Genomic DNA, 227776 nt, shown 5'->3' with positions numbered 1-227776 from the left:
TTCATCCAAATTGGACTGACCAGGCGAAGCCGAGGTCGATCCGCCTCAAGGAGACGCAATGGCAATGCCTCGCAATCTGCCCGGTCAGGCCGCACAGGACGAAGCGGACCGGGAGATCCTGCGCCTGGAAGGGATTCGCAAGCGCTTCCCGGGCGTCGTCGCGCTCGACGGCATTCGCCTCGATCTGCGCCGCGGCGAGGTGCATGCGGTGTGCGGCGAAAACGGCGCGGGCAAATCCACGCTGATGAAGATCATCAGCGGCCAGTACCTGCCTGACGAGGGCGTCGTTTACTATCGCGGCGCGCCGGTGCGGTTTCGTTCGGCCTCCGAAGCGCAGGCGGCCGGCATCGCGATCATTCACCAGGAGCTCAATCTCGTCCCGCACCTGAGCGTCGCGGAGAACCTGTTCCTCGCACGCGAGCCGCGGCGCGGGCCGTTCGTCGACACGAAACGCATGAATGCGGATGCGGCGCGCTGCATCGCGCGAATCGGCCTGAACGTCGCGCCGACCACGAAGGTCGGCGTGCTGTCCATCGCGCAGCAGCAGATGGTCGAGATCGCGAAGGCGTTGTCGCTCGATGCGCGCGTGCTGATCATGGACGAACCCACGTCGTCGTTGACGGAAGCGGAAACGGTGCAGCTCTTTCGCATCATCGAGGAACTGCGCGCCGACGGCGTGGCGATTCTGTATATCTCGCACCGGCTCGACGAAATGGCGCAGATCGTCGATCGTGTGACCGTGCTGCGTGATGGACGCCACATCTCGACGGACGATTTCGCCGACGTGAGCATCGACGACATCGTCGCGCGCATGGTCGGACGCACGCTCGACGACGCGTATCCGTCGCGGCAGTCGGCGCCGACGGACGACGTGCTGCTCGACGTGCGCGACCTGCGCCGCGACGGCGTGTTCGGACCGGTGTCGTTCGCGCTGCGCCGCGGCGAGATCCTGGGTTTCGCGGGATTGATGGGGGCCGGACGCACCGAGATCGCCCGCGCGATCTTCGGCGCGGATCGCCCGGACGGCGGCACGATCGCGCTGCACGGCCGGCCCGTGACGATCCGCTCGCCGCGCGAGGCGATCCGGCACGGCATCGCGTATCTGTCGGAGGACCGCAAGAAGGAGGGGCTCGCGCTGCCGATGCCCGTCGCGGCCAACCTCACGCTCGCGAACGTGCGCGGCATCGCGTCACGCTTCGGATTCCTGCGCTTCGACGACGAGCTCGACGTGGCGCGCCGCTACGTGCAGGACCTCGCGATTCGCACGCCGTCCGTGCATCAGCGTGTGCGCAACCTGTCCGGCGGCAACCAGCAGAAGGTCGTCATCGGCAAATGGCTGTACCGCGGCTCGAAGATTCTGTTCTTCGACGAGCCGACGCGCGGCATCGACGTCGGTGCGAAATTCGCGATCTACGGGCTGATGGACCGGCTCGCCGCCGATGGCGTCGGCGTCGTGCTGATCAGCTCGGAATTGCCCGAACTGCTCGGCATGACCGACCGGATCGCCGTCTTTCACGAAGGTCGAATGACCGCATTGCTCGACACGAAACACACCAGTCAGGAGGAGATCATGCACTACGCGTCGGGGCGTTCCCATGCTTGAAATGACATCCGATCGAAGCCAGGCCGACGAGCGGGCGGCGCGACAGCGGCGGCGCGACCTGATCCAGAAGTTCGCGGCGCTCGGCAGCCTCGTCGTGCTCGTGTTCGCGTTCTCGATATCGAGCGCGGCGTTCTTCTCGGTCGACAACCTGATGACCGTCGGCCTGCAGGTCACGTCCATCGCCTATCTGGGCGTGGCCGCCACCTGCGTGATCATCACGGGCGGCATCGACCTGTCGGTCGGCTCGGTGCTCGCGCTGGCCGGCGTGTGCGCGGCGCTGCTCGTCAAGGCCGGCGTGCCGGTGCCTGCCGCGATGGCGGCCGGCATCCTGGTCGGTGCGCTATGCGGGCTCGTCAACGGCATCTGCGTGACGCGCATGGGCCTGCCGCCGTTCATCGCGACGCTCGGCATGATGCTCGTCGCGCGCGGCATCGCGCTCCAGATCACGGGCGCGCGGCCCGTCTCGGATCTCGGCGACGCGTTCGGCGCGCTCGGCAACGGCGCGCTGCTGCGGATCTCGCGCATCGGCGCGGACGGCTTCCCCGACACGACGTTTCCCGGCATCCCGTATCCGGTCGTGATCATGGTCGTGCTGTTCGTCGTGGTGTCCGTGCTGCTGTCGAGAACGTCGCTCGGCCGTCATATCTACGCGGTCGGATCGAACGCGGAAGCCGCGCGGCTGTCGGGCGTGAACGTGCAGGGCGTGAAGCTGTTCACCTACGTGCTGTCCGGCGCGCTCGCGGGCGTGACCGGCTGCGTGCTGATGTCGCGGCTCGTCACCGGGCAGCCGAACGAGGGCGTGATGTACGAACTCGACGCCATCGCCAGCTCGGTCATCGGCGGCACGTCGCTGATGGGCGGCGTCGGCACGATTTCGGGCACGGCGATCGGCGCGTTCGTGATCGGCGTGCTGCGCAACGGCCTGAACATGAACGGCGTGTCGAGCTTCATCCAGCAGATCATCATCGGCGTCGTGATCCTGGGCACGGTGTGGATCGACCAGTTGCGCAATCGCCGGCCCTGACCGGCGGCAAGCAGTCCCTACCAACGAGAAGCGGAGCGAGACATGAACAAATCCATCCTGCTGGCGGCATCGGCGTGCGTGTTCGCGGCGGCGTGCAACAGCGGCGCGTATGCGGCGGGCGGCGAGATCGCTGTGATCGTCAAGACGGTCAATTCGAACTACTGGCAGAACGTGCAGAAAGGCGCGAAGGCGGCGCTCGACGGCGCCAAGGGCTATACGATGACGTTCCAGGGGCCGGCGGCCGAGTCCGACATCAGCGGGCAGGTCAACATGGTCGACAACGCGGTCACGCGTCATGTGGCGGGCATCGTGCTCGCGCCGTCCGATCCCGATGCGCTCGTGCCCGCGATCAAGAAGGCGTGGGAAGCGCACATTCCCGTCGTGCTGATCGACTCGGCCATCTCGGATGCCGGCAAGCCGTACTACCAGGCGTTCCTGTCGACCGACAACGAGAAGGCCGGCGCGTTGTGCGCGAAGGCGCTGATCGATCGCGTCGGGCAGTCCGGCAAGATCGCGATCATGTCGTACGTGCCGGGCGCGGGGTCCGAGGTCAGCCGCGTCGGCGGGTTCCGCAAGTACATCGAGAGCCATTCGAAGCTGCAGATCGTCGGCCCGTACTACTCGCAATCGCAAATGGCGACCGCGCTGAACCAGACGACCGACGTGCTGTCGGCGAACCCCGACCTGAAGGGCATCTTCGGCGCGAACGAGCCGACCGCGGTCGGCATGGGCCGCGCGCTGAAGCAGTCGGGCAAGGCGGGCAAGGTCGTCGCGATCGGCTTCGACGGCAACGAGGACCTGCAGGGCTTCGTGCGCGACGGCACCGTGCAGGCGATCGCCGTGCAGGGTTCGTGGCAGATGGGGAACCGGGGCGTGCGCACGGCGCTCGACGTGATCGAGCGCAAGCCCGCGCCGAAGCTGATCGATACCGGCGTCGTGATGGTCGACAAGCAGAACCTCGATTCGCAGGCGGCAAAGAATGTCCTGTACTGATCGCCCGTGCCGCTTTCCCGCATCGAGTCGTCACGCATGAACGCGAACGATACGCGCACCTTGCCGCGCAGCGGGCTGACGGTGTCCGCGCTCGGTCTCGGCTGCTCGCAGCTCGGCGGCCTGTATCGGCCGATGTCGGCGGCCGACGCGGCCGCGCTCGTCGACGCCGCGTGGGCGGCCGGCCTGCGCTATTTCGACACCGCGCCGTATTACGGCTACACGCTGTCCGAGCGGCGCGTGGGGGCGGGGCTCGCCCCGCGCGCGCGCGGCGCCTTCACGCTCAGCACGAAGGTCGGGCGGCTGATGCGCGCCGACCCGAGCGTGCGGCCGGGCGATGATGGCTGGGCCGAGCCGCTGCCGTTCCGGCCCGTCTACGACTACAGCTACGACGGCATCCTGCGCTCGTACGAGGACAGCCGGCAACGGCTCGGGCTCGCGCGGATCGACATGCTGTACGTGCACGACATCGGTGCGATGACGCATGGCGATCGTCATGCGCACTACTGGGAACAGTTGACCCGCGGCGGCGGGTTTCGCGCGCTGGAGGCACTGCGCTCGGGCGGCGAGATCGGCGCGTTCGGTCTCGGCGTGAACGAGTGGGAAGTCGCGGCCGACGCGCTGAACGAAGCGGCGCTCGACGCCGTGCTGCTGGCCGGCCGCTACACGCTGCTCGAACAGACGGCGCTCGAACCGCTGCTCGACGCGTGCGCCCGTGACGGGACGGCGATCGTGATCGGCGGCGTGTTCAATTCCGGCGTGCTCGTCGGCAACGGCAAGTTCAACTATGCGGACGCGAGCGCCGACGTGATCGACAAGGCGACGCGCCTGGGCGCGCTGTGCAGGCGCTTCGACGTACCGCTTCCCGCCGCCGCCTTGCAGTTTCCGTTCGGCCATCCGGCCGTCGTGTCGTGCGTGATCGGCGCGCGCAGCGTGGCGCAGTTGAAGCAGAACATCGAATGGCTCGAGCGCCCCGCGCCGACCGAACTGTGGGCTGCGTTGCGCGACGAAGGCTTGATCGACGCGCGCGCGCCGCTTCCGGGATCCCACGCATGACCATGCGCATCGACGCCCATCAGCACTACTGGCGAATCGGCGCGCGGGCCGGCTGCTGGCCGCCGGCCGAGCTCGACGCGATTCACCGGGATTTCGGCCCCGCCGATCTGGCGCCGCTGCTCGACGCCGCGCGTATCGACACCACCGTGCTCGTGCAATCGCTGCCGAGCGAAGCCGACACGCGCTTTCTGCTCGATCTCGCGGCCGACACCCCGACGGTCGGCGCCGTGGTCGGCTGGGTCGACCTGAAGGCCGACGACGCAGCGGCGCGGATCGCGGCATTCGCGGCCGCGCCGAAGGCGCGCGGCTTGCGCCCGATGCTGCAGGATCTGCCCGACGACGCATGGATCGACGATCCGCGGCTGGATCGCGCGGTCGCCGCGATGCTCGAGCACGCGCTGCGTTTCGATGCGCTGGTGATGCCGCGCCATCTCGATGCGCTGCACGCGTTCGCGCGACGCCATCGCGATCTGCCGATCGTGATCGATCACGGTGCGAAGCCGTTCATCGAGCGCGGCGAATTGCAGCCGTGGCTGTCGGCGATGCGCCGGCTCGCGAGCCTGCCGAATCTTCATTGCAAGCTGTCCGGCCTCTGGACGGAGGCCGGCCCGTCTGCCGGCCCGGAGCTGGTGCGGGCGCGCACGCGGCCGTATGTCCACGCACTGGCCGACCTGTTCGGGCCGACGCGCCTGATGTGGGGCAGCGACTGGCCGGTGCTGCGGCTGGCGTCGGCGTGCGGCGGCTACGGCGACTGGCTGGCCGCGTGCGAGGACGATTGCGCGCGGTGGCTCGGCGCCGCGGCGCTGGACGACCTCTTCGGCGGCAATGCATGCCGCTTCTACCGGATCGACACCGCACGCCACGACGAATGAACCCGAACGAAAGGAACCCGACATGCTCAGCGTGATTTGCGAATCCCCCGGCGTGCTGCGCGTGCAGCAGCGCGAACTGCCCGTGCGCGGCAGCGGCGAAGTGCTGTTGCGCGTGCAACGGGTCGGCATCTGCGGCACCGACCTGCACATCTTCACCGGCAACCAGCCTTACCTCGAATATCCGCGCGTGATGGGCCACGAGCTTTCCGCGGTCGTCGTCGAGGCGGAACCGGCGTCGGGGCTCGGCGCCGGCGACGCGGTGTACGTGATGCCGTATCTGTCGTGCGGACACTGCATCGCATGCCGCCACGGCAACACGAACTGCTGCGTGAACATCAAGGTGCTCGGCGTGCATCGCGACGGCGCGCTGGCCGAATACCTGAGCGTACCCGCGCAGTTCGTGCACAAGGCCGACGGCATTTCGCTCGATCAGGCGGCGATGCTGGAATTCCTCGCGATCGGCGCGCATGCGGTGCGCCGAGCGGACGTTCGCGCCGGGCAGCGGGCGCTGGTCGTCGGCGCCGGGCCGATCGGCATGGCCGCGATGATCTTCGCGAAACTGCGCGGCGCCGACGTCACGTGCCTCGACACGCGGGCGGATCGACTGGCGTTCTGCCGGCAGCATCTGGCCGTCGACGCGACGGTGGAGGTGGGCGCGGACGATACGGCGCGTCTCGCGGAATTGACGAACGGCGAGTATTTCGATGCGGTGTTCGACGCGACGGGCAACCTCGATGCGATGAATCGCGGCTTCGAGTTCGTCGCGCACGGCGGCAAATACACGTTGATCTCGATCGTGCGCGGGCACGTCGCGTTTTCGGATCCCGAATTCCACAAGCGGGAGACCACGCTGCTCGCGAGCCGCAATGCGACGGCCGAGGATTTCGCGACGGTGCTCGACGCGATGCGTGCCGGGCGCATTCCCGACCGCGCGCTGAACACGCACCGGATGCGGCTCGAGGACGTGCCGGACGCGCTTCCGCGGCTGCTGGAAGCGGGGCAGACCGTCGTGAAGGCGCTCGTCGAATGCTGAGCGATCGAATCCGGCACGCGGAGTGCACGCGATGACGCCGCCGATCCTGCAGTTCGGCACGAGCCGCTTCCTGCTGGCGCACGTCGACCTGTTCGTCTCCCAGGCGCTGGACGACGGCCACGCGATGGGCGGCATCGGCATCGTGCAGACGACCGGCAATCCGGCCAGCCGCGCGAGAATCGACGCGCTGCGCGCCACCGGTCGCTATCCGGTGCGGATTCGCGGGCGCGAGCACGGCGGTGTCGTCGACGAAATCGTCGAGTGCCACGCCGTGCATCGCGCGTGGGATGCCGAGCGCGACTGGGCGGAGATCCGCCGTGCCGCGATCGAGACGGTGCGCGTGATCGTGTCGAATACCGGCGACGCAGGCTATCGCGCCGATCCGCGCGACGCCGCGGACCTGCTGGCCCGGCCGGAGCACGCACCGCATGGTTTTCCGGCGAAGCTGCTGGCGCTGCTGCATGCGCGCTGGCAGGCGCGGCCCGATGACGGCGTCTCCATCCTGCCGTGCGAACTCGTGACGAACAACGGCGACACGCTGCGCGACATCGTGCTGGGCCTCGCACGCGCGTGGCGGCTGCCCGACGCGTTCGCCGACTATCTGTGCAACCGGTGCGTGTGGGTCAACTCGCTCGTCGACCGCATCGTGTCCGAGCCGCTTCATCCGGTCGGCGCGGTCGCGGAGCCGTACGCGCTGTGGGCGATCGAACGGCGTGCCGGCATGGCGCTGCCGTGCCGGCACGCGCAGATCGTCGTCACCGACGATTTGCGCAGCCACGAGCGCCTGAAGCTGTTCTTCCTCAATCTCGGGCACAGCTGGCTCGCGCAGCAGTGGCTCGAGGCGGGGCGCGACGCGTCGGAGACGGTACTGGACGCGATGAACGACGCGCGGCTACGCGACGGTCTCGAGGCCGTGTGGCGCGATGAAGTCGCACCGGTATTCGTGGCGCTGGGCTTGCGCGAAACGGCCGAACGCTACGTCGACAGCGTGCGCGAGCGTTTTCTCAATCCGTTTCTCGCGCATCGCATCGCCGATATCGCCGTCAATCATCGCGAGAAGGTGGCGCGGCGGATCGAGCCGTTGCTCGCGCTCGTGGATTCGCTGGCGCTGTCGGCCGAACAACCGCGCTTGCGGCAACTCGTCGCCCGCCATGAACCGGCGGCCGGCGCTCCGGCGGCCAGCATCGCAACGACAGGGAGAGATGCATCGTGAAGCCACCGGCAATCGTGATCCTTCACGGCGACGACAACGTCGCCGTCGCACTCGACGCGCTGGCGCCGGACGTGCCGATCGACGTGCGCGGCGCACCGTTGCGGCTGGCGGACGCGGTGCCGGCCGGCCACAAGGTCGCCACCGCGCCGATCGCGCGCGGCGACGCGATCGTCAAATGCGGGCAGCCGATCGGCATTGCGCTGCGCGACATCGCCGCCGGCGAGCACGTGCACGTGCACAACGTCGGGATGCCCGAGCGGCATGCGCACGATGACGGGCCCGCCGGCGACGCGCACGACGTTCCCGCGGATCGCCGCGACACCTTCGACGGATTCGTGCGGCCCGACGGCAGCGTGGGTACCCGCAACTACGTCGGCGTGATCGCGAGCGTCAACTGTTCGGCGAGCGTCTGTCATGCGATCGCCGATGCATACCGGCACGGCGCGCTCGATGCATTCGGCCATGTCGACGGCGTCGTCGCGATCACCCATCAGAGCGGCTGCGGCATGTCGGCGACGGGGGACGGCATCGAACTGCTGCGTCGCACGCTCGTCGGCTATGCGCGCAACCCGAATTTTGCCGGCGTGCTGCTTGTCGGCCTCGGCTGCGAGGTCAACCAGGTCGGGGCGCTCGCGCAACGGCTCGACGCGGCGGCGCCCGGCACGGTGCGCACGCTGGTGATCCAGGACGAGGGCGGCGTGCGCGACACCGTCGCCCGCGGCGTGTCGATCGTGCGGGAGTTGGTGGAGGCGGCCGACGGCGCGCGGCGCAGCACCGTGCCGGCTTCGCGGCTGACGGTCGGCTTGCAATGCGGCGGCTCCGACGGCTACTCGGGCATCACCGCGAATCCGGCGCTCGGCGCGGCCGTCGACCTGCTGGTTCGCAACGGCGGCACCGCGATTCTGTCGGAGACGCCCGAGATTTACGGCGCCGAGCATCTGCTGATTGCGCGGGCGGCGTCGCGCGACGTGGCCGGGCGTCTGCTCGGCAGGTTGCAATGGTGGGAGCGCTACGTCGCCGACAACGGCGGAGAAATGAACAACAACCCGTCGCCCGGCAATCTCGCCGGCGGCATCACGACGATTCTCGAGAAGTCGCTCGGCGCGGTGTCGAAGGGCGGCCGCTCGCCGCTTCGCGCCGTCTACGATTATGCGGAGCCGGTGCGGCAAGCGGGGCTCGTGTTCATGGATACGCCCGGTTACGACCCGGTGTCGGCCACTGGGCAGATCGCCGGCGGCGCGAATCTCGTGTGCTTCACGACGGGCCGCGGTTCGGTGTTCGGCTCGAAGCCGGTGCCGACGATCAAGATCGCGACGACGAGCGGCCTGTTCGAGCGAATGCAATCGGACATGGATTTCGACAGCGGCGGGATCGTCGCCGGTTCGCTCACGGTCGACGAAGCGGGCGCGCGGCTGTTCCGGCTGATGCTCGACGTCGCGTCCGGACGACGATCGCGCAGCGAGGACAACGGCATCGGCGAACGCGAGTTCGTGCCGTGGCTGCGCGGCGCGGTCATGTGACGCAACGTGCGACGGTGCGCCCTCGCACAGCGAAGGAGAAGTCGCGATGGAAACCAGCATGAGCGAGCCGACGATCGGCGAAACCGGTCACGACGGCTCACTGTCCGAACTCGAGAAGGGGTTGCTGGGCGAGGCGCTGCGGTTGCTTGCCGAGACGCGCGCGCGTGCGCTGGAACTGTGTGCCGAGGTCAGCCGGCGGCAGGGCGGCGCCGCGCCGGACGTCCACGATTTCAACCTGCCGACGATCATCGAGCTGCAACGGCGGTTCGCTACACGACCTCGCCCGGACGGCGCGGGCATGGCAGCCTCCGGTCGGTTCGCGTAGCGCAAGCCGAAGCCGCCCGTGGGCGGCGCCGTTGCAGGATCGATCTTCCGTGCCGGTCAGGCGGCCGACAGCGTGATCGACACGCCCGCCGCGGTGTAGACCGGCGTGGCCTTGAACCCGTCGACCGTCACCGTCGCGAACTTCGCGGCGGCCGCCGCGCCGTCGATCAGCGCGATGGTGTCGCCGGCCTTCGGCGTGTAGCCGTTCACGAATTTCACGTGCAGCGTGCCGCCCGCGATGGTGAGCGGGCCGCCCACGCGCAGACGTCCGCCGCCGTTGCCGTCGATGTCGAGTTCGAGCGTCGTGTTGTCGAGCTGCGTGTAGCGGGTGGCGACCGTCACCGGCGCGGCGGCCGCGATCCGCACGCTGCCGCCCGGGCCGACGTACACGTCGCCCTTGCCGAATGCCGTCGCCGACGCGGCCGCCAGCGTGCCGCCGCTCACCTGCGTGCCGCCCGTGTAGCCGTTGTTGCCCGACAGCGTCAGCGTGCCGCTGCCCTGCAGCGTCAGCTTGCCGGCGCCTGAAACGTCGTTGCGCCATACGTCGGCGGCATTGAGCCCGCCCTGCGACGCATCCATCGATACGATCACGTTGCCGTTGAACGCACCGTAACCGTCGGCCGCCGCGAACAGGTTCAAGCGGCCCCAGCCTTCCGCGTCGTCCATCACCGGATAGCCGGACGGCAGCTCGGTGGTCTTCAGCACGACGCGCCGCTGGTCGGGGCTCAGGTACGGGAAGCGCGTCTGCAGCAGGATCTCCGCGCCCTTCGGCACGACCGGCGGCGCGTTCGTCGATTCGATCGCACCGAAGCCGAACGTCATGCGGCGCAGGAACGCGGCCTTGTTCGCCGCGTAGTCGGCAAACCGGTCGGTGGCCGTCGTGCCCGAGTGCGCGAATGCGGAGAACGTCGTGGCGCTCGTTCCCGTCAGTTGTTGCAGCGTCTGATGGGCTTGCGTGTAGGCAGCCTGCGCGTCGCCGGCGTACGCGGTCAGGTTCGCCGCGCTGACGGCCAGCGCGAGCATGCGCCCGCCGATCACGTCGAGCGGCGAATGCATGCCGGCGAGGATCCGGTTCTCGCCGAGCTCGAGGCCGCGGCTGATCATCTCCTGGAAGCGTTCCGGCACGAGCCACGCCATCGTCGTCGCATCGCGCATCGCTTCGGCCGTGTGGCCGCTGATGAAGCCGCCGTCGGTCGCGGGCGTCGCGCTTTCGGCCGGCACGAGCGTCGGCGCGACGACCACGCTCGTGCTCCAGCGGTACGGGCGCGCGTATTTGAAGAAGCGCTTCGACGGTTCGGTCGACGCGTTGTTGCCCATTTCGTTGAGCAGGTCGACGACCTTCCCGAAGCTGGCGTTGCCGCTGCTGCTGCCGACGCCGACGTTGTTGCCGGCATCGTTGTACAGCACGGTCGTCGCATCGGCGGGCACGGTGGTGATGCTGGTCGTCTGCTGGGCGGCGGTGCGCCACGCGGCGGTGAGCGGGCCCATGCCGTCGGTCACGCTGTATCCCTTGCCGCGCCGGTCGTCGTAGTACGCGGCGTCGGCCTGTTGCGGCGTACGGGCGGTCGTCGCGTTGATCACGTACTGCACGTTGGCCGACAGCACCGCGTCGTTCAGGATCGTGCCGCACGGCACGCCGCTGTTCGGCAGCCCGGAGCAGGGCGATGGCGAGATGGCGGGGAACGCGCCGTTCGCCGGCGCGCTCACGCCCGCGTCGACCAGCATCGTCGCCGGTTGCCAGAGATCGAGGAAGCGGCTCAGCACGCGCACTGCGGCGTTGGTCGACAGCGTCGCATAGCGCGCGTCGCCGCGCTGGTTGGTCGCGACGTTGTCGACGAAAGCCGGCGCGCTCGGGATCGGCGCGCTGTCGACGAAGCCGGGGTCGGCGGGCGGCGCCGGAACGGCCGCGGCGATCGTGCCGGTCGACGCGACGTCGTCGCCGCCGCCGCAGGCAGCCAGTACGATCGCACTCGACAATGCCGCGACGTGCAGCGGGAAACGGCTTCGTGACGCAAACATGCAAGACTCCATCCTGATGGTAGAAGATGGAGGATTGTGGTGAGCGATCGTTACGCGGTCGTTACGGAATTGTTTCGTGTCGTACGCAGCGGGCGGAAATTCCCACTATTTGGTTAATTTCCTGTGCTGAACATGACGGACGCCGGAATCCATGCGTCGTCCGTCACCGATACGGGGCGGCGGGCGCGGGCCTACGCGCTCGCCGTGCGCGTCTCCAGCCGGAACAGCGAGACGGCCTCGGCAAGCCGCAGCCCCTGTTCCTCGAGCGACTTCGACGCGGCGGCCGCCTGCTCGACGAGCGCCGCATTCTGCTGCGTGACCTCGTCCATTTGCGTAATGGCCAGATTGACCTGCTCGATGCCGCGGCTCTGCTCGCTCGACGCCGCGGCGATCTCGCCCATGATGTCGGTCACGCGCGAGATCGCGTGCGTGACCTGGCTCATCGTCTCGCCCGCGTTGTTCGCGATCTGCGAGCCGTCCTGGATTTTCCGGACCGATTGCGAGATCAGTTCGCGAATTTCCTTCGCGGCGCTCGACGAACGCTGCGCAAGACTTCTGACTTCGCTGGCCACCACCGCGAAGCCGCGGCCCTGTTCGCCGGCGCGCGCGGCCTCCACGGCCGCGTTGAGCGCGAGAATGTTGGTCTGGAACGCGATCCCTTCGATGATCCCGGTGATCTCGGCGATCTTGGCGGAACTCGCGCTGATGTCCGTCATCGTGTCGACCATCAGGCCGACGGCCGAGCTGCCGCGCTGCGCGACCTCCGATGCGTTGTCGGCCAGGCCGCTCGCCTGCTGCGCGTTGTCGGCGTTCAGGCGCACGGTGGACGTCAGTTGCTCCATGCTCGACGCGGTTTCCTGCAGCGACGCGGCCTGCTGTTCCGTGCGGGACGAAAGGTCCTGGTTGCCGGACGCGATTTCGCCTGCCCCCGTCGCGACGTTGCCCGAGGCGGTACGGACTTCCGAGATCAGCCGGATCAGGTTCGCCTGCATGTCGCGCATGGAGGCCAGCACGCTGCCGGCCGGCGCGGCGCCGGTCGCGGATTCGGCGCCGAGATCGCCGGCGGCGATATGGCGGGCGATATCGCTGAGCGCGGCAGGCTCCGTGCCCAGCGCGCGCAGCAGGCCGCGGGTGATGAAGAGGCCCGAGATCGCGGCCGCGGCCGCGGCGGCGATGCAGATCGCGATCAGCATCAGTCGTCGCGACGTATAGCGGTCATCCGATTCCCTCACCCGTTGGGCGGCCATCGTGCGCGAGAACGTCGCATACGCATCGGTGGCCGCGACGAGCCGGGCCAGCAGCGGTCGGCACTGTTCGTTGATCATCGTGATCGCCTGATCGCGCCGGTTGTTCGCCGCCGCTTCGACGATGGCGCGCGCGACGGGGCCGTACTGCGCCTCGACCGCCCCGATTTGCCGAACCAGTTCGCGGGCCTTGTCGGTCGCGCGGCTGCCGACGCGGACCGCATTCGTCAATTCACCCAGCAGCGCGCCGACTTCGCGGTCGGCCTGCAGGGCGGCTTCCTTCTCGATGTCCGCATCGCGTGGCCCGGACGCCAGGACCTGGTTGCGGGCGGCGATCGCGCGCCGGTCGACCGCGGCGAGAACCTTGTCCGCCAGGGTCGCGCGGGCGTTGATGCCGTTGACATAGTCGTCGAATGCCGCGTTCGCGTTGCCGAGCGACACGATGCCGACGAGCGAGACGAGCACGACCGTGCACGTAAGAAGTCCGAAAGCCATGATCAGCTTCATGCGAACCGTTAATCGTCGATCATTCATAGGAAGAATCCAGGGGTGTTATTAAATAGATTTCCTGATTATCGGAACCCTGGATGAACAGTTTAGGAACGCTGCGCGCGGCAATCGTTTGCGAGTGACCCGTCGTCAAAAAAAATTTCAGACGGCGCCCGGCGTGCGTCACGCCGAGCGGGTGAACGGCTCCGGTTCCGCACGACACACGCGGTTTCTGCCTTCGCGCTTCGCGCGATAGAGCGCCATGTCCGCCTGATGCGACAGCGCGTGCACGGTGGTGGGGCGTGCGCGATGGCCGGTCGCGCAGCCGATGCTGACGGTGAAGGGCGGCACGGTTTTGGTGAACCCGTCGAGCGCGTTGCCTTCGACTTCGCGGCGAATCGCCTCCGCGACCTGCGCCGCGCCGGTTTCGTCCGTATCGGGCAACACCGCGACGAATTCCTCGCCGCCGTAGCGCGCGGCGAGGTCGCCGCGCCGCCGCGTATGCGCGCGGATGCATTCGGCGAGAAAGCGCAGCGCGGTGTCGCCCACCGCGTGGCCGTGCCGGTCGTTGTACTGCTTGAAGTGATCCGCGTCGATGAACAGCAGCGAGAGACTGCCGTCGCCGCCCCGTTGCAGCCGCTCCCATTCGTCGGCCAGCGCGGTATCGAGCGCGCGGCGATTGTGCAGGCCCGTGAGCGGATCGGTCCGCGTGAGATCGGTCAGCAGCGTCTGCTTGCGCAGGTTGTCGCGCAGCGCGAACGCCAGCAGCCAGACCACCGCGCAGAACAGTGTGCTGATCGCGATGGCCGACACGCCGACCGTCCACGACAGGCGTGTAATGCCCGCCAGCACGTCGCGCTCCGCCGGCGCGACGACCGCGATCAGCGGCGTGCCCGGTATCCGCTGGTACGTATACAGGCGCACGATGCCGTCGATGCTCGAACGGGCGGGATAGAAGCCCGATTCGCTGTTCACCATCCGCTTGAACGATTTCGAGCGACGCAGGAGATTCATCTGGCCGTCGTTCAACGACGGGTTCCTCGCGAGGATCGTGCCGTCCGCGCGCACGATCGCGCTGACGCCGTTCGGGCCGACGTCGAGCCGGGACAGGAGCTGCTCGAAGTAAGCGAGATCGATCGCGACGACCACGATCCCGTTGAACGCATGATCGGGCCGCTCGATGCGCCGCGACAGCGCGATCGACTCCTTGCCGCCGCGCGAGCGTGCCCGATAAGGCTGGGACACGTAGAGCCCGACGTTGTCCGCGTCGCGATGAACCTTGAAGTAGTCGCGATCGCTGAAGTCCCAGCGATGGGTCGTGCCGCAGCATCCGTCGATCAACTGGCCGCGCCGGTCGGTCACGCCCATGCCGGTGAGGTACTGGGCCGCGGTGCGCTCGAACAGCAGATCGTGCCGCAACCCGGTGTCCATGCGCTGTACGGCCTGCTTGCCCAGGTCGGCAGCCAGCGCGACCAGCGCGTTGTTCGACGTTTCGACCGTCCGCGCGATCTGGCTCGCGAGCACGGCCGCGACGTTGCGCGACGTCTCGTGCGCATGCTCGATGACTTCGATTCGCGCGGCCCACAGCGTCGCCGCGCTGATCCCGAGCGCCGCGAGCGACATCAGCGTGCCCAACGCGCCGACGACGAGCGGGTGGCGTCCGGCCCAGTCGGCGATTTTCTCGATCGAAGTGAAGGCGGGCATGCTCGCACTCATAGGGGAAGCCGGCTGCCGGGGCGTCGGCTCGGGTCAAATCCGGGTTAACGGCATGGTTAACCGAAAATCGAGGCCGGCGGGCGGCCCCGTCGGCGCGCGCGATCCGCCCACTGCGACGCAAACGTGTGCGACCGAAGCGGCTGGCCGCGTCGCACGCATCGTATCGGCTGCCGGCCGCGAATTTGTCCTTATGGTCGGCCTCCGCGCCGGCCATTCGGCACGACTCAATTTCCTGCCGTCGGTGCCGTTAAATGAATAAGGGTCGGCTCGTTCATCGATCCAGTTCAATCACGCGGTAACGGAGACCGAAGTCATCATGCTGTCATCTATTCGCGCACGGATACTGGCGACGTGTGTCGCCATCGTCGTGACGGCGCTGGCCGTAACGGGAGGACTCGTTTATTACGTCGTCAAGACCCACAACGACGAGGCCATCGACCAGAATCACAAGTCCATCCTGGCCGGCCACGCGCTGGCGATCGACGAGTGGGTGGCGAGCCGGTCGCGCGAAACCCAGGCGCTCGCGGATACGATCGCGATCGGCGAAGGCGATCCGGTGCCGGCGTTGAAGCTGCTCGGCAAGTCGGGCGGCTTCGAGGTGCTGACGCTCGGCCTGCCCGACAAGACGGCGTTCTCGAACGTGCCGCTCGCGCCCGGCTATGACCCGACCGCGCGGCCCTGGTACAAGCAGGCTGTCGGCGCGGGCCATCTGGTCGTGACGGCGCTCTACCGCGATGCGACGAGCGGCAAGCCGGCCGTCGCGTTCGCGGTGCCGGTGGTGCGCGACGGCGTGGTGAAGGGCGTGCTGGCAGCCAGCCTGTTCATGGAAAACGTCAGCTCGATCGTGACCTCCGTTCACCCGACGCCGGCGAGCTTCGCATTTCTGGTGGACAAGGGCGCTCGCGTGATCGCGTCGGCCAAGACCGACCTGATCATGAAGCCGGCCACCGGTCTGTCGCCGGAACTCGATGCCGATCGCCTCGGCGCGCTGCAGACGGCGTCCGCGCCCGTCGCGGTGGACATCGACGGCGCCGCCAAGCTGATGCGTGCCCGGCCGATCGCCGGCACCGACTGGTCGCTGGTGCTCGCGCTCGACAAGGGCGACGTGACGGCCGGCATGCGCGCGGTCGCGACGACCACGCTGCTGGCGATCGTGATCGTCGCCGTCATCGCGGCCGCGCTCGTCGGCGCGATGACGAACGCGGCCTTCAAGCGCATCCTGATGGTGCGCGACGCGCTCACGGACGTATCGAGCGGCAGCGGCGACCTGACGAAGCGGCTGCCGGCCGACGGCGCGGACGAAGCCGCGCAGATCGCGCACGCGTTCAACGCGTTCGCCGAGAAGATCAGTGCGATCCTGCTGCAGATCCGTGCGTTCAGCGCGTCGGTCAATCTGGCGAGCGCCGAGATCGCCCAGGGCAACCAGGATCTGTCGGCCCGCACCGAACACGCGGCGTCGAGCCTGCAGGAAACGGCCGCCGCGCTCGAGGAGATCGCCGGCACGGCCCGCAACTCGGCCGACGCGGCGAGCCAGGTGAACCGTCTGGCGGAATCGGCGTCGGATGTCGCGCTGCGGGGCGGCACGGTCGTGCGCGAAGTCGTCTCGACGATGAACGACATCACGCAGGCGTCGGCAGAGATCGCCAACATCGTCGGCGTGATCGACGGCATCGCGTTCCAGACCAACATCCTCGCGTTGAACGCCGCCGTCGAGGCGGCGCGTGCGAACGAGCACGGCCGCGGCTTCGCGGTCGTCGCCGGGGAAGTGCGTGCGCTCGCGCAGCGCAGCGCGCAGGCCGCACGGGAAATCAAGCAGCTGATCCACTCGTCGGTCGAGAAGATCGAGGGCGGCTCCGGGCTCGTCCAGACAGCCGGTGCGACGATGGACGAAATCGTCGACGGCGTGCGCAACATCACGAGCGTGATCGCCGAGATCAGCGTCGCCGCGAAGGAGCAGAGCACGGGGATCGAGCAGGTGAATCAGGCGGTGTCGCAGCTCGACGACACGACGCAGCAGAACGCGGCGCTCGTCGAGCAATCGGCGGCCGCGGCGACGTCGCTGCGCGAGCAGGCGGCCCGGCTCGCGCAGACGGTCGGCGAGTTCAAGCTGGCGGAGCGGCCAGTGGCGGCTTGACGGTCAGCGTGACGGGGGTGGCGAGCACCGGCTTCACGGGCCGCGCCGCCGGAGCACGGCGACGCCGTCCGCCCCGAGTACACCGAGGCCGGCGTCGACCACGGACGTGTGCAACGCCATCCCATCGTGTCGGCGGGGCTATTCGCCCGCACCGGCAGCGAGCCACACGACCTGATCGCTCCAGGGCTGGTCGCGCGTAAAGCGGAACAGTGTGTCCTTGAGCAGGCGGATCCACGCATCGACCAGTCGTGACGGACGATTTTCGCGCAACGTGCTGATCGACACGGTCGAGCGAATCGCCGGCCGCTCGATCGCGATCGCCTTCAATTCGCCCCTCGCCAGTTCTTCCCGGATCGCGACGTAGGTGAGCAGCGAATAGCCGACGCCCGCGCGGACGAGCTGCTTGGTCAGCGCGACGCTGTCGATCTCGAATTCGACGCGCAGCCGGACGCCGTGCTGAACGGCGGCCTGCCACCGCCGCTGGCCGAACCACGCCGGCCGCTCTTGCGCCTGCCTGCCAACAGCTGCGACGCGCATTGCCATGTGTTCGGGCCGTTCGACCGTTACCCGTTGCCTGACGATCGCAGCTTCGATCCGTCCGCCGCGCCGGAAACGGCGTTGCGGCGCCTGCACGAGCGCCTCGGCTTCTCGCGCGCCGTGATCGTGCAGAGCCAGGGACATGGGTTCGATCACCGCGCGATGCTTGATGCGTTGCGCAATGGAGCCGGGCGTTACAAGGGCGTCGCGCTCGTTCGGCCGGGCGACCCGGACGCGCTTCTTGCGGAGTACGACGCGAACGGGGTGTGCGGCGCACGGTTCAACTTCCTCGCGCATCTCGGCGGCCGTCCGGACCTGGACGCGGTCAGGACGGTCGCCGCCCGCATCCGGCCGCTCGGCTGGCATATGGCGATTCACGTGTCCGGGCAGGACATCGCCGAATTTTCCCCGTTCATCCGTTCGCTCGACATGCCGGTGGTCATCGACCACATGGCGCGGGTCGATATCGACGAAGGAGCGGACAGCCCGTCGGTGCGTGCCCTGTGTGCGTTGCTCGATACCGGAAACGTGTGGGTCAAGCTGTCGGGCGCGGACCGGATGTCCAAAACCGGTGCGCCGTTCGAGGACACGTTGCCCGTCGCGCGCCGCTTCGCCGAGCACGCGCCCGAACGCGTGCTATGGGGCAGCGACTGGCCGCATGTGAACCTGGGCCATCCGATGCCGGACGACGGCGACCTCGTCGACCTGATCGAGCGGATCGTGCCGGACGAGACGCGCCGCATCCGGATGCTGGTCGACAATCCCGCCCATTTCTTCGGATTCAGGTGAACCCATGGCATCGACGCTCTCCATTGCGCACGAGCAGCCGGATGTGACGAACGACGCCGCACTCCAGCGCGCATTGCGCAAGAACCTCGTTCGCCTCGTCCCGCTGCTGGCAATCGGCTACTTCTTCAATTACATCGACCGGACCAACATCGGCTTCGCGGCGCTGACGATGAACAGCGATCTCGGTCTGACCGGCAGCCAGTTCGGCATGGCGGCCGGGCTGTTCTTCATCGGGTACTGCGTGCTCGAGGTGCCGAGCAATCTCGCGCTCTACCGGTTCGGCGCGCGGCGCTGGCTGGCCCGGATCATGATCGGCTGGGGGCTGCTGTCCGCCGCGTGCGCGGTCATCCAGGGGCCGACCAGCTTCTACGTGCTGCGTGTACTGACCGGGGCGGCCGAAGCGGGCTTCTTTCCCGGCGTGCTGTTCTACCTGTCGTGCTGGTTTCCGAAGGCATGGCGCGTACGGGTGCTCGCGTGGTTTCTGGTGGCGATCCCGCTGTCGTCGGTCGTGGGCGGCGTGCTGGCGGCGTTCATCATGCAACTGGACGGAACCGGCGGCCTCAAGGGCTGGCAATGGCTGTTCATCGTCGAAGGGTTGCCTGCGTGCGTGCTCGGCCTGGTGACCCTGCGGCTCTTGCGTGATCGGCCCGAGCAGGCGGAATGGCTGACGCAAGAGGAATCCGCGGCGCTGTCGGACGTGCTTGCCCGCGAATCGGCCGAGTTGCCGCAACGGAACTTCGGCGCGGTGCTTCGCGAGGTGCGGGTGTGGATCATGGTCGGCATTCTCTTCTGCTACTGGATCGGCATCAACGGCATCGCGATCTGGCTGCCGCTGATGCTGAAGGGGCACGGGCTTTCGACGTTCGCGGTCGGGCTGCTGTCGGGTGGTGTGCCGTACCTCGTCGCGGCGGTCGTCATGATCGCGTGGGCGCGGCTGATGGAGCGCCGAGGGCGGCACCTGCTGCATCTCGCGCTGGCGTGCGTCGTCTCCGCAGCGGGCCTGATGTTCGCCGTCGCGTTTTCGTCGCTGCTACCCGCGCTCGTCGGCATGGTGTTCGCGGTGATCGGGCTGAGCGCGGCCCGACCGGCGTTCTACAGCCTGCCGTCACGATATCTGACTGCGTCGGAGCAGGCGAACGGCACGTGACGCGCGTTCTATCGCACATGACATTGCGCGACTGCTTCAAGGGCGGATCATTGACCGCGATATCGTCACCGCGAGCAGCGCGCCGCTCGCGTGGCCTGTCTCGACGCCTCACGCAGCAAGCAGCCCGCGCGCGGCCAGATTCGCATACAGCGCGCGCACGCCGAAGGTCCACGGCGCGATCTCCGTGCAAAGCCGCACGGTGTTGACGAGCGCGCCGAGCGCGGGCGTCGAGATCGTCACGCGGTCGCCGAGGTGATGCGTGAATCCGCCGCCGGGCGCGTCGCGATCCTGGATCGGCGAGAACATCGTGCCGAGGAACAGCATGAAGCCGTCCGGATACTGGTGATGCGCGCCGCAGGTCTGCGCGACGAGGTCGGCCGGGTCGCGGCTGATCTCGCGCATGTGGCTGATGCCGTCGAGCACGAAGCCGTCGTCCGCGCCTTCGACGCGCAGCGACACGCTGCATTCCCGCACGCCATCGAGCGTGAAGCCCTCGTCGAACAGCCGCACGAACGGGCCGATCGCGCACGAACCGTTGTTGTCCTTGCATTTGCCGAGCAGCAGCGCCGAGCGGCCTTCGATGTCGCGCAGGTTCACGTCGTTGCCGAGCGTCGCGCCCACCGGCCTGCCGTCGCTGGCCACGGCCAGCACGATCTCCGGTTCCGGGTTGTTCCACACCGACACGGGCAGCAGCCCGACGTCCGCGCCGAAGCCCACCGCGGACATCGGCTGCGCCTTGGAGAACACCTCGGCGTCCGGGCCGATGCCGACTTCCATGTATTGCGACCACGCGCCGCGGCGCTCGAGTTCCGCCTTCAGGCGCATCGCTGCTTCCGAGCCGGGCACGATCCTCGACAGATCGGTGCCGATGGTCGACGCGATGGTGTCGCGTACCTCCCGCGCCTTGGCCGGATCGCCGCCGGCCTGTTCCTCGATCACGCGCTCGATCAGGCTGACGGCAAAGGTGACGCCGCACGCCTTGACGGCCTGCACGTCGCACGGCGCGAGCAGGTGCGTGGCGCCCGGCGTGCCGTCCAGCGCCGCCTGCAGCAGCGGCTCGACGCGGCCGAGCGATTCGCCGGGGGCGGTGCGCGTGACGGCAACGGCATCGGGGCGGTCGAACAGGTCGGCGGTGGTCGGCGCGCTGCGCGTGATGTCGAACACTTCGCCGCCGCGTACGGCGACGACGCTCGGGCCCGCGTGGGCGCCGTCATCCCGCCAGACGCGGCCGATCAGCAGCGCGTGGGCGAGGTCGTGCGGCAGGCAATCGGAAACGGAAGGAGTACGCATGATCAGCTCGGCAAGATTGGGGGGCGGTGGGTCAGTGCGAATGGCGCGGGTTGCCGCGCTGCTCGATCACCTTCAGGTACAGCGTGGCCGGTTCAAGGCAGCCGCCGGTGGACAACTGGCCGACGAACCGGCGATAGAGTTCCTGCCACGGCGTTTGCGCCTGCGGCACGGTGAAGCTTGCAGTTTCGCGGCGGCGCGCGAGTTCGTCCTCGTCGACGAGCACGTCGACGCTGCGGCGATTCAGGTCCACGCGAATACGGTCGTTCGTGCGCAGCAGCGCGAGGCCGCCGCCCACCGCGGCTTCCGGCGACATGTTCAGGACCGACGGGCTGGCCGACGTGCCGCTCTGGCGCCCGTCGCCCATGCACGGCAGCGACGTCACGCCGCGCTTCACCAGCTCGGCGGGCGGCGCCATGTTCACGACTTCGGAACTGCCCGGGTAGCCGACCGTGCCGCAGCCGCGGATCACCAGGATGCAGCGCTCGTCGATGTTCAGCGCGGGATCGTTGATGCGGGCGTGGTAGTCCTCCGGGCCGTCGAACACGATCGCGCGCGCCTCGAACGTATTCTCGGCGCCCGGCTCGGCCAGGTAGGTGCGGCGGAACGCGTCGCCCACCACCGACATCTTCATGATCGCGCTGTCGAAGAAGTTGCCCGACAGCACCATGAAGCCGGCGCCGTGCTTGAGCGGCGCGTCGGGCGTACGGATCACGTCGCGGTCGGCGTCCTGCGCAGTGTCGGCGATTTCTCCGATCGCGCGGCCCGACACGGTCAGGCAGTCGCGCCGCAGCAGGCCGGCCGCATCGAGCTGGCGCAGCACGGCAGGCACGCCGCCGGCGCGATGGAAGCTCTCGCCGAGGTATTCGCCGGCCGGCATGCAGTTGACGAGCAGCGGCACGGCTTCACCGAAGCGCTGCCAGTCGTCCAGGCTCAGTTCGACGCCCATGTGGCGCGCAATGGCGATCAGGTGCGGCGGGCAATTGGTCGAGGCGCCGAGCGCGGACGCGACGACGATCGCATTCTCGAACGCCGCGCGCGTCATGATCTTCGACGGGCGCAGGTCTTCGCGAACGAGCTCGACCGCGCGCTTGCCGGTTGCGTAAGCCATCTGGCCGCGCTCGCGATAGGCCGCGGGAATGCTCGCGCACCCCGGCAGCGACATGCCCAGCGCCTCGGCGAGGCTGTTCATCGACAGCGCCGTGCCCATGGTGTTGCAATGGCCGATCGACGGCGACGATGCCGTGGTCAGCTGCATGAAGCCTTCGTAGTCGATCTCGCCGGCCGCGAGCAGGTTGCGCGCATGCCAGATCACCGTGCCGGAGCCGACGCGCTTGCCCTCGTGCCAGCCATCGAGCATCGGGCCGCCCGACAGCACGATGGCGGGCAGGTCGACGGTGGCGGCCGCCATCAGGCAGGCCGGCGTGGTCTTGTCGCAGCCGGTCGTCAGCACCACACCGTCCAGCGGAAAACCGTGCAGGACTTCCACCAGCCCGAGGTAGGCGAGGTTGCGGTCGAGCGCGGCGGTGGGCCGGCGGCTTTGCTCGGCCAGCGGATGCACGGGGAACTCCATCGGAATGCCGCCCGCGTCGCGAATGCCGGCCTTGGTGCGCTCGGCGAGCTCGATGTGGTGACGATTGCATGGCGCCAGATCGCTGCCTGTTTGCGCGATACCGATGACAGGGCGGCCCGACTGCAGCTCCTCGCGCGTCAACCCGTAGTTCATGAAGCGCTCGACATAGAGCGCGGTCATGTCTGCATGCGCGGGGTCGTCGAACCATTCCTGGCTGCGCAGACGGCGGGGGGTGTGTGACATGGCAGGCTGTCTCCGAAGGGCCTTCTTGATTTTGCGTGCCGGATGGTACCGGTAACATCGCCTGGATGTTAGCACGGGTTTTTTGCGTCGCGGAAGGGATTTCGTGCGCGCGTCGCGAAGGTATGGGGCAGGGGATCGGTGCGAAGCCGCGCATGCCGCGTGTCGGCACGCGCCCGGCCGTCGGCCGGTCAGGCGCTTTCCCGCGGGATGATCGTGTAGTCGATCCGGATGCTTTTCGACTCGGTCGGCGCGCCGCCGTCGCGCGCCTGCAACGCCGCCAGCAACGCTTCGCCCGTGCGCCGCCCGATGCCGTACGCGTCGACCGACACCGTGGTGATCGTCGGGTGGCAGCATGTCGCCACTTCGAAATTCCCGAAGCCGGCCACGGCGATGTCGGCCGGCACGGCGAGCCCGCGCCGGTGACATTCCATGATCGCGCCGAACGCCGACATGTCGCTCACGCACATCACCGCATCGGTATCCGGCCATCGCTCCAGCAGGGCCGCCATCGCGGGCCCGCCGTGGCTCATCGTGATCGGCGATTCGCCCAGCCGCACGACGCGCGGCTCGCCCAGCCCCAACGCCTTGATCTCCGCCTGGTATCCCTTGAGCCGGTCGAGGCCGCGGCGATCCAGTTCGCTGGCGCCGACCAGAAAGCCGATGCGCCGGTACCCGCGCTCGGCCAGGTGGCGCACCATCGCACGGGCGGCGCGCACGTTCGAGAAGCCTACGGCGGTGTCGATCGGGTGCGTGGGCAGGTCCCACATCTCGACCACGGGAATCGCCGAGCGCTCCAATACCTTGCGCGTCGCATCGGTGTGCTGCGACCCCGTCAGCGCGATGCAGCGCGGCTGGTGCCTCAGCATCGAGCGCACCAGCCGCTCTTCGCGTTCCAGGTCGTAGTCGGTGTCGCCGAGCAGCAACTGAAGGCCATGCGGCTCGAGCGCATCGGTCAGGCCGCGCACGGTATCCGAGAAGTTGGAGCTCGACAGCGACGGCACCAGCACCGCGACGAATTCCGACCGCCCCGACGACAGCGCACCGGCGGCCGCGTCGGCCACGTAGCCGAGCTGGTCGATCGCCTCGCAGACCCGTGCGCGCGTCTCTGCGGCCACGCTGTGGCCGGCGAGCACGCGCGACACCGTCATCTTCGATACGCCGGCAAGGCGCGCTACGTCGGACATGCGGGGCGGCCCGGCGGGCCGGACGGCGGTAGGACTGGGCATCGGAATCGCGGTCGGGAGAAGGCTGGAAAAGCTACATCATACCGGTGCGGCATACCGTGCAGGCCAGCCCACGCGTGCATGTCGCCGCCATGCCCGTACTAGGGAAACCACGCGTTCGGCGGCACTTGTACGTGCGTATCGCCGCGTGCTACCTTCGAATTTGTTACCGGTATCAGCTTGCCGATCGCTCCCGTCGCCTCGTCGGCTTTTTTTTGCCACGGAATGTTATCGGTAACATCAATGCGTCAAACGCACTCGCCGGTACGAAGAAGACCTACACAAACTGGAGACAGACCGATGCCATCCCTAACGCAGGCCGCTGCCGCACCGGCCGCGGCCGATTCGTCCGAGGACGCGCTGTACCGCAAGGTCATGCGGCGCATCCTGCCGTTGCTGCTGCTCTGCTACGTCGTGGCCTACCTGGACCGCGTCAACGTGGGTTTCGCGAAGCTGCAGATGCTCGACGACCTGAGCCTGAGCGACGGCGTCTACGCGCTCGGCGCCAGCATCTTCTTCTGGGGCTATTTCCTGTTCGAGATGCCCAGCAATCTGCTGCTGCACCGCTACGGCGCACGCTTCTGGATCGCGCGGATCATGATCACGTGGGGCATCGTGTCGTCGTCGATGGCCTTCATCGTGCCGCTCGCGCAGTTCTTCCACGTGCAGACGACCACGATGTTCTACACGCTGCGCTTCCTGCTGGGGCTGTGCGAAGCGGGATTTTTCCCGGGCGTCATCCTGTACATGAACTACTGGTTCCCGGCGCGGCGCCAGAGCGTGGCGATGTCGGGTTTCCTGGTCGCGATCCCGCTGAGCCTGACGCTGGGCAGCGTGGTGTCCGGCTGGCTGATGGAGCAGACGCACGGCCTGTCGGGCATGAGCGGCTGGCAATGGATGCTGCTGCTCGAAGGGTTGCCGTCGATCGTGGTGGCGTTCATCGTGCTGGCCTGCCTGGGCGACGGCCCGCAGTCGGCGAAGTGGCTGTCCGCTGACGAAAAGGCGGTGCTGTCGCGCAACCTCGAATCCGAGGCCGTGCACAAGTCGCACAGCATCGGCGCCGCGCTGCGTAGCCCGCGCGTCTGGCTGCTCACCTTCATCCTGCTGACGTTCAATACCGGCTTCTACGGGCTGGCTTTCTGGCTGCCGTCGATCATCCGCGCGTCGGGCGTGCACAGTCCACTGCATATCGGAGTGCTGACGGCCATTCCGTATCTGACGGCCATCTTCGCGATGGTGTGGAACGCATCGCACTCGCGCAAGACCGGCGAACGCCGCCTGCATGCGGCGATTCCCGCGCTGATCGGCGGCGTCTTCCTGATCCTGAGCGCGGCGTTCGCGCAGAACGTGGCGCTATCGATCGTATTGCTGACCATCGCCACCTGCGGCATTCTCGCGCTGATGCCGATCTACTGGACCTTTCCGGGGCAGATTCTGTCCGGCACGGCCGCGGCCGCCGGCATTGCGCTGATCAACTCGGTGGGCAACCTGTCCGGCTTCACGGGGTCGATGATCACCGGCGTCGCCAAGCAAATGACCGGCAACATCAACAACGGTACCTATGCGCTGGGCGCCTGCCTGCTGGTCAGTTGCGTGCTGATCGCGTCGATTCCGCGCGATATTCTGCGGCCGCCGGTGGGGCGGTAGGGCGTTCGCCCGACGTTACGTCCGGCCCGGGTTGGGACATCGCACCGCCCCGGCGCCGGATGCATCACGCAACGTGGATTGTTACGCGCGGTACTTTCGCAAAAAAAACAGGATCTCGTGTGAGATCCCTCGACCGTCACACACGGAATTCCGGATACCTTCCGCCAGGGACGCTCGGTGCACTACGCAGCTTTCTCGTGGGCGCCGTCATGCGCCCTCCAGTGCGAAGCGCACCTTGTTCCCGAGCGTGCGCAAGCGCTCGACCGGTTCGTTCGCGAACACGAAACGGACATACGCGTCGCCGTGCGCAACGCCCCATCCGGTCATGGCCGTTGCACATACACCGTGGTTCAGCAACCGCTCCGACATTCGCGATCCAGTCAGGCCGAAGTCGGAGACGCGCAGCAGCATCGACCAGCCGCCCGCCGGCATGCCGAACGGGAGCCCCGACAGTTCGGCGGCGACCGTATCCCGCCGTCTCTCGAGTTCGCTCACGTAGCCAGGCAGATCGGATGCGGAATGTTCGAGCGCAACCGCCGCAGCCTCCTGGGCAATGCCGACCGGTACCACGACATTGGCGAGCGACACCGCCACGAGGTCGGGAATCAGCCATTCCGGCGCGACGATCCAGCCTACCCGCCAGCCAATCATGCGCAACTCTTTCGACGCCGCGCCGACCGTGACCGTGCGCTCTGCCATGCCGGGCAGGCCCGCGGGATGGATGACCGTGCGTCCATCGAAGAGCAGCCGTTCCATCGCACTGTCGAGGATCAACAGCAGATCGTTCTGCACACACAGGCTCGCGATCAGTTGCCAGTCGGACGCATCGAAGAAACCGCCCGACGGCATTGACGGAGACATCAGCAGCATGGCTCGCGTTTTCGGGCCGATCGCTGCGCGCAGCGCGGCCTGGTCCAGCTTCCATTCGCCGCCCGGCGTGAAGGCGAACGGTACTTGCCGAGGTACGCCGCCCGCAAGGCGGACGCGATTCAGCAGACCCGCGTACGTCGGATCGGTGACGATGACTTCGTCGCCGATCTCGACGGTGGCGAGCAGCGTGTTCAGAATGCCGGAGAGTCCGCCCGCCGACACCACCACCTGGTCGGCCGTGAAGTGCCGCCCCGAAAGCGCCGACACGTGGGCGGCAGCGCTCGCGCGCAGCCGATCCTGACCGACGAATGGCAAATAGGAGTTGGCCGAGTCTCGCTGGATTGCCGCGTGGGTAAAAGCGAGTGCCTCCGCAGTAGGCGGAATGTCGGTATCGAGATTTTCGAGTCGCAGAAGGTCGACGTCGGCATGATCGGCGATCGAACCCATGCGATCGACGCCGATTCCGGCGATGTGCCGCAGACGGGCAGGGCGGTGGTGGCGCATCGGGCCTCCGATTTTGTTACAATTTAATAGATAATATATGCATGGTGGTCGGGATGAATTTCGAAGTCAAGGAGGATCGCTCGCTGGCCGACCGGATCGCTGCCGCATTGGCGGACCGCATCATTTCGGGTGCCATCGCGCCGGGGGAGTGGCTGCGTCAGGATCACATCGCCGCTGAATTCGGCGCGAGCCATGTGCCGGTACGCGAGGCGTTCAGACGGCTGGAAGCGCAGGGGTTGGCCGTGGTGGAACCGCGACGAGGCGTGCGGGCGGCGCCGCTCGAGCCGGCGGACGTACTTGAAATGGCCAAGATGCGCGCTGCCTTCGAGGCGCTGGCGCTGCGCGAGGCGATTCCCGCTCTCGACGCAGGGGCGCTGGAGGAACTCGATGCGATCCTCGATCAGGAGGCGGCGGCGCGTGGCATAGCCGTGCTGGGGACGCTGAATCTGAGGTTTCATCGCGCATTGACCGCGCGGTGCGGGATGCCGCGGCTCATCGACGCGATTGGCGACATGCATCGGGCAAGCTCGCGGCATCTGTATGCGACGTGGCAGCAACTTGAGTGGCAGGATCGCTCGAACGACGAGCATCGGAACATCGTTCGGGCGATACGCGAGGGGGATGTGGACGCAGCGTGTGCAGTTTTGTCCGCGCACATTCTGGCTGCGGGGGATGCGCTGGCTCAGGCGTTGCGGAGCCGGTAGGGATGTGGGTCGAGCCGGGGGCGTCGACCGGTCCATGGTTTTTCTCGCGGTGATTTGGTTCACACTAGCGCGAAAGGTCTACACGCTTTGTGCTCTCCAACGCCGAGCGGCTGCTTCCCGCTGCCGAACTCTGACGGATCGTACACTCCACCACACTAACGACTGATGGAACTCACAGCCGAGCAAGCAAAGGAAGTCGCCCAACGTGCCATCACCAAGACAGTTGGGGAAGGCTGCGACGCGGTTGTTATCGACGAATACACTCAAGAGTTCGATGTTGGCTGGGTCTTCTACTATCAATCATCGCGCTTCCTTGAGTCAGGCGACATGAGAGATCGCCTGGCGGGGAATGCGCCATTATTTGTCAGTCGAGCTGATGGCCAAGCCACCTCCATCAGCTATCACAGGCCAATTGCCGAGTCGATCCGCGCCTACCGCGCATGCGGGGACACTAATGGTTATGAAGAGTCGCAGATTCGACTCATGCGATGGTCTGCCGGGGGGAACAAGGTTCAAGCGATACGGTTGATTCGTCAACATTCGCCCGTAAGTCTTGCGGAGGCAAAGCATGCGGTCGATCAATGTCTCGCCGGGCATGAGGTAGTGGTCGCAGTGAGGGACGTCGCATCGGCCAAGCAACTGGAGATCGACCTTGCCGAGGTCGGTCTCCATGGGGTTGTCATGTTTCGTAGTACCCGCCGATAGTAATCGGTCGACTGATGATCGATTACGCTCGTCCTGCAAGGACTGCGCGTCGCTGCGCCGTGGTCGGCCGCGTTCGGCCACGGGCGGCCAGTCGACAGTGAGATCAAGTATTGAGTCATTCGCTACTGGACGTCTAAAGAACCTCGTTGCAAGGACGATAATCGACATATCACCGCAATCAATTCCCTTTCTACGATGCCATCAATCTTAATGATCCATCCCACAATGCCGGAGCGGCGCGTGAAGCTCGGTTTCAACTGGTCTGCCCTGATATTCGGCATAATCTGGGCATACTCCGAAAGGTTGGTTGTTCAAGGAGGGCGGATGGCCGCTGTCGATGCCGCCTCCGGTCTCCTTTGTTCCTTTGGCCATCCGGCCCTTTTGATTGCGGCTTTGATACTCTTCGTGGCAAAGAACATCTACAGTGCCCGACATGGCAGCGCCTGGGTATGTCAGCGATTGCTGAATCAAGGCTACCGAGCGCTCCAGTAGTCATACATTCGACGCGCGGTGACGAGCCCTGAATTGAAGCTCCGTTCAGGGTGGTCGTAATTGTCCGCTCGGGTCGATCGGTGACGGTCGCGTGTTGCAGGACGGCGGCCGACCGTCGGCCTTTCGACCAGGTTAAGCCGTTCGACATTAGTGCCTGGATCGCCGACAATCGACCGCGCTGTCGCGTGATGGCGAATTAGTCGGGCGCCGAACTTAACCGCCGAGCGGCGATAGCGGTCGAAGCTTTCCGCCCAACAACCCTGGGAGGGCACATGGACGCGTTCAAGTTCGAGCAATATTGTTTCCTCCGCCTCTACGCTATCGACCTCGATACGGCCGTTCACACAATTAAGGTTCTTCGGCGCCACAAGCGAGCCGATGCTCAGTATCCCCTGCTCCGTGACATCGCAGTGACTTATGCACGGCCATTCTCAGGAAACGAAGGGAAAAAAATTAATAGACATCACCTTTCGACCCGACATGTTCCCGCAACAATGAGAGATCTTCACAGCGAACTTCTCCGTCTTCGGAAGGAGCAGTTTGCGCACACCGATCTGAAATTCTATCGCCCCAATATTTCAAAATTTCATGGTGAATTAAAATCGCGGTTTCCAATGTCACTAAAAAGCTACGACTATGAATCTCTTCTCAAGAAGCTCCCGGAGATCGAGTCACTAATTCACGCGGTCGACGACAGCATCCAGGCAGAGATGGCTGCATATGAAGCCAGCGTATAATATTCGTCCCTTGAGTATCTGCGTACTGTATTCACCGATTTTCTTCAGATTCACCTTCAGCCAAACTCTGAACTCAAACACTCATGATCTTATGAGTATTTTTAGGATATTCATCAACGAATCCAAACGACTCGATGACATCGCGAGCATCGCTGGCCAGTTCATACGATGTCGTGCTCAATGGCTGGCGACCTTATTGACTAAGGGAACAACGCAACGGGCCTACTTGAGTTTTCCTATGGTATCGACGCAATGTCGCATAAAGCTGGACCAGACGTTCGTCTGCTTTGTGGAGAATTGCGAGACTGCATCGGGTCGACTATAGCCCACCGCGTCGGGCTGAATCCGCAGCCAATACCGGACATTGGATCGGCGAGACTGAATCGGCGACAATCTATTGAAACCAAGTGAAACATCGACACAGGGGGCGCTGGTGTCCGTCAATGGAAGCGAAACGAAAGGCACATTTCCAACGCTGACAACTTCCCGGCTGTCATTGCGGGAGCTTTTGCCGAGCGACGCGCCGTCGCTGTTCGCGGTACATGGCGACGCTGAGGGTATGCGCTGGTTCGGTACCGATCCGATGACCGAAATAGGAGAGGCCGACAAGTTGATTCAGGTATTTGCCGACTGGCGGCGCAGTGGCTCCGGCGTCCGTTGGGCCATCGAGAGACTTTCGGACGGCCTTTTACTTGGTACGTGTGGCCTCTTCCGATGGAATCGAAATTGGCGAAGCTGCGCCGTTGGCTATGAGCTAGCTACGTTTGCGCGTGGCAAGGGGTACATGAACGAAGCGCTTTCTGCCGCGATCGATTACGGTTTCGACATGATGCAGATAAACCGTATCGAAGCCCAGGTTCACCCTGAGAACGCATCCTCTATACAAGTGCTGGAGACGCTCGGCTTTGTCCGGGAAGGGGATCAGCGTCAAGCCGGGTATTGGCATGGTGCCTATCACGATCTCCTGCGGTTTTCGTTGTTACGTTCCGATTGCGTACGTCGCGGCTAACGCGCGGGTCAAAGCCGTCGGCTTTGCCACATGAGCGACCGCTCCCCGAGCGAACCGGCTGACCGTTCCGGGGCGTTCAGACCCGTTCGCGTCGGCCACGACTGCCGTTCGCAGCTACGTGCAGGTCCTGCTGTGTCGGGGCCTGCACGCGGCTGCGAAATAAGCTCCGTTTTTCACCACTCCGATCATCCGCAGGAGCCCATGCTTTCCACAACGCGTGGCCTCGACCGCAGGCACAGCGATGCCGACCTGTGGAACGACATCTTCCTTTCGACCGCCGGCTCACGACACACTGCGCCGCATCCCCCGCACCTGCAACCAAATCGCGGATATCAGAAAATAAAGCGCACCGACTCCCGCGTATCCCGCGATCTTCACGATCGCGAGCGGCATCGGCGCGTGGCTTTGGATAATGAAGAACACCCCGGCCAGCGCCGATTGCGCACCGCTGAGGATCATCACCCACTGTGCGCCGGCATGCTTCCAGCGCCGCACGGCGGTGCCGAGTTGCAGCGCGCCGGAGAGAATCGCCCACACGCCGAACACCGCGAGTACCGTGGGCAGGCCCGCATTCAACGCGGGAAATACCGCCAGTGTCGTGACGGCGCTGATCGCGACGTTTACCGCCTGCGTGCGGTTTGCCGCCATCCCGCCGCTGCGAGAAAGGTCGACGAAATTGGCGAGCGCATCCCAGGCCGGATAAACGATCAGCAGGACCGCCGCGCCGGCCGCGCTTTGCCGGCCGACGGAAAACGCCAGCGCGACCCAGATCAGCGAGAACACCGCCCTGGAAAAGTAGTACCGTTTCAGCCATGGTTCGTCGGCAGGGGGATGAAATTCGGGGTAGCGGTCAGCCATTTGCACTCCTTCGTACATTGAATCGTCGTTCCGGCCGGCATGCAGGGTTTGCACCACGCAGATGCGGCGCCGACCGGATCTCCAGTGCGCCGAGTATCGCAATCGCCAGGGCCCGCCGCCATCGGTCAGATGTCCGATAGTGAAGTCCGCTGCCGGTTGTTTGCACCGATACGGGCGAACATCGTGCCGGGCTCGCCGCGGCGAGCCGCCGACGTGCGAGCGCATGCACGCCGCCACACCGTCGCGTATGATCGTTTTCCCGCCCTCGCGAATGTCTCCACCTGCCCAATGTCCGACGCCGAAGCCCGTCACGCCCCGCTGCGCATAGTCGACGCCGTACGCGCGCTGGCCTTCATCGGCGATCTCAGCATGGGCCAACCGACCGACCATTCGCCGCGCACCGGCTGGCTGGCCGCCCAGCTCGCGCACGCAGCACGATTCGACGCATCGGTGTGCGACACGGCTCGCGAGGTGGCGCTGTTGCGCTGGTCGGGCTGCACGGCGAACGCGGCGGGCTTCGCGCAGGTATTCGGCGACGACGTCGCGATCCGCGCCGCGATGCTCGAAAGCCGGCCCGGCATGGCCGAAGCGATCGGCGGCGCGGGTGTCGCGCTGATCCCGCTCGCGCAGATTCATTGCGAAGTCTCGGGCGAGGTCGCGCGAATACTCGGTCTGTCCAGCGCAACGGAAACCGCGCTGCGGCACATTTTCGAAACCTGGGACGGCAACGGGCTGCCCGCGCGGCTCGCGCGCGAACAGGTGCCGCCCGCCGTGTCAATCGTCGCGCTGGCGGGCGACCTCGACGTGTTCAGCCGCACGTACGGCATCGAACGGGCCCTCGAATTGATCGGCCAACGCGCGGGGTCATGCTATCCGGCCGTGCTCGTCGAGACGGCTGCGCGCGACGCATCGCGCTGGCTGGCGGCGCTCGAACACATGGCGCCCGCCGACCTGGACGCCGCATTGGCCACGCCGGACATGCAGGGCGCGACGTCCGCCGAATTGATTGCGGACGTCATCGATCTGAAACTGCCGTGGATGACGGGCTTTTCGCGGTCGGTCGCCGCGACGGCGGCCGCCTGTTACGGCCGGCTCTCGTCCGACGAGGCCGCGCGCGAACGCGTGTACCGCGCCGGGCTGATTCATGGCATCGGCAGGGCCGCGGTGCCGAACGACGTGTGGAATCTGCCGACGCGGCTGCCCGCGAGCGCGTGGGAAAAGGTGCGACTCGTGCCGTACTGGACCGAGCGCGCCGGCAGGCAGACCGGCGCGCTCGGCGAAGCCGCGGTGCTTGCGTCCTATGCCTACGAGCGGCAGGACGGTTCGGGCTATTTTCGCGGCGCGCGCGATGCGGCGCTGACGCTGGAAGCGCGTGTGCTGGCGGCGTCGCTCGCGTGGGTCGCGTTGCGCTCGGCGCGTCCGTGGCGCGCGGCGCTGAGCGATGCGGCCGCCGCCGGCCAGTTGCAGGAAGAAGCGGCGTGCGGCCGGCTATGCGGCGAAGTGGTGGCCGCGCTCGTGACGGGCGGCGCGCCCACGCTCCGGCGTGCCGCCACGCGCCCGTCGTCCGCCGGCCCGCGCCTGTCCGCGCGGGAAATCGACGTCCTGCGGGCGATCTCCCGCGGCGCGAGCAACAAGCAGGTCGCGCAGGCGCTCGCGATGAGTCCGAGCACGGTGCGCACCCATGTCGAGAAGGCGTTTCGCAAGCTCGAATGTTCGACACGCGCCGCGGCGACCCTCAAGGCATCGACGCTGGGGCTGCTCTGACGCGATCCGCGATGCGGACGCTTGCGTGTGTTTGCGCGGACAGACGGCCCGGCCGGTGCGGCCTTTGAAGCCCGCTCGTCCGATGGTTTATCCCGCGTGTCGAAAACGGCGGTTGCGCCGTTCAAGTCAGCCAGTCGTTCGCCCGTTTCCGCCGAGTCGTGGCCGTTGCGTCGGTGTCGGCCCAACCGTACCCCAACGCCGCGATCGCGAAGTAGACGGCACCGACGGCTTCGCACGAAAGCAGCGCGCCGGCCAGCGCCGTTCGCGCCCCACATGAGATCGTTCGCGACGGCGCGCCCGCGTGCTTTCCGCGACGCACCGCGATGCCGATCCGAAACAGGCCAGTCACGACGGCGAGCACGCCGAATGCACGGGGCAGGCCGCTCGCCAATTCGACGATGAAGATCTGACGTACCGACATTGCAGTCATCCTCCCGGTCAGTGTATTCGCGTGACGGTTGCCTATCCTGACACCCGGTCGTTCGCGGCGCTATCGGACAAGTGACCGATGGTGCCGGCAGAACCGATGCACGGAAGCGCGCGATCGCCGTTACGGCACCGGCGAGAACACGTCCGCGATGTGCCGATCGGGTTCGATGTCGGTGAACGCATCGATGTCGGCCATGACGTCTGCCGTCCGCGCGGATGCGAACGCGGCGTCCAGCGCGGCTCGATCCGTGAAGCGGCAGATCGCCACGACGATCAGTTCGCTATCCTCACGTGCCGGAAAGAAAGCGTCGACGTATTCGAGCCCGTACGGTTTCCAGGATTTTTCCACGAGTGGAATGTGTTGCTCGACGTAGTAACGTGAATCGAACCGCGTGCCCGCGGCTCGGCGATAGGAAACGACGAAATACATGCGGAACCTCCAGGTCGGACTGCCACAGCGATGAGTGCCGATACGTGCGACGACGGGCGACTACGGCCGTTCGCGTTCGGCGCTGAATGCCGGCCGGGGAGCAGCCCGCATCGACGTGTGCGCGGCGGGCGCGCGTGCGAGCGAGATGCCCAGCGCGGCGCCGACAGCGAGGAAAAACGAGATCGACAGGAGTGCGACGATGAACGCGTGCGCGATGGACGCCGGATCCTGGTGCGTGCCGAGCGTCGCATAAAAAATGCCGCCGATGATCGCCACGCTGAGCGACGTGCTGACCTGCAGCGTCGAACTGGCGATGCCGGCGATCATGCCGGACAGCGCCGGTGCAACGCGCCCGGTTACCATGCGCATCAGCGTCGGAAGCGCGAGGCCCTGTCCGAAACCGATGACGAAGAGAGCGGCGGCGAGCGGCGCGGCAGCGAGCGGCATCCCGACCGGCGTGGCATCGATCAACCCTGCGAGGCCGACGAGCCCGACGATCTCCAGGCTGATGCCGAACGGATTGACGTAAGCGCCGATGACACGTGCACAGAAAGGCGTCGACAACGGGCCGAGCAGGAACCCCACGCCGAACGGCAAGAACACGAGGCCCGCGCTCAGCGCGTCGACGTGCAACGCATTCTGCAGGTACACCGAGAACAGCAGGAAGAACGCGCCGATCGAATACAGCACCAGCGCGATCAGCAACGCGCGGCCCAACCCCGGTGCGCGCAGCGCGGCCGGGTCGAGCAGCGGTGCGCCGCCGCGGCTGCCCAGCCGGCGCTCGTAGCGCCAGAAGCACCACGCGAGGGCCGGCACCGCGAGCAGCGACGCCCATGCCCATACGGGCCAGCCTGCTTCGCGCCCCTCGATCAGCGGCACGATCAGCGCGCCCAGCGTCAGCATCGACAGCGCGGTGCCGCCGAGGTCGAGCTTGCGCGCATGCTGCGCACGCGTTTCCTTCAACAGCGGAATCCCGAACAGGACGACCAGAATCGCCAGCGGCAGGTTGACGAGGAAGATCGTGCGCCAACCCAGATTCAACAGATTCAGCGAGATCAGAATCCCGCCGAGCGCCTGCCCGACCACGGCGGCGAGGCCGAACACCGCGCCGTACAAGCTGAGCGCGAGCGGCTTTTCCGATTCGGGGAAGATCGCCTGGATCGAAGCGAGCGCCTGCGGCGCCATGATCGCGGCCGTCACGCCCTGCAACGCGCGACCGACGATGAGCGTCCACGGCGAATTCGCGAGACCGCACAGCGTCGAGGCGATCGCAAAGCCGATCAACCCGAGAAAAAACACGCGGCCGCGGCCGAACAGGTCGCCCAATCGCCCGCCGGTGATCAGCGTCACCGCGTACAGGCCCGCATACGACGAAATGACGAGTTGCTCGGCCGACGACGAGGCGCCCAGTTCCGCGCGAATCGACGGCAGTGCGACGTTGACGATGAAGAAATCCAGCGGCGGCAGGAACGCGCCGACGAGCAGAACCGAAAACATGGCCCAGCGACGCGGGTCGGGTGATACGGGGTCATTCCGTGACATGGACGGCTCTCCATACGGAACCATTCGGTTCCAAATTGGGTAAAAAAATATCAGTCGAGGATGCGCATCGTGCGGTCGACCAGCGCGAGCATGTCGCTTTCGGCCACGCCGGTTTTCCCCAGCACGCGCATGCCCTCGATCTGGCAGACGAGCAAACGTGCCAGCACCTGTTCGTCCTGCTCGGGGATCTCGCCGCTCGCCTGGCCGCGGACGATCGCGCCCGCATAGAGTTGCTGCAGGCGCCGGAACAGGCGCCCCGTGCGTTCCGCGACATCGGCGTCGCGCGCGGCCAGTTCGGTGGTCATCGCGACGGCGAGACATCCCCGCCGGCCTGCCTCGCCGACGGAGAGCCGCGCATAGCGCAGCAGCGAGTCGCGAATCGCATTCTTCACGGGGCCCGGTTGCGACAGGATGTCCGCGGTCGCCTTGAGCCCGTCGGCCATATACAGATCGAGCGCCGCCAGCAGCAGCGCCTTCTTGTCGCCGAACGCCTTGTACAGGCTGCCGCGCGACAGGCCGGTGCCGGCGATCAGGTCGGGCAGGGACGCGCCTTCATAGCCGCGATCCCAGAAAACGTCCATCGCGTCGCGCGCGGCATCGCCAAGTTCGAATTCGCGGGGACGGCCCACGCCAGCGGGATTTGCCATTGATCGGTTTCGCAAACGATGCGGTGTCTGAAGTTTGATTCATTATATGGACCGATCGATTCCGATGTCAACGTGTGTATGTCGCCGGGCACGGCGATGGCCGCCCTCGCGGGCGGCCCGGATTCATCCGGATCAGTCGAGCCCGCCCTGGCACGGATTCCGGCACGGCCGCCGCCGCCGGTGGGGCGGTAGCGCGTTCGCGCGACGCTACGCTCGGCCGCGGCTGGCACACCGGCTGCTTCGACCACCGATGATCGTCGCACGCGAGGCTCAAACCCGGCTGCCGCGCACCTGTCGCTCGCCACCGAGCCGGTCACGCGCCCGACAGCCCGACGCACACCGGCGGGGCTCGATCGGCCCACGGCGCGGCGCGTTCGAGCTGAGCGGCGAGCGAGAACAGCAGCGACTCCGCGCCGAATGCCCCCGCGAACTGGCTGCCGATCGGCAAACCTTGTTCGTCCCAATAAAGCGGCACCGACATCGCGGGCTGGCCGGTCGCGTTGAACCACGCGGTGAACGGCGAAAACCGATGCGACCGATCGATGACGTCGCTCAGCGATTGCGCGTCGTCCACCGTCGCGAGGGCGGCTGGCGCGAGCGGCGGCATCGCGAGCGTCGGCGTCAGCAACACGTCGTAGCGTTCCATCAACCGGCCGAACGTCCTGCCCAACGCATGGATCCAGTCGACCGCGCTTGCGTATTCGGCGCCGCTCACGTTGCCCTTTTCGCGCAGGATGATGCGGGTGCGCGCCTCGATTTCGTCGCCGCGTACCGGCGCGTTTCGCTGAGCGCCGATCGTGTCGAGCAGCGCGCGCGTTTGCGCGCCGATGATCGTGAACACGTGGCCATAGAATGCGGCCGACTCGACGGGACTGTCGAGCGGTTCGACGTCATGTCCGAGCGAGCGCAGCAACGCGACGGTATGGTCCAGTGCGGCCCGGCATGCCGGATGAAGCGGCCACGGCGGCGCCTGCTCGATCACGGCGATTCTCAGCGGCCGCGGATCGCGCTGCGTGGCCGCGAGAAACGTGTCGGCCTGGTGCGGCGACGCATAGGGCGCGCCGATATCGGCGCCGGCGGTCAGGTCCAGTAGCGCGGCGCTGTCGCGGACCGAGCGCGTGATCGCGTGATTGATGCCCATGCCGGCCCATCCCTCGCCGATCATCGGGCCATTCGGCGTTCGGCCACGCGTGGGCTTCAGCCCGAATACGCCGCAGCAGGACGCGGGCACCCGCAGCGAGCCGCCGCCGTCGTTGCCGTGCGCGAACGGCAGCACGCGGGCGGCGACGAGCGCCGCCGCGGCGCCGCTCGAACCGCCGGCGCTCACGTGCGGATGCCACGGATTGCGCGTGACGCCGAAACGCGCCGACGACGTGCAATACGACGTGCCCAGTTCCGGCGACAACGAGGTTCCCGCGATCGGTATGCCGGCCCGCCGCAGACGGGCCACGAGTTCGCCGTCGAAGTCCGGCCGGTAGTCGCCGAACAAAAACGATCCGTTCGACATCCGCGCGCCGCGCACGGGCATGAACAGGTCCTTGATCAGCGTCGGGACGCCGGCGAGCACGCTTTCGTGCCCGGTGACGGACGACGCGGCCTGTCTCGCCGGGTCGTCGAGTCGTTCCGCCACGGCATTCAGCGCGGGGTCGAGCGTATCGAGACTGGCAAGCACGGCGTCCAGCAATTCGGTCGGCCGTACTTCTTTTGCACGGACGAGCGCCGCGAGGGCGATGCCGTCGTGCGTGGCGATGAGCGTCTGAAAATCTTTCATGGGTCTAGGGTTCGGGAACGGGAAAACGTGAATGGGTCATGCGTCGTCGCGACGGCGAAGCGCCGGCAACAACCACGACAATGCGGCGACGGCCGTGCCCGACGCAATCGCGCACACCGCCGCGCGCAACCCGCCGAATGCCTGCGCACAGCCCAGCACGACGAGCGGGCTGACGAACTGGCCCAGATAGAGCGCGGCCGTGAAACCGCCGAGGCCGCGGCCGCGCATCGCGAGCGACAGCGTGCGCATCAGCGGCAGAATCGCATTGGGCACCAGCATGCCGCCGCCGAAGCCGTGAATTACGACCGCCACGACGATGGCCGGCACCGTATGCGCGCGGGCCAGCAAGAACAGGCCCGCCGCGAGCAGCGCCAGCAGCACGACGTTGACGAAGCGGCGGCCGAGCGCATCGCGCAACCAGGGCCACGCGATCGAACCGGCCAGCGTCGACAGCAGGCCGACGCCCGCGACCGCACCGATCATCGTCGACGAGCGCTGACCGATGTCGACCATCAACTGCGGCATCTGCACCGGCACCACGAACGAACTGACCATGCCGATGCAGATCAGTCCGTAGCCGACCGCGAGCGTCGGCGCGAGCCGGTTGCCGGCCGGCGGCGTGTCGCTGTCGGCCGGTTCGGCGGGCAGGCCGTCGCGCAGCGGTTCCCACAGCACGGTCGCAATCGCCGGCACGAGCAGGATCGGCAACAGGTACAGATAGAACGGATAGCGCCACGCGTGCTCGCCGGCCGCGCCGCCGAGCACGAAGAACACCGTTCCCACGATCCCGATCGTGACGACCTGCCGGTTCACGTAGCGCACCCGTTGTTCGCCATGCCAGTAATCGCCGATCAGCGTCGTGCAGCAGGTCATCACGCACGCTTCCGCCGCGCCGAGCGCGAGCCGGCACACAAGGATCGCGACGAGGCTGTCGAGCCATGCCGGCGCCGCGCCGACGAGCCCATACACGAGCGTCGCGAGCAACAGCAACGTCTTGCGTCCGACGCGATCGGCCAGCCAGCCGGCGAGCGGCGCGCACAGCGCGATCGCGAGCGCGGGGCCGGTCGCGACGAGCGGGACGAGCGCGGCCAGCCGCGGGTCGGCCGGCACGAATTCCGCCGCGAGTTTCGGCAGGATCGGTGCGATCATGACCGCGCCCATCACGGTGAGACTGCTGCCGAGCAGCAGTACGGCGCCCTGGCGGGTACCGGCCTGTCGGGCGGTATGCGTATAGGCGGGCGCGGATTGCGTTGAGGAAAGCGGATTCATCGACGGCTCCCGAATCGGAACATCAGAACGACAGCGCGGCACGCAGCGCGACCTGGTAACCCTGCGCGCGGTTCTGCGCGCCGAATTCCTTGTACGCATGCAGCCAGACCGCGGGCTTGCCCGGCTCGACGTAGCTGATCGCCGGGCCCAGCGCATTCACGCGCGCACGGTTGCCGTCGACGTTCGGGCCGTGGTCGTTGCTCAACTGCCGCTCGATGTAGCCGCCCAACCCCGCCGTGAACGGGCCGATGTGCTGGCCGAGCGCGAATTCCTGGCGGAACCCGGTGCCGCTGCGATAGTTGGTTGCGCGGTTCGTCGTGTTCTGATCGATCTCGATGCTGGTCGAGATTTCGAATCCGCTATCGGTGATGTACGTCGCGCCGATGATGGGCGAGAAGGTCCAGTGGTTGACGCCGGGATTGAAGAGGCGGGTGGCGCGATACGCGCCCGTCGGCGCCTGCACTTGCAGGGCGACGTTGACGAACAGGTTCGGCGAGGTCCATGCGAGGATCAGCGGCTGGAAGTCCGCGTCGCCGATGTTGGTCGGATCGGCCGACATCGCGAGCGTGCCGGCCGGCGTCGGTACGTTCACGTGCCCGTTCAGGTTCAGGAACGGCACGACCGCACCGAAGCCGACGTTCGCGCCGAACAGTTTCGCGTTCGTCATCCGGATGTATGCGAGGCTCCAGGACGCGACCGTCAGCGAGAAGTCGGCGTTGCCGCCGTTGCGGATCGTGCGGGTCGAGTAGTACGCGAAGCGGGTGGCGAGCGTGCCGTTCGGCGTGGGCGGCGGCGTGATGCCCGCGCCGAAATCGAATACGCCGAACGGCGTGATCGGGCCGTCGTTTTCGAGCGCGTGGGCGTGCTGGCAGGCGAGCGTGGCCGCCAACGTGCCGATCGCGACGGCGGTGGTGCGCGTGCGGCAGCGCCGCACGCCGTGCGGACGTCTGAGGATTTCCATCGTGCCGTTCCCCGTACAGTTGAAATGTGTACGGAGTCTAGGAACGTCAAAATCCGGGGCGTTATCCGCTTTTGGTAATTATCGCGGTGGGCGTTTGAGCGTGTCGGACGGCAGTTCGCCGAACAGTTCCCGGTAGTGCGACGCGAACCGGCTCAGGTGCCAGAAGCCCCAGCGGCACGCGACATCGCTGACCGACGCGCTCGCCGGGGAATGTTCGCGCAGTTCGCGGCGCACCGCGTTCAGCCGCAGCACGCGCAGGTACCACGCGGGGTGCGTGCCGAGGATTTCCTCGAAGCAATACTGCAATTTGCGCCGGCTCGCGCCGACTTCGCGGCATACGTCCAGCACGGTCAACGGAACATCGGGCCGCGCCGCGACGAGCTCGCGTACGCGATCGACGACGCGGTGCCGCGCGGACGGCTCGAGCCGGACGGGGCGGCCGGCCGCCTCCATCGCGTGCACGAGTTCGACCAGAATGGCGTCGCGCAGCGACTTGCCTGTGTGCGGCCGCGTGAGCGGGCGCTCCGGCGTATCGGCCGCGTCGAAGCCGGCCATCAGCAACGAGGTCAACACGTGATGGCGCGCGGCGGGCACCCGCAGGATGCGGGTGTCGCCCGACGATACGCGGTCGCCGTCTTCGTCCCGATCGCCGAGCCACGCCAGTCGGTGCAGCGTGTCGTTGGGCACCGTCAACAGCACGACGTCCTGATGGTCCGGCGTGCGCAGTTCCGGCAGCGCGGTGCCGCCGGAGACGAGCAGGGCCTTGTCGCGCAGCGGCGCGCCGCCGCAGAAGCCGGCGCCAGCGGTTTCCAGCGGGATGCTGAACGACGTCCTGCCGGCGCATTGGTTGCCGCGCTTGAGCAGCGCGCGGTTCACGCGTTCGCGCAGCAATTGCATGCCGTCGAAGCGGATTTCGTGCAGCGTGCCGCGGAACGGCCCGGGCGACAACTGATCGAGCCGGATCGACCAGCCGTGCGTGCATTCCGCGTGGGTATCGACATCCTCGCTGGCGAAGCGCCGGATCAACGGCAGCGCGTCAGGCGCGGTGTCGGCAAGGCTTGCGGCGGACGACAGCGGAGCGGAATGCATGGCGAGTGCGGCGGTGGACGAGGCGTCCGCCGACAATGCGCACACAAATTCCGGTTGGCAATGCGTTTTTACCCGGGGCGGCGGGTACGACTCCGCCGGGGACGACGGGGTGACGCGTCGCGCACGCATGATTCGGCATGGCGCTCGCACCGGCCGCCTCGTTGCACCCACACCCGCAAGGACACGCCAACGGGAGCGGAACGCGCGGCGACCCCGGTTCAGTCGAGCCCGCCCTGGCACAGATACTTGATCGACAGATAATCGTCGAGGCCATAGCGCGAGCCTTCGCGGCCATAGCCCGATTCCTTCACGCCGCCGAACGGCGCGGCCTCGCTCGCGAGCGCGCCTTCGTTGATGCCGACGATGCCCGTTTCGAGCCGTGCCGACACGCGCGCGATGCGCCGCACGTCCTGCGTGTAGAAATACGCGGCGAGCCCGAACGGCGTGTCGTTCGCGGCGTCGACCGCTTCGTCCTCGGTATCGAAGCGGAACAGCGCGGCGATCGGGCCGAAGGTTTCCTCGCAGGTGAGCTGCATGTCGGCGGTGGCGTCGGCGAGCACCGTCGGCGCGTAGAAGTTCGCGCCAAGCTCGGTCAGGCGCTTGCCGCCCGTCAGCACGCGCGCGCCGCGTTCGACGGCATCGCCGACGTGGCGGGCGATCTTGTCGACCGCGCGCGCGTTGATCATCGGGCCGATCTGCGCGGCCGGATCGGTCGCCGGCGCGACCTTCAGCGCGGCCACGCGCGCGGCGAGCTTCCGCGCGAACGCATCGTAGACGCCGGCCTGCACGTACACGCGGTTCGGCGATACGCAGGTCTGCCCGCCGTTGCGGAACTTGGCGGCCATCAGCCCGTCCACCGCGGCATCGAGCTCGGCGTCGTCGAACACGATGAACGGCGCATTGCCGCCAAGCTCCAGCGACAGCTTCTTCAACGTCGCCGCCGATTCGCGCGCGAGCAGCTTGCCGACGGGCGTCGAGCCGGTGAACGTGATCTTGCGCACGCGGCCGTCGGCGAGCCAGTCCGCCGCGGCGTCGATGCCGCGTTCGCGCGACGCGGTGATCAGGTTCAGCACGCCGGCCGGCACGCCGGCTTCCTGCGCGAGAAACGCGAGCGCGAGCGCGGTCAGCGGCGTGTCCTCCGCCGGCTTCGCGACCACCGTGCAGCCGGCCGCGAGCGCGGGTGCGATCTTGCGCGCGATCATCGCGAGCGGGAAATTCCACGGCGTGATCGCGGCGACGATGCCGATCGGCTCCTTCACCGCGCTCAACCGCTTGCCGCGCTGCTGCTGCGGGATCAGGTCGCCATACGTGCGGGTCGCTTCCTCGGCGAACCACAGCACGTACGACGCGCCGTACGCGACTTCGCCGCGCGCTTCGGCAAGCGGCTTGCCTTGTTCGCGCGACATCAGCTTCGCGAGATCGTCGGTGTGCGCGACGATCGCCGCATGCCAGGCGCGCAGGATCGCGGCGCGTTCGCGCGCGGGCGTCGCGCGCCATGCGGGCAGCGCGCGTGCCGCTGCATCGGTCGCCGCGCGTGCGTCGGCGGCGCCGCTGTCGGGTGCGTGGGCAACGGTCTCGAGCGTCGCCGGATCGGTGACGTCGAAGCGGCGGCCGTCGTGCGCGTCGCGCCACGTGCCGTCGATCAGGTTGGCGGAGCGCAGGAGTTCGGTACGGGTCAGCGTAAGCGGCATGGCAGGTCCTTGGATGAGGCGGTTCGGTGACGAAGGCGGCACGGCGGGGCGCGACGCCCCCTGCGCGAACAGCGGGCTGTCGCGTTCCGGGGTGACGCGGCCGTGCGTCAGTGACGTTCGCCGAACAGCGATTCGAGCGGATAGTGCCGTTTGACGAACGGCGATTTGATGATCACGTAACTGAAATACTTCTCGATGCCGATGTTCTGCTCGAGCAGGCCTTCGACGATCGTCTGGTAATGGCTCACGCTGCGCGTGATGAACTTCAGCAGATAGTCGTAGCCGCCGCTCGCGAGGTGGCATTCGACGATCTCGTCGACGTTGCGGATCGCCGCGACGAACCGGTCGAAATCCTCGCGCCGGTGGTCGGCCAGCGTGACTTCGGTAAACACGACCTGCACGTCACCGAGTTTCTCGAGCTGGATGTGCGCGCCGTAGCCGCCGATGTAGCCGGCCTTCTCGAGCCGCTTCACGCGGATCAGGCATGGACTGGGCGACAGCCCGACCGCATCGGCCAGTTCGACGTTGGTCATGCGGCCGCGCTTCTGCAACTGGGAGAGGATGCGCAGGTCGATGCGATCCAGCTTGCTGTCCGTCATGTTCACGTGAGTCGGAAAAATGGAATGTCCGGTTACTTTAGAGTCGAACGTTGGCGGCCACAAGCCCGGCTTTCCCTTGGCCGGTCAGGCCGGCTGCGCGTGCGCGGCGTCGAGCGCACGCTGCACGCCCGCGTCGGCCAGCACATCGTCGAGCGTCTTGCGCACGCGTTCGAACAGCAGGTCGAACTCGCCGGCGGTGAAACTCAGCGCCGGCGCGAAGCCGAGCACGCCGTCACCGAACGCGCGGAACACCACGCCGTTCGCGTACGCGGCGGCCGCGATCTTGTCCGGCACGTTCAGCGCCGGGTCGAACCGCGTCTTGTGCGCCTTGTCGGCCACCAGTTCGAGCGCGCCGAGCAAGCCGACCGAGCGTGCGTCGCCCACGAGCGGATGCGCGCGCAGCGCATCGAGCCCGGCCGCGAAGCGCGGCGCCATCGCCTGGCCGTTCGCGAGCAGCCCGCCTTCGTGATAGAGCTTCAGCACCTCGAGGCCGATCGCCGCGCTCACCGGATGCGCGGAATACGTATGGCCGTGCCCGACCACCGGCGAATCGGCGCGATTGCCCGCGATCCCTTCGTAGATTTCGTCGGACATCAGCACCGCGCCCATCGGCGCATAGCCGGCGGTCAGTCCCTTCGCGACGGTCATCAGGTCCGGATCGACCTGTTCGGCCTCGCATGCGAACAGCGGGCCCGTGCGGCCGAAGCCGGTGATCACCTCGTCGGCGACGAACAGGATGCCGAGGCGCCGGCACGCGTCGCGCATCGCCTTCAGCCAGCCGACTGGCGGCACGATCACGCCGCCGGAGCCTTGCACCGGCTCGCAGAAGAACGCGGCGACGTTGTCCGCGCCGAGTTCGGCGACCTTCGCCTCGAGCGCGGCGACCGACGCGGCGATCAGCGCCTGCGGATCGTCGCCGAGCGGATGGCGGTACGGGTAGGGCGACGGAATATGGTGCTGGTCCGCGCGCGGCAGGTCGAAATGACGGTGGAACGCGGGCAGCGCGGTGAGCCCGGCGCCGATCGACGACGAGCCGTGATAGCCGCGTTCCAGCGCGATCATCTGCTTCTTCGACGGGCGGCCGGTCGCGTTGAAATAGTGCGTGATGAAACGGATCGCGGAATCGACCGCGTCCGAGCCGCCGAGCGTGAAGTACACGCGGTTCAGCGACGGCGGCGCCAGCGCGGCGAGCCGCTCGGCGAGCTCGATCGCCGGCTGCGAGCCGAAATGGAAATAACCGGTCGCGTAGGGCAGCTTCGCCAGTTGGTCGGTGGCGGCTTTCACGATGCTGTCGCGGCCGTAGCCGACGTTCACGCACCACAGGCCCGAGAACGCGTCGAGCAGCGTGTGGCCCGCGGCGTCGCGCAGGAATACGCCGTCCGCGGATTCCAGCACGGTGACGCCGCGCGCCTCGTGCGCACGGTAATTGACGACGGGGTGGATCAGGTGTTGACGATCGGCTTCGATCAGCGCGGCTTGGTTCATGGAGGGCAGGACTCTCGTCGGGTGTCAGCGGTGAGTTCATGCTAACGGGCGAGAAATCCGCATGCGTCTTCAATTTGCGGCCCGAAACGTACGCGCGAGGCGTTTGCACGGGGCGCTTCGGCATTTTCTGCTGCGCGCCCGGCGGGCCGGGCGCGCGTCGGGTCAATAGCCGCGCGTGCGATCGACGACGCCGATCATCGGCTGGCCCGCGCGATGGCGGGCGAGGTTCGCGAGCACCGCGTCGACCGCGGTGTCGGGCCGCGTCGCGCTGGCGATGTGCGGCGTGATGCGAATGCGCGGGTGCGTCCAGAACGGATGGCCGGCCGGCAGCGGTTCGGGATCCGTCACGTCGAGGATCGCGCTGTCGAGGCGGCCGCTCGCGAGCGCCGCGAGCAGCGCCGCCGAATCCAGTTGCGGGCCGCGCCCGACTTGCACGAGCGACGCGCCGGCCGGCAGCGCATCGAACACGCGCGCGCCGAGCAGGCCGCGCGTGCTGTCGGTCAGCGGCAGCAGGCAGATCAGGATGTCGGTGCGGGCGAGGAACGCGTCGAGCGCCGCGTCGCCCGCGTAGCAGTCGACGCCGTCGAGCGTGCGCGGGGTGCGGCTCCAGCCGGCGCACGGGAAACCGAAGCGCCGCAGCGTGTCGAGCACGGCCTGGCCGAGCGTGCCGAGCCCGAGCACGCCGACGCGCCGCGACGCGGCCGCGCGCACGGGATGCTCGCGCCACACCTGGTCGCGCTGCTGCGCCGCATAGTCGAACAGGTCGCGATGGATCGTCAGCACGGCCTGCGTCACGTATTCGACCATCCCTTCGACGATGCCCGGCTCGATCATCCGCACGACGGGGATGTGCGAAGGCACGCGCGACAGGTCGAACTGGTCGATGCCGGCGCCGACCGAGAACACGACTTCGAGGTTCGGCAGCAACGCGACGGGATCGTCCGGCGGCTGCCATGCGGCGAGATAGCGGACGGCTTCGGCGTCGCCGAGGTCCGGCCAGATCCGGAACGGCAGATCGGGCGCCTGTTGCGCGAAGCGCGCCGCCCACTGCGCGCCGCGCACCGGGTCGGCCTTGTAGAGAAAGCTCATCGTGCGTCCTGTCAACCGAGCGCCTGGTTCACGATCGCGTACGTGCGCAGCGCCGGGTCACGCGCGGGCGTTGCGCCGCGCGCCATCGCGACGACGGTGTCGACGCGCGGCAGCCCGAGCCCCTGCAGCCAGTCGGACAGCCCGCTGTCGCCCGGCACGTCGAGCCGCACGAACATGCCCTCGTTCAGCGCGAGCCAGTGGCTGATCAGCGCTTGCGCGCGCAGTGCATCGGGTGCGACCACCGGGCCGATCACGTGGCCGCGGCCGAACCGGCGGAACAGCGCGAAGCCGAGCAGCTCGCCGTCGCGGTCGAGCGCGATCCCGTTCGCGGCGTCGAGCAGCGCATCGATCACCGCGCCGCGTTCGTAGCCGGCGGCGCGCGACGCGAGCGCGGCGAGGCGCGGCCCGTCGTTGGTGCCGAGCGGGCGCAGGCGCTCGCCGGGCGGCAGCGAGATCAGCGGAGGCTGGAACGCGGCGCCCTGGTGCTGATCGATCGTATCGATCACGTCGAATCCGAATTTCGCGTACAGCGGCTCGCCCGCCGGCGTCGCATGCAGAAAGATGGTTCGCGTGCCGAGGCTGTCGACCACGCGGGTCATCAACTCGCGCCCGATGCCGCGGCCCTGGCGCTCGGGGGACACGATGACCATGCCGAGCGACGCGTGCGATTCGCCGAAGCGCCAGCCGAGCGCGGTGCCGACGACGCCGGTTTCGTCTTCGGCGACGAAGCCGCCGCCGAGCTGGAACACGAAGCGCCAGTCATCGAGCCGGTGCGGCCACTTGACGGCCTCCGACAGACGATGGGCGGCGGGCAGGTCCGTTTCGGCGAACGGGCGATAGGTAAGCGTGCGGGAAGGATTGAGGTCGGACACGCCGGACTCCGGATGGGTGGAAATGACTCGTTCACTCTGCCAGCGCGGTGGCGGCGCGGATAGGACGATTCGCCTGTTTTCCCGCGCCGACGGGCGCTGGCGCACGATCGACGCAAACCCGCGCGATCGGCGCGCACGAACGCGCGGATCGTGCCGGCGCGGCCGGTCGATCCGACCATTCGTGCTGTGGGAATGCCGCTACGATGAATACACGGCGGCAGTGCCGCCTGCCGAAGGGCCTCACCGGCAGGCGAGCCGGACGCGGTGGCGCGGCGCCCATCGGCCGGCTGCGCGGCGCCCGCCGGATCGCACCGCAGATCGTGCTGCATGTGCCGCGCAACACGCGGCGATTCTGCGTTTTGAGCGGCGCCGAACGACGCGCGAACGACTTTTTGCCCTGATTCAATTTCGTACAACCCAGCCCGCCCCCGGCCCTGCCGGGGCTTCACACCGACAGGACGTCACCATGATCCAGTTTGAACCGAAGTACATCACCTTCGACTGCTACGGCACGCTGACCCATTTCCGGATGGCCGAGACGGCGCGCGAAATCTATGCGGACCGGCTGACGCCGGCCGCGATGGAGGCATTCGTGCGCGCGTTCGCCGCCTATCGGCTCGACGAGGTGCTCGGCGCGTGGAAGCCGTACCGCGACGTCGTCGTCAACGCGGTCCGCCGCACCTGCGCGCGGATCGGCGTGAAGTTCGACGAAGCCGAGGCCGAGCGCTTCTATCTGGCGGTGCCGACGTGGGGCCCGCACCCGGACGTGCCGGCCGGGCTGTCGCGGCTGGCGTCGAAGTACAAGCTCGTGATCCTGTCGAACGCGATGGACGAGCAGATCATGAGCAACGTCGACAAGCTCGGCGCACCGTTCCATGCCGTGTTCACCGCGCAGCAGGCGCAATCGTACAAGCCGCGGATGCAGGGCTTCGAATACATGTTCGACAAGCTCGGCTGCAAGCCGGAGGACGTGCTGCACGTGTCGTCGAGCCTGCGCTACGACCTGATGACGGCCGAGGATCTCGGGATCAAGCACAAGGCGTTCGTGAACCGCGGCCACGAGCCGGGCACGCCGTTCTACAACTATTACGAAGTGTCGGACATCGGCCATCTCGCGACGCAGCTCGGGCTGTAAGCCGCCGGCGCCGGCAGATCCATCGAACGCGCGACGGGACGCGGCCGCGATGCCGCCGAGGCCCGTCGCGTCTCGTCGCGCGTTCGTTCAGCGCACGAAGCGAGGGTAATTACCGATATTGAATCGTTCAAGGCCGGCCCGCCCGGGCCGATATATGTACCGAACGGTTAATATTGCGAGGCCCCGCATGAAGTTGTCCACGAAACTGCTGATGCTCGTCGTCGCGGCGCTGCTCGGCGTCGTTCTGCTCGCCGCGTTGTCGCTGCATACGCTGCGCGACGCGCTGATCGACAGCCGCCGCGAAGAGGTCGTCATTCTGCTGACCAAGGCCGAGCATCTGGTCGATTCGTATCGCGCGATGCAGACGAACGGCACGCTCACGCAGGAGCAGGCGCAGCAGCAGGCCAAGGCCGCATTGTCGGCGCTCAACGCGAATTCGAAGAGCTACTTCTGGGTCACGACGTCCGACGGCGTCAACCTCGTGCACCCGAACGCGAAATTCATCGGCACGCGCGCGAAAGGCAACCGCACGACCAGCGGCCTGACCGACAGCGAGGCGTACCGCGCGGGCATGGCGCAGGCGCATTTCGCGCTCGTCGACGTGCTGGTCAAGCGCAGCCCCGATGCGGACCTGGAGCCGAAACTCCAGGGCGTGGTCGCGATTCCGGACTGGAACTGGTGGATCGGCACGGGATTTTTCTACGACGACATCAATGCGGCGTTTACCCGGCTCGCGATGGTGCTGGGCGCCGTCGCGCTCGTCATCGCCGCGGCGCTCGCGGCCATCGCATGGGGCGTGCTGCGCAGCGTCAGACGTACGCTCGGCGGCGAGCCCGCGCATGCGACGCAGATCGCCGCCCGCATCGCCGCCGGCGAGCTGGACGTGCAGTTCGATACGGCGCACGCCGCGCCCGGCAGCCTGCTCGTCGCGCTCGGCGACATGAAGGCGCGGCTGACCGAGACCATCGCCGAAATCCAGACCACGACCCACTCGATCGCCACCGGCACCGGCGAGATCGCGCAAGGCAACCTGGATCTGTCGCAGCGCACGGAGCAGCAGGCCGCGTCGCTGCAGGAAACGGCCGCGAGCATGGAGCAGATCACGTCCACGGTCAAACAGAATGCCGACAACGCACGCCAGGCGAATGCGCTCGTGGCCCAGGCGAAGGATGCGACCGAACTCGGCGGCGCCGCCGTGCAGGCGGTCGTCGAAACGATGCGGCAGATTTCGGACGGATCGGTACGGATCGCCGACATTACCGTCGTCATCGAAAGCATCGCATTCCAGACCAACATTCTCGCGCTCAACGCCGCGGTGGAAGCCGCGCGGGCCGGCGAGGAGGGGCGCGGGTTCGCCGTCGTCGCATCGGAAGTCCGCTCGCTCGCGCAACGCAGCGCCGCGGCCGCGAAGGACATCAAGGGATTGATCGACGCGTCGGTCGAGCGGGCCGGCAGCGGCAGCCGGCTCGTCGAGACGGCCGGTGAGCGCATGACGGAGATCGTCCGCTCGATCGACCGGGTGGCCGACATCATGGGCGAGATTTCGGCGGCATCGGCCGAGCAAAGCACCGGCATCGAACAGATCGGGCTGGCGGTCGCGCAAATGGACGAAGTCACGCAGCAGAACGCCGCGCTCGTCGAGCAGGCGGCGGCCGCCGCCTCGTCGCTGGACGAGCAGGCCGCGCGCCTGCGGGCCGCCGTATCGGTATTCCGGCTGGCGGCCTGACGATCGTGTGCCGGCCGCCTGAGGACGGTACATTGTTCGCCACGTCGGCGTGAGCCCGCGCGGCGCGTTAGCGCGCCGGTGACGGCCGCGACGCCGCAAAATGCGATCACTTCGCTGCAGCAGCCTCGATCGCGTCCGTGTCCCACTTCCCGCGTCGCGTTGCCTCGACCAGCATGCCCAGGGTCAACGGGTGACGCTTCGGCGGCCGGAGCCGCTTTACGAACAGCCCGATGAGGGACGACAGCAGTTCCTGACCTTCGGGGCCGAAATAGCGCCGGTACGGGAATCCATCGGCGTCGACGTTGAATGTTTTGGCCCAGTTGTCGATAAACTCGACGCCGTCAAGGCCAGTCACGCCGAGATCCTCCTCGAGCCGCGTTTCCGGCTGGAGATTCAGCTTGCCGAACAGCGGCCGGCCAAGCTCCTTGCGAGCAAAGGCTTCAAAACGTTCCCAGGTATCGTCGTTCATGGCTCAGAGTACCCTGTCTTCGGGCTTCACAAGTCGGTTGTAGGTCGTCACGGTGTTGCGCATGATCAGGTAGGCATCGCGTGCCAGGAACACCTCGCCTACGATGGGAATCGTTCTGCCGACCCAAGCACCGAGGCGGTGGGTGAACGAGATCCGTATACCCGACAACCCGACACCCGTGATCATCGGCAAGCGAAACGGCAGCGTCTGGGGAAACAGCTTGCGGGCGGCAAGCGAGGTGACGGAAGTGCCCGGCGTAGCTCCGGCCACCTTGCCAGGGACAGGGACATCACCCTGACCGAGCAGCATTGCCGACGCGGCGGCCAGATCGTCGAGGCCGAGCTGCTTGCGCGTCTCGTCGAACGCTACCAGGGCGAAGACGTCGACAGGACGCAGATTGTGCCAAGTACCGTACGTGTATCGATTTTCGCTCATTCTTTTTTCTCCTGAACCAGCAAGGGCGCTGCTCTCTCAGCGCGTACTCCTAGGGAGGCGCTACTGTACCGCAATGCCTGGAACAGCCTGGCCGGCGCTACCTCTCGGCCCGGCTGTACACGATCAGTTTCAGTTCGCTCCGCACGGCCTCGCGGCCATTCCGGCCGACCGTGTAGCTCAGAACCCAGCCAACGGCTCACGGAATCCCGTATTTCTTGCACCGATCCCCTTGGATTTATCTTGCGCTCCATCAGCCCGGTTTCCGGGCGCTCCGGCCGTCTCCCGGTCACTTTCCGGTCTTCATGCCACGCCGTTCCGATCGCGCGGCATTCTTCTGAACTTTCCTGCGCGACGCACCGTCGCGACCGCCACCGCCGACGCCCGTGCATGCGGCGATCTGCCGCAACGTGCCGCGCATTTCGACCGCGCTCGGCGCGCACACGCCCGTTCGACACAAACGCGTGGTTTGGGTGAGCCAAACGCGCGCCGGATGCCGAATGGGCAATTTTGTCGGCGCAATCTGCGGTGGCTACGGCCTTACGATTTCCTGCATCGACACGGGTTCGGCAACCGCCGCGACACGCCGCCGGGCCAACGGCGACACGTGCGCGCACGCAGCAATTCATGCTGCGCGGGTGGCCCAAAACGGTCGATTCGTATCGTGCGGGCGGCCCGAATCGCGACAAACCGCATTTTGGCGATGCTTAAATGAATTGCATGTGTACGACGTCGCGCCCGCCACCAGCAAGCGGACGTAGCGGGATTGAACAACCACGCTGGACCCTTGGACCCACTTCCCACAGTCAGGAGCAGTTCGGATGAGCGACGATATCGACAATGACGGCAAGGGCGGCTTCACGCGCCGCGACATGATGAAGGTCATGGCGGCGAGCGGCATGATGGCCGTCGGCGGCGGGCTGCTGGTGGATGCGCAGCCGGCGTTCGCCGCGCCCGCGCCGAAGCGCGGCGGCAAGATCCGGGTCGCGAACGAATCCGGCTCGACGGCCGATACGCTCGACCCGGCCAAGGGCTCGACGGGCGCGGACTACACCCGCTTCTTCATGTTCTACAGCGGCCTCACGCAGCTCGACCAGAGCCTGACGCCGCAAATGAATCTCGCCGAATCGCTGCAGACGACCGACGCGAAGACCTGGATCATCAAGCTGCGCAAGGGCGTCACGTTCCACGACGGCAAGCCGGTCGGCCCGGCCGACGTGGTGTTTTCGCTGATGCGCCACAAGAATCCGGCCACCGCGTCGAAGGTCAAGACGCTTGCCGAACAGTTCGCGGATGCGAAGGCGACCGGCCCCGACGAAGTCACGTTGACGCTCGCGAGCGCGAACGCCGATCTGCCGGTGATCCTCGCGACGCCGCAGCTCGTGATCGTCAAGGACGGCACGACCGATTTCTCGACCGGTATCGGCTGCGGCCCGTACAAGCTGAAGTCGTTCAAGCCGGGCGTGTCGACCGTCGGCGTGCGCAACGATAGCTACTTCAAGCCGGGCAAGCCGTATCTCGACGAGATCGAGATGATCGGCATCAGCGACAGCGCCGCGCGCCTGAACGCGCTGCTGTCGGGCGACGTGCATCTGATCAACGCGATCGATCCGCGCTCGACGCAGCGGGTCGCGTCGACGCCGGGCTACGCGCTGAAGGAAACCAAGTCGGGCCTCTACACCGACCTGATCATGCGCAGCGACAACCCGATCGTCGCGAACCCCGATTTCGTCGAAGGGATGAAGTACCTGTTCGATCGCGAGCAGATCCGCTCGGCGGTGTTTCGCGGCTACTCGGTGATCGGCAACGACCAGCCGATTCCGCCGGGGCACCGCTACTTCAACGCGTCGCTGCCACAGCGGCCGCACGATCCGGACAAGGCGAAATTCCTGCTCCGGAAGGCGGGCGCGCTCGGCGCGACGCTGCCGCCGATCTATGCGACGTCCGACGCGAACGGGTCGATCGAAATGGCCGTGCTGCTGCAGCAGGTCGGCCAGAAGATCGGGCTGAACCTGCAGGTCAACCGCGCGTCGCCCGACGGCTACTGGTCGAACCACTGGATGAAGCACCCGCTCACGTTCGGCAACATCAATCCGCGCTCGAGCGCCGACGTGCTGTTCACGCAATTCTTCAAGTCGGATGCGCCGTGGAACGAGTCGGGCTGGAAGAACGCGAAGTTCGACCAGCTGCTGCTCGCCGCGCGCTCGGAAACCGACGACGCGAAGCGCAAGCAGATGTACGGCGACATGCAGGTGATCGTGTCGCAGCAGGGCCGGGTCGGCATTCCGGCGTTCATCAGCTTCCTCGACGGCTACGACAAGCGGCTCGCGGGCCTCGGCTCGATCCCTACCGGGCCGATGATGGGCTTCACGTTCGCCGAGAACGTGTGGTGGAACGCATGACGTTGTGGCTGGCCGCCGTCGCGCGGCCGGTGCGGGCCACCGCGCCGGCCACGCGCGGTTTTTTCGGGAGTGCTGCACCATGAACCGAATCCTCATCGGGCTGATCGGCCGGCGCATCGCGGTCACCGCGCTGACGCTGCTGATCGTGTCCGCGATCATCTTCACGATCACGAACCTGCTGCCGGGCGACGCCGCGCAGGCCGCGCTCGGCCAGTCGGCGACGCCGGAGACGGTCGCCGCGCTGCGCCAGCAGTTCGGTCTCGACATGCCGGCGCACGTACGTTACGCGCACTGGCTCGCGGGGCTCGCGCACGGCGACTTCGGCCGGTCGCTGTCCGGCGACATGCCGGTGTCGGAGCTGATCGGCGGGCGCCTGCCGAAGTCGCTCACGCTGGCGGCGATCACGACCGCCGTGTCGGTGCCGATCGCGCTGCTGCTCGGCATCCTCGCGGCCGTCAAGCGCGAATCGGTGGTCGACCGCGTGATCAGCCTCGGCACGCTGTCGCTCGTCGCGACGCCGGAATTCCTGATCGCGACGGTCGCCGTGCTCGTGTTCGCGGTGAAGCTGCACTGGCTGTCCGCGCTGTCGTACAGCGGCCCGATCGAAAGCCTGCACGATTTCCTGCGTGCGTATGCGATGCCGGTGCTCACGCTGTGCGCGGTCGTGATCGCGCAGATGGCCCGGATGACGCGCGCCGCGGTGATCGAGCAACTGAGCGCGTCGTATGTCGAGATGGCCGTGTTGAAAGGCGCGAGCCCCGCGCGCGTCGTGCTGCGCCATGCGCTGCCGAACGCGATCGGCCCGATCGCCAATGCGATCGCGCTGAGCCTGTCGTATCTGCTCGGCGGCGTGATCGTCGTCGAGACGATCTTCAACTATCCGGGCCTCGCGAGCCTGATGGTCGACGCCGTCAGCAACCGCGATTTCCCGTTGGTCCAGGCGTGCACGCTGATCTTCTGCGTCGCTTACCTGACGCTCGTGCTGTTCGCCGACCTGTGCTCGATCGTGTCGAACCCGCGACTGCGCACCTGAGTGTTTCGTCTTCCTTCCGAGATGCCGCCCATGCAACCGATCGAACCCGTTCAACGCAGCAGCGCGCTGCCGCCATCCGGCGATCCGCCCCTGGGGCGGGGCGGCCTGCCGCCTGCCGCGCCTGCCCCCGACCAGCCGCGCAAGCGCCACGCCGCGCGCATCGCCCTGACGACCGGCGGCCGCGTCGGCCTGTCGATGGCCGGCCTGATGCTGTTCGTCGCGCTGTTCGCGCCGCTGATTGCGCCGCATGACGTCGGCGCGATCGTCACGCCCGACGTGTTCGCGCCGTTCAGCGCGAAGCTGCCGTTCGGCTCCGACTTCCTCGGCCGCGACATGCTGAGCCGGATCCTGTACGGCACGCGGCTGACCGTGCTGCTCGCGCTGGCCGCGGTGCTGCTCGCCGCGGTGACCGGCACGACGCTCGGGCTGCTCGCGACCGTGTCGGGCCGCGCGGTCGACGAGACGATGAGCCGGCTGCTCGACGCGCTCACGTCGATTCCGTCGAAGATGTTCGCGCTGATGTTCGTCGCCGCGTTCGGCTCGTCGCTGCCGCTGCTGATCCTTACCGCCGCGGTCAGCTACATGCCGGGCTCGTACCGGATCGCGCGCGCGCTCGCCGTCAACATCAGCACGCTCGAATTCGTGCAGGTGGCCAGGGCGCGCGGCGAAAGCGCGCTGTACATCGCGTGCGTGGAGATGCTGCCGAACATGATCCACCCGATGCTGGCGGACACCGGCCTGCGCTTCACGTTCGTCGTGCTGCTGCTGAGCGGCCTGAGCTTTCTCGGGCTCGGCGTGCAGCCGCCGTATGCGGACCTCGGCTCGCTCGTGCGCGAGAACATCGCGAGCCTCGGCGACGGCTCGGCCGTCGCGATCATGCCCGCGGTCGCGATCGCGATCCTGACGGTGGGCGTCAACCTGTTGATCGACGGCCTGCCGCATCGCGGCCGCCGCAAGGGCGCGGCCGGTGCCGCCGGAGGACACTGATGCGACACGAATCGAACCCGCTCGTCGAGGTGCGCGGGCTGCGCGTGGTCGGCGGCCGGCCGGGTGGCGAGGAAACGACGATCGTCCACGGCGTCGACTTCGACATCGGGCGCGGCGAGGTGCTCGCGCTGATCGGCGAATCGGGCTCCGGCAAGACAACGATCGCGCTGTCGCTGATGGGCCACGCGCGCGCCGGATGCCGGATCGCCGGCGGCTCGGTCAAGCTCGACGGCACCGACGTGTGCACGCTTTCCGGACCGGCGCTGACCGCGCTGCGCGGCCGCAAGGTCGCGTATATCGCGCAGAGCGCGGCCGCCGCGTTCAACCCGTCGCGCACGATTCTCGATCAGGTGATCGAGAGCGCGCTGATCCACGGGACGATGACGAAGCGCGACGCGCAGGCGAAGGCGATCGAGCTGTTTCGCGCGCTCGCGCTGCCGGAGCCGGAGACGATCGGCAAGCGCTATCCGCACCAGGTATCGGGCGGGCAGTTGCAGCGGCTGATGGCCGCGATGGCGCTGATCACGGATCCGGAGCTGGTGATCCTCGACGAGCCGACCACCGCGCTCGACGTGACCACGCAGATCGACGTGCTGCAGGCGTTCAAGAACGTGATCCGGCGCTACGGGATGAGTGCGGTGTACGTGTCGCACGACCTGGCCGTGGTCGCGCAGATGGCCGACAGGATCGTCGTGCTGAGCGATGGCGTGATCCGCGAGGCGGGCGCGACCGAACAGATCCTGCATGCGCCGGCGCACCCGTACACGCAGAGCCTGATCGCGGCGGTCACGCCGAACGATGCCGGACGCGACGCGCAGGCGCAAGCGCCGGCCGAGCCGGCGCCGCTGCTCGACGTGCGCGGCGCGATCGCCGGCTACGGCGGCCGCGCCGCGAACGGCTGGCCCGCGAAGGTGATCCTGCATGAAGTCGACCTGCGCATCGGGCGCGGGCAGACGGTCGGCGTGATCGGCGAATCGGGTTCCGGCAAGACGACGCTCGCGAAGGTGATCGCGGGCCTCGTGCCGGCGACCGGCGGCGAGATCCTGCTCGACGGCGAGCCGCTTGCGCGCGATATCGGCAAACGGACGAAGGAGCAGCATCGCCGCGTGCAGATCGTGTTCCAGAACGCCGATACCGCGCTCAACCCGGTGCATACCGTCGAGCGCACGCTCGCGCGGCCGCTCGCGTTCTATCACGGGATCAAGGGCGCGCGTGCACGCCAGCGCGTCGCGGAGCTGCTCGAACTCGTGCGGCTGCCGCCGGCGGTCGCGTCGCGGCGTACCGGCGAGCTGTCGGGCGGACAGAAGCAGCGCGTGAACCTCGCGCGCGCGCTCGCGGCCGAGCCCGACCTGATCCTGTGCGACGAGGTCACGTCGGCGCTCGACACCGTCGTCGGCGCCGCGATCATCGATTTGTTGCGCGACCTGCAGGCGAAGCTCGGCGTGTCGTACGTGTTCATCACGCACGACATTGCGAAGGTGCGCGCGATCAGCGACGACATCGTCGTGCTGTATGCGGGCCACCGCGTGGAGACGGGCAGCCGCGACGCGCTGTGCGCGCCGCCTTATCACCCGTATTCGCACTTGCTGGTGTCGTCCGCGCCGGAGCTGCGCGCGGGCTGGCTCGACGATGCGGCCGAGCGTTGCCACCGGCCGCTGGTGTCGATCGGCGAGCGCGAGAACGAGGCCGAGCTGTGTCCGTTCCTGTCGCGCTGCGCGATGCGCGTGGACGGCGTGTGCAACCGGACGGCGCCGTCGCTGCGCACGCTCGGCAACGGCGCGCAGGTGCTGTGCCATCGCAGCGAGGAGGATCTCGCGCGCTTCCAGGCGGAGCCGATTCCCGCGGGTGTCACGCCGGTGCAGCTGTAGTGCGTGGCGCGCCAACCATTCATCGCGCGGTGCGGTGAACGGCCCGCCGCATAGTCTGCCGCGGCGGTCGTGCAAAACGGCAATTTATGCGCGTGCCGCGCGCGAATACGCGGCAACTGCGGTTTTTGACGGTGATTAAATGATTCTCATTGAACGGTCGCCGATCGTTGTTGCCGGAATGCTCGTGAAGGATCCGATGAAACTGGAATCGTACTGGCTGGATACCCGCCCCGCGTTTCGCGACGCAAGCGTTGGCCCTGTCGAGGGGCGGGCCGACGTCGTCGTGATCGGCGGCGGTTTCACCGGCTTGTCGGCAGCGCTCGCGCTCGCGCAGCGCGGCGTCTCGGTGGTCGTGCTCGAAGCCGCGCAGGTCGCCGGCGAAGCGTCCGGCCGCAATGGCGGCCAGTGCAATACGGGCGTCGCGCAGGACTACGCGTCGCTGGCCGCGCGCATCGGCGCCGCGCAGGCGAAGCAGTTTTATCTCGCGTACGAAAGCGCGGTGAAGAGCGTCGAGACGATCGTGACCGAACAGGCGATCGACTGCGATTTCCGGCGCGCCGGCAAGCTGAAGCTCGCCGCGAAACCGCAGCATTTCGCGGGGCTCGCGAAGACGTTCGATGCGTTGCGGCGCGACGTCGATCCGGACATCGAACTGATCGAGCCGTCGCGGATCCGCGATGAAATCGCGTCCGACGGTTTCTACGGCGGGCTCCTGCAGCGCAACGGCGCGCAGATGCACATGGGCAAGTTCGGCGTCGGCCTCGCGCAGGCGGCCGTGCGGGCGGGCGCACGCGTGTACGAGCACGCGGCCGTCACGCAGATCGAGCGGCTCGACGGCGAGCGCCACACGATCACGTGCACGCGCGGCACGATCGTCGCCGACCGCGTGCTGGTCGCGACCGGCGCGTCGCAACATGGGCCGTTCGCGTGGTTCCGGCGGCGCATCGCGCCGGTCGGCAGCTTCATCGTCGTGACCGAGCCGCTGCCCGACGCGCAGTTGAACCGGCTGTTTCCGCACCGTCGCGCGTACGTGACGTCGCGCCAGATCGGCAACTACTTCCGCGTGACGCCCGACAACCGGCTGCTGTTCGGCGGCCGCGCGCGTTTCGCGATGTCGAGCCCGCGCTCCGATGCGAAGAGCGGCGACATCCTGCGCGCCGGCATGGCCGGCTATTTCCCCGAGCTGGCCGGCGTGCGGCTCGACTACTGCTGGGGCGGGCTCGTCGACATCACCGCCGACCGGCTGCCGCGCGCGGGCCAGCATGACGGGCTTTATTACTCGATGGGCTACAGCGGCCACGGCGTGCAGATGTCGGTGCACATGGGCCGTGTGATGGCCGACGTGCTGTATGGCGCGGCCGCCTCGAACCCGTGGCGCGAGCTCGAATGGCCGGCGATACCCGGCCATTTCGGGCACGCGTGGTTCCTGCCGCTCGTCGGCGCGTATTACCGGATGCAGGATTTCCTGCATTGAAGCGAGCGCCCCGGAGAATCCGATATGACAGTGCAATTCATTGGCTCGCCTCGTGTCGCCCGGCCGGTCTCGCCGGCGATCGACGACGTGCTGCGCACGATCGACGCGTCGTTCGCGCAGCCGCTGAACCTGGACACGCTCGCGGCCGTGGCCGGGTTGAGCGTATCGCGTTTCACCGCGCGCTTTCGCAGCGAAACCGGGCTGTCGCCGCACCGGTATCTGTGTCTCGTGCGGGTACGCCGGGCGCAGGACCTGTTGCGCGCCGGTCTCGCGCCGTCGGTCGTCGCGACCGACGTCGGCTTCTTCGACCAGAGCCATCTGTGCCGGCATTTCCGGCGCGTGCTCGGGATCACGCCGCGCGATTACGTGGTCGCCCGAATGGGCGGCGCGCCGATGCGAACGCCATCGGCGCGCCTGCGCAGCGAACGCCGCGATGCGTCGTGTCACGCGGCGTAAGCCCAGGCATGGACGACATGCCCCGCTGAGGATTTTCCGGCAGGAGAGCCGGCGAACGACGATTTCCGATATCGCGTGACGGCGTTGAACCAGACCGCCACGCATTGCACAGGAGCAGAAATGACCGCAGCTTTCGTGTTGCACCGTGCCGACGGCGCACCTTCTTCCACCGCGTTTCGCCGGCAGGCGTTCGGCGCGAACGATCCGTTCGCGTCGCATCGCGAGATCGCGTGGGAAGGCCCCGACGCGATGGCCGCGGGACGCATCGGCTTCGTCGGCGCGCTGGACGTGTCGAGCTTTCCGCACATCGAAACCCTCGTCGTCGTCCAGGGCGAGCTGACGCTCGAAGCGGCCGGGGCCGCGCCGCTGGTGCTCGGCCCGGGGCAAGGCGCCGTCATCGGCGGCGGCACGGCGCTGCGCATCGCCGCGCAATCGCCGGTGCTGCTGACGTTCTGCGCGGCAGCGTGCGAGACACCGACGAAACGCGGCCTCTTCGAGTTGCGCGCCGACGCGGACTTCAAGCCGTCCGCCACGCTGCCGGCCGAGGTGCTGCTGAGCCCCGCGCCGCAATGCCGCAGCGACAACGTGTTCACCGACGACGGCGCCGAATACTGCGCGGGCACGTGGGATTCGACGCCCTATCACCGGATCGTGCGGCCGCATCGCGCGAACGAGTTCATGTTCCTGCTGGACGGCGGCGTACGGTTCGCGGCGCCCGACGGCAGCGTGCTGTCGCTCGGCGCCGGCGATGCGCTGTTCGTGCCGCGCGGCGCGTCGATCGGGTGGGAAAGCAGCGAACGCGTGGCGAAGTTCTACGTGATGCAGAACGTCAAACCCTCCACCGAACGAGACTGAGCATGTCCCCTCCGCTGCGCCATATCGAAACCTTGTCCACGCCGCCGGCCGCGGCCGACGTCGTCGTGATCGGCGGCGGCATCATCGGCGTCTTCACCGCCTACTATCTGGCCCGCCGCGGGCTGTCGGTCGCGCTCGTCGAGAAAGGGCGCATCGGCGCCGAACAATCGAGCCGCAACTGGGGCTGGTGCCGGCAGCAGAACCGCGATGCGCGCGAGTTGCCGATGGCGAGCAAGAGCATCGATCTGTGGGAACGGTTCGCCGCCGAATCCGGAGAAGACACGGGCTTTCATCGCTGCGGGCTGCTGTATCTCAGCAACGACGAGGCCGAGCTGTCCCGCTGGGCCAGTTGGGGCGAATTCGCGAAGACCGCGGGTGTGACCACGTACATGCTCGACAGCAAGCAGGCCGCCGAGCGCGGACGGGCGACCGGGCGGCAGTGGAAGGGCGGCGTGTTCTCGCCGACCGACGGCACGGCCGACCCGGGCAAGGCCGCGCCGGCCGTGGCCGCCGCGCTGATGAAGCTGGGCGGCAGTGTCCATCAGTACTGCGCGGCGCGCGGCATCGAGCTCGAGGGCGGCCGCGTGGCCGGCGTCGTCACCGAGGCCGGCGTCATCAGGACGAGGACGGCCGTGATGGCCGGCGGCGCATGGGCGTCGTCGTTCTGCCGCCAGCTCGGCATCCGGTTTCCGCAGGCGTCGATCCGTCAGTCGATCCTGAGCGTGTCCCCCGTCGAAACGCCGCTGCCGGATGCGATGTACACGTCCGGCGTGTCGGTGACGCGCCGCAGCGACGGACGCTACGCGCTGGCGATCAGCGGTCGCGCGCGCGTGGACCCGACGCCGCAGTTCCTGCGTTTCGCGCCGCAATTCGTGCCGATGTTCGCGAAGCGCTGGCGCAACCTGCTGCCGGGCGGTCTCGAAGGCGTGCGCGGCGGCCATGAAACGTTGAAGCGCTGGCGCCTCGATGCGCCGACGCCGATGGAAGCGGTGCGCATTCTCGACCCGAAGCCCGACATGCCGACGGTCGCCGAAACCTACCGCCGCGCGGCCGAACTGCTGCCGGAACTGCGCGAAGCGACGATCACGCATGCGTGGGCCGGCTTCGTCGACAGCACGCCGGACGGCGTGCCGGGCATCGGCGAAGTGCCGGGCGTGCCGGGGCTGATCCTCGCGGCGGGCTTTTCGGGGCACGGCTTCGGGATCGGGCCGGGCGCCGGGCATCTGATCGCCGATCTCGCATCCGGCGCGCAGCCGTTCGTGGACCCGACGCCGTACCGGCCCGGCCGGTTCAGCGAGTCCGCGTGGGGCAAGGTCGCGGATTTCTAGTACAAGGCCGTCGCGCCGGTCCGGATCGCACGCGCGACCGGGTCGGGGCGGCGAACGTTCGCCGGCTCGTCAGCGCGCGTGTGATGCGATGCGACAGCTTGGGAGTTCCAGATGCGTTTCAGTTCCTACTGGCTCGATACGTCGGAGCCATTCGTGAGCCACACGCCGGCGTTGCCCGGCGGAAGTTGCGACGTGGTGGTGGTGGGCGGCGGCATCACCGGTTCGGCCGCCGCACTGGCGCTGGCCAAAAAAGGCGCGCGCGTGATCGTCTGCGAGGCGGGCACCGTCGGGCAGGCGGCATCGGGACGCAACGGCGGCATGTGCAACAACGGCTTCGCGCAGGATTACGCGTCGCTGTCGCAGCGCATCGGCACGGAGCTCGCCAACCGGCTCTATCTCGCGTTCGACGCGGGCGTCGACACGGTCGAGCGGCTGGTCAGGGAGGAGTCGATCGATTGCGATTTCGTGCGCCGCGGCAAGCTGAAGCTCGCGGCGAAACCCGAGCACTACGACAAGCTCGTGCGCAGCCAGGCGCTGCTCGCGGCGAGCGTGGACCCCGACACGCGCATGGTCACGAAGGCTGAACTCCGCGACGAGATCGGTTCGAACCGTTATCACGGCGGGCTGCTTTTCGGCAAGAGTGCCGGGATGCATGTCGGCCGTTACGTGCGCGGGCTGGCGAGCGCCGCGCAAACCCGCGGCGCGCATATTCTCGAGCACGCGCCGGTGCTCGGCCTGAAGCGGCAAGCAGGCGGCGCCTACGCGGTGCACACGCCGCTCGGCGAGATCCGCGCGCGCCAAGTGCTGCTCGCGAGCGGCATTTCGCAGGTCGGGCCGTTCGGGTGGATTCGCCGCAGGATCGTGCCGGTCGGTGCGTTCATCATCGTCACCGAGCCGTTGCCGAAGGATCTGCTCGACCGGTTGCTGCCGACGCGCCGGATGGTGACCGACACGAAGAACTTCGTCAATTTCTTTCGTGTCACGCCCGACAACCGGATCCTGTTCGGCGGGCGCGCGCGGTTTGCCGCGTCGAACCCGCATTCCGACGCAAAGAGCGGGGCGATCCTGCGGCAGCAGATGGCCGCCGTGTTTCCCGAATTGGCCGACGTGCGCATCGACTACTGCTGGGGCGGGATGGTCGACATGACGGCCAACCGGCTGCCGCGCGCGGGCGAGCGCGACGGCGTTTACTACTCGATGGGCTATAGCGGTCACGGCACGCACATGGCCACGCTGATGGGCACGCTGATGGCGGAGATCATGGACGGACGCGCGGAGCTGAACCCGTGGAAAGGTTTCGACTGGCCCGCGATTCCGGGCCACTTCGGCAAACCGTGGTTCTTGCCGTTCGTCGGCGCGTGGTATCGACTCAAGGACACTCTGCAATGAATTCCCCAGTTGTTCACCTGATGCAAGCCGGCAGGCTCGATCGCTTTTTCATCGACGGCGATTGGGTGCAGCCCGACGGCAGCGATCGGTTCGCGGTCGTCAGCCCGTCGACTGAAGACACGCTGTGCGAGATTCCGCTCGGCAGCGCGCGCGACGCCGACCGCGCGGTGCAGGCCGCGCGCCGCGCGTTCGAACGCTGGTCCGCGACGTCACCGCAGGAACGCGCGGCGCTGCTCGATCGTATCCATGCGTTGATGCTGGCGCGCGCCGAGCTGTTCGCCACGGCGCTCGCGCTGGAGATGGGCGCGCCGATCGGCTACGCACGCGGCGCGCATGTGCCGCTCGCGGCTGAACATATCCGCGTCGCACGCGACAACCTCGCGCGCTACCCGTTCGTCGAGCGGCGTGGGACGACCGCGGTCGCGCGCGAGCCGATCGGCGTGTGCGCGTTGATCACGCCGTGGAACTGGCCGATCTACCAGATCACCGCGAAGGTCGGGCCGGCGCTCGCCGCAGGCTGCACGGTGGTGCTGAAACCGAGCGAGCTGTCGCCGCTCAGCGCGCTGCTGTTCGCGGAAGTGATTGCCGACGCGGGCGTGCCCGCCGGCGTATTCAACCTCGTGAGCGGCAGCGGCGAAACGGTGGGCGCCGCGCTTTCGTCGCATCCGGAAGTCGACATGGTGTCGATCACCGGTTCGACGCGGGCCGGCGTGCTCGTCGCGCAGGCGGCCGCGCCGACCGTCAAGCGCGTCGCGCAGGAGCTGGGCGGCAAGTCGCCGAACCTCGTGTTGCCGGATGCCGATTTGCAGCGTGCGGTGCCGCCGGGCGTCGCCGCCGCGTTCCGGAACATGGGCCAGTCGTGCAGTGCGCCGACCCGCATGATCGTGCCGCGCGACGCGCTCGGCGAGGTCGAGGCGCTGGCCGTCGCGACCGCGCAAACGCTCGTCGTCGGCGATCCGTTCGACGAGGCGACGACGCACGGGCCGCTCGCCAATCGCGCGCAATTCCGACGGGTCGCGCAGATGATCGACGTGGGCATCGACGAACGCGCGAAGCTGATCGCCGGCGGCCCCGGCCGGCCCGCGGGTTTCGACAAGGGCTTCTATGCGCGGCCGACGATTTTCTCCGACGTGCGCACCGACATGGCGATCGCGCAGCAGGAGATCTTCGGGCCGGTCCTCGCGATCCTGCCTTACGACACCGTCGACGAAGCGATCGCCATCGCGAACGACACCGTGTACGGGCTCGGCGCGCACGTGCAGGGCACCGACATGGAGCGGGTGCGTGCGGTGGCCGGACGCATCCGCGCGGGGCAGGTGCATCTGAACTATCCCGCATGGGATCCTCAAGCACCGTTCGGCGGGTACAAGCAGTCGGGCAACGGCCGTGAGTACGGGATCGAAGGGATGGAGGAGTATATGGAAGTCAAGTCGATCGTCGGCTTTTACGATTGATGCAGCCGCTGCGCGCGATTCGCGCCGGCAGTACAGTGGGAAGCCCGCTACATTCCGAAGGTGCCGAAATTGGACAACCCCGTCATCCCCGACACATCGCTGCAAACGCATCACGCGCACTGGGCGAAGCTGCGCCGCGACCTGCATGCGCATCCCGAGTTGCGATTCGAAGAACACCGGACGGCCGACGTCGTCGCCCGCGAGCTCGAGGCGCTCGGCTATGCCGTATCGCGCGGGCTGGGCGGCACGGGCGTGGTCGCGAGCCTGCCCGGTGCGGACCCGCGCCGCGGCATCGTGCTGCGTGCCGATCTGGACGCATTGCCGATCCACGAAGCCAACGACTTCGCGCATGCGTCGTGCACGCACGGGATCATGCACGCGTGCGGCCATGACGGCCATACCGTGATGTTGCTCGGCGCCGCACGCGTGCTGAAGACGTTGCCGCGGTTGCCCGGCACCGTCCATTTCGTGTTTCAGCCGGGCGAAGAGGGCGGCGCGGGCGCGCGCAGGATGATCGACGACGGCCTGTTCGAGCAATACCCGACGGAAGCGGTATTCGGCATGCACAACTGGCCCGGGTTGCCGGCCGGGCATTTCGGGTTGCGCACGGGCCCGATCATGGCCGCGGGCTCGCGCTTCAGGATCACGGTGACGGGCAAGGGCGCGCACGCGGCGCAGCCGCATCTGGGCATCGATCCGGTGCCGCTCGCATGCTCGATGGTGCTGCAGTGTCAGACCATCGCCGCGCGGCACAAGGATCCCGTCGACCCGGCGGTCATTTCCGTGTGCATGTTCCATGCGGGCACGACGGACAACGTGATTCCCGACACCGCCGAGCTGCGCGGCACGATCCGCACGCTGTCGTCGGCATTGCAGCAGAAGCTGCAGCACGATGTCCGGCTCGCGTGCGAAGGGCTCGCGGGCGCCTACGGCGCGCAGGTCGACGTGGAGTTTTTTCAGTACTACCCGGCGACGGTCAACACGCCGGCCGAGACGGCGCTGTGCGAAGCGGTGATTCGCGACACGTTCGGCGACGAACGCCTGTCCGCCAACGTGCCGCCGAACATGACGTCCGAAGACTTCGGCTTCATGCTGGAGGAGCGGCCGGGCGCTTACGTGCTGATCGGCAATGCGCAGGACGGCACGAGCGCACCGGCGCTGCATCATCCGAAATACGACTTCAACGATGACATCATTCCGGCCGGCGTCCGGTACTGGGTCGCGCTGGCGCAGCATTATTTCTCGCGATCGCCGTGATGCGTCGGGGCGGCGTTGACACCGGCTGACTTTGGGTTGATCGGGCGTCAACTCCGGGAGCGGCGTGCTTCCTGATCGTCGTGCACTCATGCCAGCCGGGGAGCGCCGTGCAATTTGTCGCCGCTTCGATGTCATCGCCGTGCATTTATATGATGTGCCGTGTCGCACAACGACACTATTTGAAAGGATTGCTGAATGAGCCACGAACATGAAGTGAAGGAGCACGGCGCGACGTCGGCGCTTCGCTACCGCAGATTCACAGCGGCGGACGTCCCCGCCGCCCATGCTCTTTCCATGGCGCTTCGCTGGCCGTTCCGGGCGGAAGACTGGCAGTTTTCCGCGGAAACGTCGGTCGCGTTCGCGGCCGAGGAAAACGGCGAGGTCATCGGCACGGCGATGTGCTGGAAGTACGGTGCGGATCGCGCGGCGATCGGGCATGTGATCGTCTCCGACGCGCATCAGGGCCGAGGCATCGGCCGCAAACTAATGGAAACGCTGCTCGACGAACTGGGGCCGCGCATCACGTTTCTGCACGCGACGCCGGCCGGTCGGCCGCTCTACGAGAAACTGGGGTTCACCGTGTGCGGGTCGCTGGGCCAATATCAGGGGAACGTCGATCGGCCTGCCGCCGTTGTCGTGCCCGACGGCGAGCGGCTGCGTGCCGGATCGCCGGCCGACTGGCCGCGCCTGGTCGACCTCGCCACGCGTGCGTCCGGCCTTGAGCGCGAGGCGCTGTTGTCCGCATTGCAGAAGCGGGGAGAAAGCGTCGTGCTCGAACGTGACGGCGAGGTCGTCGGGTTTTCGGTGCTGCGGCGCTTCGGTCGCGGTTACGTGATCGGTCCGGTGGTCGCGCCGCGTTCGAGCGACGATGCGCGTGCGAAGGCGCTGATCGGCTATTGGCTGACGAAACGAGACGGTGAATTCGTTCGTATCGATGTGCCTGACGGGAGCAGTTTGCCGGACTGGTTGAGCGAACAGGGACTGAAACAGGTGGATACCTGTTCGAAGATGGTTCGCAACGCGCCGGCCGCGGCGCACGAGGGCGCGGCCGACCCGATCTACGGACTGTACGGGCTCGTCAGTCAGGCGATGTTGTAGGCCATCGGCCGGATAGGCGATCATGGCGGCAGGCGGGAACAACCGATTGTATCGACGCCGCCGCTTCGCTGCCCGACATCCGAATGCCGGGCCATCCGGTACGTGTTCCGCGCCGCTGCGCGATCGCCGTCGCCGGCGGCGGCACGGCGATCGCGGCGAACCGGTCGCGCGCGATGCCGGTTCAACCGCCTGGCGACCGCCTGCACTCCCGCACGGAGCATGAAGGCGCGGCATCGCGTTCAACGCAGCAGCGCGGCCACGAAGTCGCGATACGTCCGCAGCGGGCGGCCGAGGATCGCGGTCAACCGCTCGACGTCGCCGGCCTTCGGCACCATCCCGTCGCTGACGTAGCGTTCGGCCATCAGCCGCATTTCGTATGCCATCCATTTCGGCATGAACTGCGCCAGATTGCGTTCGAACGGTGTCGGATCGTCGCCGCCATAGGCAACGGCGCGGCCCAGCGTGTCCGACCAGATCGATGCCAGTTGTTCGCCCGTCAGCGTGTCGGGCCCGACGAGGTTGATGGTCTCGAGCGGCAGCTTGCCCGGCGCGTCGTTGCGGCGGATCAGCTCGATCGCCGCGACTTCCGCGATGTCGCGCACGTCGACCATCGCGACGCCCTTGCCGCCGATCGGCATCGGGTAGACGCCGTGGCCGACGATCACGTCCTTGACCATCGATTCGTTGTCCATGAAATACGCAGGCCGCAGGATCGTCGCGCTGAAGCCCATTCGCTCGATCATCCGCTCCGCGCCGGACTTCACCGCGAAGTGCGGCACGTTCACGAAGCGGTCGGCGTGGAGCACCGACAGATAGACGACGCGCTCGATACCCGCTTCGCGGGCGAGGTTCAGCGCGATCAGCGCCTGCGTGAATTCGTCGCCCGCCACGCCGTTGAGCAGGAACAGCGTGCGGACGCCGGAGAACGCCGTACGAAGCGCGTCGACGTCGAGCATGTCGCCCTGCACGACGGTCACGGCCGCCGGAAAATCGGCCTTGGCCGGATCGCGCACCAGCACGCGCACGTCGGCGCCGCGATCGACGAGTTGATGGACGACCTGGCGGCCCACGCGGCCGGTGGCGCCGGTAACGAGAATGGTCATGATGTTCGCTCCTGAGATAACGATAGGGTTGACTGCCCACGTAAGTTAAGTGATCCACATGCGATCCGGAAGATGTGATAAATAGACGTATCGTCTCACTGGTGGAACACATGGACCTGCTCGCACTCGCCGATTTCAATCTCGTCGCCCGCCATGGCAGCTTCGGGGAGGCCGCGCGGGTGGCCGATCGCCCGAAAGCGACGCTGTCGCGCCGCGTCGCGGAACTGGAGAACAGTCTGTCGCTGCGTCTGTTCGAGCGCGGCTCGCGCGGCGTGAAACTCACGCAGGAAGGGCGCGCGCTCTACGAGCGGACAGGCGCGCTGCTCGCGGAACTCGCCGACAGCGCGTCGGCCATTGCAGCGGGAAGCGAACGGCCGCGTGGCCGGCTGCGCATCAGCGCGCCGATGGTCTTTTCCCAGTTCGCGATGGGGCGGCTCGTGGCGACGTTCGCGCTGAAATACCCTGACGTCCGGCTGGAGGTGACGACCGAAGACCGGCCCGTCGACATGATCGAGGAGGGCTACGACCTCGTGATCCGCGTGAACCCGGCCGCTGACGAAAGCCTGATCGGGCGCGTGTTCCTGCGCGACCGGCTGGTCGTCGTCGCGCGGCCCGAGCTGGCGCGGCCGAGCGGCGACGTGCCCGCACCGGCCGTGGTTCGCGGCACAAGCGACGGCCCTGCGGCATGGGAGGTCGCGGGCCCGGACGGTACGGCGCGCATACCGGTCGAGCCCGTGGCGCGGCTGTCGTCGCTGAGCATGGTGCGCGATACGGTCCGCCTCGGCCTGGGCGCCGCGTGCCTGCCGGTGTCGCTCGTGAGCCGCGACCTGGCGGCCGGCACACTCGTCAGTTGGGGCGACGTGCCGGGGCCCGATATCGCGCTGTGGGCGTTGTATCCGTCCAGGCGATTGTTGAGCGCGCGCGTTTCCGCGTTTCTCGATCACCTGAAGGAGGCGTTTCCTTCAGGCAAGCCGGAAGAACTGGCTGCGTATATCGAACCCGGGCAGTGAAACGGCCGCGGTCGCGGCAGCGCACGCGCGTCGCGATGTCGTGAGCCGGATGCCGTCGCCCCTTCCGATTCGAACCGGCGCTTTCACGCCGGTTGCGCGACCGGCTCCCCCTGCGCACGGCACACACGATTCCTGCCTTCGCGCTTCGCGCGATAGAGCGCCATGTCCGCTTGATGCGACAGCGCGTGCACGGAAGCGTGCCGCGTGCGCCGCCCGGTCGCACAGCCGATGCTGACGGTAAAGGGCGGCACCGCTTCCGCAAACCCGTCGAGCCGGTTGCGTTCCACCTCGCGGCGAATCGCCTCCGCGACCTGCGCCGCGCCGGTTTCGTCCGTATCGGGCAACACCGCGACGAATTCCTCGCCGCCGTAGCGCGCGGCGAGATCGCCGCGCCGCCGCGTATGCGCGCGGATGCATTTGGCGAGAAAGCGCAGCGCGGTGTCGCCCACTGCGTGGCCGTGCCTGTCGTTGTACTGCTTGAAGTGATCGGCGTCGATGAACAGAATCGACAGGCTGCCGTCGCTGCCCCGTTGCAGGCGTTCCCATTCGTCGGCCAGCGCGGTATCGAGCGCGCGGCGATTGTGCAGGCCCGTGAGCGGATCGGTCCGCGTGAGATCGGTCAGCAGCGTCTGCTTGCGCAGGTTGTCGCGCAGCGCGAACGCCAGCAGCCAGACCACCGCGCAGAACAGCGTGCTGATCACGATGGCCGACACACCGACCGTCCACGATAGACGACGGATGCCGGCCAGCACGTCGTGTTCGGCCGGCGCGACGACCGCGATCAGCGGCGTGCCCGGTATCCGCTGGTACGTATACAAGCGCACGACGCCGTCGATGCTCGAACGCGCGGGATAGAAGCCCGATTCGCTGTTCACCATCCGCTTGAACGATTTCGAGCGACGCAGGAGGTTCATCTGGCCGTCGTTCAACGACGGGTTTCTCGCGAGGATCGTGCCGTCCGCGCGCACGATCGCGCTGACCCCGTTCGGGCCGACGTCGAGCCGGGACAGGAGCTGCTCGAAGTAAGCGAGATCGATGGCGACGACCGCGATCCCGTCGAACGCATGATCCGGCCGCTCGATGCGCCGCGACAGCGCGATGGATTCCTTGCCGTCGCGCGAGCGTGCGCGATAGGGCTGGGACACGTAGAGGCCGACGTTGTCCGCATCGCGATGAACCTTGAAGTAGTCGCGATCGCCGAAGTCCCATTGCCGGGTCGCGCCGCAGCACCCGTCGATCAGCCGGCCGCGCCTGTCGGTCACGCCCATGCCGGTCACGTATTGCGCCGCGGTGCGCTCGAACAGCAGGTCGTGCCGCAACCCCGCGTCCATGCGCTGCACGGCCGGTTGGCCGAGATTGGCAGCCAGCGCGATCAGCGCGTTGTTCGACGTTTCGACCGTCCGCGCGATCTGGCTCGCGAGCACGGCCGCGACGTTGCGCGACGTCTCGTGCGCGTGCACGACGACTTCGCTGCGCGCGGCCCGCAGCGTCACCGCGCTGATCCCGAGCGCCGCGAGCGACATCAGCGTGCCCAGCGCGCCGACGACGAGCGGGTGGCGTCCGGCCCAGTCGGCGATTTTCTCGATCGAAGTGAAGGCGGGCATGCTCGCGTGCGGTTTCCGATGCCGGCTGCAATTGCGCCGGGCAAATCCGGGTTAACGGCACGGGTAACGGAAAATCGAGGCCGACATGGCCGCCGGCGGACGGCCGCGGCATCGCGAGACGCGGCGGCGCCTGCGGCCACTCCCGGAGCGGTGGAGATTCCGGTCGATTGATAACCATATCGCATCAATCATTCCGAAAATCGCACTTATCGTTTCATCAATACCGCGCCAACATGCCGGAAAACGACAATCGACCCGCCCCTCCCGCGTATTCCAGGATTTTCAGGAGACACCCCGATGCATCCCTCGTCCAGCCTTCCGGCCGAACGTTCGAAGGCCGCCGCGATCTTTCGCGTCACGGCCGGCAATTTTCTCGAGCAGTTCGACTTCTTCCTGTTCGGCTTCTACGCCACGCAGATCGCCAACGTCTTCTTTCCCGCGCAAAGCGAATTCGCGTCGTTGATGATGACCTTCGCCGTGTTCGGCGCCGGCTTCCTGATGCGGCCGCTGGGCGCCATCGTGCTGGGCGCGTACATCGACGAGGTCGGCCGCCGCAAGGGCCTGATCGTCACGCTGTCCATCATGGCGAGCGGCACCATCCTGATCGCGTTCGTGCCGGGCTACGCGACGATCGGGCTGCTCGCGCCCGTGCTCGTGCTGATCGGCCGGCTGCTGCAGGGCTTCTCCGCGGGCGCCGAACTCGGCGGCGTATCGGTCTATCTCGCCGAGCTGGCGACGCCGGGCCGCAAGGGCTTCTTCACGAGCTGGCAATCGGCGAGCCAACAGGTGGCGATCGTCGTTGCCGCGGGCCTCGGCTTCGCGCTCAATCAGTGGCTGAGCGTGGCGCAGATCGCCACCTGGGGATGGCGCGTGCCGTTCTTCGTCGGCTGCATGATCGTGCCGTTCATCTTCATGCTGCGCCGCAACCTGGAGGAAACCCGGGAATTCAAGGCGCGCAAGCATCGCCCGGGCATGAAGGAAGTGTTCGGCACGCTGGTCCAGAACTGGGGCGTCGTGATCGCCGGCATGATGCTGGTCGCGATGACCACCACGAGCTTCTACCTGATCACCGTCTATGCACCGACCTTCGGCAAGACGGTGCTGCATCTGAGCACCGCCGACAGCCTGCTCGTGACGCTCTGCGTCGGCGTGTCGAACTTCGTGTGGCTGCCGATCGGCGGGGCGCTGTCCGACCGGATCGGCCGCCGGCCGCTGCTGGTCGGCATGACGATGCTCGCCGTCGTGACCGCCTACCCGGCGCTGTCGTTCCTCGCTCACGCGCCGTCGTTCGCGAACATGCTGCTCGTCCTGCTCTGGCTGTCGTTCATGTACGGCATCTATAACGGTGCGATGGTCGTCGCGCTCACCGAAGTGATGCCGGTGCAGGTGCGCGTCGCGGGCTTCTCGCTCGCGTACAGCCTCGCGACGGCCGTGTTCGGCGGCTTCACGCCGGCCATTTCGACCGGGCTCATTCACATGACGGGCGACAAGGCCGCACCGGGCTACTGGATGAGCTTCGCCGCGGTGTGCGCGCTGCTCGCGACGTTCGCGCTCTATCGTCGCCGCGCGGCGACGTTGACGCCCGCGCATTGATGTCCCGCTCATCCGGAACGTTCACTCATACCCACGAATCCGCACGACCACGACCATGAGAAATCCGCTTCTGAAATTCTGCGCGACCGCGCTCGTCGCCACCGCGGCGGTGGCGGCCAACGTCCACAACGTACAGGCCGCCGAACTGCACGTGATGAGCTCGGGCGGCTTCACCGCCGCCTACAAGGTGCTCGGCCCCCGGTTCGCGTCCACGTCGGGCAACACGCTCGCGACCGCGCTCGGCCCGTCGATGGGCAAGTCGCCCGAAGCGATTCCGAACCGGCTCGCGCGCGGCGAGCCCGCCGACGCCGTGATCATGGTCGGCTACGCGCTGGACGACCTGATCAAGCAAGGCAAGGTCATCCCCGAATCCCGCGTCGAGCTGGCCGATTCGCGCATCGGCATGGTCGTGCGCGACGGCGCGGCGAAACCCGACATCAGCACCGCCGAAGGCCTCAAGCAGGTGCTGCTGCATGCGAAGTCGATCGCCTATTCGGACAGCGCGAGCGGCGTGTACGTCGAGCGCGAGCTGTTCAGGAAGCTCGGCATCGAGGAGCAGGTGAAGTCGAAGGCGAAGATGATTCCGCGGATTCCGGTGGCGTCGGTCGTCGCGAACGGCGACTACGAAATCGGCTTCCAGCAGGTCAGCGAGCTGCTGCCCGTCAAGGGCGCGACCTTCGTCGGCAAGATTCCCGAATCGCTGCAGTCCGTCACGCGCTTCGCCGCAGGCATCCCGGTCGGCGCGCAGCACCCGCGGGAAGCGAAGGCGCTGCTCGACTATCTTGCGTCGCCCGACGTGCAGGCCGACGTGAAAGCGACCGGCCTGGATTCCGTTTCCGCACATTGAGCCCGGTCGACGGCAAGGCTTGGCGTCAGACCGCCTTCCCGTCACCGCCGCCGTTCGCGGCGGCAGCGTCTTCATCGGCCGCGTCCGCCGACGCCGGCCCGGCCACGGCGAGCCGCCGCACCAGCCGCGTACGATCACACGCGCCTTCCCACGACGACACGAAAATCACCGCGCACGCATTGCTGATCACGCTGGTCAGCGCGCGCGCCTCCGACATGAAGCGATCGATGCCGACCAGCAGCGCGACGCCGGCGACGGGCAGGTCGGGCATCACGGCAAGCGTCGCGACCAGCGCCACGAGCCCGCTGCCGGACACGCCGGCCGCTCCCTTGGACGTGAGCAGCATGATCGCGAGCATCGTCGCGATCTGCGGCGCGGAAAGCGGGATGTCGCACGCCTGCGCGATGAACAATGCCGCGAGCGTCAGATAGATCGCGGTACCGTCCAGATTGAACGAATAGCCGGCCGGCAGCACGAGCCCCACCACGCCCTTGTCGCAGCCGAGCGCTTCCAGCTTGACGATCAGGCGCGGCAGGACCGGCTCCGTGGACGAGGTCGCGAGGACGATCAGCAACTCCTCGCGCAGGTAGCGCAGGAGCCGCCACAGCGCGAAGCCGTGCAGCCGCGCGAGCGGCGCGAGCACCAGCGCGACGAACAGCACGCAAGCCACGTAGAAGCACACCATCAGCTTCGCGAGCGAGCCGACCGAGCCGATGCCGAAGCGGCCCACCGTGAACGCCATCGCGCCGAATGCGCCGAGCGGCGCGAGCCGCATGATCATCGCCAGCACGCGAAAGACGACCTGGGCGATGCCGTCGATCAGCGCAAGAACGGGCCGGCCGGCGCGCGGGTGCGCATTCAGCGAGAAACCGAACAACAGCGACAGCAGCAGCACCGGCAACACTTCGCCGGTCGCGAATGCGCCGAGCATCGTGTCCGGAATCACGCCGAGCGCGAACGCCACGAGGCTGCGTGGCTCCGCATGCCTCGCATACGGCGCCAGGATGCTCGCATCCAGATGATGAACGTCGATGTGCATGCCGGCGCCCGGTTGCAGCACGTACGCGGCGGCGAGCCCGAACGCGAGCGCGGCGGCCGTCAACAGATAGAAGAGGGCGAGCGCCCGCACGATCGTGCGGCCGATGGCCCGCCCGTCCGACAACGACGTGATGCCCGACACGATCGTGCAAAAGACGATCGGGGCGATGGTCATCTTCACGAGCGCGACGAACGCGTCGCTGAGCGGCTTGAACATCGCGCCTGCGGCCGGCCACGCGTGACCGATGCCGATGCCGAGCATCATCGCGAGCAGGACCTGCACGTAGAGCGATTTGAACAGCCGGGCCCACCTCACGATGCCGTCTTCCTTCGTTTGCGTGCCGTCGTCGTCATGCCGATGTGCCGTTGCCGGCGGCGCCGCCGCGCTTCGCGTCGACGATCATCCGGTGAAACGCCTCGGCGGCCGGCGTCAGCGAGCGCCCGCGCCGTTTGACGATGCCCACGCGCCGTTTCACCGCCGGCTCGACGAGCGGCACGCTCGTGAGGACAGGGTGGTCATGCCCCGGCATCGCCATCGACGGCACCGCGGCGACGCCGAGCCCCGCCTCGATCAGGCCGAGCAGGGTCGTGACGTGGCGCGCCTCGCACACGCTCGGCTTACGCGGCGCGACGGCCGCCAGCGCCTGGTCGAGCAGCAGGCGGTTACCGGAAGTCTTGTCCACCGACACGTAATCGTGCTCGTAGAGTTCGCTCCAGGTCACGCGCTTCCGGCGCGCGAGCGGGTGGTCGCGACGACAGGCGGCGACGAACCGTTCCTGGAGCAACACCTTGAACTCGATCTCGGCCTCCTGGCTGCCGAGAAAGCTCACGCCGAAATCCGCCTCGCCGCTGATGACGGCGCCCAGCACGTCGTTCGCGCCAGCGTCGAGCAGTTTCACCCGGATGCGCGGAAAGCGCTGATGATAGCGGGCGATGATGGGCGGCAGGAAGTAGTAGGCGACCGACGGCACGCAGGCGATCGTCACATGGCCCAGGCGGCTCGACGACACGTCGCGGATGCCGAGCAGCGCGGCGTCGAGATCGTCGAGCAGTTGTTCCGCGCTCTGCGCGAACACGCGGCCGACGGTGGTGAGCGCGACGCGGCGCGTGGTGCGCTCGAAGAGCCGCACGCCGAGCGCGTCTTCGAGCTTGTCGATCCGGCGGCTCAACGCAGGCTGGGAAAGGTTGACCGCATCGGCGGCCTTGCGGAAACTGCCCGTTTCCACCACCGCGCGAAACGCCTGCAAGTCCGTCAAATCGAAGTTGATGCTCACGGGTGAATCTCCGCCACTCAGGATGCGCAGCATTTTGCATGATTCCGCCGGCATCATGCGTGCGGCGTCGCCCGTGCGGCGGCGATCGCGCGGCGCGGGGTGCCGCCGGGCCGGCCACGATGCCGAGGGCCGCGCCGCGAATCGATCGTTCCGCGCCGCTTCCTGATGTACCGTATCGCTTTTGGCCGGGCAATGCTTCGGCGCGGCGCCGGCCACTCGGGCGAGCCGCTCTCTTCAACGGATTCCAGCATGCGCATTCCACCGCTCAAGGCCATCATCGCGTTCGAAAGCGTCGCCCGGACCAAAAGCGTCAACCGCGCGGCGGAAGAGCTCGGCCTGACCGCGTCCGCCGTGAGCCATCAGCTCAGCAACCTCGAATCGCAGATCGGTCAGCCGCTGTTTCAGCGCGCCGGGCGCGGCCTCGTCCTCACGCCGACCGGCGAGCGCTATCTGGCCGACGTCACCGGCTCGCTGGCCGACCTGAGCCGCGCGACCGAGCGCGCGTCGAGCCGCACGGAAGTCGATATCCTGCGCGTGCATTCGAGCCCGAGCTTCGGGCTGATGTGGCTGCTGCCGCGACTGTCGTCGTTCCAGGAGGCGAACGGCGATATCCAGCTGAACCTCGCGTGCTCATACGAAAACGTGTCGTTCTCGAACGGCTTCTACGACATCGACGTCCGGCACGGCTACGGCAACTGGGACAATCTCGAGGTCCGGACCGTGCGCGGCGAGTTCATCGCGCCGCTCGCGTCGCCGCGCTATCTCGAACGGCATCCGGTGAACGCGCCGGAAGACCTGCTCGCGCATCGTCTGATCTATTCCGAAACGCCGCTGGTCCAGTGGAAACAGTGGTTCGGGCGGACCGGCGTCCCGCTTGCGGCCCAGAAGACCTTCGATTTTTCGTTTGACCGTTCATACATGTCGCTCGAAACCGCCGCGCTCGGCCTCGGCATCGCGCTCGAAAGCCTGATGCTCGCGTCGGTGAAGATCCGCGAAGGGCTGCTGGTGCCGGTCTTCGGCGCGGCCCACGCGGTCGAAGTCGGCGCGCATCATCTCGTGTACCCGCGGCAGAACGCGGAACTGCCGCGCGTGAAGCGCTTCCTTGCCTGGATCGAGCGGGAGGTCGCCGCTCACGAGCGGGCGGATTGAACGACACGTCCGGCGGCGTGCCCCGATATTGCGGTGCAGCACCGGCAGCCGGCCGATATCTGAAATTTTCTCAACTATGGCTGAACGTTTCCGCGTTGATGCGGGTGCCCGGTGAGCCGACACTCCGGACAACACATCAACACAGGAGACAAGCGATGTTGCTCGACAACCAGGCCATCATCGTGACCGGCGCCGCGTCGCCCCGCGGTATCGGCAAGGCCACGGCCCGCGCGCTGGCCGCGCAGGGGGCACGTGTGGCGATCCTCGACCTTCGCCGCGAAGACGCGGAAGCGGCCGCCGCCGAACTCGGCCGCGACCATCTCGGCCTCGCATGCGACGTCACCGACCGCGACGCATGCGTGGCGGCCGCCCACGCGGCGCTGGAGCACTTCGGCCGCATCGACGGCCTCGTGAACAACGCCGGCATCACGCAGCCCGTGCGCACGCTGGATATCTCGGCGCGCGACTTCGATGCGATCGTCGACGTGAACCTGCGCGGCACGCTGTACATGTCGCAAGCGGTGCTGCCCGCGATGAAGGCGCAGCGCGGCGGCAGCATCGTCTGCATGTCGTCGGTCTCCGCGCAACGCGGCGGCGGCATTTTCGGCGGGCCGCACTACAGCGCCGCCAAGGCCGGCGTGCTCGGCCTCGCGAAGGCGATGGCGCGCGAATTCGGCGCCGACCGTATCCGCGTCAATTCGATCGCGCCCGGCCTGATCCAGACCGACATCACCGGCGACAAGCTGACGCCCGACATGCGCGAGGACATCATCAAGGGCATTCCGCTCGGCCGGCTCGGCGATGCCGCCGATGTCGCCAATGCGTGCCTGTTCCTGCTGAGCGACCTGTCGAGCTACCTGACGGGCGTCACGCTCGACGTCAATGGCGGGATGCTGATTCACTGAGAACGGCGCCGCCCGACAAGCGGCGCCGACCATCATGCACCCGGGACAAACCGGGGCCATGGCAGGAGACAGACATGAGAGCAAAGTACCCCGCATCGCCGGTTCAGGGCGAGACGCTGCAACGGGACGACGCGCAGACCTTCGAGACCGCCACATACGCGAAGGTGGCGCGCAGGCTGATCCCGTTCCTGATGTTGTGCTACCTCGGCGCGTATCTCGACCGCGTCAACGTCGGGTTCGCGAAACTGCAGATGCTCAACGACCTGCGTTTCAGCGAGGCCGTCTACGGCATGGGCGCGGGCATCTTCTTCCTCGGCTATTTCATGTTCGAGGTGCCGAGCAACCTGATCCTGCATCGCGTCGGCGCGCGCCGCTGGCTCGCGCGCATCATGCTGACGTGGGCGGTGATCTCGGCGAGCTTCGTGTTCGTCAAGTCGCCCACCGCGTTCTACGCGCTGCGGTTTCTGCTCGGCGTCGCCGAAGCGGGCTTTGCGCCGGGCGTGATCCTGTACCTCACGTACTGGTTCCCGTCCGCGCGGCGCGCGAAGGCGCTGTCGCTGTTCTTCATGGCGATTCCGCTCGCCGGGATCGTCGGCGGGCCGCTGTCGGGCGCGATCATGCATGCGCTGCACAGCGCGATGTCGCTGGCCGGCTGGAAGTGGCTGTTCCTGCTCGAGGCGCTGCCGTCGTTCGTGCTGGGCTTCGCGATCCTGCTGTATCTCGACGACGGCATCGCCGGCGCGACATGGCTGACCGACGCCGAAAAGGCCTTGCTCGCACGCAACGTATCGGCCGACGCCGAGCACACCACTGCCCATGCATCGATCCGTACGTTCGTCGCGGACCGTCGCCTCTGGCTGATGGCGGCGATCTACTTCTGTGTCGTGCTCGGGCAATACGGCCTCACGTTCTGGCTGCCGACGATCATCCGCAAGGCGGGCGTGGCCGATCCGCTGTGGGTCGGCCTGTTGACCGCGATTCCGTATGCCTGCGCAATCGTCGCGCTGCCGCTGATCGGCATCAGCGCGGATCGCCGCCGCGAGCGCCGTTTCCATCTCGCGGTGCCGATGCTGGTCGCGGCGGCGGGCTTCGCGACGTTGCCGATGCTCGGTAGCGTCGGCGCGTCGATCGTATGCCTGAGTATCGCGTCCGCCGGCATCCTCGCGTCGTCGTCGCAGTTCTGGTCGCTGCCCACCGCATTGCTGGGCGGGATGTCGGCGGCAGCCGGCATCGCCGCGGTCAACTGCTTTGCCAACCTCGCGGGTTTCTTCTCGCCGGCGATCGTCGGCTGGCTGAACGACCTGACCGGCAAGTCGACCGCGGGACTCGTGTTCATCGCCATCGCGATCACGGCCGGCGCGCTGCTGGTGTTCCTCGTGCCCCGATCCGTCAACCGCTGATTCGATTCGTATTCCTTCCCACATGGAGATATCGATGGAGACCGAAACCATTCATGAACCGGTCACGCTCGCCGAGCGCGCGTACCGCATCCGAAGAAATGCCGTGCTGATGGGCGAAGTGCAGGGGCAGGGCTATGTCGGCCAGGCGCTCGACATCGCCGACGTGCTGGCCGTCGCGTATTTCGGCGCGATGCGCTATCGCGCCGACGATCCCGAATGGGAAGGGCGCGACCGCTTCCTGCTGTCGAACGGGCACTACGCGATCGCGCTGTACGCGGCGCTGTTCGAAGCCGGCATCCTGCCGGCCGCTGAACTCGAAACCTATGGCAGCGACGACAGTCGCCTGCCGATGTCCGGCATGGCGAGCTACACGCCCGGCATGGAAATGTCCGGCGGCTCGCTCGGGCAGGGGCTGACGATCGCGGTCGGCCGTTGTCTCGGCCTGAAGCGCAACGGCTCGGATGCGTTCGTCTATACGCTGTTCTCGGACGGCGAGCTCGACGAAGGCGCGATCTGGGAAGGGTTGATGTCGGCCGCGCACTGGAAGCTCGACAACCTGATCGCGATCGTCGACGTGAACAACCAGCAGGCCGACGGCCCGTCGACCCAGGTCATGGCGTTCGAGCCGCTGGTCGACAAGCTCGAGGCGTTCGGCTGGTACGTGCAACGCGTGGACGGCAACGACATCGATGCGGTCAAGCGCGCGTTCGACCACGCGCGCCGGCATCACGCGCCGCAGCCGCGCATCATCGTCTGCGACACGAGGATGGGGTGCGGCGTGCCGTTCCTCGAAGCACGCGAGAAAAGCCATTTCATCCGGGTCGATGCGCACGAGTGGCAACTCGCGCTCGATGCACTCGAAGCAGGGAGACACGCATGAGCACCGTCGACAACAAGCCGCGCCTGAAGACCTCGGCGATGATCGCCTCCATCGCGGCGGAAGGGCAGGCGACCCGCGCCGCGCCGTTCGGCCATGCGCTGACCGAACTCGCACGCACGAACGGCAACGTGATCGGCATGACGGCCGATCTCGGCAAGTACACCGACCTGCACGTCTTCGCGAAGGCATTTCCCGAGCGTTACTACCAGATGGGCATGGCGGAGCAATTGCTGATGGGCGCCGCGGCGGGATTTGCGCACGAAGGCGCGCAGCCGTTCGTCACGACCTATGCGGTGTTTGCAACGCGCCGCGCGTACGACTTCATTCATCAGGCGATTGCCGAGGACAATCTCGATGTGAAGCTCGTCTGCGCGCTGCCGGGGCTCACGACCGGCTACGGGCCGAGCCACCAGGCCGCCGAGGATCTCGCGCTGATGCGCGCGATGCCGAACATGACCGTGATCGATCCGTGCGACGCGCTGGACATCGAGCAGATGGTGCCGGCCATCGCCGCGCACAACGGGCCGGTGTATGCCCGTCTGCTGCGCGGCAACGTGCCGGCCGTGCTCGACGAATACGATTACCGTTTCGAACTCGGCAAGGCCAAGCTGCTGCGCGACGGCAACGACGTCCTGATGATCTCGTCCGGCATCATGACGATGCGTGCGCTCGAGGTCGCGAAGGCGCTCGAAGCCGACCGCGTCGACGTCGCCGTGCTGCACGTACCGACAATCAAGCCGCTCGACACGGCGACCATCGTCCGCGAGGCCGGGCGCAAAGGGCGCATGGTCATCGTCGCGGAGAACCATACGGCGATCGGCGGGCTTGGCGAAGCGGTGGCGACCACGCTGCTCGGGGCCGGCGTTACCGTGCCGTTTCGGCAGATCGCCCTGCCGGATGCGTATCTCGCGGCGGGCGCGTTGCCGACGTTGCACGAGCGGTACGGGATCTCGGTCGGCGCGATGCGAGCGACTATCAGGTCGTGGCTCGGATGATCGGCCGACCGTCCTGGCGTCGCGTGCGCCGTTCGCGATCCGAATCGCTGCTTGACCCGGCTTGATTACGTCTGACATACCGGTCCGACACGACGGACCGTCGCTGGATCCACGCGACCGCGAGTTCGAGCGCCTGGTCGCATGCTTCGCGGGTATCGGCGAAGTCGCCGTCGACGCCGAGCGTCCGGGTTTCCCCGTCGCGATCCGTGAGGATCGCCGCCGCCGAGTAGCGGCCCGTCTCCGTGTCGGTCACCACGGCCCGGACCTCATATCCGCCATGTTCGAGCGTCCTGTTGGTATGCATCGGGTGCCTCCTGCAGGAAAATTCGACAGGTGTGACGACGCGCTGGCGCCGCCGCGAAAGCGGGGCGCCAGCACTTCATGCCGCAAGCGCAAGCGCGGGATGCCGGCAAGCGTCGCGGGTCGCGCCGGTCGATGAAACGCGGCCGGCGCGTCCGCTTATGCCGCCGTCACCTGGATGCGCCGCGGCTTCGCTTCTTCGCGCCGCGGGATGCTCAGTTTCAGCACGCCGTCGCGCAGTTGCGCGTCGATGCGCGACACGTCGAAGTCCGGGCTGAGCGTAAAGGCGCGCGAGAAGTGCGGATGCTGCACTTCGCCGTGCTGCAGGCGCAGCCCCGGTGGCGTCGGAATGACGGCCTCCGCTTCGATCGCAAGGCTGCCGTCATGCACGCGGACGTCGAGCTTTTCGCGCGGCACGCCCGGCAAGTCCGCGTACAACGTGATGCCGTGCGTATCCTCGACGATGTCGACGGCTGGCGCAATCCGCGTGCGCGGCGTGTCGCGCCGAGCCGGTTCGCGGCTCGTCACGGCCGTTCCGGTATCGGCCGAACGGGTCGTCAATTCAGTCGTGTTGGTGTCACTCATGATGTCCTCCGTCATGCGTTCGTGACGTTGCGCCGTGTTTTACTGGACCGTAATCGCCCGCGGCTTCGATGCTTCCGACTTGCCGACGGTGATCGTCAGGCAGCCGTTCGTATAGCGGGCCTCGATCTTGTCGGGGTCCGCATGCGGCGGGAGTTCGACCACGCGGCGGAACGCGCCCATGAACCGCTCGTTCGCGTAGACGCGCCGCTCGTCGTCGGCCGTGGCGCCGTCCGGGGGCGTGCGCTCGCCGCTGATCGTCAGCAGCCGGCGATCGACCGAGATGTCGATCTTCGCGGGGTCGAGACCCGGCGCGAACGCGACGATCTCGACCGTATCGTCGGTGCTGCCGATATTGACCGGTGGAAACGCACCGGGCCGCGGGGCGCGCAGGCTGGCCGGAAAACCCGTGAACATGCCGGCCATCTGCCGTTGCAGGCGGTCGAATTCCGCCAGCAGATCGGAGGGGAAGAAGATATCGCTCATGACTCGCTCCTGTTGTACCCCTGCGGGGGATGAACCGGACCACGCGCTCCAGTTCGTCCATCCGCGATGAGGGTCGCTGACTAACAAATCGAAACACGCAGCGCGTAAACCGCGACTGCCTTGAGCGATACCTAAAATAGGATACGCCGACCGAATTTCAAGAGGGGAGTGCACGCGATCCGCACGTAGTCGGTCACGCGGCGCGTGGCCGGCTTGCTGCCGCGCATCGGCGGCTGGTGGAGAGAGCGGGCACGGAGAGGAAGAAGGCGGAATTTGCAACGCATGCGAATAGACGCGGCGGCGTGACTACGCCGTCGCGCCGGTTTCGTGCGCTCAACGCGCCGGGCCCGACGGCGGCTTCACTTCGGAGAGATCGTCCTCGCGAACCTCGGCCTGACGCACCGTGGTACCGTCTTCGCCGGTTTCTGAAATATCGGTTTCGAAGGTCGACTGCCCGTCATCGGGCTTCTGGGCAGGTTTCGCGTCGCCGTCCTGTTTGTCCGGCTGTTGCTGTTGACGTGTCATTTTGCGCTCCTTGTCGCAACGGGGAATGTTGCGCACCTTGCAATGAGCAAGGCGCGGGCCGCGCGCATGCGGATCCCGACTCGAGCGGTACGGCCCCATTCGTTGTCGCCGAAAAGTGACGCCGCTGAGCCAGGGACTGCTGCCGGCGATTACGTCCATCGTGGAGGTCGGGTCGCGCCTGCTCCTTTCCGGCCACGCGGCGCGAGCCGCGCGGCGATCACCGCGGCCCGCCGCCACCGCGCGGGCTATTGCGCCCCCGTCGTCCGCATCCGCTTCGTATTCGGCAACGGCGCGTGCTGCATCGGCCCCTTGACGAGTTCGCTCATCGCGTCGCGGATCCAGCGGTTGGCCGGCTCGTGATGAAAGCGCGGATGCCAGTGCAGATAAAGCTCGTACGTGGGGGCGGCAGTCAGATCGCGATGCTGGCGGGCCTGCGCGCGTGCCGATCCGGACAGTCTCGTCACGACGATCCGTGAACGAATCGCCGTGTACGACATCACGCCGGAGCCACGCTTTACGCGTCTTTCAGCCAGGGCATTTCCACGGGCGACACGACCAGCTGCCGGAATTCGCGTTTCAGATCGAAGATGAATCCGACCAGAATCATCGAGTCGGCGTAAGGAATCGGAAAGACTTGCGGATTTTCCGGCGTACGCAGCGGGCGCTCCGGCGTGTCCGCCGTCGCCGCTGCGTCTTCACGAACGCTTTCCAGGTCGTCTGCCATGGCCGGGCCACCGGCTTTCAGCACGCGGCTACGCAGGTCGCTGAAGGGTTCGATACGGGCGGCGTCTTCGTGGTATTCGGGCACTTCATAAACGAACCAGGACATTGTCGTCTCACATGAGAAGGGGCGCCATTCTAACGCTACGCGAGAATCCAACGAAAATCGAGGCCGCCCGCTTCTCCAGGCATGTCTACGCGCTCTGCGAAGTCGTCGGATCTCAGGCGGATCGCGGCAATGTCACGCTTCGGATAAAGCCTGATGCGCCGCGCGAACAACCGCGTCGACCGTAATGTCGAACTTGTCGTACACATCCTTGATTTTCCCGGACTCGCCAAAGCTGTGCATTCCGACGAACCGGCCTTGCGGACCGATGTACCGCTCCCATCCCAGTTCGACGGCCGCCTCGACCGCGACTCTCGCAGGGGACGTGCCGAGCACGGCCCGTTGATAATCGCGTGGCTGTTCCTCGAAGAGCAGGCGGCACGGCATCGATACAACGGCTGTCGGCACTCCTTCCTGTTGCAGGATGTCGCGCGCCTGGACGGCGAGGTCGACCTCCGAACCTGTCGCGAGCAGCGTGAGTTGGCGCGGCCCGCCATCGGCCTCCCGCAAGACATAGGCGCCCCGCGCCGACTTGTTTTCGTTTCCAGGCTCGTTGCGCAGAAGCGGCACCGGCTGGCGCGACAATGCGAGGAATGCAGCCCGGCGGGGCTGTTCGAGAATCAGCTCCCAACATTCTGCCGTTTCGACTGGATCGGCCGGCCGGTAGACGGCGAGTTGGGGAATGGCCCGAAGGGCGGCAAGGTGTTCGACGGGTTGATGAGTGGGGCCATCTTCTCCGAGACCGATGGAATCGTGCGTCATCACGAAGATGGATCGCACCCGCATCATCGCGCTCAACCGGATCGCCGGACGGCAGTAGTCCGAAAAACACAGGAAGGTGCCACCGTACGGAATGAGGCCTCCATGAAGCGCGATGCCGTTCATGGCCGCGGCCATGCCGTGTTCGCGCACGCCGTAGTGGAGGTATGAACCTTTGAACCGGCCGGGCTCGATCGCGATCTGGTTCTTTGTCCTCGTATTGTTGGACTGCGTCAGATCCGCGGAGCCGCCCAGCAATTCCGGAATCGCGTCGACGAGATGATCGAGCACCACACCGCTGGCCTTGCGGGTGGCCATTGCACTGCCACTGGCAATAAACGCCTGCCGTGCCGCCGCGATCGCCGCCTGCCAGTTATCCGGAAGCTTTCCGGCATTGCGCCGGTCGAATTCGGTGCGTAGCGCCTGCGGCGCCCGGCGGACACGCTCGTCCCAAGCGAGTCTCGTCTTGCGGCCGCGCGCGCCGATCTCCCGCCATGCTTTCAGCAAGTCATCCGGGATTTCAAACGGCGGCGAATGCCAATCGAGGGCTTGGCGTGCGCCCGCGATTTCATCCTCGCCCGGGGCATCGCTATGGGCTTTCTCGGTTCCAGCCTTCGTCGGAAAGCCGAACCCGATGATCGTCTTGCATGCGATCAGGGTCGGCCGGTCAGGCGTTGCGCGGGCGGTCGCGATAGCGTTCCGGATCGCATCCGTGTCGTGACCGTCGATTTCCAGGACGTGCCATCCCGCCGAGTGAAAGCGCTCGATCTCGTTGTCCGAGACCGCGAGCCGGGTGGCGCCGTCGATGGAAATCGAATTGTTGTCCCAAAACGCGATCAGTCTGCCCAACCGTAGGTGGCCGGCCAACGAAATGGCCTCGTGGCTGATGCCTTCCATCAGGCAACCGTCACCGAGAAATACGTATGTGTAGTGATCGACGAGATCGTCGCCGAAGTGCGCATTCATCACGCGCTCGGCCAGCGCCATGCCGACGGATTCCGCGATGCCTTGTCCGAGGGGACCGGTAGTCAGTTCGATTCCGTCGGCGTGCGAGTACTCCGGGTGACCCGGCGTCTTGCTGCCGACTTGCCGGAACCGCTTCAGCTCGTCAATGGTCATGTCGGCATAGCCGGTGAGATAGAGAAGGCTGTAGAGCAGCATCGACGCGTGTCCGTTGGAAAGGATCAACCGGTCGCGATCGATCCAGTGGGGCGCCGATGCATCGAATTGCATGAACTCCTTGAACAGGACCGTCGCGACGTCAGCCAGCCCCATTGGCGCACCAGGATGGCCGCTGTTGGCTTTCTGTACTGCGTCCATGGTGAGGAAGCGGATACAGTTCGCCAGCGCGCGAAGATGGGGGTCTCGTGGGGACGGTATTGCTTTTGCAGCCGTCCTGGAGTTTGCGGTGGGATCGCTCATCGGTTCTCCTGTTTTGGTCGGGAAAGACGAGGCTGCGGTGCAATATGCATACCTTCTCGACGGTGATGGGGTCTCTGGCTGGTTTGGGATTCGACCCTTTTGTCATACCCGGATTCAGATGTCGTAGCGCCAGCTAAATACAGATGTCGCATGTTTCATCGGCTTTCCATCCTTCAGCGTTGAAGTGCCAGGCCTGAAGCAGCAGGGCGCTTACGTTCACCCGCGGGCCTTCGCAGACCGCCGATTCGATTCAGATTGATGTGTTTGTGAAGCGACCTGCAAGATGGCTGCTTCGATATCAGCTTCCGTGAACGCACGCTGTTTCTTGGCACCGGGTAACGATGCCTTGGCTCGTACCGGTAGCCCTCGATTGGCTCGCGACGGGGAACCCGAGATCCGCCGGTTATCACGCTGCGCCTGAACCGCTTCAGCCACCTGCAGTGCGTGACTCAGACGCTTGTGCTCGATGATCGCGCCTTGATCGACCTCTGCCAGCTTGTCGTAAAGGCGACATCGCAATACCTCGCCATCGGTCCGTATTTCGACCCGGCCATCCGGGTACTCCCAGACGTCGATGTAGCGATGAATCAGCTTCCGATTCTCGAGCGTATCGTCCAACAGATACAGCACCCGGTCGTACAGCACCGTCAGCGACTTCGAAACTCGGCGCGTTTCGCGCCAGGTCAGCAATTGGTCCAGATTCTCGTCACCTCGCAGCGGCCGGTGCGCATTGAAGTCGCTGCGCGGTGGCTTGGCGAAGCGCGCGTTATACATGACGATGAAGGAGGGCACATAAGCATTGGCGTCGGCCACCGTGCTGATGCCGCGCAATCGCATCTCCTTGACCAGCCGGTCCTGCAGCGTCAGGTGTGCTCGCTCGACACGTCCCTTGGCCGAGCTGCTGTTCGCGCAGAACGTGTCGATGTTCAATTCATACATGGCCCGGCCAAACTGCGTCACGCTGCTGCCGGTCTTGCCCGCGGTTGCGCTGCGGAACACGCTGTACTTGTCGCTATAGAACGCCACCGGCTTGCCGTAACGCTCCAGATACGCCCGCGTGGCCTCGAAGTAGCTGAAGGTCGATTCGGTCGCCGTAAAGTGCAGATGCATCAACCGGCTCGTCGCGTCGTCGACGTACACCAGCAGCGTGCAGGCCGGCGCCCGTTCCTCGAACCATCGATGATCGCTACCGTCGATCTGGATCAGTTCGCCCAGGCAGGCCCGGCGCGCTCGCGGCTGGTAGACCTTGGGCGGCCGTTGCCGGCGCGGAATCCAGAGCCCAGCGTCTGTCATCAGCCTTCTGACCGTTTCCTTCGACAACTGCAGCCCATGGCACTCCCAGAGCTTCTCGCAGGCCAGCGTCGGCCCAAAATCGGCGTAGCGCTCACGAATCAGGCTCAAGGCGCGATGAGCGAGATCCTCAGGCAACTGATGGTTGCTGGCGTGGCCACGACGCTGCGAAACCAGCCCGACCGGGCCAGCGGCGCGATACCGGGCGACCAGCCGTTCAATCTGCCGTCGACTGATCCCAAGTCGCTCCGCGGCTCGCCAAGGCATCAGACGCTGCTCGATCACGGCTTCCACGACCTTCAGACGATCCAGCTCCCGCATGCTCATGGTGATCAGTCCAGGTTGGCCCACGATGCGCTCCGGCAGTTCGAACCGCCGCCAGCATGCGCCGAAACCCTCGAACTACGACATTTCAACTTTGCCCAGATGCGACATTACTACTTTGCTCTTACACCTTTTAAATTGATAAACAGCATTATGTAAAATTGCAAGAACCATTGATGAATTGTGGAGCTAACTAGCATTCTTGCGACCGGACGCGAGTCCATTCAAAGAAAGCGAGCCCTGACAGAGCTTTCTGCACCTCCGTCGCCCCTAGATTTCAATGTTTTATCTAAGGGGTAGCGTCGAGTAGGAACAACATAGGTTGTCAAGGATCGGCGTGCCGTCTGGGTTTCCAGCCTGTCATCGGCGGGGCCGTCACCAAGAAAACGTCATGAGGAGGACTCTCCGACCGAATGAACTCGGCTGCCCTTTTGTTATTTCGTTGGGCAGTGTCCAAGTCAATGGGAGGATCAGCGCCATCCCAAATACAATCGACTCTCGCTTCGAATCCGGGGTTACGCCAGATTCCACCTTCGATTCGAGCGACAACCACACCATGTTTGGCTGCTTGCTCGCAAACAGCGATTGCCGCTTCTGCCGTGAGTTTCATCACGATACTGCCAGCAAGGGAGAAAAAATCATTCGATGAATCGTATACGCGGTGATGATCGATATTCATTGTGTTCATTTCCATTTGATCCGACCATCGGGAATCCATGTTGGATCATTCTTCCCGCTCACCTGGAGAACTTCTCCGGTTATGTCATTTACTATGACATAACCATCCGGTGACCCATACACAGTCGCCGGGTCATTTCTGGGAATACCATCCGGAGTCTTCGATGCCCCCCGATTGTCCATCGTCGTCCCTGCAGGGCCATCGTCAACGGTCGCCTGAACCTCTTTATCCGTCCACCCGCGCTCGTCGATCTGCCGCGCGATTTTGTCGTCGATAATGAGATTGCGTGACGCTGGTTTCGGCCATCAGATCGCGCGAGAGCCATCGACCCGATACGTCATATTTCCAACAACCTCTATCAGGCGTGTGCAGCACGTTCGAGCACTTCGCGCGCGGCGCGCCCTAATACCTCTTCCGACCATTGATTCACGCTCTCCCCTGCAACGGCCGCCGCGACGCCTACGGCCGCGTGTGTCTCAGGATTGAGTCGCGGCATCAGCTTTCCAGACGCAGGCTTTTGCGGCGATCGCCCCATGCGTGCGCATTCTTCGAGATAGTGGTCGACGGCCGCATGAAAATCCTGCGTCAGCTCGGCGACCGTCTCACCGTGAAAACTGATCTTGTCGTCGACGCCGAGCACGTGCCCGACAAAAATATTGTCGCGGCCGTCGAAATCGACGCGAGCGTAATAGCCCTTGTACGTCATTGCGTTTGTCATGGCTTTATCTGCTATTCGTTGAACCAGTCGCGCGCATCCTCCACCTGATAGCGCTTTGCCTCGTGGATGCGGGCGATGCAGGTATCGGCGCCCCCCGTTCAGCTTGAAGGCGATGCGCGACCCGGCGCTTGCGTGAATGCTGCCGCCCAGCGCGACAGCCAAAGCTTCGATATCCGCGCACACGATGCCGCCGAAGGTTGGCTTCGTATAGATCGCGGTCAGCGTGCGGGCGCGTTTCGTTTTCATGGGTGGGTGATATCAGAAATTGATATCACCAAACGGGCGAATGATAGCAAAATGGGCTATCTCGCCCTGCTTCCCGGCGACGCGATAGCAGGCCGCTGGCGCCGCCGGCCGTTGGGGCGGTCTCGGGTATTCCTGCGAGGCCGCAAGCCCGGCAGGAGGCGGACGTCGGCCGGTCGGGCCGGGTTAGGGGCCGGGGCAGGTGCACAAGCTCCGACCCCGCGCCCGGAAATCGCAGTCCCCTCCCCGCCGGCCTCTCTCTAAATAGGTCGTTTTTGATGCACCGACGGCCAACCGCGCAAACGCCACCAGCGCGGGGTTCCGGGTACTTCATCTGATCACACCTGCCTCGCCCGAATATCACAAAGTTTCGACGTTATCCACCGCAGTGAGCCGCCTCCGATATTCCCGCCGCACCCGACATAATCATTTAAAATTCCTCACCAAATACCGACTTGATTAACGGCAGCGAAATGAAAAATCAATAATAAAGAAAATATCTTGTAATTATAAAAACGACCTCCTAGCATCCCCCTGCTGTTCGCGACATGTCTTGTTTAAAAGTCATCACTTGATGCATTCCTCGAACAAACCCATTCATAACCTGGGGAATTACATGAAGAAACTGTCCCGACTGCTGCCCATCACCGCGATTACCATCGCGAGTCTCAGCGCTTTTGCCCAGGCCGGCGACCCGCCGGCCGCGGTCGACAAGGCGCTGCAACTGATCCAGCAGAACCCGGCCGCCTTCAGTGTGGCTACCGGCGGCACGGCACGCACGTTGAAGTTCGCGGGGCCGCAAGCAACCGCACCGACCGATGGCGATCAGTTCCAGGTACGTGACGTGATCGTCGATCCCGACGGCACCGAGCACGTGCGCTTCGACCGGTTCCATGCGGGCCTGCCCGTGATAGGCGGCGACGTGGTCGTCCACTCGAGCAACGGGCAACTGAAGCAGGCCAGCGTGACCCAGCTCGCACCGATCAATCTCGCCGGCACGATCGGCAAGGTCGGGAACCGCGCCGTGGTGCGCAACGCACCCGACGTAGGCGCGACGCGGGCCAGGCACATCGCGGCCGCGCGCTTCAACTCGGACGTGCGCCGCGTCGACGACCCGGAACTCGTCGTGTTCGCACGCGACGTCACGCCGACGCTGGCCTATGCGGTACGCGTCTACGGCAAGGCGACCGACACGCACGGCGACGCCGTGCTGTACTACGTCGATGCGCGCACCGGCACCGTGCTCGACGCACAGGACCTGATCAAGACCGCCGCCGCGACCGGCACCGGGCGCTCGCTGTACTACGGCAACCTGACGCTCACGACGGACCAGACCGGCACGAACGCGTACCGGATGCTCGACCCGGGCCGCGGCGGCGGTTCCGTCTACGATGGCCGCGGGCTGAGCTCTGACGAAGTCGAACAGGCGACCGACCTGCCGATCTTCACGAGCAGCACGAACGTGTGGGGCAACAATACGACCACCGACCGGCAGACCGTCGCGGCAGACATCGACTACGGGCTCGCGTTGACTTGGGACTACTACAAGACCACGCACAACCGCAACGGCATCTTCAACGACGGCCGCGGCGTGAAAAGCTACGCCCACGTGGTGTTCAATACCGGCAGCGGCACGACCGGCGCGAACGCGGCATGGCTGTCGTCGCGCGTGATGGCATACGGCGACGGCGAGCCGGGCACGCGCCTGCCGAAACCCGTGGTGTCGGTCGACGTTGCCGGGCACGAAATGAGCCACGGCGTGACCGAGGCCACCGCCAACCTGAACTATTCGGGCGACGCGGGCGGCCTGAACGAGGCGACGTCCGACATCTTCGGCACGCTCGTGAAGTTCTACGCGAACAATCCGAACGATCCCGGCAACTACGTGATCGGGGCGCGCGTGGTGAGCGGCGGCCTGCGGAAGATGTACAAGCAGGATCTCGACGGCCGGTCGTACAGTTGCTATCCGTCCGGCGGCTTCTCGTGGTCGAATCCGCGCCACGATCCGCATTTCACGTCGGGTGTCGGCAACCGCTTCTTCTACCTGCTGTCGGAAGGGCCGACGGTGCCGTCCACCGACACCGGCCTGTCGAGGACACAACTGGTCTGCAACGGCGACACGACCTTCAGCGGGTTGGGCCGCGACAAGGCCGGCAAGATCTGGTACCGGACGCTGACCGTGTACCTGAACGCCAACTCGAGCTACCCGAACGCGCGGCGTGCGTCGATCCAGGCGGCGAATGACCTGTACGGCGTGAACTCGGCCGAAAGCGCGACGGTCGCGCGCGCGTGGAGCGCGGTCGGGGTGAACTGACGGCGTGCGGGTGAACGCGTCGATCGCCGGACGGCGCGTGGCGGGCCTTGCTTCGGAGCAAAGCCATTCGGTCATCGTCACGCGGCGCTCGAGTGAATGACGGGAACATGCCAACCGGCCGCCTGTACGCACAGGCGGCCGGTGGCGCCGCGGGTTTCGCATCACCCCGCCGCGACCAGCGGATTGAACGACGTGTCCCACAACGGCGCGACATGGGCCGGCCCGTCCAGCACGCCGATGCGGGCAAACACGTCCGCGACCTGCTGGTGCTGGGCGACCACGTCGGGCGTCACCGGCAGCAGCGCGTAGTCCTCGCTGCGCTGGTCGAACATCGTGACGAGGTCGGCAACCGGCACGCGCGTCTCGCGATTCTGCGCGATGGCGTAGTCGCGGAAATGCCCGTTCGCCCACGCATACGCACGCCGGAACCGCAGCAGCAGATCGCCCGTTGCCGCGCGGCGGCGCGCGTCGTCGAGCGTGCGCGGATTCGCGTACACCGGAAAATTGCCCGACAGATAGCCCTTCCCCGTTTTCAGCACGCGGGCGCCGTAGCGATTGCGCGCGAGCTGGCCGTTGTAGCCATAGATCGCCCACGCGTCGATGTCGCCGCGATCGTACGCGGACAACCCGTCGGTCGGAGACAGGTTGATCGGCTGGATATCGTCGAAGCTCAGGCCGGCTTCGGCCAGTTGTCGATACAGGAAATAGTGCGAGGTCGTCGCGCGCACGTAGCCGACGCGCTTGCCCTTCAGATCGGCGATGCCACGAATCGGCGTGTCCTTGCGCGCGAGCGTGACCTGGTTGTTCAGGTCTTCGCGCACACGCGAGATGAATCTCACATTGGCTTTCTGGCGCGCGGCGAACACGGCGGGAATTTCGCTACCCGAACCGATATCGAGCGCGTCCGCGTTGAGCGCCTCGATATGCAGCACGCCGTTGTTCAGCTCGCGCCAGTCGATCCGGTACGGCGTGTCGCCGAGCCCGGCTGCCTGCAGCAGCGCGCGCCAGCCGCCCTTGTAGGTCGCGACGCGCAACGTCGTGCCGGCCAGATCGGCGTCGGCGGCCGGCGCGGCGAACGCGGCCAATGGATGCGCCGCCACTGCGGCGCCGGCAAGCAGCAGGCGGCGACGTACTGCCGACATTGACGACATCGGATGCTCCTGTCGATCGGATGGAATAGGATGGAAAGCGAAACCGCCGCGTCAATGCAGCGCCGGAAAGCCGTGGCGCTCGGCCAGCAGTTCGAGGATGCGGCGCGCGTCGGTGACGAAGCGCACGTCGCCGAGCGTCTGCGCATCGTCCGGCGCGGGCCGGTCGCGGCCCAGCACGAGCACCGGCAGACCCTGGTGCGCGTCGTCGAGCGCGTCGATCACCGCAGGCCGCGGCCGCTCGAAGCCGACGCGCTTCACGTCGAGGCGCGCCGCGAGATCGGGCGCGCTCGCCAGCAGCCCCTCGATCGGCAGTCCATGCGGACAGACGAAGCGCTGGCCCGGATGCTTCGGATCGGCAAAGCCCGGTTCCAGCAGAAACAGTACATCGCGACTCATGTCAAACGGCTCCTTTGTCGTTGATCGGCCCAATCGGCAAGCGCGCATGCCGAGCGCCTTGCCGCTCACGAGGCATGCTGGCCCGCGGCCGGATGCCAGACTCTACCGTTGCGCCCCGCACGGTCCTACCAACGTTTTGCGAAATCGATATGCGAACGCGCATAGCGCATCGTCCGGTCGCCGCCTAGCGGTCGTTGCGTAAACGCATCGCCGTGCAAACGACGGGTATTGCGCATATCGAATGATTTCATCGATCGATATGACCGCATACGTGCATTTCCGGCGAGCGACGTTCGCGGTCGGCGCGATGCGTTCGCCGCAGCAGGCGCGCCGGACGCGATCGCGGCGCACCTGCCGGGCCGACGGCAGCGCACATTACAAATCGGCCGCGCAGCGAATTACAAACCACGGATCGGCCGTTCATCGGCGCGTCCATCATCAATAGCATCGTGATCCTCACAAACGTACTGATAAAAACAGAGGATGGTCATGATCAAAAAAACGGTGGTACTGGGTTTGGTTTCGATCGGTTCGGTCGGCGCGCATGCGCAGAGTTCGGTGACGTTGTACGGCGTGGTCGATGCCGGCATCGCGTATACGAACAACCAGGGCGGCGCGAGCAACATCCAGCAGACGAGCGGCAAGCTGAGCGGCAGCCGCTGGGGCCTGAAAGGCGCGGAAGATCTCGGCGGCGGCGTGCAGGCGGTCTTCACGCTCGAAAGCGGGTTCCGCCCGAGCGACGGCGGACTCGGCCAGGGCGGGCGCCTGTTCGGCCGCTCCGCGTACGTGGGCCTCGGCAAGAAAGGCCTCGGCACGCTGACGTTCGGCCGTCAGTACGAGCCGATCACCGATCTCGTCGCGCCGTACTCGGGGCCGGGTTTCTGGTCGCCGGCCACGCACGTGGGTGACAACGACAACCTGAACCAGAGCTTCCGGCTGAACAACGCGGTGAAGTTCCGCAGCGACACGATCGCCGGCTTCACGGCCGACCTGCTCTATGCGTTCAGCAACCAGGCCAATGGCGGTGCAGGCACCGGGTTCTCGAACAACAACGCGTGGGGCGCATCGGCGAACTACGTGAACGGGCCGCTGTCGTTCGGCGGCGGCTATGTGCGGTTCAATCATCCGAATGCGGCGTCGAATACGAGCGGCGCGGTGGGCGGTGCGACCTCGACCACCGGCAACGACTACAGCGGCGCGTTCTTCTACGGGCTGAACGGCGGCGTACTGAAGCAGCAGATCGGCGCGGTGGGCGCGAACTACGCGCTTGGCCGCGCGACGCTCGGCTTCGCGTGGAGCCACACGCAGCTCGACTATCTCGACGGCTCGTCGCGCAAGTTCAACAACTACGACGTGAACGCGCGCTACCAGCTCACGCCGGCGGCCACGCTGATCGGTGTCTATACGTTTACCGACGGGCGCGCGAGCGGCCTGCCGGGCACGAGCGGCCAGACGCTGAAACCGCGCTGGCACCAGTTCACACTCGGGTTCGACTATGCGCTGTCGAAGCGCACCGATATCTACGTGTCGGGCATTTACCAGCTCGCGGCCGGCGATGCGAGCACCTCGACCTCGGGCGGCTATCGCAAGATCGCGGCGATCTCGAACATCGGCAGCGCATCGTCGACGAATCGTCAGCTTGCATTCGTCAGCGGGCTGCGCGTGAAGTTCTGACGGCATGCGCATCGGGCGCGACGCAATCGTCACGATAAGCAAAGCGGGAATCGTTGTTTGCCGCGCCGCGCCCGGTTGCCGAAAATGATCGTTTCCCTGCGCGCGGCTCCCGCGTGCGACACGCGTTCGACCATGACCGATTCCCGTTTCCCTCCCCGTGCGCCGCGCGCCGGCCGACGCGCGGCGCTGCGTCAGCTCGCCGGCGGCTGGGCGGCCGCGATGCTGCCCGCCGGCGGCGCGCTCGCGAGCCCGCCGCTCGATGTGCCGCCGTGGACGCGCGCGCCCGGCGCGCCGCTGCTGTCGCCACCGTACGGCGTGCCGGGTCAGCACGAGCGCGACGTGATCCGTCGCAGCGCCCGCCCCCCTGCGCTACCCGGTTCCGGCTCGTCGATGACGCCGCTCGCCGACCTGTTCGGCGACATCACGCCGAACGGGCTCGTCTACGAGCGTCATCACGCGGGCGTGCCGGACATCGATGCGCAACGCCATCGCGTCGTCGTGCACGGCCTCGTGCGCGAGCCGCGCGTCTTCACGCTCGACGACCTGCTGCGCTTCCCGTCCGAATCGCGGATCCACTTCCTCGAATGCTCGGGCAACACCGGCAGCGAATGGAACGGCCCGAGCGGGTTGCCCGTTCAGTTCACGCACGGGTTGCTGTCGTGCTGCGAATGGACCGGCGTCCGGCTGTCGACGCTGCTCGACGAAACGGGCATCGATCCCGACGCACGCTGGCTGCTCGCCGAAGGCGCGGACGGCGCGGCGATGACGCGCAGCCTGCCGCTCGACCGGATCCTCGAGCGCGCGCTGGTCGTCTATGCGCAGAACGGCGAACGGCTGCGCCCGGAGAACGGCTACCCGGTGCGGCTGATCGTGCCGGGATTCGAAGGCAACACGAACATCAAGTGGCTGCGACGGCTCAAGCTGGTGCGTGCGCCGGAGATGACGCGCGAGGAAACGTCGAAATACACGAACCTGCTGCCCGACGGCTGCGCGCGGCAGTTCGTGTTCGAGATGGACGCGAAGTCGGTGATCACGCGGCCGTCGGCCGGCCATCGGCTCGCCGCGCACGGCTATTACACGATCGGCGGCTACGCGTGGTCGGGCCGCGGCCGGATTCGCGCCGTCGACGTGTCGACCGATGGCGGCCGCACGTGGCGCCCCGCGCGGCTCGCCGGCGACGTACGCGACCGTGCGCTGACGCGCTTCGAGGCCGACTGGGTGTGGCGCGGCGAGCCGGCCGACCTGCAAAGCCGCGCGACCGACGAGACCGGCTACGTACAGCCGACCCGCGACGCGCTCGTCGCCGCGCGCGGCCTGAACTCGCAGTACCACTACAACGGCATCCAGAACTGGCGTGTCGACACGGACGGCGAGGTGCGCAATGCGTAAGCCGCTCGCTTGCCTGCTGGCGGCCTGCACGATGACATCGGGCGCGTTCGGCGCCGGCTTCGGCCTCGGGCAGCCGGTCGATCGCGCGGCGTTCGCCGCGTGGGACATCGACGTCGCGCCGGACGGCAGCGGCCTGCCGCCCGGCGCGGGCACGGTCGTACGCGGCGGCCATGTGTTCGCCGACAAATGCGCGATGTGTCACGGCGCCGGCGGCGAAGGCAGCGTCGGCGATCCGCTCGTCGGCGGCATCGGCTCGCTCGCGAGCGCGAAGCCCAGAAAGACGGTCGGCAGCTACTGGCCCTACGCGACGACGCTGTTCGACTACATTCGCCGGGCGATGCCGTACAACGCGCCGCAATCGCTGAGCGCGGACGACGTCTATGCGGTCACCGCGTACGTTCTCCACCTGAACGGCATCGTGCCCGGCGACGCCCGGCTCGACGCGCGCACGCTGCCGCGCGTGCGGATGCCGAACCGCGACGGCTTCGTGCCCGATCCGAGGCCGGGCAAGCTATGACGCGTCCCGCACCGCTTGCCGCCGCATCGAGCCGCGCACCCGCGTGCGTCGCGCCGCACCTTTCAGCAAGGACCCCGTGATGAGCGATCCCTCCGTCACCGCCCCGCTCGCGCCGTCGCCGTTCGTCGACGTGCGTTCGCCGGCGGATTTCCCCGACAGCCCCGTGTCGCGCACGCTCGCGCAGCCGTTGATGCTCGGGCTGTTCCTGCCGATCCAGACCGGCGGATGGAGCGCATCGACGCTGCCGCGCTCGACCGACTGGACGTTCGACTACAACGCCGATCTCGTGGCGCGCGCCGAAGCGCTCGGCTTCGATCTCGTGTTCGCGCTGTCGCAGTGGCTGCCGAAAGGCGGCTACGGCGGCGTGTTCGACGGTCAGGCGCTCGACTCGTTCATGACGCTCGCCGCGCTGACCGCGCGCACCGAGCGGATCATCCTCGTCGCGACGAGCCACGTGCTGTACGGGCCGTGGCATCCGCTCCATTTCGCGAAGTTCACCGCGACGCTCGACCACATCTCGCGCGGACGCTGGGGCATCAACGTGGTGACCGGCCACCGCGCGATCGAGCACGAGATGTTCGGCTGGAACCGGATCGAACACGACCGGCGCTACGAGATGGCCGCGGAATTCCTCGACGCGGTCCAGCAGTTGTGGGCGCAACCGGACAATTTCAGCTACACGCCCGAACTGTCGAGCTGGCGGCTGGGCGGCGCATTCGTGACGCCGAAGCCGCGCTACGGCCGCCCGCTGCTGATCAACGCAACGGGCTCCGACGCGGGCATCGCGTTCGCCGCGCGCTATTCGGACATCGTGTTCGTCACGAGCCCGGCCGGCCCCGACGCCGAACGCGCGATCGACGCGCTGCCCGCGCACACCGCACGCGTGAAGGCCGCCGCCGCCGCGCGCGGCCGCACGATCCGCACGCTGCTCAATCCGCTCGTGATCTGCCGCGAGACGGCGGCCGAAGCGCGCGCGTACCGCGACGCGATCGTCGCGCATGCGGACGAAGGCAGCTTCCACCGCTTCGACAGCGACGCACACGCGTGGCGCGGCGGTTTCGAGCAGCGTGCGCAGGCCGCCGCACGCGCGATCGGCGGCAACATCTCGATCACCGGCGCGCCCGACGAAGTCGCCGATACCATCGTGCGGCTGCACCGCGCGGGCATCGACGGTATCCAGTTGAGTTTCTACGATTTCAAGCCCGATCTCGACTTCTTCGGCGAGCGTGTGCTGCCGCTGCTGCGCGAGGCCGGCTTGCGGCGTTGAAGCCCGATTTGAAACGCGGCGCGCCGGCACAGCCATAGCCGGCGGTGGCCGTCGTCAGAACACGCGCCCTTCGGTCAGGTGCGTCGTCACGCCGTTCAATTCGTAATCGCCGACCACACGCGCCTTGTGTAGCAGCGGGTTGTGGCTGAAGATCGTGCGCAGGTTGCGCCAGTGGCGATCGAAGTTGTGCGTGCGCGCCGTCGCCGACGCGCCGCCCACTTCGAACAGCCGCTCGGCCGCATGCAGCGCGAGCTTGCTGACGATCAGTTGCGTGCGGGCAGTGGCGAGCGCGCTGTCGAGCACGAGCGCATCCGCATCGGCGGCGCCCGCTTCGATTGCGTCGGCGGAGCGGTCGAGCGCGCGCGCGTTTTCTCGCACGAGCGCATCGATCGCGTGGCTGTGCGCGGACAGCTCGCCGACGATCTGCTGGACGAAATGATCGTCGCGCGCGGTCGGCGCGGGGCTGTGCAGCGCGGGACGGCCGTGCGCGAGCACATAGCGGCGCGCGTCGGCCACCACGTTGCGCACGATGCCCGCGCCCGTCGCGACGAGATGAAGCTGCCGCAGCGCGCCGCAATGACGGCCGACGAGCGTCGATCCGTCGCGCGGGGCCACTTCGTCCGCGAACACCTGCACGTCGTTCAGCAGCAGGCTGCCGCTCGCGGTCATGCGCTGGCCCATGCCGTCCCAATCGTCGAGCACCTGCAGGCCGTCGCGCGCCACGGGAATGATCACGGCGAGCGCGTCCCCCTGCTCGTTCTCCACGTTGATGCGCGCGAAATCGGCGAACGCGGTGCCCGTCGAATAGTATTTGCGGCCCGTCACGCGATGGTGATCGCCGTCGCGGCGCAGCACGGTCGTGTTCTCGCCCGGGCGCGACGTGCCGCGCTCGGTCGACGCGCCGCCGAAGATCGCACCGGCCAGCACGCGCTCGAGCTGCACGTCGTTGAATGCGGTGCGCGGCGACAGCCGCAGCGTCTCGGTCTGGTCGTAGTGGATGCGCAGCGCGTGCGCGAGATTCGAATCGGCGGCCGCCAGCGTCGCGATCGTATCGAACAGGTCGACCAGCGTGCCGCCCAGGCCGCCGCGCGCGACCGGAATCCGCAGCGCGCCCAGCGCCGAGCGCCGGAAGATCGCGAAGCCTTCGAACGGCAACTCGCGACGCGCCTCGCGCTGTGCGGCATCGTGCCCGATCGCGGTCGCGAGATCGGGCAGCGCGGCAAGCGCGTCGCGCAATGCTTCACGCGGATCGACGGCGTCACGGGCAGTCATTCGGCAGGTCCTTGTTTGGGGAGATGGGGAGCGTCGCGGCAACGCGCGACACGGCGTCCGTTACACGGCGTCTGTTACACGCGTCCGTTACACGCGTCCGTTACACGCGTCCGTTACACGCGTCCGTTACACGCGTCCGTTACACGCGTCCGTTACACGCGTCCGCAAAGTATAGAGACGCGCTCACTGCGCGTGAAAAACCGATTTCAGCTTACGTTATGCCCGCGCCGGGATTGATCGCGAACGGACGCGTCAGTGCTGAATGCCCCACCGCCGCACGGTCGCGCGTTCGAGCGTATCGAATACGAGGTTCTCGACCAGCAGCCCGATCACGATGACGGCCGCAAGCCCCGCGAACACGCGGTCCGTATACAGCTCGTTGCGGTTCTGGAAGATGTACCAGCCGAGCCCGCCCTGCCCCGCGCTGGCGCCGAACACGAGCTCGGCCGCGATCAGCGTGCGCCACGCGAATGCCCAGCCGACGCGCAGCCCCGACAGGATCGACGGCAGCGCGGCCGGCACGAGGATCAGCGCGATCTGGCGCAGGCCCGTGAGCCCGTAATTGCGCCCGGCCATTTTCAGCGTGGCGGGCACGCCGGCGAAGCCGGTATACATGCTGAGCGCGAGCGGCCACAGCACCGCGTGCACGAGCACGAACAGCAGACTGCCGGTGCCGAGCCCGAACCACAGCAGCGCGATCGGCAGCAACGCGATGGACGGCAGCGGATTGAACATCGACGTGAGCATCGTCAGCAAATCGCGGCCGATGCGCGTGGATACCGCGAGCGACGTCAGCGCGAACGCGAGCAGGACGCCCAGCGCATAGCCGCGCAGCAGCACGGACATCGAGATGCCGGTCTTGACCAGCAGTTCGCCCGACTCGATGCCTTGCACGAACGCGGCCAGCGTCGCGCCGAAGGTGGGGACGAGCAGATCGTTCGCGACGATGCGCGCGACGATCTCCCATGCGGCGATCAACACGAGCGCGATGACGCCGCGGCGAAACCACGCGGCGCCGGCGACGCGGCGCAGCAACGGCGCCGGCGCCGCGCGCTCGGCATCGGGCGGCGTGTCGAGCGTGCGCGTGTATTCGGCGCGCACGGGCGGCAGCGGCGGCAGGACCGGATCGATCGTATTCATGATGCGGCGTCCTCCGTCGTCGGTGCTTGCGATGTGTCGGTGTCGAACAGCAGGCGGTGGATCCGCGCGACGTTGTCGCGGAAGTCGCCGGTGTCGACGTTCGCGAGCGAATGTTCGTGACTGTTGAGCTCCGCGCGCACGCGGCCCGGATGCGGCGACAGCAGCAGAATCCGGTTGCCCACCACGAGCGCCTCCTCGATCGAGTGCGTGACGAACAGCAGCGTGAAGCGGAATTCGTCCCACAGCCGCAGCAGTTCCTCCTGCATCTTGCGGCGCGTGAGCGCGTCGAGCGCGGCGAACGGTTCGTCCATCAGCAGCACGCGCGGCTGCATCGCCAGCGCCCGCGCGATCGCGACGCGCTGTTTCATGCCGCCCGACAGCGTATGCGGATACGCATCGGAAAACGTGCTCAGCCCGACCTTGTCGAGATAGTGCAGCGCGCGCTCGCGTGCCTCGGCGCGCGACAGCTTCGCGGCGGCGCGCAACGGAAACGCGACGTTCTCGACGACCGTCTTCCACGGCGGCAACTGGTCGAATTCCTGGAACACGACGATGCGGTCGGGGCCCGGCCCGCGCACGGGCCGGCCGTCGAGCGCGATCGAACCCGACACGGGCTCGATGAAGCCGGCGATCGCCTTCAGCAGCGTCGACTTCCCGCATCCCGACGGGCCGAGCAGCACGAAGCGGTCGCTGCCGTATACGTCGAAGCTCACCTGATGCGTCGCGCGAACGATCCGCGTGCCGCTGCGGTATTCGAGGCTGACCTGGTCGATCGCCAGCAGGCGTTCGCTGTGCGTGCCGGCCGGTGCGGCGCTCGCGGCCGGGCGATCGCCGGCACGTGTATCGGGCACGGCGGACGCGGCCGGCGACACGCCGCCACGTGCCGCATACGGCGGCAACCAGGTTCGGGGAGAAGTGGCGTTCACGATCGAATCTCTTGCGGGGAAAGCATCAACATACGGCCGGGCACCGTGCGGACCAACCATCGATTGCGCATATCGAAACCGCGCCGACGCATAAGCGTCGATCGCGGCGCCGCGGCATCGGCGCCGCTCAACTGCCGCCTGCCGTCGCGGGATCGTCGAAGAAATAGTCGCGCCACGACTTCGGCTCGTTGCGGATCGCCCCGGTGCGATGCATGAACTGCGCGAGCGGCAGCGTGTTCTGCGGCGCGGTCTTGAACTGCACCTGCGGATTGCGCAGGATCTTCAACAGCAGCGCGCGGTCGATCTTCGACCCGTTCACGCGAATGTAGGTATCGGCCGCACGCTCGGGGTCGGCCGCGATCTGCCGTGCGGCATCGGCCAGCGCGGCGACGAACGCGCGATACGTCTTCGGGTTGTCGTCGCGGAATTTCTCGGTCGCGTACAGCACCGTCGCGGAGCTCGGGCCGCCGAGCACGTCATACGAATTCAGCACGATGTGCGCGTTCGGGTTGCCGGCGAGCTCCTGCTCCTGGAACGGCGGATTGCCGAAGTGGCCGGTGATCACGTTGCTGTTCGCGAGAATCGCGGCCGTCGCGTCGGGATGCGGAATCGCCTGCGTGAGCGCGTCGAGCTTGTCGAACTGCTTGTCGCTCCACTGCTTCGCCGCTGCGTACTGCAGCACGCGCGACTGCACCGACACGCCAACCGCCGGCACCGCGATGCGGTCCTTCGCGCTCAGATCGGCGATCGTCTTCACGTTCGGGTTGCTGCTCACGAGGTAGTACGGGAAATTGCCGAGCGACGCGACACCCTTCACGTTCTGCCGGCCGCGCGTGCGATCCCACACGGTCAGGAGCGGGCCGACGCCCGCGCCCGCGACATCCACCGCGCCGGACAGCAGCGCGTCGTTCACGGCCGCGCCGCCCGACAGCCGCACCCAGTCGACCTTGATGTCGAGGCCGGCCTTGCGCCCTTCCTTCTCGATCAGTTGCTGGTCGCGCGCGACGTTCAACATCAGGTAGACGACGCCGAACTGCTCGGCGATACGGATGCGGCCCTCCGCGTGCGCGGCTTGCGGGATCACCGCACCCGCGAAGGCGAGCGCGGCGGTGAGCGTGGCCGCCAGCGCGCGGCGCGCCGGCAAGAACGAAAACGACATCGGAACTCCGGTCAGGAACGGGCGGAAATGAAGGACGCGGCGCGCGGCTCAGAAAGGCGCGTCGCCTTCGATCGTCGTGCGGTACAGCTTGCGGCGCAGGTGGTCGGGCGTGCCGGCGGCCAGATGCATCAGCGAACGGTTGTCCCAGAACACCAGATCGTGGTCGCGCCACGCGTGCCGATACAGGTGCTCGGCGCGCACGCTGTGCGCGAACAATTCGTCGAGCAGCGCGCGGCTTTCGTCGTCGGGCAGGCCGACGATGCGCGTCGTGAAATGCTCGCTGACGAACAGCGCCTTGCGGCCGGTTTCCGGATGCGTGCGCACGACCGGATGAACGACTGCCGCGACCTGCGCGATCTGTTCGGGCGACAGGTTGGGACGCCACGGGCTGCGCGCCTGCAGCTCCGCATAGCGCGCGAGATACGTATGCTCGGCGCGCCGCCCTTCGACCGCGCGGCGCAAGTGGGCCGGCAGCGTGTCCCACGCGAGGTGCATGTTCGCGAACAGCGTGTCGCCGCCTTCCGCCGGCAATTCCTGCGCGTGCAGCAGCGAGCCGAGGCTCGGCTTTTCCTTGTACGACAGGTCGGAGTGCCAGAAATGACCGGCGTCGCCGAGCCCGACCGGTTTGCCGTTCTCGACGATGTTCGACACGATCAGCACTTCCGGGTGGCCGGCCAGCGCGAACTGGTGCAGTACGTGAATCTGCAGCGGCCCGAAGCGGCGGCTGAATGCGATGTGCTCGTCCGGCGTGATGCGCTGGTCGCGAAACACCAGCACGTGGTGATCGAGATGCGCGCGATGGATGCGCGCGAAATCGTCGTCGTGGAGCGGTTGCGACAGGTCGACGCCGATCACCTCGGCGCCGAGCGGCGCGTCGAACGGCACGATGTCGAAATGCTGCGCCGCGCCGTCCGGCCGCAAGGCGGGATGCCCGGCGGAAAGCGTTGCGGCGTCGCGGATGGCGGTAGTCGTCACGGCACGGCCCCTGATTCGGTCAAAACGCGAATCTACGAGGCCGTGCCGGCGTGCGTCAACGAAGCGATTCCGATACGTTTATCTGCTGCGGTGATAAAGATCGCTGCTCGCGCATACGGCGCCGCTCGGGGGATCGTGCAGCCGGTGCCGATGGCCGGAGACTCCACCCGGGTTCATCCCGCGTCAGCCTGCGCCGCGAGCCGCGCTACAGCGGCCGCGGCCGATTGCCCGAATCGTCCGGCACGTCGTGCTCGTCGGGCCGCGGCTTGCCGGCCGGATCGCGCACCTCGGTCTGGCGCGGATCGTCGGGCACGACCTTGCGCGCCTGGTCCTCCGGAATCGTGTCGAGTTCGCCGCCACCGGGCGCATGGCCGGGGCGCGCGGTCGATTCGCCACCGGGCGCCGGCTTGCGCCGGTCCGGCGCGTCGGTCGTCTCGCGTGCCGCATCGGGCGACGCGGTGTGCTGTCGTTGAGTGTCCTGCGTCATGACGTTCTCCCTGTCCGGATGCTGACTGCGCCGCGCCACGCGGCGACGGGCGGTGCGGCAGCCTGCAACGCTTCCAGCAAGCGACATGCCGTTATCGGGCTGCCTCGTCGCACGGCCAGCGGATGAATCCGCTGAAGAAATTACAAGCGACGCATCACCCGATGCAGGAACGGCAATACCCGTGGCACGCGCGATGCTCGATAGCGACATGCCGGCTGCGCGCCGGTGCCCTTTCGACACCGAGGAGGACAATCATGATCACGACGCCCGCGACAAACGCGACACCGAACGACGACGATATGACCGACACGCCGGACATTCCAGCGCCGGAGCGCGACGACCGTCACGACGACCTGCCCGACTTGCCGGACCCGACCGAAGTGGGCGAGGACGGTTAGCACGCGTGTCGCCGCGGCGCGCGTTGCCGGTCTGCGCGTCGCGCGAAGCGAAGTGCGCCGCCCGCATCACCTTACTGCTTGTTGCCCGGTTCGCGCGTTCGCTCGCCGTACGTGTCGTTGCCGCCATGCGGGCACGTCGGGATCGGGTGCCCCGCCTGCACGTGCGTCGACCGATTGCATTTCTCGCATCGAAAGTTACCGGTCTTTTCCGCCTTTTCGCCTGCATGCGCCGTCATCGTCGTCCTCCTTCCGGCTCGGCCTTACCCGCGCTTCACCGCGTACGCCGCCTTTCATGCGCGACCTCGCCGGTCGGCACCGCATCGACGTCCTGCAGCGGGTCGCCCGGAATGCGGCGCTTCGCGGACTGATCGACCGGCGAATCGGCCGTCTGCCCGACGCGCCCGTCCGCGCTTCTGCCCTCGGCATCGAGCTGCTGCTCGGCCCGCTGCCAGTATTCGTCGGCCCGGCCGTCCGGCGCGCCATCCGCCTGCCACAGCCGATACGCACGCTCGCGAACCTGCGTTTCCCTGTCTTCGTTCATGTCGTTCTCCGTGTCTGTCATGGCACTTCACCGATCCGGGCGCGCCGGCGCCGACACCGCGCCGAGCGTCGACGACATCGCGCCGTCCGCGGCCGTCGCCAGATCGCCCAGCGCGACGATGCCGACCAGCCGCTTCTGCCGGTCGACCACCGGCACGCGGCGAATCTGCGCATCTTCCATCTTCTTTTGCACCACTGAAATGTCGTCGTCCTCATAACACCAGTTCGCGGGTCCGCTGACGACGCCCTCGATCGACTCGTTCGGCGGCACGCCCATCGACACCGCGCGCACGACGATGTCGCGATCCGTCAGCATCCCGATCAGCCGCGTGCCATCGCAAACGGGCAGCGCGCCGACGTTCAGCTCGCTCATCAGCCGGGCCGCCTCGCGCAGGCTCTGCGTCGGGCCGATGGTCGCGGCGTCGCGTGTCATCACCTCCGATACACATGTCATGTTTCGCTCCTGGGTAAGCCGCCCACGGCGGCCTGCTGCACGAGCATCGCGCGTTCCAGCGGCCGCGCGCGTCAGTTCTCCGTCGAGCAACGGACCGACGTCAGGCCCGCGGATTCGACGATCCGCATCAACTGCTTCAGCATCACGTCGGCGCTGGCCGCTTCGCGCCACTGCACGAACAGTTCTTCCTCGCGCACCGCGCGTGCAGCCGTTTCGCAAAAGCTTTTCGTCCGGCACGTGAATCCCGCCCGGCTCAGCTTCGCGATCAGTTGTTCGCGCGCAACCGAGCCCGGCGGATATTCGATCGTGACCAGCGCGGTCCGGACGCGCCGCAAGCGCTGCTCGACCAGCCGCAGCGGCCAGACGACGAGCAAGGCGAGCACCAGCCCGAGCGCGCCGAGTGACAACTGGCCGCCGCCGACGCACAGCCCGATGACGGTGACGAACCACAGCGTCGCGGCCGTGGTGACGCCGGATACGAGGCCATCGCGATGAAGGATCGCGCCGCCGCCGATGAAGCCCATTCCGGTCAGGATGCCGAGCGGCAGCCGCATCAGGTCCAGCACCGAAAACGCGCCCTCCGGTTTGCCCGCCTGCAGCAGCAGCGCATTGACCTGCAGCATCGACAGACATGCGGCGAGACAGACGAGGATCGTCGTCCGCAGCCCGGCCGTCTTGCCGGATTCGCTGCGATCGAGGCCGATCAGCCCGCCCGCGACGAGCGCCAGCGCGATCCTGACGAGAACGTCGTGCCACTGCAGTACGACCGGCATCGGTTCCATGCGCGCCTCCCGTGCAAATCGTCATGTGTCGGGGCGCGAACGCCGCCGGCGACGCCTGCCCGGCGCAAGGACCGGGCCTGCTTTTCGGGTGCGGCGGCGCCTGTAGTACGTCGGACGGAATTGTAGAAAGGGGGTTCGGCGCGCACCGTGCCACCGTGGCGGAGGTGGTCGGCGCCCGTTCGCGGAATGATCGTGCGTCGCCACGCCGGGCGCAGACGGCGACGAACCGACCCGCCGCCCGCGAACATCCGCCGGGTGCCTTTCCCGGCGTAGCGGGTCGGACGCGCATGCAAAGGCGCCCGGCGCCCCTCGCTCCGTATCCGATCAGATACGCGAACGGCTCTCAACGGCCGTTTCCAGACAATCTGTTCCCGAGCGGGTACGAAATGCCGTCCCCCGGCGTCGGAAGCATCTGTTCGTTCCCGTACGAATACGAATTACCGCCCGACTTGGCGAGTTATGCGATACTGTTCCCGCTCAGATACGAAGCACGGAGAACGTCATGTCGGAGTCCCAGTCCGTCGACACGATCGGCGCGCTCGCCCACCTCATTCGTTCCGCGCGGATCCAGCAGGGGTTCACGCGGGACGAGCTCGCGAACGCGACCGGCCTGTCGCCGAAATTCATCAGTCAGGTGGAAGCCGGCAAGCCGACCGCGCAAATCGGCAAGGTCATGCTGCTGCTGGCCGAGCTCGGCGTGCGCCTGTACGCCGAGTCGTCGGTCGAGATATCCGAAGCCACCGCGCTGAAAGCCGCGCAACGCCGCAGGAGCAGCCATGGCGGCTAGAACGCTGATCGCGTCCGCCAACGGCGTGCGCATGGGCACGCTGACCGACGATAAAGGCATCTGGTCGTTCGCGTACGACCCGCAATGGCTCGCGTCACCCGCCGCGTATCCACTGTCGCCGGCGTTCCCGCTGCGCGCGGGCGTGTTCACCGACACGTCGACCGATCGTCCAGTGCAGTGGTTCTTCGACAACCTGCTGCCCGAGGAAGGCATGCGCACGTCGCTCGCGCGCGAGGCGAAGGTCGATGCGGCCGACGCGTGGGGCCTGCTCGCGTACTTCGGCCGCGAATCGGCCGGCGCGCTGACGCTGCTGGCCGATGGCGAACGCGAAGCGCCCGGCGGCCTGCAGCCGCTGCCGCTCGACGAGCTCGAACGGCGAATCCAGGCGATGCCCGAACGCGCGCTGACGGCTACCGCACCCAAGCGCATGTCGGCGGCCGGAGCGCAGCAGAAGCTGCTGCTGGTGCTGCGCGGCGACGCGCCCGACTACGCGCTGTTCGAGCCGGTCGGCAGCGAACCGTCGATGCACCTCCTCAAACCCGACATGCGTGCTGCCGGCTATCCGCATTCGGCGATCAACGAGTTCTTCTGCATGCGGCTCGCGAAGAAGATGGGGCTCGACGTACCGGACGTGCATTTCCTGCGCGCGCCGTCCGCGTGCTACGTGATCGACCGGTTCGACCGCGATGTCGCGTCCGAACCGGCCGCGCGCGTGCATACGATCGACGCGATGCAGTTGCTCAACTACGACCGCGGTTTCAAATATCAGCGGGCGAACGCACAGGAACTGGCCCGCGCGATCGAGCGCACCAGCACGAGAGCGCTCACGCGCCTGTCGGTGTTCCGCTGGACCGTGTTCAACGTGGTGGTCGGCAATGCCGACGCGCACCTGAAGAACCTGTCGTTCTTCGTCGACGCGCGCGGCTATCGGCTCGCGCCGTTCTACGACATCGTCAGCACGGTCGTGTATCACACGCCGACGCACCGGCCCGACCATCGCGGCGATCACTGGCCGCACTGCGAGCTGACGATGCCGCTCGGACATGCGACGCGGTTCGCCGATATCGACATGGACGCACTGGTCGTGTTCGGCCAGGCGCTCGGGCTCAGGGAGAAAGCGGCCGCCAGCGAACTGCGGCGCTTTCTCGAACCGCTCGATCGTCTCGTCGTGCAGGCGCTCGATGAAGTGCGGCACATCGCGCATCCGGACGCCGGGGAAATGCGATTGCTGAATTCGATCGTCGCGATGCCGATCGCGGAGATGGGGCGCGCGCTGCGGTAGACGTGCGGATAGGCTGCCGCGCGCGGATGTCGTGCCGCCGCCGGATACCCCCGCGGCGCCCGGCCCGGCGAATACCTAGGCGTCAGCGCCGCACGGCAAAGGCATCGACGCCCGTCGCGGCCGCGGACCACGCCCACAGCCGCGCCGCTTCCTCCGGATCGATCGCATGCGGCCGCACGCCTGATTCCTCGTTGCCGCGCGTCACTGTCGCGACGTCGCAATCCTCGCAATAAACACCGCCGAGATCGGCAACGCGCGGCGACGTCGCCGCCCATACCTGGGTTGCCGCACCCTGCTCAGGTGTCTTGAAAGTCGGATCGATCGGCACACCGTGCTCGTCCACCCAACCTTGCGCCATCATTTCCTCGCGCGTCAGATGGCGCTGCAGCGGCGTCGCGATCTTGCCGGGATGCAGCGAATATGCGCGAACGCCGAATGGCGCACCGAGCACGTCGAGCTGCACCGCGAACAAGGCGTTAGCGGTTTTCGACTGTCCGTACGCCAGCCATTTGTCGTAACCGCGCGTGAACGCGATATCGTCCCAACGGATCGGCGACAGCCGGTGCCCGAGCGACGACACCGCGACCACACGTGCGCCGTCGCCGTGCGCGAGCGCAGGCCATAGGCGGTTGACGAGCACGTAGTGACCGAGGTGATTGACGGCCATCTGCGCTTCCCGACCGTCGCCGACGCGGGTCTCGGGGCAGGCCATGATGCCCGCGCTGTTGATGACGATATGTACGTTGCGCCGCGCGTCGACAAACCGGGCCGCGAATGCATCCACGCTCGCGGGGTCCGCGAGATCGAGCGTCGCGATCTCCACGCCGGCGATGTCGCGCGTCGCCTCGCGCGCGGCCGCGACGCTCCGCGCGCCGACGACGACGCGCGCGCCGGCTTGCGCCAGTGCACGCGTGGTTGCGAGCCCGAGACCCGAATGGCCGCCCGTGACGATCGCGGTCTTGCCGCGCAGGTCGAGACCGGCCAGGACGTCGCTCGCCGTCGATGCAGCGTCGAATCCGGAATAAAGGGGGTGCTGCCTGCTCGTCATTGAAAGCTCCAGGAACGGCGTGCGAAGCACGCGGCCGCCCATCGGCCGCGTCACTGCATGAGCCCATTCTCCGGCCGCGCATCCGGACTGTGAATGCAATAGAATCCGGTTTTTCGTCGAGATCGTCCGGGATTGCGCGTGGACCCGCTATCGGAAGTGCTGTCGCTGCTGGAAACGCGCGACTCGTTTTTCACCGGCCTGCGGGCCGGCGGCCCGTGGGCGGTCGACCTTCCCCCGCCCGACGGGATCAAGTTCAACGCGGTGGTCGAAGGCAGTTGCTGGCTGACCGTCGACGGTGCGGGGCCACCCGTCCGGCTGCGCACGGGCGACTGCTTCCTGCTCGCCGCGCCGCGGGCATTTTCGCTGGCGAGCGATCCGTCGGTCGCGCCGGTGCCCGCCGCCGACGTGTACCGACATGTCGACCGCGGTATCGCGCACTATGGCGAACCGGCCGATTGCTTTCTGATCGGCGGCCGCTTCGCCTACGAAGAACGGATGCCGCTGCTGCTCGGCAGCCTGCCGCCCGTGGTGATCGTGAGCGGCGATTCCGAACCGGCGGCGGTACTGCGCTGGTCGCTGCAGCAACTCGCACGGGAGTTCGTCGCGGCGTCGCCGGGCGGCTCGCTGATGGTTCGGCATCTCGGACACATGATGCTCGTGCAGATCCTGCGGCGCTATGTGGACGCCGGCGCGAACGGCGACGTCGGGTGGCTGGCCGGATTCGCGGATCCGCGGGTGAGCGCGGCGCTGGCCGCGATTCACGCGGCGCCCGAGCGACGCTGGACCGTCGACGCGCTGGCGGCCTGCTGCCATGTGTCGCGTTCGACGTTCGCGCTGCATTTCAAGCGGCGGCTCGGGTTCGGCCCGCTCGAATACGTGCTGCGGTGGCGGATACAGCTGGCGATGCACGAACTGCGCCACTCCACGGCGTCGATCTCGGCGATCGCGCAGCGGCTCGGCTACGACTCGGATAGCGCGTTCGGCCATGCGTTCAAACGCATCGTGGGCTGCTCGCCGCGTGCCTATCGTCATGACGTGACGAAGGAATCGGGCAACTAGCGTCGTTACGGCCCTCGTCGGGCACGCGGTGGTCCGAATACGCCAACGCTCTGCACTTGAATTACCACCATCGGGATAAGTATTCTTATCACAATACACCGATTTCATTTACAAACTCGGCCGAGCAGCAATGCGTCGGCGCATCACCCGTTCGTATGCCGCAATTCCCCGTCGATGTGCTGCGGCAACCTCAGCAAATTGAAGATCGGGCACACCGCTTCGACCGCCTGATGCAACGCCCGAATGACCTCCGGCGGCTCCGGCGACACGATGTCCAGCGTATAGCGGATGTTGTGCGGGAATACCGGAACGTGCTCGAACCCCGGCTGCTGCGCGAGCGGATGCTGGTCGCCGGTGACTTCGACTTCGATCGCGTCGATCTTCAGGCCCCGCTCCGCGGCCTGGATCAACGTGATGTGCGTGAGGCAACTGCCGAGCACGCCCAGTTGCAGTTCCGGCGACGCAGGCCCGAGGTTGTATCCCGCGAAATCGGGCGGGCTGTCGCTGATCACCTGGAAGTCGCGAATCCGGATCTCGCGCACGCCGCTGCGACCGAGCGCGCGCACGGTCGCCTTCAGCGGCGTCGCCTTGAGATCGGGATCGTTGCGGGCGGCCTGCTGCTTCGCTCGCCAGGCGTCGCGCTTTTGTACGAGATAGTCGTTCAGGGTCGTCATGGTCGAGTCATGGGTAGGCGGCACGCAGGCGACGGATCGGTTCGTTGCGCGCCAGGGCGATCAGTCGACCGCCGGAATCCACGCGGCCGTCGCCGCATCGCTCGCGCGGAACGCCGGAAACTTCGCGCCGAGTTCGGCCACGGTATGAATGTCGTTCTTCACGAGATCGTCGCGCGTAATCAGCGTCGGCTTGACCGCGATGCGCGCGCCCGGGTTTTGCCCGGCCACCAGCAGCGCCGCCGCTCGCACCGACACCGCGCCGACGACCGCCGGATTGGTCGCGGCCGTCGCGACCCACGCGCTGTTCGGTGCGCGAATGGCCTCGATGTCGGCCGTCGATACGTCCGCGCTGTAGATGCGCAGCTTCGACGACAGCCTGGCCTCGTCGGCCGCGAGCTTCGCGCCGCGCGCGAACTCGTCGTACGGCGCGAATACGACGCGAATGTCGGGATTCGCGCGATACGCGGCCGCCGCCTGGTTCGCGACCGATTGCGCGATCGGATTGTCGACGGTGCCCCAGCGCGCCTTTTCCTTCACCTTCGGGTGCGCACGCTTGAAGTCGCGCCACGCGGCATCGCGCCGGTCGAGCGGCGCGAATCCGGCCACGTACACGTACCCTGCCGCGAACGCGTCGCCGTTGTCCTTCACGGCCTGATCGAGCAGCAGGTTTGCGAGGTCGCGATCGTTCTGCTCGATCTGCGGCACCTTCGGATTGGCGAGATCGACGTCGAACGCAACGACCTTGATGCCTTTGTCCAGCGCACGCTGAACGACGTCCTTCAGCGATTCCGGCAAACCGTGATTGACGATGATCGCGGACACGCCGATGCTGATCGCCTGCTGAATCTGCTCGCGCTGCTCGGCCGCGTCCTGCCGGCCTTCGTAGATGCGCAGATCGACGCCGAGCGCACGTGCCTGCTTCTGCGCGCCGGCTTCGTAGGCCTGGAAAAAATCGCCGGTCGACAGGTAGTTGACGAGCGCGATCTTCACGCCGCCCTTGTCGAATGGCGCCGGCGCGCCCTTGAGCGGGCCGGCGTACGCCGCGGGCACACCCAGCACGAGCGCGACGCCCAGCGCGAGCGCGCCGAGTTTCGGTTCGATGCGTGACTTTCGGCGAAGCAATGAGCGCATGGCGCGTCTGTCTCCATATAGAACGATATCGGTTCAATCTATCAGCGCGACACGCAAACTCAAACCGACCGATTCGGCAATCGATATTACTTTGGATGACAAACGGTCCAGCCTGAAGATTCTTCGAACCCGTCCATGCCTGATCCGAGTCTCGGCGACCTCACCCATCACGCCCGGGCGTCCGCACGGCGACCGATGCCGAAGGTAAACGCGAGGGCCAGCACGAGCAGCACGCCCTTGATGAAATCCTGCATGTAGTACGGTGCGTTCAGCATCGTCAGCCCGTTGAGCAGCACGCCGACGAACACCGCGCCGACGACCGTGCCGAACACGTTGGGCCGCTTCGCGCCCCACACCGCGTAACCGATCAGCGCGGCGGCCACCGCGTCGAGCAGCAGCGAGTGCCCCGCGCTCACGTCGCCGCGGCCGACCCGCGCGGCGATCAGCACGCCGCCCAGCGATGCGATCGCGCCCGACACGACATACGCCGCGACGCGGTAGCGCGCGGCCGGTGCGCCGGCCAGCCGCGCGGCCGTTTCGTTGCCGCCGATCGCATAGATCACGCGCCCCCAGCGCGTCGCTTCCATCGTGATGCAGGCCAGCACCGTCACGGCCGCAAGCACCAGCACCGGCAACGGTACGACGTCGAACACGCGCAGCCGGCCGAGCGCGAGAAACGCGTCGGGGAACACGCCCGTCGCATCCGTGCCGTCGGGCAGCACGGAGCCGGTCGCCAGCGAACGGCCGCCGGTGGGGATCAACTGCAGGCCGGCCAGCAGGAACAGCGTGCCGAGCGTCGCGAGCTGGTCGGGCACGCGCAGCCACGTAATCAGCACGCCGTTGAACAATCCGGCAGCCACGCCGAGCGCGACGCAGGCGATCACGGCCGCCCACGCGCTGCCGTGCCAGACGACCAGCACGTAGCTCGCGGCCATCTGCGCGGTCGCGGCCACGCTGCCGACCGACAGGTCGAAACCGCCGGCCGCGAGCGTGACCGTCACGCCGACGCCGAGCAACGCGACGATCGACACCGCCTGCAGGATGCTGAACAGGTTGTCGAGGTTCAGGAACGCGGGCTCCCTGATCGCGAACACGACCACGAGAGCGGCGAGCACGAGCAGGATGCCGGTTCGTTCGAGCGCATCGCGGATGCGCGCCGGCCCGGCGCGCGACGATCGTTCGACGGATGCGGCATGACGTACATCGGAAGAAGTCACGGGTTTCATGAGCAAGCACCCACGATGGAAGCAGTCGGAGGCAGACCATCGAGCGTCGCGCGATCGAACCGCACGATACGGTCGGCGATCTCGGCGGCTTCCTCGAGATCGCTGACGAACACGATCGTCGCGCGCTCATGCGCATGACGGCGCAGCGTATCGACGATATCGGCGCGCGCGCCCGCATCGATGCCCTGGAACGGTTCGTCGAGCAGCAGCAGCCGCGCCGGTTCGGCGTGCCAGCGCGCGAGCACGACCTTCTGCTGGTTGCCGCCGGACAGGTGCGCGACGCGATCGTCGGGCCCCTCGCAGCGAATGCCGAACCGTGCGATCGCCGCCGCGGCCGCCGTGCGTTCGCGGGCTCGGCGCACCGCGCCGCTCGCGAACCAGCGCGACAGGAACGGAAAGCCGATCGTGCCCGCGATCGACGCGAACGGCACGCTGTCGGGAAACAGCGACGTGCGCCAGCGATCCTCGCCGGCCAGGAATACGCCGGCGCGAATCGCGTCCGCCGGCGAACGTGGCCGCCACGGCCGGCCGTCGAGCGTCATCTCGCCGGCCGCCGCCCGCACCGCGCCGAAGATCGTCCGTGCGAAGCGCGACTTGCCGCCGCCGACCGGGCCCGCGATCGCGACGATCTCGCCGCGCCGGACATCGAGATCGAACGGCGTACTGGTCGGCGTCAGCCGGATCTGCCGCACGCTGAAGCCTGAACCGACCTCGGCCCCGGATCCGGCCAGCCCGGCACGCTCCGGCGCCGCCGCACGCGTACGCGGCAGCGGCCGGCCGATCATCGTTTCCACCGCGGCGTCGAAATCGATCGGCGCGGCCAGATCGGCAACGATCCGGCCGTCGCGGACGATCGCCGCACGATCGGCGATGCGACGCAAATCGCCGAGCCGATGCGATACCAGCAGGATGGCGACGCCGTCGCGGCGCAATGCGTCCATCAGGACGAACAGCCGTTCGGCCTCCGCGGCGGACAAGCTGGCAGTCGGCTCGTCGAGAATCAACAACGACGGCTGCCCGGCCAGCGCGCGCGCCAAGGTCACGCGCTGCTGGTCGGCCAGCGACAGCGAGGCCAGCGGCGCCGCCAGATCGACGTCGAGCCCGACCCGCGCGGCGAGCGATCGCGCCGCGCCACGCCGCGCGGCCGGCGGCACGCGCCACGGCGAGGCCGGATCGCACAGCCGGTCCAGCAGCAGGTTGTCGGCGATCGACAGCGTTGGCACGACGGCATCGGCCACCGACTGGTGCACGGTCGCGACGCCGAGCCGCTTCGCCGCGTGCGGCGAACCCGGCCGATACGGTTCGCCGTGCAGCGTCAGCGTGCCGCCGTCCGCTTGCAGCGCGCCGCTCAGGATCTTGACGAAGGTCGACTTGCCCGCGCCATTCGCGCCCATCAGCGCGACGACTTCTCCGGCGCCGATCGACAGATCGAGCGCCGCCAGCGCGACGGTCGCGTCGAAGCGTTTCGCGATGCCGGCGGCGCTCAGGACGGGCGGCGACGCCGATCGATGCGATCGATCTTCGCGCCGCGGCGCGTCCATGGTTTCGTTCGTCGCGCCATTCATGCCCGAAGATTCCGGTCGGCACGACGCGGTTGCAGCAGGAACAGTACGTCGTCGGTCATGTCATGCAACTCCGCTGAGGGTCGTCCGGCATCGATCGCCTCGTCAGCCCGCTTCCGGCACGGGAAACCGGAATGAAGCACCGTAGGCCGTATCGGGCAGGCGGTCGCTGCCGCTCAGCCGTGAACGGAAGGTGCCGCTCGCCGGCGTCGTGCGGTACAGGCCGCGCTTCTTCAGTTCCGGCACGATCAGTTCGGCGAAATCGTCGAGCGTGCCCGGGCTGATCAGCGGATTGAGCATGTAGCCGCTCGTCGTCGACTGCCGCGCATGCTCGGCGAGCTGGTCCGCGATTTCGTCGGGCGAGCCGACGAGGATCAGGTCGGTGCCGCGCGTGACGCTCGCGAACTTGCGCCGCACGTCGCCGGCGGTGAGCGGCTTGCCGCTGCCGTCCGGCCGCACCACGTAGGACGTCAGCCCTTCCGTGTGCGTCGTCAGCGGCTCGTCGTCCGCATAGCGGTCGATGTCGATGCCGGTGTCGCCCGCATAGCTGACGAGTTGCGCGTGCCGGTGATAGTGCTGCTGCAGCGTGTGATATTTCTCCTTCGCGTCGCTCGACGAGCGCGCCGTCACGATCCGCAGCACCGTCAGCGACTTCACGTCGTCCGCCGCCCGGCCGCGTTCGGCCGCGAGCCGCCGAATCTCGTCGAGGCCCGCACGAATCTCGTGCGGATTCGACTTCGCGACGAACACCACCTCCGCGTGCTTCGCCGCGAACGCGCGCCCGCGCCCCGACCAGCCGGCCTGGATCAGCACGGGCGAGCGCTGCGGCGACGGCGCGCAGACGTGCGGCCCCTGCACGCGGTAATGCGTGCCTTCGTGCGCGATCGGCCGCACGCGGTCGCCACGCGCATAGCGCGGCGCGTGCTTGTCGGCGACGACCGCGTCGTCCGCCCAGCTCCCTTCCCACAGCTTGTACACGACGTCGAGAAATTCCTCGGCGCGCGCGTAGCGTTCGTCATGGCCGATCATCCGGTCGAGCCCGAAGTTGCGCGCCGCGCTCGTCAGGTAGGACGTCACGATGTTCCAGCCGATCCGGCCGTTGCTCAGATGATCGAGCGTGCTGAAGCGGCGCGCGAGCGCGAACGGGTGCTCGTACGTCGTGCTCGCCGTCACGCCGAACGCGAGCCGCTCGGTCTGCGCGACGAGCGCCGGAATCAGCATCATCGGATCGTTCGCGGGCGCCTCGACCGCCCACTGCACCGCGGCGTCGGCCGACCCGCCATAGACGTCGTACAGGCCGAGCACGTCCGCGAAGAACAGCATGTCGAGATCGGCCTGCTCGGCCGTGCGCGCGAGGTTCGACCAGAACGGGAGCGTGTTCGCGCGCAGCCGCTCGTCGGCGGGATGGGTCCACAGGCTCGGCGCGCCGCCGCAGCCGACGCTGGCTTGTTCATACAGGGAAAACAGCAAGGGGCGAGGATCGGACATCGTGGAATTCGTTACCAGGGCAGGAATCAGTTGGGCGCCGCCCACGCGCCCGACGACGCGCGGCGGCGCCGGGCGGGCATGCGTTCGTCGGGTGCGCGCGTCAGGTAGCGATTGACGCGCTGCTCGAGACGGGCGGCAGGAATGGTCAGCAGCGCGACCAGCACGACATAGACGATCGCCGCACCGGCCAGCGGTTCGTACACGCGCAACGTCTCGAAGCGCAGCGTATTGGCCGTGCCCATCACGTCGAACACGGTCACGGTGGACGCGAGGACGGTCGATTTCAGCAGCAGGATCGCCTCTCCGGTGAGCGCGGGCAGCGCAAGCCGCCACGCTCGCGGGCCGACGATGCGGCGCAGCACCTGCACGCGCGTCATCCCGTATGCGTGGCCGGCCTCGATCTCGCCAGCCGGCACGCCGGCGATCGCGCCGCGCAGGATCGTCGCGACATACGCGCTCTCGTTCACGCTCAACGCGACGATCGCGTACCAGAACGCGTCACGCAGCAGCGGCGACGCCCAGCTGTCGCGCATCCACTCGCGCGGGACGATCTGCCCGAATCCGTAGTACAACAGATAGAGCTGGACGAGCAGCGGCGTGCCGCGTATCAGCATGAGCCAGCTGCGCGCGGACCAGCGCAACGGCGTATGGCGTGCGCCGGCGGCGAGCGCGAGCGGCACGCCCAGCAGCACGCTGGCCGCACCCGACACAAGCGTCAGCGCCAGCGTCGTCGGCACCGCGGCGAGCAGCTTCGGCATTACCGTGTCGAGCAGGAAAGGCAGCGAGAAGATCATGTCGTCGCACGCCTCATGCCGCGATTCGCATGCCGCTCGAGCGCCGCGAAGATGCCCGCCGACGTGACGCTCAGCAACAGGAACAGCGCGGCCGTGACCAGATAGAAGAATACGTAGTGCCGCGTCGCGCCGGCCGCGAGCTGGCTCGCCTTCAGCAGATCCGTGAACGAACCGAGCACGCTGATGAACGACGCGTCCTTGGTCGCGTTCAGCCACACGTTGCCGACGCCCGGCAGCGCGAGCCGCGCGGCGGCCGGCAGCCGGATGCGCGCGAACGTCTGCCAGGACGTCATCCCATACGCGTGCGCGGCTTCGATCTGGCCGACCGGCACGTTGACGAGCGCCGCGCGGAAGATGTCGGTGAGATACGCGCCCTGGATGAAGCCGAGCGACAGTGCGGCGACGACGAACGGGTCGAACGCGAAGTCGCCGGGTACGATGCCGCTGCCGCGCAGCGCGTTCTCGATGGCCGGTGCGACCGCGTAGAACGCGAGCAGCAGGCACAGCAGCTCGGGCAGCGCGCGCACGAGCATCGTGTAGAGCCGCGCCAGCCCTACAAGCGCTGAATATCGCGACAGCTTGCCGAGCGCGCCGGCGATGCCGAGCAGCACGCCGGTGCAGAACGATGCGGCCGCGACGCCGAACGTCAGCGCGAACGCACTCGCGAACACGCGGCCATATCCGCCGTCGCCGAAGGCGAGCAGCGCGAGCAGCGAATCGTCCACGGCCATCGGGTCAGCGGCCTTTCTCGATCGTGCCCTTCAGGTTCGGATAGCGGGCGGTGATCACATCCCACGTGCCGTCCTGCTGCAGTTGCGCGATCGCGGTCGACAGCTTGCCGCGCAGCGCATCGCCGTGGCGCACGCCCGCGCCGATGCCGAGGCCCAGCACCGGATCGTCCGTGCACGTGGCCTTGACCTCGAAGTCCTTGCCGTCGCGCGACGCGAGGAACGCCGTGAACAGCCCCTTGCCTTCCTGCACGTAGTCGACGCGACCGGACACCAGATCGGCGAGCGCGTTGTCGAACTTGTCGAACGCCTTGATCTGCGCGTCCTGCTTGAAGCGGGCATCGAGGAACGCCGAGAAGTTGGTGCCGGCCTCGACGCCGATCACGCGGCCCTTGAAGGTCGCGGGCACCGCGCAGTCGACGCGGCGCCGGTCGCTTTTCGCACCGACGAACACCGTCGGCGATTCGTAATACGCACGGCTGAAATCGATCGCTTTCTGCCGTTCGCCGGTGATCGTCATCGACGACCAGATCACGTCGATCTTGCGGTTCTGCAACGCCGGAATCAGGCCGTCCCACGCAATGTCGGTGAGCTCGCAGCGCACGTTCAGCTTCCCGCACGCGGCATCGAGCACGTCGACTTCCCAGCCCTTCCATTTGCCGGCGGCGTCCTTCGAAAAGAACGGCGGGTATGACTCGGCGTCGATACCGACGCGCAACGTCGGCTGGGCCGCATGGGAAACCGGCGCGAGGCCGAGCACGAACAGCGCGGCCGCGGCACGGCGGACCCTGGAACGCATCGAACGATTCATGTGGCGATTATCTGGAATAACGTCGGAACGACCGGCGTTGCAGCCGGCGGAAGGCGAGACTGTAATGCGCGCCGACGCGTGTACCAAATGGTTATTTTTTCGATGGATATCTGATCGCGCGATATGCACGGCACCGCGCGCCGGCCAGCGCCCGCGCATGGTGCGCGGGTCATCCTCTCACGCCGCCGCGGCCTCGCGCCGCAACGCCCGCTGCGGCCGGTCGAGCGCCAGGCCGCGCAGGTCCACGCCGCCGCCCGGCATGTCGACGAGCTTCAGTCCGCCCTGTTCGTCATCGATCCGCTCATGCTTGTCGCGCAACCGCCGCGCGACGTCGGCATCGGATTCGCCGGTCACTGAATGAAACGAGTTCATCACGAGCGGCGGGCGATCGCCGCGACTGGACGCGGCTGCCTGCCGGCGCAACCCGGCGCTGAACGCGCACGCACCAACGACATCGACAAATTCGGCGCGCACGCGCTAACGCCGCTCCGGGTCAGGCAACGCGACGTCGCCCGCTCACGCCGCCCGCCCTGACGCGACGGCGCCTCACCGCCCGATCGGCAACCCCGTCGGCTCGATCCAGCCGAGCTTGTACGCGATCAGCAGCGACAGAAACAGCGTGACCGACAATCCGACGCGCGCGGCGAGCGACCACGCCATCCGCTTGGACTTGCCGCGATCGTGATTCATGAAGTACAGCGCGAAGATCAGGCTCGCGATGATCATCGCGAATGCCACAGATACCAGCAGGGTTTTCATTGCCGTTGCCTTTGAAGATCCGAATCGGCCTGAATCAGTTCGGCCAGTTTTTGGCGCTCGTCGGCGACGCCGCCGACGCCCGACGCCGGCCAGTCCAGCGCGACGCCGTTGCCCAGCGAATCGCGCACGAGCGCCTGGTAGCGCCGGTCGTTGATCGTGCCGTGCGCCATCGTGTCCGAGATCTCGCGCCGGAACGGCAGCGGGAAACTCGCGTACGCACGCGACAGCGCCGCATATTGTCTCGCATCGATCTCTTTCGACGATGGAATGACGGTCCAGACCACCACGGCGACGATGGCCGTGAACGGGATCGCCGTGTAGCGAAGGATGAACTTGATCGGGGTCATGAAGCGGTGGGCAGAAGTGATCGGCGCCGCGCGGCGGCGAAACAGCCGGCCGGCGGCGCCTTCCGTCATTGTACTGAATGCACCATCCGGCCAACAGAGTATGATAATGACATTATCATATCCATCACATGATTCGACAGCCCCGGCATCCGGTGCAAGCGGCGGGCCCGCCGCGCCCTCCGGCACCGGTTTTCCGCCTGTACCCACGAATCCGCGACGATCGAGCGAAGCCCTTATGCCAGCGCAGTACTTTCGAAACCTGACGGGAAAACACCGCAGCGCGACCGCGAACCGCCAGCTCGGGTTTTCGCTCGCGTTCGTCGCCGGCGCGGCCAATGCCGGCGGCTTTCTCGCGGTCAAGCAATACACGTCGCACATGAGCGGCATCGTGTCGGCGATCGCCGATCAGACGGCCCTCGGCGACGTGCGGCTCGCGCTCGCCGGCATCAGTTCGCTGGGGTCGTTCCTGATCGGCGCCGGCTGCTCGGCGATCCTCGTCAACTGGGGCCGCCGCCGCGGGCTGCACAGCCAGTTCATGCTGCCGCTGCTGGTCGAGGCCGCGCTGCTGTTGCTGTTCGGGCTGCTCGGCAGCCACCTCGCGCTGTGGGAAACGTTCTTCGTGCCGGTGACCGTCACGCTGCTGTGCTTCATCATGGGGTTGCAGAACGCGACGATCACGAAGCTCTCCGGCGCGGAAATCCGCACGACGCACATCACCGGCATCGTGACCGACCTCGGCATCGAGCTCGGCAAGCTGTTCTACTGGAACCGCTCGGCCATCGAAGTCGACGCGCACGCGGTAATCGCCAACCGGTCGAAACTGCGGATTCACGCGACGATGCTCTCGTCGTTCTTCGTCGGCGGCCTGGCCGGCGCGATCGGCTTCAAGCACGTGGGCTACGTGTCGACCGTGCCGCTCGCCGCGGTGCTCGTCACGCTCGCCATCGTGCCGGTGATCGACGATCTGCTCGCGCTGGTGCGCAGCAAACGCTGATCGTGCGGCGCTCGCCGCGGTAACGCCGAAAGCGGATCGATTATAATTTTATTAACATATCGACCACCCTCGCCCCGTCATGGAAACAAAAACCGCCCGCCTGACCGTCCTGATCGATCCCGCGAAGAAGGAAGCCTTCGAGATGCTCTGCGCGGAGCAGGACCTTACGCCGTCGCAAGTCGTGCGGCAGTTGATCCGCGACTATCTCGACCGGCACGGCGTCACGTACAAGACCCGCAGCGCGATCGGCAAGCGCGTGAAGTAAGCACGACCCGCCCCCCCTCGGTACGGCTACGCGCCGATCTCCCAACGTTCGTGCGACTGCGCGCGCCAGACCAGCCGCCGCGAATCGATGCCCTCGCCGTGCTTCATGCGTCTCGCGGTGGCGGCCAGCTTCAGTTCACCGGCCTGCGGGCACGCGAGCGCCCGCTCCAGCAGGATACGCAACGACGGCAATCGGCTGCCGTCCTTCCATGCGAATGCAACGAAGTTGTTGTCGTCGCCGCACGGCACCAGCGCATACGACGAACCGAATACCGATCGCAACTGCTCGAGGTGCTGCGGCAACGCCGGATCGTCGTCCATGAAGTTGATCGCGAGCACGCCGGATTCGCTCAGGCGTGCGCGGCACGCATCGAGAAAAGTAGCGCCCGTACAGCGGCCGCGCATGCCGTCGGCGACGAACGCATCGTGCAGGATCACGTCCGTGCGGACGTCCGCCCGCTCCAGATGGTCCGCGCCGTCGGCGCACACCACGGTGAAGCGCGCATCGTCGGCAGGAATCCTGAACGTGTCGCGCAGCGCGATCACGTCGGGATTGATCTCGACCGCATCGATCCTCGTGCCGGGCAGGTGGCGGTAGCAGTACTTCGCGAGCGACCCGCCGCCGAGCCCGAGCATGCAGATGTGTGCGGGCTCGGCCTGCAGCAGCAGGAAGCCCATCATCACGCGCGTATAACCGAGTGCGAGCCGCACCGGATCATGCAGCGACATGAAGCTCTGGGTGCCGAAATGATCGAAGTGCAGCGAGACCGCGTGCTGCGTCTCCAGCACGAACGGCCGGCCGTCGTTCAGCGGCGTCGCCAGGAACCTGACGAACGCGTCGTAGGCAGTGCGATCCTCGGCCATGTGCGGGTAGTCGAATGAAAAAGACAGCGGCTGAAAACGCGGATGCAACGGTCGCCTGACCGTGCGCTCAGACCTTCTTCAAGTAGCACGCCTTCAGCATGAAGCCGCCCATGTCGGTCTTGCAGTCGACTTCGTGATCGCCGCCGACGAGCCGGATGCTCTTGACCTTGGTGCCCATCTTCAGCGTGATCGACGAACCCTTCACGCGCAGGTCCTTGATCAGCACGACCGAATCGCCGTCCGACAGCACGTTGCCGTTCGCGTCCTTGACGACGTCGCCCGCCGGTTCGTCACCGGCCTCGGCGCCGGCGTCGGCCGACCATTCGTGGCCGCAGTCCGCGCACACGGTCAGCGCGCCGTCGGGGTAAGTGTTTTCCATCGCGCATTGCGGGCAGGCAGGGGCATTCATTGCGGCTTCCATTCGGGAGGAGTTCGGGTCGGTCGACGATGCCGGGCGAGCAGGTTGCGCGCCCGGATACGCCGAGACTCGCCCGTCGGCAACGCCGCGGGCCGGCATCGGCGCACACGGCATTATAATGTAATTCACATGATCTGGCCGATGCATTATAATCCCCAACTTTCCGACAATCCGCGAATTTGAATACGCCTTTGCAGCGGATGTCGGCATGTTCGCGCCGAATGGCGCGTACAATGCACCCGGCCGGCACCCGCGCCCCTGCGGGAATTCGTGACATGCCAGCCGCCCGATGTCCGCTACACGTGCGTAACCCTGCATGTCGCGCGCCGCCCCGCCCACTTGTCCGGAGGCTTTCCAGCATCGTGGCAACCGTTGTGTACGTTGAAATCGGCCCCGCATGGAACCGCAATCGCGGCCGCGCCGCGCGCGATGCGACCGTCGACGCGGCACGCCGCTTCGACAGTGACATCCAACTGATCGCGAACGGGCACGGCAGCAATGCAAAAGACAGCGGCGCGATCGCGTCGCTGCAGGTTCACGGCGGCACGTCGGCCCAGGTGCTCGCCACCGGCCCCGACGAGGAAGCGGCGCTGCACGCGCTGCTGCCGTTGTTGCAGGCAAGCTGATGCTTGCACCTCCTCCGTCCGGCCGTGTGCCGCCCACCCCGAAACGCCATTTCCCGAGGAAGCCATGAACGATACGCTCACGTCCAACACCCCCAACCTGTCGGCCTCCGCGATCTGGGCGCTCGAACGCCTCGCCGATGTTCGCTACGGCCGCGATGCGCCGGCGCTCGGCTGGTCGATCGCGCGGGAGCTCGTCAACGCCGGGTTCGTCAGCCATCCTCCGCACGGCCGCTCCGGCGCATCGATCACGGCCGAAGGGCGCTCGTTCCTGAAAAGCCGCAAGTAACGCCATCCGGCACGGGCGCGATCCCGCATTGCGCGCAGCACGCGGGCGTGCCGATGACCACCGTCAGGAAGCAGGCCGACCGCTCGCCGCGGTCGGGGTTCGCTACAGGCGTTCGCTACACGGCGACGAACGGCCGCATTCGTCGAACGCCCCGCGCGATGCGTCCGACCGCGACGTCGTCACGCGAGCCGGTCCATGCGGGCACCGCCGGCCGGCGCCGTCCGCGCGATGCGCCCGCATGCCCCGATGCGGGCGGGGAATTGCGTCCACGTCGCCGTTTACGCGGTATCGTACGAGACCCGAGCGCGGCGCCCTGCGTCGCCGCCCCTTCCTCATGGAACGCCCGATGACATTCAGCGCCGTGCCCCCCGTCTCGTCTCCGCCCGTTCTCGACACGCCCCGTCTGATCCTTGACGGCCACCCGCTCGGCGACTTCGACGCACTCGCCACGATGTGGGCGGAACCGGGCGTCGTCGCGCACATCTTCAACGGCACGCCTTCCACGCCGCGCGACTCGTGGATGCGCATGCTCGCGTATCGCGGGCTGTGGCCGCTGCTTGGCTATGGGTACTGGGCGATTCGCGAAAAGGCGTCGGGGCGTTACGTCGGCGATCTCGGCTTCGCGGATTTCCACCGCAACATCGACCCGCCGATCCGCGGCGTGCCGGAAGCCGGCTGGGCGCTGGCGACGTGGGCGCAAGGCAACGGCTATGCGACCGAGGCGCTCGCGGCCGCGCTCGCATGGCTCGACGCGCAACAGCGGTTCGAGCGCAGCGTGTGTCTGATCGCGCCGACCAACGTCGTGTCGATCCGGGTCGCGGAGAAAGCCGGGTACGGCGAGCCGCGGCGCATCCGCTTCAACGACGCCGATTCATTGCTGTTTTCACGCAAGCGCCGGTAGGCGCGTCGAACCGGCGGCCGAGTCAGTCGGCGACCGGTTCGTAGCGATGCATGAAGAGGCCGTCGTCCATCGGCCAGCAGTTGCCGGATTCGTCGCGCACGATCCAGTCGCCCGGCTTCACCGATCGCCAGCCTTCCGGCGTCGCGATCGCCCACAGGCCGTGACGGCGCTCTACCCGTTCATGGTCGCCCTCGGCGAACCACCGTGTTGCATCGACCTGACTGGCGCGTTCTCTGAATTTCATGCCATCACCAAAGGAAACGGATTTCAGTGTCGCGTGGCCGCGGCGCCGGCATCGAGCGACCGCTGCCGCGCCCTCAGCGCGTTCGTTGCCGTGCGGGCTGCGTGCAGCGCCATCCAGCCCTCCGCGATGAGCGCCTCGAGCGTGCCGCGCGCGACGGTGGAAATCCGGACATCGATCTCCTGCACTTTCATCAGCGCCGACACGACCTCGTCCGGTTGATCGGGTGCAAGCGCAACGATGAACGCCGAACGCGTCTCGGCGGCCCGAACGGCCTCGCTCCAGTCGGCGCGCGCCACCGCCGCTTCGATCGCATGCGTGAGTGCGTCGAGACTCTGGACGACTTGCAACGGCGTCATTTCGCTTCCCCCGTCAGTAATCGATAGCATCCGCCCGACTGCCCATCGGGAGCCGCCGCGGCGGCGACCCGACTCCCGCGCATCCGGTTCCTCACGTGAGCGACATGACTCGACGCTTCGCCGAGACCGATGGTCGATACGATCGCGAAACAGGCGCAATGCGCGACGCGCGGATCAGGTGTGTGGATTGTAGGGAGCGGAACGCGGCGACGTCGGTAATATTTTGTAATGATATGTCGACTAACCTTGCCCGGCCTGGTGTCGGGCGGTGCGGGAACGGTGCGCGGCGTCGAAGTGGCGCAAACGTTTTCGTCTGACGGATGCGCGGGCGCGCATCGTCCCGAGCGCCGCGCCGGCTCTCGCATCGAACCGTTTCAGCCTCACGCGCGGCCTCGCGCCGCTTGCCCCGCGCGTTTCCTCTGATGGCGGCGATTGGCGCGTAGATAAGCTCACCGAACGATTCAGATTTCCCCACATTCCATCGGAATGTTGCGCAGTATCATCCACGTCGCTTCGGCCACGACACGCTCGGACTGGGCCTGACCGCTCGCCACCTTCCCGTTTTGCCCCTTCGTTTAGCGATGCCCATCCGAATCCTGATCGTCGAAGACGACGTCCCGCTGTCCGCGCTGATCGCCGAGTACCTGCGCACGCATCATTACCAGGTGGACACGCTGTGCGACGGCGCCGGCGCGGCAGCGGCGATCGTCGGGAGCCGCCCCGACGTGGTGCTGCTCGACGTCAATCTGCCGGGCAAGGACGGCTTCGAGATCTGCCGCGCGGCGCGCATCCAGTACGACGGCATCGTGATCATGGTGACGGGTCGCGACGAGCCGTTCGACGAATTGCTCGGCCTGGAACTGGGCGCGGACGATTTTCTCCGCAAGCCGCTCGAACCGCGTCTGCTGCTCGCGCGAATCAAGGCGCAGTTGCGGCGCACGCGCGTGCCGGCGGGCGACGCCGTGCAGGCTTCGCCGCAGCGATACGTGTTCGGCAAGTTCTCGATCGACCGGGCCGATCGCCGCGTGCATCTGCCCGACGGCAGCATGCCGCGCCTGACGTCGACGGAATTCGATCTGCTGTGGGCCCTCGTGTGCCGCGCGGGCGAGGTGGTGAGCCGGGAAGACCTGACGCTGCTGCTGCGCGGCATCGCGTTCGACGGCCTCGATCGTTCGATCGACGGCCGCATCTCGAAGCTGCGCCGCAAGCTGCGCGACGACGCGAACGAACCGAAACGGATCAAGACCATCCGCTCCAGGGGCTATCAGTTCAGCAAGCACGCATGGGATTGAAGCCGCGCGCGGGCCGCCGGACGGCGTTGCGCGAGCGCGGCACGCGATGCCCGCCGCGCGCGCGAGGCTACTGCGCGCGCGCCGTGCCGGTATCCTCATTCGCGGCCGGCCCCGCCTGCCAGCCGCCGCCGAGCGCCTTGTACAGCGCGACGAGATCGGTGGTCGTCTGCAACGCGCCCTGCTCGGCCTGCTGCCGGCCCTCCGCCCATTGCCGCTCGGCATCCAGCACGTCGAGGAACGGCGACAGGCCCTTCCGGTAGCGATCGCGCGCGAGGTCCAGCGCGCCCTGTTCGGCCTTCACCGCGTCGTCGAGCGCGGCCGCGCGCGCCTGGTCGGTGCGGTATACGGCCAGCGCATTGTCGACGTCGCGCAGCGCGACGAGCACGGCTTGCCGGTACGCGAGCGCCGCTTCGGCCTGGCGCGCCTGCGACAGCCGCAGGTTCGACATGAGCGCGCCGCCGGAAAAGATCGGCAGCGACACGGCCGGCCCGAACGCGTAGAACAGATGCGACCAGTGCGCGAGCTCGCGCACGTGCGACGCGCGCAGGCCGACCTGCCCCGTCAGCGAAATGTCCGGATAGAACTGCGCGACCGCGACGCCGACGTCGGCGGTGGCCGCATGCAGCTCGGCCTCCGCACGGCGGATGTCGGGGCGCCGGCGCGCGAGCGTCGACGGCAGGCCGACCGGCACGGTCGGCGGCACCGCCGGCAACGCGCGCGGGGCGGCCAGCCAGTCGTCGAGCGCGCCCGGCGCGCCGCCGACCAGATAGGCGAGACCGTTGCGCAGCAGCACGATCTGCTGGTCGAACTGCGGCAGTTGCGCGCGGATCTGCGCGAGCCGCGCGTCGGCGCTGCGCACGTCGAGATCGCTCGCGAGACCGTGCGCGGCCTGCTCGCGCGTCAGGTCGAGCAATTCGCGCTGCGCGCGTTGCAGGTCGTCGGCCAGCGCGCGCTGCGCTTGCGCGCCGCGCAGTTGCAGATAGGTCTGCGCGACTTCGGCCTCGAGCGACAGCAACGCGTCGTCGCGGCTCGCGACCGCGGCACTCGTCTGCGCGCCGGCCGCTTCGACCGAGCGGCGCACGCGGCCGAACAGGTCCAGTTCCCACGATGCGTCGAACCCGGCCTGCCACAGGTTGACCGGCGATTCGAGGGCATCGAGCGCGCCGCGCGCACCTTGCTGCACGCTTGCTCCGGTGCCTGGCCCGAACCGGTCGAGCGGTGAGCCCGGCGCGCCGAGACGATCGACGCGCTGGTCGATGCCCTGCTCCTCGACGATGCCCTTCAGGCCGAGCTGCTCGCGCTGGTAGCTCGCGTTCGCGCGCACGTTCGGCAAGCCCTGCGCGGCGGCCGCGCGCACCTGCGCGCGTGCCTGCGCGATGCGCAGCACGGCCGCCTGCACGTCGAGGTTGTCGTGCGCGGCGCGCTCGACGAGCCGGTCGAGCAGCGGATCGCCGAACGCGCGCCACCAGCGCGGATCGGGATCGGCGTCGATCGTGGGCGACGACCGCGCGGCCACGCCGGATGCGGGAGACGCCGCCTGCCCGTCCGCCTGCATCGCATGCCAGGTGGCCGGGACGTCCGCTTGCGGCGGCTGGTAATCGGGGCCGACGGTGCAGCCGGCGATGATCGTCGTCATCGCGCCGCACACGATGCGGCGAATCAGGCGGTGGCTGCGATTGTCGCGGCGCATGCGCATGTCAATGCCCTCCCGCGCCGCGCGCGGCCTTCGCCGGCGAGAACAGGAACGTCAGCGGAATGCTGAACGCGCAGAACACCGCGAGGATCGCGAACACGTCGATATACGCGAGGATCGTCGCCTGCGAGACGAACGTTTCGTAGAGCCGGCCGGTCGCGGTCTGCAACGCGGCCGGCGGCGGCGCGCCCGTCAGCGCGCCGATCGCGCGCGCGTTCTCCCGCAGCGCATCCTGGAAGTTCTGCGACAGCGTCGACATGTGCGTGGACAGGTGCGCCATGCGCGCCTGCGTGCGCTCGCGGATCAGCGCGGTCGACACCGAGATGCCGATCGAGCCCGCGACGTTGCGGAACATCGTGAACAGCGCGGACGCGTCGTCGTTGAGCCGCCGCGGCACGGTCAGGTACGCGAGCGTCGTGATCGGCACGAACATGAAGCCGATCGCGAGCGACTGCGCGCACCGGATCATCACGAGGTGCTTGTAGTCGATGTCCGGCACCAGCATGCGCGAATAGATCAGCGCGCCGCACAGCAGCACGAAGCCGAACCCGACGAGATAGCGCGTCTGCACGTGCGGCATCAGCCGGCTCACGAGCGGAATCTCGAGCGTGATCAGCAACGCGCCGGGCGACAGCACGAGCCCCGCGAGCGTCGCCGTGTAGCCGAGATGCTGCTGGGCGAGCTGCGGCACGATCACCGCGCTGCCGTACAGCACCGCCGCGAACGTCGCGATCGTCACGCAGCCGAGCGCGAAATTGCGGTCGCGCAGGCACGACAGGTCGACCACCGGTTTCTTCGTGCGCAGCAGCCACAGCGTCGCACCGATCAGCCCGAGCGCGGACAGCACCGCGAAGACGCGGATGAAGGTCGAGCCGAACCAGTCCTCGTCCTCGCCGCGATCGAGCATCACCTGCAGGCAGCCGAGGCCGATCGCGATCAACCCGATGCCGATGTAGTCGATCGAGATCCCGCGCTCGGCGTCGCGCCGCCACGGCGGATCCTCGACGAGCTGCATCACCGCGAGCACGGTCAGCGCGCCGATCGGCACGTTGAGCAGGAACACCCAGCGCCACGAGAAATGGTCGGTGATCCAGCCGCCGAGCGTCGGTCCGAGCACCGGCGCGACGACGATCGCGATCGCCGAGATCGAGAACGCGCGGTTGCGCTGCTCGGGCGGGAACGTATCGAGGATGATCGACTGCTGGTTTGGCTGCAGCCCGCCGCCGAACAGCCCCTGCAGCACTCGGAACACGATCAGTTCGCCGAGGTTGGTCGCGACGCCGCACAGGAACGAGCACACGGTGAACGCGGCGATGCACAGCAGGAAGTAGCGCTTGCGGCCGAGCAGGCGCCCGAGGAAGCCCGAGATCGGCAGCACGATGCCGTTCGCGACGAGGTACGACGTGAGCGTCCAGGTCGCCTCGTCGTAGCTCGCCGACATCGTGCCGGCGATGTGCGGCAGCGCGACGTTGACGATCGTCGTGTCGAGCACCTCCATGAACGCGGCGAGCGTGACGACGATCGCGATGAGCCACGGGTTCGCGGCGGGGCGCCATGCGCCGCCGGACGCGCCGCCGCGGTCGGGCGGCCGGTTCAACGGCGGGCCTCGCGAGGCGGGAACGGCATGCGGGTATCGGGCATCGGATCGCTCCGGTCGACGCCGGCCGCGGCACGGCGGCCGGTCATTTCAGATGGACGGTCGGCTCGACCGACAGGCCGAGACCGAGCGGCGGACGGGTCGGCAGCGGGCCGTCGAGCACGATCTTCACCGGCACGCGCTGCACGATCTTCACGAAGTTGCCGGTCGCGTTCTCGGCCGGGAACGCGGAGAAGCGCGAGCCGCTGCCGAGCTGGATGCTGTCGACGTGGCCATGCAGGTCGAGATCGGGATACGCGTCGACCGACACGTCGACGCGATCGCCGACGCGCATCCGTTCGAGCTGCGACTCCTTGAAATTCGCGGTGATCCACACGCGCGGCGTGACGATCGAGAAGATCGACGTGCCGGCTTGCAGGAACGAGCCCAATTGCACGTTGCGCCGCGTGACCCAGCCGTCGGACGGCGCGCGCATCTCGCAGTACGACAGGTTCAGGTTGGCCGTCTCGAGCTGCGCGCGCGCCTGCAGCACCTGCTGGCGGCGCTCCTCGACGGCCGTCTCGGCCTGCCGGATCTGCTGCGGCACGAGGCTCGCGGTGCGCGCCTGCGCCTGGGCCATCGCGACGTTCGCGTCGGCGGTCGCGCGTTGCGCGTCGGCCGCATCGATCGCCTGCTGGGAAGTTGCGCGCGCATCGACCGCCCGCTGCCGCGCCTGCGCGGCGAGCGCCTGCCGGTACGCGGCTTCCGCCGATTCGATCTGCGCGCGTGCCTGCCGGTACTGGGCCGGATACTGCACACGCGCGATATCGAGCTGCACGCGCGCCGCGTCGAGCTGCGCCTGTGCGAGACCGAGCTGCGCCTGCGCCGCGTCGACCTGCGCGCGGTAGTCGCGCGGATCGATCTCGACGAGCAGGTCGCCGCGCCGTACGAAGCTGTTGTCGTCGACCGCGAGCCGCGTCACGTAGCCGGACACGTGCGGCGCGACCGCGATCGCATTGCCGTCGGTGTACGCATCGTCGGTGCTTTCCTGGTTGCGCGTCGCGAGCCACCAGACGAGCCCGCCGACGAGCAGCACGACCAGCACCGCGCCGAGAATGATCAGCGTTTTCTTACTGGGCCGCTTGCGTTCGCCTTCGCCGTTGTTGCCGTCCCCGTCTCCGTCGCCGCCGGTGCGGCCGCCGCGATCGTCGTGCGGATGGCCGTCGCCGCCACCGCCGCCCGGCGCGTCGGTCGGGTGCTCGCCGTTGCGGCCCGGCGCCGCTCCCGAGCCGCTGCCGCCGCCGGACGGGTCGTCGCCCGCGCGGGCGACGACGGCAGGCCAGCGGGTAGGCAGCGGCGTCGACAGTACGACGCCGGCCACCGCCGGCGCGAACGCGTCCGGCGCGCCGGTGCCGCGCCGTCCGGGTGTCGACGCGCGCCGCAGCGCGACGCAAGATCGCTCACGAACGGACCACGGGCACAGGATCGCATCGGACATGAAACGGGGCTCCAGGCGGCGGCCGCGGGCGCCATTGCCCGCGCCGACCTCAAGCGCGCGATCGAGCAAACAGCGGGCCCGGCAACGCGCGTCGTCCACCCCCGGCATGCGCGATGCGCGACGTGTACGCCTCGACCGCCCCGACAGGACTCGCGAACCATGACACGCTCGACCCCGCTCGACACCGACACACGCGACGAAGATCGCGGCGACAGCACGCCCGGCCCCGAAGGCAAGCGCCGCGGCACTGCCACACCACCGCCGCGCAGCGCGCACGACCCGGCCGAAGGCAAGCCGGCCGCACCGCCAAGCGGAGCGCCGCCGCGTCGCACGCCCTCTGCCGAACGCGGCGACGCGTGATCGACGCGCGTCGCGCCATACCGCCGTCCCGCTCGCGCGAAACGGCCGCAGCGGGCGGCGGCAGAAATGACAAGCCGTTGAAAAATCGCGGACGAAGGCCGGCCAGCGGGCCCGAAACACTCGCACGAGGGCACATGCGACAGCGAAGCGGGAACGCACGTTGCGGCAGGGGGCGCATGGATCTTTCGCCCATCTGCCGCGTGCCCTGCATGACGCTACCCGACCCGTCCGATTTCCCCGTTCGCGCGGTACCGCTCGCGCCGCTGGCGAAGGAACGCGCCACGATCGTCTGCCATCGCAACCGGCGCGTGCTGCTGGTCGCCCGCGGGCGATCGTCGCGCTGGACGCTGCCCGGCGGCGTGATCCGGCGCGGCGAATCGGCGCTCGACGCCGCGCATCGCGAACTTCGCGAGGAAACCGGGCTCACCGGTCTCGAACTCGCGTATTTCTTCTACGTGGACGGCAGCGTGAAGCGTCATCACGTGTTCGTCGCGAGCCTGCCGCGCGGCGCGCACGCTTGCCCGGGCCGGGAAATCGCGCTGTGCCGCTGGGTCGGCATCGACGCGGTGCCGCACTGGCCGGCGAGCGCGCCGACGCAGCGCATCATCCGTCAGTTCGCGGGCCTGTGCGTGGCGAGCGATCCGCGGCCGGGCGCGGTCACGCGTCTTTCGCCGTCTCGCTGAGCCCGGCGACGGGCGGCTGCGGATCGCGCGCAAGCCCTTGCGCGAAGACCTTCAGCCCTTCGAGCAGCGGCGTCAATGCATCCCACAGCGCCTCGTCGTGCAGCAAGCGGTAGACGCCGCGCACGCCGGGCGCGACGTGCGGGTGCTGCGCCGGTTGCCATGCGCCGACGTGATGCAGCGCGTCGGCCGCCGCGAACGCGGCGCGACCGAACTGTTCCGGCGGAATGCGCGAGAGCGCCGTCACGAGCATCGCGAGATTCTGCATGCCGCTCTGCATGCCGGGCCTGTCGAGCGCGTCGACGAACGTGTCGGCCAGCCGCGCGTTCGCGCTGACGACCTCGTTCGCGAAGCGCAGGAAGCCGTGCCGATGCAGGCTGCCGAGCAGATGTTCGAGCGCGTCGTGCGCGCCCGGCTCCGGATGCGCGGACGTCGTGTCGGGAGGCTGGCGTTCGGTCATGGGTGGCTCCGGTTGAGGCGCCAGGCTGCCGTCGTTCCGGCAGCCGTGCGTGCGCCGAATGCATGTCGTACTCGTTCACCGGCCCCCGCCGGGGCGGGCAGCCGCGGCCGCGTCACTGCGAATGACCGTCGGTCGGCGCCTTGTATTCGCTGCGCGCGCCCATCGCGTCCTCGACGCGATGCACGCCATGCAGCGCGGCGACACCGTCGATCAGCGCCTGCCGTTCGGCCTCGTCGACCTGTCCGGTCAGGCACACGTTGCCGCGCTCGACGCTCACGTCGATGTCGCGCGGGCGAGCGACGAGCCGGCCGAGCGCCGCACGCACGCGCTCGGCGACCTGTACGTCGTTCGCGTCGCCCGCGAGCCAGTCGGCCCGCGGCCCGGCGATCGCGCCGCGCGCATGGTCGGCCGCCCGCTTCACCTGCGTATTCGCATAATCGGCCACGTCGTGCCGGCCCGCGGCCGCCTTGTCGCGCAGATACGCGCGGCGGCGCCGGCCGGACGCAGGATCGAGGAAGTACATCGCGGCCGCCCCGCAGGCGACGGCCACCGCAAGATTCAACAACGGATTCGACGGGACTCTGGAGTTCATGGCGGCACCCTGGGCTATACCCGGAACGACCGGGCTTCGTGTCGGCATGCAGCACGTGCCGTTCCCCGCCGCGAGCGGCGCGAACGAGCCGTCGCGCCGCGATGCGGCGCCGGAAACGACAAGCGTTTGAAAAATCATCGGGCCGCGCATCGCTCGATCGCGAGATCAGGATTCGGGCGGCGTGTCGGCCGTTTTCGTGTCGGCCGCTTCCGCCCGTTTTCCGCCCGGCTCGTCGTCGCCGCGCTCGGCCGCGCGCTGCGCCATTTCGACGTAGGTCTGCGCCAACGCGCGCAATTCTTCCTCGGACGCATCCTCGATCCCGATCAGCCGGTCGCTCGCCGCGCGCGTGACGGCGAGCAGTTCGTCGAGCTTCAGGTGCAACGCCACGCTGTCGCGATTCTGGTTGCGCTGCAGCAGGAACACCATCAGAAACGTGATGATCGTGGTGCCGGTATTGATGACGAGCTGCCACGCGTCCGAGTAGTGAAACACCGGCCCGCTCACGAGCCATATCGCAGTGATCGCGACCGCGCTGCCGAATGCGACCGGCGAGCCGGCCCAGGTGGTCACGCGCGACGCAAAACGTTCGAACGCACGGGTAACGGCGTGCCCGGCCGGCCCGGAACCGGCGCCGCGCTTGCACGCCGTGCCGCGACGGTCGCTCGGTGGTTCGTTGAGTTCGCGCATGAATGCCTCCCGGATCGATAGTCTGTTTGAATGTGCGCATGAGCCGCGTCGCCGCCCGCCGCGAACCGCACGCCAGCGGCCGCTCGGGGTTCGGTCCCGCGTGCGCGCCGTCGGGAGAAGCATCGCGCGTGCCCGCCCCGTACGCCCGTGCAGCGCCGGCTTTAGCGCGGTGCGTGCGTGTCCTCGTCGTCCGGGAAATAGCGCGTGTCGGTCAGTTGAGCGATGCCGTCGAGATCCGGAAAGATCGTCGCGATGCTCACGCCGACGCCGGCAAGCTCCTGCCGGATCGACGCGAACCGGGCGCCCGGCACGGCGATGCGCACGAGGCGGCCGGCGAGATCCGCGTCCTCGTCGAGCGGCACGAAGCGCCCGCCGCGCGCGTCATAACGGTGAATCGTGAACCAGCCGTCCTGCGCGGTGATCCTGGGCATGACGTGACGCGGCCGGAACACCTTGGTTCGCGTGACCTCCAGCGGCGCGCGCCGGTCCGCGGCGGTCGCGATGTCTTCGGCGTCGTGCGACAGGCACCACACCACGCCGTCGCCGCCCGATTCGCCCGCGCGCCTGACCGCGAACCACAGCGCGGCCAGCGCGTTGCCGGACCAGTCGAGCAGGCGCGTGCGCATCCCGTGCTGCTGCGCGAGCGCGAGCCAGTCGCATGCCTCGAGGTTCTGCCCGGGTTCGAGATGCGGCAGCGCGCGCCGCGTGAATTCGTCGAGCATCCGCGCTTCGACGTCGGGCGACGCGTGCTGCCGCGCGATGCCCGGCGCGAGCGGCCAGCCGGCATTGCACTGGCCGCGAAAAAGCCGCAGCGCCATCGTCTGCCGCTGCGCGCCGATCATGGTCATGTAGTCGGCGACGCTGTCGATCGAGCGGCCTGTGCTCTCGCGCTTACCGTCCATGCATCGCCCCTCCCGTCGTGCCTGCCCGTACACGCGGCCATCGGCTCGGCGCGCGTCCGACGTCGCCGCTTGCCGGATGCGGAACCACCGGTACGGTCGCCCGCGTATCGCCGTCTCGCATCGCGGTTCACGGCGTGCTGCCGTGCTCCTTCTGCCAGCGCTCCATCAACGCGATCTCGTCGCGCTGCGCGGCGACGATCCGGCTCGCGAGTTGCCGCAGCGTCGGATCCTTGCCGTATTTGAGTTCGACCTGCGCCATGTCGATCGCGCCCTGGTGATGCGGCGCCATGTGCGCGACGAAATCGCGGTCGGCGTCGCCCGTGTACGGCGCGCTTTCCATCGCTTCCATCATTTTTCGGTCGGCGCGCTTGAACGCCTGCGTGGACGTGTCGGGCACGCTGACCGGATTGGCCGGGCGCAACTGTGCGGCCGCGGGCAGCGCCGACGCGCACGCCGCGAGCAGCGCGCTGGCGGCACAACGGCGTATGGATGAACGGTTGAATGCACGCATGAGACGAATCCTCGACAAGAAAGTGAACGGTCCACGTGCGTCATCCCCCTTCCGTTCGCACGCATTGAAACGGCTGAGGCCGCGCGACCCGCGTTACCGCCACCACGCACGCGCGTCGCTGGGCGCGACCAGCGTGCGAATGCGACCATCGTTGCGCTCCGGTCAGCTTGCTCGTTGCTCGCGGATGCCGCGTGCAACCGCCGTGCCCGACGCACGCGGCGCGGCACGTGCCTTGCGCGGCAGCCCCGCATCGGCTCATCCCGAACCAAGGAGAAACGGCATGGCGACAGTGGCGGATTTCATCGTCCAGCGGCTGTACGACTGGGGCGTGCGCCGCATCTACGGCTACCCGGGCGACGGCATCAACGGCTTTTTCGGCGCGCTGAACCGCGCGGACGGCAAGATCGAATTCATCCAGGCGCGCCACGAGGAGATGGCGGCCTTCATGGCGTCCGCGCATGCAAAATTTACAGGCGAGCTCGGCGTATGCGTCGCGACCTCGGGCCCCGGCGCCACGCACCTCGTGACGGGCCTGTACGACGCGCGGCTCGACCACATGCCCGTGCTCGCGATCGTCGGCCAGCAGGCGCGCGCGGCGCTCGGCGGCCACTATCAGCAGGAAGTGGATCTGCCGGCCCTTTACAAGGACGTTGCGGGCGCATTCGTTCAGCTTGCGACGGTACCGGGCCAGGTGCGGCACCTGGTCGACCGCGCGGTGCGCACCGCGCTCGGCGCGCGCACGGTCACCGCGCTCGTGCTGCCGAACGACCTGCAGGAGCTCGACTACGCGCCGCCGAAGCGCGCGCACGGCACCGTGCATTCAGGGGTCGGCTATACGGCGCCGAAAGTCGTCCCGTACGCGGACGACCTGCGGCGCGCGGCCGACGTGCTCAATGCGGGATCGAAAGTCGCGCTGCTGGTCGGCGCCGGCGCGCTGAAGGCGACCGACGAGGTGATCGCGGTGGCCGACCGGCTCGGCGCCGGCGCCGCGAAGGCGCTGCTGGGCAAGGCCGCGCTGCCGGACGACCTGCCGTGGGTCACCGGCTCGATCGGGCTGCTCGGCACGAAGCCCAGCTACGAGCTGATGACCGAATGCGACACGCTGCTGGTCGTCGGCTCCGGTTTTCCGTATTCGGAGTTCCTGCCGAAGGAAGGCCAGGCGCGCGGCGTGCAGATCGACCTGAAGGCCGACATGCTGAGCCTGCGCTATCCGATGGAAGTCAATCTGGTCGGCGACAGCGCCGAGACGCTGCGCGCGCTGCTGCCGCTCCTGAACGAGCGGCGCGACACCGCATGGCGCGACCGGATCGCGAAATGGAACCACGACTGGCGCGAGACGCTCGCCGCCCGCGCGGCCGCGAAGGCCAGCGCGGGCCGCGGTGTGAATCCGCAGCGGGCGTTCACCGAGCTGTCGCCGCGCCTGCCCGACGACGTGATCCTGACGAGCGATTCGGGATCCTGCGCGAACTGGTATGCGCGCGACCTGATGATGCGGCGCGGGATGATGGGATCGCTGTCCGGCGGCCTCGCGTCGATGGGCGCCGCGGTGCCTTACGCGATCGCCGCGAAGTTCGCGCACCCGGTGCGCCCGGTGATCGCGATGGTCGGCGACGGCGCGATGCAGATGAACAACATGGCCGAGCTGATCACGGTCGCGAAGTACTGGCGCCAGTGGCCCGACCCGCGCTGGATCTGCATGGTGCTGAACAACGAGGACCTGAACCAGGTCACGTGGGAGCAGCGCGTGATGGAGGGCGACCCGAAGTTCGACGCGTCGCAGCAGATCCCGAACGTGCCGTACTACCGCTTCGCGACCCTCCTCGGCCTCAAGGGCATCTACGTCGACGATCCGGAACAGCTCGGCGCCGCGTGGGACGAAGCGCTCGCGTCCGACCGACCGGTCGTGCTCGAAGTGAAGAGCGACCCCGAGGTGCCGCCGCTGCCGCCGCACGTGACGCTGCAGCAGGCGAAGCATTTTGCCGAAACGCTGGCGAAAGGCGACCCGCGTGAAGCCAACGTGATCGTCGAGACCGCGCGGCAGGTGCTGTCGGCCGTGCTGCCCGGCAACGGCGAACACGGCGACAAGGCCGACAAAGGCAGCAAGGGAGGGAAAAGCGACTCGTAAGCAAGGCAAAGCGCGGACGGCGCGGCACCTAGCCGATGTCGACGTCGTCCGGCCCGTTGCCCTGCAGCGCGAGCGCCGCGTTCACGAGGCCGACCTGCGCGAGCGTGAACGGAAAATTCCCGCACAGGCGCCGCGCGTGCACATCGTATTCCTCGGACAGCAGCCCAACGTCGTTGCGCAGGCCGAGCAGCCGCTCGAACAGCGCGTGTGCATCGTCGTCGCGTCCCTGCATCGAGTACACCTGCACGAGCCAGAAGCCGGCCGCGAGAAACGCGCCTTCGTCGCCTTCGCAGCCGTCCGCGAAACGCGGCGGCCGATAGCGGAACGGCAAGCCGTCGTCGATCAGTTCGCGCTCGATCGCGGCGACCGTCGCGACCACACGCGAGTCGGACGCGTCGAGCATCCCGGTCAGCGGAATCAGCAACAGGCTGACGTCGATGCCGTCGCCGTCGAAGCGATCGACGAAGCGACCCAACTGCGCGTGATAGCCGTGTTCGAGCACCTCCGCGCGCACCGCGTCGGCCCAGCGCCGCCACGTGTCGAGCGGCGCGTGGTGGCCGAATGCGCGCGCGGAACGGTACGCGCTTTCGACCGCAGCCCATACCATCACCTTCGACGACGTGAACGGGTGCCGGCCGCTGCGCACCTCCCAGATGCCTTCGTCCGGTTGCGGCCAGATCGTCGCGAGATGTTCGAGCAGCCGCCGCTCGAGCATCCACGCGTCGTCGTCGGGCGGCAGCCCGTGCCGGCGCGCCTGGTACAGCGCGCCGAGCACCTCGCCGTACACGTCGAGCTGCAACTGGTCGGCCGCCGCGTTGCCGAAGCGCACCGGCTGCGCGCCTTCGTAACCGGCCAGATGCGCGGCCTCCCACTCGGCCGCGCGCCGGCCGCCGTCGGCCGCATACAGCACCTGCAGTTGAGACGGATGATCGGCGATTGCGCGCACGAGCCAGTCGCGCCAACGCGCGGCTTCGTCGCGATAGCCGCAGCGCACCAGCGCGCGCAGCGTGAAACTCGCATCGCGCAACCAGCAGAACCGGTAGTCCCAGTTGCGCTTGCCGCCGAAGCGCTCGGGCAACGAACTGGTCGGCGCCGCGACGATGCCGCCGGTGCGCAGGCTCGACAGCAGTTTCACCGTGATCAGTGCACGCTCGATCGCGTCGCGATGCGGGCCCTCGGCGGCGTTGCAATCCGACCAGACGCGCCAGAATGCCTGCGTGTCGCGCAGCGATGCGTACGCATCGGGGACGGCCGGCGCCGGGTCGAACGAGCGCGCGTAACTGATGCAGAAATCCACCTGCTCACCCGCCGCAATCCGTCGCGTGCCGACCAGCCGGTCGCTCTGCACGTCGAGCCGCGCATCCGTGTCGAGCCACATCGCATCGCCCCCCGTCATCATTCGCCAGCGCCGGCCGAAATGCCGGCACCATGGCAGCGCGCTGCCATAGTCGAAGCGCACGCCGAGATCGACGTCGACGTCGACTGTCCCGCGCTCGCCCTTCACGCTGCGGATCAGGCATGGATCGGGCGCGTTCCAGCTCATCCAGTCGGTGATCGTGATGCAGCCCGACGAGGTGTCGAACGCCGTTTCGAGCACCGCGGTGCCCGGCAAATAGCGGCGTGTGGCGCGGGCATCGCGCTCGCGCGGCGCGATTCGCAACCGGCCGTTGTCCGTCGTACCGACGAGCGCGGCGAAGCACGGCGGCGAATCGAAGTCCGGCCAGCAGAGCCAGTCGATGCTGCCGTCGCGCGCGACGAGCGCCGCGCTGCGTCCGTCGCCGACGAGCGCGTAATCCTCGATCCGCATCGCGCTCACCGGTTCCATCTGCGCGCGGCGGCAAATGCAGCCGCGAGCACCGCGACGGTCGCGCCGAATGCGAGCGCGCGCGATGCGCCGAGCCCGGCCTCAGCGCCCGTGCGGCGCGCTTCGTCAGTGAACGCGCCGCGCGTCGCATGGCGGCCCGGCACGGGCTCCCACAGGTTCGACGGGCGTGGGCCGGCCGGCGCCGCGCGCTGCTGGCCGCGGATGGCCGTCCACGCGAGATAGCGGTCGAAGCAGCCCGGCGCGAGGCCGTTCGCGACGATCGCCGCGAGCGACGACCAGCCGACCCAGCGCTCGCGGCACGGATGCCGCGCGGCGTGCACGATCGCATCGGCCGCCACTTCCGGCGCATAGACCGGCGCGACCGGACGCGGCGCGTGCGGCAGCACGGATTCGGCCCAGTCGAACTGCGGCGTGTCGATCGCGGGCAGTTGCACCATCGTCACGCGCACGTGACTGTGCGCATGCAGCAGCTCGCAGCGCAGCGCGTCGGTGAAGCCTCGGATCGCGTGTTTCGCGCCGCAGTACGGCGCCTGTAACGGGATCGACCGGTACGCGAGCGCCGAGCCGACCTGCACGATCGTGCCGCGGTTGCGCGGCGCCATCCGCGCGAGTGCGGCCCGTGTGCCGTATACGCAGCCGAGATAGGTGACGGCCGTCACGCGCGCATAGTCTTCCGGCGAGATTGCGTCGAACGGCGCGAACACCGTGACCATGGCGTTGTTGACCCACACGTCGAGCGGCCCAAGTTCGTGTTCGATCCGCTCGACCGCCGCGTCGAGCGCGGCCGCATCGCTGACGTCGACGGCGATCGGCAGCGCCTGGACGCCATACGCGCGTACCTCGCACGCGGTGTCGTGCAGCGCGCGCGGATCGCGAGCGAGCAGCGCGACGTTCGCGCCGAGTCGCGCAAACGCGTGAGCGGTCGCGCGACCGACGCCAGCGCTTGCACCCGTGATCGCGACGGTCTTCACGGTCGATTCCTCTCCTTTCCGATGATCGCCGGCACGCCGTCGAAGCTTTCGCGTCGCGGCGTGCCAGAACGCGATCGGCGCAGCAAACGGCATGCCATCGGCCGCCGGGGTCGTATTAGCTCGGCGTGTACCGTGAGTGGTGGCCCAATTTACAAGTCGGCTGTAACGCCCGGTCGTCGTGTACATCATCCCGCCCTTCCACGGCCGCATGCGTGCGAGCCGCACGCGCATGAAATTTGCTCCGCCGCGAACGGCCGTCGTCATGCCGCCCAACCCGGCAAGGAGTCGCGTTGCCCGTTCCGCCGTTGATGAAAACCCGTCATGTCGCATGGATCGCACCGGTCGCGTGGACGATCGTGCCGATCGTCGCGCGCGCGGCCGCCGCGCCTGCCGAGCCCGGCAATCCGTCCGCCCCGTTGCCGCTCGCGTACGTCGTGCACGCGGCCGGCCCCGCGGCGCAGCCGGTGTTCGTGCTCGGCTGGGCGCTGCTCGCGCTGTGCACGTTCGTCTGCGTCGCGATCGCGGTGCTGCTGCTGATCGCGCTGTTTCGCCGTCGCGCGCAGGCAGGCGCCGGCCACGGCAGCGGGCTGACGATCGTGACCGTGGGCACCGCGATCTCGATCGCGCTGCTGTTCGGCGCGCTCGTCTACATGCTGCGGGTGCTGGGTGCCGTCGCCGCGCCGCCGCGTCCGCCCGCGCTGACGATCGCCGTGACCGCGCAAGACTGGTGGTGGGCCGTGCGTTATCCGGACGATATTGACGGGGCCGGCTTCGTCACGGCGAACGAGATCCATATTCCGGTGGGCAAACCCATCGCAATCGAACTGAAGAGCGCCGACGTGATCCACGCGTTCTGGGTGCCGCAACTCGCCGGCAAGACGCAGACGATACCCGGCCAGACCAATCGCCAATGGCTGCAGGCCGACCGGCCGGGCGTCTATCGCGGGCAGTGCTCGCAATACTGCGGCGCGCAGCACGCGCACATGGCGTTCGAAGTCGTGGCCGAGCCGCCGGCCGCGTTCCGTGCGTGGCTCGCCGCGCAGCGCCAGCCGGCCGCGGCCCCCGCGGCGAGCGCCGAACGCCGCGGCCAGCGCGTGTTCGCCGCGCGCTGCGCGGGCTGCCACGCGGTGCGCGGCACCGACGCGGCGGGCGACGCGGGCCCCGATCTCACGCACGTCGGCACGCGCCGGCTGCTCGCGGCCGGCACGCTCGACAACACACCTGACAACCTGCGCCGCTGGGTCGCGCACGCGCAGCAGATCAAGCCGCAGTCGCTGATGCCGTCGATCGCGCTCGCGCCGCGCGACGCCGACGATCTCGCCGCGTATCTGGCGACGCTGCACTGAACCGAGGATGCCGATGGCCATTGCCCGCGACACGCCGGCCCCGCTCAACCGCGTACCCGATCTCGGCGAAGCGCCGCCCGGTTCCGCGCACGAGCGCGCGCTGGCCGAGCTGTGGGAATCGGAACCCGGCTGGCGCGGCTGGCTCGGCACCGTCGATCACAAGCGCATCGGGCTGCGCTACATCGTCACCGCGTTCGCGTTCCTGCTGCTCGGCGGCGTGGAGGCGCTCGTGATGCGCATCCAGCTCGCACGACCGAACGCGACGCTGCTCACGCCCGCGCAATACGATTCGCTGTTCACGATGCACGGCGTCACGATGATCTTCCTGTACGCGCTGCCGGTGCTGTCCGGCTTCGCGAACTACCTGTGGCCGCTGATGCTCGGCTCGCGCGACATGGCGTTCCCGCGGCTGAACGCGTTCTCGTACTGGTCGTTCCTGTTCGCCGGGTTGTTCCTGTACGCGAGCTTTCCGCTCGGCGCGGTGCCGGACGGCGGCTGGTTCAACTACGTGCCGCTCACGTCGCTCGACTACAGCGCCGGCGCGAACATCGACATCTATGCGCTCGGGATGATCCTGCTCGGCATCTCGACGACCGGCGGCGCCGCGAACTTCGTCGTCACGCTGCTGCGGATGCGCGCGCACGGCATGTCGATCGACCGCGTGCCGATCATCGTGTGGGGCACGCTGACCGCGTCGGTCGCGAACCTGGTGGCGGTGCCGTCGGTGAGCCTCGCGTTCCTGCTGCTGTGGCTCGACCGCAATGCGGGCACGCACTTCTTCGACGTCGCGCATGGCGGCCGGCCGCTGTTGTGGCAGCACCTGTTCTGGATGTTCGCGCATCCGTGGGTGTACGTGGTCGTGCTGCCGGCGATGGGGATCGTATCCGACGCGCTACCGACCTTCTGCCGGCGGCCGCTCGTCGCGTACGAGGCCGTCGCGGTATCGACGGTAGCGACGATGCTGATCGGCTTCGAGGTGTGGGTCCACCACATGTTCGCGACCGGCATCGCGCCGCTCGCGCTCGCGTTCTTCGGCGCCGCGAGCATGCTGATCTCGATCCCGAGCGCAGTCGCGGTGTTCGCGTGGATCGCGACGATCTGGACCGGACGCCCCGTGTTTCGCACGCCGTTCCTGTATTTCGCGGGCTTCGTGCTGATGTTCGTGATCGGCGGCGTGTCGGGCGTGATGACGGCGGCCGTGCCGCTCGACTGGCAGCTCACCGATACGTACTTCGTCGTCGCGCACCTGCATTACGTACTGCTCGGCATCAACGTGTTCCCGGTGCTCGGCGGCGTCGCGTACTGGTTCCCGAAGTTCACCGGGCGGATGATGAACGAGCGGTTCGGCCGCTGGACCTTCTGGGTCGTGCTGATCGGCTTCAACCTCGGCTTCTTCCCGATGCACGTTTCCGGGTTGCTCGGAATGCCGCGCCGCATCTATACGTATCCATCTGGAATGGGCTGGGACACGTCGAACCTGCTGACGACGATCGGCTCGTTCGTGTTCGGGATCGGCATCGTGATGTTCGTCGTCAACGCGCTGGTGAGCGCACGGCGCGGCGTGCGCGCCGGCGACAATCCGTGGGGCGCGGCGGGCCTCGAGTGGTCGGTCGCGTCGCCGACGCCCGTGTACAACTTCGCGGTGCTGCCGCTCGTCGCGTCGCGGCATCCGCTGTGGGAAACGCGCGACGATCCGACGCGCACCAGCCTGCGGATCGGCTACCGGCTCGCACACGGGCGCGAGGCGCTCGCGGTCACGCCGCTCGCCGCGGCGCCGAGCGCGATCCTGAAGATGCCGGACGACAGTTGCGTGCCGTTCGTGCTCGCGCTGCTCGCGACCGCCGTGTTCGCGGCGATGCTCGCGCGCTCGCCAACGCTCGTGTGCGTGGCCGCGGCCGGTTGCGCGGTCGCCATCGCCGTGTGGCTGTGGCCGCGCCGCGCGCTCGGGCAACGTGCTCAACTGCCCGCTCGCGCGAACACGCAGGCACCTGCCGCGGCCGCCGGGGCGCGCCCGGCCGAACCGCCGTCGGCGACGGTGCCGGCCGGCGCGCCGGCCGCCTGCCTCGACCCGCTGCCGATCGGCAGTTGCGGCGAACGCGCGGGCGGCTGGTGGGGTGTGCTCACGCTGATCGTGACCGAGGCCGGGCTGTTCGGCTATCTGCTGTTCTGCTATTTCTACCTGCAGTCGCAATGGTCCGCGCCGTGGCCGCCCGAAGGGATGCCGAAGATCGGGCTCGCGGCCGTCAACACGGTCGTGCTGCTGTCGAGCAGCGTGTTCGTGTGGCTGGCCGAGCGCGCGGTGCGGGCCGAGCGGCAGGCCCGCGCGGTCGCGATGCTCGTCGTCGCGCTGGTGCTCGGCACCGCGTTCGCGCTGGTCCAGCTTCACGAATGGCGCGACCATCCGTATGGCCCGACCGCGCACCTGTACGGCAGCCTCTATTTCACGATCACCGGGTTCCATCTCGCGCACGTCGTGGCCGGCCTCGCGATCCTCGCGCTGCTCGCGGGGTGGACGGCCGCCGGTTTCTTCAGCCGCGAGCGACGCGTCGCGCTGACGGTCGGCGGGCTCTACTGGCACTTCGTCGACATCGTGTGGCTGTTCATCTTCACCGCGCTGTACGTATCGCCGTTCTGGCTGAGGAGCACGGGATGAGCGACGCCCGACGCGCGTGGACCCCGCTGCTCGCGATCGCGGCCGGCCTCGTCGGCGCGCCCGCGCTGTGGTTTGCGCAGATGCTCGTGTCCGAAACGCTCGCGTCCACCGCATGCTATCCGCTCGGCGTCGCGCAGGCCGCGCCGCGCTGGACGCACGTCGGCGTGTGGCTCGCACTGATCGCCGCGGGCGCGTTCGCACTGGCCGCGGCCTGCGCGACGTGGCTCGCGCGGGCGTGGCGGCACCGATATCGACGCGATGCCGATGCGCCCGCCGTGACGCGCGACGACAGTACGCGCTTTCTCGCGCGCTGCGGAATGCTCGCCGCGCTCGGCTTCGTGATCGGTCTCGTGTTCACGGGAATCGTCACGGCTTTCGTGGGGCCTTGCAGTCCATGGCGCTGATCTCGTTCGCTTCGTGCTGCGTGCCCGGTCGCCGTGCGGGTGTCGCGCTCGCGCTGTGTGTCATGCTCGGCGCGTGCGACATGCAGCCCGACGACAACGCAGCGGCAGCCGGCGATACGGGCGGCGGCGCGTCGGCGGCCGAAGCGCCCGAGCCCGCGTCGGGCTGGCGGTTCGTGCGGATTCACGCGTCGGCGGCCGATGCCGGTGCGTCGATGTCCGCTCGTGCGAGAGAGGATCCGCGGCTTTCACGCCAGCGGGAGGCGAGTGTCGCCAATTCGGCAGCGTCCGGCGCTTCCGCCCCGCCGCCGGACTCCGCTTCCGCGTCGACCGCCCGCCGCCCGGTCATTGCCGCGGCGGCGGCGAGCGCCGACGCCGCGACGATCGCGCGCGGCCGCTATCTCGCGCTGGCCGGCGATTGCGCCGCGTGCCACGACGCGGCCGACCATACGCCGTACGCGGGCGGCCAGCCGGTGAATTCGCCGTTCGGGCCGATCTATGCGCCGAACATCACGCCGGACCCGACGCACGGGATCGGCCACTACACGCTGCGCCAGTTCGACGACGCATTGCGGCGCGGCGTGCGCGCGGACGGCAGCCGGCTGTATCCGGCGATGCCGTACCCGTCGCTCGCGCACCTGACCGACGACGACGTGCGCGCGCTGTACGCGTATTTCATGCGCGGCGTCGCGCCGTCCCCGAACGCGGCGAAGCTCACGCAACTGCCGTTTCCGTTCAACCAGCGCTGGGCCCTCGGGCTGTGGAGCCTCGCGTTCGCGAACCGCGACCGGTTCACGCCTCAGCCGTCGCAATCAGCGCAATGGAATCGCGGCGCCTATCTCGTGCAGGGGCTCGGCCATTGCGGCGCATGCCATACGCCGCGCGGGCCGGCCTACAACGAACGCGGCTACGACGAACGCAGCCCCGCGTTCCTGACCGGCGGTATCAACGATCACTGGTTCGCGCCGAACCTGACCGGCGCGGACCCGGACGGCCTCGGCCGCTGGTCGACCGACGACATCGCCGCGTTCCTGCGCAGCGGCCATGCGGCGCGCGGCTCGGTGTTCGGCGCGATGGCGCCGGTCGTCGGCGAAAGCACCGCGTTGCTGACGGAGGACGATCGTCGGGCGATCGCCGTGTACCTCAAATCGTTGCCCGCGCAACCGACCGCCGCGACGAATCCGCTGGGCGTCGGCGTGCCGCGGTTGACGCCCGCCGGCCCGCGCGCGGAAAGCGGCCAGCAAGCGCCCGGGGCCGGTGTGTATGCGGGGTTCTGTGCGCGTTGCCACGGTGCGGACGGCACGGGCGTGCGCGATCACGGGCCGGCGCTCGCGAGCAGTTCGGTCGTGCTGGCCGCCGATCCGACGAGCACGATCCGGATCGTCGTCGAAGGCGCTCGGCCGGCGCCGGGTGAAAACGGCCCCGTGCAGCGGATGCCGGCGATGCGCGGCACGTTGACGAGCGGAGAAATCGCGGCGGTGGTCAGTTACGTGCGCGGCGCGTGGGGGAATCGGGCGGCGCCGGTGTCGGAGCAGGATGTGAGGCGGTTGCGGGGAGCGATCCATCGGTAGCCGCGTGCCGCATGCAGGGCTTCCCGCACGATGCCGACCGGGGCGACACGAATGGGCCGGCGCGACTTCCGGCCCGCCCCTGACGGCATCAGCTGTGAGCCGCCGCGCGTGCGTGCGCGCGCTTGCGAAGAGTCGGCTCAGCCCCGGATGCCGCTTCGGCGGTCTGCGTGATTGGCGCAACGGTCAGATGCAATCCCAACGCGGCGACAACCTTCATGATCGTCGCAAACTCCGCGTTTCCGCCTTCCGACAGCGCACGGTAGAGCGCTTCACGCTTCACGCCGGACTCGCGCGCCAACGCCGTCATGCCACGCGCTTTCGCGACGTTCCCCAACGCGGCCTGGATCAGTCGAGGGTCCCGATCTTCGAATGCCTGCGCCAGGTAGTGACGAATCGCTTCCTCGTCCTTCAGGTACTTCGAGCCATCGAATTCGGCCAGCTCGCTGATTTTCATATTCGCGCGATCATCAGAGGCTCCGGCGCTACCGCTACCGGCTCGCAACGGCCTCGGCCTCCGGCGCCTGCCATCCTCCACCGAGCGCCTTGAACGCCGCGACCGCCGCACGCGCCGATTCGGTTCGCGCCTGCACGCGTTCGTCGGACGCGCGCAGCAAGCTTTCGTCGGCCTGCAACACTTCGATCAGGCTGACGACGCCTTTCTGGTACGCCGCGAACGACGCGGCCCGCGCGCGGCCGAGCGAATCGACGCCGCTGGCCAGCACGGCCGCCTGTTCGTCGCGCTTGACGAGCGCAGAGAACGCATTTTCGACATCCTCGGTGGCGTGCAGCGCCGCGAGCCGATACGCGGCCAGCATTTCGGCTTCCTTTCCTTTGGCGTCGGCAATCTGCGCATTGATCCGGCCGAAGTCGAACAGGCGCCAGCGCAGGCCGAGCACGCCGGCCGCCTGGTTCGCACCGCCGGCAAACAGGTTGCCCGCGCCCATCGTCGTCGCGCTGCCGAGCAATCCGCTCAGCGAAAACTTCGGGTAATACTCGGCAATCGCCACGCCGATGCGCGCGTTCGACGCCGCAAGGCGTCGCTCGGCGACCATCAGGTCGGGCCGCCGCCTGAGCAATTCGCCCGGCGTGCCCGTCGCCGCGATCCGCGGCGCCACCGGCACGTCGCCGCCGTCGAGCAATTCCGCGCGATGCGTGCCGGGCTGCGCACCGAGCATCACGTCGAGCGCATTCATCGCCGTGTCCAGCGCCGCTTCGAGCACCGGCACCGTCGCACGAACCTGCGCGAGCGCACCTTCGGCCTGCCTGACCTGAAGCTCCGCCGCGAGCCCCTTCCCGTACAGCAGATTGATCGTCGACAACAGATCCTGCTCGGTCCGCACCTGATGCCGCGCGACCTTCAACCGGCCCTGCAACCCGCGAATCGTGATGTAGATGTCGGCCGTCTGCGCGGCGACGGCCAGGCGCGTGGCGACCGCCGCCGCTTCGGACGCCTGATAGTCGGCAAGGGCGGCTTGCCGCCCGCGGCGCAGCCCGCCGAACACATCCAGTTCCCAGCTCGCGTTGAAATCGGCTTCGTAGGCGCTCCCGTGACGGTCGAAACCGGGCGTCGAATTCAGAACGCGCCCCAACGGCGTTTCGACCGACTGATAGACGCGCGCGGCCTGGCCCGTCACATTGCCAGACGGCAACAGCGCCGCATTGGCCGCCCCGAGCCCAGCACGCGCTTGCGTGACGCGGGCCGCGGCCTGCGCGAGATCGAGGTTCTGTGCAAGCGCGAGCGTGACGAACCGGGTCAACTGCGGATCGCCGAAGCCCGTCCACCACGTCGCGAGTTCGGCGTCGGCCGCCGCGCGCCGCTGCTCCACGGCGCTCTGGCCCTGGAAGTACTGCGGCATGGCGACGTCCGGCCGCACGTAGTCGGGACCGACGGCGCATCCGGCAGACAGGAGCGCGGCGAGCAGCGCGGCAACGATGGGTTTCGGTAGCATGACGGTTTCAGTCAAGATCAGGCAGTGACTATAATACCAAATAGTCACTCGTTGTCCATCCCTGCCAGCCGCAACCCATGAAAGAAAACACCGCTTCCCCCGCGCCCGCACGCGGCCCGGCCGATCACGACGTGCGCGACCAGATCGTGGCCGCCGCCACCGAGCACTTCAGCCGGTACGGCTACGAGAAGACGACCGTGTCCGACCTCGCGAAGTCCATCGGCTTCTCGAAGGCCTATATCTACAAGTTCTTCGAATCGAAACAGGCGATCGGCGAGATGATCTGCTCGAACTGCCTGCATGAAATCGAGACCGACGTGCGCGCCGCCGTCGCCGAAGCGGAACTGCCCACCGAAAAGCTGCGGCGCATGTTCAAGGTCTCTACCGAAGCGAGCCTGCGGCTGTTCTTCCGCGACCGCAAGCTGTACGACATCGCCGCGTCGGCCGCCACCGGCAACTGGCAGTCGGTGCAGGCCTATGAGGCCCGTGTGCAGAAGCTGCTGCAGGAGGTGCTGCAGGCGGGCAGGCAAAGCGGCGAGTTCGAGCGCAAGACGCCGCTGGACGAAACCGCGACGGCGATCTACCTCGTGATGCGGCCGTACCTGAATCCGCTGCTGCTGCAGTACAACCTCGACACGACCGACGCCGCGCCCGCGCAGTTGTCGAGCCTGGTGCTCCGCAGCCTCGCCCCATGAACCGACATCGTTTGTGACCATTGACTATTTTGGTCACTAGATACACAATGAAAGCCCCGATCACCTCGTCAGTGGGTCTTTCATGGTCCGGCGTCGCCTCGCTCTCCTTGCAGTCGCTTCCGCGCTGCCCCTCGCGCTAGCCGCCTGCAGCGGAAAAGCGCCTTCCGATCCGCGCACGGAAGCGCCGCTCGTGCGTACCGCCATCGTGCACGCAGCCGCGCCCGCATCGCGGTCGTTTACCGGCACCGTCGCCGCCCGCGTGCAGAGCGACCTCGGGTTCCGGGTGTCCGGCAAGGTGCTGGAGCGGCTCGTCGATACCGGGCAAACCGTCCGCCGCGGCCAGCCGCTGATGCGCATCGACCCCGTCGACCTGAAGCTCGCGGCGCGCGCACGCGATGAAGCGGTGGCCGCGGCACGGGCACGAGCGCGGCAGACCGCCGAAGACGAAGCGCGCTACCGCGACCTGCGCGGCACCGGCGCGATATCGGCATCGGCCTATGACCAGGTCAAGGCCGCGGCCGACGCCGCGAAAGCCCAGTTGAGCGCCGCCGAGGCCGACGCCGACGTCGCGCGCAATGCGACCGGCTACGCGGAACTGGTCGCGGACGGCGACGGCGTCGTGATGGAAACGCTCGCGGAGCCCGGCCAGGTCGTCAGCGCCGGCCAGCCGGTCGTGCGGCTCGCGCACGCCGGCAGCCGGGAAGCGGTGATCCAGCTGCCGGAAACGCTGCGCCCCGCGGTCGGATCCATCGCGCAGGCAGAGCTGTTCGGCAGGCCGGGCGCGAGTGTCCCCGCGACGCTGCGCCAGTTGTCCGACACCGCGGATGCGCGAACGCGCACGTTCGAAGCGCGCTACGTGTTGCAGGGCGCGCTGGCCGCCGCACCGCTGGGCGCGACCGTCACGATCCGCATGCCGGACGACGCGCGCGCGGCGCCGCAAGCCGGCCTGCAGGTACCGATCGGCGCGCTGCTGGATGCAGGCAAAGGGCCCGGCGTGTGGGTCGTCGCGGGCGATCCGGCCAAGGTGGGATGGCGGCCCGTCACGGTCGAGCATCTGGACGACGACAGCGCACGCGTGTCCGGCGCACTGAAGCAAGGCGAGCGGGTCGTCGCGCTCGGCGCGCAGTTGCTGCGCGACGGCGAAGCGGTTCGCGTGGCCGCCACGACCGCACACGAAGGAGCACGGCCGTGAGCGAACGCCGCTTCAACCTGTCGGCGCTCGCGGTGCGCGAGCGCGCGATCACGCTGTTCCTGATCTGCCTGATTTCGCTCGCGGGGCTCGTATCGTTCTTCAAGCTGGGGCGCGCGGAAGACCCTGCCTTTACCGTCAAGGTGATGACCATCGTCACCGCATGGCCGGGCGCGACCGCGCAGGAAATGCACGACCAGGTGGCCGAAAAGATCGAAAAGCGATTGCAGGCGTTACGCTGGTACGACCGCACCGAAACCTACACGCGCCCCGGCCTCGCGTTCACGACGCTGACGTTGCTCGACAGCACGCCGCCGTCCGAGGTGCAGGAGCAGTTCTATCAGGCGCGCAAGAAAATCGGCGACGTCGCGAACGATCTGCCGGCCGGCGTGATCGGCCCGCTGGTCAACGACGAATACGCGGACGTCACGTTCGCGCTGTTCGCGCTGAAGGCCAAGGGCGAACCGCAGCGCCTGCTGGTTCGCGATGCGGAGACGCAGCGCCAGCGGCTGCTGCATGTGCCGGGCGTGAAGAAGGTCGACATCATCGGCGAACAGGCGGAGCGCATCTACGTGCAGCTGTCGCACGACCGGCTCGCGACGCTCGGCGTGAGCCCGCAGGACGTATTCGCCGCGCTCAATGGCCAGAACGCACTGACGCCGGCCGGCTCCGTCGAGACGCGCGGGCCGGAGATCTTCATTCGCATGGACGGCGCGTTCGACAAGCTGCAGAAGATTCGCGACACGCCGATCGTCGCGCAGGGCCGCACGTTGAAACTGTCGGACATCGCCACCGTCGAGCGCGGCTACGAAGACCCGTCCACCTTCATGATCCGCAACAACGGCGAACCCGCGCTGCTGCTCGGCGTCGTGATGCGCGACGGCTGGAACGGGCTCGACCTCGGCCGCGCGCTGGACCGGGAAGTCGGCGCGATCAACGCGGAGTTGCCGCTCGGCATGAGCCTGACCAAGGTCACCGACCAGTCCGTGAACATCAGCTCGGCCGTCGACGAGTTCATGGTCAAGTTCTTCGCCGCGCTGCTCGTCGTGATGCTGGTGAGCTTCGTCAGCATGGGCTGGCGCGTCGGCCTCGTCGTCGCCGCGGCCGTGCCGCTGACGCTCGCCGTGGTGTTCGTCGTGATGGCCGCCACCGGCAAGAACTTCGATCGCATCACGCTCGGTTCGCTGATCCTCGCGCTCGGTCTGCTCGTCGACGACGCGATCATCGCGATCGAAATGATGGTCGTGAAAATGGAGGAAGGCTACGACCGTGTGGCCGCGTCGGCTTACGCGTGGAGCCATACGGCCGCGCCGATGCTGGCCGGCACGCTGGTCACCGCGGTCGGCTTCATGCCGAACGGCTTCGCGCGCTCGACCGCCGGCGAATACACGAGCAACATGTTCTGGATCGTCGGGATCGCGCTGATCGCATCGTGGGTCGTCGCCGTCGCGTTCACGCCGTACCTCGGCGTGAAGATGCTGCCGAACCTCAAGAAGTTCGAAGGCGGTCACGATGCGATCTACGACACGCCGCGCTACAACCGTTTCCGACAGGTGCTCACGCGCGTGATTGCGCGTAAATGGCTGGTTGCGGGGTCCGTCGTCGGCCTGTTCGTACTCGCCATTGTCGGCATGGCCGTCGTCAAGAAGCAGTTCTTCCCGATCTCCGATCGCCCCGAGGTCCTCGTCGAGGTGCAGATGCCGTACGGCACGTCGATTTCTCAAACGAGCGCGGCCACGTCGAAGGTCGAAGCGTGGCTCGCGAAGCAGCAGGAAGCGAGGATCGTCACCGCGTACGTCGGCCAGGGCGCGCCGCGCTTTTATCTGGCGATGGGGCCGGAGCTGCCCGATCCGTCGTTCGCGAAGATCGTCGTGCGCACCGACAGCCAGGACGAGCGCGACGCGTTGAAGGCACGCCTGCGGCGGGCGATCGCCGACGGCCTCGCGCCCGATGCGCGCGTGCGCGTGACGCAGCTCGTGTTCGGCCCGTATTCGCCGTTCCCGGTCGCGTATCGGGTCACGGGCCCCGATCCGGACACGCTGCGCGGCATCGCGGCCGACGTCGAGCGCGTGATGGCCGGCAGCCCGATGATGCGCACGGTCAATGCCGACTGGGGCACGCGCGCGCCGGCGCTGCATTTCACGTTGGAGCAGGACCGCCTGCAGGCCGTCGGGTTGACGTCCAGCGCGGTCGCGCAGCAGCTGCAGTTTCTGTTGACCGGGGTGCCCGTCACCGAAGTGCGCGAGGATATCCGGACCGTGCAGGTGGTCGCGCGCTCGGGCGGCGATGCACGGCTCGACCCGGCGCGGCTCGACGACTTCACGCTCGCCGGCGCGAACGGGCAGCGCATTCCGCTGTCGCAGGTCGGCAAGGTCGACGTGCGCATGGAAGAGCCGATCATGCGCTGGCGCGATCGCGTGCCGACGCTCACGGTGCGCGGCGACATCGCCGACGGCCTGCAGCCGCCGGACGTGTCGGCCGCGATCACGAAGCAGCTTCAGCCGATCATCGCCGCGCTGCCGAGCGGCTATCGAATCGAGGAAGCCGGCTCGATCGAGGAATCCGGCAAGGCCACGAAGGCGATGCTGCCGCTGTTCCCGATCATGCTGGCGGTGACGCTGATCATCATCATCTTCCAGGTGCGTTCGATCTCCGCGATGGTGATGGTGTTCCTGACGAGCCCGCTCGGCCTGATCGGCGTGGTGCCGACGCTGATCCTGTTCCGGCAGCCGTTCGGCATCAATGCGCTGGTGGGCCTCATCGCGCTGTCGGGGATCCTGATGCGCAACACGCTGATCCTGATCGGCCAGATTCACCAGAACGAACAGGCGGGGCTGGATCCGTTCCACGCGGTCGTCGAGGCGACCGTGCAGCGGGCACGCCCGGTAGTTCTCACCGCGATGGCGGCCGTGCTCGCGTTCATTCCGCTCACGCATTCGGTGTTCTGGGGCACGCTCGCGTACACGCTGATCGGCGGCACGTTCGCCGGGACGATCCTCACGCTGATGTTCCTGCCGGCGATGTACGCGATCTGGTTCAGGATCCGGCCCGGTCATTCCGCCGCCGCCCGCCACGGCGGCCATGAACTGGCAGCGCCTGCCACGACCGCACTTCAGCCCGCGCTGGATGCGCGCGATTGATATTCCCCATTCCCCGTATCGAAGGAAACAGCCATGTCGAATTCCACCGTTGTCGTCGTGACCGGCGTGTCGTCGGGCATCGGCCGCGTCGCCGCAGAACGATTCGCCAAACGGGGCTGCCGCGTGTTCGGCACCGTGCGCAGCATCGCGCGAACGGCGCCCGTCGCCGGCGTCGAGCTGATCGAGATGGACGTGCGTGACGACGCGTCCGTTCGATCCGGCATCCAGACGATCATCGACCGCGCCGCGCGTATCGACGTGCTCGTGAACAATGCGGGCATGAGCCTGATCGGCGCGGTGGAGGAGACGTCGGTGGACGAAGCCGACGCGTTGTTCGACACCAATGTATTCGGCATCCTGCGTACGACCCGTGCGGTACTTCCGCACATGCGGGCGCAACGGCGCGGCCGGATCGTCAATGTCAGCTCGGTGCTCGGCTTTCTGCCGGCGCCGTACATGGGGCTTTATTCGGCGTCCAAACATGCGGTTGAAGGTTTGACCGAATCGCTCGATCACGAACTGCGCCAGTTCGGCATTCGCGCGACGCTGGTCGAGCCGTCGTTTACGCGGACCAACCTGGACGTCAACGCGCCACAGGCGAGCGCGCCGATCGCCGATTACGACCGCGAGCGCACGCTCGCGGCGCGCGCCGTCCGCGACAGCGTGAAAGCCGCGCCGCACCCCGAGGGCGTGGCCGCCACCGTCGTCGACGCGGCGCTCGGCGCATGGCGGATGCGGCGTACGCCCAACGGCGAGGCGTCGCTGCTGCGCAGGTTGCGGCGCTTCATGCCGGCCGGCCCGGTCGATGCGAGCCTGCGGAAAAAATTCCGGCTCGCGTGACGCGGCCGGCCGCCGAAACGTCCGTGGACGAGGCACCCGCCATGGAAATCGGCATCATCGGAACCGGCTTGCGTACCGGCTGAGGGCGGTAGCCGGAACGCCGGGGCGCCTCGCGATGACGGCTGCCGGGGAGGAAGGCGATGCGAAGCAAGCCGCGACGCCGACACTCACCGCTGCAACACCGCCACCGCCTTGATCTCGACGATATAGCCGGGTGCGCCGCCCAGCATGTGCGCGCCGACCGCCGTCCACGCCGGCTTCGGATGCGCGCGGAGGTAGCGGTCGCGCACCTGCATGAACAGCGGCAGGTCGCGCATGTCGGTGTGGAAGGTCGTGAGATCCACGACGTCGTCGAGCGACGCACCGCCAGCTTCGAGCACGCGCTTCAGGTTCTCGAACGCCTGCACGATCTGTGCTTCACGGCCTTCGACCAGTTGCATCGCCGCGTCGCGGCCGATCTGGCCGGACACGTACAACGTATCGCCCACCTTGACCGCCGGCGCATAGCCGATTTTTTCGTACACGGCTTCCATGCCGGCCGGGACGATCGCTTCGCGTTTTTGCATGAGTGTCTCCGTGGCCGGACTCGCAGCGCCGGCCGATTGTTCGTGTGAGGATCGGTGCGCGCGCCGCTCAACCCGTATCGCCGCCCGCCACCGGCAGCACCGTCCCGGTGATATAGCTCGCTTCATCGGATGCGAGAAACAGAATCGGCGCGATCTGTTCGTCGAGCGTGCCGTAGCGCTTGAAGTACGTCGATTCGGTCACCTGCCGCACCGCTTCCCCCATCCACGCCTGTTCCTGCTCGGTGTCGCCGGCCGCATTGCGCGGCACGCGGCGCGGCGGCGCGCTGGTGCCGCCCGGCGCGGTGGCGACGACGCGGACGTTGTGTTCCGCGTACTCCATCGCGAGCGCCGACGTCAGCGCGTTCACACCGCCCTTCGCGGCCGAATACGGCACGCGGCGAATCCCGCGCGTCGCGTTCGACGAGATGTTGACGATCGTGCCGCCGCCACGCGCGATCAGGTGCGGCAGCACGGCATGGCAGGTATAGAGCGTCGGCATCAGCGAACGGCGGATTTCCGCGTCGATCTGCGCGGGCTCGAACTCGGCGAACGGCCGCATGCGAATCGCGCCGCCGACACCGTTGATCAGGATGTCGATACCGCCGAACGTCTGCACCCCGTATGCAATCGCCGCATGCGCGCCTTCGTACGTTTCGAGATCGGCGACGAAGCCGGCTGTGTCGCCGCCGCCCGCTTCCGCCGCGACCTCGGCCACGAAATCCGCGCGATCGACGAACAGTACCCTGCCGCCCTCGGCCGCCGCCCGCAGCGCGACGCCGCGGCCGATGCCCTGCGCCGCGCCCGTGACGACGACGACCTTGCCGGAGAATCGTTGCATGATCATGCCGCCTTTGCCGTGACGTTGGGGGTGAACTTCTCGTAGTGGAAGCTGGCCGGCTTCACGCCCGCTTCGTCGAAGTACTGGCGCACCGCATCGACCATCGGCGGCGGCCCGCACAGGTAGACGTCGACGTCGCCGTCGTTCAGCGCGTCGGCCGGGATGTGCTGCGTGACCCAACCCTTGCGCGGATGGCTCGACGCGGCGTCCGCGACGACGGTGGCAAAGCTGAAATTCGGCAGCTTCGCCGCAACCGCCTCGATCGCGTCGACCAGCACGAGATCGAGATCGCGCGTCACGCCGTAGACGAGGTGCACCTTCTGCTGCGACCCGCTGCGCGCGAGCACGTCGAGCATCGACAGGAACGGCGCGAGGCCCGTGCCGCCGGCGAGGAACAGCAGCGGCCGCTGCACGTCGCGCAGGTAGAAGCTGCCGAGCGGCCCGTTCAGTTCGAGCGTGTCGCCCGGTTTCGCCGATTCGAGCCACGTGCTCATCACGCCGCCCGGAATCTTCTTGATCAGGAATCCGACCTTCGTATCGCCCGGCGCGGACGAGAACGAATACGAGCGATGCTGGCCGCTGCCCGGCACGCCGATGTTCACGTACTGGCCCGGCAGGAACGCCGGTGCGCTCGCGCCGACATCGAGCTCGAGCACGACGGCCGCATCGTTGTGCTGCTCGACCTTCGTGACCGTCGCGGCGAAGCTGCTCTGCCCGGTCTTGCACGCGACCGACGACGTCGGCACCGCGATCACGCAGTCGCTTTGCGGCACCATCTGGCACGTCAGCACGAGGCCACCGTCCTTTTCGTCCTCGGTGAGCGCATCGTCGATGTAGTCGTCGCCGAGGTCGTAGCGGCCGCTTTCGGCGCGGCACTTGCAGGTGCCGCACACGCCGTCGGAACAATCCATCGGCAGGTTGATCTTCGCGCGGAAAGCCGCATCGAGCACCTTCTCGCCGGCCTTGCAGTCGATGAAGCGGGTTACCCCGTCCTCGAAATTCAATGCAATCTTGTAGCTGGACATCGCGTCACCTCCACTTCCTTTCATGGCAAACAACGGGCGTCAGACGTGATAGACGTCGAGCACCTGCCGGATGTAGTCGTTCTTCAGCACGATCTTCTTGTGCGAGATCAGCAGCGCGTCGCCCGCCTGCCGCAGCGTGACGAACACCGTGCCGAAGAAGTGGTCGGTCACGCGGTAGCGGTGATTCAGCGTATGAAAGTTGTAGCGCACGTCGACCTCGCCGTCGCGTTCGGCCAGCACCTCGACGTTCGTCACGTTGTGGCTGGTGCGCGGTTCGGGCGTCGATGCGCCGCTGCGCTCGGTCTTGATCCGGAACACGCGATCCTCGAGCCCGCCGCGATCCGGGTAGTACATCAGCGAAATCTGGCGCTGCGGATCGTCGGTCGGCCGATCGTCGTCGTCCCACGCAGGCATCCAGTACGTGACGTCCTCCGTGTAGCAGGTCAGCCATGCGTCCCACTCGCGATCGTCGAGCAGACGCGCCTCGCGATACAGCGTCGCGCAAATCGTCCGGTAATCGAAGCTCATGCCGCCACCTCCCCGCGTTCCTTCTTCAGCGCATCGCGCATCACGTGCACCCAGTGTTCGTGCTGGCACACGAACAGCCCTTCGTCCTCGCTGCGCTCGCCCGAAATGCGCGGGTTCAGCCCCATCTTCCTCGCGTTCTCGTCCGGCCCGTCGATCCACAGCGGCGCGCCGCGCGACAGGTCGTTCCACATCGCCGTGATGCCCGCATAGCCGGCCTGGCACGCGCGGAATTCCTCGAGATCGTCGGCCGTGCCCATGCCGGTCACGTTGAAGAAATCCTCGTACTGGCGGATGCGCGTCGTGCGGTCGGCTTCGCTCTCGCCCTTCGGCGCGAAGCAGAAGATGCTGACTTCGGTCTTGTCGACCGCGAGCGGACGCACCACGCGGATCTGCGTGCTGAACTGGTCCATCAGGAACACGTTCGGATACACGCACAGGTTGCGCGTCTGGTTCACGATGAAATCGGCCTGCACGTCGCCGACGCGCGCACGGATCTCGTCGCGGTGCCGGTACACGGGCCGCACTTCCGGGTTCATCGTCTTGGTCCACAGCAGGATGTGGCCGTGGTCGAAGCCGTACACGCCCGCGACCGACTTGCTCCAGCTGTTCGCGTCGACCGCCTTGGTGCCCTCTTCCTTGCGGCGGCCCATCGTCGCCGCATAGTTCCAGTGCACGGTGCTGACGTGATAGCCGTCGCAGCCGTTCTCCATCTGCATCTTCCAGTTGCCTTCGTAGATGTAGGACGAGTTGCCGCGCAGCACTTCGAGACCGTTCGGCGCCTGATCGACGATCTGGTCGATGATCACGCGCGCTTCGCCGAGGTAGTCCTCGAGCGGCAGCACGTCGGCGTTGAGGCTGCCGAACAGGAAGCCGCGATAGTTCGCGAAGCGCGCGACCTTCTTCAGGTCGTGCGAGCCGTGCGTGTTGAACTGCACCGGATACTCGGTCGTCTTCTCGTCCTTCACCTTCAGCAGCTTGCCGGTGTTCGAGAAGGTCCAGCCGTGGAACGGGCACGTGAAGCTGCCCTTGTTGCCGTGCTTGCGGCGGCACAGCATCGCGCCCTTGTGCGCACACGCATTGATCACCGCATGCAGCTCGCCGGTCTTGTCGCGCGTGATGACGATCGGCTGGCGGCCGATCCACGTCGTGTAGTAATCGTTGTTGTCGGGAATCTGGCTTTCGTGCGCCAGATACACCCAGTTCCCCTCGAAGATATGCTTCATCTCGAGCTCGTACAGCGCCGCGTTCGTGAAGATGTCGCGGCGACAGCGGAAAATGCCGGCCTCCTTGTCATCCTGCACGGCGGTTTCCAGCAGGTGATCCAGTTCGTTCGTAGCGTCGATCGTGACGGACATGATGGCTCCTTCCATGCGCGTGCCGCGTCCTGCAAGCACGCTCGCATCGGTATCGGTTGAGTCTCGGGGAACCGGCCGGCAGCGTCGGCGCACGCGCGCCGCCGTGCCGTCGGGCGGGTTATGCCGTGGCGGACGCGCGCAGGCGTTCGACGATCTGGTTGTCCTTGCCCTGTACGAGCGGCGTCAGCACGAAGTCGAATTCGATGTCCTGGTACGCGTCGGCCTTGAGCCCGAGCGCCGTGCCGCCGGTCTTCTGCGTGACGGGCGGAATCAATTCCTCGCGCGTCGCATACGCGAAGTCGTCCCAGATCAGCGGATCGCCGTCGATGTTGAACTGCGTCGTGAGCTTGCGGTGGTCGTCGCTCGTCACGAAGAAGTGCACGTGCGCGGGACGGTTGCCGTGACGGCCGAGACGGTTCAGCAGTTGCTGCGTCGCGCCCTGCGGCGGGCAGCCGTAGCCGACCGGCATCAGCGTGCGGAATTCGTATTTGCCGTCCGCGCCCGTCCTCACCGCGCCGCGCAGGTTGAAGTCGGTCTGCGCGCCGGTCGGATCGAAGTGCGAATAGAAGCCGTGCGAATTCGCATGCCAGCATTCGACCAGCGCGCCGGCCACCGGCTTGCCGTCGAGATCCTTCACCGTGCCGTGGATCACGAGCGGGCCCGCGCCGTCGTCCGCGTCGAGGTCGATCTTCGCGACGCCGTCGCGCACCGGAGCGCCCGCCACGTACAGCGGCCCCTCGATCGTGCGCGGCGTGCCGCCGTCGAGGCCGACCGCCTCGTCCTCGGCGTCCATCCGGATGTCGAGATACTTCTCGAGACCGAGGCCGGCCGCGAGCAGCGCCGCTTCGCCATCCTGACCAAGCTTGTTCAGGTAGTTCACGCCGGCCCACACTTCGTCCGGCGTGATGTCGAGATCGTCGATCGCCTTGAACAGGTCGCCGAGCAGGCGCAGCACGATCTGCTGCGTACGTGCGTCGCCCTTCGAGCCGTTTCCGCCGCTCCCGCTCGCGTTCGATGCGGCCTTCAGCAGATCCTGCACTTCGTTCGTGTCGAAAACCTTGACGCTCATGATGCTGTCTCCATGTGTATTGGGGGATGACGGTCTTTGCCTGACTCGATTACCGCACGACTTTCGTCAGCCCGTCGCGGGTGAAGCGCCTGACCTTGTCCTCGTCGAGCGCGATGCCGAGACCGGGGCCGTCCGGCACGGTCAGTTCGAAGTCGCTGTAGTCCAGCGGTTGCGTCAGGATTTCCTCGGTGATCAACAGCGGACCGAACAGTTCGGTGCCCCACTGCAGGTTCGCGACGCTCGCGAACAGGTGCGCGGACGCCACCGTGCCGAACGCGCCTTCGAGCATCGTGCCGCCGTACAGCTCGATGCCGGCCGCGTCCGCGATCGCCGCGACGCGTTGCGCGGCGAACAGGCCGCCACTCTGTTCGATCTTGATCGCGAACACGTCGGCGCCGTGATGCTTCGCGATCTCGAATGCGCTGTCCGGGCCTTGCAGGATTTCGTCGGCCATCAGCGCGACCGGGAAGCGGCGCATCAGGCGCGCGAGCGCCGCGGCCGACGCCACAGGCTGCTCGACCAGTTCACAGCCCGCATCGGCGAGCGCCGGGATCGCGCGCGCGGCCTGCGTTTCGCTCCACGCCATGTTCACGTCGACGCGCACCGACGCGCGCTCGCCGAGCGCCTGCTTGATCTCGGCCACGTGGCGGATGTCCGTTTCCGGCGCTCTCGCGCCGATCTTCAGCTTGAATACGTTGTGGCGGCGCAGGTCGAGCATGCGTTCGGCTTCGGCGATGTCGGCGGCCGTATCGCCCGACGCGAGCGTCCATGCAACCGGCAGGCGGTCGCGGCGGCGGCCGCCGAGCAGTTCGCTGACCGGCACGCCGAGACGCTTGCCGTGCGCGTCAAGCAGCGCGGTTTCGAGCGCGCTCTTCGCGAAGTGATTGACCTTCGCGAGCTTGCCGACATGCGCCATCAGCGCCTGGACGCGCGTCGCGTCACGGCCGACGATCGCCGGCGCGAGGTACGCGTCGATCGCGAGCTTCATCGCTTCCGGGCTTTCCGGGCCGTAGGCCATTCCGGCGATCGTCGTGCCTTCGCCGATACCGGTCACGCCGTCGCTGCAGAACACCTTCACGAGCATCAGCGTCTGGCCGTGCATCGTGGCCACCGACAGCTTGTGCGGGCGGATCGTCGGCAGATCGACGAGGCGGGTTTCGATGCGTTCGATGGTCGCGGAGGACATGGGGTGCGCTGCGTGGGGGTGGTTCATGGGACGGATTTATACGCGGCGGGGAAACGGGGCGTCCAATACTTTTAGGCGGGATTTTCGATACCTGGCAGGTATTGAAATCGCACTAGCATCGCGAATATTGCGGTGCGCCATACCTGTTTTGGATAGGTATGCTGGCTGGGAGGCTTGCAGGCGCGCGGTCGCGCGGTCGCGCGGGTTCGGGGTGGTGTTTGAGCGGAAGCTTACCGCTACTGCTTTTGGCAGCCGGAAAGCCCGCTGAAACCGGTGGCCTGTCGAGGCGATCAGGGTTTTCCTGATGGGAAAAAGGGTGGGGCTGGTCGCCCGGTCTTCAGCTTCGGTGTCGGTTGCTACGAATGATCGGAAGGAAGTGGGTAGGCGGATATCGACGTTCTTGAACGACCCTCGTCGTCTGTCAGAAGCCGACGGGCGCTATCGCCCAGAAAGCGACCTTCGTTCGCGGCCTAGATGCCACCGTGCGCGGCAATGAACATGGCGACGGCCGACCGGCAATAGGACTCGATTTCGTCGTCGTCCTCTGCGCGCGCCTCATCGAAGCGCGCGACAAGCAGAAGATCGGATCCTTTGAAAAGCGCGGCAAACAAGCGGGCGGACCGGTGAGCATCGGGCACGTTCAGAATCGCTTTCGCGTGCAACTGACGCAACACCGCCTCGATTTGAGCGATGACACGGGCCGGCCCGGCTTCGTAATGGAGCTTGCTCAACGACCTTTGGTTCGTCTTGTCGGCCAAAACCATGGCTTCGACACTGCGGACGTCCGGGCTCAACAGCGTGCGAAGCAGCGATGATCCCACCGCCATGAGCTGATCTTCGACCGAACCGTCGACGCCTTCGGAAAGGGTCTGCGGTGCGAATTGATCGCAACGAGCCACCATGGCCGCGCTGAACAGCGCCTCCTTGTTCTCGAAGTGCCGATAGATGCTGAGCTTGGATATCTTCGCCCGCTGGGCGACCTTGTCCATGGTCGTCGCTTGAAAACCCAATTCCACAAAGAGTTCGGACGCGGCGTCGACTATCGTTTGGCGAAGCGCTTCGTTCGCCGGCCGGCCGCGGCGGCCCGGGTTGTTTTCGGTCACGACAATTCCAGTACTTGACAGTATTCAAATTCCAGCATTACGATACCATGCAGTATCACAAATGTGCAAGCCAATGGGGTCGGCTTCGCGTATCGCTGGACGATATTGCGCATCAGCCCGCCCCCTCCATCCACGACACGGAGCCCATCACCATGAACGACGTCATCATCATCGGCGGCAGCTTTGCCGGCCTCGCCGCCGCCCTGCAGCTCGGTCGGGCCCGCCGCGCGGTCACCGTGCTCGATACCGGCCGGCCGCGCAACCGCTTTGCCGGCCATTCGCATGGCCTGCTCGGCCACGATCACAAGCCGCCGCTGGACATCCTGGTCGAGGCGCGACGGCAACTGGCGCGCTATCCGACGATCACGCTGGTCAATGCCCGGGCGGAGAGCGTGTCCGGCGCGATCGACGATTTCCGTGTCGTCACCGACGATAACGAAAGCCTGACGGCGCGCCGCCTGATCCTGAGCTATGGCGTCGCCGATCAGATGCCCGATGTTCCGGGCTTCGCGGAAAGCTGGGGCACGTCCATCGTACCCTGCCCCTATTGCGACGGCTTTGAAGCCGCCGGCCAGCATTGGGGGCTCGTTTGGTCCGGCCCGCAGTCGCACCAGTCTGTCAGGCTGTTCCGCGACTGGACCGACAAATTGACCGTCTTCGCCGATGGTCACGACATCGCGCCTGAGATCCAGGCCGATCTGGCCCGCCGCAACATCCCTGTCGTCGATGGCCGGATCGTGGAGATCGCCCATCGCAATGGCCATATCACCACCGTCAATCTCGATACCCGCCGCCATGTCGCGGTCGACATCCTGTTCGCCCAGCCGCGCAACAAGCCGTCCGCAAGCCTGCATGAATCGCTGGGCCTCGCCACGGTCGATACGCCCACCGGCATCGTCCTCGAGGTCGACGCGCGCCGCCAAACCAGCATGCCCGGTATCTACGCCGCCGGCGACCTCGCCACGCCATTCTTGCCCTCGGCCACCCAGGCATCGTCGCAGGGCGCGATGGCGGGTATCTTCGCCCAACAATCGATGCTGGTTTGAGCACGCGGATTCCGTTCTCCGGTTGCATCGACACCTTCGAAGCGGCTGGCGTGGATCGGCGAGGTGAAGGACGGATTCGTCCAGTTTGACGGAATGGCAGGAGCGGTTGGTGTGCGTCGCGTTCCGGCGGCAGGCGGCGCCGGTCTCGACGCCTGAGACGATCACGCGCAGGTCTGGCGCCTTGTTGCTGGTGGAGGTGGCCTGGCTCGAGAAAAGCCGAGCATGGGCCTTGGCGCCGCTTTGCGCGCCGAGCCTTCGGATACGGCGCACGTCGCGCCGCACCCGCTCTACCTGCCGCGTCATCAGCCGGCACGCCGCAACAATCCACCCACCGACTGTCCAGTTTCCGTACACCGAATCGCGAACGCTCTCCAAACCATGCGCGCGCCGCGCGTGGGAAGAAACCCGGATAGCCCCGCTTCCCCACACCGGCCTACCCTCGCGCGCACGCCGGTCGACGCCAGGCAACACCCGATCCGGCGATCCGAATTTCCCCAGGAGCGCACATGGATAGCAGCAGGAACCCCGCCCTCTTCGACGCCGACATCTGGCGCGGCAGGATCTTCACCGGACGCTGGCACGCGAGCCCGCATGCGGCCGACGTGATCGAACCGGCGACCGGCAACACGCTCGGCCGCATCGGTCTCGCGGATAGCGCGGCCATCGCCGACGCATCGGCCGCCGCACATCGCGCACAGCCCGCGTGGTTCGCCCTACCCTACGACGAGCGCGCGGCGGTGCTGCGCCGCGCAGCGGCCGTCGCCGAAACACACTTCGACGCGATCGTCGACTGGCTCGTGCGCGAAAGCGGCTCGACCCGCGCGAAGGCGTCATTCGAAACGTCCGTCACGATCAAGGCGCTGCACGAAGCGGCCGGACTGCCGTCGCGCGCGGCCGGCGAAGTGCTGCCGTCGACGGCCGGCCGGCTGTCGCTCGCGCGCCGCCGCCCGCGCGGGGTGGTCGGCGTGATCTCGCCGTTCAACTTCCCGCTGTACCTCGCGATACGCGCGGTCGCGCCGGCGCTCGCGCTCGGCAACGCGGTCGTGCTGAAGCCCGATCCGCGCACCGCCGTGTGCGGCGGCGTCGCGATCGCCCGCGTGTTCGAACTCGCCGGCTTGCCCGAAGGCGTGCTGCACGTGCTGCCCGGCGACGGCGCGGCCGGCGCGGCGCTGGTCGCCGATCCGCACGTCGCGATGATCCAGTTCACGGGTTCCACCGCGGCCGGGCGCAAGGTCGGCGAAGCGGCGGGCCGCCATCTGAAGAAGGTATCGCTCGAACTCGGCGGCAAGAACTCGCTGATCGTGCTCGACGATGCCGACCTCGACCGCGCGGTCGCGAACACCGCGTGGGGCGCGTATCTGCATCAAGGCCAGATCTGCATGGCGACCGGCCGCGTGCTCGTGCAGCGCGCGATTCACGACCGCTTCGTCGCGAAGCTCGTCGAAAAGGCGCAAAGCCTGCGCGTGGGCGACCCGGCCACCGGCGACGTCGGCCTGGGCCCGCTGATCAACGCCGCGCAGCGCGACCATGCGGCGAGCGTGGTCGACGCGGCCCGCCGCGCGGGCGCGCGTGTCGAGACGGGCGGCGGCCATCGCGGCCTGTTCTTCGAGCCGACCGTGCTGAGCGGCGTCGCGCCGGGCAATCCGGCATTCGACGAGGAAATCTTCGGGCCGGTCGCGATCGTCGTGCCGTTCGATACCGACGAGGACGCGATCGCACTCGCCAATCAAACCGAATACGGGCTGTCGATGGCGATCCTGTCGGCCGACGTCGGCCGCGCGCTGCGGATCGGCGAGCGCTTGAACACCGGGCTGCTGCACATCAACGACCAGACGGTCAACGACGAAGCGATCAACCCGTTCGGCGGCGTCGGCGCATCGGGCAATGGCTCGAGCATCGGCGGTGCGGCAAACTGGGAGGAATTCACGCAGTGGCAGTGGCTGACGATCAAGGGCGAAGCGCCGCTGTATCCGATCTGACGAGGAGACCGATCATGTACACCGAACACGATACACGCGCCGTCACCGCGGCCGTCGCGCGCGCGGCCGGCGCACCCTTCTCCATTGAATCCGCCCGCATTCGCTCGCCGCGCGGCGACGAGGTGCTCGTGCGCGTCGTCGCGACCGGCTTGTGCCATACCGACCTGATCGTGCGCGACCAGTACTATCCGGTGCCGCTGCCGGCCGTGCTCGGCCACGAAGGCGCCGGCGTGGTCGAGGCGGTCGGCCCGAACGTGAAGACGCTCGCGGCCGGCGATCACGTCGTGCTGACCTACGGCGCGTGCGGCCACTGCGCGTCGTGCGTCGGCGGTCACGGCGCGTATTGCCGGCAGTTCTTCGCGCTGAATTTCGGTGGCGCCGACTCGGACGGCCAGACGGCCATGCGGGACGAGGCCGGGCAACCGCTGCACGATCACTTCTTCGCGCAGTCGTCGTTCGCGAGCTACGCGCTCGCACGCGAGAACAACGCGATCAAGGTGCCGAAGGAAGCGCCGCTCGAACTGCTCGGCCCGCTCGGCTGCGGAATCCAGACCGGCGCGGGCGCGGTAATCAATTCGCTCGCGGTGCGCCCGGGCAGCAGCTTCGCGAGCTTCGGCGCGGGCGCGGTCGGCATGAGCGCCGTGATGGCCGCGCGCATCGCCGGCGCGACGACGATCATCGCGGTCGACATCGTGCCGTCACGGCTCGCGCTGGCGCTGGAGCTCGGCGCGACGCATGCGATCAACAGCCGGGAAGTGGACGTCGTCGACGCGATCCGCGAGATCACCGACGGCGGCGTCGACTACGCGCTCGAATCGACCGGGCTGCCGGCCGTGCTGTCGCAAGGGATCGACGCACTCGGCTCGCGCGGCACGATGGGCGTGGTCGGCGCGCCGAAGCTGGGCACGAAGGCGGAATTCGACGTGAACAGCCTGCTGCTCGGCGGCCACACGATCCGCGGCATCGTCGAAGGCGACAGCGTGCCGCAGACGTTCATTCCGCAGCTCGTGCAGCTGTATCTGCAAGGTCGGTTTCCGTTCGACCGGCTGGTGAAGTTCTATCCGCTCGACCAGATCAACCAGGCGGCGGAAGACAGCAGCAACGGAAGCACGCTCAAGCCGATCCTGCGGTTGCCGCATTGAGCGGCGATGCGCCGCCGTCCGCGCGGTACATGGCGACCGCCGGGGGCCTCGCACGGCAGCGTAGCCGCCGCGAAAATACCGCGCCGGGGGCGCCGGGCTATATTACGCATTCGCGCGACACGGGGCCTGCACGTCCAGCCCCGACCTTCGACCCCAACTGGAGCGCAGCGTGAATACAGCCCCCGAATCCCCTGCACGGCCGGTCGACCTCCACCGGCTTCGCGCCCGCTTCGCCGCGGGCGAGCCGCTGCCGGAAACGGCGTTGCCGGCCAGCGTCGCGCGCTCGTGGCTGCGTTCGCGCGCGGCCGGGCTGCGGCCGTGGGAAGCCGCCCGCTATGAAATGCAGCGCGAGCGCGACGAATCCCGCGACGACCGGCGGCTCTATCGCTGCGTCGCGCAGGAGATCGAGCCGCTGTGGGCCGCGTTCGGCGGCCGCGAATGGGCGATCATGTGCGTCAACCCACGCGGCACGATCGTGCATGCGCGGCGCAGCCCGCAATGCGACGACCCGCTGCTGACGCCGATCGTCGCCGGCCGCCGGATCGTCGAACCGAACATCGGCACGACCGCGCCGAGCTGCGTGATTCACGACGGCGCCGAGGCCGTCGTCGCGGGCGCGCAGCACTATCTCGACGAGTTCTCGCGGGTGTTCTGTCTCGCGGTGCCGCTCGTCGGTTTCGACGGCGAAGTGATCGGCGCGCTCGATATCACCGGGATCGGCCGGCGCAACGTCGCGCAATTGCACGAGCCGTTCCGGCATGCGTCGCTGTCGGCCGAGCAGCGGCTCTATGCGATGCTGCGCGGCTGCCATCTGCTGCAGGTGCAATTCGATCCGCGCTGGCTCGGCACGCCGCTCGCCGGCGTCATCGCGCTCGACGAAGCGGGCCGCGTGCGTGCGGTGAGCCGCCTGGCGCGCCGGATGCTCGATCTCGCGCCCGAAGGGCCGGTCGCGCCGGTCGGTCACCGGCAACTGTTTCCCGGCGCGACACCCGCGCAGCAGCGTCGCTTGCTGACACCGTCGCGCACGCCGCAGCGGATCGCGCGCGACGATGGCAGCCACGTGTGGGTGCGCACCGTGCGTGCACCGCTCGATCGCGCGACCGCGGCGCGGCACGCCGACGTGCTCGCCGACGCGGAGGACGTGTGCCACGCGGCACCGGCCGGCCGCCCTCACGCCAACGCCAGCCTGCGCGAACAGTCGCTCGATGCGATCCGGCGCGCGCTCGACGAGCATGACGGCAACGTGTCGGCGGCCGCGCGGCAACTCGGCATTTCACGCACGACGCTGTATGCGAAGCTGCGACAGCGCGATGCGGCAGGGATCAGGCACGGCGGGGCGCATTGACCATGCGGGATGAAGTGCGGTGTGGCGATGGCGCTAAGCCACTGCCCGCCGCTCATGCAGCCGCAACGCGAGCCACGCGATCCCGACCGCGAACGCGCCGACCACGCCGCCGAAGGTGCCGATCCACGGCAGCCCGAAGTCGCCCGCGATATGGTTGCCGAGCAGCGCGCCGGCGCCGATCCCGACGTTGTACAGCCCGGAGTAGATCGACACGGCCAGGTCGGTCGCTTCGGGCGCCAGCTTCAGCACCCATGCCTGCATCGCCAGCCCGAAACAGACGATCGCGCCGCCCCACACCAGCGTGTGCACGGACAGCGTGACGATGTTCAGCGCGCACGGGAACAGGATCAGCAGGCAGCCCGACAGCGCGACGATCGACGCCAGCAGGAAATCGTCGGGCCGGTGCGGATAGACGCGATTGAAGCAGACCGCGGCCGGCAGGCCGGCGACGCCGAACAGGATCAGCACGTACGTGATCCGGCTGTTGCTCGCATGGTTGATGCTCTGCACGAACGGTTCGATGTACGTGTACGACGTGAAGTGCGCGGACACGACCAGCACGGTGATCGCGTACAGCGCGACCAGCGCCGGCTTGCGCAGGAACACGCCGATGCTGCTCAGCGACCCGGCGCCCTGGCTCGGCAGCAACGGCAACGTGGCGCGCAGCAACAGCAGCGTGACGCCCGCCGCGCCCGCGATGATCAGGAACGTGATGCGCCAGCCGAACGCCTCGCCGATCACGCGTCCGAGCGGAATGCCGGCCACCATCGCGATCGCCGAGCCCATCGCGATCAGGCTGAGCGCACGGCTCTTGCGGTCGCTCGGCGCGAGCCGCACCGCGAGCGGGATCGAAATCGACCAGAACACCGCATGCGCGCACGCGATGCCGAGCCGGCCGATCATCAGCACCGTGAAATTCCACGCGAAGCCGGTCACGACGTGGCTGCCGACGAACACCAGCAGCGCGACGCTCAATAGCTTGCGGCGCTCGACGTGCCGCGTGACGAAGGTCAGCGGCAGCGACACGACCGCGACGGCCCACGCGTAGATCGTCAGCATCAGGCCGACGGCGGTCGGCTGCATCTGCAGGCTGTCGCCGATCGCGCTCAACAGCGCGACGGGCACGAATTCGGTGGTATTGAAGATGAAGGCGGAGAGTGCCAGGGCCAGAACGCCCCACCACGATTGTTCGGAACTGACGGCGTCGGGGGTTGCCATACGGGGATTCGACGAAGGTTGGGCGCGCGCGGGCGGCCCGCCCGGCGCATCGGCGCGATTGTACCAGCGCTGTTCGACACGCCGCCGCCGGGCGCGGCGCGTGCGGCGCGTGCGGCGCGGGACATGGCGGTGACACGGCCGCGCGCCGATAATGTGACGAACCGGGTTTTACCGACGATTTGCCCGACCACCATCAGGCCAGGAGAGTTACATGCGCATTGAAACGTCATTTCTGTTCGATCTCGACGGCACGCTCGTCGACAGCGTCTATCAGCACGTGCTCGCGTGGAAGGAAGCACTCGATGCCGAAGGCATCGAACTGTCGGTGTGGCGCATCCATCGCAAGATCGGGATGAGCGGCGGCCTGTTCCTGAATCAGCTGCTGCGCGAGACGGCCGGCGACATCGACGCCGAGCGCGTCGAGCGGCTCGCACGGCTGCATGCGGCCGCGTACCAGCGGCTGCGCGCGCAGGTCCGGCCGCTGCCGGGCGCGCGCGAATTGCTGGCCGCGCTGTCGAATGCCGGCATTCGCTGGGCGATCGCGACCAGCGGGCGAATGGAAACCGCGGCGATCAATCTCGAGGCGCTCGGCGTCGATCCGGCGAAGAACGTCGTCGTCACGCGCGATCAGGTGAAGTATGCGAAGCCGGACCCGGACCTGTTCCTGACCGCCGCCGCGAAACTGAACGTGCCGATCGAGCATACGGTGGTGGTCGGCGACAGCATCTGGGACATGCTCGCCGCCGCCCGCTGCCGCGCGCTCGGCGTGGGGCTGCTGTCGGGCGGCTACGGCAGCGACGAGCTGGAGCGGGCGGGCGCGCTGCGCGTGTACGACGATCCGGCCGATCTGCTGTGGCATCTGGACGAGGTCGCCGCGCGGCCGTAGGCGCAGTTAGGTCGCGCCCGGTCCGTTCATGCGTGAACGGCGTTTCAGTCGAGCCGGACGCCGTGTGTCCGCACGGCCTCGTCCGGCCGAGGCAGCCGCGTGCGCGATTCGTTCACGGCGCGGCTGCTTTTTCGATTCATCGAATCGAAACAATCCCCACCGTCATTGACGATTGAGATTTCAATATCTTTATCGGCGCCTGTTTTCCCGTGTTTTTAAAACAGACGGGAAGATTCTTGAAAAATCGAATCGCCTCTCATATAACAAAGACACTTCGTTTCCGGTTCACGGTCGCAGTATCCGAATCGTGAAAATGCGAGTCACATACGGAGCCGAACCGGCCAGCCGGTGCAACCCGCGTCGCTAGGCGTCCCGCACATGATCGGGCCTGCCTCGCGATGCCGCGTCACGGCGCCCTTTCCGCCATTTATCCGGGGATTCTATAAATGCGCACGGATCTTTCACCTTCATAACGTTTCAACGAAAGCATTACATCGTTTTATTCAATCGCACGATCGTACGTATCGGCACGCGCTTTTTTTTCGTTCCGGCGTTTCGTGAATACGTGTGCTGCCGCTCGATCGGCGGGTGTTGTTTTTGTCCAGTTTGACGAAAATAAACGACGCGAGGATTCCGATGAATCAGGTCAGCGAACAGGCGATCGTCGACATGCGGGCAGCGCATCCGGCGCCCGCCCTGCCGATCCGGGTGCTGCACGGCGACACGGTGAGCGATTACGAGCGGAAAGTGCAGACGACCTACGCCGGCAGCCCGGACGACTGGCGCAAGGCGATCGGCGAATATCTGTTGTTCCAGTTCGGCGTCTACGACGATCCGCGCTCCACGCCGCCGATCTCGCTCGACGAGTCGGGCATTCGCTACTTCGAACGCCAGCTTGGCCTCGCCGGCTTCGACGATCCCGTTCCCGCGCGCGTCGAGCGCATTCTCGACATCGGCTGCGGCTGGGGCTACATCCTCAAGTATCTCGCCGGCCGTTTCCCGGGCTGCATCCGCCTCGACGGCGTCAACGTCAGTCGCGAACAGCTCGAGTACTGCGCACGTTTTCATGCGCAGCACGGGCTCGCCGGGCGCATCAACCTGTATCAGTGCAACGCGCAGGACGTCGATCGGCTGCCCGATCCCGGGACGCCGTACGATCTCGTCATCATTCGCGGCGTGATCTCGCATTTCCCGAACGCGCTGTACGAAAAGGCGATGCGCGCGCTGCATGCGCGTGTGCGCGGCGGCGGCTCGGTCGTCATCTCGGACAATCTGTACAACGTCGATCTGAACGAATACCGGTCCGACACGCCGGACGAGGTCGACCGGATCGCGTGCAAGCATCGCAAGACGCCCGACTATTTCAGGCAGGTGCTGATCGACGCCGGGTTCGCGATCCGCGACATGCGCGTGCTGCCGTCGAACATCGACGTCGCGCGCTGGCTGATGGATGCCAAGGCCAACATCGATCGCCATTTTCCGCACCGCGCGCCGGACACGCTGGAAGAATTGCGCGTGCTCGCCGAAAACTGGTCCGTCGCGCTGATCAAGAACAAGGTGTCGACCTACAGCATCGTCGCGGTCAAACCCGACGCGTAACCGGGAGATCCGCATGCAAGCATCCGGAACGCCACGCGCCGCGGCCGCCCCGTCGGGCGCGACGGACACGCTGGTGCTCCCGCTGCCGCGTCTGTCGCTGCCGCTTGCCCGGCACCCTCAGCATCAAGCGATCGAGCAGCAGCTTGCGATCGACGACTACCCGTACATCCTGCGGCACTATCGCAGCGAGGCGGCGGCTCGCCGTTTTCTCGCGCAGCGGATTCCCGCATACGGCAGCCTGTGCTACCCGAACGCGCGGCCCGATCGCGTGTACGCGATCCATCGCATGATGAACGTCACGACGCTGATGGACGATGCCTTCACGCATCTCGCGCGCACCGGCGATCAGGCGGGGCTCGACGCGTTGCACGCTCATTTCCTCGCCGCGGTCGACGGCACGCCGCCGCCGGCCGATGCGCCTGCCGCGCAACTGCTGTACGACACGCTGCGCGCGATGCGCACCGTACTCGACGCGCGTCCGGCGTTCCGGCAGCGGCTCGTCGAATGCATCCGCGAACAGATCCGCACGCAGGCCGACCCGACGGCGACCGACGCGGCGCGCCTGTCGCTCGCCGATTATCTGGCGTTTCGCCGGGTCGAGGGCTTCGGACACTGGATCACGCTGCTCACCGAATATGCGCTCGACGTCGACATGGGGCAGCGCCTCGCGCAATACGCGGCACTGGCCGACGCGCGTAACGCCGCGATCGATTCGGTGCTCCTCGTCAACGACCTGTTTTCGTTTCGCAAGGAACGGTCCGCGCGCGAGCGCTTCAACGCCGTGTGGATCCTGATGCGCGTGGAGGAATTGGGCGTTCAGGCGGCGCTCGACCGGTTGGCCGCGCTCTGCACGGCGAACGAACGCCGCCTGGTCGACGCGCAGCAGGCGGTAACGACAGGCGTGCTGGCAGGCGACGCCGACGCGCACGCGTACGTGACGGAGCTCGGCTACATGAGTGCGGGCAATGCGGAGTTTCACGCGTTCAGCACCCGCTACCACGGCGACGATTTCGGTGGCGGGCGCTTCACAGGGGGCGAAATCGCGATGACGGCGCTCCCGACACTCGACGAAATCGCCGTGCGCGACCGTCGCGATTCGCGCTGGTGAACGGAGACATGCGCATGCATTCATCGATTCATTTCGCGCCCGACCCCGCCGCGGCGGCGCGACCTCGCTACCCGGACGGCTGGTTCGCGCTGGCATACAGCCGCGACGTCAGACCCGGCGCGCTCGTCGTCACGCGCTTCATGGGCGAGGACGTCGTGCTCTATCGAACGGCATCCGGCCTGATTCGTGCGGTCGCGCCGCATTGCCCGCACCTCGGCGCCCATCTCGGGCATGGCGGCGTCGTGCGCGGCGAGGAGATCGTGTGCCCGTTCCATCATCTCGCGTTCGCGCCGGACGGCACTTGCGTGCGGGCCGGGCGCGACGGCAAGCCGCCCGCCGTCGTGCTGCGGCAGCGCCACGTGTGCGAATGGAACGGCGTCGTGCTCGCGTGGCAGGACCGTGCGGGCGCCGCGCCGCGGTGGTCGCTGCCCGAGCTGGACCTCACGGGCTATTCGCGACCGCGCGGCCAGTGCCACACGCTGAACGGCAGCCTGCAGAATCCGGCCGAGAACGGCGTCGACGTCAACCATTTCAGCCCGGTGCACGGGTGGTCGAATCCCGTGCTGGAGCCACCGGAAGCCGACGGCCACCGAATGACGATGCGCTCGACGCTCGTGCTGCTCGGGCAACGGTTGCTGCTGGACATCACGATGCACGGCCTCGGCTGCATGGCCGCGCGCATGGAACTGCCGGACCTCGGGCTGCACGCGCGGGTCGTGCTGTTCCCGACGCAGATCGAACCTGATCGCTGGACGTGCCGTGAATTCGTTGCGCTGCGCGTCGAACGCGCGTCGGCGTGGCCGTCGCCGCTGCGCCGGGTCGTGCACGAGATGCTCGTGAGCGCCGCGTACCGGTTGTGGTTCGTGCCGCAATTCAAGCGCGACCTGCGCATCTGGGACCACCGCGACTACGACGCGCGCCCGACGCTGATGGCCGGCGAGATGCCGATCATGACGTTCCGGCGCTGGGCCGCGCAGTTCTATCCGGAAGCCCGCGGCGACGCGCCCGACGGGCAACATGGGCAACACGGCGCCGTGCCGGCGGCCGTCGCCCACGCCGACCGGGCATTCGCGCGATGAACGCCATGCCGACGCAGGAGCGCGCGATGCATGCAGCCAGCCCCGTCGACGAAGCCGCCCCGCTGCCCTATCCGGACGGATGGTTCGCGCTGTGTTTCAGCCGCGAGCTGAAGCGCGGGGCCGTGCTCACGACGCCTTTCATGGGGCGCGATGTCGTGCTGTACCGGACGGCCTCGGGCGTCGCGTGTGCGGTCGACGCATATTGCCCGCATCAGGGCGCGCATCTCGGCCACGGGGGCACCGTCGACGGCGAGCAGATCGTCTGTCCGTTCCATCACTACGCGTACGGCCCCGACGGCCGGCGCACCACGGCCCGCTGCATGAAGGGTAGCCAGGAACTGGTGCTTCGCACATGGCACGTGCGCGAATGGAACGGCTTCGTGTTCGTGTGGCAGAACGCCGACGGGCTGGCGCCGACGTGGGAGTTGCCCGAAGTGGACATGACCGGCTTCTCGGCGCCGGTCGGCCAGGCATTCACGCTGCGCGGCGTGATGCAGAACCTGCCGGAAAACGGCTACGACCTCGAACATTTCGGCGCGCTGCATCGCTGGAAGGACATGAAACCGCATGCGCCCGTAATCGACGGGCCGCGCATTTCGATGCAGGTGGACATGGCGTGGAAGAACATCAGATGGAGCACGCTGATTGGCGTTCATGGCCTGGGCTGCGTGTCGTCCGACCATGAAATGAAGGCGATCGGCCTCGAAGCGAAGATCTTCGCGTGCGGCGTGCAGATCGCGCCGCTACGCTGGACCTTCCGGGACGGTATTTCGTTCCGCTTTTCGTGGCTGTCGAAGTGGCCCGCCCCGTTACAGCGGATCGTCTACGCCGCGCTCGGCCGGTTGCTGCACCGACTGTGGCTGGTGCCCGTTTTCAAGGAAGACATCATGGTGTGGAACAATCGCGACTACACGGGCTACGGTACGCCGGGTGCCGGTGACGGACCGTACCCGGTGTTTCAGCGCTGGGCGCGGCAGTTCTATCCCGGCGTCGAGCGGCCCGCGGCGCGGCGCCCGGCCGCGCATGCGGACACGGTCGCCGAAAAATAGCCAAGGGAGGAATGTACGCGGCGCGCCCGCCGAACGCACGACCCTACACCGTCCGTCTGACCAGCATCGTCCGGCAGCGAAACAGCCTGATATATTCCCATTGCCATAATTAAGTCTGGGCGAAATATGCAGGTCACCAGAAAAAATCTAATCGCGATCTCGGCCGTTTTGGTCTTGGCGATTCCGTCTCTTATGTTGCGCGAATCATATGGGGGTTGCGAAAACTATACTCAAGCTTTTAACGGGGGAACGAAAGAGTTCGGTGGCGAGCAATACAAAATCGAGCTGTGTGGGGCACCTCGCTCTCTTGGCGACGGCGACGAAATTCGTCTCCGGGTGATAGGCTCGGCAGGAAATGTGCTGGCGGAGAGGTATTTCGCGGTGCGCACGATCAACGATGCAGCTCCTCGGGAACTGGAGTACGGCGACGACACGATTTTCTACTACGACCAATCGAAGTCGTCGCCCTTGCGCTTCATCGCCATGCCGCCTTCCAGGATGGACCGGTTGACGGCCCAAATGCCTTTGCTCCAACGACTGATCTCGGTATTTTCATAAGTCCGGGAGCAAGCATTCAGACGTGGCATATCACACCGTCCGCCTGACCAACATCGTCCGGATCTCCGAAATCGCCTTGGTCGGATTCAGCCCCTTCGGGCACACGTCCGTGCAATTCATGATCGTCCGGCAGCGAAACAGCCGGTACGGATCCTCCAGATCGTCGAGCCGCTCGGCCGTCGCGAGATCGCGCGAATCGGCGATGAACCGGTACGCCTGCAGCAGCCCGGCCGGGCCGACGAACTTGTCCGGGTTCCACCAGTAGCTCGGGCACGACGTCGAACAGCATGCACACAGGATGCATTCATACAGCCCGTCGAGCTGGTCGCGCTCTTCCGGCGACTGCAGCCGCTCCCGCGCGGGCGGCGTCGTGTCGTTGATCAGGTAGGGGCGAATCGAGTGGTACTGATTGAAGAAATCCGTCATGTCGACGATCAGGTCGCGCACCACCGGCAGCCCCGGCAACGGCCGCAGCACGATCTCGCGCGGCAGCGTCTGCATGTTGGTCAGGCACGCGAGACCGTTCTTGCCGTTGATGTTCATCGCGTCCGAGCCGCAGATGCCTTCCCGGCAAGAGCGGCGATACGCGAGCGTCTCGTCGTCGCGCTTCACGCGGCCGAGCACGTCGAGCAGCATGCGGTCGGCCGGGTCCACGTCGATCTCGTAGCGCTGCAGGTACGGCTGCGCGTCCCGATCGGGGTCGTAACGATAGATATGCAGGGTGCGCGGATCGCTCATCGTTTCCTCCCGGCGCCAGCCGGCATGGGTTCTCGGAGTGCTGCGGGATACTGTCGCGGCACGCGGCGCCGCAAGCGCCATGCCGCTCAGTCGTCGTCGACGCGCTTATCGATCAAATAGCGGCCGCGTTCGACGCCTGCCCGCAGCGCCTCGACCTCGGTCAGCCATTCGGGGCCGGCTGCCTCCGGCACCACCAGCTCGACGCGCGCGCCGTTGACGTATACCTGTACCTCGTCGCGCCATGCGCCGCGCTCGTTGGGCCGCGCCCACACGAGAATCTCGTGGCCGCGATACGGGTCCCGAACCTGTGCGTCCTGTTGATGTGCCAAGGTGGCCTCCTGTCTTATCTGCGATGGCGATGCAAAAAATGCGCGCCGCATGCACGCCGCGCACACCCCGGGCCTCGCGCGCACGGACCGTGCCCGGCCGGCACGCTGCTTGCGTCCCTTTTCCGCATCGAAGCGCTACCGGGCCCGCCTCGCGCAGGGCCCGAACGGATGCACATCATGATCGGTCACCTCGAATTGCTTGGACGCCTGCTGCTGGCCGCGCTGCTCGGCAGCGTGATCGGGCTCGAACGCGAGCGTCTGAACTGGGCCGCCGGGCTGCGCACGCACATGCTCGTGTGCGTGGGCTCCGCGCTCGTGATGCTGGTATCGACGTTCGGCTTCGAGGACGTGCGCGGGCAGAACGGCGTCGTGGTCGATCCGTCGCGGGTCGCCGCGCAGGTCGTGTCGGGCATCGGCTTCCTCGGCGCGGGCTCGATCCTGCTGCGCGGCGAAGTGGTGCGCGGGTTGACGACGGCCGCGAGCCTGTGGGCCGTGGCCGGCGTCGGGCTTGCCGCGGGCGGCGGCATGGTCGTTGCGTCGGTCGGCGCGACGGCGATCGTGCTCGTTATCCTCGCAGGCGTGAAGCCGCTCGAGCGCCGTTTCATTGCGCAGCGCCAGCAACGCACGCTGCTGCTGGTGGCCGAGCGCGGCGGCCTGACGCTCAACACGCTGCACGAAGCGCTCGGCCCCGGCCGCGTGCGCGTGAAACGGTTCATCGTCCAGCAGTCGGACGACGATCCGGACACCGACGACATCTCCGTCTCGTTCTCGCGCACGAGCGGGCCGGAATTCGCGGCGATCTGCGAGACGCTGCAAAACATCGCGTGCGTGCGGACCTGTCAACCCGACACCTCGTCAAGGAGTTTCGTGTGACCCAGACCGACCTGCTCTCCTATCTCGTGACGAGCCAGCTCGCCGCGCGCATGCGCACCGGCGCCTGGCTCACGACCAGCCAGCTGGTCGGCGCGTTGCGCGCGTGGCTCGCGTGCCGGCGCGCCGAATGCGACTGGCTCGACCGGATCAGGATCGCATACGCGTCGGCGACGATCGCGCAGGAGATCTACGACATCGCGGTCGTGCACGGCGAACGCGTGCGGCTCGACGCGCATTCGCCGGAACTGCAGGCGCTGCGTGCGCGCTGCGACGCACTGTTGCAGCGGATCGACGGCGACCGGGACGTCGGCGCTCGATGATCGTGCCGGACCGCGTGACCCGCGCCGAGGATCGGCGCATCGACGCCGCGCCGGCGGACGGCCCGCTGCGGCACGGCCTGCTCGAGCGCGGGCGCAACTGCGACGCGATCCGCGGCGCGGACCGCTTCGCGATGCTCGTCGACGGCGACGCGTACTTCTCGACGCTGCGCGCGGCGCTGCTGCGCGCGCGCCATACCGTGTTCATCGTCGGCTGGGACGTGGACAGCCGGATGCGGCTCGCGCCCGCGGGCGCCGGCGACACGCTGCCCGACACGCTCGCCGCCTTCCTGCACGCGCTCGCGTCCGCCCGCCACAACCTGCGCATCTACGTGCTCGCGTGGGACTTCGCGATGATCTACGCGCTGGAGCGCGACTGGCCGCCCGTGTATCGGGCCGGCTGGCGCGCGCATCGCGGCATCCGGTTCCGGCTCGACGACGCACATCCGCGCGGTGCGTCGCATCACCAGAAGCTCGTCGTGATCGACGACCGGCTCGCGTTCGTCGGCGGCCTCGACCTGACGCGCGCCCGCTGGGACACGCCGGCCCATGCGGCCGACGACCCGCGCCGCCGCGACGAGCACGGCATGCCGTACGCGCCGTTCCACGACGTGCACGCGATGTTCGACGGCGACGCGGCCGCCGCGATCGGCGAACAGGCGCGCTCGCGCTGGCTGCAGGCGTGCGGGCGCCCGATCGCGATCCGCGCGCAGCGGCATCTCGAGCGGGCGGCCGACGACGATCCGTGGCCGCCCGATGCGCGCGTCGACGTGCGCGACGTGCGGCTCGGCATCGCGTATACGGCGCCGCGCCACGGCGGCCGCGAGCCGGTGCTGCAGGTGCGCGCGCTCGTCGAGGACACGATCCGCGCCGCGCACCGGCACCTGTATATCGAAAACCAGTACTTCACCGCGGCGGTGGTGCGCGAAGCGTTGTCCGCTCGCCTTGCCGATGCGCACGGGCCGGACGTGACGGTCGTCGCGCCGCGGGTGCAGAGCGGCTGGCTGCAGGAAGCGACGATGGGCGTGCTGCGCGCGCGGCTGCACGCGACGCTCGCGTCGGCCGACCGCTTCGACCGCTACCGGCTGCTGTATCCGCACGTCGACGGGCTCGGCGACGCGTGCGTGAACGTGCACAGCAAGGTCGCGATCGTCGACGACGAATGCATCGTGATCGGCAGCGCGAACCTGAACAACCGCTCGATGCTGCTCGACACCGAATGCTGCATCGCGCTCGTCGCGGCAGGCGATCCACGCATTCGCGCGGCAATCGCCGGCATGCGCGAGCGGCTGCTGGCCGAACATCTCGGCACGACGCCCGCCGCGGTGGCCGACGCGTTCGCGGGCGGGGAGCGGCCGAACGTCGTGCTCGACCGGCTGCGCGCGAAGCCCGGCCGCACGCTGCGCACGCTCGATCCGGCCGTGTCGCCGCAATTCGAGGCGCTCGTGCCGGTCAGCGCGCGGCTCGATCCCGAGCAGCCGATCGAGCCGGACCGGTTCGTGCGCGAATTCGTGCCGCACGAGCAGCACCGCTCGCTCACCGCGCGCTTTTTCGTGCTCGGAGCGATCGTGCTCGCGATCGCCGCGCTCGCGCTCGCGTGGCGCTTCACGCCGCTGGGCGCGCACCTGAACGTCGCGTCGCTGTCGCATGCGGTGGCCGCCATCGCCCGGCTGCCGGCCGCGCCGGCGCTGCTGCTCGCGGCCTACGTGGTCGCGGCGACCTTCGCGGTGCCGATCACGCTGCTGATCGCCGCGACGGGGCTCGTGTTCGGCGCATGGCCAGGCTTCGCGTATGCGGGCGTCGGCTCGATGGCGGCGGCCGCCGCGACCTACGCGCTCGGCCGCTGGCTCGGGCGCGACGCGGTGCGCCGGCTCGCCGGCCCCCGCGCGAACCGGCTGAGCGAGCACATCGGCCGGCGCGGCGTGGTCGCGATGGCCGTGCTGCGGCTGCTGCCGATCGCGCCGTTTACCGTCGTCAACCTCGTCGCCGGCGCGTCGCACATCGGGCTGCGCGACTTCCTGATCGGCACCGCGCTCGGGATGCTGCCCGGCATCGTGCTGACCGTCACGTTCGCGCATCAGTTGACCGCGGCGCTCAGCCATCCCGGCCCTGGCGCGTTCGCGTGGCTCGCGGCGATCGGCCTCGCGCTGGTCGGCGTGTCGATCCTGCTCGTGAGGATATTGCGACGATGGCGCTGAGCAAACACGCGGCCCCGCCGCCGCACGTCGTCACCGCCGACGCGGCGCCTGCCGCCGCGCCGGGCGGGCGCGACCTGCGGATCGCGACCTACAACATCCGCGGCGGCTACGGCGCGTGGCCGGCGCGCTCGGCCGATCGGATCGCGGCGGTGATCGACGAACTCGACGCGGACGTGATCGCGCTGCAGGAGGTGCCGCTCGGCGGCACGCGCGCGCCGGACGTGCTCGCGCATCTGCGCGACGCGACCGGCATGCACGCGGTGGCCGGCCCGACGATCGACACGCCGGAGCGCCGCTACGGCAATGCGGTGCTGTCGCGCTGCCCGATCCGCGCGGCGCGCACGCTCGACCTGTCGTTCCACCCGCGCGAGCCGCGCGGCGCGCTCGACGCCGACATCGAGTGCAGCGTCGGCCCGATCCGCGTGGTGGCGACCCATCTCGGGCTGTCGGCGAGCGAACGAAGCGCGCAGGTGCAGCGGCTGCTCGCGGCGTTCGACACGGGCGCGATGCCGGTGATCCTGCTTGGCGACATCAACGAGTGGTTCGTGCGCGGCCGCGCGCTGCAAGCGCTGGTCACGCGGTTCCGGCGGGCGCCGGCGCCGCGCACGTTCCCGACCGTGTGCCCGGTGTTCTCGCTGGACCGGATCTGGATTCATCCGGGCGAGCTGCTGGTCGACGTGGTCGTACATCGCAGCGCGCGGGCGCGGCACGCATCGGACCACTATCCGCTGGTCGCGCGGATGCGCGCGACGCCCGCGACGGGCACGGCGCTTGCGCGGTGAGCCTTTTCTCGCTCCGACGGAGGCAGCCCATGCGAACCGACGCACTCGACGGAAAGGATCTCGACTACTGGTGCGCACGCGCGTTGTGCGCCGACGATGAAGACACGCTGCGCTTCACGGCCGTCGCGCCGACCGTCGTCGTGACGGCCGCCTGCGACGCGTTCCGGCATCTCGACGCGCCGTTCGCGCCGTCGGCGTCGTGGGCCGACGCCGGTGCGGTGCTCGATCGCGTGGAGGACCTGCGGATCGCGCGTCACGGCGACGACGTCGAATGCGACGCCACCTTCGTCGACGGCCCGTCGACCTGCGGCGCCCACGGCCGCGAGACGCGCGTGGCGCTGCTGCGCGCGTTCGTGCGTGCGCGTTTCGGCGATGACGTGGACGCGCCGCCGTCGTTCCCGCACCGGATCGAACACGGCAAGGTGGTGCGCTATGACCCCGGTGTGCCGATTCCGGATACGGACGATGATCCGGCGACGGGCGACAGCTCGGATATTCGATCCATCCCGCGCATGTAATACAGGTGCGGCCTCGGCGGTCATGTAAAAACGACAGGCCCCTTCAAACCGCCTTCCCGTGCACGCCCTGTTCCGCCGGTAATCGCGCAGCAGGCACACCGATTGCGATGCCGCTGCGTTACCGATCGCCGCCATCCGCCCGCGCCACGCCATGGACTCCACACCGCCGTTCGCTCCACACCTCTACTTCTGCGACGCCCGCCTCGTCGGGCCGCTCGACGCGTGGCCGCAGACCTTCGCGCATATCGCCGGGATGGGCTTCGACCACGTGCTGGTCGGCGCGTTCTGGGCCGCGAGCGTCGCCGGCTTTCCGCGCCACGTGGCCGATTTCCGGCGGCCGGCCCGGTCGTTCGAGACGCGCGCGAGCGCGCTCGAAACCTTCTCGCGGCTCGCGCAACTGGCGAAAGGCCACGGGCTGCGCCTGCTGCTCGAAGTCGTGCCCGATCGCATCGCACGCGAGAACCCGCTGCGCGCCGAGCATCCGGACTGGTACGTCGAGCACACGCACGACGACGCGCTGATCGATCCGCGCGGCACCGCGCACGCGCTGGATATCGCGCATGCGAACGCCGGCGACGAAGCGGTGCGCGACGCGCTGTCGGCATGGTGGTGCGCGCATCTCGCGGCGTTCGCCGACGCGGGCGCGGCCGGCTTCCTGATCGACGCGCCGCATCATCTGCCGGCCGACTGGTGGCCGGGGTGGCGCGCGGCGCTGCGCCGCGCACGCCCGGACGCCGCGGTGCTCGCCGGTGTGCCCGGCCATGCGCGCGATGCGCTCGCGCAGCTCGAAGGCGCCGGGTTCGACGCGGTGTTTTCATCGGTGCGCTGGTGGGACTTGCGCGCGCCGTGGTTCGCGGACGAACACCGGCTGCTGCGTCGGATCGGCGCGCCGATCGCGTTCCCCGATGCGCCGGACGGCCCGCGTCTCGCCGACGACTGGCCCGACGCGTCGGACGACACCGTCGCCCGCGCGTATCGCCGCGCGCTGTGGACGGCCGCGGCCGTCGGCACCGGCTGGCTCGTGCCGATGGGATTCGAGCGCGGCGTGACGGTGCCGCTGATGGCGCGCGACGCGGATGCCGAACGTTACCGCGCCGCATTCGAGCACGCGCGTTTCGACCTGTCGGGCGCGCTCGCCGATGCGAACGCGTGGCGCCGCGCCACCCCGGTCGCGGCGACGCGCGGCGAAATCGTGCAACTGAGCGCGCCGGCCGCGCACGCGACCGCGCTGCTGCGCGGTACGGGCCCGTCGCTCGACCATGACGACGCGGCGTTGCTGATCGCGTTGAATCCCGATCTCGACGCGCCCGCCACGCTCGACCCCGCGACGATCCTGCCCGGCGTGCCGGGCGGCTTCACGCGCGTCGTCACGCAGGCCGGCGCGCACGCGCATCCGCCTGCCGCGCTCGAACCGTTCGCGCTCGCGCCCGGCGCGTATGCGCTGCTGCACGCGTGGCGGGCGCCGCCCGTCACGACACGCCCGGACGCCGCGCGTGAACGCACCGTGCTGTCGGCGGCGCTCGCGGCCGACCGGATCGCGATCGAGCGCGTCGAGCCGTCGGTCGACGGCGGCCGCTTCGCGATCAAGCGCGTGATCGGCGAGCCGCTCGTCGTCGGTGCGTCGATCTTCACCGACGGCCACGCGCATCTGGCGGCCGTGCTTCAGTGGCGCGCCGCCGACGACGATACCTGGCGCGAAGTGCCGTTCAACGCCGAGCCGAACGACCGCTGGCATGCGCGCGTCACGCTCGACCGGCTCGGCCGTCATGAATTCCGCGTGGTCGCGTGGCGCGACGACTGGGCGTCACTCGTCACCGATATCGCAAAGAAGCGCGCGGCCGGCCAGGACGTGACGCTGGAGGTGCGCGAAGCGCAACTGCTGCTCGCGACCGCGCTGAAGCACGCCGAGCCGGTCGATCCGCGCGCGCGCAAGCAGATGGAGCGGCTCGCCGCCGAGCTCAAGGACGCGTCGCCCGACGACCGCCTCGCACTGATCGGCGCGCCCGAACTCGCCGATGCGTACGCGGCGCTGCGCTACCGCCCGTTCGTCACGCACGACGCGACGACCTACCCCGTCGACGTCGAACGCCGCAAGGCGCGCTTCTCGAGCTGGTACGAGATGTTTCCGCGCTCGGCGAGCGACGATCCGCACCGGCACGGCACGTTCGACGACGTGATCGCGCATTTGCCGCGCATCCGCGACATGGGCTTCGACGTGCTGTATTTCCCGCCGATCCACCCGATCGGCATGTCGGCCCGCAAGGGCCGCAACAACAGCCTGACCGCGGGCCCCGACGACGTCGGCAGCCCGTATGCGATCGGCTCGCCCGACGGCGGGCACACGGCCGTGCATCCGCAACTCGGCACGCTCGATTCGTTCCGCGCGCTGGTCGACGCCGCGCGCGGGCACGGGCTCGAGATCGCGCTCGATTTCGCGATCCAGTGCTCGCCCGACCATCCGTGGCTCGCCGCGCATCCGGGCTGGTTCGCGTGGCGGCCCGACGGCTCGCTGCGCTTCGCCGAAAACCCGCCGAAGCGTTACCAGGACATCGTGAACCCCGATTTCTACGCGCCGGACGCGCTGCCCGACCTGTGGCTCGCGCTGCGCGACGCGGTGCTGTTCTGGGTCGACGCGGGCGTGCGGATCTTCCGCGTCGACAACCCGCACACGAAGCCGCTGCCGTTCTGGGCGTGGATGATCGACGACGTGCGCGGCCGGCATCCGGGCGTCGTGTTCCTGTCCGAGGCGTTCACGCGCCCGGGGATGATGTATCGCCTCGCGAAAGTCGGCTTCTCGCAGTCCTACACGTATTTCACGTGGCGCGAATCGAAGCGCGACTTCATCGATTACCTGACCGAGCTGACGGCCGGCCCCGCGCGCGAATTCTTCCGGCCGAACTTCTTCGTCAACACGCCCGACATCAACCCGCGCCACCTGCAGAACGCGCCGCGCTCGCAGTTCGTGATCCGCGCGGCGCTCGCAGCGACGCTGGCCGGCTCGTGGGGCCTGTACTCGGGCTTCGAGCTCGGCGAATCGGCGCCGCTGCCGGACAGCGAGGAATACGCGGATGCGGAGAAATACGAGCTGCGCGCGCGCGACTGGAGCAAGGCCGCGCACATCGGCGCGGAAATCGCGCGGCTGAACCGCGCGCGGCGCGATCACCCGGCGCTGCAGACGCATCTCGGGCTCACGTTCGTCGACGCGGACAACGATTCGGTGCTCGTGTTCATGAAGGCGACCCCCGCGTTCGACAGCGTGGTGGTCGTCGCGATCAGCCTCGACCCGTGGCATCCGCAGGCCGCCAACTTCACGCTCGATGCGGCGCTGTGGCGCGGCCTCGGGCTGGCCGACGGCGAGCCGCTCGATGCGCTCGAACAGGACGCCGCGCACGCGCAGACCTGGCGCGGCCAGCGCCAGTACGTGTCGCTCGATCCGCACGTGCGGCCGTACGCCATCTGGCGGCTCACGCCGCCTCCGGGCGCCGCGCGGGCGGCGACGCCCGCGCCGGACGACGCCCGACCTTCCTCGGGAGCCCACGGATGATGAAACGCGAAGATTCCCTCGACGACGTGCGCCGCGCGCAATTCCCGTCGCTCGCGCCGGCCGGCACGCCGCGCCGGCGCCGCGCGCGCCGCCGCGAACCCGCGCTCTGCGCGGACGATCCGCTGTGGTACAAGGACGCGATCATCTACCAGGTGCACGTGAAGTCGTTCTACGATTCGAACAACGACGGCATCGGCGATTTCCCCGGCCTGATCGCGAAGCTCGACTACATCGCCGAGCTCGGCGTCGACACGATCTGGCTGCTGCCGTTCTATCCGTCGCCGCGACGCGACGACGGCTACGACATCGCCGACTACCGCGACGTGCATCCCGACTACGGCACGCTGGCCGACGTGCGGCGCTTCATCCGCGAAGCGCATGCGCGCGGCATCCGCGTGATCGCCGAGCTGGTGATCAACCACACGTCGGACCAGCATCCGTGGTTCCAGCGCGCACGCCGCGCGAAGCCGGGCTCCACGTATCGCGATTACTACGTGTGGTCCGACACCGATACGAAATACGCGGGCACGCGGATCATCTTTCTGGATACCGAAACGTCGAACTGGACGCACGACCCGGTGGCCGGCCAGTATTACTGGCACCGCTTCTACTCGCACCAGCCCGACTTGAACTTCGACAACCCGGCCGTCGTGCGCGAAGTGATCCAGGTGATGCGCTTCTGGCTCGACCTCGGCATCGACGGGCTGCGGCTCGACGCGGTGCCGTACCTCGTCGAGCGCGAAGGCACCAACAACGAGAACCTGCCGGAGACGCATGCGATCCTGAAGCGGATCCGCGCGACGATTGACGCCGAATACCCGAACCGGATGCTGCTCGCGGAAGCGAACCAGTGGCCGGAAGACGTGCAGGAATATTTCGGCAACGAGGACGAATGCCACATGGCGTTCCACTTCCCGCTGATGCCGCGCATCTACATGTCGATCGCGAGCGAGGACCGCTTCCCGATCCTCGACATCATGCGCCAGACGCCGGCGCTCGCGCCGAGCAACCAGTGGGCCGTGTTCCTGCGCAACCACGACGAGCTGACGCTCGAGATGGTCACCGATTCGGAGCGCGACCTGCTATGGCAGACCTATGCGAGCGACCGGCGCGCGCGGCTGAACCTCGGGATCCGGCGCCGGCTCGCGCCGCTGATGGAGCGCGACCGGCGCCGCATCGAGCTGATCAATTCGCTGCTGCTGTCGATGCCCGGCACGCCGGTGATCTACTACGGCGACGAGCTCGGGATGGGCGACAACATCCACCTCGGCGACCGCGACGGCGTACGCACGCCGATGCAGTGGTCGTCGGACCGCAACGGCGGCTTCTCGCGCGCCGACCCCGAACTGCTGGTGCTGCCGCCGGTGATGGGCTCGCTGTACGGCTATGACGCGATCAACGTCGAGGCGCAGACGCGCGACCCGCATTCGCTGCTGAACTGGACGCGGCGCATCCTCGCGACGCGCCGGGCGTCGCAGGCGTTCGGGCGCGGCACGATCCGCTTCCTGCGCCCGGACAACCGCAAGGTGCTCGCGTATCTGCGCGAGCTGGACGGCCACGAGCCGCTGCTGTGCGTCGCGAACCTGTCGCGCGCATCGCAGGCGGTCGAGCTCGACCTGTCCGAATTCGCGGGCCGCGTGCCGATCGAGATGACGTCCGATTCGCCGTTTCCGCCGATCGGACAGCTCCCGTATCTCCTCACCTTTCCGCCGTACGGATTCCTCTGGTTCGTGCTCACCGAGCACGGCCGCGAGCCGTCGTGGCGGCAGCCGCACGCGGAACCGTTGCCCGAATACGTGACGCTCGTGATGCGGCGCGGCGACACGCGGCCGGACGTCTCGCAGCTGCACACGCTCGCGCACGACGCGCTTGCGTCATGGCTCGCGCGGCGGCGCTGGTTCGCGTCGAAGGACCGCAAGATCGGCGACGCGTGGCTGAACGTCGTCACGCCGATTCCGGACGAGCCGTTCCAGTATGCGGAGGCATGGGTGTCGGCGAGCGACGGCGGCGTCGAACGCTACGTGGTGCCGCTCGCGGCCGCGTGGGGCGGCGAGACGTCCCATCCGCTGTTCGCGCAACTCGCGCTGGCGCGCGTGCGGCGTGGCCATACGGTCGGCTACCTGACCGACGCGTTCGCGCTGCCGGCGTTCGCGCGCGGGATGCTGCGCAAGCTGCGCGACGGCGCGACGGTGCCCACGTCCGACGGCGGCCGGCTCACCTTTCTGCCGGAAGACGCGCTCGCCGGGCTCGATCCGGGCGACGACGCGGAAGTGCGCTGGCTCGCGGCCGAGCAGAGCAACAGCTCGCTCGTGATCGGCGACGCGATCGTGCTGAAGCTGGTGCGCAAGGTCGCGCACGGCGTTCATCCGGAAGCGGAAATGAGCCGGCACCTGACGCGCATCGGCTATGCGAACACCGCGACGCTGGCCGGCGAAGTCGTGCACGTCGATCCGGACGGCACGCCGCATACGGTCGCGATCCTGCAGCGCTACGTCGACAACCAGGGCGATGCGTGGACGCGCTCGTTCGACTTCCTGCGGCGCGCGATCGACGAACTCGCGCTGCCGGCCGCGGACGAAGGAGAGGCGGCCGAAACGGACGAGGAACCCGATGCGCTGCTCGGCTACGCGGCGTTCGCGGGCATCATCGGCACGCGGCTCGGCCAGTTGCACGTCGCGCTCGCGCAGCCGTCCGACGATCCCGCGTTCTCGCCGGAGCGCGCGACGCCCGATCACATCGACGGCTGGTGCATGGACGCGATCGCATCGTTCGAGCGCGCGCTCGACGTGCTGCGCACGCGGCTCGATGCGCTCGATGTGCCCACCCGCGCGTCGGCCGATGCGCTGCTCGCGTCGCGCGACGCGGCCGTGCTGGCGCTCGGCGAGCTCGTGCCGCGCACGCTCGACGCGCAATGCACGCGGATTCACGGCGATTTCCATCTGGGCCAGGTGCTCGACGTGCAGGGCGACGCGCTGCTGATCGACTTCGAAGGCGAACCGGCGCGCCCGCTCGAGCGGCGTCGCGCGAAATCGCATCCGCTGCGCGACGTGGCCGGCCTGCTGCGCTCGCTGTCATACGTCAGCGCGACCGCGCAGTTCGCGATCGAAAAAGCGCCGCCCCAGGCCGCCGGCCGCAAGCGCGCGCTGTTCGACCGCTTCGGGCAGGCCGCCGCCGACCGCTTCGTCGAATGCTATCGCGCGGCCGCGGACCACGCGCCCGCGCGCTTCGTCGATCCGCACTACGCGGACCGCCTGCTCGCGCTGTTTCTGATCGACAAGGCGTCGTACGAGCTGTGCTACGAAGCCGCGAACCGGCCCGACTGGCTGAGCGTGCCGGTCGGCGGGCTCGCGGCGCTGGTCGACCGGCTGCTCGGCGACGGCGTGCTGCCCGACGACGGAGGACACCCATGACCGACACGCTGTTCGAACGCGCCGATATCGACGCGCTGCTCGCCGGCCGCCATCCCGACCCGTTTGCGTGCCTCGGCCCGCACGAACAGGCCGACCGGATCGTCGTACGCGCGCTGCTGCCCGGTGCGGAGCGCGTGCGCGCGCTGTCGCCGGACGGCACCGAGCTCGGCGCGCTCGCCTGCATCGATCGCGCCGGCTGCTTCGCGGGGACGATCGCGCACGACGGCGGCTGGCCGCATTACCTGCTTGCGATCGACTGGCCGAACGCGCACCAGGTCACCGACGACGCGTATGCATTCGGCACGCTGCTCGACGAAGCGGCGCTCGCGCGCTTCTCGGCCGGCGATCCCGATGCCGTGCTCGACTGCCTCGGCGCGACGCCGGCGCGCATCGACGATACCGACGGCGTGCGCTTCGCGGTCTGGGCGCCGAACGCGCAGCGCGTATCGGTGGTCGGCGATTTCAATGCATGGGACGGGCGCCGCCATCCGATGCGGCTGCGGCGGCCGTCGGGCGTATGGGAGCTGTTCGTGCCGGGCATCGGCGCGGGCGAGCGCTACAAGTACGAGCTGCGCGCGGCCGACGGGCGCGTGCTGCCGCACAAGGCCGACCCGTGCGCGCGTGCGACCGAGGCGCCGCCGAGCACGGCATCGGTGGTCGCCGACGTCGCGGCGCTCCACGCGTTCGCATGGCACGACGACGGCTGGATGCACGCGCGGCCGCGCAACGACGACCGCTATCGCGTGCCGTGGTCGATCTACGAGGTCCATCCGGAATCGTGGCAGCGCATCCCCGAACAGATGGACCGCAGCGCGACGTGGGACGAACTCGCCGAGCGGCTGATTCCATACGTGAAGGGGATGGGCTTCACGCACGTCGAGTTCATGCCGATCGCCGAATACCCGTTCGGCGGCTCGTGGGGCTACCAGCCGCTCGCGCAGTTCGCGCCGTCCGCGCGCTTCGGGCCGGTCGAGGGTTTCGCGCGGTTCGTCGATCGCGCGCATGCGGCCGGCATCGGCGTGATCGTCGACTGGGTGCCCGCGCATTTTCCGAACGACGCGCACGGGCTCGCGCAATTCGACGGCAGCGCGCTGTACGAGCATGCCGATCCGCGCGAAGGCATGCATCCCGACTGGAACACGTGCGTGTTCAACGTCGGGCGCACCGAAGTCAGTGCATTCCTCGTCGCGTCGGCGCTCGCATGGGCGCGCCGCTATCACGTCGACGGCATCCGCGTCGACGCGGTCGCGTCGATGCTGTACCGCGACTATTCGCGCAAGGAAGGCGAATGGGTGCCGAACGTGCACGGCGGCCGCGAGAACCTCGAATCGGTCGCGTTCCTGCGCCGGCTGAACGACACGCTGCACGGTGCGTCCGCGCCGGCCGGCGTCGTCACCGTCGCGGAAGAATCCACCGCGTGGCCGGGCGTCACCGCGTCGACCGCCGACGGCGGGCTCGGCTTCGACTTCAAATGGAACATGGGCTGGATGCACGACACGCTCGCGTATCTGCACGAAGACCCGATCCACCGCCGCTATCACCACGACCGGATGACGTTCGGGCTCGTGTATGCATTCTCCGAGCGCTTCGTGCTGCCGCTGTCGCACGACGAGGTCGTGCACGGCAAGGGCTCGCTCGTCGCGAAGATGCCCGGCGACGCGTGGCAGCGGCTCGCGACGCTGCGCGCGTATTTCGGCTTCATGTGGGCGCATCCCGGCAAGAAGCTGCTGTTCATGGGCAGCGAATTCGCGCAATGGTCCGAGTTCGCGCACGATGCGACACCGCATTGGGACTTGCTCGACGCGCCCGCGCATCGCGGCGTGCAGCGGCTGGTGCGGGATCTGAACCGCACGTATGCGGCCGAACCGGCGCTGCATGCGCTCGACTGCCACGCGGCCGGGTTCTCCTGGCTGATCGGCGACGACCGCGACAACAGCGTGTTCGCGTTCGCCCGCCGCGACGATGCGGGGCACCTCGTCGTCGCCGTGTGCAACTTCACGCCCGTGCCGCGCACCGGCTACCGCCTCGGGCTGCCCGCGCCCGGGCACTGGCGCGAACTGATGAACACCGATGCCGCGACATACGGCGGCACCAACGCCGGCAACGACGGCGCCGTGTGGGCCGAAGCCGTGCCGGCCCACGGCGAGGCGTGGTCGGCGACCTTGCGCCTGCCGCCGCTCGCGACGCTGTGGCTTACCCCTGCCTGATCACTCGCTCGCGCCCTCGACACGGAGAACCGCCCCATGCCGACCGCCCTCCCCACCCGTCTCGAATCCGGCCGCAGCTATCCGCTCGGCGCGACCTGGGACGGCCTCGGGACCAATTTCGCGGTGTTTTCCGCGCACGCGCATCGCATTCAGCTGTGCGTGTTCGATCCGACCGGCCGCAAGGAACTCGCGCGCCTCGACCTGCCCGAATGCACCGACGAGGTGTGGCACGGCTATCTGCCCAACGCGCATCCGGGCACCGTGTACGGGTTTCGCGCGGACGGCCCGTACCAGCCGCAGAACGGCCATCGCTTCAATCCGACCAAGCTGCTGCTCGATCCGTACGCACGCAAGCTGGTCGGCCAGTTCCGCTGGTCGGACGCGCTGTTCGGCTATCGCGTGCATTCGAATCGGGCCGATCTGTCGATGGACCGCCGCGATTCGGCGCCCGCGATGCCGAAAGCCGTGGTCGTCGACGAAGCGTTCGACTGGAGCAACGACCGCCGCCCGAACGTGCCGTGGCGCAGCACCGTGATCTACGAGACCCACGTCCGCGGCGCGTCGATGCGCCGCGCCGGGCTGCGCCCGCCGGAGCGCGGCACGTTCGCGTCGCTCGCGCATCCGGCGTTCATCGATCATCTGCTGTCGATCGGCGTGACGACGGTCGAGCTGTTGCCGATTCACGCGTTCCTGCAGCAGCGCGAGCTCGTGAAACGCGGGCTGCGCAACTACTGGGGCTACGACACGGCGGCGTTCTTCGCGCCGGAGCCGTCGTATCTGACGACGCGGCGACTCGACGAAATGCGCATCGCGGTGCGCCAGTTGCACGCGGCCGGCATCGAGGTCGTGCTCGACGTCGTCTACAACCACACGTGCGAAGGCAACCAGCTCGGGCCCACGCTGTCGTGGCGCGGCCTCGACAACGCGAGCTATTACCGGCTGCGGCCCGACGATCCGCGCTACCACGTCGACGAAACCGGGTGCGGCAACACGCTGAACATGTCGCATCCGCGTGTCGTGCAGATGGTGATGGATTCGCTGCGCTACTGGGCCACCGCGTTCAACATCGACGGCTTCCGCTTCGATCTCGGCGTGACGCTCGGCCGCGAGGATCACGGCTTCGAACCCGGCGCGGGGTTCTTCGACGCGCTGCGGCAGGACCCCGTGCTCGCGCAGCGCAAGCTCATCACCGAGCCGTGGGATCTCGGCCCCGGCGGCTATCAGCTCGGCCGCCATCCGCCCGGCTTCGCCGAGTGGAACGACCGGTTTCGCGACACCGTGCGACGCTTCTGGCGCGGCGACGCTGGCCAGCGCCCGGAACTGGCGGCACGCTTGTCGGGCTCGGCCGACCTGTTCAATCACGGGCGGCGCCGCACCTGGGCATCGATCAATTTCATCACCGCGCACGACGGCTTCACGCTCGCCGATCTGGTGTCGTACGCGGGCAAGCACAACGACGCGAACGGCGAGGACAACCGCGACGGCCGCGACGACAACTGCAGCGCGAACTGGGGCGCCGAAGGGCCGACCGACGACGCGGCGATCCGCGACGTGCGCCGGCGCGTCGCGCGCTCGATGCTCGCGACGCTGTTTACCGCGCTCGGCACGCCGATGCTCGTGGCGGGCGACGAATTCGGCCGCACGCAGCAGGGCAACAACAACGCGTATTGCCAGGATAACGAACTGTCCTGGCTCGACTGGGACCTGGCGCACGGCGACGAAGGCGTGGAGATGACCCGCTTCGTGTCGCGGCTCGCCGCGCTGCGGCGCATGTACCCGGTGATGTCGGCGCCGCGCTACCCATCGGGCGACCGCGACGGCGCGCCGGGCATGCGCGAGATCGAATGGTTCGACGAACGCGGCGACGCGCTGACCGTCCCCGCGTGGGAAGACGGCGAACGCCGCGCGCTGACGATGCGGCGCGTCGGCACCGGCCGCACCGGACGCACCGAGGCGTTGCTCGTGATGCTGAACGCATCGGCCGACACCATCACGTTCATGCCGCCCGCGCCCGTACTCGATTACCGGATCCTGCTCGACACCGCGACGCCCGACTCGGGCCCGCGCTCGTGGCCGGAAGCGGGCCTCGACGTCGCCGCGCACGCGGCCGCGATCGCGGTCGCGGCCGTGCCGCCGCCCGATCAGTCTCCTTCCCGAGGATCGCCATGACATCCCGTTCCGCCCGCCCAACCGGCACGCATGCATTCGAATCGTCGTTCGGCGCGACCTGCGTCGATGCCGACCACACGCGTTTCCGGCTGTGGGCGCCCGCGAGCCGCACGGCCGCCGTCGAGCTGCAGGACGAAGGCGGCCGCGCGATTCCGATGACGCCGGCCGGCGACGGCTGGTTCGAGACGGTCGCGCCGTGCGGCCCCGGCACGCTGTACCGCTACCTGCTCGACGACGCGCTCGCGGTGCCCGATCCCGCGTCGCGCTTCCAGCCGTACGACGTGCACGGGCCGAGCCAGATCGTCGATCCAACCGCGTACCGCTGGCGTCACGACGCATGGCGCGGCCGCCCGTGGCACGAGACGGTGCTGTACGAGCTGCATGTCGGCGCCTGCGGCGGCTACGCGGCCGTCGAGCGGCGGCTGCCGACGATCGCCGAACTCGGCGTGACCGCCGTCGAGCTGATGCCCGTCAACGCGTTCCCGGGCGCGCGCAACTGGGGCTACGACGGCGTGCTGCCGTTCGCGCCCGACGCGTCGTACGGGCGGCCCGAGGAGCTGAAGTCGCTGGTCGACACCGCGCACGGGCTCGGGCTGCAGGTGTTCCTCGACGTCGTCTACAACCACTTCGGCCCCGACGGCAACCTGCTGCCGCGCTACGCGCCCGAATTCTTCCGCGCGGACCGGCAGACCGCGTGGGGACCGGCGATCGACTTCTCCCGCCCGCAGACGAGCGCGTTCTTCATCGACAACGCGCTGTACTGGCTCGACGAGTACCGTTTCGACGGGCTGCGCATCGACGCCGCGCACGCGATCGGCGACGACGCATGGCTGCGCGAACTCGCGCGCCGCGTACGCGCGCACGCGGGCGACGCGCGCCACGTGCATCTCGTGCTGGAGAACGAGCGCAATACCGCGAGCCTGCTCGGCCCCGGCGGCTTCGACGCGCAATGGAACGACGACTTCCACAACAGCGCGCACGTGCTGCTGACCGGCGAGCGCGACGGCTACTATCGCGCGTACGCCGACGCGCCGCTGCGCCATTTCGCGCGCACGCTCGGCGAAGGCTTCGCGTATCAGGGCGAACCGTCGCCGCTGCACGACGGTGCCGCGCGCGGCGAGCCGAGCGCGCACCTGCCGCCGACGGCGTTCGTCGTGTTTCTGCAGAACCACGACCAGATCGGCAACCGCGCGTTCGGCGAACGGCTGCGCGCGCTCGCGAACGACGACGCGGTGCGCGCGGCCACCGCGCTGATGCTGCTTGCGCCGTCGATTCCGCTGCTGTTCATGGGCGAGGAAGACGGCAGCACGCAGCCGTTCCAGTTCTTCACCGACTATCGCGGCGCGCTCGCCGACGCGGTGCGCGAAGGCCGGCGCCGCGAATTCGCCGCGTTTCCCGCGTTCGCCGATGCCGCGCATCGCGACGCGATTCCCGATCCGAACGACATCGCGACGTTCGTGCGCTCGTCGTTGCACCATCCGCCCGACGAATCGTGGCCCGACGCGGCCGCGTGGCGGCGCTTCTACCGCAGCGCGCTGGCCGTGCGCGCGGCCCTCGTGACGCCGCACCTGGCCGGCGCGCGGTCGCTCGGCGTCGATCTGCTCGCGGGCGACGGCGACCCGCCCGCGCTCGCCGCGCGCTGGCGCCTCGGCGACGGCAGCACGCTGACGATCGCGCTGAATCTCGGCTCGCACGACGCGACGCTGCCCGCGCTGCCGGTCGGCAAGATCGTGTTCGAGACGCCGCCGCGCGCGCGCGACCGGCTGCCGGGCGGGCACGTGCCGCCCCGCGCGTGCATCGCGTGGCGCGACGGCGCGGTCAACCAGGATGCGCGGCATCACCGCGCGAACGGACGGAGTTCATTATGACGACCGACGTTCCGATCGCGGCGCTCGCCCGTGCGGCCGGGCTGGAGCCCGACTGGACCGACGCGGGCGGCGTCGCGCGGCGCGTGGACGACGACGCGCTCGTCGCGCTCGTCGATGCGCTCGGCTGGCCGTGCGGCACCGCGATCCAGCGGGTCGACAGCGCGGCGGCGCTCGCCGACGCGAACGCGGCGCCGCCGCGTACCGTGACCGGCGACGCCGGCCTGCCGCTGACGCTGCCCGCGACCGTCGCGGCGCCGGGCGCGCGCTTCAGGATCTCGCTCGAAAGCGGCGGGCACGTGGACGGGCGCGTGGGCGGCACGGGCGAACACGGCACGCTGCCGCCGCTCGCGATGGCCGGCTATCACGCGCTCGACGTCGGCGAGCGGCGTATCGGGCTCGCGATCGCACCGCCGCGGGCGCGGTCGTTCGACACGTTCGCGCGCACACGCGACGCGAACAGCCGCTGGGGCATCGCCGCGCAGCTCTACGGCCTGCGCCGCACCGGCGACGACGGCGCGGGCGACTACACGACGCTCGCGCGGCTCGCCGCGCACGCGGCTCGCCACGGCGCGCAGGCCGTGGCGATCAGCCCGACGCACGCCGGCTTTCCGGCCCTCCCCGCGCACGACAGCCCGTATTCGCCGTCGTCGAGGCGCTGGCACAACGTCGCGTATCTCGACTGCGACGCGGTGCCGGGCGCCGATGCCGCGCCGCGCGCATCGGCCGCCGTCGCCGACGCCGACGCCGCACTGATCGACTGGCCCCGCGTGCTGCCGGCGAAGCTGCGCCGTCTGCGTGCATGCTTCGACGCATGGCGAGCGAGCGACGACCCGTCGCGCGACACGTACCAGCGGTTTCGCGCGGCGGGCGGCGCGGCGCTCGACGCGCACGCGCGCTTCGATGCGCTGCAGGCGTTCTGCATCGAGCACGGGATCGGCGCGGATTGGCGGCAATGGCCGGCGCAATGGCGCATGCCGGGATCGGCGGAAGTCGACGCGTTCGCGCACGCGCATGCCGACACGATCGCGTTCCACACCTTCCTGCAATGGTGCGCGTCGCGCGCGCTGGGCGACGCGCAGCACGCGGCGCGCGGCGCGGGCATGGCGACCGGGCTGATCGCCGATCTCGCGGTCGGCTCCGATCGCGCCGGCAGCGACGCGTGGGCGCACGGCACGACGCTGCTGCGCGGCGTGTCGCTCGGCGCGCCGCCCGACCTGTTCAATGCGGCCGGCCAGGCGTGGGGCGTGACGACGTGGACGCCCGCGGCGCTGCGCGCGGACGGCTTCGTGCCGTTCATCGAGCTGCTGCGCGCCGCGTTCGCGCACGCGGGCGGCATCCGCATCGATCACGTGCTCGGCTTCGCGCGGATGTGGATCGTGCCGGACGGCGGCTCGCCGCGCAGCGGCGCGTACCTGCGCTATCCGCTCGACGATCTGGTGCGGCTCGTCGCGCTCGAGGCGGCCCGCCATCGCGCGATCGCGATCGGCGAGGATCTCGGCACCGTGCCGGCCGGATTGCGCGAACGGCTCGGCGCGCAGGGTGTCGCGGGCATGCGCGTGCTGTGGTTCGAGCGCGACGCGAACGGCGCGTTCCGGCCGCCGTCCGCATGGGATCGCGATGCGATCGCGACCACCTCGACGCACGACTTGCCGACCGTGGCCGGCTGGTGGCGCGGCGTCGATCTCGGGTGGCGACGCGTCGCCGCCGACGCCGAAGCCGGTAAACGGCGCGACGACACACCGCCGCGCGACGTGGCCACCCCGGCGCCGGACGATGCGAGCGCGCACGATTCCGACGAGATCGTGCAGCGCATGGCGTTCGGACACGATACCGTGCAGCGCCCCGAGCCGGGCAAGCCGATGCCGCCGCCGGCTTCGCCGCCCGAGCTGCTCGCCGCCCACGCGGAACGCGCCACCGAGCGCGCGGCGCTGTGGCGCGCGCTGCAACAGGCCGGGTGCGCGCCGGCCGGCGCCGCGGTGCCGCCGGCCGACATGCCGCCGGTGAACGCGATCCTCGGCTACGTCGCGAGCAGCCCGTCGCCGCTCGCGCTGCTGCCGCTCGAGGATCTGCTCGCGCTCGACGCGCAGCCGAACCTGCCGGGGCCGCCGTGCGGCCATCCGAACTGGCGGCAGCGTCTGCCGCGCACGGTCGACACGCTGTTCGACACCGACGTGCGCACGCGCATCGCCGCCGTCGTGCATGCGCGCCGTTCGCGGGGGCGCCGCTCATGACGCCGCGCGCGACGCTGCGCCTGCAGTTGCACGCGGGCTTCACGTTCGACGACGCGGCCGCGCACGCCGACTACTTCGCGCGGCTCGGCGTGAGCCACCTGTACCTGTCGCCGGTGTCGACGGCCGAGCGCGGCTCGCTGCACGGCTACGACACCGTCGACTACGGCGCGCTCAGCGCCGAACTCGGCGGCGAAGCCGGCTTCCTGCGGCTCGTCGATGCGCTGCGCGCGCGCGGCCTCGGCATCATCATCGACATCGTGCCGAACCACATGGGCGTCGGCGGGTCGTCGAACGGCTGGTGGAACGACGTGCTCGAATGGGGGCAGGCGAGCCCGTATGCACGCACCTTCGACATCGACTGGCATCCGCCGGACCCGGCGCTCGACGGCAAGGTGCTGCTGCCGTGCCTCGGCGCGCCGTACGGCGATGCGCTCGCGGCCGGCGACATCACGCTGCGCGCCGATCCGGCCGCGGGCCGCTTCTATATCGCGTGCCCCGGGCGGCGGCTGCCCGTGGCCGCCGCCACCTACGCGGAAATCCTGCGCATCGCGAACCGCGCGGACCTGAACGCGCTCGCCGAGCGCTTCGATGCCGCGCCGGCACGCGGCAGCGCGCGGCTGGCCGCCGCCCATGCGGCGCTGCGCGATCATGCGGCCGCGCACGGCCCGCACGCGCTCGACGCGGTATTGCGCGGCGCCGACCCGCGCCGCGCCCGCTCGCGCGCCTGCCTGCACCGATTGCTCGAACGCCAGCACTACCGGCTCGCGTGGTGGCGCACGGCCGCCGACGAGCTGAACTGGCGGCGCTTCTTCGACATCGCGACGCTCGCGGCCGTACGCGTCGAAGACGACGCGGTGTTCGACGCCGTTCATGCGCTGCCGCTGCGCCTCCACGCGGCCGGGCTGGTCGACGGCGTGCGCGTCGATCACGTCGACGGCCTCGCCGATCCGCGCGCGTACTGCCGGCGGCTGCACGCGCGGCTCGCCGCGCAGCGCGACGCGCGGCCCTACATCGTGGTCGAGAAGATCCTCGCGCCCGGCGAGGCGCTGCGCAGCGACTGGGCCGTCGACGGCACGACCGGCTACGACTTCATGAACGACGTCGACGCGCTGCTGCACGACCCGGCCGGCGCCGCGCCGCTCGCCGCGCACTGGGCGGCCGTGTCGGGTTCGGCGCGCACGTTCGCGCAGGAAGCGCTCGACGGCAAGCGGCGCGTGCTGATGCGCCAGCTCGCCGTCGAGCATGCGCGGGTCGCGCGGTTGCTGCACGGGATCGCGCGGGCGTCGCCCGCGACGCGCGACGTGAGCCGGCTCGCGATCCAGCGCGTGCTCGGTGAACTCGCGGTGCGGCTGCCCGTGTACCGGATGTATCCGGCGCCGGGCGAGGAACTCGCCGACGCCGACCGGCGCGTGCTCGCCCACGCGTATGACGGTGCGTATGCGGCCGTCGATCCGACCGACCGGTTCGCGCTCGAGCGCGTGGCCGCGTGGCTCGGCCTGCCGGTCGTGCGCGTGCCGCGCGCGAACGCGGACGCGCTGGTCGCGGCGCGCGTCGCGTTCGCGCAGCTCACCGCGCCGCTGGCCGCGAAGGGTGTCGAGGATACGGCCAACTATCGCTACGGCCGGCTGCTGTCGCGCAACGAGGTCGGCGCCGACGCCGGCGACTTCAGCCTGTCGCGCGGCGCGTTCCATGCGCGCAATCGGCGACGCGCGCGCACCGTGCCGCACGGGCTCGTCGCGACGGCCACGCACGACCACAAGCGCGGCGAGGACGCGCGTGCGCGGCTCGCGGTGCTCAGCGAGGCGCCCGATGCGTGGCGCGCGGCATCGCTCGACTGGTCGGCGCTGAACTTGCCGCATCGCAGCGGCGCGCACCGCGACCTCGCGTGGACGCCCGGGCCGGCCGCCGAGGCGATGCTGTACCAGACGCTCGTCGGCTGCTGGCCGCCCGCGCTCGCACCCGACGATGCGGCCGGCCTCGACGCGCTCGCGACGCGCGTCGTGCAATGGCAGACGAAGGCGCTGCGCGAAGCGAAGCAGCACACCGACTGGCTCGCGCCCGAGCCCGACTACGAGCGCGGCTGCGAGGCATTCGTTCGCGCGATCCTGACGCCGCGCGGCGCCGGGGATTTTCCGCATCGGCTGCATGCGTTCGTCGCGCGGATCGCGCCGGCCGGCGTCGTCAACAGCCTCGCGCAGACGGCGCTGCGGATCGCGTCGCCCGGCGTGCCCGATCTGTATCAAGGCACCGAGTCATGGGATCACTCGCTCGTCGATCCGGACAACCGGCGCGACGTGCCGTTCGCGACGCTGGCGGCCGAAGCGGTCGACGCGCCCGTTGCGTCGTATCTGCCGACATGGCCCGACGCGCGCGTGAAGCGCGCGCTGATCGAGCGGATGCTGGCGCTGCGCGCGCGATGGCCGGCGACGTTCGCGGATGGCGCGTACGTTCCGCTGCGCGTGCGCGGCAAGTTGGCACGGCATGCGGTGGCGTTCGCGCGGTGCGACGATGCGGCGACCGTGGTGGTGGTCGCGACGCGGCTCGCGTGCCGGTTGCTGGGCGAAGCGCCCGGATTGCCGCGCGTGGAACCGGCGCGATGGGGCGACACGGCCGCCGTGCTGCCGCGCGGCGTTGAAGGGCCCTGGACAGACGCGTTGAATGCCGGGGACGCGATCGATGCGCCGGATGGTGTGCTGGCGCTCGATCGCTGTCTGGCCGAGTTGCCTGTGGCGGTGCTCGTCGCGGCGCGGAGTGAAAACTGAAGGCGATGTCCGATTGACGGTAGCCCCGGAGCAGCCCGCGATCGATTTTGTGCAAAACGTGCCGCGAATAATCGATCTTTCAAACGCGTGATCGGCTTTCACCCGAAACGTCCGATCGCAAGCCGGTTTGTTCAGCCGACGATCTGCGTCGGCGACCTTACGACCACTCCTCCGGCGGCGTCTCGCCGCGGTCGTCTTCCCACAGCGGTTTCGCCGCCTCTTCTCCGCGGCTCGGCGTCACCGGCCCGTTTCCGCTTGTGCCGCGGTCACCGCGCTCGGCCCGCCGAGCGCCGTCGCGCGGCGCCGCCTGCGCTCGCACTCGAGCCCGCGTACGTGTCGGCGTCACGGTCCGTTGCCCGTCGCGGCGACGCTCGTCCGTCGAGCCTGCATCGTGGGTCTGTCGTGCATTCGAAGCTGTAGCCATTCCGTTCTCCTGAGTCATCGAAAGAAACCGGTCGCCCGAACGCAGCAATTTCGGTGCCGCCCGCCGGGCAAGCATCTTGCTCCGCTGATTCGACCGAAACCGTTCCGGAGGTGACGATGCCGACGAATCGCAACACGCCGCCCGCCACACGCCGCCGCCTCGGCGGATGGATGGCCACCGAGGAATCCCGCATGGCCGCGTTCCGCGAAAAAATCGCGAACGAAGCCCGTGCGCATGCCGGCGAGCGGCTGCGCACGCCGGCCGTGCAGGACCTCGCACGGCTGTTCGACGATAACGCAGTGCTGCGCATGAGCCTGACCCGCGCGATCGACGAAGCGTGCGAATCGGGATACCGGCTCGGCTACACGTCGATCGGCGAGCTGATGACCGTGCTCGACCATCTGATGACCTACACGCCGCCGTTCAGCGAGGAAAGCCTGATCGTGTGCCCGCTGAACGCGTTCTTCGACTGGCCGATGTGCATGCCGTCGGGCCACGCGGTGTTTCGCGACGCGGCCGTGAACGCGCAGTTGAAGCGGGTGCTGAACGTCTGGTGCGACTTCCTTGGCGGCCCGCACTCGCGCACGCATCTCGACACGTCCGCGCCCGACGGCTGGTTCTGCGACGCAGCACGCAAGCGTCTGGGGCTGTCGCAGTTCCAGTATCGCGAAGACCAGCCGCACTGGGGCTTCGATTCGTGGAACGACTTCTTCACGCGGCGCTTTCGCGATGGCGCGCGGCCCGTCGCGGCCCCGAACGATCCACACGTGATCGTCAGCGCGTGCGAAGCCGCGCCCTATCACGCCGAAACCAACGTGAAGCTGCGCGACACGTTCTGGATCAAGTCGCAGCCGTATTCGCTGCGCGACCTCTTCACGCCCGCGTGGCTGCCGCTCGCCGAGCGCTTCGTCGGCGGCGACGTCTATCAGGCCTACCTCAGCGCGTACAACTATCACCGCTGGCATGCGCCGGTGCGCGGCGTCGTCACGCACGCGTATCGGGTAGACGGCGCCTATTATTCGGTCGCCGAAGCGGAAGGCCCGGACCCGGCCGGGCTCAACGACTCGCAGGGCTACATGACAGCGGTGGCCGCACGCGCGGTGATCGCGATCGCGAGCGACGATCCGGGCATCGGCACCGTGGCGGCCGTTTTCGTCGGGATGGGCGACGTATCGTCGTGCGTGGTCGAGGTCGTGCCGGGGCAGCGCGTCGACAAGGGCGACGAGATCGGTTACTTCCAGTTCGGCGGCTCGACCTACTGCCTGCTGTTCGAGCCCGGCGTGATCGACCGCTTCCTGTACGCGCCGCCATTCGAACGCGAGCCGCCCGTCGTGCAGGTCAATGCGCCGGTCGCGATCGCGCGGTGAGCGCGGTGCGCGACCCTGCGCATCACCCGTCGGTCACATCGTGCAGGGCGATCGCGTGGGCACCCGCGGCGTCATGACGCTGCACGCCTCGCAGCACCGACAGGCCGTCGGCCGTCAGCGCGGGTCGGTGCGCGCCCGACGCGTCGTCGTGCTCCATCACGATCAGGCGTCGTTCGACGAGCGCGACGACGTCGTCGCGATCGATCTGGATCTGTTCCGGCGCGTGATGCGCGAGGAACAGTGCGGCGAATTCGTGGGCAGTCAGCATGCTCGTTTCCCCGGTTGACGGCTGCGCTCGACGACGGCGTCGCCTCGGCATGCGGCGCGTATCGTGCGCCGGCGACGTCAGGGGCATGCAGGGACCGCGCCAACCGCTCTCGTGCCGCCGGTGTCCGCAGGGCGCGCGCACCGCGCGATGTGGCGCCGGACGACGTGTTCGAGCCGCTGCAAAGTTTTCAACGGCGTGTAATGGCAGGCCGCCGGATGCGACCAGCGTCGATCCGTCTGGACAACGTACCGAGCAGATGCTTCGGGAAACGCGTTCGCTTCACGATCTCCGCGAACGAAACAGCCCGGCCCTCGCTGCGCCTGCCGGCGCACGGAAATACCCGCTGTGCAGCACCACGTCATGGTTGCCGCTCGCCAGCACGTCCGCGCATGCGGCTTCGATCCGCGCACGGCCGCGCTCGAACGCATCGCGCAAGTCGGCTTCCAGCGCGGAGCGCGCGCCGAAATGGTCTTCGAGCGCCTCGACGGTGATCGCGCAGTCATGCGGCACGCCACTGACCTCGACGACGAAGCGCATTTGCAGCGCCGCGCCGTCGAACGCGGGCGGTTCGTCGGTCAGCGTGACGGCGCGCGGGGAACCTGTCGGCATCGGCTCACGCCCCCCGCGCCGCGAGACGCTCGACCAGCGCGCCGTTGAACGCGGGCAGGTCGGCCGGCTTGCGGCTCGTGATCAGGTTGCCGTCGCGCACGACTTCCTCGTCCACCCACTTGCCGCCCGCATGACGGATGTCGTCCTGCAGGCTCGGCCAGCTCGTCATCGTCTTGCCGTCGACCAGCCCGGCCGATACCAGCAGCCAGCCGCCGTGACAGATCGCCGCGACCGGCTTGCCGGCGCCCACCGCCGCCGTCACGAATTCGCGCGCGGCGGGCACCATCCGGATCGCGTCGCCGTTGATGACGCCGCCCGGCAACACGACCGCGTCGTAGTCGCCTTCGCGCGCCTCGTCGAACGTGCGATCGACCTTCACGCGCTCGCCCTTGTCGACATGCCTGAAGCCCTGGATCTCGCCACCCTTCTGCGAAATCACGTCCACCTGCGCGCCTTCTGCCGCGAGCGCGCGCTGCGGTTCGACGAGCTCGGCTTCCTCGAAGCCGTCGACCGCGAGAATCGCTACCTTGCAATGATCCAGCCTGCCGCTCATGAATGCCTCCGTGGAAGGTGTGGCACACGTCGTGCCGTGTTCGTCGCGCAGCAATCGGCGTGCCGCGTGCTCAAGGCGCCGCAGGCGGCACGCCGCGGCAACCATGCGCGCTTGTATTGCCCTGCAATCGGGGAACGACCCGCGCGCCGGGGTGCGTATGCCTCTCGTCGTCTCGCCTGCCCCGTTCGTCACGGTCGGGGGTGCAAACTTTTCAACGGGATGTAAGCCGACGCCGTGCGCCCGTTCGATGCGCCGCGATCACTGCAAATGACGCGCGGCGTCGAGCATCGCGTCGGTCAGCTCGACCGTCAGCGTCAGATTCTCGTCGGTATCGGGCAACTGTTCGAGCGTCTGCTGCACGGCGTCATGCAACATCGCATGCACGCGCATCCGCGCGCCGTCGTCGAGGTCCGCATAGCGTTCCATCGTCGAGCATTCGAGCGCGAGCACGACCGAATGCCGCGCCGCCTCGGGCGGCGCCTCGACCGCGTTCGCCCACGCCGCATGGAACATGACCCTGCCCGTTTCGACGTCCACGTGCACCGTCGTGTCGAGATCGTCCATGTCGCCTGCATCGTCGTCGATCTCGTCGTGCTCCAGAAAAATCCGGGAATTCGATTGCATGATGTCCTCCTGCGTGGTGGCGGCGCGCCCGTCCCGGGTAACCGCGCCGCCATCGCGCCGTGCCGGCCGCGCCGGCACGACACCGTCAATAACCGCTGGAACCGCCGCCCGTCCCGCCGGCCCCGCCGCCGCCCGTGCCCGTCGAGCCCGCCGACCCGCCGTTGCCGGCGCCCGTCCCGCTCGTGCCACCCGAGCCGCCCGTGCCGCCGGCCCCACCGGACCCGCCGCCGACGCCGCCGCCGGGGGAGCCGCTGCCGCCCTGGCCGGCACCGTTCGGGCCGCCGCCCGGCTTCACATGGCCGGCCGACCCGCTGTGCGACCGCATCCCGTGCTTCGCGCCATGCCGCTGCGTGCCCGCCGGCGGCGGCGGCGCGGCCGTATTGCCGTTGGTGCCCGGCGTAGACATGTCCATCGACGGATTTGGCGCGCCGGTACCCTCGTCGGAGCGCTGCGAGTTCTGCGCCCATGCGGCCGGTGCAGCCGCGGCGATCGCGACGGCCGCGCAGCCCAGCACGTGGCGCGCGACGAACTTCGATTCGAATACTGACTTCATGGCGTTTTCTCCCTATGGACGATCGCGTGATGGAAATTCCTGCTCCGGTCTTTCAGCAAGGCCCATGCCGCGCCGGCGACGTTCGAGATGCGGCACGCGGTTTGCTCCCCTCCCGCGCACGACTTGTCCGTGACCCATACGGAGCCTCCGCCTTATGCCTTCCGCTTCTGCTTCCGCTTCCCACCCACACGGCAAGCGCCATACGCGCCGCCCCGGCCGCGCACGCGGCGCCGATCCGAACCACCGCCAGCGCTGGTCCGGCGAAGTCACGCAAAAAAGCGATGCGCTCGACATCGAGCCGGACATCTTCAAATCCGACGATCCGGCGGCGATCGCCGCGTCGCTGAAGCACTCGGCCGAACACAGCCGCCGCCGCAAGGCGTCGCCGTTCCAGTCGGCGATGTCGATGCTGAACTTCTACGTGAACCGCGCGGGCCGCAACCTGCCGAAAACGCGCCGTGCAACGCTCGAACGCGCGAAGAGCAAGCTGCGCGAAGCGTTCGGCCGCAAGCCCTGACGGCTGGCGCGTCGCCCGTCTCCCTCCGCTGCGATCACACATGCACGAAACCCTCTGGTACCTGATCATCGGCGCGGTGCTGCTGGGCATGGGCGTCGTGACGTCCGCGTTGCGCCACCTGCCATGCAGCTCGGCCATGATCTACCTGGTGCTCGGCGTCGCGCTCGGCCCGAGCGGCGCCGGCCTGCTGCATCTCGACCTCGAACGCGACGGCCCCCTGCTGCGCGCGATCGTCGAAGTCGCGCTGCTCGTATCGCTGTTCGCGATCGGGCTGCGGCTGCGCGTGCCGCTGTCCGACAAGCTGTGGCTCGTGCCGTGCCGCCTCGGGCTGCTCGCGATGGTCGTCACCGTGCCGCTGCTCGCCGCGTGCACGGTGCTCGCGCTTGGCGTCGGCTGGGGCCCCGCGCTGCTGCTCGCGGCGATCCTCGCACCGACCGATCCCGTGCTCGCGCACGACGTGCAGGTGCACGACCCGGGCGATCGCGACCTGGTGCGCTTCGCGTTGTCCGGCGAAGGCGGGATGAACGACGGCATCGCGCTGCCGTTCGCGCTCGCGGGGCTCGCGCTGTGCGGCGCACCGGGCGCGACGCACGGCATCCCGCCGCTGTCCGGCACGTTCGCGCTGGTCGCGCTGTGGGGCATCGCCGGTGCGACGGCGATCGGCGGCGGGCTCGGCTGGGCCATGACGAAGACGATCGGCTGGCTGCGCACGCGCCACGCGCAGGCGCTCGGCCTCGAAGGCTTCTTCGCGCTCGCGCTGATCGTGCTGTCGTTCGGCGCCGCACAGCTCGCGCACACGTTCGGCTTCATCGCGACGTTCGCGGCCGGCGTCGCGATGCGGCGCGTCGAGCATCGTGCGAGCGGCGACCGTCCGCCGCGCGAAGTGATCGGCCGGATCGATTCGGAAGACGTCGTCGCGACCGAAAAGCATCCGGACAAGGCGCATGCGTTCATGGCCGAATCGGTGCTCGGCTTCACGATCGAGCTCGAACGGATCGCGGAGGCGATCGTGATGACGATGATCGGCAGCGTGCTGTCGACGCTGCCCGGCCCGCTGTTCACGTGGGGCGCCGCCGCACTGGCCACCGTGCTGTTCGTCGCCGTGCGCCCGCTCGCGGTGCTGGTCACGCTCGTCGGGTCGCGGGCGACGCATGCGCAGCGGCGGCTGATGGCGTGGTTCGGCATCCGCGGGATCGGCTCGTTCTACTATCTGCTGTTCGCGCTCGAGCACGGGCCGTCCGAGGCCGTGCGCCCGCTGGCGGCGCCCGTGCTGGCCGTCGTGTCCGCGTCGGTGGTGGCGCACGGGGTCTCCGCGACGCCGCTGATGAACTGGTATTACCGGTTGCAGCAGCGCCGTCGCTGACGGTTCACGTGTCCGCGCCGAGCCGCGCCCGCATCGCCGCGGTGATGCGCTGGCGCGCCTTCGCATAGCCTTCCCACGGGTCACGCTTCAGCGCGTCCAGCCGCACGTGCAACGTGTCGATCGTCCATTGTGCGCCGCCCGTCGTCTGCGGCACCTCGTCCCACTCGAGCGGCACCGACACGCCCATGCCGGGCCGCGCGCGCACCGAATACGCGGCGATCGTGCTCGCGCCGCGCCCGTTGCGCAGGTAGTCGACGAAGATCTTGCCGCGCCGGTGGCGCGGCCCCATCGTCGCGGTGAAACGCTCGGGCAGCGTGCCGGCGACGTGCTGCGCGACCGCGCGCGAAAAATCCTTCACGTCGTCCCAGCCCGCGTGCCGCGTGAGCGGCACGACGACGTGCAGCCCCTTGCCGCCGCTCGTTTTGCAGAACGACACGAGCCCCAGCTCGTCGAGCAGGCCGCGCACCAGTTGCGCGGCGTCGATCATCGTGCGCCACGGCAGCGCCGGATCGGGATCGAGGTCGAACACGATGCGGTCGGGCCGCTCGATGTTCGACGCATGCGCGTTCCACGTGTGCAGTTCGACCGTGCCCATTTGCGCGGCGCCGAGCAGCGCGTCGACGCTGTCGATCGACAGCAACGGCCCGTGGCCGGGGTCGAGCCCTTCGTGCTGCGTGACGAACGGAATCTCGCGGCGCTCCGCGTGTTTCTGGAAAAACAGCTCGCCGGCGATGTCGCCCGGGGCGCGCACGAGCGAGACGGGCCGGCCTTTCAGGTCGGGCAGCAGCCACGGCGCGACCCATTGCCAATACTGCGCGAGATCGATCTTGCGCGTGCCGCTTTGCGGGTCGAGCACGCGCTCGGGATGCGTGATGCGCACGCCGCCGAGCGAGTCTGGCGCAGCCGCGCCGTCTTCGGCGCGCGCGGCCGCGCCGGAACGTGCGGTGCGCTTGCGAGCGGCCGTTTCATGAGCGGCAGGCGATGCGCGCTTGCGTTTGTCGTCGTGCGTGGTTTCGCGTCGATCCATCGTCACCTCCGTTTCCGTGTGTTTCGGCATTTCGCGGACGATCTGCTGCGCCGGCTTGTCGTCGCGCAGCGCGATGAACGCGGCCTGCCGCACGATGCCGTCGCCGGTCCATTCCGCGAATTCGCATTCGGCGACGAGCGTCGGCTCGACCCAGTGCACGCGCGTGCGCGTGCGTTCGCGCGGCGGTGCGTCGAACGGCATCGTGTCGCGCTCGTGCTTGCGCAGGATCGCGGCGAGACGGTCGAGCATGCGCGCGTCGAATCCGGTGCCGACGCGGCCGACGTAGCGCAGCGGCCCCGGCCCGCGCCGCCGCTCGCCGGCCGGCGGCGGTTCGTGCACGCCGAGCAGCAGCGCGCCGAAGCCGTGCCGGCTGCCCGATGGTTCCGTAAAGCCGCCGATCACGAATTCCTGCCGGCGCCGGCATTTGAGCTTGATCCACGCCGGCGAACGGCCGGCGCGATAGCGCGACTCCGCGCGCTTGCCGATCAGCCCTTCGAGGCCCGTGTCGCAGGCGCTCGCGATCAGCGACGCGACGTCCTCGCCGAGATCGGGCGAAAAACGCACGCGCGTCGGATCGCTGTTCGCGAGCAGCGGTTCGAGCAGCGCGCGACGGGCCGTGAGCGGCGCGTCGCGCAGGTCGTATCCGTCGAGATAGGGCAGATCGAACGCGAAGAACGTGATTGCATCCGAGCGGCCCGTGCCGAACGCGTTCTGCAACGCCTGGAAATCGGGCAGGCCGTTTTCGCCGAGCACGACGGCCTCGCCGTCCAGCCACGCGTCGTCGACGTCGAGCGCCGCGAGCGCGTCGCGCTGCGCGCGCAGCTTCGCGGTCCAGTCGCGGCCTTCGCGCGTCATCAGCGTGACGCGCCGGCGCGCGCCCTGGCCTGCAATGCGCGCGAGGATCCGGTAACCGTCGAACTTCAGTTCGTAGCACCAGCCGCCGTGGGTCGGCGGCGCGTCGACCAGCGTCGCGAGTTGCGGCGCGACGCGCTCGGGCAGCGGCGCGCGCACCGCGCCCTCGACTTGCGACGGATCGGTGGGGCGCTGGCTTTCGTTGCCTTCGCGGCTTGCAGGTCGCGCTGCCCGTGAATCGCCGTTCGCGCCGGTCGATCCGCCGCGTCGCGCCGCTCGCTTGCGCGCCGCGCCGTTGGACGCGCCGTCATGCACGCTGCCCGGCCGCTCGCCGACCACGTCGAATTCATCGGCGCTGCGCGCGTCGTCGTCGCGCTCCTTGATCAGCAGCCACTGCTCCTGGCGCCCCTCCTGGCGCCCGCTGCGTACGAGGGCCCAGCCGCCGTGCAGCTTCTCGCCGTCGAGCCGGAACGTCAGCTTGCCCGCCCGATAGCCTTCGCGTGCCTGCGCGACGCCGCCGTCGGGCGTCCACGTGCCCTCGTCCCAGACGACGACCGACCCCGCGCCGTAATGCCCGGCCGGAATCTCGCCTTCGAACGACGCGTATTCGAGCGGATGGTCCTCGACATGCACGGCGAGCCGCTTCACCTGCGGATCGAAGCTCGGCCCCTTCGGCACGGCCCACGATTTCAGCGTGCCGTCGAGCTCGAGCCGGAAATCGTAGTGCAGCCGGCGCGCGTGGTGCTCCTGGATCACGAAGCGCAGCGGGTGGCGGGCGCGCGCGGCGGGCTTCGCCTTCGTGCCCGCTTTCACCTCCGCCTTCGCGCGACGCTTCCCGTGCGCGCCTTCGGGCTCGGGCGTCGCGCCGAAATGGCGCTTGCGGCGATACGGATCGAGCTTGCCGGCCATCGCGTCACCTCGTCGAAATCGGAGTCGGCGTCATCGGCTTCACGCCGCGTGCTTGCGTCGCGCGGCGGTCTTCTTCGCCGCGGGCTCGCTCGCCGCGCCGCGTTTCGCGGTGCCGCGCTTCGCCGCGGTTTTCGTCGTCGTGCCTTTCGACGCGGATTTCGCGGGCGGCTTGCGTCGCGCGCCGCCCCGCGACGATGACGCCTCCTCTTCCGCTTCGTCGCGCTCGTCACGCAGATCCGCCGCGCGCGCGCCGGCGCCACCCTTGAGGCTGCGCTTCAGCAGCTCGGTGAGATCGACCACGTTGGTCGCCGCGCGGCCCGTCTGCGCGGGCCGGTCCTCGATCTCCTCGACCTTGCCCGCGCGCACCTTGCGCTCGACCAGTTCGAGGATGTCGTCGCGAAACGTGTCGTGATATTCATCGGGCGTCCATTTGCCGGACATGTCGTCGATCAGCTTCTTCGCCATCGCGAGTTCGCGCGCGGTGACGCCCGCGCCCTTCGCGTCGTCGGCCGGCACCGACAGCTCGTCGAGCGGCCGCAGTTCCTCCTGCCAGCGCAGCGTATCGAGCGCGAGTATCGGCCCGACCGGGATCAGCGCGCCCAGATGCTGGCGGTCGCGCATCACGACGAGCGCGATGCCGATCTTGCCGCTGTCCTTCAGCGCGTCGCGCAGCAGCGCATAGACCTTCTCGCCCTTGCGGTCCGGCACCAGGTAGTACGGCGTGTCGAGATAGAGGAACGACACGGCGTCCTCGTCGACGAAGGTCAGGATGTCGACGGTCTGCGTCGATTCCGGGTTCGCCGCGCGGATTTCGTCGTCGGTCAGCACGACGTAGCGCTCCTTCTCGTACTCGTAGCCGCGCACGATGTCCTCGCGCGTGACCTCCTTGCCGGTGCGCTTGTTGATCTGCCGATAGCCGATCGGGTCCATCGAGCGCTTGTCAAGCATCCGGAACGACGGCTTCACGGTGCGCGTCGCCGGAAACAGTTGCACGGGCACGTGCACGAGCCCGAAGCTGATCGCGCCTTTCCATATCATCCGCGGTGCCATGCTGTTCCTCCTTGCCCGATGCGCGCCCGCCCGAGGGCAGGCGCGCCGTCCGGTGCGAACCGCCGCCGGCCCTATGCCGGCAGTTCCGCCGCCTGCTGTTCGCGCGCCCACACGCGATGCTGGCCGAGGTGATCCGACAGCGTGGCCAGCACCTTGTCGAGATCGACAGCCTGCCCGACGCACACGCCTTCAGCCGGATCCGGCAAGTGCGCGGCGCTGAGCAATTGCCGCCCCGAGCCGACGGCCGCGATCGGCTTCAGGTGCTTGAACGCCTCGCGCACGAAATGGCGGGCGTCGGCACTGTGCGCGAGATCGCGGCCATCGCCGTCGCCGCCGCACACGAACACCGCGTCGAACATCACCGACGGCATGCCGGCGAGCGTCGCCTCCGGCACGATGCCGCCGATCGGCGCGAGCGTCGGCGCGACGATCGTCGGCACCGCGTGCGCGGCCTGCAACGCGTCGCGCACCTGCTCGACGAGCACCGGGTTCACGCCCGGCGTCGCGATCAGTGCGATCTTGCGCGAGCGGATGCCGGGCTTCGCGCGGCCGATCAGGCTCAGCGCCGGCGAGGGCTGCGGGACGGCCGGCGTGGCGGCCGCCTGCGGCGCGGGCAGCCCGAGCCGTTCGGCGACCTGCGCGGCGAGCCCCGCGTCGAAGCGCGCGATGATTTCGTTGACCACCCGCTCGCGAATGTGCGGCTGCGTCACCTTGCCGAGCTCGAAGCAGTACGCATCGCGAATATGCCGCTGCTCGATCTCGGTCATGCTCTGGTAGAACAGCGCGGCTTGCGAGAAATGGTCGGCGAACGATTCGCTGCGCACGCGCACCTTGTGGCCTTCGAGCGGCTCGGGCACGGTTTCGAACCCGCCGCCGGACGGCGCGGGCGGCGTCTCGCGCGGCCAGCCGCCGCTCGTCGAGTTCGGCTCGTACGACGCCTGCCCGACGTTGATCGTCTGCCGGTGCATCGCGTCGCGCTGGTTGTTCGCGAACGGGCACACCGGCCGGTTGATCGGAATCTCGTGGAAATTCGGGCCGCCGAGCCGGCTCAGTTGCGTATCGGTGTACGAGAACAGCCGCCCCTGCAACAGCGGATCGTTCGTGAAATCGATGCCCGGCACCACGTGGCCCGGGTGAAACGCGACCTGCTCGGTCTCCGCGAAGAAGTTGTCGGGGTTGCGGTTCAGCGTCATCCGGCCGATTGGCCGCACCGGCACGAGCTCTTCCGGCACGAGCTTGGTCGGATCCAGCAGGTCGAAGTCGAATTTGTCGGCATCGGCCGGATCGATCATCTGCACGCCGAGCTCGAACTCCGGATAGTCGCCGCGCTCGATCGCCATCCACAGGTCGCGCCGGTTGAAATCCGGGTCGTGGCCGGCGATGCGCTGCGCCTCGTCCCACAGCAGCGAATACGCGCCGCTCACGGGCCGCCAGTGGAATTTCACGAAACGCTCGACGCCGGCCGCGTTCACGAAGCGGAACGTGTGCACGCCGAAGCCGTCCATCGCGCGATAGCTCGCCGGCAGCGCGCGATCCGACATCAGCCACAGCACCATGTGCGTGGTTTCCGGCACCAGCGACACGAAATCCCAGAACGTGTCGTGCGCGGACGCGCCGGTCGGCATCTCGTTCGGCGCCTCGGGCTTCACCGCATGCACGAAGTCGGGAAACTTGATCGCATCCTGGATGAAGAACACCGGCATGTTGTTGCCGACGAGGTCGTAGTTGCCTTCCTCGGTATAGAACTTCACCGCGAAGCCGCGCACGTCGCGCACGGTGTCGGCCGACCCGCGCGGCCCCTGCACGGTCGAGAAGCGCACGTACACCGGCGTTTCGACGGCCGGGTCCTGCAGGAACACGGCCTTCGTGTAGTCGGCCATCGGCTCGTAGACGCGGAACACGCCGTGCGCGCCCGAGCCGCGCGCGTGCACCACGCGCTCCGGAATGCGCTCATGATCGAAATGCGTGATCTTCTCGCGCATGATGAAGTCTTCGAGCAGCGACGGGCCGCGCGCGCCGCCTCGCAGCGTATTCTGGTTGTCGGCGATCCGCACGCCCTGGTTGGTGCGCAACGCCTCGCCGTCGGGCCGCGCACGATTCGCTTCGAGCTGGCGCGACTTCGCGCTGTCGTGCGGCTGCGTCGGGGGCGTCTTGCCGGCGGATGGGGGATTCGTCATCGTCAGGTATCCTGTTGGTATTCGAATGGGGAGCCGCCATGCACGCCGGCGCGCCGCGGCGCGCGCGTGCGAACGGCGGGGAAAGCCGGCCCGGCGCCCGATGGGCGCCCGCGGGCCGGCGGCGTCAGGGCGCGCGCAGCGCCGCGTCGAATTCGACGGCCGTCACGTCGAGCGCCACGTTGCATTCGATCACGGCATCCTCGACGCGCGGCTTGTGCTCGTCCACCGCGCGCCGCGCGCGGTCGCACAGTTGCGTGCGCACGCGCAGCCGGTCGGCCGTGTCGAGCAGCGCATACCGCTCGATCACGTCCGCATCGAACCGCATGTCGACCGTGCAGCGCCATTCGCGCGCATCCTCGTCGGAGGGCACGCGCACCCACGATACGTGGATCGTCAGCCGGCCCGACGCGTCGTCCTCGTGAACGACGACGGTCGACTGCGACGGAAAGCCGATCGCGAACGCGTGCTCGAGTTCCGCGACGCGCCGCGACCGGTCGGGCGCGACCGTCATCGGCGCACGACCCCCAGCAACAGCGTGACCAGGAAGATCACGACGAAGATGTAGAACAGGATCTTCGCGATCTCGGCCGCGCCGGCGGCAATGCCGCCGAACCCGAACACCGCCGCGATGATCGCGATGACGAAGAAGATGATGGCGTATCGAAGCATGGAACCCTCCTGGATGACAGCGGTCGTCACTAAACGTCGGCGGCGCTCACGCATCGTGCTTGTGTTTCGGTTTGCCGTGCGTGGGCGTGGAAGCCATTTTCTCGAGCTCTTTCTCGCTCATCGACTTGGCCATCGATTTCGACGGCGGCTTCAGATCCTTCATTTTCGTGTCACCGCGCTTGGCCGACAGCGCGGCCCCTGCGGCGCGCTGCTGCGCCTGGGATTTGGCTGGCATGATTGCGCTCCTCTCGTTGGCGCGAGCCGACGCGACGGACGGCGCGCGCGTGGTTGGAACAATGAGGCCGTCACGCGGCGTCGCGGCGCCGCAGGTCGGCCGGCGGAATCTTCATCGCCTGGCGATACTTGGTCACCGTCCGACGCGCAAGAAGAATGCCGCGGCCCGCGAGATTTTCGGCGAGCGCGACGTCGGACAGCGGATCGGTATGCCGCTCGGCCGCGATCATGTCGCGGATCAGCACCTTCGCGGCGGAGGCCGAGCACACGCCCTTGCCGGCCGCCTCGAGCTTGCGCGGGAAGAAATGCTTGAACTCGAACGTGCCGTGCGGCGTGGCCATGTACTTGTTGCCGGTCGCGCGCGAGACGGTCGATTCGTGCAGGTCCAGTTCCTCCGCGATATCGCGCAGCACCAGCGGCTTCATCGCGATCTCGCCGTAGCGGAAGAAATCGCGCTGCCGCGCGACGATGCATTCGCCCACGCGCTGGATCGTGTCGAAGCGCTTCTGCACGTTGCGGATCAGCCAGCGCGCTTCCTGCAATTGCTGGCCGAGCGGCGAATCGCGCTCGCCGCTCGACTGCGCGAACAGCGTCGCGTAGCGCTCGTGCAACCGCGCACGCGGCAGCACGGCCGGATTGATCGTGACGATCCACTCGTCGCGCACCTGACGCACGATCACGTCGGGCACCACGTAGTCGCCGCGCGTGCTGCCGTAGTGATTGCCGGGGCGCGGGTCGAGCCCGCGCACCAGCGCGCAGGCGGCCTGCAGCGTCTGCTGATTGCAGCCGAGGCGCCGCTGGATTTCGGCCGTCTCGCGGCGCGCGAGCCGCTCCAGATGCTCGCGCGCGATCGCTTTCGCTTCCGCGAGCGCCGGCGTGCCGGCCGGAATCGCGTCCAGTTGCAGCACCAGGCATTCGGATAACGAACGAGCGGCGATACCCGGCCGGTCGAGCATCTGCACGAGCCGCAGCGCGACCGCCAGATCCTGCTCCGACAGCAGCCACGCGGGATCGGCGGCGACCAGCAGTTCAGGGAGTTCCTGCCGCAGGTAGCCGTCGTCGTCGAGCGCATCGATCACGAGGCGCGCGGCCTCGCGATCGCGTTTGTTGAGCGGATAGAGCCGCAGCGCATCGTGCAACTGCTGATGCAGCGACGGCTCGGCGGCCATCCATTCGCCGGGCGACAGCCCGTCGGTGTCGTCGCCCTGGCGGCTCGTGCCGCGCGGCGCGGGCGCGGCGGTAAACGGCACCTCGCCGTCCGGCGGGCGGATTTCGTCGCGCTCGGGCGCCGTTTCAGGCGCGGCCGCTTCGGTCGGTTGCTCGGGGGTGGCCGCGGTCTCGTCGTCGCCCGGGCCGTCTTCGAGAAACGGGTTCATGTCGAGCGCCTGACGCAATTCCTGTTGAAATTCGAGCGAGGACAACTGCAGCAGCCGCAGCGACTGCTGAAGCCTCGGCGTGAGTGCGAGATGCTGTCGCATCTGCAGCGCAAGCGAGACGGGCATCAAAAGCCTCCTGACGGTTCGGTTCGGGTATGTCTTCTACCGAACGTCATGCAGCATCCGTGCCAGTCGTGCGAAGCGCGACAGGGCGCGGCTCTCGGAGGTTCGCACCCCGTGTCGCCCCCCGCCCGAGCCTGCTTTTTTACAAGCCCGGGGCAAGTTTGGGGGCACGTATTTCGCTCGGGCAAACGCGGCCCCGCCCTAGGCTGACTGCCCGTCCTCTTTAGCATCGATGCGGTCGCCCTCCGACCGGTCGAGTAAAGCGCTCGACGATCCGGGCAGATGGCGCCGGATGCGCGTGCGGATTCGCCATCGCGTTGCCCCGGCCGCATCGCGGTGCTGCATGCCGTGGCACGGCGCCACGCCGCAACATCCTGTCAGTACTGCATCGGCGGCGGCGTGCCCGGTAGCGGCCGATCGCCCTGCGTGCCGTTCGGGCCGGGCGGCGGTGCGTCGACCGGTTGGCCGACGGTCGCGCCCGGCGGCATCGTGTTGCCCGGCGACGGACGCGTATCGTAGCGCGTGTTCGCGTCCGGCATCGTCGTGGTCGATTGCGCGCCGCGGCCGTCGGGCGGCGCGGGCGGCGCCGCATGCGTGCCGTACGGGCCGCCGACCGGTTGCGTGCATGCGCCCAGCGCGCACGCGGCGGCCACCGCGCACGCGCCCATGCGGATCGTCTGGATCGTGTTCATCGAATCCTCCTCCCATGGTTGCGGGCCGCGCCGTGGCAGCGTGGCTCAGAGCCGGTTGAAATGGAAATCGCCCGCGTACGCGGTCGGTGCGCGGCGCGCCATCATCGTGTCGAATTCGGCCGCGACGCGCGTGAGCGTGCCGCGTTGCCGGCCGACGTCGGCCCGTTCGAGCGCGGTGAATGCGTCGCCGTCGAACGTCACGGTCAGCGACGCCGGATGGCCGTCGACGCGAAAGCCGATATGCAACGCGCCGGCCGGGTGCTCCTCGACATGGAACGGGATCGCGCGCGCCTCGAAATGCCGGCCCAGCGTTTCGGCGATGTCGCGCAGCAGGCCGGGTTTCACGCGGATGCTCATCGCAGGCCCTCCCTTGCCGATGTCGTTCGCGACGCCGCGCTCACCGGCAGCGCCCGCACCGGCGGCTCGCGCGACGGCGGATCGCGTTCCGGCGGCGCATGCCCGGGCGGATCGCCCTCCGGTTGCCGGTACGGCTCGGGCATGTCCGGCGGCACGTCGTCGGGGTCGGGCGGCTCGGGGTCCGGCTCGATGTCGGGAAGCGGCGGTTCGGGCCGTTGCAGCCACTGCGCGGGTTCGTTTTTCATCGGCAATTCCATCGTTGCGGGATTCGGTCGGGATCGGCGCGACAGCCGCATGGCGAGGATTCGCAAACCGCATGCCGTGCGGCCGGGCCGCCCGCACACGGAGATCGCACGGGGACCGCGCGGGAATCGATACGCGGGCGGATACACAGCCGCGCGGTGCGGCGCGAAGCGCCATGCCTTCGCTACACCGTTCGCTGAAAATCTTGCAAGCGCGCCGCTACGCGTCATAGGCGGCCATCACCAGCCACAGCTCGCGGCCGTCGTCGCGCACGCGCGCGGCGAGCGCGTACGGATCCGACGGCTCGCACGCCCGCTGCAGCGCGAAGCGCGCGGGCTCGGTCGCGCCGAACGTCTCGTCGCCGAGCGGCCGCACGTCGGCCTTGCCTTCGAACATCCGGCGCTCGGGCCGGTAGATCAGCGGCTCGCGCTTCCACGTATCGAAATGGCTTTTCACCGAATCGAATCCGCCCCCGCATACGTTGATCTCATAGCGCACGCCTGGTCGTCGTTTCGGAATCATCGTCGTGCCTCCGCTTGATGTGTGCGCAGCAGACACGCCGTCGCGCCTGCGTCGTCATCGTCGTCATGGTCGTCTGCGCCGCTGCGGCAAGTCGCGTGCCGGGGGGCGAACCGGGAACGCCGGTTGCGGCACAGGCGCATCATCGTCACCGATACGGAGCACCGCCATGAAGGATCCGACCCGGCCCGGCCAGAACGCACCGGCGCACGAGCGGCAACCCGATCCGCAACCGCCGCTGAAGGATCAGGACCGCACGCGTACGGGCCATTCCGAACGTCATATCGACAAGCAGCTCGAGGACACGTTTCCGGCGAGCGACGCGCCCGCGACGGGCGGTGTCACGCGCATCGAGCCCGACACGCCGCCCGGCACGCACGACGACGGGCCGTGGCAGGACAAACGCGACCGCGACGACGCGTGACGCGGCGGCGGCGCGCACGGCATGTGCTTTGCTGAACCGCGGCGGCCGCATCGGCCCATTGCTACACGTTGCTACACCCACCCGCAAGGAGAATTGCATGCATCGCGTCCACGAAATCATGTCGCAGGACGTCGTGCGGATCTCGCCGACCGACTCGATCCGTCACGCCGCCCAATTGATGGAGCGCTACGACATCGGCGCGCTGCCCGTGTGCGACAACAACCGGCTGGTGGGGATGGTGACGGACCGCGATCTCGCGGTGCGCGCGATCTCGGCTGGCAAGCCGCCGGAGACGCGAATCCACGAGGTCGCGTCCGGCCCGATCGAATGGTGCTTCGACGACGATTCGCTGGACGAGATCCAGCACTACATGGCCGACGCGCAACTGCGCCGGCTGCCCGTCGTCGATCACGACAAGCGACTGGTCGGCATGCTCTCGCTCGCCGACATCGCGACGCGCACGGCGAGCCCCGAGCGCGACGACGTGGCGAACACGCTCGAAGGCGTGTCGCAACCGAAGCAGACGTGACGAAGCGATTCCCGCTTCGCCCTGCCCACCCCGCGCGACCCGCAGGGCCCGCCCCGGGCACGGTCGCGCCCCACGCAGCCTGGAGGAAACCATGCAGACTTCCAATCAAGGTCAGACCCGCATCATCGGCAAGGGCGCCGCGACGGCGGCCGGCCCCGGCCCCGACGTGATGGCGGCCGATACGCTGGAAGGCGACAAGGTCTATACGACCGACGGCGACGACGTCGGCAAGATCAAGGACATCATGCTCGACGTGCGCTCCGGCCGCATCGCGTATGCGGTGCTGTCGAGCGGCGGCATCCTCGGCATCGGCGACAAGCTGCACGCCATTCCGTGGAGCGCGCTGACGCTCGACACCGAGCGCAAGTGCTTCCTGCTGTCGGTGTCGTCCGAGCGGATCCGCAACGCGCCGGGGTTCGACAAGGACCATTGGCCGGCGATGGCCGATCCGCAATGGGCCGAGCCGCTGCACGAGTTCTACGGCAGCACACCGTACTGGAGTGCCGGCGACGAGCTCGGGCTCACCGACCCGACTGAGGACCTGAACGATCCGCGCGGCCGCCACTGAGCGCGCCACGACGTGGCGCCGGAGCGCCGGCGCCTTTGATGCGACACGCCCCGCTCCGCGCGGGGCGTTTTTTGTCCGCCGCGCCGTGCCGGCAGGTGCCGCACCCCGCGCGCCGCCAGCCTTTTTACAAGGGGCGTGTAACGTCCCCGTCCGGCTTCGCGGCACCGCCGCTTGCCGATTCGAGGTAGCCCAGCAGCCGGTGCGGCGTCAGCGGCTTCGCGCAATGCGCGTCGAAGCCGGCTTCCTTCGCCTGTTCCTGATCCCGCCGCGACGCGAGCCCGCTGCACGCCACCAGCAGCATGTCGGCCGTTTGCGGATCGCCGCGCAGTCGCGCCGCGAGTTGCAGCCCGTCGAGGCCCGGCATCGCGATGTCGAGCACGACCGCGAATGGCTGCCAGTCGCGCGCGACGTCGCACACCGCGAACGGATCGTCGGCAACCCGGCACTCGAAGCCGCGCGCCTCCAGCAGCAGGCGCAGCGCATCGGCCGCTTCGCGATAGTCGTCGACGACCAGCACGCGGCGCGGGCGGCGCGGCACGCTGTCGGGCGCGCGCCACAGCAGCACGTCGTCGGCGGCCGGATCGTCGCCGGGGTCGGGTTGCATCGTGCTTCTCCTGTCGTTGGACCGGTTTGCCAAGCAAGGCGCGCGCCCATATCGACCGAGTGCGGCATGCCGGTTGCTGTCTCTTTCGCATCGCCGACACAGGAGTCTTTCATGCGCACGATGCGGCTTCCCGCGCCCGCTCTGCTTCCCTCCGCCCGTGCGACAGCACGCGCGCCGGCATGTTCCGCGCAACCGCGGCGCGCCGCTTGCCCGGCCCGGGCCCGGGGCGCCGCATGACGCGCAAACCGCCCGCGCGCCCGGCATCCACGCCGCCGCCGACCGACGACGATACGCCGGCCACGCTCGACGCGTGCCGCCGCTGCACGCTGTGGGAACACGCGACGCAGCCGGTGCCGGGCGCCGGGCCCGTCGACGCGCCGATCATGCTGGTCGGCGAGCAGCCGGGCGACCAGGAGGACCGCGCGGGCCTGCCGTTCGTCGGCGCGGCCGGCCGCATGCTCGATCGCGCACTCGACGAAGCCGGGATCGAACGCTCGCACGTCTACCTGACGAATGCGGTCAAGCACTTCAAATGGGAGCCGCGCGGCAAGCGGCGGCTGCACAAGACGCCCGCGCAGCGCGAAGTGGCCGCGTGCCACTACTGGCTCGAGCGCGAGCTCGAAGCCGTACAGCCGCGCGTGGTGGTCGCGCTCGGCGCGACGGCGCTACGCGCGGTGCTGCAGGACAACGACGCGACGCTCGAGCGCACGCGCGCGCCGGTGCGCACCGAGGACGGCCGGCTCGTCGTCGCGACCTATCATCCGTCGTACGTGCTGCGCACGCGCGGCGCCGATTCCCGCGAACACGCCTACCGCACGCTGGTGGACGCATTGCGCACGGCGTCGCGCCTCGCGCGCGAGCGGCGCCACGGCGGCGGGCGCCCGTCGCACGGGGACGCCGGATGAGCGGACTCGACGAAGACGCGCGGCCGGCGGCCGAAGCGCCGCCGCCCGCCGCGAAGCCGTGGTACCGGCGGCTCGGCCCCGGCCTGCTTGCGGGCGCGTCGGACGCCGATCCGAGCAACGTCGCCGTCTACGCGCAGGCCGGCAGCCAGTTCGGTTTCAACATGCTGTGGATGATCATTGTCACGCTGCCGATGATGGTCGCGGTGCAGCTCGCGTCGGCATTCATCGGCCGGCGCAATCGCGAAGGGCTCGTGGCCGGCATCCGCGAGCATTTTTCCGATCGCGTCGCGAAGACGTTGATCGTGATGGTCGTGATCGTCAACGTCGCGAACGTCGGCGCGGATCTCGCGGCGATGGGCGATGCGACGGCGCTCGTCGTCGGCGGCCGCAGCTACTGGTATGCGCCGCTCTACGGGATCGCGTCGCTCGCGTTGCAGGTGCTGCTGTCGTACGAACGCTACGCGCGCTGGCTGAAATGGATGACGCTCGGCCTGATCGCGTACGTGCTCGAACTCGGCTTCGTGCACATCGACTGGGCCGGCCTGCTGCATGCGATCGTGCTGCCGCAGATCGCGTTCACGCATGCGTATGCGACCACCGCGGTCGCCGTGCTCGGCACGACGCTGAGCCCGTACCTGTTCGTGTGGCAAGCCGCGCTCGAAGTCGAGGAAACCACGGCCGAGCAACAGGACGGCGAGCGCAGCACGCGCCGCGAGACCGAGCGGCGCATCACGTTCGACACGTGGACCGGCATGATCGTCACCAACGCGGTGTCGTTCTGCATCATGGTGATCGGCTCGGCCGTCTTCTTCGCGCGCGGCCGGCACGACATCGGCAGCACCGCGCAGGCCGCGGAGGCATTGCGGCCGATCGCCGGCGAAGCCGCGTTTCTCGTATTCGCGTTCGGCATCGTCGGCTGCGGGCTGCTCGCGATTCCCGCGTTCGCGGGCAGCGCTGCCTACGGGTGCGCGGAAGCGTGGCGGTTCCGCGAAGGGCTGAACGAGCCCGTGAAGCGCGCGCCCGCGTTCTACACGGTGCTGGCGCTGTGCGTGATCGTCGGCATCGCGATCTGCTTCGGCCCGATCGACCCGATCCGCGCGTTGTACTGGAGCGCGGTGCTCAACGGCATCGCGGCGGTGCCGATGCTCGTGCTGGTGATGCTGCTGTCGCGCAAGCGCGATGCGGCCGGCCAGCCCGGCAGCGGGCCGGTGTCGAAACTGTTCGGCTGGCTGGCGGTCGTGCTGATGGCGGCGGCGGTGGCCACGATGATCGTCGATCTGCTGACGTGATCGACGGAACGGAGATGAACGAGGTTGCGTGCGCAACCTTCTCGACCAGCAAGCGGGCGGCCGCGCCGCCCGCTTGGCCCGCGATATTACATCATCTTGCCGCGCGAGCGCTCGGCACGCGCCGCATCGGCGGCGGACTCCACTTTCTTCACTTCCTCCGGCGGCGGGAGCACCGCCTTGAAGCCCATCGACTCGATCCACATCTCGCGCGCCCAGCCACGCGTGTGATACAGGTGATGATCCTCGTCGGCCTCGACTTCATCGTGCGCGGCCTTCAACACCTTCGCAGCGTTACTGTCGGGCAGTTGATCTGCCGCGTAGCCGATCAGCTCCCAGTTCAGGTGGTCCTTGGTTTCGGCCAGCACCACGCATTCGGCCGCGACGACCTGCGCGACCGCCGGGTCGGCCTGCTTCTTCGCCTGCTCGATCACCTGCACCAGCGACTTGCCGGTCGCCGCCACCGCGGCGCGCCCCGGCGACTGCGTATCCGGGTCGAGGCCGAGCGTTTCGAATACCTTGCGCAGCACCTCCTGGTGATGCAGCGTCTCCCGATGGTACTTCTCCCATTCCTTGTGCAGGTCCTCGTCGGTCGCGCACTGGAGCGCGGCCTCGTAGATCTGCGCGCCGCCAAGCTCGGTCTCGTATGCCTGGCAGAGCAGTTCGAGGATACCTTCGTGCTTCGATTGCCGTTGGGCCATGACTGCTTCTCCGAAAAAGCGGGCCGCACGTGCGGCCCAGGGGTGGAACCGGGCGCGCGTTATTGCGCGCCCACCTTGCGTGCGACCGTTTCCGCCATGCTCAGGTGATGCTTGAGCGTCGGCAGCGTGGATTTCGCGAACGCGCGCAGTTGCGCGTCCTTGCCGTCGCGCGCTTCGTCTTCGAACAACGCGACCGCCTTCTTGTGCGCATCGGGGCCGGCCGCCGCGAGATAGGCGGTGTCGAAGTCGTGCCCGCGCTTGCCGCGCAGCGCCTCCACGTCGGGGTCCGAGATCGTGTCGACCTGCGGCTTCATGCCCTTGCGCGCGGCGATCTCACTGAGCTTCGCGTTCGCCTTGCCGTGGTCCGCGACCATCCGTTTCGCGAATGCCCGCACGTCGGCCGATTGCGCCTGCTTCAGCGCGAGCTGGCTGGCCTGCACTTCCGCCTTGCCGGCCATCGCGGCCTTGTCGACGAATTCCGCGTCGGCGCCCTTCGGCGCTTTCGCGATGCCGGGGTCGCCCGCGGCGCCCGCGCCCGACGACGGATTGATCACGCCGCCCGGCACATGCGAATTCGACGCGGGCGGCTCGCTCGGCATCTGCGCGCGGGCGAGCGCCGACACCGCGAGCACGCCGGCGGCGAGCGCCGCGATCGTCCAGTTGGGTTGTCTCATGTGCTTTCTCCTGGTACTTGCGTGGAAACGGCCATCAGCCGCCGACGATCGAGCCGCCGTTCGGGTGCAGCGTCTGCCCGGTCATGTAGCTCGCGCCTTCCGACGCGAGCAGCACGTAGCAGCCGATCAGTTCGTCCGGCTGGCCCGGCCGCTTGAGCGGCACGTTCGAGCCGAATTTCTCGACCTGCTCGGGCGTGAACGTCGACGGAATCAGCGGCGTCCAGATCGGCCCCGGCGCGACCGCGTTCACGCGGATGTCGCGCTCGGCCAGCTCGATCGACAGCGAGCGCGTGAACGCGACGATCGCGCCCTTGGTCGCCGAGTAGTCGGGCAGCTTCGGGCTGCCGTGATACGCGGTGACCGACGCCGTATTGACGATGCGGCCGCCTTGCTTCATGTGCGGCAGCGCCGCCTGCGTGCAGAAGAACATGCCGTACACGTTCGTGCGGAACGTGCGTTCGAGCTGCTCCTCGGACACGTCCTCGATGCCCGGCTGCGGATGCTGCTCGCCTGCGTTGTTGACGAGCACGTCGAGCCGGCCGAGCCGCTCGACCGTGCGCGCCACCGCGTCGCGCGCCTGCCGGCGATCGCCGATGTCGCATGCGATCGCCTCGCAACGCCGTCCGGCCTGCTCGATCAGCTTCTTCGTGTGCGCGGCATCGTCGGATTCCTTCAGGTAGACGATCGCGACGTCCGCGCCCTCCTTCGCGAAACCGATCGCCACGGCGCGGCCGATCCCGCTGTCGCCGCCCGTCACCAGCGCGACCTTGCCCGCGAGCTTGCCGCTGCCGACGTAGTCGGCCGCCTCGTCGCGCGGCTTCGGGTGCATGTCGCGCTCGGTGCCCGGCTGATGCGACTGTTTCTGCGGCGGTGGAGTCTGTGCGGTGGTCATGTGTTCCTCCTTGAACGAATGCCGTCGATGCTGCGCAAACGGCGTGCCGCGCGCGGCGCACGCCGGCCCGCGCGCGCCGGCCGGGTTTCGACGGTGTGCTTTGCAAGCGCTTGGAAAAAAGGGCGTATTCAGCGCGGCACGTCGGATGGCGCTTCGTCGGGCCGGCGCACCGGATCGAAATCGCGCCATTCGCCGTTCTGCCAGTCGCCCTCGACGCGCTCGATCGACTTCGCGCCGGTCGCGCGCAGCACGTCTTCGGCGGCCGTCGCGGTGTCGGGCGTCACGCGCGCGGCGAGGATCACGCCGGTTTCGCTCTGCGCGAGCGTGCCCTTGCCTTCGGCCTGCTCGCCGCGCATCCGGCCGAGCGCGCCGCCGAATGCGCCGAGATAGGCGCCGGCCAGCGCGCCGGCAGCCGGCACGAACCAGTAGCGCAGGCCGACCGCATACACGATCAATCCGGCGACGACGCCGATCAGCAGCCCGCGAATCGCGCCGATCATCGCGCCGCGCCCGCCCGGTTTCGCCGCCGTGTCGGCATACACGTCGCCGCCGATCGGGAAGCGCGCGTGCTGGCCGCCGGGGTTCAGGAAGAAGATCGACACGTCGTCGGGCCCGAACGCGCGCTCGTAGAGGTGACGCGCCCCACCTTCCGCTTCATCGAACGTCGTGAAACGGCCTGCGACGATCATCGCCATGGTCGTGCTCCTCGTGATGGGTGCGCCGCGCGCTCGCGCACGCGGCGCGACGGGACGGCACTTACATCAGCCGCCCGAGTTCCTTCGATACCGATGCGGGCGTGTCGTACTCGCGCTCCGGGATCTTGCGCAGCATGTCGAGCACCTCGCGGTCCGCATGCGCGCGTTCCGCGCACTGCACGACGTCGGACTTGCTCGCCGGGTAGTCCATGCCCTTGAGCGCCTTCTGCACGTCGACGGGGCTCGGCGGCTTGCCGTGGCCCGTCTGATGGCCTCCCTTGTCGTGATCCTGCTGCGTGCGCTCGCCTTCGTGCGCACGCGAGTGGCTGTATTCGTGGCCCGTATGTTGTCGGGATGTCATGAAAGCCTCCTTGGAAAATGAACGAAAATCACGCGGACGGACGGCGTGCGCGCGCGAACGCGGCAAACATCAGCGCCGCCGCGCCGAGCGCGACCGCGCCGGCAACCTTCGGCCGCTGCACCACCGTGTTGTACGCACAGCTGCGCAGCACGGGGCCTTCCATGCCTTCGCGCTCGTGCAGCGCATGGCGCGAGTCGTACAGCGCGTTGTCGTCGCGCGGCCGCGCGGGCCGCACCGTGCGCTGGCCGCGCGAGAACAGCGTGGCCGCCACGCGATCGAACAGGCGCGGCGCGTGGTACGCGCTCGCAGACGTGAACTTCGCGGCGCCGCCGACGAACAGCGTGCGGCGCGGATGCGCGGCCGCGAACAGGATCGCGTCGGCCACCAGGTCGGGGTCGTAGATCGGCGGCGGCAGCTTCGCCTCGACGTTCATGTAGTTCTTCGCGTGCATCACGAACATCGTGTCGATCGCGGCCGGCTTGATCAGCGTGACGGAAACCGGCAGGTGGTCGGCCTCCATCTCGAGTCGCAGCGAATCGGTGAAGCCCTTCACCGCGTGCTTCGATGCGACGTACGCGCTTTGCAGCGGCACCGGCGCGTCGGATGCCTCGCTGCCCATGTTGATGATCGCGCCGCCGTGGAAATCGCTCTTGCGCCGGAAATGGTCGGCCGCGACGAGCGAGCCGTGCACGACGCCCCAGTAGTTGGTGTCGAACAGCCGGCGCTGATCCTCGAGCGGCACCTGGGCCGCCGTCCCGAAGATCGACACACCGGCATTGTTGACCCAGGTGTCGAAGCCGCCGTACGTATCGGCCGCCGTCGCGGCCGCGCGCTGCAGATCCTCGATGTTGCCGACGTCGCCGGCGACCTGCACCGCGAGGCCACCGTGCTGGCGGATTTCCTCGCACAGCGTGTTCAGCGCGTCCTCGTTGCGTGCGAACAGCACGAGCTTCGCGCCCCGCCGCGCCGCCTTGCGCGCGGTGACGAGACCGATGCCGCTCGTCGCGCCGGTAATCACGATCGTCTGTTCGCCGACCGGTTTGAGCATGCAGTTCATCGCTGGACTCCTGTGACGGTCGACGCGCGGTTATTTGGGCCGGATGGTCAACTGGTCGCGCACGTCCTGCACGCCGTCGACCTGCTTGACGACGCCGACGGCCTGCGTGCGCTGCTGCTCGTCGGGCACGCTGCCGGTGAGCGTCACGGTGCCGTGCCGGGTCTTCACGTGGATGTCGCCGGCCGACAGGCCGCTCGTGCCGACGAGCTCGGCCTTCGCCTTGGTCGTGATCGTCGCGTCGCGGATTTTCGTGCCGGTGCTCGAACGCGACGACGACGTCGACGACGATGCGGCGCCGTCGTCGCAGGCGGCGACCGCGTTCGGCGCGACGACCATGCACGCGGTGGCCGCGGCGATCGCGACCGCCATGCCGGTGCGCAGCGCGCGTTGACGGCGGATTCGCGGGGAGCGGGCTGGTAGCGGGGATACCTTCATCGTGACCTCCTTTTCGTCAAGCCGGACGCGCCGGCAGGTGAACGGGAGCCGCGCAAGTCGCGTGCCGCGCCGCGTGCGCCGCATGCATGCACGCCAGCGCGATCAGACGCCCTTTCATCCAACGCGTTGTAATTTTTTCGGCACACGGGGAAGCGGTTTTCCCCGCAATGCAGCGGGCATGCCGATTGCCGAGCGACGGGTGACGGCGGCCCGTGTGCGCGGCCCCGATATCGGGAGCAAGACCATGCAAAGAATCGCGTTGATCAGTGAACATGCATCGCCGCTGGGGGTGATCGGCGGCGTCGATGCCGGCGGCCAGAACATCTATGTCGCGAACGTCGCGAAGCAGCTCGCGGAGCGCGGCCTCGACGTCGACGTCTACACGCGCTGCGACAATCCGCACTTGCCGGAAGTCGTGCCGATCGGCCCGCGCATGCGCGTGATCCACGTGCCGGCCGGGCCGCCGACCGACGTGCCCAAGGAGCGGCTGCTGCCGTACATGGGCGCGTTCGCGCAGTACATGATCGCGCGCATGCGGCGCGAGCCCGACCCCGTCGACGTGATGCACGCGAACTTCTTCATGTCCGGCGACGCCGCGCTGCGCGTGAAAAAAGCGCTCGGCATCCCGCTCGTCATGACGTTCCATGCGCTCGGCCGCGTGCGGCGGCTGCACCAGGGCACGGCCGACGGCTTCCCCGACGCGCGCTTCGCGATCGAGGACACGCTCGCGCGCCGCTCGGACCGCCTGATCGCCGAATGCCCGCAGGACGCGCTCGACCTGACGACGCACTATCGCGCCGACACCGCACGTATCGAGATCGTGCCGTGCGGCTTCGACGCGCGGGAATTCCGGCCGGTGCCGCGCGTCGATGCGCGCGCACGCCTGGGTTGGCCGCAGGACGCATTCGTCATACTGCAACTGGGCCGCCTCGTGCCGCGCAAGGGCATCGATACCGTGATCGACGCGCTCGCGCGCATGCCGCGCGATCCGCAACGGCCGACGCACCTGTACGTGGTCGGCGGCAGCCAGCCCACGCCCGACCCCGCGCGCGACCCGGAACTCGCGCGGCTCGCCGCCCTCGCGCACGCACTCGGCATCGCGAACCGCGTGACCTTCGTCGGCCGGCGCGATCGCGACGCGCTGCACCTGTACTACAGCGCGGCCGACGTGTTCGTGACGACGCCGTGGTACGAGCCGTTCGGCATCACGCCGGTCGAGGCGATGGCGTGCGCGACGCCGGTGATCGGCAGCGACGTCGGCGGCATCCGCACGACCGTCGACGACGGCGTTACCGGCTATCTCGTGCCGCCTCGCGACCCGGCCGCGCTCGCCGCGCGCCTCGTGCAACTGCGCGCGCAACCGGACCTGTGCGCGGCGCTCGGCCGCGCCGGCTACCTGCGCGCGCACCGCTTCTACACCTGGCAAGGCGTCGCCGACCGGCTCGTCGACATCTACCGCGACGTCGCCCGCGCGCAGCGCGCCGGCACGTCGGCGGTCACCGGCCGGCGCACGCCGGTCGGCACCACGCAAGGCGTGCTCGCACACCGCAAGGAGAATACGTAATGAAGGGCTACGATCGAAAACGCGTCCTCGTCACCGGCGGCGCCGGCTTTCTCGGTTCGCATCTGTGCGAGCGCCTCGTGACGGAGGGCCACGACGTGCTGTGCGTCGACAATTTCTACACGGGCACGAAGGACAACATCGCGCACCTGCTCGATGCGCCGAACTTCGAGCTGATGCGGCACGACGTGACGTTTCCGCTCTACGTCGAAGTGGACGAGATCTACAACCTCGCATGCCCGGCGTCGCCCGTTCACTACCAGCGCGACCCCGTGCAGACGACGAAGACCAGCGTGCACGGCGCGATCAACCTGCTCGGCCTCGCCAAACGCGTGAAGGCGCGCATCCTGCAGGCATCGACGAGCGAGGTGTACGGGGACCCCGACGTGCATCCGCAGGACGAGCACTATTGCGGCCGCGTCAATCCGACCGGCATCCGCGCGTGCTACGACGAAGGCAAGCGCTGCGCGGAGACGCTGTTCGCGGACTATCACCGCCAGTACGGCGTCGACGTGCGGATCGCGCGGATCTTCAATACGTATGGCCCGCGCATGCATCCGGCCGACGGGCGCGTCGTGTCGAACTTCGTCACGCAGGCGCTCGCGGAACAGCCGTTGACCGTCTACGGCGACGGCAAGCAGACGCGCTCGTTCTGCTACGTGGACGACATGATCGACGCGTTGATCCGGCTGATGGACGAAGCGGGCGACGCGAGCGAGCCGGTCAACCTCGGCAGCGACGTCGAGATCGCGATGATCGACGTCGCGCGGGAAGTCGTGCGGATCGTCGGCGCGACCGTGCCGATCGAGTTCCGACCGCTGCCGGCCGACGATCCGCGCCAGCGGCGGCCGAATCTCGCCGCCGCGCAGAAGCGGCTTGGCTGGCGCGCGACGACGACGCTCGCGAACGGGCTCGCGCACACCGCGCGGTACTTCATTCAACGCCAGGTCACGCACCACACGCCCGGCGATCTCGTGCGCAGCACGCGGATCGCGTCGCATCTGCTCGCGCAGGTCCATACGCAGAACCGGCCGGCACCGACCACCTGACGGGCGGCCGGCCGCCGCTGGACGAAACGCGTCAGCCGTCGCGCTTCGTCACGTGCGCGATCTTGTGGGCCAGTTCGCGCACGTCGACCGGCTTGCACAGGTAGCCGTCGAAGCCCGCCTCCAGCGCGCGGCGTTCGTCGGCGAGGCCCGCGTGCGCGGTGACGGCCAGCACGCGCACGTCGGGCGGCCCGCCGTCGCCGTTCAGCGCGCCGCGCCGCAACGCTTCCAGCAGCCAGAAGCCGTCGCCGTCGGGCATCGCGAGATCGGACAGCACGACGGTCGGGCGCATGTCGGCCGCCATCGCGAGCGCCTCGCGTCCCGACGACGCGATCGCGACGGCCGCGCCGAGCGTGGTCAGCGCGGCCGTGAGGCTCGCGCGCGTGGTCGCGTCGTCGTCGACGATCAGGATGCGCTGCGTATCGAGCGTGAGCGCGTCGCGGCGGCCGCTCGCCTGCACGATGCCCCACGCCATCGCGCCGGCCGGCTGCCACCCGGCCGGCAGCGTCACCGTAAACGTCGTGCCGCGATCGCGGCCCGCGCTCGCGACGGTCACGCGGCCGCCGTGCAGCTCCGCGATGTGCCGCACGATCGACAGGCCGAGACCGAGCCCCCGCCGCGGCGACGCGGGCGAATCGTCCGCGCGGCGGAACATGTCGAACACGTACGGCACGAACTCCGTCGCGATGCCCTGCCCGGTATCGGTGACGGTCAGCACCGCATGCGCATCGTCGCGCGCGAGCCGGACGGTCACGCTACCGCCGGCCGGCGTGAATTTCATCGCATTCGAGATGAGATTCGACAGCATCTGCCGCAACCGCTCGGCGTCGCCCGACACGATGCACGCGGAGGCGTCGCAGTCGAATTCGAGCATGATGCCGGCCGACGACGCCGCGGTCTGGAACGTGCCGACCTGATCGGAGAACAGCCGCACGACGTCGACCGGCGTCGCATCGAGCCGCAGTTTGCCGGTCGCGAGCGACGACGCGTCGAGGATGTCGCCGACCATCCGCGTGAGCGAACGCGCGCTGCGGTCGATCGCGTCGATCGCCTGATGCTGCAACGCGTGGTCGTCGGTGTTGCGCAGCACCTCGATCCACCCGTAGATCACGTTCAGCGGCGTACGCAACTCGTGCGACACCGTGGCCAGCAGTTCGTCCTTCAGACGATTCGACGTGTCGGCCTGGTCGAGCGCATCGCGGGCGCCTTGCAGCGAGCGCTGCGCCCGCAGGTCGCGGCGGCGCTGCGCACCGGTTTCGCGCAGTATCAGCGACAGCGCGACGCAGGCCCGCGCGTCGCCCTGCACCGGGCACGCCGATACCGTCGCCCGAAACCGCCGCCCGTCGCGCCGCACGCACAGCAGTTCGACCGGCCCGACCGGCTCGCGCATCGCGTCGAACGTCTCGGCGAGCGGATTGAGCCGCAGCCAGCGCCGTGCGATCAGCGTGTCGAGCCGGCGGCCGCGCGCGTCGGCCTCGTCGTAGCCGAAGATCCGCCGCGCGGCCGGGTTCCAGCTCGCGATGCGGCCGTCGGCGTCGATCCCGACGATCGCGTCCGGCGACGCCTCGACGACCGCCTGCTGGAGCCGCGATGCGTCCACGCGCGCGCGCTCCGCGCCAGCATCGCGCAACAGCAGCACCGCGCCGTCGAGGTTGCCGTCCGCGTCGCCGATCGGCGACGCGACCGCGACGATCGGCACCGGATCGTGGTCGCCGGCCCGCAGCCAGTGCCGGTCGGACGTCGCCTCGGCCCCGCCGAGCGCGCGATCGAGCGGCGTGGTCTGCACGCGGCGCCCTTCGTGATCGACGATCCGCAATACATCGCGCACCGGCCGCCCGATCGCCTCGTCCGGCTCGCAGCCGACGAGTTCGGCCGCGGCCGCGTTCAGATAGGTGAGCCGCCCCGTCGGATCGGTCGCGATCACGCCGTGCGGCAGCGCGCGAAGC

At 68.3% G+C, this 227776-nt stretch carries 213 protein-coding genes and 1 pseudogene (1 of these 214 only partly in view); 99 read left to right on the top strand and 115 right to left on the bottom strand.

The genetic code is table 11. The annotated features are described in order from the left end of the window. Positions 1–58: 58 nt before the first annotated feature. From KPB06_RS08945 to KPB06_RS08905, 9 genes are read left to right on the top strand one after another with little or no spacing between them, the layout of a single operon-like run. Positions 59–1603 (top strand): sugar ABC transporter ATP-binding protein, encoded by a 1545-nt coding sequence (locus KPB06_RS08945; protein ID WP_059577817.1) that lies wholly within the window; start codon positions 59–61, stop codon positions 1601–1603. After that, complete coding sequence (locus tag KPB06_RS08940; protein ID WP_059577820.1) at positions 1596–2627, top strand: ABC transporter permease; 1032 nt, start codon at positions 1596–1598, stop codon at positions 2625–2627. The genes KPB06_RS08945 and KPB06_RS08940 overlap by 8 nt, the downstream gene beginning before the upstream one ends. 42 nt (positions 2628–2669) lie before the next feature. Next, positions 2670–3620: an ABC transporter substrate-binding protein gene (locus KPB06_RS08935; RefSeq protein ID WP_124657480.1), complete on the top strand. Its 951-nt coding sequence runs from the start codon at positions 2670–2672 to the stop codon at positions 3618–3620. Positions 3621–3656: 36 nt separating this feature from the next. After that, complete coding sequence (locus KPB06_RS08930) at positions 3657–4673, top strand: aldo/keto reductase (protein ID WP_124657479.1); 1017 nt, start codon at positions 3657–3659, stop codon at positions 4671–4673. After that, entirely contained in the window at positions 4670–5545 is an 876-nt protein-coding gene (locus KPB06_RS08925; protein WP_275905336.1) for an amidohydrolase family protein, read from the top strand. The genes KPB06_RS08930 and KPB06_RS08925 overlap by 4 nt, the downstream gene beginning before the upstream one ends. Before the next feature lie 22 nt (positions 5546–5567). Further along, positions 5568–6578 carry a zinc-binding alcohol dehydrogenase family protein gene (locus tag KPB06_RS08920; protein ID WP_099318508.1) on the top strand — a complete coding sequence of 337 codons (1011 nt, stop codon included), beginning with the start codon at positions 5568–5570 and terminating at the stop codon, positions 6576–6578. Between the two features lie 31 nt (positions 6579–6609). Continuing rightward, positions 6610–7791, top strand: coding sequence for a mannitol dehydrogenase family protein (locus KPB06_RS08915; protein ID WP_275905337.1), 1182 nt, complete (start codon positions 6610–6612; stop codon positions 7789–7791). Beyond that, a complete protein-coding gene (locus KPB06_RS08910; protein WP_275905338.1) occupies positions 7788–9311 on the top strand; it encodes a UxaA family hydrolase in 1524 nt (507 codons plus the stop codon). The genes KPB06_RS08915 and KPB06_RS08910 overlap by 4 nt, the downstream gene beginning before the upstream one ends. Positions 9312–9357: 46 nt before the next feature. Continuing rightward, a complete protein-coding gene (locus KPB06_RS08905) occupies positions 9358–9636 on the top strand; it encodes a hypothetical protein (RefSeq protein WP_059577838.1) in 279 nt (92 codons plus the stop codon). A 56-nt stretch (positions 9637–9692) separates the two neighbouring features. On the opposite strand, the gene KPB06_RS08900 is transcribed toward KPB06_RS08905, so the two are convergent. From KPB06_RS08900 to KPB06_RS08890, 3 genes are all read right to left on the bottom strand, one after another. After that, complete coding sequence (locus KPB06_RS08900; RefSeq protein ID WP_124657474.1) at positions 9693–11654, bottom strand: phosphatase PAP2 family protein; 1962 nt, start codon at positions 11652–11654, stop codon at positions 9693–9695. 191 nt (positions 11655–11845) lie between these two features. Further along, the gene (locus KPB06_RS08895) at positions 11846–13432 is read right to left on the bottom strand and encodes a methyl-accepting chemotaxis protein (protein ID WP_275905339.1); all 1587 of its coding nucleotides are present in this window, start codon (positions 13430–13432) and stop codon (positions 11846–11848) included. Positions 13433–13570: 138 nt separating this feature from the next. Next, positions 13571–15091: a sensor domain-containing diguanylate cyclase gene (locus tag KPB06_RS08890; RefSeq protein WP_124657473.1), complete on the bottom strand. Its 1521-nt coding sequence runs from the start codon at positions 15089–15091 to the stop codon at positions 13571–13573. 328 nt (positions 15092–15419) lie between these two features. On the opposite strand from KPB06_RS08890, the gene KPB06_RS08885 reads away from it, so the two are divergent. Next, positions 15420–17237 carry a methyl-accepting chemotaxis protein gene (locus KPB06_RS08885; protein WP_275905340.1) on the top strand — a complete coding sequence of 606 codons (1818 nt, stop codon included), beginning with the start codon at positions 15420–15422 and terminating at the stop codon, positions 17235–17237. 138 nt (positions 17238–17375) lie between these two features. On the opposite strand, the gene KPB06_RS08880 is transcribed toward KPB06_RS08885, so the two are convergent. Next, positions 17376–17774 carry a LysR substrate-binding domain-containing protein gene (locus KPB06_RS08880; protein ID WP_059898475.1) on the bottom strand — a complete coding sequence of 133 codons (399 nt, stop codon included), beginning with the start codon at positions 17772–17774 and terminating at the stop codon, positions 17376–17378. Here KPB06_RS08880 and KPB06_RS08875 point away from each other — a divergent pair. Further along, complete coding sequence (locus KPB06_RS08875; RefSeq protein WP_226094206.1) at positions 17691–18563, top strand: amidohydrolase family protein; 873 nt, start codon at positions 17691–17693, stop codon at positions 18561–18563. The two genes, KPB06_RS08880 and KPB06_RS08875, sit on opposite strands and share 84 nt — an antisense overlap. Before the next feature lie 4 nt (positions 18564–18567). Continuing rightward, positions 18568–19710, top strand: a complete 1143-nt coding sequence (locus KPB06_RS08870) for an MFS transporter (RefSeq protein ID WP_059577851.1) — start codon at positions 18568–18570, stop codon at positions 19708–19710. 108 nt (positions 19711–19818) lie between these two features. Here KPB06_RS08870 and KPB06_RS08865 read toward each other — a convergent pair whose 3' ends face one another. The 3 genes from KPB06_RS08865 to KPB06_RS08855 all read right to left on the bottom strand — a co-directional run bounded on the left by KPB06_RS08865 (position 19819) and on the right by KPB06_RS08855 (position 24039). Beyond that, the gene (locus KPB06_RS08865) at positions 19819–21000 is read right to left on the bottom strand and encodes a fumarylacetoacetate hydrolase family protein (protein WP_275905341.1); all 1182 of its coding nucleotides are present in this window, start codon (positions 20998–21000) and stop codon (positions 19819–19821) included. Between the two features lie 31 nt (positions 21001–21031). Next, positions 21032–22813 (bottom strand): IlvD/Edd family dehydratase, encoded by a 1782-nt coding sequence (locus KPB06_RS08860; RefSeq protein WP_059577857.1) that lies wholly within the window; start codon positions 22811–22813, stop codon positions 21032–21034. A gap of 188 nt (positions 22814–23001) precedes the next feature. After that, positions 23002–24039: a LacI family DNA-binding transcriptional regulator gene (locus KPB06_RS08855; protein WP_226224284.1), complete on the bottom strand. Its 1038-nt coding sequence runs from the start codon at positions 24037–24039 to the stop codon at positions 23002–23004. Between the two features lie 297 nt (positions 24040–24336). Between KPB06_RS08855 and KPB06_RS08850 the strand changes: the two genes are divergently transcribed. After that, positions 24337–25683 carry an MFS transporter gene (locus KPB06_RS08850; RefSeq protein ID WP_059577862.1) on the top strand — a complete coding sequence of 449 codons (1347 nt, stop codon included), beginning with the start codon at positions 24337–24339 and terminating at the stop codon, positions 25681–25683. 207 nt (positions 25684–25890) lie between these two features. On the opposite strand, the gene KPB06_RS08845 is transcribed toward KPB06_RS08850, so the two are convergent. Continuing rightward, positions 25891–27057, bottom strand: coding sequence for a pyridoxal phosphate-dependent aminotransferase (locus KPB06_RS08845; protein ID WP_059577865.1), 1167 nt, complete (start codon positions 27055–27057; stop codon positions 25891–25893). Between the two features lie 53 nt (positions 27058–27110). Between KPB06_RS08845 and KPB06_RS08840 the strand changes: the two genes are divergently transcribed. The 4 genes from KPB06_RS08840 to KPB06_RS08825 all read left to right on the top strand — a co-directional run bounded on the left by KPB06_RS08840 (position 27111) and on the right by KPB06_RS08825 (position 30704). Further along, complete coding sequence (locus tag KPB06_RS08840) at positions 27111–27761, top strand: GntR family transcriptional regulator (protein ID WP_226094207.1); 651 nt, start codon at positions 27111–27113, stop codon at positions 27759–27761. 165 nt (positions 27762–27926) lie between these two features. Beyond that, positions 27927–28466 carry a YrhB domain-containing protein gene (locus tag KPB06_RS08835; RefSeq protein ID WP_059577870.1) on the top strand — a complete coding sequence of 180 codons (540 nt, stop codon included), beginning with the start codon at positions 27927–27929 and terminating at the stop codon, positions 28464–28466. Between the two features lie 764 nt (positions 28467–29230). After that, positions 29231–29695, top strand: coding sequence for a hypothetical protein (locus KPB06_RS08830; protein WP_143328782.1), 465 nt, complete (start codon positions 29231–29233; stop codon positions 29693–29695). A 433-nt stretch (positions 29696–30128) separates the two neighbouring features. Next, on the top strand, positions 30129–30704 hold the full coding sequence (locus KPB06_RS08825; RefSeq protein WP_059577874.1) for a GNAT family N-acetyltransferase: 576 nt from the start codon (positions 30129–30131) through the stop codon (positions 30702–30704). A 282-nt stretch (positions 30705–30986) separates the two neighbouring features. On the opposite strand, the gene KPB06_RS08820 is transcribed toward KPB06_RS08825, so the two are convergent. Next, complete coding sequence (locus tag KPB06_RS08820; RefSeq protein ID WP_059577877.1) at positions 30987–31562, bottom strand: DUF308 domain-containing protein; 576 nt, start codon at positions 31560–31562, stop codon at positions 30987–30989. Positions 31563–31850: 288 nt separating this feature from the next. On the opposite strand from KPB06_RS08820, the gene KPB06_RS08815 reads away from it, so the two are divergent. Further along, the gene (locus KPB06_RS08815) at positions 31851–33326 is read left to right on the top strand and encodes an HD domain-containing phosphohydrolase (protein WP_059577879.1); all 1476 of its coding nucleotides are present in this window, start codon (positions 31851–31853) and stop codon (positions 33324–33326) included. Positions 33327–33447: 121 nt separating this feature from the next. Here KPB06_RS08815 and KPB06_RS08810 read toward each other — a convergent pair whose 3' ends face one another. From KPB06_RS08810 to KPB06_RS08750, 13 genes are all read right to left on the bottom strand, one after another. Further along, on the bottom strand, positions 33448–33747 hold the full coding sequence (locus KPB06_RS08810) for a hypothetical protein (protein WP_059577882.1): 300 nt from the start codon (positions 33745–33747) through the stop codon (positions 33448–33450). 129 nt (positions 33748–33876) lie between these two features. Next, positions 33877–34185 (bottom strand): EthD family reductase, encoded by a 309-nt coding sequence (locus KPB06_RS08805; protein WP_059577884.1) that lies wholly within the window; start codon positions 34183–34185, stop codon positions 33877–33879. Positions 34186–34245: 60 nt separating this feature from the next. Beyond that, on the bottom strand, positions 34246–35727 hold the full coding sequence (locus KPB06_RS08800) for an MFS transporter (RefSeq protein ID WP_059577887.1): 1482 nt from the start codon (positions 35725–35727) through the stop codon (positions 34246–34248). 50 nt (positions 35728–35777) lie between these two features. Continuing rightward, positions 35778–36374 (bottom strand): TetR/AcrR family transcriptional regulator, encoded by a 597-nt coding sequence (locus tag KPB06_RS08795; protein ID WP_104013406.1) that lies wholly within the window; start codon positions 36372–36374, stop codon positions 35778–35780. Between the two features lie 313 nt (positions 36375–36687). After that, entirely contained in the window at positions 36688–38145 is a 1458-nt protein-coding gene (locus KPB06_RS08790; RefSeq protein WP_059577893.1) for an amidase, read from the bottom strand. 36 nt (positions 38146–38181) lie between these two features. Beyond that, positions 38182–39414 carry an MFS transporter gene (locus KPB06_RS08785; protein ID WP_275905342.1) on the bottom strand — a complete coding sequence of 411 codons (1233 nt, stop codon included), beginning with the start codon at positions 39412–39414 and terminating at the stop codon, positions 38182–38184. Positions 39415–39436: 22 nt separating this feature from the next. After that, the gene (locus tag KPB06_RS08780) at positions 39437–40375 is read right to left on the bottom strand and encodes a SphA family protein (protein ID WP_059577898.1); all 939 of its coding nucleotides are present in this window, start codon (positions 40373–40375) and stop codon (positions 39437–39439) included. 78 nt (positions 40376–40453) lie between these two features. Next, positions 40454–41464: a helix-turn-helix domain-containing protein gene (locus tag KPB06_RS08775; RefSeq protein WP_059577901.1), complete on the bottom strand. Its 1011-nt coding sequence runs from the start codon at positions 41462–41464 to the stop codon at positions 40454–40456. A gap of 218 nt (positions 41465–41682) precedes the next feature. Further along, positions 41683–43155: an NAD-dependent succinate-semialdehyde dehydrogenase gene (locus KPB06_RS08770; protein WP_124860527.1), complete on the bottom strand. Its 1473-nt coding sequence runs from the start codon at positions 43153–43155 to the stop codon at positions 41683–41685. Positions 43156–43262: 107 nt separating this feature from the next. Then, positions 43263–43754 carry an Lrp/AsnC family transcriptional regulator gene (locus KPB06_RS08765; protein ID WP_006749694.1) on the bottom strand — a complete coding sequence of 164 codons (492 nt, stop codon included), beginning with the start codon at positions 43752–43754 and terminating at the stop codon, positions 43263–43265. Positions 43755–43838: 84 nt separating this feature from the next. Next, positions 43839–45239, bottom strand: coding sequence for an aspartate aminotransferase family protein (locus tag KPB06_RS08760; RefSeq protein WP_275905343.1), 1401 nt, complete (start codon positions 45237–45239; stop codon positions 43839–43841). A 162-nt stretch (positions 45240–45401) separates the two neighbouring features. After that, entirely contained in the window at positions 45402–46328 is a 927-nt protein-coding gene (locus KPB06_RS08755; protein ID WP_059577909.1) for a 2-hydroxyacid dehydrogenase, read from the bottom strand. Between the two features lie 11 nt (positions 46329–46339). Further along, the gene (locus KPB06_RS08750; RefSeq protein ID WP_059577911.1) at positions 46340–47200 is read right to left on the bottom strand and encodes a GNAT family N-acetyltransferase; all 861 of its coding nucleotides are present in this window, start codon (positions 47198–47200) and stop codon (positions 46340–46342) included. A 203-nt stretch (positions 47201–47403) separates the two neighbouring features. Between KPB06_RS08750 and KPB06_RS08745 the strand changes: the two genes are divergently transcribed. From KPB06_RS08745 to KPB06_RS08735, 3 genes are all read left to right on the top strand, one after another. Further along, entirely contained in the window at positions 47404–47601 is a 198-nt protein-coding gene (locus KPB06_RS08745) for a hypothetical protein (protein WP_059577913.1), read from the top strand. Between the two features lie 65 nt (positions 47602–47666). Continuing rightward, the gene (locus KPB06_RS08740; protein ID WP_059577915.1) at positions 47667–48335 is read left to right on the top strand and encodes a haloacid dehalogenase type II; all 669 of its coding nucleotides are present in this window, start codon (positions 47667–47669) and stop codon (positions 48333–48335) included. Between the two features lie 187 nt (positions 48336–48522). Further along, positions 48523–50061 carry a methyl-accepting chemotaxis protein gene (locus KPB06_RS08735; RefSeq protein WP_059577918.1) on the top strand — a complete coding sequence of 513 codons (1539 nt, stop codon included), beginning with the start codon at positions 48523–48525 and terminating at the stop codon, positions 50059–50061. A 106-nt stretch (positions 50062–50167) separates the two neighbouring features. Here the strand turns inward: KPB06_RS08735 and KPB06_RS08730 are convergent, their stop codons facing one another. Then, the gene (locus KPB06_RS08730) at positions 50168–50530 is read right to left on the bottom strand and encodes a DUF1493 family protein (RefSeq protein WP_059577921.1); all 363 of its coding nucleotides are present in this window, start codon (positions 50528–50530) and stop codon (positions 50168–50170) included. A gap of 3 nt (positions 50531–50533) precedes the next feature. After that, a complete protein-coding gene (locus tag KPB06_RS08725) occupies positions 50534–50965 on the bottom strand; it encodes an STM2901 family protein (protein WP_059577923.1) in 432 nt (143 codons plus the stop codon). Between the two features lie 818 nt (positions 50966–51783). On the opposite strand from KPB06_RS08725, the gene KPB06_RS08720 reads away from it, so the two are divergent. The 12 genes from KPB06_RS08720 to KPB06_RS08665 all read left to right on the top strand — a co-directional run bounded on the left by KPB06_RS08720 (position 51784) and on the right by KPB06_RS08665 (position 66563). Continuing rightward, entirely contained in the window at positions 51784–53364 is a 1581-nt protein-coding gene (locus KPB06_RS08720; RefSeq protein WP_059577926.1) for an ABC transporter substrate-binding protein, read from the top strand. A gap of 79 nt (positions 53365–53443) precedes the next feature. Further along, positions 53444–54397 (top strand): ABC transporter permease, encoded by a 954-nt coding sequence (locus tag KPB06_RS08715; RefSeq protein WP_059577929.1) that lies wholly within the window; start codon positions 53444–53446, stop codon positions 54395–54397. 30 nt (positions 54398–54427) lie between these two features. Next, entirely contained in the window at positions 54428–55384 is a 957-nt protein-coding gene (locus KPB06_RS08710) for an ABC transporter permease (RefSeq protein ID WP_275905344.1), read from the top strand. Further along, the gene (locus KPB06_RS08705) at positions 55384–57252 is read left to right on the top strand and encodes an ABC transporter ATP-binding protein (protein ID WP_089466188.1); all 1869 of its coding nucleotides are present in this window, start codon (positions 55384–55386) and stop codon (positions 57250–57252) included. The genes KPB06_RS08710 and KPB06_RS08705 overlap by 1 nt, the downstream gene beginning before the upstream one ends. A 196-nt stretch (positions 57253–57448) precedes the next feature. Then, the gene (locus KPB06_RS08700) at positions 57449–58726 is read left to right on the top strand and encodes an NAD(P)/FAD-dependent oxidoreductase (RefSeq protein ID WP_476695705.1); all 1278 of its coding nucleotides are present in this window, start codon (positions 57449–57451) and stop codon (positions 58724–58726) included. A 24-nt stretch (positions 58727–58750) separates the two neighbouring features. Beyond that, on the top strand, positions 58751–59182 hold the full coding sequence (locus KPB06_RS08695) for a helix-turn-helix domain-containing protein (protein WP_060310348.1): 432 nt from the start codon (positions 58751–58753) through the stop codon (positions 59180–59182). A 120-nt stretch (positions 59183–59302) separates the two neighbouring features. Beyond that, positions 59303–60037, top strand: coding sequence for a cupin domain-containing protein (locus KPB06_RS08690; RefSeq protein WP_275905346.1), 735 nt, complete (start codon positions 59303–59305; stop codon positions 60035–60037). Positions 60038–60039: 2 nt separating this feature from the next. Further along, positions 60040–61365, top strand: a complete 1326-nt coding sequence (locus KPB06_RS08685) for an NAD(P)/FAD-dependent oxidoreductase (protein ID WP_059577943.1) — start codon at positions 60040–60042, stop codon at positions 61363–61365. Positions 61366–61476: 111 nt separating this feature from the next. Next, positions 61477–62754 (top strand): NAD(P)/FAD-dependent oxidoreductase, encoded by a 1278-nt coding sequence (locus KPB06_RS08680; protein ID WP_099318477.1) that lies wholly within the window; start codon positions 61477–61479, stop codon positions 62752–62754. Then, the gene (locus KPB06_RS08675; protein WP_059577947.1) at positions 62751–64208 is read left to right on the top strand and encodes an aldehyde dehydrogenase family protein; all 1458 of its coding nucleotides are present in this window, start codon (positions 62751–62753) and stop codon (positions 64206–64208) included. The genes KPB06_RS08680 and KPB06_RS08675 overlap by 4 nt, the downstream gene beginning before the upstream one ends. Before the next feature lie 69 nt (positions 64209–64277). Further along, positions 64278–65465 carry a M20 aminoacylase family protein gene (locus KPB06_RS08670; protein WP_275905347.1) on the top strand — a complete coding sequence of 396 codons (1188 nt, stop codon included), beginning with the start codon at positions 64278–64280 and terminating at the stop codon, positions 65463–65465. A 195-nt stretch (positions 65466–65660) separates the two neighbouring features. Further along, positions 65661–66563, top strand: a complete 903-nt coding sequence (locus KPB06_RS08665) for a GNAT family N-acetyltransferase (protein WP_275905348.1) — start codon at positions 65661–65663, stop codon at positions 66561–66563. Positions 66564–66802: 239 nt separating this feature from the next. Here KPB06_RS08665 and KPB06_RS08660 read toward each other — a convergent pair whose 3' ends face one another. Further along, positions 66803–67666 carry an SDR family oxidoreductase gene (locus KPB06_RS08660; RefSeq protein WP_275905349.1) on the bottom strand — a complete coding sequence of 288 codons (864 nt, stop codon included), beginning with the start codon at positions 67664–67666 and terminating at the stop codon, positions 66803–66805. Between the two features lie 110 nt (positions 67667–67776). Between KPB06_RS08660 and KPB06_RS08655 the strand changes: the two genes are divergently transcribed. Next, a complete protein-coding gene (locus tag KPB06_RS08655; protein WP_275905350.1) occupies positions 67777–68676 on the top strand; it encodes a LysR family transcriptional regulator in 900 nt (299 codons plus the stop codon). A gap of 83 nt (positions 68677–68759) precedes the next feature. Here KPB06_RS08655 and KPB06_RS08650 read toward each other — a convergent pair whose 3' ends face one another. Next, positions 68760–70280, bottom strand: coding sequence for a GGDEF domain-containing protein (locus KPB06_RS08650; protein ID WP_099318473.1), 1521 nt, complete (start codon positions 70278–70280; stop codon positions 68760–68762). Between the two features lie 297 nt (positions 70281–70577). On the opposite strand from KPB06_RS08650, the gene tcuC reads away from it, so the two are divergent. After that, complete coding sequence (tcuC, locus tag KPB06_RS08645) at positions 70578–71873, top strand: MFS transporter (RefSeq protein ID WP_099318472.1); 1296 nt, start codon at positions 70578–70580, stop codon at positions 71871–71873. A 55-nt stretch (positions 71874–71928) separates the two neighbouring features. Next, positions 71929–72720: a substrate-binding domain-containing protein gene (locus KPB06_RS08640; protein ID WP_059577966.1), complete on the top strand. Its 792-nt coding sequence runs from the start codon at positions 71929–71931 to the stop codon at positions 72718–72720. Between the two features lie 25 nt (positions 72721–72745). Here the strand turns inward: KPB06_RS08640 and dctA are convergent, their stop codons facing one another. Both dctA and KPB06_RS08630 read right to left on the bottom strand, forming a co-directional pair. Beyond that, entirely contained in the window at positions 72746–74074 is a 1329-nt protein-coding gene (gene dctA, locus KPB06_RS08635; protein WP_104013332.1) for a C4-dicarboxylate transporter DctA, read from the bottom strand. A gap of 34 nt (positions 74075–74108) precedes the next feature. Next, the gene (locus KPB06_RS08630) at positions 74109–75032 is read right to left on the bottom strand and encodes a LysR family transcriptional regulator (protein WP_059578053.1); all 924 of its coding nucleotides are present in this window, start codon (positions 75030–75032) and stop codon (positions 74109–74111) included. 249 nt (positions 75033–75281) lie between these two features. Here KPB06_RS08630 and KPB06_RS08625 point away from each other — a divergent pair, with 249 nt between their 5' ends. The 5 genes from KPB06_RS08625 to KPB06_RS08605 all read left to right on the top strand — a co-directional run bounded on the left by KPB06_RS08625 (position 75282) and on the right by KPB06_RS08605 (position 80361). Beyond that, entirely contained in the window at positions 75282–76181 is a 900-nt protein-coding gene (locus tag KPB06_RS08625; protein ID WP_059577971.1) for a LysR substrate-binding domain-containing protein, read from the top strand. A gap of 155 nt (positions 76182–76336) precedes the next feature. Next, the gene (locus KPB06_RS08620; RefSeq protein ID WP_059577973.1) at positions 76337–77086 is read left to right on the top strand and encodes an SDR family NAD(P)-dependent oxidoreductase; all 750 of its coding nucleotides are present in this window, start codon (positions 76337–76339) and stop codon (positions 77084–77086) included. A gap of 74 nt (positions 77087–77160) precedes the next feature. Further along, a complete protein-coding gene (locus KPB06_RS08615; RefSeq protein WP_275905351.1) occupies positions 77161–78486 on the top strand; it encodes an MFS transporter in 1326 nt (441 codons plus the stop codon). A gap of 34 nt (positions 78487–78520) precedes the next feature. Then, on the top strand, positions 78521–79366 hold the full coding sequence (locus KPB06_RS08610; protein ID WP_059578056.1) for a transketolase: 846 nt from the start codon (positions 78521–78523) through the stop codon (positions 79364–79366). Continuing rightward, positions 79363–80361 carry a transketolase family protein gene (locus KPB06_RS08605; protein WP_059577979.1) on the top strand — a complete coding sequence of 333 codons (999 nt, stop codon included), beginning with the start codon at positions 79363–79365 and terminating at the stop codon, positions 80359–80361. The genes KPB06_RS08610 and KPB06_RS08605 overlap by 4 nt, the downstream gene beginning before the upstream one ends. 67 nt (positions 80362–80428) lie before the next feature. Here KPB06_RS08605 and KPB06_RS08600 read toward each other — a convergent pair. The 11 genes and pseudogenes from KPB06_RS08600 to KPB06_RS08550 form a co-directional block, all read right to left on the bottom strand. Continuing rightward, a pseudogene (locus tag KPB06_RS08600) lies at positions 80429–80665 on the bottom strand (hypothetical protein); the annotation flags it as partial. Between the two features lie 155 nt (positions 80666–80820). After that, positions 80821–81246 (bottom strand): Hsp20/alpha crystallin family protein, encoded by a 426-nt coding sequence (locus KPB06_RS08595; protein WP_059578060.1) that lies wholly within the window; start codon positions 81244–81246, stop codon positions 80821–80823. Positions 81247–81285: 39 nt separating this feature from the next. Then, positions 81286–81729 (bottom strand): Hsp20/alpha crystallin family protein, encoded by a 444-nt coding sequence (locus KPB06_RS08590; RefSeq protein WP_059577984.1) that lies wholly within the window; start codon positions 81727–81729, stop codon positions 81286–81288. A 333-nt stretch (positions 81730–82062) separates the two neighbouring features. Then, positions 82063–82254 (bottom strand): hypothetical protein, encoded by a 192-nt coding sequence (locus KPB06_RS08585; protein ID WP_059577987.1) that lies wholly within the window; start codon positions 82252–82254, stop codon positions 82063–82065. 245 nt (positions 82255–82499) lie between these two features. Then, positions 82500–82718, bottom strand: a complete 219-nt coding sequence (locus KPB06_RS08580; RefSeq protein ID WP_226094208.1) for a hypothetical protein — start codon at positions 82716–82718, stop codon at positions 82500–82502. Positions 82719–82768: 50 nt separating this feature from the next. Next, entirely contained in the window at positions 82769–83083 is a 315-nt protein-coding gene (locus KPB06_RS08575) for a hypothetical protein (RefSeq protein ID WP_059577992.1), read from the bottom strand. Between the two features lie 132 nt (positions 83084–83215). Then, on the bottom strand, positions 83216–85261 hold the full coding sequence (gene tkt, locus KPB06_RS08570) for a transketolase (RefSeq protein WP_275905352.1): 2046 nt from the start codon (positions 85259–85261) through the stop codon (positions 83216–83218). 216 nt (positions 85262–85477) lie between these two features. Further along, positions 85478–86878: an ISNCY family transposase gene (locus KPB06_RS08565; RefSeq protein ID WP_059578342.1), complete on the bottom strand. Its 1401-nt coding sequence runs from the start codon at positions 86876–86878 to the stop codon at positions 85478–85480. A gap of 322 nt (positions 86879–87200) precedes the next feature. Then, positions 87201–87554 carry a colicin immunity protein gene (locus KPB06_RS08560; RefSeq protein WP_081066470.1) on the bottom strand — a complete coding sequence of 118 codons (354 nt, stop codon included), beginning with the start codon at positions 87552–87554 and terminating at the stop codon, positions 87201–87203. A 5-nt stretch (positions 87555–87559) separates the two neighbouring features. After that, complete coding sequence (locus KPB06_RS08555) at positions 87560–87829, bottom strand: colicin E5-related ribonuclease (protein WP_226094343.1); 270 nt, start codon at positions 87827–87829, stop codon at positions 87560–87562. Positions 87830–87912: 83 nt separating this feature from the next. Then, complete coding sequence (locus tag KPB06_RS08550) at positions 87913–88518, bottom strand: toxin-antitoxin system HicB family antitoxin (RefSeq protein WP_226094339.1); 606 nt, start codon at positions 88516–88518, stop codon at positions 87913–87915. Positions 88519–89131: 613 nt separating this feature from the next. On the opposite strand from KPB06_RS08550, the gene KPB06_RS08545 reads away from it, so the two are divergent. After that, a complete protein-coding gene (locus tag KPB06_RS08545; protein WP_059575176.1) occupies positions 89132–90829 on the top strand; it encodes a M4 family metallopeptidase in 1698 nt (565 codons plus the stop codon). A gap of 161 nt (positions 90830–90990) precedes the next feature. Here KPB06_RS08545 and KPB06_RS08540 read toward each other — a convergent pair whose 3' ends face one another. Continuing rightward, positions 90991–91980 (bottom strand): ABC transporter substrate-binding protein, encoded by a 990-nt coding sequence (locus tag KPB06_RS08540; RefSeq protein WP_059575174.1) that lies wholly within the window; start codon positions 91978–91980, stop codon positions 90991–90993. A 51-nt stretch (positions 91981–92031) separates the two neighbouring features. Beyond that, positions 92032–92376, bottom strand: coding sequence for a DUF3088 domain-containing protein (locus KPB06_RS08535; RefSeq protein ID WP_006481897.1), 345 nt, complete (start codon positions 92374–92376; stop codon positions 92032–92034). 489 nt (positions 92377–92865) lie between these two features. Here KPB06_RS08535 and KPB06_RS08530 point away from each other — a divergent pair, with 489 nt between their 5' ends. From KPB06_RS08530 to KPB06_RS08515, 4 genes are all read left to right on the top strand, one after another. Next, the gene (locus KPB06_RS08530; protein WP_059575242.1) at positions 92866–94050 is read left to right on the top strand and encodes a porin; all 1185 of its coding nucleotides are present in this window, start codon (positions 92866–92868) and stop codon (positions 94048–94050) included. A 132-nt stretch (positions 94051–94182) separates the two neighbouring features. Continuing rightward, positions 94183–95439: a sulfite dehydrogenase gene (gene soxC, locus KPB06_RS08525; RefSeq protein ID WP_059575239.1), complete on the top strand. Its 1257-nt coding sequence runs from the start codon at positions 94183–94185 to the stop codon at positions 95437–95439. Beyond that, the gene (locus KPB06_RS08520; protein WP_059575170.1) at positions 95432–95956 is read left to right on the top strand and encodes a c-type cytochrome; all 525 of its coding nucleotides are present in this window, start codon (positions 95432–95434) and stop codon (positions 95954–95956) included. The genes soxC and KPB06_RS08520 overlap by 8 nt, the downstream gene beginning before the upstream one ends. A 79-nt stretch (positions 95957–96035) precedes the next feature. Beyond that, positions 96036–97223, top strand: coding sequence for an LLM class flavin-dependent oxidoreductase (locus KPB06_RS08515; RefSeq protein ID WP_059575168.1), 1188 nt, complete (start codon positions 96036–96038; stop codon positions 97221–97223). 54 nt (positions 97224–97277) lie between these two features. On the opposite strand, the gene KPB06_RS08510 is transcribed toward KPB06_RS08515, so the two are convergent. From KPB06_RS08510 to KPB06_RS08485, 6 genes are all read right to left on the bottom strand, one after another. Beyond that, positions 97278–98495 carry an acyl-CoA dehydrogenase family protein gene (locus KPB06_RS08510; RefSeq protein ID WP_059575166.1) on the bottom strand — a complete coding sequence of 406 codons (1218 nt, stop codon included), beginning with the start codon at positions 98493–98495 and terminating at the stop codon, positions 97278–97280. A 252-nt stretch (positions 98496–98747) separates the two neighbouring features. Beyond that, positions 98748–99635 (bottom strand): ABC transporter permease, encoded by an 888-nt coding sequence (locus tag KPB06_RS08505; RefSeq protein ID WP_059575165.1) that lies wholly within the window; start codon positions 99633–99635, stop codon positions 98748–98750. Further along, entirely contained in the window at positions 99632–100621 is a 990-nt protein-coding gene (locus KPB06_RS08500) for an ABC transporter ATP-binding protein (protein ID WP_059575163.1), read from the bottom strand. Before KPB06_RS08500 ends, KPB06_RS08505 begins: the two co-directional genes overlap by 4 nt. A gap of 67 nt (positions 100622–100688) precedes the next feature. After that, positions 100689–101720, bottom strand: a complete 1032-nt coding sequence (locus KPB06_RS08495; RefSeq protein ID WP_275905353.1) for an ABC transporter substrate-binding protein — start codon at positions 101718–101720, stop codon at positions 100689–100691. Between the two features lie 48 nt (positions 101721–101768). Beyond that, on the bottom strand, positions 101769–102695 hold the full coding sequence (locus KPB06_RS08490) for a TauD/TfdA dioxygenase family protein (RefSeq protein ID WP_059575159.1): 927 nt from the start codon (positions 102693–102695) through the stop codon (positions 101769–101771). Positions 102696–102900: 205 nt separating this feature from the next. Beyond that, positions 102901–103182, bottom strand: a complete 282-nt coding sequence (locus tag KPB06_RS08485) for a hypothetical protein (RefSeq protein WP_059575157.1) — start codon at positions 103180–103182, stop codon at positions 102901–102903. Positions 103183–103436: 254 nt separating this feature from the next. Between KPB06_RS08485 and KPB06_RS08480 the strand changes: the two genes are divergently transcribed. Then, positions 103437–103580, top strand: a complete 144-nt coding sequence (locus tag KPB06_RS08480; protein WP_179231826.1) for a hypothetical protein — start codon at positions 103437–103439, stop codon at positions 103578–103580. A 71-nt stretch (positions 103581–103651) separates the two neighbouring features. Here the strand turns inward: KPB06_RS08480 and KPB06_RS08475 are convergent, their stop codons facing one another. The 4 genes from KPB06_RS08475 to KPB06_RS08460 form a co-directional block, all read right to left on the bottom strand. After that, positions 103652–103816 (bottom strand): zinc ribbon-containing protein, encoded by a 165-nt coding sequence (locus tag KPB06_RS08475; protein ID WP_059575154.1) that lies wholly within the window; start codon positions 103814–103816, stop codon positions 103652–103654. Positions 103817–103851: 35 nt separating this feature from the next. After that, positions 103852–104121 (bottom strand): DUF2934 domain-containing protein, encoded by a 270-nt coding sequence (locus KPB06_RS08470; RefSeq protein WP_179231825.1) that lies wholly within the window; start codon positions 104119–104121, stop codon positions 103852–103854. A 27-nt stretch (positions 104122–104148) separates the two neighbouring features. Then, the gene (locus KPB06_RS08465; RefSeq protein WP_059575150.1) at positions 104149–104574 is read right to left on the bottom strand and encodes a CBS domain-containing protein; all 426 of its coding nucleotides are present in this window, start codon (positions 104572–104574) and stop codon (positions 104149–104151) included. Positions 104575–104645: 71 nt separating this feature from the next. Beyond that, positions 104646–105356, bottom strand: coding sequence for an MgtC/SapB family protein (locus KPB06_RS08460; RefSeq protein WP_059575148.1), 711 nt, complete (start codon positions 105354–105356; stop codon positions 104646–104648). 502 nt (positions 105357–105858) lie between these two features. Between KPB06_RS08460 and KPB06_RS08455 the strand changes: the two genes are divergently transcribed. Next, positions 105859–106143, top strand: a complete 285-nt coding sequence (locus KPB06_RS08455) for a helix-turn-helix domain-containing protein (RefSeq protein WP_059575146.1) — start codon at positions 105859–105861, stop codon at positions 106141–106143. Further along, positions 106133–107425 (top strand): HipA domain-containing protein, encoded by a 1293-nt coding sequence (locus KPB06_RS08450; protein WP_059575144.1) that lies wholly within the window; start codon positions 106133–106135, stop codon positions 107423–107425. The genes KPB06_RS08455 and KPB06_RS08450 overlap by 11 nt, the downstream gene beginning before the upstream one ends. A gap of 82 nt (positions 107426–107507) precedes the next feature. Here the strand turns inward: KPB06_RS08450 and KPB06_RS08445 are convergent, their stop codons facing one another. Next, entirely contained in the window at positions 107508–108473 is a 966-nt protein-coding gene (locus KPB06_RS08445; protein ID WP_059575141.1) for an SDR family NAD(P)-dependent oxidoreductase, read from the bottom strand. A gap of 138 nt (positions 108474–108611) precedes the next feature. Here KPB06_RS08445 and KPB06_RS08440 point away from each other — a divergent pair, with 138 nt between their 5' ends. Next, complete coding sequence (locus tag KPB06_RS08440; RefSeq protein ID WP_059575238.1) at positions 108612–109532, top strand: AraC family transcriptional regulator; 921 nt, start codon at positions 108612–108614, stop codon at positions 109530–109532. A gap of 143 nt (positions 109533–109675) precedes the next feature. Here KPB06_RS08440 and KPB06_RS08435 read toward each other — a convergent pair whose 3' ends face one another. From KPB06_RS08435 to KPB06_RS08385, 11 genes are all read right to left on the bottom strand, one after another. Further along, a complete protein-coding gene (locus KPB06_RS08435; protein WP_275905354.1) occupies positions 109676–110206 on the bottom strand; it encodes an OsmC family protein in 531 nt (176 codons plus the stop codon). 60 nt (positions 110207–110266) lie between these two features. Beyond that, a complete protein-coding gene (locus KPB06_RS08430) occupies positions 110267–111337 on the bottom strand; it encodes a substrate-binding domain-containing protein (protein ID WP_275905355.1) in 1071 nt (356 codons plus the stop codon). A gap of 167 nt (positions 111338–111504) precedes the next feature. Further along, positions 111505–112563 carry an ABC transporter permease gene (locus KPB06_RS08425; protein ID WP_275905356.1) on the bottom strand — a complete coding sequence of 353 codons (1059 nt, stop codon included), beginning with the start codon at positions 112561–112563 and terminating at the stop codon, positions 111505–111507. Further along, positions 112560–114128, bottom strand: a complete 1569-nt coding sequence (locus tag KPB06_RS08420) for a sugar ABC transporter ATP-binding protein (RefSeq protein ID WP_275905357.1) — start codon at positions 114126–114128, stop codon at positions 112560–112562. Before KPB06_RS08420 ends, KPB06_RS08425 begins: the two co-directional genes overlap by 4 nt. A gap of 102 nt (positions 114129–114230) precedes the next feature. Beyond that, a complete protein-coding gene (locus KPB06_RS08415) occupies positions 114231–115613 on the bottom strand; it encodes an LLM class flavin-dependent oxidoreductase (protein ID WP_275905358.1) in 1383 nt (460 codons plus the stop codon). A 26-nt stretch (positions 115614–115639) separates the two neighbouring features. Further along, entirely contained in the window at positions 115640–116407 is a 768-nt protein-coding gene (locus KPB06_RS08410; protein ID WP_275905359.1) for an ABC transporter permease, read from the bottom strand. Beyond that, positions 116404–117138, bottom strand: a complete 735-nt coding sequence (locus KPB06_RS08405) for an ABC transporter permease (RefSeq protein WP_275905360.1) — start codon at positions 117136–117138, stop codon at positions 116404–116406. The genes KPB06_RS08410 and KPB06_RS08405 overlap by 4 nt, the downstream gene beginning before the upstream one ends. A 4-nt stretch (positions 117139–117142) precedes the next feature. Beyond that, the gene (locus KPB06_RS08400) at positions 117143–117946 is read right to left on the bottom strand and encodes a transporter substrate-binding domain-containing protein (RefSeq protein ID WP_316376823.1); all 804 of its coding nucleotides are present in this window, start codon (positions 117944–117946) and stop codon (positions 117143–117145) included. A 177-nt stretch (positions 117947–118123) separates the two neighbouring features. Continuing rightward, complete coding sequence (locus tag KPB06_RS08395) at positions 118124–118300, bottom strand: hypothetical protein (RefSeq protein WP_226289160.1); 177 nt, start codon at positions 118298–118300, stop codon at positions 118124–118126. Positions 118301–118492: 192 nt separating this feature from the next. Continuing rightward, on the bottom strand, positions 118493–118705 hold the full coding sequence (locus KPB06_RS08390) for a twin transmembrane helix small protein (RefSeq protein ID WP_006489184.1): 213 nt from the start codon (positions 118703–118705) through the stop codon (positions 118493–118495). Then, positions 118702–119052, bottom strand: coding sequence for a hypothetical protein (locus KPB06_RS08385; RefSeq protein WP_059575235.1), 351 nt, complete (start codon positions 119050–119052; stop codon positions 118702–118704). Before KPB06_RS08385 ends, KPB06_RS08390 begins: the two co-directional genes overlap by 4 nt. A gap of 235 nt (positions 119053–119287) precedes the next feature. On the opposite strand from KPB06_RS08385, the gene KPB06_RS08380 reads away from it, so the two are divergent. Both KPB06_RS08380 and KPB06_RS08375 read left to right on the top strand, forming a co-directional pair. Further along, positions 119288–120046 carry a YoaK family protein gene (locus KPB06_RS08380; RefSeq protein ID WP_226289162.1) on the top strand — a complete coding sequence of 253 codons (759 nt, stop codon included), beginning with the start codon at positions 119288–119290 and terminating at the stop codon, positions 120044–120046. 79 nt (positions 120047–120125) lie between these two features. Then, positions 120126–120311, top strand: a complete 186-nt coding sequence (locus KPB06_RS08375) for a ribbon-helix-helix protein, CopG family (RefSeq protein ID WP_059575126.1) — start codon at positions 120126–120128, stop codon at positions 120309–120311. Between the two features lie 26 nt (positions 120312–120337). Here KPB06_RS08375 and KPB06_RS08370 read toward each other — a convergent pair whose 3' ends face one another. Together KPB06_RS08370 and KPB06_RS08365 are read right to left on the bottom strand one after the other, a co-directional pair. After that, complete coding sequence (locus KPB06_RS08370; protein WP_059575124.1) at positions 120338–121174, bottom strand: spermine/spermidine synthase domain-containing protein; 837 nt, start codon at positions 121172–121174, stop codon at positions 120338–120340. Between the two features lie 67 nt (positions 121175–121241). Further along, a complete protein-coding gene (locus tag KPB06_RS08365; RefSeq protein WP_006498247.1) occupies positions 121242–121595 on the bottom strand; it encodes a zinc ribbon domain-containing protein YjdM in 354 nt (117 codons plus the stop codon). A 359-nt stretch (positions 121596–121954) separates the two neighbouring features. Here KPB06_RS08365 and KPB06_RS08360 point away from each other — a divergent pair, with 359 nt between their 5' ends. The 3 genes from KPB06_RS08360 (at position 121955) to KPB06_RS08350 (ending at position 123405) form a co-directional block, all read left to right on the top strand. After that, positions 121955–122218, top strand: coding sequence for an HPr family phosphocarrier protein (locus KPB06_RS08360; protein WP_059575122.1), 264 nt, complete (start codon positions 121955–121957; stop codon positions 122216–122218). A gap of 64 nt (positions 122219–122282) precedes the next feature. Then, positions 122283–122504 carry a hypothetical protein gene (locus KPB06_RS08355; RefSeq protein WP_059575120.1) on the top strand — a complete coding sequence of 74 codons (222 nt, stop codon included), beginning with the start codon at positions 122283–122285 and terminating at the stop codon, positions 122502–122504. Between the two features lie 334 nt (positions 122505–122838). After that, a complete protein-coding gene (locus KPB06_RS08350; RefSeq protein ID WP_275905362.1) occupies positions 122839–123405 on the top strand; it encodes a GNAT family N-acetyltransferase in 567 nt (188 codons plus the stop codon). 22 nt (positions 123406–123427) lie between these two features. Here the strand turns inward: KPB06_RS08350 and KPB06_RS08345 are convergent, their stop codons facing one another. Next, positions 123428–123649, bottom strand: coding sequence for a hypothetical protein (locus KPB06_RS08345; protein ID WP_059575116.1), 222 nt, complete (start codon positions 123647–123649; stop codon positions 123428–123430). 23 nt (positions 123650–123672) lie between these two features. Beyond that, on the bottom strand, positions 123673–124005 hold the full coding sequence (locus KPB06_RS08340; RefSeq protein ID WP_275905363.1) for a hypothetical protein: 333 nt from the start codon (positions 124003–124005) through the stop codon (positions 123673–123675). Positions 124006–124586: 581 nt separating this feature from the next. Between KPB06_RS08340 and KPB06_RS08335 the strand changes: the two genes are divergently transcribed. Further along, positions 124587–125297, top strand: a complete 711-nt coding sequence (locus tag KPB06_RS08335; RefSeq protein WP_226225672.1) for a response regulator — start codon at positions 124587–124589, stop codon at positions 125295–125297. 67 nt (positions 125298–125364) lie between these two features. Here the strand turns inward: KPB06_RS08335 and KPB06_RS08330 are convergent, their stop codons facing one another. The 3 genes from KPB06_RS08330 to KPB06_RS08320 form a co-directional block, all read right to left on the bottom strand. Next, a complete protein-coding gene (locus KPB06_RS08330) occupies positions 125365–126993 on the bottom strand; it encodes an efflux transporter outer membrane subunit (RefSeq protein WP_410469516.1) in 1629 nt (542 codons plus the stop codon). Between the two features lies 1 nt (position 126994). After that, positions 126995–128587, bottom strand: coding sequence for a DHA2 family efflux MFS transporter permease subunit (locus KPB06_RS08325; RefSeq protein WP_089466163.1), 1593 nt, complete (start codon positions 128585–128587; stop codon positions 126995–126997). 85 nt (positions 128588–128672) lie between these two features. Further along, complete coding sequence (locus KPB06_RS08320) at positions 128673–130064, bottom strand: HlyD family secretion protein (RefSeq protein ID WP_275905364.1); 1392 nt, start codon at positions 130062–130064, stop codon at positions 128673–128675. A gap of 159 nt (positions 130065–130223) precedes the next feature. Between KPB06_RS08320 and KPB06_RS08315 the strand changes: the two genes are divergently transcribed. Both KPB06_RS08315 and KPB06_RS08310 read left to right on the top strand, forming a co-directional pair. After that, positions 130224–130424, top strand: a complete 201-nt coding sequence (locus tag KPB06_RS08315; RefSeq protein ID WP_059575106.1) for a hypothetical protein — start codon at positions 130224–130226, stop codon at positions 130422–130424. Positions 130425–130633: 209 nt separating this feature from the next. Further along, complete coding sequence (locus KPB06_RS08310) at positions 130634–131107, top strand: NUDIX hydrolase (RefSeq protein ID WP_059575104.1); 474 nt, start codon at positions 130634–130636, stop codon at positions 131105–131107. Here KPB06_RS08310 and KPB06_RS08305 read toward each other — a convergent pair. From KPB06_RS08305 to copM, 5 genes are all read right to left on the bottom strand, one after another. Further along, on the bottom strand, positions 131082–131564 hold the full coding sequence (locus KPB06_RS08305) for a DUF1641 domain-containing protein (RefSeq protein ID WP_275905365.1): 483 nt from the start codon (positions 131562–131564) through the stop codon (positions 131082–131084). The two genes, KPB06_RS08310 and KPB06_RS08305, sit on opposite strands and share 26 nt — an antisense overlap. A gap of 112 nt (positions 131565–131676) precedes the next feature. Then, positions 131677–132156: a BON domain-containing protein gene (locus KPB06_RS08300; protein ID WP_275905366.1), complete on the bottom strand. Its 480-nt coding sequence runs from the start codon at positions 132154–132156 to the stop codon at positions 131677–131679. Positions 132157–132321: 165 nt separating this feature from the next. Continuing rightward, on the bottom strand, positions 132322–132843 hold the full coding sequence (locus tag KPB06_RS08295) for a low affinity iron permease family protein (protein ID WP_059575098.1): 522 nt from the start codon (positions 132841–132843) through the stop codon (positions 132322–132324). 161 nt (positions 132844–133004) lie between these two features. Beyond that, a complete protein-coding gene (locus KPB06_RS08290) occupies positions 133005–133745 on the bottom strand; it encodes an FRG domain-containing protein (RefSeq protein WP_275905367.1) in 741 nt (246 codons plus the stop codon). A gap of 127 nt (positions 133746–133872) precedes the next feature. Beyond that, positions 133873–134256 (bottom strand): CopM family metallochaperone, encoded by a 384-nt coding sequence (gene copM, locus KPB06_RS08285; protein WP_059575094.1) that lies wholly within the window; start codon positions 134254–134256, stop codon positions 133873–133875. 280 nt (positions 134257–134536) lie between these two features. Here copM and KPB06_RS08280 point away from each other — a divergent pair, with 280 nt between their 5' ends. After that, entirely contained in the window at positions 134537–136381 is a 1845-nt protein-coding gene (locus KPB06_RS08280; RefSeq protein WP_275905368.1) for a thiamine pyrophosphate-requiring protein, read from the top strand. 28 nt (positions 136382–136409) lie between these two features. Here the strand turns inward: KPB06_RS08280 and KPB06_RS08275 are convergent, their stop codons facing one another. Together KPB06_RS08275 and KPB06_RS08270 are read right to left on the bottom strand one after the other, a co-directional pair. Next, positions 136410–138188 (bottom strand): glycoside hydrolase family 15 protein, encoded by a 1779-nt coding sequence (locus KPB06_RS08275; RefSeq protein WP_275905526.1) that lies wholly within the window; start codon positions 138186–138188, stop codon positions 136410–136412. 5 nt (positions 138189–138193) lie between these two features. Then, the gene (locus tag KPB06_RS08270) at positions 138194–139177 is read right to left on the bottom strand and encodes an SDR family oxidoreductase (protein WP_275905369.1); all 984 of its coding nucleotides are present in this window, start codon (positions 139175–139177) and stop codon (positions 138194–138196) included. A gap of 308 nt (positions 139178–139485) precedes the next feature. Between KPB06_RS08270 and coxB the strand changes: the two genes are divergently transcribed. Genes coxB through KPB06_RS08250 form a run of 4 tightly spaced genes read left to right on the top strand, consistent with a single transcriptional unit; the run spans position 139486 to position 145148 of the window. Then, entirely contained in the window at positions 139486–140523 is a 1038-nt protein-coding gene (gene coxB / locus KPB06_RS08265; RefSeq protein ID WP_275905370.1) for a cytochrome c oxidase subunit II, read from the top strand. A 13-nt stretch (positions 140524–140536) separates the two neighbouring features. Next, a complete protein-coding gene (gene ctaD, locus KPB06_RS08260) occupies positions 140537–143176 on the top strand; it encodes a cytochrome c oxidase subunit I (RefSeq protein WP_104013386.1) in 2640 nt (879 codons plus the stop codon). Then, entirely contained in the window at positions 143173–143580 is a 408-nt protein-coding gene (locus KPB06_RS08255) for a hypothetical protein (RefSeq protein ID WP_059575088.1), read from the top strand. Before ctaD ends, KPB06_RS08255 begins: the two co-directional genes overlap by 4 nt. Next, entirely contained in the window at positions 143571–145148 is a 1578-nt protein-coding gene (locus tag KPB06_RS08250) for a c-type cytochrome (protein WP_275905371.1), read from the top strand. The genes KPB06_RS08255 and KPB06_RS08250 overlap by 10 nt, the downstream gene beginning before the upstream one ends. 88 nt (positions 145149–145236) lie before the next feature. Here KPB06_RS08250 and KPB06_RS08245 read toward each other — a convergent pair whose 3' ends face one another. Both KPB06_RS08245 and KPB06_RS08240 read right to left on the bottom strand, forming a co-directional pair. Further along, the gene (locus KPB06_RS08245; protein ID WP_275905372.1) at positions 145237–145602 is read right to left on the bottom strand and encodes an addiction module antidote protein; all 366 of its coding nucleotides are present in this window, start codon (positions 145600–145602) and stop codon (positions 145237–145239) included. Positions 145603–145636: 34 nt separating this feature from the next. After that, positions 145637–147097, bottom strand: coding sequence for an efflux transporter outer membrane subunit (locus tag KPB06_RS08240; protein ID WP_275905373.1), 1461 nt, complete (start codon positions 147095–147097; stop codon positions 145637–145639). A gap of 77 nt (positions 147098–147174) precedes the next feature. Between KPB06_RS08240 and KPB06_RS08235 the strand changes: the two genes are divergently transcribed. The 4 genes from KPB06_RS08235 (at position 147175) to KPB06_RS08220 (ending at position 152961) form a co-directional block, all read left to right on the top strand. Next, complete coding sequence (locus KPB06_RS08235) at positions 147175–147792, top strand: TetR/AcrR family transcriptional regulator (protein ID WP_226093999.1); 618 nt, start codon at positions 147175–147177, stop codon at positions 147790–147792. A gap of 82 nt (positions 147793–147874) precedes the next feature. Next, positions 147875–148984, top strand: a complete 1110-nt coding sequence (locus tag KPB06_RS08230) for an efflux RND transporter periplasmic adaptor subunit (protein ID WP_275905374.1) — start codon at positions 147875–147877, stop codon at positions 148982–148984. Continuing rightward, positions 148981–152121, top strand: a complete 3141-nt coding sequence (locus KPB06_RS08225; protein WP_275905375.1) for an efflux RND transporter permease subunit — start codon at positions 148981–148983, stop codon at positions 152119–152121. Before KPB06_RS08230 ends, KPB06_RS08225 begins: the two co-directional genes overlap by 4 nt. 33 nt (positions 152122–152154) lie before the next feature. Beyond that, a complete protein-coding gene (locus KPB06_RS08220; RefSeq protein ID WP_275905376.1) occupies positions 152155–152961 on the top strand; it encodes an oxidoreductase in 807 nt (268 codons plus the stop codon). A 167-nt stretch (positions 152962–153128) separates the two neighbouring features. Here the strand turns inward: KPB06_RS08220 and KPB06_RS08215 are convergent, their stop codons facing one another. From KPB06_RS08215 to KPB06_RS08180, 8 genes are all read right to left on the bottom strand, one after another. Continuing rightward, a complete protein-coding gene (locus KPB06_RS08215) occupies positions 153129–153527 on the bottom strand; it encodes a RidA family protein (RefSeq protein ID WP_060310402.1) in 399 nt (132 codons plus the stop codon). 67 nt (positions 153528–153594) lie between these two features. Continuing rightward, on the bottom strand, positions 153595–154371 hold the full coding sequence (benD, locus tag KPB06_RS08210) for a benzoate diol dehydrogenase BenD (protein ID WP_275905377.1): 777 nt from the start codon (positions 154369–154371) through the stop codon (positions 153595–153597). After that, positions 154368–155390 (bottom strand): benzoate 1,2-dioxygenase electron transfer component BenC, encoded by a 1023-nt coding sequence (gene benC, locus KPB06_RS08205; protein ID WP_275905378.1) that lies wholly within the window; start codon positions 155388–155390, stop codon positions 154368–154370. The genes benD and benC overlap by 4 nt, the downstream gene beginning before the upstream one ends. 39 nt (positions 155391–155429) lie before the next feature. Next, positions 155430–155918, bottom strand: coding sequence for a benzoate 1,2-dioxygenase small subunit (benB, locus tag KPB06_RS08200; RefSeq protein WP_059637266.1), 489 nt, complete (start codon positions 155916–155918; stop codon positions 155430–155432). Beyond that, positions 155915–157273: a Rieske 2Fe-2S domain-containing protein gene (locus KPB06_RS08195; protein ID WP_275905379.1), complete on the bottom strand. Its 1359-nt coding sequence runs from the start codon at positions 157271–157273 to the stop codon at positions 155915–155917. Before KPB06_RS08195 ends, benB begins: the two co-directional genes overlap by 4 nt. A 118-nt stretch (positions 157274–157391) precedes the next feature. Continuing rightward, positions 157392–158342: a catechol 1,2-dioxygenase gene (catA, locus tag KPB06_RS08190; protein ID WP_060967449.1), complete on the bottom strand. Its 951-nt coding sequence runs from the start codon at positions 158340–158342 to the stop codon at positions 157392–157394. Positions 158343–158391: 49 nt separating this feature from the next. Continuing rightward, positions 158392–159528 carry a muconate/chloromuconate family cycloisomerase gene (locus KPB06_RS08185; RefSeq protein WP_059575063.1) on the bottom strand — a complete coding sequence of 379 codons (1137 nt, stop codon included), beginning with the start codon at positions 159526–159528 and terminating at the stop codon, positions 158392–158394. Between the two features lie 470 nt (positions 159529–159998). Next, complete coding sequence (locus KPB06_RS08180) at positions 159999–160631, bottom strand: TetR/AcrR family transcriptional regulator (RefSeq protein WP_059575062.1); 633 nt, start codon at positions 160629–160631, stop codon at positions 159999–160001. Between the two features lie 152 nt (positions 160632–160783). Here KPB06_RS08180 and KPB06_RS08175 point away from each other — a divergent pair, with 152 nt between their 5' ends. From KPB06_RS08175 to KPB06_RS08160, 4 genes are all read left to right on the top strand, one after another. Further along, positions 160784–161677 (top strand): NAD(P)/FAD-dependent oxidoreductase, encoded by an 894-nt coding sequence (locus KPB06_RS08175; protein WP_275905380.1) that lies wholly within the window; start codon positions 160784–160786, stop codon positions 161675–161677. 506 nt (positions 161678–162183) lie between these two features. After that, positions 162184–163656 (top strand): benzaldehyde dehydrogenase, encoded by a 1473-nt coding sequence (locus tag KPB06_RS08170; RefSeq protein ID WP_275905381.1) that lies wholly within the window; start codon positions 162184–162186, stop codon positions 163654–163656. Between the two features lie 14 nt (positions 163657–163670). After that, positions 163671–164798, top strand: coding sequence for an NAD(P)-dependent alcohol dehydrogenase (locus tag KPB06_RS08165; protein WP_275905382.1), 1128 nt, complete (start codon positions 163671–163673; stop codon positions 164796–164798). A 169-nt stretch (positions 164799–164967) separates the two neighbouring features. Next, on the top strand, positions 164968–166143 hold the full coding sequence (locus tag KPB06_RS08160; protein ID WP_275905383.1) for a helix-turn-helix domain-containing protein: 1176 nt from the start codon (positions 164968–164970) through the stop codon (positions 166141–166143). Positions 166144–166176: 33 nt separating this feature from the next. Here KPB06_RS08160 and KPB06_RS08155 read toward each other — a convergent pair whose 3' ends face one another. Beyond that, positions 166177–167361 carry a sugar transporter gene (locus KPB06_RS08155; RefSeq protein WP_275905384.1) on the bottom strand — a complete coding sequence of 395 codons (1185 nt, stop codon included), beginning with the start codon at positions 167359–167361 and terminating at the stop codon, positions 166177–166179. 211 nt (positions 167362–167572) lie between these two features. Between KPB06_RS08155 and KPB06_RS08150 the strand changes: the two genes are divergently transcribed. The 6 genes from KPB06_RS08150 to KPB06_RS08125 all read left to right on the top strand — a co-directional run bounded on the left by KPB06_RS08150 (position 167573) and on the right by KPB06_RS08125 (position 173640). Then, positions 167573–168247 (top strand): HAD family hydrolase, encoded by a 675-nt coding sequence (locus KPB06_RS08150; protein ID WP_027785977.1) that lies wholly within the window; start codon positions 167573–167575, stop codon positions 168245–168247. A 636-nt stretch (positions 168248–168883) separates the two neighbouring features. After that, positions 168884–169846 (top strand): SAM-dependent methyltransferase, encoded by a 963-nt coding sequence (locus tag KPB06_RS08145; RefSeq protein WP_089466145.1) that lies wholly within the window; start codon positions 168884–168886, stop codon positions 169844–169846. Positions 169847–169859: 13 nt separating this feature from the next. After that, on the top strand, positions 169860–170954 hold the full coding sequence (locus KPB06_RS08140) for a terpene synthase family protein (RefSeq protein WP_275905385.1): 1095 nt from the start codon (positions 169860–169862) through the stop codon (positions 170952–170954). A 14-nt stretch (positions 170955–170968) separates the two neighbouring features. Then, positions 170969–172033 (top strand): Rieske 2Fe-2S domain-containing protein, encoded by a 1065-nt coding sequence (locus tag KPB06_RS08135; RefSeq protein WP_059575221.1) that lies wholly within the window; start codon positions 170969–170971, stop codon positions 172031–172033. 26 nt (positions 172034–172059) lie between these two features. Continuing rightward, positions 172060–173082, top strand: coding sequence for a Rieske (2Fe-2S) protein (locus KPB06_RS08130; RefSeq protein WP_230951135.1), 1023 nt, complete (start codon positions 172060–172062; stop codon positions 173080–173082). Between the two features lie 126 nt (positions 173083–173208). After that, positions 173209–173640 carry a hypothetical protein gene (locus tag KPB06_RS08125; RefSeq protein ID WP_059575054.1) on the top strand — a complete coding sequence of 144 codons (432 nt, stop codon included), beginning with the start codon at positions 173209–173211 and terminating at the stop codon, positions 173638–173640. Between the two features lie 30 nt (positions 173641–173670). Here KPB06_RS08125 and KPB06_RS08120 read toward each other — a convergent pair whose 3' ends face one another. Continuing rightward, complete coding sequence (locus tag KPB06_RS08120; protein ID WP_059500499.1) at positions 173671–174378, bottom strand: succinate dehydrogenase/fumarate reductase iron-sulfur subunit; 708 nt, start codon at positions 174376–174378, stop codon at positions 173671–173673. A gap of 86 nt (positions 174379–174464) precedes the next feature. Beyond that, complete coding sequence (locus tag KPB06_RS08115; RefSeq protein ID WP_059575053.1) at positions 174465–174707, bottom strand: DUF6566 family protein; 243 nt, start codon at positions 174705–174707, stop codon at positions 174465–174467. A gap of 177 nt (positions 174708–174884) precedes the next feature. On the opposite strand from KPB06_RS08115, the gene KPB06_RS08110 reads away from it, so the two are divergent. The 13 genes from KPB06_RS08110 (at position 174885) to KPB06_RS08050 (ending at position 199377) form a co-directional block, all read left to right on the top strand. Then, on the top strand, positions 174885–175580 hold the full coding sequence (locus tag KPB06_RS08110) for an MgtC/SapB family protein (RefSeq protein ID WP_059575219.1): 696 nt from the start codon (positions 174885–174887) through the stop codon (positions 175578–175580). Next, entirely contained in the window at positions 175577–175900 is a 324-nt protein-coding gene (locus KPB06_RS08105; RefSeq protein ID WP_059575052.1) for a hypothetical protein, read from the top strand. Before KPB06_RS08110 ends, KPB06_RS08105 begins: the two co-directional genes overlap by 4 nt. After that, complete coding sequence (locus tag KPB06_RS08100) at positions 175897–178095, top strand: VTT domain-containing protein (protein WP_059575051.1); 2199 nt, start codon at positions 175897–175899, stop codon at positions 178093–178095. Before KPB06_RS08105 ends, KPB06_RS08100 begins: the two co-directional genes overlap by 4 nt. After that, entirely contained in the window at positions 178086–178877 is a 792-nt protein-coding gene (locus KPB06_RS08095; RefSeq protein WP_059575050.1) for an endonuclease/exonuclease/phosphatase family protein, read from the top strand. The genes KPB06_RS08100 and KPB06_RS08095 overlap by 10 nt, the downstream gene beginning before the upstream one ends. A 29-nt stretch (positions 178878–178906) precedes the next feature. Continuing rightward, positions 178907–179395 (top strand): phage protein NinX family protein, encoded by a 489-nt coding sequence (locus KPB06_RS08090; protein ID WP_059575049.1) that lies wholly within the window; start codon positions 178907–178909, stop codon positions 179393–179395. Positions 179396–179546: 151 nt separating this feature from the next. Beyond that, the gene (locus KPB06_RS08085; RefSeq protein WP_059575048.1) at positions 179547–182939 is read left to right on the top strand and encodes a maltotransferase domain-containing protein; all 3393 of its coding nucleotides are present in this window, start codon (positions 179547–179549) and stop codon (positions 182937–182939) included. After that, the gene (gene treS / locus KPB06_RS08080; protein ID WP_275905527.1) at positions 182939–186349 is read left to right on the top strand and encodes a maltose alpha-D-glucosyltransferase; all 3411 of its coding nucleotides are present in this window, start codon (positions 182939–182941) and stop codon (positions 186347–186349) included. The genes KPB06_RS08085 and treS overlap by 1 nt, the downstream gene beginning before the upstream one ends. Next, positions 186346–188556 (top strand): 1,4-alpha-glucan branching protein GlgB, encoded by a 2211-nt coding sequence (gene glgB / locus KPB06_RS08075; RefSeq protein ID WP_275905386.1) that lies wholly within the window; start codon positions 186346–186348, stop codon positions 188554–188556. The genes treS and glgB overlap by 4 nt, the downstream gene beginning before the upstream one ends. A 36-nt stretch (positions 188557–188592) precedes the next feature. Continuing rightward, complete coding sequence (gene glgX, locus KPB06_RS08070) at positions 188593–190725, top strand: glycogen debranching protein GlgX (protein WP_099318439.1); 2133 nt, start codon at positions 188593–188595, stop codon at positions 190723–190725. Next, entirely contained in the window at positions 190722–192593 is a 1872-nt protein-coding gene (gene treZ / locus KPB06_RS08065; protein WP_059575045.1) for a malto-oligosyltrehalose trehalohydrolase, read from the top strand. Before glgX ends, treZ begins: the two co-directional genes overlap by 4 nt. Next, positions 192590–194824: a 4-alpha-glucanotransferase gene (gene malQ / locus KPB06_RS08060; RefSeq protein ID WP_059575044.1), complete on the top strand. Its 2235-nt coding sequence runs from the start codon at positions 192590–192592 to the stop codon at positions 194822–194824. Before treZ ends, malQ begins: the two co-directional genes overlap by 4 nt. Further along, entirely contained in the window at positions 194821–197586 is a 2766-nt protein-coding gene (gene treY, locus KPB06_RS08055; protein WP_275905387.1) for a malto-oligosyltrehalose synthase, read from the top strand. The genes malQ and treY overlap by 4 nt, the downstream gene beginning before the upstream one ends. Positions 197587–198126: 540 nt before the next feature. After that, on the top strand, positions 198127–199377 hold the full coding sequence (locus KPB06_RS08050; RefSeq protein ID WP_275905388.1) for a phosphatidylserine decarboxylase family protein: 1251 nt from the start codon (positions 198127–198129) through the stop codon (positions 199375–199377). Positions 199378–199399: 22 nt separating this feature from the next. Here the strand turns inward: KPB06_RS08050 and KPB06_RS08045 are convergent, their stop codons facing one another. The 5 genes from KPB06_RS08045 to KPB06_RS08025 all read right to left on the bottom strand — a co-directional run bounded on the left by KPB06_RS08045 (position 199400) and on the right by KPB06_RS08025 (position 201984). Continuing rightward, a complete protein-coding gene (locus tag KPB06_RS08045; RefSeq protein ID WP_275905389.1) occupies positions 199400–199645 on the bottom strand; it encodes a hypothetical protein in 246 nt (81 codons plus the stop codon). A 279-nt stretch (positions 199646–199924) separates the two neighbouring features. Continuing rightward, positions 199925–200254 (bottom strand): DUF1488 family protein, encoded by a 330-nt coding sequence (locus KPB06_RS08040; protein ID WP_099318434.1) that lies wholly within the window; start codon positions 200252–200254, stop codon positions 199925–199927. Positions 200255–200258: 4 nt separating this feature from the next. Further along, complete coding sequence (locus KPB06_RS08035) at positions 200259–200807, bottom strand: type 1 glutamine amidotransferase domain-containing protein (protein WP_059575215.1); 549 nt, start codon at positions 200805–200807, stop codon at positions 200259–200261. Positions 200808–201065: 258 nt separating this feature from the next. Further along, entirely contained in the window at positions 201066–201431 is a 366-nt protein-coding gene (locus KPB06_RS08030) for a DUF3022 domain-containing protein (RefSeq protein ID WP_059575213.1), read from the bottom strand. Between the two features lie 85 nt (positions 201432–201516). Then, entirely contained in the window at positions 201517–201984 is a 468-nt protein-coding gene (locus KPB06_RS08025; protein WP_275920434.1) for a hypothetical protein, read from the bottom strand. 154 nt (positions 201985–202138) lie between these two features. On the opposite strand from KPB06_RS08025, the gene KPB06_RS08020 reads away from it, so the two are divergent. Beyond that, positions 202139–202501, top strand: coding sequence for a DUF3175 domain-containing protein (locus KPB06_RS08020; RefSeq protein WP_275905391.1), 363 nt, complete (start codon positions 202139–202141; stop codon positions 202499–202501). A gap of 40 nt (positions 202502–202541) precedes the next feature. Continuing rightward, positions 202542–203864, top strand: coding sequence for a cation:proton antiporter (locus KPB06_RS08015; RefSeq protein WP_275905392.1), 1323 nt, complete (start codon positions 202542–202544; stop codon positions 203862–203864). A 4-nt stretch (positions 203865–203868) separates the two neighbouring features. Here the strand turns inward: KPB06_RS08015 and ligD are convergent, their stop codons facing one another. The 11 genes from ligD to KPB06_RS07960 form a co-directional block, all read right to left on the bottom strand. After that, positions 203869–206652, bottom strand: a complete 2784-nt coding sequence (gene ligD / locus KPB06_RS08010) for a DNA ligase D (RefSeq protein WP_275905393.1) — start codon at positions 206650–206652, stop codon at positions 203869–203871. A 39-nt stretch (positions 206653–206691) separates the two neighbouring features. Continuing rightward, positions 206692–207702, bottom strand: coding sequence for a non-homologous end joining protein Ku (gene ku, locus KPB06_RS08005; protein WP_275905394.1), 1011 nt, complete (start codon positions 207700–207702; stop codon positions 206692–206694). A gap of 71 nt (positions 207703–207773) precedes the next feature. Beyond that, positions 207774–209879, bottom strand: coding sequence for a catalase HPII (gene katE, locus KPB06_RS08000; RefSeq protein ID WP_275905395.1), 2106 nt, complete (start codon positions 209877–209879; stop codon positions 207774–207776). A gap of 124 nt (positions 209880–210003) precedes the next feature. Next, positions 210004–210390 (bottom strand): DUF3022 domain-containing protein, encoded by a 387-nt coding sequence (locus tag KPB06_RS07995; protein WP_060310432.1) that lies wholly within the window; start codon positions 210388–210390, stop codon positions 210004–210006. Continuing rightward, the gene (locus KPB06_RS07990; protein ID WP_006498332.1) at positions 210387–210548 is read right to left on the bottom strand and encodes a DUF1328 family protein; all 162 of its coding nucleotides are present in this window, start codon (positions 210546–210548) and stop codon (positions 210387–210389) included. Before KPB06_RS07990 ends, KPB06_RS07995 begins: the two co-directional genes overlap by 4 nt. A gap of 46 nt (positions 210549–210594) precedes the next feature. Continuing rightward, positions 210595–210783 (bottom strand): DUF3008 family protein, encoded by a 189-nt coding sequence (locus KPB06_RS07985; RefSeq protein ID WP_006498333.1) that lies wholly within the window; start codon positions 210781–210783, stop codon positions 210595–210597. 70 nt (positions 210784–210853) lie between these two features. Next, positions 210854–212284 carry an RNA polymerase factor sigma-54 gene (locus KPB06_RS07980; RefSeq protein WP_275905396.1) on the bottom strand — a complete coding sequence of 477 codons (1431 nt, stop codon included), beginning with the start codon at positions 212282–212284 and terminating at the stop codon, positions 210854–210856. A gap of 374 nt (positions 212285–212658) precedes the next feature. After that, entirely contained in the window at positions 212659–212973 is a 315-nt protein-coding gene (locus tag KPB06_RS07975) for a hypothetical protein (RefSeq protein WP_059637170.1), read from the bottom strand. Positions 212974–213018: 45 nt separating this feature from the next. Next, a complete protein-coding gene (locus KPB06_RS07970) occupies positions 213019–213330 on the bottom strand; it encodes a hypothetical protein (RefSeq protein ID WP_275905397.1) in 312 nt (103 codons plus the stop codon). Then, on the bottom strand, positions 213327–213587 hold the full coding sequence (locus tag KPB06_RS07965) for a hypothetical protein (RefSeq protein WP_275905398.1): 261 nt from the start codon (positions 213585–213587) through the stop codon (positions 213327–213329). Before KPB06_RS07965 ends, KPB06_RS07970 begins: the two co-directional genes overlap by 4 nt. A gap of 205 nt (positions 213588–213792) precedes the next feature. Further along, positions 213793–214095: a hypothetical protein gene (locus tag KPB06_RS07960; RefSeq protein ID WP_059575029.1), complete on the bottom strand. Its 303-nt coding sequence runs from the start codon at positions 214093–214095 to the stop codon at positions 213793–213795. Positions 214096–214261: 166 nt separating this feature from the next. Between KPB06_RS07960 and KPB06_RS07955 the strand changes: the two genes are divergently transcribed. From KPB06_RS07955 to KPB06_RS07945, 3 genes are all read left to right on the top strand, one after another. After that, positions 214262–214516: a hypothetical protein gene (locus tag KPB06_RS07955; RefSeq protein ID WP_099318428.1), complete on the top strand. Its 255-nt coding sequence runs from the start codon at positions 214262–214264 to the stop codon at positions 214514–214516. A 97-nt stretch (positions 214517–214613) separates the two neighbouring features. Then, a complete protein-coding gene (locus KPB06_RS07950) occupies positions 214614–215045 on the top strand; it encodes a CBS domain-containing protein (protein WP_059637162.1) in 432 nt (143 codons plus the stop codon). A gap of 91 nt (positions 215046–215136) precedes the next feature. Then, positions 215137–215613 carry a PRC-barrel domain-containing protein gene (locus KPB06_RS07945; protein WP_059575026.1) on the top strand — a complete coding sequence of 159 codons (477 nt, stop codon included), beginning with the start codon at positions 215137–215139 and terminating at the stop codon, positions 215611–215613. A 124-nt stretch (positions 215614–215737) separates the two neighbouring features. On the opposite strand, the gene KPB06_RS07940 is transcribed toward KPB06_RS07945, so the two are convergent. After that, the gene (locus KPB06_RS07940; RefSeq protein WP_059575025.1) at positions 215738–216217 is read right to left on the bottom strand and encodes a response regulator; all 480 of its coding nucleotides are present in this window, start codon (positions 216215–216217) and stop codon (positions 215738–215740) included. Positions 216218–216450: 233 nt separating this feature from the next. Between KPB06_RS07940 and KPB06_RS07935 the strand changes: the two genes are divergently transcribed. Continuing rightward, positions 216451–217122: a UdgX family uracil-DNA binding protein gene (locus KPB06_RS07935; protein ID WP_059575208.1), complete on the top strand. Its 672-nt coding sequence runs from the start codon at positions 216451–216453 to the stop codon at positions 217120–217122. Further along, positions 217119–218411, top strand: coding sequence for an Nramp family divalent metal transporter (locus KPB06_RS07930; RefSeq protein ID WP_275905399.1), 1293 nt, complete (start codon positions 217119–217121; stop codon positions 218409–218411). Before KPB06_RS07935 ends, KPB06_RS07930 begins: the two co-directional genes overlap by 4 nt. A gap of 86 nt (positions 218412–218497) precedes the next feature. Here KPB06_RS07930 and KPB06_RS07925 read toward each other — a convergent pair whose 3' ends face one another. From KPB06_RS07925 to KPB06_RS07895, 7 genes are all read right to left on the bottom strand, one after another. Then, entirely contained in the window at positions 218498–219109 is a 612-nt protein-coding gene (locus KPB06_RS07925; protein ID WP_059575023.1) for a DUF892 family protein, read from the bottom strand. A 59-nt stretch (positions 219110–219168) separates the two neighbouring features. After that, positions 219169–219783, bottom strand: a complete 615-nt coding sequence (locus tag KPB06_RS07920; protein WP_060310438.1) for a DUF4142 domain-containing protein — start codon at positions 219781–219783, stop codon at positions 219169–219171. Positions 219784–219817: 34 nt separating this feature from the next. Then, complete coding sequence (locus KPB06_RS07915) at positions 219818–220675, bottom strand: SDR family oxidoreductase (protein WP_275905400.1); 858 nt, start codon at positions 220673–220675, stop codon at positions 219818–219820. Between the two features lie 128 nt (positions 220676–220803). Then, on the bottom strand, positions 220804–221370 hold the full coding sequence (locus tag KPB06_RS07910) for a hypothetical protein (RefSeq protein ID WP_059575020.1): 567 nt from the start codon (positions 221368–221370) through the stop codon (positions 220804–220806). 61 nt (positions 221371–221431) lie between these two features. Beyond that, a complete protein-coding gene (locus KPB06_RS07905) occupies positions 221432–221731 on the bottom strand; it encodes a DUF2795 domain-containing protein (protein ID WP_034209262.1) in 300 nt (99 codons plus the stop codon). A gap of 28 nt (positions 221732–221759) precedes the next feature. Further along, positions 221760–222788 carry an SDR family oxidoreductase gene (locus KPB06_RS07900; protein WP_124860351.1) on the bottom strand — a complete coding sequence of 343 codons (1029 nt, stop codon included), beginning with the start codon at positions 222786–222788 and terminating at the stop codon, positions 221760–221762. 30 nt (positions 222789–222818) lie between these two features. After that, the gene (locus KPB06_RS07895) at positions 222819–223223 is read right to left on the bottom strand and encodes a BON domain-containing protein (protein WP_275920433.1); all 405 of its coding nucleotides are present in this window, start codon (positions 223221–223223) and stop codon (positions 222819–222821) included. Positions 223224–223467: 244 nt separating this feature from the next. Here KPB06_RS07895 and KPB06_RS07890 point away from each other — a divergent pair, with 244 nt between their 5' ends. Both KPB06_RS07890 and KPB06_RS07885 read left to right on the top strand, forming a co-directional pair. Then, positions 223468–224787: a glycosyltransferase family 4 protein gene (locus tag KPB06_RS07890; protein WP_124657415.1), complete on the top strand. Its 1320-nt coding sequence runs from the start codon at positions 223468–223470 to the stop codon at positions 224785–224787. Further along, positions 224787–225833, top strand: a complete 1047-nt coding sequence (locus KPB06_RS07885; RefSeq protein WP_059575017.1) for a UDP-glucuronic acid decarboxylase family protein — start codon at positions 224787–224789, stop codon at positions 225831–225833. The genes KPB06_RS07890 and KPB06_RS07885 overlap by 1 nt, the downstream gene beginning before the upstream one ends. A gap of 31 nt (positions 225834–225864) precedes the next feature. Here the strand turns inward: KPB06_RS07885 and KPB06_RS07880 are convergent, their stop codons facing one another. Then, positions 225865–227776, bottom strand: partial view of a hybrid sensor histidine kinase/response regulator gene (locus tag KPB06_RS07880; RefSeq protein ID WP_226226000.1) — the 3' portion only. The gene runs 395 nt beyond the window's last position; 1912 of the gene's 2307 nt are visible here — the last part of the coding sequence; its start codon lies beyond the right edge, outside the window; it ends in the stop codon at positions 225865–225867.

This window comes from Burkholderia semiarida (genome assembly GCF_029268935.1).
Classification (GTDB): domain Bacteria; phylum Pseudomonadota; class Gammaproteobacteria; order Burkholderiales; family Burkholderiaceae; genus Burkholderia; species Burkholderia semiarida.
The sequence above is the reverse complement of the archived record's forward strand: the minus strand, read 5'-3'. Positions and strand labels throughout refer to the sequence as shown.

Bases quoted from the DNA above. Each gene is read 5' to 3' on its own strand.
- KPB06_RS08945 (WP_059577817.1), top strand. From the start codon at position 59: ATGGCAATGCCTCGCAATCTGCCCGGTCAGGCCGCACAGGACGAAGCG.
- KPB06_RS08940 (WP_059577820.1), top strand. From the start codon at position 1,596: ATGCTTGAAATGACATCCGATCGAAGCCAGGCCGACGAGCGGGCGGCG.
- KPB06_RS08935 (WP_124657480.1), top strand. From the start codon at position 2,670: ATGAACAAATCCATCCTGCTGGCGGCATCGGCGTGCGTGTTCGCGGCG.
- KPB06_RS08930 (WP_124657479.1), top strand. From the start codon at position 3,657: ATGAACGCGAACGATACGCGCACCTTGCCGCGCAGCGGGCTGACGGTG.
- KPB06_RS08925 (WP_275905336.1), top strand. From the start codon at position 4,670: ATGACCATGCGCATCGACGCCCATCAGCACTACTGGCGAATCGGCGCG.
- KPB06_RS08920 (WP_099318508.1), top strand. From the start codon at position 5,568: ATGCTCAGCGTGATTTGCGAATCCCCCGGCGTGCTGCGCGTGCAGCAG.
- KPB06_RS08915 (WP_275905337.1), top strand. From the start codon at position 6,610: ATGACGCCGCCGATCCTGCAGTTCGGCACGAGCCGCTTCCTGCTGGCG.
- KPB06_RS08905 (WP_059577838.1), top strand. From the start codon at position 9,358: ATGGAAACCAGCATGAGCGAGCCGACGATCGGCGAAACCGGTCACGAC.
- KPB06_RS08900 (WP_124657474.1), bottom strand. From the start codon at position 11,654: ATGTTTGCGTCACGAAGCCGTTTCCCGCTGCACGTCGCGGCATTGTCG.
- KPB06_RS08895 (WP_275905339.1), bottom strand. From the start codon at position 13,432: ATGAATGATCGACGATTAACGGTTCGCATGAAGCTGATCATGGCTTTC.
- KPB06_RS08890 (WP_124657473.1), bottom strand. From the start codon at position 15,091: ATGCCCGCCTTCACTTCGATCGAGAAAATCGCCGACTGGGCCGGACGC.
- KPB06_RS08885 (WP_275905340.1), top strand. From the start codon at position 15,420: ATGCTGTCATCTATTCGCGCACGGATACTGGCGACGTGTGTCGCCATC.
- KPB06_RS08880 (WP_059898475.1), bottom strand. From the start codon at position 17,774: ATGCGCGTCGCAGCTGTTGGCAGGCAGGCGCAAGAGCGGCCGGCGTGG.
- KPB06_RS08870 (WP_059577851.1), top strand. From the start codon at position 18,568: ATGGCATCGACGCTCTCCATTGCGCACGAGCAGCCGGATGTGACGAAC.
- KPB06_RS08865 (WP_275905341.1), bottom strand. From the start codon at position 21,000: ATGCGTACTCCTTCCGTTTCCGATTGCCTGCCGCACGACCTCGCCCAC.
- KPB06_RS08860 (WP_059577857.1), bottom strand. From the start codon at position 22,813: ATGTCACACACCCCCCGCCGTCTGCGCAGCCAGGAATGGTTCGACGAC.
- KPB06_RS08855 (WP_226224284.1), bottom strand. From the start codon at position 24,039: ATGCCCAGTCCTACCGCCGTCCGGCCCGCCGGGCCGCCCCGCATGTCC.
- KPB06_RS08850 (WP_059577862.1), top strand. From the start codon at position 24,337: ATGCCATCCCTAACGCAGGCCGCTGCCGCACCGGCCGCGGCCGATTCG.
- KPB06_RS08845 (WP_059577865.1), bottom strand. From the start codon at position 27,057: ATGCGCCACCACCGCCCTGCCCGTCTGCGGCACATCGCCGGAATCGGC.
- KPB06_RS08840 (WP_226094207.1), top strand. From the start codon at position 27,111: ATGAATTTCGAAGTCAAGGAGGATCGCTCGCTGGCCGACCGGATCGCT.
- KPB06_RS08835 (WP_059577870.1), top strand. From the start codon at position 27,927: ATGGAACTCACAGCCGAGCAAGCAAAGGAAGTCGCCCAACGTGCCATC.
- KPB06_RS08830 (WP_143328782.1), top strand. From the start codon at position 29,231: ATGGACGCGTTCAAGTTCGAGCAATATTGTTTCCTCCGCCTCTACGCT.
- KPB06_RS08820 (WP_059577877.1), bottom strand. From the start codon at position 31,562: ATGGCTGACCGCTACCCCGAATTTCATCCCCCTGCCGACGAACCATGG.
- KPB06_RS08815 (WP_059577879.1), top strand. From the start codon at position 31,851: ATGTCCGACGCCGAAGCCCGTCACGCCCCGCTGCGCATAGTCGACGCC.
- KPB06_RS08810 (WP_059577882.1), bottom strand. From the start codon at position 33,747: ATGTCGGTACGTCAGATCTTCATCGTCGAATTGGCGAGCGGCCTGCCC.
- KPB06_RS08805 (WP_059577884.1), bottom strand. From the start codon at position 34,185: ATGTATTTCGTCGTTTCCTATCGCCGAGCCGCGGGCACGCGGTTCGAT.
- KPB06_RS08800 (WP_059577887.1), bottom strand. From the start codon at position 35,727: ATGTCACGGAATGACCCCGTATCACCCGACCCGCGTCGCTGGGCCATG.
- KPB06_RS08795 (WP_104013406.1), bottom strand. From the start codon at position 36,374: ATGGCAAATCCCGCTGGCGTGGGCCGTCCCCGCGAATTCGAACTTGGC.
- KPB06_RS08790 (WP_059577893.1), bottom strand. From the start codon at position 38,145: ATGAAAGATTTTCAGACGCTCATCGCCACGCACGACGGCATCGCCCTC.
- KPB06_RS08785 (WP_275905342.1), bottom strand. From the start codon at position 39,414: ATGAATCCGCTTTCCTCAACGCAATCCGCGCCCGCCTATACGCATACC.
- KPB06_RS08780 (WP_059577898.1), bottom strand. From the start codon at position 40,375: ATGGAAATCCTCAGACGTCCGCACGGCGTGCGGCGCTGCCGCACGCGC.
- KPB06_RS08775 (WP_059577901.1), bottom strand. From the start codon at position 41,464: ATGCATTCCGCTCCGCTGTCGTCCGCCGCAAGCCTTGCCGACACCGCG.
- KPB06_RS08770 (WP_124860527.1), bottom strand. From the start codon at position 43,155: ATGCCGCTTACGCTGACCCGTACCGAACTCCTGCGCTCCGCCAACCTG.
- KPB06_RS08765 (WP_006749694.1), bottom strand. From the start codon at position 43,754: ATGACGGACAGCAAGCTGGATCGCATCGACCTGCGCATCCTCTCCCAG.
- KPB06_RS08760 (WP_275905343.1), bottom strand. From the start codon at position 45,239: ATGAACCAAGCCGCGCTGATCGAAGCCGATCGTCAACACCTGATCCAC.
- KPB06_RS08755 (WP_059577909.1), bottom strand. From the start codon at position 46,328: ATGAGCTTTCTCTACAAGGCCGACCCGGTGCGCGGCGCGCAGTGGGCG.
- KPB06_RS08745 (WP_059577913.1), top strand. From the start codon at position 47,404: ATGAATACACGGCGGCAGTGCCGCCTGCCGAAGGGCCTCACCGGCAGG.
- KPB06_RS08740 (WP_059577915.1), top strand. From the start codon at position 47,667: ATGATCCAGTTTGAACCGAAGTACATCACCTTCGACTGCTACGGCACG.
- KPB06_RS08735 (WP_059577918.1), top strand. From the start codon at position 48,523: ATGAAGTTGTCCACGAAACTGCTGATGCTCGTCGTCGCGGCGCTGCTC.
- KPB06_RS08730 (WP_059577921.1), bottom strand. From the start codon at position 50,530: ATGAACGACGATACCTGGGAACGTTTTGAAGCCTTTGCTCGCAAGGAG.
- KPB06_RS08725 (WP_059577923.1), bottom strand. From the start codon at position 50,965: ATGAGCGAAAATCGATACACGTACGGTACTTGGCACAATCTGCGTCCT.
- KPB06_RS08720 (WP_059577926.1), top strand. From the start codon at position 51,784: ATGAGCGACGATATCGACAATGACGGCAAGGGCGGCTTCACGCGCCGC.
- KPB06_RS08715 (WP_059577929.1), top strand. From the start codon at position 53,444: ATGAACCGAATCCTCATCGGGCTGATCGGCCGGCGCATCGCGGTCACC.
- KPB06_RS08710 (WP_275905344.1), top strand. From the start codon at position 54,428: ATGCAACCGATCGAACCCGTTCAACGCAGCAGCGCGCTGCCGCCATCC.
- KPB06_RS08705 (WP_089466188.1), top strand. From the start codon at position 55,384: ATGCGACACGAATCGAACCCGCTCGTCGAGGTGCGCGGGCTGCGCGTG.
- KPB06_RS08700 (WP_476695705.1), top strand. From the start codon at position 57,449: ATGAAACTGGAATCGTACTGGCTGGATACCCGCCCCGCGTTTCGCGAC.
- KPB06_RS08695 (WP_060310348.1), top strand. From the start codon at position 58,751: ATGACAGTGCAATTCATTGGCTCGCCTCGTGTCGCCCGGCCGGTCTCG.
- KPB06_RS08690 (WP_275905346.1), top strand. From the start codon at position 59,303: ATGACCGCAGCTTTCGTGTTGCACCGTGCCGACGGCGCACCTTCTTCC.
- KPB06_RS08685 (WP_059577943.1), top strand. From the start codon at position 60,040: ATGTCCCCTCCGCTGCGCCATATCGAAACCTTGTCCACGCCGCCGGCC.
- KPB06_RS08680 (WP_099318477.1), top strand. From the start codon at position 61,477: ATGCGTTTCAGTTCCTACTGGCTCGATACGTCGGAGCCATTCGTGAGC.
- KPB06_RS08675 (WP_059577947.1), top strand. From the start codon at position 62,751: ATGAATTCCCCAGTTGTTCACCTGATGCAAGCCGGCAGGCTCGATCGC.
- KPB06_RS08665 (WP_275905348.1), top strand. From the start codon at position 65,661: ATGAGCCACGAACATGAAGTGAAGGAGCACGGCGCGACGTCGGCGCTT.
- KPB06_RS08660 (WP_275905349.1), bottom strand. From the start codon at position 67,666: ATGACCATTCTCGTTACCGGCGCCACCGGCCGCGTGGGCCGCCAGGTC.
- KPB06_RS08655 (WP_275905350.1), top strand. From the start codon at position 67,777: ATGGACCTGCTCGCACTCGCCGATTTCAATCTCGTCGCCCGCCATGGC.
- KPB06_RS08650 (WP_099318473.1), bottom strand. From the start codon at position 70,280: ATGCCCGCCTTCACTTCGATCGAGAAAATCGCCGACTGGGCCGGACGC.
- tcuC (WP_099318472.1), top strand. From the start codon at position 70,578: ATGCATCCCTCGTCCAGCCTTCCGGCCGAACGTTCGAAGGCCGCCGCG.
- KPB06_RS08640 (WP_059577966.1), top strand. From the start codon at position 71,929: ATGAGAAATCCGCTTCTGAAATTCTGCGCGACCGCGCTCGTCGCCACC.
- KPB06_RS08625 (WP_059577971.1), top strand. From the start codon at position 75,282: ATGCGCATTCCACCGCTCAAGGCCATCATCGCGTTCGAAAGCGTCGCC.
- KPB06_RS08620 (WP_059577973.1), top strand. From the start codon at position 76,337: ATGTTGCTCGACAACCAGGCCATCATCGTGACCGGCGCCGCGTCGCCC.
- KPB06_RS08615 (WP_275905351.1), top strand. From the start codon at position 77,161: ATGAGAGCAAAGTACCCCGCATCGCCGGTTCAGGGCGAGACGCTGCAA.
- KPB06_RS08610 (WP_059578056.1), top strand. From the start codon at position 78,521: ATGGAGACCGAAACCATTCATGAACCGGTCACGCTCGCCGAGCGCGCG.
- KPB06_RS08605 (WP_059577979.1), top strand. From the start codon at position 79,363: ATGAGCACCGTCGACAACAAGCCGCGCCTGAAGACCTCGGCGATGATC.
- KPB06_RS08595 (WP_059578060.1), bottom strand. From the start codon at position 81,246: ATGAGTGACACCAACACGACTGAATTGACGACCCGTTCGGCCGATACC.
- KPB06_RS08590 (WP_059577984.1), bottom strand. From the start codon at position 81,729: ATGAGCGATATCTTCTTCCCCTCCGATCTGCTGGCGGAATTCGACCGC.
- KPB06_RS08585 (WP_059577987.1), bottom strand. From the start codon at position 82,254: ATGACACGTCAACAGCAACAGCCGGACAAACAGGACGGCGACGCGAAA.
- KPB06_RS08575 (WP_059577992.1), bottom strand. From the start codon at position 83,083: ATGTCCTGGTTCGTTTATGAAGTGCCCGAATACCACGAAGACGCCGCC.
- tkt (WP_275905352.1), bottom strand. From the start codon at position 85,261: ATGAGCGATCCCACCGCAAACTCCAGGACGGCTGCAAAAGCAATACCG.
- KPB06_RS08565 (WP_059578342.1), bottom strand. From the start codon at position 86,878: ATGAGCATGCGGGAGCTGGATCGTCTGAAGGTCGTGGAAGCCGTGATC.
- KPB06_RS08560 (WP_081066470.1), bottom strand. From the start codon at position 87,554: ATGAATATCGATCATCACCGCGTATACGATTCATCGAATGATTTTTTC.
- KPB06_RS08550 (WP_226094339.1), bottom strand. From the start codon at position 88,518: ATGAAAACGAAACGCGCCCGCACGCTGACCGCGATCTATACGAAGCCA.
- KPB06_RS08545 (WP_059575176.1), top strand. From the start codon at position 89,132: ATGAAGAAACTGTCCCGACTGCTGCCCATCACCGCGATTACCATCGCG.
- KPB06_RS08540 (WP_059575174.1), bottom strand. From the start codon at position 91,980: ATGTCGTCAATGTCGGCAGTACGTCGCCGCCTGCTGCTTGCCGGCGCC.
- KPB06_RS08535 (WP_006481897.1), bottom strand. From the start codon at position 92,376: ATGAGTCGCGATGTACTGTTTCTGCTGGAACCGGGCTTTGCCGATCCG.
- KPB06_RS08530 (WP_059575242.1), top strand. From the start codon at position 92,866: ATGATCAAAAAAACGGTGGTACTGGGTTTGGTTTCGATCGGTTCGGTC.
- soxC (WP_059575239.1), top strand. From the start codon at position 94,183: ATGACCGATTCCCGTTTCCCTCCCCGTGCGCCGCGCGCCGGCCGACGC.
- KPB06_RS08520 (WP_059575170.1), top strand. From the start codon at position 95,432: ATGCGTAAGCCGCTCGCTTGCCTGCTGGCGGCCTGCACGATGACATCG.
- KPB06_RS08515 (WP_059575168.1), top strand. From the start codon at position 96,036: ATGAGCGATCCCTCCGTCACCGCCCCGCTCGCGCCGTCGCCGTTCGTC.
- KPB06_RS08510 (WP_059575166.1), bottom strand. From the start codon at position 98,495: ATGACTGCCCGTGACGCCGTCGATCCGCGTGAAGCATTGCGCGACGCG.
- KPB06_RS08505 (WP_059575165.1), bottom strand. From the start codon at position 99,635: ATGAATACGATCGATCCGGTCCTGCCGCCGCTGCCGCCCGTGCGCGCC.
- KPB06_RS08500 (WP_059575163.1), bottom strand. From the start codon at position 100,621: ATGGTTGGTCCGCACGGTGCCCGGCCGTATGTTGATGCTTTCCCCGCA.
- KPB06_RS08495 (WP_275905353.1), bottom strand. From the start codon at position 101,720: ATGTCGTTTTCGTTCTTGCCGGCGCGCCGCGCGCTGGCGGCCACGCTC.
- KPB06_RS08485 (WP_059575157.1), bottom strand. From the start codon at position 103,182: ATGACGCAGGACACTCAACGACAGCACACCGCGTCGCCCGATGCGGCA.
- KPB06_RS08480 (WP_179231826.1), top strand. From the start codon at position 103,437: ATGATCACGACGCCCGCGACAAACGCGACACCGAACGACGACGATATG.
- KPB06_RS08475 (WP_059575154.1), bottom strand. From the start codon at position 103,816: ATGACGGCGCATGCAGGCGAAAAGGCGGAAAAGACCGGTAACTTTCGA.
- KPB06_RS08470 (WP_179231825.1), bottom strand. From the start codon at position 104,121: ATGAACGAAGACAGGGAAACGCAGGTTCGCGAGCGTGCGTATCGGCTG.
- KPB06_RS08465 (WP_059575150.1), bottom strand. From the start codon at position 104,574: ATGACATGTGTATCGGAGGTGATGACACGCGACGCCGCGACCATCGGC.
- KPB06_RS08460 (WP_059575148.1), bottom strand. From the start codon at position 105,356: ATGGAACCGATGCCGGTCGTACTGCAGTGGCACGACGTTCTCGTCAGG.
- KPB06_RS08455 (WP_059575146.1), top strand. From the start codon at position 105,859: ATGTCGGAGTCCCAGTCCGTCGACACGATCGGCGCGCTCGCCCACCTC.
- KPB06_RS08450 (WP_059575144.1), top strand. From the start codon at position 106,133: ATGGCGGCTAGAACGCTGATCGCGTCCGCCAACGGCGTGCGCATGGGC.
- KPB06_RS08445 (WP_059575141.1), bottom strand. From the start codon at position 108,473: ATGACGAGCAGGCAGCACCCCCTTTATTCCGGATTCGACGCTGCATCG.
- KPB06_RS08435 (WP_275905354.1), bottom strand. From the start codon at position 110,206: ATGACGACCCTGAACGACTATCTCGTACAAAAGCGCGACGCCTGGCGA.
- KPB06_RS08430 (WP_275905355.1), bottom strand. From the start codon at position 111,337: ATGCGCTCATTGCTTCGCCGAAAGTCACGCATCGAACCGAAACTCGGC.
- KPB06_RS08425 (WP_275905356.1), bottom strand. From the start codon at position 112,563: ATGAAACCCGTGACTTCTTCCGATGTACGTCATGCCGCATCCGTCGAA.
- KPB06_RS08420 (WP_275905357.1), bottom strand. From the start codon at position 114,128: ATGAATGGCGCGACGAACGAAACCATGGACGCGCCGCGGCGCGAAGAT.
- KPB06_RS08415 (WP_275905358.1), bottom strand. From the start codon at position 115,613: ATGTCCGATCCTCGCCCCTTGCTGTTTTCCCTGTATGAACAAGCCAGC.
- KPB06_RS08410 (WP_275905359.1), bottom strand. From the start codon at position 116,407: ATGATCTTCTCGCTGCCTTTCCTGCTCGACACGGTAATGCCGAAGCTG.
- KPB06_RS08405 (WP_275905360.1), bottom strand. From the start codon at position 117,138: ATGGCCGTGGACGATTCGCTGCTCGCGCTGCTCGCCTTCGGCGACGGC.
- KPB06_RS08400 (WP_316376823.1), bottom strand. From the start codon at position 117,946: ATGAATCGTTCGATGCGTTCCAGGGTCCGCCGTGCCGCGGCCGCGCTG.
- KPB06_RS08390 (WP_006489184.1), bottom strand. From the start codon at position 118,705: ATGAAAACCCTGCTGGTATCTGTGGCATTCGCGATGATCATCGCGAGC.
- KPB06_RS08385 (WP_059575235.1), bottom strand. From the start codon at position 119,052: ATGACCCCGATCAAGTTCATCCTTCGCTACACGGCGATCCCGTTCACG.
- KPB06_RS08380 (WP_226289162.1), top strand. From the start codon at position 119,288: ATGCCAGCGCAGTACTTTCGAAACCTGACGGGAAAACACCGCAGCGCG.
- KPB06_RS08375 (WP_059575126.1), top strand. From the start codon at position 120,126: ATGGAAACAAAAACCGCCCGCCTGACCGTCCTGATCGATCCCGCGAAG.
- KPB06_RS08370 (WP_059575124.1), bottom strand. From the start codon at position 121,174: ATGGCCGAGGATCGCACTGCCTACGACGCGTTCGTCAGGTTCCTGGCG.
- KPB06_RS08365 (WP_006498247.1), bottom strand. From the start codon at position 121,595: ATGGAAGCCGCAATGAATGCCCCTGCCTGCCCGCAATGCGCGATGGAA.
- KPB06_RS08355 (WP_059575120.1), top strand. From the start codon at position 122,283: ATGAACGATACGCTCACGTCCAACACCCCCAACCTGTCGGCCTCCGCG.
- KPB06_RS08350 (WP_275905362.1), top strand. From the start codon at position 122,839: ATGGAACGCCCGATGACATTCAGCGCCGTGCCCCCCGTCTCGTCTCCG.
- KPB06_RS08345 (WP_059575116.1), bottom strand. From the start codon at position 123,649: ATGAAATTCAGAGAACGCGCCAGTCAGGTCGATGCAACACGGTGGTTC.
- KPB06_RS08340 (WP_275905363.1), bottom strand. From the start codon at position 124,005: ATGACGCCGTTGCAAGTCGTCCAGAGTCTCGACGCACTCACGCATGCG.
- KPB06_RS08335 (WP_226225672.1), top strand. From the start codon at position 124,587: ATGCCCATCCGAATCCTGATCGTCGAAGACGACGTCCCGCTGTCCGCG.
- KPB06_RS08330 (WP_410469516.1), bottom strand. From the start codon at position 126,993: ATGCGCATGCGCCGCGACAATCGCAGCCACCGCCTGATTCGCCGCATC.
- KPB06_RS08320 (WP_275905364.1), bottom strand. From the start codon at position 130,064: ATGTCCGATGCGATCCTGTGCCCGTGGTCCGTTCGTGAGCGATCTTGC.
- KPB06_RS08315 (WP_059575106.1), top strand. From the start codon at position 130,224: ATGACACGCTCGACCCCGCTCGACACCGACACACGCGACGAAGATCGC.
- KPB06_RS08310 (WP_059575104.1), top strand. From the start codon at position 130,634: ATGACGCTACCCGACCCGTCCGATTTCCCCGTTCGCGCGGTACCGCTC.
- KPB06_RS08305 (WP_275905365.1), bottom strand. From the start codon at position 131,564: ATGACCGAACGCCAGCCTCCCGACACGACGTCCGCGCATCCGGAGCCG.
- KPB06_RS08300 (WP_275905366.1), bottom strand. From the start codon at position 132,156: ATGAACTCCAGAGTCCCGTCGAATCCGTTGTTGAATCTTGCGGTGGCC.
- KPB06_RS08295 (WP_059575098.1), bottom strand. From the start codon at position 132,843: ATGCGCGAACTCAACGAACCACCGAGCGACCGTCGCGGCACGGCGTGC.
- KPB06_RS08290 (WP_275905367.1), bottom strand. From the start codon at position 133,745: ATGGACGGTAAGCGCGAGAGCACAGGCCGCTCGATCGACAGCGTCGCC.
- copM (WP_059575094.1), bottom strand. From the start codon at position 134,256: ATGCGTGCATTCAACCGTTCATCCATACGCCGTTGTGCCGCCAGCGCG.
- KPB06_RS08280 (WP_275905368.1), top strand. From the start codon at position 134,537: ATGGCGACAGTGGCGGATTTCATCGTCCAGCGGCTGTACGACTGGGGC.
- KPB06_RS08275 (WP_275905526.1), bottom strand. From the start codon at position 138,188: ATGCGGATCGAGGATTACGCGCTCGTCGGCGACGGACGCAGCGCGGCG.
- coxB (WP_275905370.1), top strand. From the start codon at position 139,486: ATGAAAACCCGTCATGTCGCATGGATCGCACCGGTCGCGTGGACGATC.
- ctaD (WP_104013386.1), top strand. From the start codon at position 140,537: ATGGCCATTGCCCGCGACACGCCGGCCCCGCTCAACCGCGTACCCGAT.
- KPB06_RS08255 (WP_059575088.1), top strand. From the start codon at position 143,173: ATGAGCGACGCCCGACGCGCGTGGACCCCGCTGCTCGCGATCGCGGCC.
- KPB06_RS08250 (WP_275905371.1), top strand. From the start codon at position 143,571: ATGGCGCTGATCTCGTTCGCTTCGTGCTGCGTGCCCGGTCGCCGTGCG.
- KPB06_RS08245 (WP_275905372.1), bottom strand. From the start codon at position 145,602: ATGAAAATCAGCGAGCTGGCCGAATTCGATGGCTCGAAGTACCTGAAG.
- KPB06_RS08240 (WP_275905373.1), bottom strand. From the start codon at position 147,097: ATGCTACCGAAACCCATCGTTGCCGCGCTGCTCGCCGCGCTCCTGTCT.
- KPB06_RS08235 (WP_226093999.1), top strand. From the start codon at position 147,175: ATGAAAGAAAACACCGCTTCCCCCGCGCCCGCACGCGGCCCGGCCGAT.
- KPB06_RS08230 (WP_275905374.1), top strand. From the start codon at position 147,875: ATGGTCCGGCGTCGCCTCGCTCTCCTTGCAGTCGCTTCCGCGCTGCCC.
- KPB06_RS08220 (WP_275905376.1), top strand. From the start codon at position 152,155: ATGTCGAATTCCACCGTTGTCGTCGTGACCGGCGTGTCGTCGGGCATC.
- KPB06_RS08215 (WP_060310402.1), bottom strand. From the start codon at position 153,527: ATGCAAAAACGCGAAGCGATCGTCCCGGCCGGCATGGAAGCCGTGTAC.
- benD (WP_275905377.1), bottom strand. From the start codon at position 154,371: ATGATCATGCAACGATTCTCCGGCAAGGTCGTCGTCGTCACGGGCGCG.
- benC (WP_275905378.1), bottom strand. From the start codon at position 155,390: ATGTCCAGCTACAAGATTGCATTGAATTTCGAGGACGGGGTAACCCGC.
- benB (WP_059637266.1), bottom strand. From the start codon at position 155,918: ATGAGCTTCGATTACCGGACGATTTGCGCGACGCTGTATCGCGAGGCG.
- KPB06_RS08195 (WP_275905379.1), bottom strand. From the start codon at position 157,273: ATGTCCGTCACGATCGACGCTACGAACGAACTGGATCACCTGCTGGAA.
- catA (WP_060967449.1), bottom strand. From the start codon at position 158,342: ATGAGCGTCAAGGTTTTCGACACGAACGAAGTGCAGGATCTGCTGAAG.
- KPB06_RS08185 (WP_059575063.1), bottom strand. From the start codon at position 159,528: ATGTCCTCCGCGACCATCGAACGCATCGAAACCCGCCTCGTCGATCTG.
- KPB06_RS08175 (WP_275905380.1), top strand. From the start codon at position 160,784: ATGAACGACGTCATCATCATCGGCGGCAGCTTTGCCGGCCTCGCCGCC.
- KPB06_RS08170 (WP_275905381.1), top strand. From the start codon at position 162,184: ATGGATAGCAGCAGGAACCCCGCCCTCTTCGACGCCGACATCTGGCGC.
- KPB06_RS08165 (WP_275905382.1), top strand. From the start codon at position 163,671: ATGTACACCGAACACGATACACGCGCCGTCACCGCGGCCGTCGCGCGC.
- KPB06_RS08155 (WP_275905384.1), bottom strand. From the start codon at position 167,361: ATGGCAACCCCCGACGCCGTCAGTTCCGAACAATCGTGGTGGGGCGTT.
- KPB06_RS08150 (WP_027785977.1), top strand. From the start codon at position 167,573: ATGCGCATTGAAACGTCATTTCTGTTCGATCTCGACGGCACGCTCGTC.
- KPB06_RS08145 (WP_089466145.1), top strand. From the start codon at position 168,884: ATGAATCAGGTCAGCGAACAGGCGATCGTCGACATGCGGGCAGCGCAT.
- KPB06_RS08140 (WP_275905385.1), top strand. From the start codon at position 169,860: ATGCAAGCATCCGGAACGCCACGCGCCGCGGCCGCCCCGTCGGGCGCG.
- KPB06_RS08135 (WP_059575221.1), top strand. From the start codon at position 170,969: ATGCATTCATCGATTCATTTCGCGCCCGACCCCGCCGCGGCGGCGCGA.
- KPB06_RS08130 (WP_230951135.1), top strand. From the start codon at position 172,060: ATGCATGCAGCCAGCCCCGTCGACGAAGCCGCCCCGCTGCCCTATCCG.
- KPB06_RS08125 (WP_059575054.1), top strand. From the start codon at position 173,209: ATGCAGGTCACCAGAAAAAATCTAATCGCGATCTCGGCCGTTTTGGTC.
- KPB06_RS08120 (WP_059500499.1), bottom strand. From the start codon at position 174,378: ATGAGCGATCCGCGCACCCTGCATATCTATCGTTACGACCCCGATCGG.
- KPB06_RS08110 (WP_059575219.1), top strand. From the start codon at position 174,885: ATGATCGGTCACCTCGAATTGCTTGGACGCCTGCTGCTGGCCGCGCTG.
- KPB06_RS08100 (WP_059575051.1), top strand. From the start codon at position 175,897: ATGATCGTGCCGGACCGCGTGACCCGCGCCGAGGATCGGCGCATCGAC.
- KPB06_RS08095 (WP_059575050.1), top strand. From the start codon at position 178,086: ATGGCGCTGAGCAAACACGCGGCCCCGCCGCCGCACGTCGTCACCGCC.
- KPB06_RS08090 (WP_059575049.1), top strand. From the start codon at position 178,907: ATGCGAACCGACGCACTCGACGGAAAGGATCTCGACTACTGGTGCGCA.
- KPB06_RS08085 (WP_059575048.1), top strand. From the start codon at position 179,547: ATGGACTCCACACCGCCGTTCGCTCCACACCTCTACTTCTGCGACGCC.
- treS (WP_275905527.1), top strand. From the start codon at position 182,939: ATGAAACGCGAAGATTCCCTCGACGACGTGCGCCGCGCGCAATTCCCG.
- glgB (WP_275905386.1), top strand. From the start codon at position 186,346: ATGACCGACACGCTGTTCGAACGCGCCGATATCGACGCGCTGCTCGCC.
- glgX (WP_099318439.1), top strand. From the start codon at position 188,593: ATGCCGACCGCCCTCCCCACCCGTCTCGAATCCGGCCGCAGCTATCCG.
- treZ (WP_059575045.1), top strand. From the start codon at position 190,722: ATGACATCCCGTTCCGCCCGCCCAACCGGCACGCATGCATTCGAATCG.
- malQ (WP_059575044.1), top strand. From the start codon at position 192,590: ATGACGACCGACGTTCCGATCGCGGCGCTCGCCCGTGCGGCCGGGCTG.
- treY (WP_275905387.1), top strand. From the start codon at position 194,821: ATGACGCCGCGCGCGACGCTGCGCCTGCAGTTGCACGCGGGCTTCACG.
- KPB06_RS08050 (WP_275905388.1), top strand. From the start codon at position 198,127: ATGCCGACGAATCGCAACACGCCGCCCGCCACACGCCGCCGCCTCGGC.
- KPB06_RS08045 (WP_275905389.1), bottom strand. From the start codon at position 199,645: ATGCTGACTGCCCACGAATTCGCCGCACTGTTCCTCGCGCATCACGCG.
- KPB06_RS08040 (WP_099318434.1), bottom strand. From the start codon at position 200,254: ATGCCGACAGGTTCCCCGCGCGCCGTCACGCTGACCGACGAACCGCCC.
- KPB06_RS08035 (WP_059575215.1), bottom strand. From the start codon at position 200,807: ATGAGCGGCAGGCTGGATCATTGCAAGGTAGCGATTCTCGCGGTCGAC.
- KPB06_RS08030 (WP_059575213.1), bottom strand. From the start codon at position 201,431: ATGCAATCGAATTCCCGGATTTTTCTGGAGCACGACGAGATCGACGAC.
- KPB06_RS08025 (WP_275920434.1), bottom strand. From the start codon at position 201,984: ATGAAGTCAGTATTCGAATCGAAGTTCGTCGCGCGCCACGTGCTGGGC.
- KPB06_RS08020 (WP_275905391.1), top strand. From the start codon at position 202,139: ATGCCTTCCGCTTCTGCTTCCGCTTCCCACCCACACGGCAAGCGCCAT.
- KPB06_RS08015 (WP_275905392.1), top strand. From the start codon at position 202,542: ATGCACGAAACCCTCTGGTACCTGATCATCGGCGCGGTGCTGCTGGGC.
- ligD (WP_275905393.1), bottom strand. From the start codon at position 206,652: ATGGCCGGCAAGCTCGATCCGTATCGCCGCAAGCGCCATTTCGGCGCG.
- ku (WP_275905394.1), bottom strand. From the start codon at position 207,702: ATGGCACCGCGGATGATATGGAAAGGCGCGATCAGCTTCGGGCTCGTG.
- katE (WP_275905395.1), bottom strand. From the start codon at position 209,879: ATGACGAATCCCCCATCCGCCGGCAAGACGCCCCCGACGCAGCCGCAC.
- KPB06_RS07995 (WP_060310432.1), bottom strand. From the start codon at position 210,390: ATGACGGTCGCGCCCGACCGGTCGCGGCGCGTCGCGGAACTCGAGCAC.
- KPB06_RS07990 (WP_006498332.1), bottom strand. From the start codon at position 210,548: ATGCTTCGATACGCCATCATCTTCTTCGTCATCGCGATCATCGCGGCG.
- KPB06_RS07985 (WP_006498333.1), bottom strand. From the start codon at position 210,783: ATGCCAGCCAAATCCCAGGCGCAGCAGCGCGCCGCAGGGGCCGCGCTG.
- KPB06_RS07980 (WP_275905396.1), bottom strand. From the start codon at position 212,284: ATGCCCGTCTCGCTTGCGCTGCAGATGCGACAGCATCTCGCACTCACG.
- KPB06_RS07975 (WP_059637170.1), bottom strand. From the start codon at position 212,973: ATGAACACGATCCAGACGATCCGCATGGGCGCGTGCGCGGTGGCCGCC.
- KPB06_RS07970 (WP_275905397.1), bottom strand. From the start codon at position 213,330: ATGAGCATCCGCGTGAAACCCGGCCTGCTGCGCGACATCGCCGAAACG.
- KPB06_RS07965 (WP_275905398.1), bottom strand. From the start codon at position 213,587: ATGGAATTGCCGATGAAAAACGAACCCGCGCAGTGGCTGCAACGGCCC.
- KPB06_RS07960 (WP_059575029.1), bottom strand. From the start codon at position 214,095: ATGATTCCGAAACGACGACCAGGCGTGCGCTATGAGATCAACGTATGC.
- KPB06_RS07955 (WP_099318428.1), top strand. From the start codon at position 214,262: ATGAAGGATCCGACCCGGCCCGGCCAGAACGCACCGGCGCACGAGCGG.
- KPB06_RS07950 (WP_059637162.1), top strand. From the start codon at position 214,614: ATGCATCGCGTCCACGAAATCATGTCGCAGGACGTCGTGCGGATCTCG.
- KPB06_RS07945 (WP_059575026.1), top strand. From the start codon at position 215,137: ATGCAGACTTCCAATCAAGGTCAGACCCGCATCATCGGCAAGGGCGCC.
- KPB06_RS07940 (WP_059575025.1), bottom strand. From the start codon at position 216,217: ATGCAACCCGACCCCGGCGACGATCCGGCCGCCGACGACGTGCTGCTG.
- KPB06_RS07935 (WP_059575208.1), top strand. From the start codon at position 216,451: ATGACGCGCAAACCGCCCGCGCGCCCGGCATCCACGCCGCCGCCGACC.
- KPB06_RS07930 (WP_275905399.1), top strand. From the start codon at position 217,119: ATGAGCGGACTCGACGAAGACGCGCGGCCGGCGGCCGAAGCGCCGCCG.
- KPB06_RS07925 (WP_059575023.1), bottom strand. From the start codon at position 219,109: ATGGCCCAACGGCAATCGAAGCACGAAGGTATCCTCGAACTGCTCTGC.
- KPB06_RS07920 (WP_060310438.1), bottom strand. From the start codon at position 219,783: ATGAGACAACCCAACTGGACGATCGCGGCGCTCGCCGCCGGCGTGCTC.
- KPB06_RS07915 (WP_275905400.1), bottom strand. From the start codon at position 220,675: ATGACCACCGCACAGACTCCACCGCCGCAGAAACAGTCGCATCAGCCG.
- KPB06_RS07910 (WP_059575020.1), bottom strand. From the start codon at position 221,370: ATGGCGATGATCGTCGCAGGCCGTTTCACGACGTTCGATGAAGCGGAA.
- KPB06_RS07905 (WP_034209262.1), bottom strand. From the start codon at position 221,731: ATGACATCCCGACAACATACGGGCCACGAATACAGCCACTCGCGTGCG.
- KPB06_RS07900 (WP_124860351.1), bottom strand. From the start codon at position 222,788: ATGAACTGCATGCTCAAACCGGTCGGCGAACAGACGATCGTGATTACC.
- KPB06_RS07895 (WP_275920433.1), bottom strand. From the start codon at position 223,223: ATGAAGGTATCCCCGCTACCAGCCCGCTCCCCGCGAATCCGCCGTCAA.
- KPB06_RS07890 (WP_124657415.1), top strand. From the start codon at position 223,468: ATGCAAAGAATCGCGTTGATCAGTGAACATGCATCGCCGCTGGGGGTG.
- KPB06_RS07885 (WP_059575017.1), top strand. From the start codon at position 224,787: ATGAAGGGCTACGATCGAAAACGCGTCCTCGTCACCGGCGGCGCCGGC.